The 230686-nt window shown below is 31.0% G+C and carries 217 protein-coding genes, 8 tRNA genes, 2 riboswitches and 3 other annotated features (2 of these 230 running past the window's edge); of the genes, 64 read left to right on the top strand and 161 right to left on the bottom strand.

Features of this window, described 5'->3' with window-relative positions; genetic code table 11:
- Positions 1-1092: the 5' portion of an amino acid permease gene (locus tag BEE63_RS11560; RefSeq protein ID WP_066021535.1), read on the bottom strand. It extends 381 nt beyond the left edge of the window; the window shows 1092 of its 1473 coding nt (coding positions 1-1092); it begins with the start codon at positions 1090-1092; the stop codon falls past the left edge of the window.
- Positions 1093-1208: 116 nt separating this feature from the next.
- On the opposite strand from BEE63_RS11560, the gene mmuM reads away from it, so the two are divergent.
- Positions 1209-2150, top strand: coding sequence for a homocysteine S-methyltransferase (gene mmuM / locus BEE63_RS11555; RefSeq protein ID WP_066021534.1), 942 nt, complete (start codon positions 1209-1211; stop codon positions 2148-2150).
- Positions 2151-2734: 584 nt separating this feature from the next.
- Here mmuM and BEE63_RS11550 read toward each other — a convergent pair.
- Positions 2735-3346, bottom strand: coding sequence for a DUF3267 domain-containing protein (locus BEE63_RS11550; protein ID WP_066021533.1), 612 nt, complete (start codon positions 3344-3346; stop codon positions 2735-2737).
- 17 nt (positions 3347-3363) lie between these two features.
- Complete coding sequence (locus tag BEE63_RS11545) at positions 3364-4221, bottom strand: LysR family transcriptional regulator (protein WP_066021532.1); 858 nt, start codon at positions 4219-4221, stop codon at positions 3364-3366.
- A 115-nt stretch (positions 4222-4336) separates the two neighbouring features.
- On the opposite strand from BEE63_RS11545, the gene BEE63_RS11540 reads away from it, so the two are divergent.
- Positions 4337-4939 carry a DJ-1/PfpI family protein gene (locus BEE63_RS11540; protein ID WP_066021531.1) on the top strand — a complete coding sequence of 201 codons (603 nt, stop codon included), beginning with the start codon at positions 4337-4339 and terminating at the stop codon, positions 4937-4939.
- Positions 4940-4953: 14 nt separating this feature from the next.
- Here the strand turns inward: BEE63_RS11540 and BEE63_RS11535 are convergent, their stop codons facing one another.
- From BEE63_RS11535 to BEE63_RS11510, 6 genes are all read right to left on the bottom strand, one after another.
- Positions 4954-5601 (bottom strand): hypothetical protein, encoded by a 648-nt coding sequence (locus BEE63_RS11535; RefSeq protein ID WP_066021530.1) that lies wholly within the window; start codon positions 5599-5601, stop codon positions 4954-4956.
- A 121-nt stretch (positions 5602-5722) separates the two neighbouring features.
- Positions 5723-7831 carry a methyl-accepting chemotaxis protein gene (locus BEE63_RS11530; protein ID WP_066021529.1) on the bottom strand — a complete coding sequence of 703 codons (2109 nt, stop codon included), beginning with the start codon at positions 7829-7831 and terminating at the stop codon, positions 5723-5725.
- Between the two features lie 132 nt (positions 7832-7963).
- Positions 7964-9235 (bottom strand): ferredoxin reductase family protein, encoded by a 1272-nt coding sequence (locus BEE63_RS11525; protein WP_066021528.1) that lies wholly within the window; start codon positions 9233-9235, stop codon positions 7964-7966.
- A gap of 1 nt (position 9236) precedes the next feature.
- Positions 9237-9818, bottom strand: coding sequence for a CDP-alcohol phosphatidyltransferase family protein (locus tag BEE63_RS11520; RefSeq protein WP_066021527.1), 582 nt, complete (start codon positions 9816-9818; stop codon positions 9237-9239).
- Between the two features lie 216 nt (positions 9819-10034).
- Positions 10035-11357, bottom strand: a complete 1323-nt coding sequence (locus tag BEE63_RS11515; protein ID WP_066021526.1) for an MATE family efflux transporter — start codon at positions 11355-11357, stop codon at positions 10035-10037.
- Between the two features lie 116 nt (positions 11358-11473).
- Positions 11474-13693 carry a HelD family protein gene (locus tag BEE63_RS11510; RefSeq protein WP_066021525.1) on the bottom strand — a complete coding sequence of 740 codons (2220 nt, stop codon included), beginning with the start codon at positions 13691-13693 and terminating at the stop codon, positions 11474-11476.
- A 238-nt stretch (positions 13694-13931) separates the two neighbouring features.
- Here BEE63_RS11510 and BEE63_RS11505 point away from each other — a divergent pair, with 238 nt between their 5' ends.
- Entirely contained in the window at positions 13932-14297 is a 366-nt protein-coding gene (locus BEE63_RS11505) for a VOC family protein (protein WP_066021524.1), read from the top strand.
- Positions 14298-14471: 174 nt separating this feature from the next.
- On the top strand, positions 14472-14852 hold the full coding sequence (locus tag BEE63_RS11500; RefSeq protein ID WP_066021523.1) for a hypothetical protein: 381 nt from the start codon (positions 14472-14474) through the stop codon (positions 14850-14852).
- A gap of 59 nt (positions 14853-14911) precedes the next feature.
- On the opposite strand, the gene BEE63_RS21695 is transcribed toward BEE63_RS11500, so the two are convergent.
- The gene (locus tag BEE63_RS21695) at positions 14912-15073 is read right to left on the bottom strand and encodes a hypothetical protein (RefSeq protein WP_157797111.1); all 162 of its coding nucleotides are present in this window, start codon (positions 15071-15073) and stop codon (positions 14912-14914) included.
- 15 nt (positions 15074-15088) lie between these two features.
- A complete protein-coding gene (locus BEE63_RS11495) occupies positions 15089-15493 on the bottom strand; it encodes a pyridoxamine 5'-phosphate oxidase family protein (RefSeq protein ID WP_081312525.1) in 405 nt (134 codons plus the stop codon).
- A 155-nt stretch (positions 15494-15648) separates the two neighbouring features.
- Between BEE63_RS11495 and BEE63_RS11490 the strand changes: the two genes are divergently transcribed.
- Positions 15649-16071, top strand: a complete 423-nt coding sequence (locus BEE63_RS11490; RefSeq protein ID WP_066021522.1) for a DUF2000 domain-containing protein — start codon at positions 15649-15651, stop codon at positions 16069-16071.
- A 7-nt stretch (positions 16072-16078) separates the two neighbouring features.
- Here BEE63_RS11490 and BEE63_RS11485 read toward each other — a convergent pair whose 3' ends face one another.
- Positions 16079-16855: an AraC family transcriptional regulator gene (locus tag BEE63_RS11485; RefSeq protein WP_066021521.1), complete on the bottom strand. Its 777-nt coding sequence runs from the start codon at positions 16853-16855 to the stop codon at positions 16079-16081.
- Between the two features lie 50 nt (positions 16856-16905).
- Entirely contained in the window at positions 16906-17460 is a 555-nt protein-coding gene (locus BEE63_RS11480) for a PadR family transcriptional regulator (protein WP_066021520.1), read from the bottom strand.
- Positions 17461-17650: 190 nt separating this feature from the next.
- Here BEE63_RS11480 and BEE63_RS11475 point away from each other — a divergent pair, with 190 nt between their 5' ends.
- Entirely contained in the window at positions 17651-19645 is a 1995-nt protein-coding gene (locus BEE63_RS11475) for an FAD-dependent oxidoreductase (RefSeq protein ID WP_066021519.1), read from the top strand.
- Positions 19646-19855: 210 nt separating this feature from the next.
- Here the strand turns inward: BEE63_RS11475 and BEE63_RS11470 are convergent, their stop codons facing one another.
- From BEE63_RS11470 to BEE63_RS11450, 5 genes are all read right to left on the bottom strand, one after another.
- The gene (locus tag BEE63_RS11470; RefSeq protein WP_066021518.1) at positions 19856-21745 is read right to left on the bottom strand and encodes a beta-glucoside-specific PTS transporter subunit IIABC; all 1890 of its coding nucleotides are present in this window, start codon (positions 21743-21745) and stop codon (positions 19856-19858) included.
- Between the two features lie 158 nt (positions 21746-21903).
- Positions 21904-22734, bottom strand: coding sequence for a BglG family transcription antiterminator LicT (gene licT / locus BEE63_RS11465; protein ID WP_066021517.1), 831 nt, complete (start codon positions 22732-22734; stop codon positions 21904-21906).
- 212 nt (positions 22735-22946) lie between these two features.
- Positions 22947-23408 carry a GNAT family N-acetyltransferase gene (locus BEE63_RS11460; RefSeq protein ID WP_066021516.1) on the bottom strand — a complete coding sequence of 154 codons (462 nt, stop codon included), beginning with the start codon at positions 23406-23408 and terminating at the stop codon, positions 22947-22949.
- Positions 23409-23504: 96 nt separating this feature from the next.
- Positions 23505-24836 carry a hemolysin family protein gene (locus tag BEE63_RS11455; protein ID WP_066021515.1) on the bottom strand — a complete coding sequence of 444 codons (1332 nt, stop codon included), beginning with the start codon at positions 24834-24836 and terminating at the stop codon, positions 23505-23507.
- Between the two features lie 188 nt (positions 24837-25024).
- A complete protein-coding gene (locus tag BEE63_RS11450) occupies positions 25025-25945 on the bottom strand; it encodes an aldo/keto reductase (RefSeq protein ID WP_066021514.1) in 921 nt (306 codons plus the stop codon).
- 149 nt (positions 25946-26094) lie between these two features.
- On the opposite strand from BEE63_RS11450, the gene BEE63_RS11445 reads away from it, so the two are divergent.
- Positions 26095-26673: a 5' nucleotidase, NT5C type gene (locus BEE63_RS11445; RefSeq protein ID WP_066021513.1), complete on the top strand. Its 579-nt coding sequence runs from the start codon at positions 26095-26097 to the stop codon at positions 26671-26673.
- Positions 26674-26726: 53 nt separating this feature from the next.
- Here BEE63_RS11445 and accC read toward each other — a convergent pair whose 3' ends face one another.
- The 10 genes from accC to BEE63_RS11395 form a co-directional block, all read right to left on the bottom strand.
- Positions 26727-28058, bottom strand: a complete 1332-nt coding sequence (gene accC, locus BEE63_RS11440; RefSeq protein ID WP_066021512.1) for an acetyl-CoA carboxylase biotin carboxylase subunit — start codon at positions 28056-28058, stop codon at positions 26727-26729.
- Positions 28059-28060: 2 nt separating this feature from the next.
- On the bottom strand, positions 28061-28492 hold the full coding sequence (locus tag BEE63_RS11435; RefSeq protein WP_066021511.1) for an acetyl-CoA carboxylase biotin carboxyl carrier protein: 432 nt from the start codon (positions 28490-28492) through the stop codon (positions 28061-28063).
- Position 28493: 1 nt separating this feature from the next.
- Positions 28494-29507, bottom strand: coding sequence for a biotin-dependent carboxyltransferase family protein (locus BEE63_RS11430; protein ID WP_066021510.1), 1014 nt, complete (start codon positions 29505-29507; stop codon positions 28494-28496).
- The gene (gene pxpB, locus BEE63_RS11425) at positions 29507-30211 is read right to left on the bottom strand and encodes a 5-oxoprolinase subunit PxpB (protein WP_066021509.1); all 705 of its coding nucleotides are present in this window, start codon (positions 30209-30211) and stop codon (positions 29507-29509) included. The genes BEE63_RS11430 and pxpB overlap by 1 nt, the downstream gene beginning before the upstream one ends.
- Positions 30212-30228: 17 nt before the next feature.
- Positions 30229-31350: an alanine racemase gene (gene alr / locus BEE63_RS11420; protein WP_066021508.1), complete on the bottom strand. Its 1122-nt coding sequence runs from the start codon at positions 31348-31350 to the stop codon at positions 30229-30231.
- Between the two features lie 28 nt (positions 31351-31378).
- Positions 31379-32137 (bottom strand): 5-oxoprolinase subunit PxpA, encoded by a 759-nt coding sequence (locus BEE63_RS11415; RefSeq protein ID WP_066021507.1) that lies wholly within the window; start codon positions 32135-32137, stop codon positions 31379-31381.
- Between the two features lie 10 nt (positions 32138-32147).
- Entirely contained in the window at positions 32148-32933 is a 786-nt protein-coding gene (locus tag BEE63_RS11410; protein WP_066021506.1) for a putative hydro-lyase, read from the bottom strand.
- 12 nt (positions 32934-32945) lie between these two features.
- Entirely contained in the window at positions 32946-34049 is a 1104-nt protein-coding gene (locus BEE63_RS11405) for a DUF4392 domain-containing protein (RefSeq protein WP_066021505.1), read from the bottom strand.
- A 21-nt stretch (positions 34050-34070) separates the two neighbouring features.
- Positions 34071-34913 (bottom strand): D-amino acid aminotransferase, encoded by an 843-nt coding sequence (locus tag BEE63_RS11400; protein ID WP_066021504.1) that lies wholly within the window; start codon positions 34911-34913, stop codon positions 34071-34073.
- Between the two features lie 295 nt (positions 34914-35208).
- Entirely contained in the window at positions 35209-35634 is a 426-nt protein-coding gene (locus BEE63_RS11395) for an Lrp/AsnC family transcriptional regulator (RefSeq protein ID WP_066021503.1), read from the bottom strand.
- Between the two features lie 290 nt (positions 35635-35924).
- Here BEE63_RS11395 and BEE63_RS11390 point away from each other — a divergent pair, with 290 nt between their 5' ends.
- Entirely contained in the window at positions 35925-36509 is a 585-nt protein-coding gene (locus tag BEE63_RS11390) for a TetR/AcrR family transcriptional regulator (RefSeq protein WP_066021502.1), read from the top strand.
- Between the two features lie 147 nt (positions 36510-36656).
- On the top strand, positions 36657-38078 hold the full coding sequence (locus tag BEE63_RS11385) for an MDR family MFS transporter (protein ID WP_066021501.1): 1422 nt from the start codon (positions 36657-36659) through the stop codon (positions 38076-38078).
- Positions 38079-38189: 111 nt separating this feature from the next.
- Here the strand turns inward: BEE63_RS11385 and BEE63_RS11380 are convergent, their stop codons facing one another.
- A complete protein-coding gene (locus tag BEE63_RS11380) occupies positions 38190-38912 on the bottom strand; it encodes a DUF554 domain-containing protein (RefSeq protein WP_066021500.1) in 723 nt (240 codons plus the stop codon).
- A 283-nt stretch (positions 38913-39195) separates the two neighbouring features.
- Between BEE63_RS11380 and BEE63_RS11375 the strand changes: the two genes are divergently transcribed.
- Positions 39196-40875 carry a cellulase family glycosylhydrolase gene (locus tag BEE63_RS11375; RefSeq protein ID WP_066021499.1) on the top strand — a complete coding sequence of 560 codons (1680 nt, stop codon included), beginning with the start codon at positions 39196-39198 and terminating at the stop codon, positions 40873-40875.
- Positions 40876-40999: 124 nt separating this feature from the next.
- Here the strand turns inward: BEE63_RS11375 and BEE63_RS11370 are convergent, their stop codons facing one another.
- Both BEE63_RS11370 and BEE63_RS11365 read right to left on the bottom strand, forming a co-directional pair.
- Positions 41000-42160 (bottom strand): iron-containing alcohol dehydrogenase, encoded by a 1161-nt coding sequence (locus BEE63_RS11370; RefSeq protein ID WP_066021498.1) that lies wholly within the window; start codon positions 42158-42160, stop codon positions 41000-41002.
- 136 nt (positions 42161-42296) lie between these two features.
- A complete protein-coding gene (locus BEE63_RS11365; protein ID WP_066021497.1) occupies positions 42297-42863 on the bottom strand; it encodes a DUF6143 family protein in 567 nt (188 codons plus the stop codon).
- Positions 42864-43060: 197 nt separating this feature from the next.
- On the opposite strand from BEE63_RS11365, the gene BEE63_RS11360 reads away from it, so the two are divergent.
- From BEE63_RS11360 to BEE63_RS11345, 4 genes are all read left to right on the top strand, one after another.
- On the top strand, positions 43061-44095 hold the full coding sequence (locus BEE63_RS11360; protein ID WP_066021496.1) for a threonine aldolase family protein: 1035 nt from the start codon (positions 43061-43063) through the stop codon (positions 44093-44095).
- A gap of 257 nt (positions 44096-44352) precedes the next feature.
- Positions 44353-44646: a CD3324 family protein gene (locus tag BEE63_RS11355; RefSeq protein WP_066021495.1), complete on the top strand. Its 294-nt coding sequence runs from the start codon at positions 44353-44355 to the stop codon at positions 44644-44646.
- Between the two features lie 192 nt (positions 44647-44838).
- Positions 44839-46404: an ABC-F family ATP-binding cassette domain-containing protein gene (locus BEE63_RS11350; RefSeq protein WP_066021494.1), complete on the top strand. Its 1566-nt coding sequence runs from the start codon at positions 44839-44841 to the stop codon at positions 46402-46404.
- A gap of 152 nt (positions 46405-46556) precedes the next feature.
- Positions 46557-47693: a zinc-dependent alcohol dehydrogenase gene (locus BEE63_RS11345; protein WP_066021493.1), complete on the top strand. Its 1137-nt coding sequence runs from the start codon at positions 46557-46559 to the stop codon at positions 47691-47693.
- Between the two features lie 61 nt (positions 47694-47754).
- Here BEE63_RS11345 and BEE63_RS11340 read toward each other — a convergent pair whose 3' ends face one another.
- From BEE63_RS11340 to BEE63_RS11295, 11 genes are all read right to left on the bottom strand, one after another.
- On the bottom strand, positions 47755-48573 hold the full coding sequence (locus BEE63_RS11340) for an alpha/beta fold hydrolase (RefSeq protein WP_066021492.1): 819 nt from the start codon (positions 48571-48573) through the stop codon (positions 47755-47757).
- Positions 48574-48603: 30 nt separating this feature from the next.
- Positions 48604-48759, bottom strand: a complete 156-nt coding sequence (locus BEE63_RS21970; RefSeq protein ID WP_207646932.1) for a hypothetical protein — start codon at positions 48757-48759, stop codon at positions 48604-48606.
- Entirely contained in the window at positions 48743-49012 is a 270-nt protein-coding gene (locus tag BEE63_RS11335; RefSeq protein WP_066021491.1) for a CD3324 family protein, read from the bottom strand. Before BEE63_RS11335 ends, BEE63_RS21970 begins: the two co-directional genes overlap by 17 nt.
- A gap of 167 nt (positions 49013-49179) precedes the next feature.
- Entirely contained in the window at positions 49180-49926 is a 747-nt protein-coding gene (locus tag BEE63_RS11330; RefSeq protein ID WP_066021490.1) for an MBL fold metallo-hydrolase, read from the bottom strand.
- A 14-nt stretch (positions 49927-49940) separates the two neighbouring features.
- Positions 49941-50573 (bottom strand): YczE/YyaS/YitT family protein, encoded by a 633-nt coding sequence (locus BEE63_RS11325; protein WP_066021489.1) that lies wholly within the window; start codon positions 50571-50573, stop codon positions 49941-49943.
- 172 nt (positions 50574-50745) lie between these two features.
- Positions 50746-52002: a 4Fe-4S dicluster domain-containing protein gene (locus BEE63_RS11320; protein WP_066021488.1), complete on the bottom strand. Its 1257-nt coding sequence runs from the start codon at positions 52000-52002 to the stop codon at positions 50746-50748.
- A gap of 34 nt (positions 52003-52036) precedes the next feature.
- A complete protein-coding gene (locus BEE63_RS11315; RefSeq protein WP_066021487.1) occupies positions 52037-54322 on the bottom strand; it encodes a sensor domain-containing diguanylate cyclase in 2286 nt (761 codons plus the stop codon).
- Positions 54323-54417: 95 nt separating this feature from the next.
- A complete protein-coding gene (gene tyrS, locus BEE63_RS11310) occupies positions 54418-55620 on the bottom strand; it encodes a tyrosine--tRNA ligase (protein WP_066021486.1) in 1203 nt (400 codons plus the stop codon).
- 47 nt (positions 55621-55667) lie between these two features.
- Positions 55668-55942, bottom strand: a binding site (T-box leader).
- 78 nt (positions 55943-56020) lie between these two features.
- The gene (locus tag BEE63_RS11305; RefSeq protein WP_081312524.1) at positions 56021-57283 is read right to left on the bottom strand and encodes a Ger(x)C family spore germination protein; all 1263 of its coding nucleotides are present in this window, start codon (positions 57281-57283) and stop codon (positions 56021-56023) included.
- Entirely contained in the window at positions 57280-58380 is a 1101-nt protein-coding gene (locus tag BEE63_RS11300) for a GerAB/ArcD/ProY family transporter (protein WP_066021484.1), read from the bottom strand. Before BEE63_RS11300 ends, BEE63_RS11305 begins: the two co-directional genes overlap by 4 nt.
- A gap of 19 nt (positions 58381-58399) precedes the next feature.
- Positions 58400-59947 carry a spore germination protein gene (locus BEE63_RS11295; RefSeq protein ID WP_081312523.1) on the bottom strand — a complete coding sequence of 516 codons (1548 nt, stop codon included), beginning with the start codon at positions 59945-59947 and terminating at the stop codon, positions 58400-58402.
- Between the two features lie 339 nt (positions 59948-60286).
- Here BEE63_RS11295 and BEE63_RS11290 point away from each other — a divergent pair, with 339 nt between their 5' ends.
- A complete protein-coding gene (locus BEE63_RS11290) occupies positions 60287-61165 on the top strand; it encodes a DMT family transporter (protein ID WP_066021483.1) in 879 nt (292 codons plus the stop codon).
- Positions 61166-61230: 65 nt separating this feature from the next.
- Here BEE63_RS11290 and polC read toward each other — a convergent pair whose 3' ends face one another.
- Both polC and BEE63_RS11280 read right to left on the bottom strand, forming a co-directional pair.
- Complete coding sequence (gene polC / locus BEE63_RS11285) at positions 61231-65589, bottom strand: DNA polymerase III subunit alpha (RefSeq protein ID WP_066021482.1); 4359 nt, start codon at positions 65587-65589, stop codon at positions 61231-61233.
- 108 nt (positions 65590-65697) lie between these two features.
- A complete protein-coding gene (locus BEE63_RS11280) occupies positions 65698-66483 on the bottom strand; it encodes a Cof-type HAD-IIB family hydrolase (RefSeq protein WP_066021481.1) in 786 nt (261 codons plus the stop codon).
- A 141-nt stretch (positions 66484-66624) separates the two neighbouring features.
- Between BEE63_RS11280 and BEE63_RS11275 the strand changes: the two genes are divergently transcribed.
- The gene (locus tag BEE63_RS11275; RefSeq protein ID WP_066021480.1) at positions 66625-67389 is read left to right on the top strand and encodes a DeoR/GlpR family DNA-binding transcription regulator; all 765 of its coding nucleotides are present in this window, start codon (positions 66625-66627) and stop codon (positions 67387-67389) included.
- Positions 67390-67495: 106 nt separating this feature from the next.
- Here the strand turns inward: BEE63_RS11275 and BEE63_RS11270 are convergent, their stop codons facing one another.
- The 5 genes from BEE63_RS11270 to BEE63_RS11250 form a co-directional block, all read right to left on the bottom strand.
- Positions 67496-67993, bottom strand: a complete 498-nt coding sequence (locus BEE63_RS11270; protein ID WP_066021479.1) for a PTS sugar transporter subunit IIA — start codon at positions 67991-67993, stop codon at positions 67496-67498.
- Between the two features lie 106 nt (positions 67994-68099).
- Positions 68100-69437 carry a 6-phospho-alpha-glucosidase gene (locus tag BEE63_RS11265; protein ID WP_066021478.1) on the bottom strand — a complete coding sequence of 446 codons (1338 nt, stop codon included), beginning with the start codon at positions 69435-69437 and terminating at the stop codon, positions 68100-68102.
- A gap of 6 nt (positions 69438-69443) precedes the next feature.
- Positions 69444-71000 (bottom strand): PTS transporter subunit EIIC, encoded by a 1557-nt coding sequence (locus BEE63_RS11260; protein ID WP_066021477.1) that lies wholly within the window; start codon positions 70998-71000, stop codon positions 69444-69446.
- Between the two features lie 227 nt (positions 71001-71227).
- The gene (locus tag BEE63_RS11255) at positions 71228-71935 is read right to left on the bottom strand and encodes a MurR/RpiR family transcriptional regulator (RefSeq protein WP_066021476.1); all 708 of its coding nucleotides are present in this window, start codon (positions 71933-71935) and stop codon (positions 71228-71230) included.
- A 99-nt stretch (positions 71936-72034) separates the two neighbouring features.
- Positions 72035-72940, bottom strand: coding sequence for a PhzF family isomerase (locus BEE63_RS11250; RefSeq protein ID WP_066021475.1), 906 nt, complete (start codon positions 72938-72940; stop codon positions 72035-72037).
- 146 nt (positions 72941-73086) lie between these two features.
- On the opposite strand from BEE63_RS11250, the gene BEE63_RS11245 reads away from it, so the two are divergent.
- A complete protein-coding gene (locus BEE63_RS11245) occupies positions 73087-73434 on the top strand; it encodes a winged helix-turn-helix transcriptional regulator (RefSeq protein WP_066021474.1) in 348 nt (115 codons plus the stop codon).
- On the opposite strand, the gene BEE63_RS11240 is transcribed toward BEE63_RS11245, so the two are convergent.
- From BEE63_RS11240 to BEE63_RS11195, 12 genes are all read right to left on the bottom strand, one after another.
- Entirely contained in the window at positions 73427-74395 is a 969-nt protein-coding gene (locus BEE63_RS11240; protein ID WP_066021473.1) for a metallophosphoesterase family protein, read from the bottom strand. The two genes, BEE63_RS11245 and BEE63_RS11240, sit on opposite strands and share 8 nt — an antisense overlap.
- 28 nt (positions 74396-74423) lie before the next feature.
- Positions 74424-75143: a hypothetical protein gene (locus BEE63_RS11235; protein WP_066021472.1), complete on the bottom strand. Its 720-nt coding sequence runs from the start codon at positions 75141-75143 to the stop codon at positions 74424-74426.
- Between the two features lie 112 nt (positions 75144-75255).
- Complete coding sequence (locus BEE63_RS22330) at positions 75256-75390, bottom strand: hypothetical protein (RefSeq protein WP_278286418.1); 135 nt, start codon at positions 75388-75390, stop codon at positions 75256-75258.
- 59 nt (positions 75391-75449) lie between these two features.
- Entirely contained in the window at positions 75450-75593 is a 144-nt protein-coding gene (locus tag BEE63_RS21690) for a hypothetical protein (RefSeq protein ID WP_157797110.1), read from the bottom strand.
- 225 nt (positions 75594-75818) lie between these two features.
- On the bottom strand, positions 75819-76187 hold the full coding sequence (locus BEE63_RS11230; RefSeq protein WP_066021471.1) for a hypothetical protein: 369 nt from the start codon (positions 76185-76187) through the stop codon (positions 75819-75821).
- On the bottom strand, positions 76188-76610 hold the full coding sequence (locus BEE63_RS11225) for a hypothetical protein (protein ID WP_066021470.1): 423 nt from the start codon (positions 76608-76610) through the stop codon (positions 76188-76190).
- Positions 76562-76906, bottom strand: coding sequence for a site-specific integrase (locus BEE63_RS11220; protein ID WP_066021469.1), 345 nt, complete (start codon positions 76904-76906; stop codon positions 76562-76564). The genes BEE63_RS11225 and BEE63_RS11220 overlap by 49 nt, the downstream gene beginning before the upstream one ends.
- A 430-nt stretch (positions 76907-77336) precedes the next feature.
- Complete coding sequence (locus tag BEE63_RS11215; protein WP_242874789.1) at positions 77337-77813, bottom strand: SMI1/KNR4 family protein; 477 nt, start codon at positions 77811-77813, stop codon at positions 77337-77339.
- A gap of 9 nt (positions 77814-77822) precedes the next feature.
- Complete coding sequence (locus tag BEE63_RS11210) at positions 77823-80054, bottom strand: HNH endonuclease (protein ID WP_066021467.1); 2232 nt, start codon at positions 80052-80054, stop codon at positions 77823-77825.
- A gap of 317 nt (positions 80055-80371) precedes the next feature.
- Positions 80372-81244, bottom strand: a complete 873-nt coding sequence (locus BEE63_RS11205) for an SPL family radical SAM protein (RefSeq protein ID WP_066021466.1) — start codon at positions 81242-81244, stop codon at positions 80372-80374.
- Between the two features lie 40 nt (positions 81245-81284).
- Positions 81285-81725 (bottom strand): GyrI-like domain-containing protein, encoded by a 441-nt coding sequence (locus BEE63_RS11200; RefSeq protein WP_066021465.1) that lies wholly within the window; start codon positions 81723-81725, stop codon positions 81285-81287.
- Between the two features lie 66 nt (positions 81726-81791).
- The gene (locus BEE63_RS11195; protein WP_066021464.1) at positions 81792-82694 is read right to left on the bottom strand and encodes a helix-turn-helix transcriptional regulator; all 903 of its coding nucleotides are present in this window, start codon (positions 82692-82694) and stop codon (positions 81792-81794) included.
- 246 nt (positions 82695-82940) lie between these two features.
- On the opposite strand from BEE63_RS11195, the gene BEE63_RS11190 reads away from it, so the two are divergent.
- Positions 82941-83513, top strand: a complete 573-nt coding sequence (locus BEE63_RS11190; RefSeq protein ID WP_081312522.1) for a DUF3231 family protein — start codon at positions 82941-82943, stop codon at positions 83511-83513.
- Positions 83514-83621: 108 nt separating this feature from the next.
- Here BEE63_RS11190 and BEE63_RS11185 read toward each other — a convergent pair whose 3' ends face one another.
- From BEE63_RS11185 to BEE63_RS21685, 5 genes are all read right to left on the bottom strand, one after another.
- Complete coding sequence (locus BEE63_RS11185; protein ID WP_066021462.1) at positions 83622-84485, bottom strand: GNAT family N-acetyltransferase; 864 nt, start codon at positions 84483-84485, stop codon at positions 83622-83624.
- Between the two features lie 27 nt (positions 84486-84512).
- Positions 84513-85262 carry a GNAT family N-acetyltransferase gene (locus BEE63_RS11180; RefSeq protein WP_066021461.1) on the bottom strand — a complete coding sequence of 250 codons (750 nt, stop codon included), beginning with the start codon at positions 85260-85262 and terminating at the stop codon, positions 84513-84515.
- 182 nt (positions 85263-85444) lie between these two features.
- The gene (locus BEE63_RS11175) at positions 85445-86467 is read right to left on the bottom strand and encodes an alpha-hydroxy-acid oxidizing protein (RefSeq protein ID WP_066021460.1); all 1023 of its coding nucleotides are present in this window, start codon (positions 86465-86467) and stop codon (positions 85445-85447) included.
- Positions 86468-86741: 274 nt separating this feature from the next.
- A complete protein-coding gene (locus tag BEE63_RS11170; RefSeq protein ID WP_066021459.1) occupies positions 86742-87233 on the bottom strand; it encodes an HD domain-containing protein in 492 nt (163 codons plus the stop codon).
- 55 nt (positions 87234-87288) lie between these two features.
- Positions 87289-87486 carry a hypothetical protein gene (locus BEE63_RS21685; RefSeq protein WP_175400844.1) on the bottom strand — a complete coding sequence of 66 codons (198 nt, stop codon included), beginning with the start codon at positions 87484-87486 and terminating at the stop codon, positions 87289-87291.
- Between the two features lie 176 nt (positions 87487-87662).
- Here BEE63_RS21685 and BEE63_RS11165 point away from each other — a divergent pair, with 176 nt between their 5' ends.
- Positions 87663-88319 carry a pentapeptide repeat-containing protein gene (locus BEE63_RS11165; RefSeq protein WP_066021458.1) on the top strand — a complete coding sequence of 219 codons (657 nt, stop codon included), beginning with the start codon at positions 87663-87665 and terminating at the stop codon, positions 88317-88319.
- 199 nt (positions 88320-88518) lie between these two features.
- Here the strand turns inward: BEE63_RS11165 and rlmH are convergent, their stop codons facing one another.
- From rlmH to BEE63_RS11140, 5 genes are all read right to left on the bottom strand, one after another.
- On the bottom strand, positions 88519-88998 hold the full coding sequence (gene rlmH, locus BEE63_RS11160; protein ID WP_066021457.1) for a 23S rRNA (pseudouridine(1915)-N(3))-methyltransferase RlmH: 480 nt from the start codon (positions 88996-88998) through the stop codon (positions 88519-88521).
- A 60-nt stretch (positions 88999-89058) separates the two neighbouring features.
- Positions 89059-89559: an SEC-C metal-binding domain-containing protein gene (locus tag BEE63_RS11155; protein WP_066021456.1), complete on the bottom strand. Its 501-nt coding sequence runs from the start codon at positions 89557-89559 to the stop codon at positions 89059-89061.
- Positions 89560-89928: 369 nt separating this feature from the next.
- Complete coding sequence (locus tag BEE63_RS11150; RefSeq protein ID WP_066021455.1) at positions 89929-90714, bottom strand: MBL fold metallo-hydrolase; 786 nt, start codon at positions 90712-90714, stop codon at positions 89929-89931.
- A 30-nt stretch (positions 90715-90744) separates the two neighbouring features.
- The gene (locus tag BEE63_RS11145) at positions 90745-92001 is read right to left on the bottom strand and encodes a UDP-N-acetylglucosamine 1-carboxyvinyltransferase (protein ID WP_066021454.1); all 1257 of its coding nucleotides are present in this window, start codon (positions 91999-92001) and stop codon (positions 90745-90747) included.
- A 202-nt stretch (positions 92002-92203) separates the two neighbouring features.
- Positions 92204-92365, bottom strand: coding sequence for a DUF1540 domain-containing protein (locus tag BEE63_RS11140; protein ID WP_066021453.1), 162 nt, complete (start codon positions 92363-92365; stop codon positions 92204-92206).
- Between the two features lie 142 nt (positions 92366-92507).
- On the opposite strand from BEE63_RS11140, the gene BEE63_RS11135 reads away from it, so the two are divergent.
- Both BEE63_RS11135 and BEE63_RS11130 read left to right on the top strand, forming a co-directional pair.
- Positions 92508-93056 carry a 2'-5' RNA ligase gene (locus tag BEE63_RS11135; protein WP_066021452.1) on the top strand — a complete coding sequence of 183 codons (549 nt, stop codon included), beginning with the start codon at positions 92508-92510 and terminating at the stop codon, positions 93054-93056.
- 208 nt (positions 93057-93264) lie between these two features.
- Complete coding sequence (locus BEE63_RS11130) at positions 93265-93726, top strand: dUTP diphosphatase (RefSeq protein ID WP_066021451.1); 462 nt, start codon at positions 93265-93267, stop codon at positions 93724-93726.
- A gap of 85 nt (positions 93727-93811) precedes the next feature.
- Here BEE63_RS11130 and BEE63_RS22325 read toward each other — a convergent pair whose 3' ends face one another.
- Complete coding sequence (locus tag BEE63_RS22325; RefSeq protein WP_278286417.1) at positions 93812-93940, bottom strand: hypothetical protein; 129 nt, start codon at positions 93938-93940, stop codon at positions 93812-93814.
- 136 nt (positions 93941-94076) lie between these two features.
- Here BEE63_RS22325 and BEE63_RS11125 point away from each other — a divergent pair, with 136 nt between their 5' ends.
- Together BEE63_RS11125 and BEE63_RS11120 are read left to right on the top strand one after the other, a co-directional pair.
- Entirely contained in the window at positions 94077-96104 is a 2028-nt protein-coding gene (locus BEE63_RS11125) for a thioredoxin domain-containing protein (RefSeq protein WP_066021450.1), read from the top strand.
- 51 nt (positions 96105-96155) lie between these two features.
- The gene (locus BEE63_RS11120; protein ID WP_066021449.1) at positions 96156-96590 is read left to right on the top strand and encodes a DMT family transporter; all 435 of its coding nucleotides are present in this window, start codon (positions 96156-96158) and stop codon (positions 96588-96590) included.
- A 1058-nt stretch (positions 96591-97648) separates the two neighbouring features.
- Here the strand turns inward: BEE63_RS11120 and BEE63_RS11115 are convergent.
- On the bottom strand, positions 97649-97840 hold the full coding sequence (locus BEE63_RS11115; RefSeq protein WP_066021448.1) for an FmdB family zinc ribbon protein: 192 nt from the start codon (positions 97838-97840) through the stop codon (positions 97649-97651).
- A gap of 135 nt (positions 97841-97975) precedes the next feature.
- On the opposite strand from BEE63_RS11115, the gene BEE63_RS11110 reads away from it, so the two are divergent.
- Complete coding sequence (locus BEE63_RS11110; RefSeq protein WP_066021447.1) at positions 97976-99169, top strand: S8 family serine peptidase; 1194 nt, start codon at positions 97976-97978, stop codon at positions 99167-99169.
- A 222-nt stretch (positions 99170-99391) separates the two neighbouring features.
- On the opposite strand, the gene BEE63_RS11105 is transcribed toward BEE63_RS11110, so the two are convergent.
- From BEE63_RS11105 to BEE63_RS11075, 7 genes are all read right to left on the bottom strand, one after another.
- Positions 99392-100327 (bottom strand): AEC family transporter, encoded by a 936-nt coding sequence (locus BEE63_RS11105; RefSeq protein WP_066021446.1) that lies wholly within the window; start codon positions 100325-100327, stop codon positions 99392-99394.
- 23 nt (positions 100328-100350) lie between these two features.
- On the bottom strand, positions 100351-101529 hold the full coding sequence (locus tag BEE63_RS11100; RefSeq protein ID WP_066021445.1) for an ABC transporter permease: 1179 nt from the start codon (positions 101527-101529) through the stop codon (positions 100351-100353).
- A 16-nt stretch (positions 101530-101545) separates the two neighbouring features.
- Positions 101546-102262: an ABC transporter ATP-binding protein gene (locus BEE63_RS11095; protein WP_066021444.1), complete on the bottom strand. Its 717-nt coding sequence runs from the start codon at positions 102260-102262 to the stop codon at positions 101546-101548.
- Between the two features lie 96 nt (positions 102263-102358).
- Positions 102359-102949 carry a hypothetical protein gene (locus BEE63_RS11090; protein ID WP_066021443.1) on the bottom strand — a complete coding sequence of 197 codons (591 nt, stop codon included), beginning with the start codon at positions 102947-102949 and terminating at the stop codon, positions 102359-102361.
- A complete protein-coding gene (locus BEE63_RS11085; RefSeq protein WP_066021442.1) occupies positions 102933-103673 on the bottom strand; it encodes a hypothetical protein in 741 nt (246 codons plus the stop codon). The genes BEE63_RS11090 and BEE63_RS11085 overlap by 17 nt, the downstream gene beginning before the upstream one ends.
- A 1-nt stretch (position 103674) precedes the next feature.
- Positions 103675-104547 carry an ATP-binding cassette domain-containing protein gene (locus tag BEE63_RS11080; protein WP_066021441.1) on the bottom strand — a complete coding sequence of 291 codons (873 nt, stop codon included), beginning with the start codon at positions 104545-104547 and terminating at the stop codon, positions 103675-103677.
- Positions 104548-104556: 9 nt separating this feature from the next.
- The gene (locus BEE63_RS11075) at positions 104557-104919 is read right to left on the bottom strand and encodes a GntR family transcriptional regulator (protein ID WP_066021440.1); all 363 of its coding nucleotides are present in this window, start codon (positions 104917-104919) and stop codon (positions 104557-104559) included.
- Positions 104920-105111: 192 nt separating this feature from the next.
- On the opposite strand from BEE63_RS11075, the gene BEE63_RS11070 reads away from it, so the two are divergent.
- Positions 105112-105912 carry a class I SAM-dependent methyltransferase gene (locus BEE63_RS11070; protein ID WP_066021439.1) on the top strand — a complete coding sequence of 267 codons (801 nt, stop codon included), beginning with the start codon at positions 105112-105114 and terminating at the stop codon, positions 105910-105912.
- A 632-nt stretch (positions 105913-106544) separates the two neighbouring features.
- Here BEE63_RS11070 and BEE63_RS11065 read toward each other — a convergent pair.
- From BEE63_RS11065 to BEE63_RS11055, 3 genes are all read right to left on the bottom strand, one after another.
- Positions 106545-107135 carry a cupin domain-containing protein gene (locus BEE63_RS11065; RefSeq protein WP_066021438.1) on the bottom strand — a complete coding sequence of 197 codons (591 nt, stop codon included), beginning with the start codon at positions 107133-107135 and terminating at the stop codon, positions 106545-106547.
- 281 nt (positions 107136-107416) lie between these two features.
- The gene (locus BEE63_RS11060; protein WP_066021437.1) at positions 107417-108376 is read right to left on the bottom strand and encodes an L-lactate dehydrogenase; all 960 of its coding nucleotides are present in this window, start codon (positions 108374-108376) and stop codon (positions 107417-107419) included.
- 322 nt (positions 108377-108698) lie between these two features.
- Positions 108699-109517: a nitroreductase family protein gene (locus tag BEE63_RS11055; protein WP_066021436.1), complete on the bottom strand. Its 819-nt coding sequence runs from the start codon at positions 109515-109517 to the stop codon at positions 108699-108701.
- 183 nt (positions 109518-109700) lie between these two features.
- On the opposite strand from BEE63_RS11055, the gene BEE63_RS11050 reads away from it, so the two are divergent.
- From BEE63_RS11050 to hepT, 4 genes are all read left to right on the top strand, one after another.
- Positions 109701-110591 (top strand): LysR family transcriptional regulator, encoded by an 891-nt coding sequence (locus BEE63_RS11050; RefSeq protein ID WP_066021435.1) that lies wholly within the window; start codon positions 109701-109703, stop codon positions 110589-110591.
- 121 nt (positions 110592-110712) lie between these two features.
- Positions 110713-111726 carry a LacI family DNA-binding transcriptional regulator gene (locus BEE63_RS11045; RefSeq protein WP_066021434.1) on the top strand — a complete coding sequence of 338 codons (1014 nt, stop codon included), beginning with the start codon at positions 110713-110715 and terminating at the stop codon, positions 111724-111726.
- Between the two features lie 110 nt (positions 111727-111836).
- The gene (gene mntA / locus BEE63_RS11040; RefSeq protein WP_066021433.1) at positions 111837-112253 is read left to right on the top strand and encodes a type VII toxin-antitoxin system MntA family adenylyltransferase antitoxin; all 417 of its coding nucleotides are present in this window, start codon (positions 111837-111839) and stop codon (positions 112251-112253) included.
- Entirely contained in the window at positions 112246-112656 is a 411-nt protein-coding gene (gene hepT, locus BEE63_RS11035) for a type VII toxin-antitoxin system HepT family RNase toxin (RefSeq protein WP_066021432.1), read from the top strand. The genes mntA and hepT overlap by 8 nt, the downstream gene beginning before the upstream one ends.
- 26 nt (positions 112657-112682) lie before the next feature.
- Here hepT and BEE63_RS11030 read toward each other — a convergent pair whose 3' ends face one another.
- The 3 genes from BEE63_RS11030 to BEE63_RS11020 all read right to left on the bottom strand — a co-directional run bounded on the left by BEE63_RS11030 (position 112683) and on the right by BEE63_RS11020 (position 116193).
- A complete protein-coding gene (locus BEE63_RS11030; protein ID WP_066021431.1) occupies positions 112683-113348 on the bottom strand; it encodes a TetR/AcrR family transcriptional regulator in 666 nt (221 codons plus the stop codon).
- Between the two features lie 72 nt (positions 113349-113420).
- Positions 113421-114791, bottom strand: a complete 1371-nt coding sequence (locus tag BEE63_RS11025) for an MATE family efflux transporter (protein ID WP_066021430.1) — start codon at positions 114789-114791, stop codon at positions 113421-113423.
- A gap of 115 nt (positions 114792-114906) precedes the next feature.
- Positions 114907-116193: a helix-turn-helix domain-containing protein gene (locus tag BEE63_RS11020; protein WP_066021429.1), complete on the bottom strand. Its 1287-nt coding sequence runs from the start codon at positions 116191-116193 to the stop codon at positions 114907-114909.
- Between the two features lie 111 nt (positions 116194-116304).
- On the opposite strand from BEE63_RS11020, the gene BEE63_RS22145 reads away from it, so the two are divergent.
- From BEE63_RS22145 to BEE63_RS11005, 4 genes are all read left to right on the top strand, one after another.
- Positions 116305-116616: a hypothetical protein gene (locus BEE63_RS22145; RefSeq protein WP_242874787.1), complete on the top strand. Its 312-nt coding sequence runs from the start codon at positions 116305-116307 to the stop codon at positions 116614-116616.
- A 6-nt stretch (positions 116617-116622) separates the two neighbouring features.
- Positions 116623-117099, top strand: coding sequence for a phosphotransferase (locus tag BEE63_RS22140; RefSeq protein WP_347464730.1), 477 nt, complete (start codon positions 116623-116625; stop codon positions 117097-117099).
- Between the two features lie 161 nt (positions 117100-117260).
- On the top strand, positions 117261-118511 hold the full coding sequence (locus BEE63_RS11010; RefSeq protein WP_066021428.1) for a condensation domain-containing protein: 1251 nt from the start codon (positions 117261-117263) through the stop codon (positions 118509-118511).
- A 21-nt stretch (positions 118512-118532) separates the two neighbouring features.
- A complete protein-coding gene (locus tag BEE63_RS11005) occupies positions 118533-119594 on the top strand; it encodes an acyltransferase family protein (RefSeq protein ID WP_066021427.1) in 1062 nt (353 codons plus the stop codon).
- Positions 119595-119821: 227 nt separating this feature from the next.
- Here BEE63_RS11005 and BEE63_RS11000 read toward each other — a convergent pair whose 3' ends face one another.
- The 9 genes from BEE63_RS11000 to aspS form a co-directional block, all read right to left on the bottom strand.
- On the bottom strand, positions 119822-120121 hold the full coding sequence (locus tag BEE63_RS11000) for a hypothetical protein (RefSeq protein WP_066021426.1): 300 nt from the start codon (positions 120119-120121) through the stop codon (positions 119822-119824).
- A 29-nt stretch (positions 120122-120150) separates the two neighbouring features.
- Positions 120151-120234, bottom strand: a riboswitch (cyclic di-GMP riboswitch).
- A 144-nt stretch (positions 120235-120378) separates the two neighbouring features.
- Complete coding sequence (locus BEE63_RS10995) at positions 120379-122028, bottom strand: putative ABC exporter domain-containing protein (RefSeq protein ID WP_066021425.1); 1650 nt, start codon at positions 122026-122028, stop codon at positions 120379-120381.
- The gene (locus BEE63_RS10990) at positions 122015-122749 is read right to left on the bottom strand and encodes an ABC transporter ATP-binding protein (RefSeq protein WP_066021424.1); all 735 of its coding nucleotides are present in this window, start codon (positions 122747-122749) and stop codon (positions 122015-122017) included. The genes BEE63_RS10995 and BEE63_RS10990 overlap by 14 nt, the downstream gene beginning before the upstream one ends.
- A 161-nt stretch (positions 122750-122910) precedes the next feature.
- Positions 122911-123603 carry an efflux RND transporter periplasmic adaptor subunit gene (locus tag BEE63_RS10985; RefSeq protein ID WP_066021423.1) on the bottom strand — a complete coding sequence of 231 codons (693 nt, stop codon included), beginning with the start codon at positions 123601-123603 and terminating at the stop codon, positions 122911-122913.
- Between the two features lies 1 nt (position 123604).
- Positions 123605-124312, bottom strand: a complete 708-nt coding sequence (locus tag BEE63_RS10980; RefSeq protein ID WP_066021422.1) for an ABC transporter ATP-binding protein — start codon at positions 124310-124312, stop codon at positions 123605-123607.
- A gap of 16 nt (positions 124313-124328) precedes the next feature.
- Positions 124329-126860 (bottom strand): ABC transporter permease, encoded by a 2532-nt coding sequence (locus BEE63_RS10975; protein ID WP_066021421.1) that lies wholly within the window; start codon positions 126858-126860, stop codon positions 124329-124331.
- 653 nt (positions 126861-127513) lie between these two features.
- A complete protein-coding gene (locus BEE63_RS10970) occupies positions 127514-128149 on the bottom strand; it encodes an HDIG domain-containing metalloprotein (protein ID WP_066021420.1) in 636 nt (211 codons plus the stop codon).
- A gap of 434 nt (positions 128150-128583) precedes the next feature.
- Entirely contained in the window at positions 128584-130335 is a 1752-nt protein-coding gene (locus BEE63_RS10965) for a MutS-related protein (protein WP_066021419.1), read from the bottom strand.
- Positions 130336-130405: 70 nt separating this feature from the next.
- Positions 130406-131686: an aspartate--tRNA(Asn) ligase gene (gene aspS / locus BEE63_RS10960; protein ID WP_066021418.1), complete on the bottom strand. Its 1281-nt coding sequence runs from the start codon at positions 131684-131686 to the stop codon at positions 130406-130408.
- A 158-nt stretch (positions 131687-131844) separates the two neighbouring features.
- Positions 131845-132053: a binding site (T-box leader), on the bottom strand.
- 137 nt (positions 132054-132190) lie between these two features.
- Here aspS and BEE63_RS10955 point away from each other — a divergent pair.
- Positions 132191-133564 carry an Ig-like domain-containing protein gene (locus BEE63_RS10955; RefSeq protein WP_066021417.1) on the top strand — a complete coding sequence of 458 codons (1374 nt, stop codon included), beginning with the start codon at positions 132191-132193 and terminating at the stop codon, positions 133562-133564.
- An 80-nt stretch (positions 133565-133644) separates the two neighbouring features.
- Here BEE63_RS10955 and pckA read toward each other — a convergent pair whose 3' ends face one another.
- The 37 genes from pckA to BEE63_RS10775 all read right to left on the bottom strand — a co-directional run bounded on the left by pckA (position 133645) and on the right by BEE63_RS10775 (position 174425).
- Complete coding sequence (gene pckA, locus BEE63_RS10950; RefSeq protein WP_066021416.1) at positions 133645-135237, bottom strand: phosphoenolpyruvate carboxykinase (ATP); 1593 nt, start codon at positions 135235-135237, stop codon at positions 133645-133647.
- Between the two features lie 19 nt (positions 135238-135256).
- Positions 135257-135769 carry a citrate lyase holo-[acyl-carrier protein] synthase gene (citX, locus tag BEE63_RS10945; protein ID WP_242874785.1) on the bottom strand — a complete coding sequence of 171 codons (513 nt, stop codon included), beginning with the start codon at positions 135767-135769 and terminating at the stop codon, positions 135257-135259.
- A gap of 87 nt (positions 135770-135856) precedes the next feature.
- On the bottom strand, positions 135857-137041 hold the full coding sequence (locus BEE63_RS10940) for an NAD(P)-dependent malic enzyme (protein WP_066021414.1): 1185 nt from the start codon (positions 137039-137041) through the stop codon (positions 135857-135859).
- Between the two features lie 124 nt (positions 137042-137165).
- Positions 137166-138473: an SLC13 family permease gene (locus BEE63_RS10935; RefSeq protein ID WP_175400843.1), complete on the bottom strand. Its 1308-nt coding sequence runs from the start codon at positions 138471-138473 to the stop codon at positions 137166-137168.
- A 323-nt stretch (positions 138474-138796) separates the two neighbouring features.
- Complete coding sequence (locus BEE63_RS10930; protein WP_066021413.1) at positions 138797-139738, bottom strand: LysR family transcriptional regulator; 942 nt, start codon at positions 139736-139738, stop codon at positions 138797-138799.
- A gap of 73 nt (positions 139739-139811) precedes the next feature.
- On the bottom strand, positions 139812-140684 hold the full coding sequence (gene citG / locus BEE63_RS10925) for a triphosphoribosyl-dephospho-CoA synthase CitG (protein ID WP_066021412.1): 873 nt from the start codon (positions 140682-140684) through the stop codon (positions 139812-139814).
- A 106-nt stretch (positions 140685-140790) separates the two neighbouring features.
- The gene (locus tag BEE63_RS10920; protein WP_066021411.1) at positions 140791-142785 is read right to left on the bottom strand and encodes a methyl-accepting chemotaxis protein; all 1995 of its coding nucleotides are present in this window, start codon (positions 142783-142785) and stop codon (positions 140791-140793) included.
- 257 nt (positions 142786-143042) lie between these two features.
- Positions 143043-144413, bottom strand: coding sequence for a hypothetical protein (locus tag BEE63_RS10915; protein ID WP_066021410.1), 1371 nt, complete (start codon positions 144411-144413; stop codon positions 143043-143045).
- Positions 144414-144516: 103 nt separating this feature from the next.
- Positions 144517-145629 carry a 2-methylaconitate cis-trans isomerase PrpF family protein gene (locus BEE63_RS10910; protein ID WP_066021409.1) on the bottom strand — a complete coding sequence of 371 codons (1113 nt, stop codon included), beginning with the start codon at positions 145627-145629 and terminating at the stop codon, positions 144517-144519.
- A 112-nt stretch (positions 145630-145741) separates the two neighbouring features.
- Positions 145742-147679 (bottom strand): aconitate hydratase, encoded by a 1938-nt coding sequence (locus BEE63_RS10905; protein WP_066021408.1) that lies wholly within the window; start codon positions 147677-147679, stop codon positions 145742-145744.
- Between the two features lie 84 nt (positions 147680-147763).
- Positions 147764-149305, bottom strand: coding sequence for a citrate lyase subunit alpha (gene citF, locus BEE63_RS10900; protein ID WP_066021407.1), 1542 nt, complete (start codon positions 149303-149305; stop codon positions 147764-147766).
- A complete protein-coding gene (gene citE, locus BEE63_RS10895) occupies positions 149298-150200 on the bottom strand; it encodes a citrate (pro-3S)-lyase subunit beta (RefSeq protein WP_066021406.1) in 903 nt (300 codons plus the stop codon). The genes citF and citE overlap by 8 nt, the downstream gene beginning before the upstream one ends.
- Positions 150200-150496 (bottom strand): citrate lyase acyl carrier protein, encoded by a 297-nt coding sequence (gene citD, locus BEE63_RS10890; protein WP_066021405.1) that lies wholly within the window; start codon positions 150494-150496, stop codon positions 150200-150202. Before citD ends, citE begins: the two co-directional genes overlap by 1 nt.
- 23 nt (positions 150497-150519) lie before the next feature.
- On the bottom strand, positions 150520-151578 hold the full coding sequence (gene citC, locus BEE63_RS10885; protein WP_242874782.1) for a [citrate (pro-3S)-lyase] ligase: 1059 nt from the start codon (positions 151576-151578) through the stop codon (positions 150520-150522).
- Positions 151579-152162: 584 nt separating this feature from the next.
- On the bottom strand, positions 152163-152837 hold the full coding sequence (locus BEE63_RS10880) for a GntR family transcriptional regulator (protein WP_066021404.1): 675 nt from the start codon (positions 152835-152837) through the stop codon (positions 152163-152165).
- Between the two features lie 185 nt (positions 152838-153022).
- Entirely contained in the window at positions 153023-155155 is a 2133-nt protein-coding gene (locus tag BEE63_RS10875) for a DNA topoisomerase III (protein WP_242874781.1), read from the bottom strand.
- 165 nt (positions 155156-155320) lie between these two features.
- Complete coding sequence (locus tag BEE63_RS10870; protein WP_066023214.1) at positions 155321-156133, bottom strand: acetyl-CoA carboxylase carboxyltransferase subunit alpha; 813 nt, start codon at positions 156131-156133, stop codon at positions 155321-155323.
- A 15-nt stretch (positions 156134-156148) separates the two neighbouring features.
- The gene (accD, locus tag BEE63_RS10865) at positions 156149-157000 is read right to left on the bottom strand and encodes an acetyl-CoA carboxylase, carboxyltransferase subunit beta (RefSeq protein ID WP_066021402.1); all 852 of its coding nucleotides are present in this window, start codon (positions 156998-157000) and stop codon (positions 156149-156151) included.
- A 27-nt stretch (positions 157001-157027) separates the two neighbouring features.
- Positions 157028-158371: an acetyl-CoA carboxylase biotin carboxylase subunit gene (locus BEE63_RS10860; protein WP_066021401.1), complete on the bottom strand. Its 1344-nt coding sequence runs from the start codon at positions 158369-158371 to the stop codon at positions 157028-157030.
- Between the two features lie 82 nt (positions 158372-158453).
- A complete protein-coding gene (fabZ, locus tag BEE63_RS10855; RefSeq protein WP_066021400.1) occupies positions 158454-158879 on the bottom strand; it encodes a 3-hydroxyacyl-ACP dehydratase FabZ in 426 nt (141 codons plus the stop codon).
- A gap of 19 nt (positions 158880-158898) precedes the next feature.
- Positions 158899-159387 carry an acetyl-CoA carboxylase biotin carboxyl carrier protein gene (gene accB / locus BEE63_RS10850; protein ID WP_066021399.1) on the bottom strand — a complete coding sequence of 163 codons (489 nt, stop codon included), beginning with the start codon at positions 159385-159387 and terminating at the stop codon, positions 158899-158901.
- A 38-nt stretch (positions 159388-159425) separates the two neighbouring features.
- Positions 159426-160661: a beta-ketoacyl-ACP synthase II gene (gene fabF / locus BEE63_RS10845; RefSeq protein WP_066021398.1), complete on the bottom strand. Its 1236-nt coding sequence runs from the start codon at positions 160659-160661 to the stop codon at positions 159426-159428.
- A 27-nt stretch (positions 160662-160688) separates the two neighbouring features.
- Entirely contained in the window at positions 160689-161438 is a 750-nt protein-coding gene (gene fabG / locus BEE63_RS10840; protein ID WP_066021397.1) for a 3-oxoacyl-[acyl-carrier-protein] reductase, read from the bottom strand.
- A gap of 9 nt (positions 161439-161447) precedes the next feature.
- On the bottom strand, positions 161448-162374 hold the full coding sequence (fabD, locus tag BEE63_RS10835; RefSeq protein WP_066021396.1) for an ACP S-malonyltransferase: 927 nt from the start codon (positions 162372-162374) through the stop codon (positions 161448-161450).
- Between the two features lie 12 nt (positions 162375-162386).
- Entirely contained in the window at positions 162387-163319 is a 933-nt protein-coding gene (fabK, locus tag BEE63_RS10830) for an enoyl-[acyl-carrier-protein] reductase FabK (protein WP_066021395.1), read from the bottom strand.
- A gap of 152 nt (positions 163320-163471) precedes the next feature.
- Positions 163472-163708 carry an acyl carrier protein gene (gene acpP, locus BEE63_RS10825; protein ID WP_066021394.1) on the bottom strand — a complete coding sequence of 79 codons (237 nt, stop codon included), beginning with the start codon at positions 163706-163708 and terminating at the stop codon, positions 163472-163474.
- A gap of 49 nt (positions 163709-163757) precedes the next feature.
- Positions 163758-164735, bottom strand: a complete 978-nt coding sequence (locus BEE63_RS10820; RefSeq protein ID WP_066021393.1) for a beta-ketoacyl-ACP synthase III — start codon at positions 164733-164735, stop codon at positions 163758-163760.
- A gap of 4 nt (positions 164736-164739) precedes the next feature.
- A complete protein-coding gene (locus tag BEE63_RS10815) occupies positions 164740-165210 on the bottom strand; it encodes a MarR family winged helix-turn-helix transcriptional regulator (protein WP_066021392.1) in 471 nt (156 codons plus the stop codon).
- Positions 165211-165243: 33 nt separating this feature from the next.
- A complete protein-coding gene (locus BEE63_RS10810; RefSeq protein WP_066021391.1) occupies positions 165244-166317 on the bottom strand; it encodes an NAD(P)H-dependent flavin oxidoreductase in 1074 nt (357 codons plus the stop codon).
- A 242-nt stretch (positions 166318-166559) separates the two neighbouring features.
- The gene (locus BEE63_RS10805) at positions 166560-167162 is read right to left on the bottom strand and encodes an HAD family hydrolase (protein ID WP_066021390.1); all 603 of its coding nucleotides are present in this window, start codon (positions 167160-167162) and stop codon (positions 166560-166562) included.
- A gap of 213 nt (positions 167163-167375) precedes the next feature.
- Entirely contained in the window at positions 167376-167936 is a 561-nt protein-coding gene (locus BEE63_RS10800; RefSeq protein WP_066021389.1) for a hypothetical protein, read from the bottom strand.
- A gap of 30 nt (positions 167937-167966) precedes the next feature.
- On the bottom strand, positions 167967-169295 hold the full coding sequence (locus BEE63_RS10795) for an ABC transporter permease (protein WP_066021388.1): 1329 nt from the start codon (positions 169293-169295) through the stop codon (positions 167967-167969).
- A gap of 17 nt (positions 169296-169312) precedes the next feature.
- Entirely contained in the window at positions 169313-170635 is a 1323-nt protein-coding gene (locus BEE63_RS10790; protein WP_066021387.1) for an ABC transporter permease, read from the bottom strand.
- Positions 170625-171305 (bottom strand): ABC transporter ATP-binding protein, encoded by a 681-nt coding sequence (locus BEE63_RS10785; protein WP_066021386.1) that lies wholly within the window; start codon positions 171303-171305, stop codon positions 170625-170627. Before BEE63_RS10785 ends, BEE63_RS10790 begins: the two co-directional genes overlap by 11 nt.
- 3 nt (positions 171306-171308) lie before the next feature.
- A complete protein-coding gene (locus tag BEE63_RS21680; protein WP_157797109.1) occupies positions 171309-171446 on the bottom strand; it encodes a hypothetical protein in 138 nt (45 codons plus the stop codon).
- Between the two features lie 240 nt (positions 171447-171686).
- On the bottom strand, positions 171687-172991 hold the full coding sequence (locus BEE63_RS10780; protein ID WP_066021385.1) for a helix-turn-helix transcriptional regulator: 1305 nt from the start codon (positions 172989-172991) through the stop codon (positions 171687-171689).
- 198 nt (positions 172992-173189) lie between these two features.
- Positions 173190-174425: a competence/damage-inducible protein A gene (locus BEE63_RS10775; protein WP_066021384.1), complete on the bottom strand. Its 1236-nt coding sequence runs from the start codon at positions 174423-174425 to the stop codon at positions 173190-173192.
- Between the two features lie 179 nt (positions 174426-174604).
- On the opposite strand from BEE63_RS10775, the gene BEE63_RS10770 reads away from it, so the two are divergent.
- Together BEE63_RS10770 and BEE63_RS10765 are read left to right on the top strand one after the other, a co-directional pair.
- Positions 174605-175588, top strand: coding sequence for a DnaD domain-containing protein (locus BEE63_RS10770; protein WP_066021383.1), 984 nt, complete (start codon positions 174605-174607; stop codon positions 175586-175588).
- Positions 175581-176564, top strand: coding sequence for an ATP-binding protein (locus BEE63_RS10765; protein ID WP_066023213.1), 984 nt, complete (start codon positions 175581-175583; stop codon positions 176562-176564). The genes BEE63_RS10770 and BEE63_RS10765 overlap by 8 nt, the downstream gene beginning before the upstream one ends.
- Before the next feature lie 34 nt (positions 176565-176598).
- Here BEE63_RS10765 and BEE63_RS10760 read toward each other — a convergent pair.
- The 8 genes from BEE63_RS10760 to BEE63_RS10725 all read right to left on the bottom strand — a co-directional run bounded on the left by BEE63_RS10760 (position 176599) and on the right by BEE63_RS10725 (position 177284).
- Positions 176599-176674 (bottom strand) — tRNA-Thr (locus tag BEE63_RS10760).
- Between the two features lie 11 nt (positions 176675-176685).
- Positions 176686-176762, bottom strand: a tRNA-Asp gene (locus tag BEE63_RS10755).
- Between the two features lie 8 nt (positions 176763-176770).
- Positions 176771-176846: transfer RNA gene (locus tag BEE63_RS10750), tRNA-Val, on the bottom strand.
- 10 nt (positions 176847-176856) lie between these two features.
- A tRNA-Glu gene (locus BEE63_RS10745) sits at positions 176857-176931 on the bottom strand.
- Positions 176932-176953: 22 nt separating this feature from the next.
- A tRNA-Thr gene (locus tag BEE63_RS10740) sits at positions 176954-177029 on the bottom strand.
- 9 nt (positions 177030-177038) lie between these two features.
- Positions 177039-177115 (bottom strand) — tRNA-Asp (locus BEE63_RS10735).
- Between the two features lie 8 nt (positions 177116-177123).
- Positions 177124-177199 (bottom strand) — tRNA-Val (locus BEE63_RS10730).
- A gap of 10 nt (positions 177200-177209) precedes the next feature.
- Positions 177210-177284: transfer RNA gene (locus tag BEE63_RS10725), tRNA-Glu, on the bottom strand.
- 311 nt (positions 177285-177595) lie between these two features.
- Here BEE63_RS10725 and BEE63_RS10720 point away from each other — a divergent pair.
- Both BEE63_RS10720 and BEE63_RS10715 read left to right on the top strand, forming a co-directional pair.
- Positions 177596-180586, top strand: a complete 2991-nt coding sequence (locus BEE63_RS10720; protein ID WP_066021382.1) for a YhgE/Pip family protein — start codon at positions 177596-177598, stop codon at positions 180584-180586.
- A 132-nt stretch (positions 180587-180718) separates the two neighbouring features.
- Entirely contained in the window at positions 180719-181936 is a 1218-nt protein-coding gene (locus BEE63_RS10715) for an NAD(P)/FAD-dependent oxidoreductase (RefSeq protein ID WP_066021381.1), read from the top strand.
- A gap of 63 nt (positions 181937-181999) precedes the next feature.
- On the opposite strand, the gene BEE63_RS10710 is transcribed toward BEE63_RS10715, so the two are convergent.
- The 5 genes from BEE63_RS10710 to BEE63_RS10690 all read right to left on the bottom strand — a co-directional run bounded on the left by BEE63_RS10710 (position 182000) and on the right by BEE63_RS10690 (position 187326).
- On the bottom strand, positions 182000-182752 hold the full coding sequence (locus tag BEE63_RS10710; RefSeq protein ID WP_431732479.1) for an acyl-ACP thioesterase domain-containing protein: 753 nt from the start codon (positions 182750-182752) through the stop codon (positions 182000-182002).
- Positions 182753-182837: 85 nt separating this feature from the next.
- Positions 182838-183038 (bottom strand): DUF1858 domain-containing protein, encoded by a 201-nt coding sequence (locus tag BEE63_RS10705; RefSeq protein ID WP_066021379.1) that lies wholly within the window; start codon positions 183036-183038, stop codon positions 182838-182840.
- A gap of 187 nt (positions 183039-183225) precedes the next feature.
- Positions 183226-184512, bottom strand: a complete 1287-nt coding sequence (locus tag BEE63_RS10700) for an adenylosuccinate synthase (protein ID WP_066021378.1) — start codon at positions 184510-184512, stop codon at positions 183226-183228.
- A gap of 126 nt (positions 184513-184638) precedes the next feature.
- Positions 184639-185835 (bottom strand): glycosyltransferase family 4 protein, encoded by a 1197-nt coding sequence (locus tag BEE63_RS10695; RefSeq protein ID WP_066021377.1) that lies wholly within the window; start codon positions 185833-185835, stop codon positions 184639-184641.
- Between the two features lie 102 nt (positions 185836-185937).
- Positions 185938-187326, bottom strand: coding sequence for an NAD(P)/FAD-dependent oxidoreductase (locus BEE63_RS10690; protein WP_066021376.1), 1389 nt, complete (start codon positions 187324-187326; stop codon positions 185938-185940).
- Between the two features lie 864 nt (positions 187327-188190).
- Between BEE63_RS10690 and pgsA the strand changes: the two genes are divergently transcribed.
- Positions 188191-188715: a CDP-diacylglycerol--glycerol-3-phosphate 3-phosphatidyltransferase gene (gene pgsA / locus BEE63_RS10685; RefSeq protein WP_066021375.1), complete on the top strand. Its 525-nt coding sequence runs from the start codon at positions 188191-188193 to the stop codon at positions 188713-188715.
- A 91-nt stretch (positions 188716-188806) separates the two neighbouring features.
- Here pgsA and rbr3B read toward each other — a convergent pair whose 3' ends face one another.
- Positions 188807-189352, bottom strand: a complete 546-nt coding sequence (gene rbr3B / locus BEE63_RS10680; RefSeq protein ID WP_066021374.1) for an NADH peroxidase — start codon at positions 189350-189352, stop codon at positions 188807-188809.
- Positions 189353-189684: 332 nt separating this feature from the next.
- Positions 189685-189857: riboswitch (Lysine riboswitch) on the top strand.
- Between the two features lie 94 nt (positions 189858-189951).
- On the opposite strand from rbr3B, the gene dapA reads away from it, so the two are divergent.
- From dapA to BEE63_RS10625, 11 genes are all read left to right on the top strand, one after another.
- Positions 189952-190818, top strand: coding sequence for a 4-hydroxy-tetrahydrodipicolinate synthase (gene dapA / locus BEE63_RS10675; RefSeq protein WP_066021373.1), 867 nt, complete (start codon positions 189952-189954; stop codon positions 190816-190818).
- A 96-nt stretch (positions 190819-190914) separates the two neighbouring features.
- Positions 190915-191523 (top strand): NUDIX hydrolase, encoded by a 609-nt coding sequence (locus BEE63_RS10670; RefSeq protein ID WP_066021372.1) that lies wholly within the window; start codon positions 190915-190917, stop codon positions 191521-191523.
- Between the two features lie 9 nt (positions 191524-191532).
- A complete protein-coding gene (locus BEE63_RS10665; protein ID WP_066021371.1) occupies positions 191533-192024 on the top strand; it encodes an HD domain-containing protein in 492 nt (163 codons plus the stop codon).
- A gap of 180 nt (positions 192025-192204) precedes the next feature.
- Positions 192205-193011, top strand: a complete 807-nt coding sequence (locus BEE63_RS10660; protein WP_066021370.1) for a transporter substrate-binding domain-containing protein — start codon at positions 192205-192207, stop codon at positions 193009-193011.
- Between the two features lie 17 nt (positions 193012-193028).
- Positions 193029-193679, top strand: coding sequence for an amino acid ABC transporter permease (locus BEE63_RS10655; protein ID WP_066021369.1), 651 nt, complete (start codon positions 193029-193031; stop codon positions 193677-193679).
- Between the two features lie 88 nt (positions 193680-193767).
- A complete protein-coding gene (locus BEE63_RS10650; protein ID WP_066021368.1) occupies positions 193768-194433 on the top strand; it encodes a response regulator transcription factor in 666 nt (221 codons plus the stop codon).
- Complete coding sequence (locus tag BEE63_RS10645) at positions 194420-195424, top strand: sensor histidine kinase (protein ID WP_066021367.1); 1005 nt, start codon at positions 194420-194422, stop codon at positions 195422-195424. Before BEE63_RS10650 ends, BEE63_RS10645 begins: the two co-directional genes overlap by 14 nt.
- A 113-nt stretch (positions 195425-195537) precedes the next feature.
- The gene (locus BEE63_RS10640) at positions 195538-196293 is read left to right on the top strand and encodes an ABC transporter ATP-binding protein (protein ID WP_066021366.1); all 756 of its coding nucleotides are present in this window, start codon (positions 195538-195540) and stop codon (positions 196291-196293) included.
- Positions 196293-198329: an FtsX-like permease family protein gene (locus tag BEE63_RS10635; RefSeq protein ID WP_066021365.1), complete on the top strand. Its 2037-nt coding sequence runs from the start codon at positions 196293-196295 to the stop codon at positions 198327-198329. The genes BEE63_RS10640 and BEE63_RS10635 overlap by 1 nt, the downstream gene beginning before the upstream one ends.
- Before the next feature lie 12 nt (positions 198330-198341).
- Complete coding sequence (locus BEE63_RS10630; protein ID WP_066021364.1) at positions 198342-199580, top strand: hypothetical protein; 1239 nt, start codon at positions 198342-198344, stop codon at positions 199578-199580.
- A gap of 177 nt (positions 199581-199757) precedes the next feature.
- The gene (locus BEE63_RS10625) at positions 199758-201149 is read left to right on the top strand and encodes an amino acid permease (protein WP_066021363.1); all 1392 of its coding nucleotides are present in this window, start codon (positions 199758-199760) and stop codon (positions 201147-201149) included.
- Positions 201150-201604: 455 nt separating this feature from the next.
- Here BEE63_RS10625 and BEE63_RS10620 read toward each other — a convergent pair whose 3' ends face one another.
- From BEE63_RS10620 to BEE63_RS10610, 3 genes are all read right to left on the bottom strand, one after another.
- Positions 201605-203065, bottom strand: a complete 1461-nt coding sequence (locus BEE63_RS10620; RefSeq protein ID WP_066021362.1) for an MDR family MFS transporter — start codon at positions 203063-203065, stop codon at positions 201605-201607.
- Between the two features lie 36 nt (positions 203066-203101).
- Complete coding sequence (locus tag BEE63_RS10615; RefSeq protein ID WP_066021361.1) at positions 203102-203722, bottom strand: TetR/AcrR family transcriptional regulator; 621 nt, start codon at positions 203720-203722, stop codon at positions 203102-203104.
- A gap of 68 nt (positions 203723-203790) precedes the next feature.
- Positions 203791-204717, bottom strand: coding sequence for a ketopantoate reductase family protein (locus BEE63_RS10610; protein WP_066021360.1), 927 nt, complete (start codon positions 204715-204717; stop codon positions 203791-203793).
- A 246-nt stretch (positions 204718-204963) separates the two neighbouring features.
- Here BEE63_RS10610 and BEE63_RS10605 point away from each other — a divergent pair, with 246 nt between their 5' ends.
- From BEE63_RS10605 to BEE63_RS22320, 4 genes are read left to right on the top strand one after another with little or no spacing between them, the layout of a single operon-like run.
- Positions 204964-205902 carry an ABC transporter ATP-binding protein gene (locus BEE63_RS10605; protein WP_066021359.1) on the top strand — a complete coding sequence of 313 codons (939 nt, stop codon included), beginning with the start codon at positions 204964-204966 and terminating at the stop codon, positions 205900-205902.
- A gap of 12 nt (positions 205903-205914) precedes the next feature.
- Positions 205915-206655: an ABC transporter permease gene (locus BEE63_RS10600; RefSeq protein ID WP_066021358.1), complete on the top strand. Its 741-nt coding sequence runs from the start codon at positions 205915-205917 to the stop codon at positions 206653-206655.
- A complete protein-coding gene (locus BEE63_RS10595; RefSeq protein WP_066021357.1) occupies positions 206656-207645 on the top strand; it encodes an ABC transporter permease in 990 nt (329 codons plus the stop codon).
- Between the two features lie 59 nt (positions 207646-207704).
- Complete coding sequence (locus tag BEE63_RS22320; protein WP_066021356.1) at positions 207705-210287, top strand: LuxR C-terminal-related transcriptional regulator; 2583 nt, start codon at positions 207705-207707, stop codon at positions 210285-210287.
- Positions 210288-210302: 15 nt separating this feature from the next.
- Here BEE63_RS22320 and aguB read toward each other — a convergent pair whose 3' ends face one another.
- Entirely contained in the window at positions 210303-211163 is an 861-nt protein-coding gene (gene aguB / locus BEE63_RS10585) for an N-carbamoylputrescine amidase (protein WP_066021355.1), read from the bottom strand.
- 24 nt (positions 211164-211187) lie between these two features.
- A complete protein-coding gene (gene aguA, locus BEE63_RS10580) occupies positions 211188-212273 on the bottom strand; it encodes an agmatine deiminase (RefSeq protein ID WP_347464728.1) in 1086 nt (361 codons plus the stop codon).
- A 288-nt stretch (positions 212274-212561) separates the two neighbouring features.
- On the opposite strand from aguA, the gene BEE63_RS10575 reads away from it, so the two are divergent.
- Positions 212562-214340, top strand: a complete 1779-nt coding sequence (locus BEE63_RS10575; protein WP_066021353.1) for a right-handed parallel beta-helix repeat-containing protein — start codon at positions 212562-212564, stop codon at positions 214338-214340.
- Positions 214341-214531: 191 nt separating this feature from the next.
- On the opposite strand, the gene BEE63_RS10570 is transcribed toward BEE63_RS10575, so the two are convergent.
- Together BEE63_RS10570 and BEE63_RS10565 are read right to left on the bottom strand one after the other, a co-directional pair.
- A complete protein-coding gene (locus BEE63_RS10570) occupies positions 214532-214969 on the bottom strand; it encodes a MarR family winged helix-turn-helix transcriptional regulator (protein ID WP_066021352.1) in 438 nt (145 codons plus the stop codon).
- Between the two features lie 27 nt (positions 214970-214996).
- Positions 214997-216208, bottom strand: coding sequence for an MFS transporter (locus BEE63_RS10565; RefSeq protein ID WP_066021351.1), 1212 nt, complete (start codon positions 216206-216208; stop codon positions 214997-214999).
- A 225-nt stretch (positions 216209-216433) separates the two neighbouring features.
- On the opposite strand from BEE63_RS10565, the gene BEE63_RS10560 reads away from it, so the two are divergent.
- Both BEE63_RS10560 and BEE63_RS10555 read left to right on the top strand, forming a co-directional pair.
- Entirely contained in the window at positions 216434-217642 is a 1209-nt protein-coding gene (locus BEE63_RS10560) for an MFS transporter (RefSeq protein ID WP_066021350.1), read from the top strand.
- A gap of 70 nt (positions 217643-217712) precedes the next feature.
- Positions 217713-217954 (top strand) — a binding site (T-box leader).
- A gap of 150 nt (positions 217955-218104) precedes the next feature.
- Positions 218105-218626, top strand: a complete 522-nt coding sequence (locus BEE63_RS10555; RefSeq protein WP_081312515.1) for a tryptophan transporter — start codon at positions 218105-218107, stop codon at positions 218624-218626.
- A gap of 81 nt (positions 218627-218707) precedes the next feature.
- On the opposite strand, the gene BEE63_RS10550 is transcribed toward BEE63_RS10555, so the two are convergent.
- From BEE63_RS10550 to BEE63_RS10540, 3 genes are read right to left on the bottom strand one after another with little or no spacing between them, the layout of a single operon-like run.
- Complete coding sequence (locus BEE63_RS10550; protein ID WP_066021348.1) at positions 218708-219439, bottom strand: amino acid ABC transporter ATP-binding protein; 732 nt, start codon at positions 219437-219439, stop codon at positions 218708-218710.
- 12 nt (positions 219440-219451) lie between these two features.
- Positions 219452-220099, bottom strand: coding sequence for an amino acid ABC transporter permease (locus BEE63_RS10545; protein WP_066021347.1), 648 nt, complete (start codon positions 220097-220099; stop codon positions 219452-219454).
- Positions 220100-220144: 45 nt separating this feature from the next.
- On the bottom strand, positions 220145-220951 hold the full coding sequence (locus BEE63_RS10540; RefSeq protein ID WP_066021346.1) for an ABC transporter substrate-binding protein: 807 nt from the start codon (positions 220949-220951) through the stop codon (positions 220145-220147).
- A gap of 264 nt (positions 220952-221215) precedes the next feature.
- Between BEE63_RS10540 and BEE63_RS10535 the strand changes: the two genes are divergently transcribed.
- The 7 genes from BEE63_RS10535 to queC all read left to right on the top strand — a co-directional run bounded on the left by BEE63_RS10535 (position 221216) and on the right by queC (position 225742).
- Complete coding sequence (locus BEE63_RS10535) at positions 221216-221404, top strand: ferredoxin (protein ID WP_066021345.1); 189 nt, start codon at positions 221216-221218, stop codon at positions 221402-221404.
- A 187-nt stretch (positions 221405-221591) separates the two neighbouring features.
- Positions 221592-222593 (top strand): 2-hydroxyacyl-CoA dehydratase family protein, encoded by a 1002-nt coding sequence (locus BEE63_RS10530; protein ID WP_066021344.1) that lies wholly within the window; start codon positions 221592-221594, stop codon positions 222591-222593.
- Positions 222590-223366 (top strand): acyl-CoA dehydratase activase, encoded by a 777-nt coding sequence (locus BEE63_RS10525; RefSeq protein ID WP_066021343.1) that lies wholly within the window; start codon positions 222590-222592, stop codon positions 223364-223366. Before BEE63_RS10530 ends, BEE63_RS10525 begins: the two co-directional genes overlap by 4 nt.
- 18 nt (positions 223367-223384) lie before the next feature.
- On the top strand, positions 223385-223795 hold the full coding sequence (gene queD, locus BEE63_RS10520) for a 6-carboxytetrahydropterin synthase QueD (RefSeq protein ID WP_066021342.1): 411 nt from the start codon (positions 223385-223387) through the stop codon (positions 223793-223795).
- A 3-nt stretch (positions 223796-223798) separates the two neighbouring features.
- On the top strand, positions 223799-224464 hold the full coding sequence (queE, locus tag BEE63_RS10515) for a putative 7-carboxy-7-deazaguanine synthase QueE (RefSeq protein WP_066021341.1): 666 nt from the start codon (positions 223799-223801) through the stop codon (positions 224462-224464).
- A gap of 4 nt (positions 224465-224468) precedes the next feature.
- Complete coding sequence (gene folE / locus BEE63_RS10510; RefSeq protein ID WP_066021340.1) at positions 224469-225056, top strand: GTP cyclohydrolase I FolE; 588 nt, start codon at positions 224469-224471, stop codon at positions 225054-225056.
- Positions 225057-225073: 17 nt separating this feature from the next.
- Positions 225074-225742: a 7-cyano-7-deazaguanine synthase QueC gene (gene queC, locus BEE63_RS10505; RefSeq protein WP_066021339.1), complete on the top strand. Its 669-nt coding sequence runs from the start codon at positions 225074-225076 to the stop codon at positions 225740-225742.
- Between the two features lie 553 nt (positions 225743-226295).
- Here queC and BEE63_RS10500 read toward each other — a convergent pair.
- From BEE63_RS10500 to BEE63_RS10480, 5 genes are all read right to left on the bottom strand, one after another.
- Positions 226296-227255: an ABC transporter ATP-binding protein gene (locus tag BEE63_RS10500; protein WP_431732478.1), complete on the bottom strand. Its 960-nt coding sequence runs from the start codon at positions 227253-227255 to the stop codon at positions 226296-226298.
- Positions 227248-228273, bottom strand: coding sequence for an ABC transporter ATP-binding protein (locus BEE63_RS10495; RefSeq protein ID WP_066021337.1), 1026 nt, complete (start codon positions 228271-228273; stop codon positions 227248-227250). The genes BEE63_RS10500 and BEE63_RS10495 overlap by 8 nt, the downstream gene beginning before the upstream one ends.
- 15 nt (positions 228274-228288) lie before the next feature.
- Positions 228289-229209 carry an ABC transporter permease gene (locus BEE63_RS10490; RefSeq protein ID WP_066021336.1) on the bottom strand — a complete coding sequence of 307 codons (921 nt, stop codon included), beginning with the start codon at positions 229207-229209 and terminating at the stop codon, positions 228289-228291.
- Between the two features lie 11 nt (positions 229210-229220).
- Entirely contained in the window at positions 229221-230153 is a 933-nt protein-coding gene (locus tag BEE63_RS10485) for an ABC transporter permease (RefSeq protein WP_066021335.1), read from the bottom strand.
- A gap of 147 nt (positions 230154-230300) precedes the next feature.
- Positions 230301-230686, bottom strand: the 3' end of a protein-coding gene (locus BEE63_RS10480) for a peptide ABC transporter substrate-binding protein (RefSeq protein WP_066021334.1). Its footprint extends 1309 nt past the window's final position; 386 of the gene's 1695 nt are visible here — the last part of the coding sequence; its start codon lies beyond the right edge, outside the window — the gene reads right to left on this strand; the stop codon is at positions 230301-230303.

Raw genomic sequence — 230686 nt, 5'->3', positions numbered from 1 at the left:
TGAAAAGAAAGCTGTACAAGCAACTATTGTAGTAACATACAGTGCATTCATAGGTACCCCATGCTTGTTTACTTTTGCTAAAAACTTAGGAGCTTTTTTCTCCTTTGCAAGGGAATACAGCATACGTGAAGATACATAAAGTCCTGAATTTCCACAAGAAAGCACAGAAGTTAAAATAACTGCATTCATAACACTTGCTGCAAAAGCAATTCCGGATTTAGCAAATACCATGGTAAATGGACTATAGGCTATATTATCCACTCCACTTTTAAGTAAATTTTTGTTATCAAAAGGGATTAAAAATCCTATTATTATAATTGCGAAAATATAAAATAATAAAATACGCCAAAAAACTGATTTAATTGCTTTAGGAACATTTTCTTCGGGATTTTCTGATTCACCAGCTGCAAGTCCAACTATTTCTGTTCCTGAAAACGAAAAACTAGCAACTAAAAATACATTTATGATTGCAGTTAACCCTCCAACAAAGGGCGCTTTCTTTCCACCTGCTCCTACTCTTACCCAGTTACTGAAGCCAGGTGAATTGTTTCCCATAATTCCAAATATCATAAGCACTCCAACTATTATAAATATAATAATTGTAACTACTTTAATTCCTGCAAACCAGTATTCACTTTCACCATAAACTCTAGCCGAAAAAATATTTAATGTAAAAATTATTACTAAAAATAATACACTCCACATAGTTGTGTTAGTATGTGGAAGCCAAAACTTTACTATTAATGATCCAGCAACTAATTCAGATGCTACACATATAGCCCAGCAGAACCAGTAATTCCATCCCAGTGTAAAACCAAGTGCAGGATCTACAAATCTTGTAGCATAGGTTTCAAAAGAGCCTGAGATTGGCAAAAGCGTTGACATTTCTCCAAGTGACATCATAAGCACATAAACAAGCATTCCAGTAATTACATATGCTAAAAGTGCTCCACCGGGACCTGCTGTACTAACTGAACTTCCACTTGCAAAGAAAAGCCCTGTTCCTATTGAACCACCTATGGCTATCATATTCATATGCCGTGCGGTCAAAGTTCTCTTAAGTTCACCATTTTGTTTATCTCTATTATCCATTCTTCCTCCTATGTAATACTTTTAATATATTCCTATTTTATATATTAGCATACTATTAAATTTATACAACATGCTATATAATGTTATCATAAATATAATAGATTGAGGTGCATTCAATGAATCCAATAAAAACTGTTTTAAAAGATTTCCCCGTAACCATTTTAGACGGGGCTCTGGCAACTGAACTTGAAAAAAGAGGCTGTAATATAAATGATTCTCTATGGTCAGCTAAAGTACTTGCAAAAAATCCTGAAATAATAGAAGCTGTACATTATGATTACTTTGTATCAGGTGCAGATTGTGCCATAACATCAAGCTATCAGGCTACAATTGATGGTTTTATGAATAAAGGCTACTCTAAGTCTGAAGCGGAGAGTCTCATAAAAAATTCAGTTAAAATTGCTAAACAAGCAAGAGATAAATTTTGGGAAGAGCCTTCAAATAGAATAAATAGACCAAAGCCCTTCATAGCAGGTTCAGTAGGCCCTTATGGTGCTTATCTTGCAGATGGCTCCGAGTACCGTGGTGATTATAAAATTACTGAAGAAGAATTAATGGAATTTCATAGACCTAGGATAAAACTTTTATTAGAAGCTGGAGCCGACATTCTAGCCTGTGAGACAATACCAAACTTAGCTGAAGCAAAGGCTATAACTAAGCTTCTTCAAGAATTTCCTGACGTTTACGCTTGGATAAGTTTTAGCTGTAAAAATGACTATGAAATAAGTGATGGTACACCAATTAAGGAATGTGCTGAATTTTTAAACTCCTGCACCCAAGTAGCTGCAATTGGAATGAATTGTACAGCTCCTAAATACATAAATTCACTTATAAAAGAAATTAAATCAGTATCAGATAAGCCTATAGTTGTCTACCCTAATTCCGGCGAAGAGTATGACGCTAAATCAAAAACCTGGCATGGAAATTCTTCAAGCGAAGCCTTCAGCTCAGCTGCAAAAGAATGGTTCCACAGCGGCGCTAAACTTATAGGCGGCTGCTGCAGAACAACCCCAGCTGACATTAAGGCAACATATGAAATTTTAAGGGCTGAGAAATAAATTACAATCATGCTTAGATATTTTAATTTGTCCGAGCATTTTTCAGCGAGTTATTGAAATGTCTTATGATTTTACCCTTTAGGCTCTAGAATCATTAAAATTCCGTAGGCAAGGAGGAATTTCCTCCTTGTTTCACCTTCTATGTGAAGTAACAGTATTGAAGGAACGATTTAAAAAAATTCTAATGAATATTATCATATACGAGGTTTGGGCTTTGCCCATTATCCTTCTTTACTTTAAATAGAAGCTCTCTCTTTATAAGAGATTTAGATAAGTTTTTAAATCGAAGTTATTAGTCGTAAGCATTAAGATAGTCTCTATTTTATATAAGAAGACAATTGATCTATTCCTAAATAAAATTCCGTAGGCACGAAGGAATTTCCTCCTTGTTTTACCCTCTATGTGAAGTAACAGTATTTTGGAAACGATTTAAATAAAATTCAATAAGTCTTGCCCCAAATCATAAAAAGACTTAGAAATTTTAATTTGTCTGAGCTTTTTTTCAGCGAGTTATTAAAATTTCTTAGTATTTTTATAATTTGGGGCTTAGACTTATGATTTTTATTTAATGTTTCAAAATACTGTTACTTCACAATAAAATATGTTTCAAACCCATTATTTATAATCATGCTATTTCTAGGAACTTGAGATATAATAATAAAGTTCAAAATATCTATAGAAGACCCTGCCGCATTTATAATAATAAAAATTGTAAAGAGAACATTTAGTCCCCCCAGAATGCCTAAAATCACTGGCATAATAACTGATATTATAAAAAATGGCATTATTGATATTATTATAAATCTTAATTTAGATATGATCTCTGTTGTAAAAATGAAACCACCATTAAAATTTATTCCCAAATAAATTTTGTCTGATTTCATAAAATTAGGCATAAAAACAGCATGCAACAATTCATGTATCAATGTAAGTAAGAATATTCCAACCATAAAATACATCAAATCAAATAAATTCAATGAAAAACTGAAAGACCTATTTGAAATAACTTTACTTATAGGATTATCAAACTTTAAAATAATTGACACAGTTATAATTATATTTAGTAACATTAGCGGTATTGACATAAATAAAGATGTACTTACTTTTTCTGGCTCTCTTAATTTCCTCCACCCACTATTTACTAATTTCTCAGATATTTTTTCATCGGTTTTGGGAATATTGAAAACAAATTTCACGCTGTATATCTCCTCCTTTATCTCCATTCTTTGCTATCATCTAATACTACTTGCATAAACTTCTGCATTGCTGGAAATATCTTTTTATTTTTATGATATATAAGCCATGTTGAATACTTTTCGAAATTTTTATGCAATTCAAATGTCTTTATGATTCCACTTTCCACTTCGTCCCTTATAGAATAAAGTGGCATTAAGGATAATCCTAAGCCATTTATTATGCATCTTTTAATTGCCTCTATGCTTGAAAGTTCAAGTGGATTAGTATATTTTATTCCTTCATACTTTAAGTACCTTTCAAAAGAAATTCTACAGCTGCATCTTTCTTCACTAAAAATTATACTATTATCCTCAATATTATGACTGCCAGATGCAATTACCATTTTCTCTTCCTTTAATTTTTTCACCACTAAATTATCATCAACAATATAAGGTTCAATAGTAAACACCAAATCGAATTCACCTGTATAAAGTCTTCTCCTTAAATCACTGCAAATAGAGTTTTTTAAAACAATATTTACTTTAGGAAATTGTTCTTTATATCTTTTTATAGCTTTATCCAATCTGTATATACATAAAGACTCTGAAGCTCCTATTACTATTTTTCCCTTGATTTGGTCTTTCTCAAAAGCAGCATTATTTATTTCATTGTATATTTTAAGCATTTCTCTTGCATATGGAAGAAGCTGTTTTCCAAAATCAGTCACTACTATTTTTTTCCCGAGGCGATCAAATAGTGGCTGGCCTAATTCATCCTCCAACTTTTGAACGTGTGCTGTTATCGTAGACTGAGCATATCCTAGATGGTCTGCTGCCTTCGTAAAACCGTTTTTATCTACCACCGTCACAAATGTCTGCAAATGCCTTATCTCCACAATAATTCATCTCCTGTACTTTTATATTATCATAAATCGTGATTGTTTTGTTCAGTTATTTCAATTTTACTAATGTAAATTATACCATTATACTCATAACTAGAGGTGATTAATTATGAAAAAAATATTATTACTTTTAGCTAATGGTTTTGAAGCTGTTGAAGCAAGCGTATTTACAGATGTTTTAGGCTGGAATAGATTTGAAGGTGATGGCAGTACTTTAGTCGTAACTGCTGGAAGCCATGATAAAATAAAATGTACCTGGAACTTCACAGTTATTCCCGAAATAAATATAAAAGACGTTAAAGTTGATGATTTTGATGCACTTGCAATTCCCGGCGGTTTTGAGCAAGCAGACTTTTATGACGATGCCTACAGTGAAGATTTTTTAAACCTAATAAGAGAATTTGATTTGAAGAACAAAATTATAGCTTCAATATGTGTAGCTGCCCTTCCTCTTGGTAAGAGCGGAATATTAAAAGGTAGGACTGCTACCACCTATAATTTAAATGATAGATTAAGGCAAAAACAGCTATCTGAATTTGGAGCAAATGTCCTTAAAGACGAGCCTATTGTCATAGATAAAAACATAATAACTTCCTACAATCCATCAACCGCTTTTGATGTTGCTTTTGCCCTTTTAGAAATGCTTACTTCTAGTGAAAACTGTATGAAAGTTAAGAATCTAATGGGATTCAATAATAGTACTAAAAAATAGTTTGCATAAAGTTATTACAAAACTTCTATTTCCTTCAGATTTTTAACTTCACAATTTTCAATTGGAATACTGCTCAGTAATTCAACTGCTCCCTTGAAATTATCTATAAGATTGAGTTTATTTTCTTCAAGTATGTGTTCAAGGGAGTAATTTTCCCAATTAACCCACCTTGCATATCTACTGCATTCACTGACATAATCATTAAATTCATTATGCTTTTTTAGTTTCTTTTTAATATCATCACATACAAAAAAATTGCAGACATAGCTTCTGTACTGTTGTGGTAAAGTGCACCCCTCCCTAGATTTTACAAATGGACACAATCTAAAAAATATGGATTTATCCTTAACATCATTTTCATAACATTCTTCAGTATCAAGATATTTTTTTAAGCCTATCTTATCGAAATATCCTTTTACGTGAATATAATAATTGTAAATTTTAGCTGTTTTAATGCTGCATATATAACTTAATATTTTACGCCCAACATTACTTCTAGACATCTTGTGAACTTCAAATAGAGTAAATTTAGGGAAATACCAGCAGCACCCCCTGTTCTTTACCTTACACATGCTCTTTCCGTAAGTACTTGTGCAATGTCTACATGCGGTACATACATACTGCGGAGTTCCATCATACAATTTCAAACAAATTCTATCCATATATTAAGCCTTCTTTGTAATTATAAATTTTCATCTTATTTTATATATTACCCATAATACTAAAATAGCTTTGTTCTAAATAAATGAAAATTTAAATACCTACTTAAAACAAAGCTTTTATCTAAAGTTTAAATTTTTTAATCATATCATTAAGTTCCAATGCCATTTTAGCCTGAGATTGTGCCGCCTCTGCAATTTGGTCAATTCCTTTTGATGCTTCATCTATATTGCTATCTATGCTTACCATATTTTCAGAAGAATTTTGTGCAAGCGAGGAAGTATTTTGTACTGCACCACTTACCTGATCAATCGTAGTATTTAGTTCTTCTGACATAGCATTAATTTTAAGAGACATAGCATTTATAAAATCTGCATCCTTATAATAATTATTGCCCATTTTATTTAATTCTGTCAATTGATTGGACACATCATGCTGTATAAACGCAAGTATTTCTTGACTATTATTAGACATATCTTCAAATGCGCTTTGAACTTTTTGAGTTACATTCTTAATATTTGTAGCCGCATTAGATGATTTTTCTGCAAGTTCTCTAACTTCATCAGCAACTACTGAAAAACCTTTTCCAGCCTCTCCAGCTCTAGCTGCTTCTATGGATGCATTTAGAGCAAGTAAATTAGTTTGTTCTGATATATCTGCTATAATATCTGTCATTGAATTAATTTCTTCAACTACTTTTCCCTTTTCAATTGATGCCAAAATCTTTTGTTTTTTATCCTTGTATATATTATTTATTTTTTCTCCTGTACTATTAACTTTACTTTGAACCTCCGAGGCTCTTTTTTTAGCATCCTCTGAATTATTTTTCCCTTCAGCAGCTTTATTTGATAACTCACTTATATAAGAATCTATTTCTTCAACTGATGCTGTAATTTCCTCAGATGAGGAGCTTGTACTCATTATTTCATCAGATGTTTTTTTAGATTTATTATCTATCTCCTGAAACTTCGCTGATATCTCCTGCACCGTAGCAGAAAGCTCTTCACTTGAGGCACTCAAATTCTCTGACGAGCTTGATATTTTTTTTACCATATTTATTAATTGCTTCTTCATTTCCATAAATGATTTAACTAAAATTCCTATTTCATCTTTATAATTTAAAAGAAAATCATAATGACTGTCTTCAGTTAAGTCCAAAGATGCTGCTTTATTCACAAAATCCGTAGTTGCAATAATAGGCCTAGCTATAACTTTACCTATACTTATGGCAACAAATACACTTATAAGCGATATAACAATTAATACTACAATAATGTATGCCTTCAAACTTGAAAACTGCTTCAATATATCACTTAAAGGAACATCTACAACCATTATATTCCCATTCTTTAGTTTGCTATACGCTAACACCCTATCTACATTATCTACCTTACAATCTACAGAACCGTTTTCATTTGTTAGCATCTTATCTGCCACTGTTTTTAATGAGCCATTATCAATCTTTTTTAGACTATCCTTAGAAGTATATTTTTTGTGAACCATAAAATTAAACTTATCATTAACTAAAAATGCATATCCATTATCATATGCCCTTACATTATTTATCATTTTCATGTAATCATTGAAATATAAATCTATTGCTAGTACTGCTACTACTTTACCATCCTTTAAAATAGGCATTGTATATGAAATTCTCATATCGCTTTTATTAGAATTTGAATTTTTTGAAGCATCATAATGTGGATCACTCCAAACAGATTTCATGGAATTTAGTGGGTTATAATACCATGACATACTTTTATTGCTTTCGTCAAAATCACTTATTGCAAATTTGTTTACTTTATTTAGCTCACCACTTTGACCTACCTTTTCATAGCAAATCTGATATAAATCTTTTGTTATTTTAGGATTCATTATTAATGTAACTCCTAAAACCTTTTTATTAAGTGCCATACTTTTTAGATATGCATCCATTGATTGAGTGTACTCTGCTGCATAATTTGCATCACTTTGTGCTCTATTTTCATCAAAAGTAGAGCCTATCAAATTATTAATGTTATTTGCGGAATTCTCCGTGTTTGAAAGTAATAAATTCACTTCATCAGATTTGTTTTTCGACATTTCTACCAATTTACCTTCGGCCTGATTTTTAACTAACTTAGTTGCCTCTTTAGTACAAACTATTCCAGTAATCAGGGCTGAAAGTATAGTACAGAGTACTATTGGCAGAATTATCTTATAACTTATGTGGGATCTTATTTTGCTAATCATTAACGTCATTGCCTCCATTGTTTTGTTTTATTTTTACTTTATATTACTATTATCGTAAAAAATAAAAAAAATATCAACATATATATGTATTGTTGATATTTTAATTCTTAAGGCAAATTATTACATAAGATTTTATTTAAATTGAAAATGTTCATAGTGAAACTCTTTTATTACAAAATCGCTATTTTCAAACTGGCTTATTAAAGCATCTCTCATAGGCTTTGGTCCACAGAAATATACATCAAGGGGTTCCTTAGTTTTTATAAACCTTCCAATTTTATCTACAGTCAAAAATCCTTGTTTTTTTGAATTAACTAAGTGAAGTTTTACACCATTACCTACTGCTAGTTTTTCTAACTCATCTGTATATGCTCCCTCTTTATCATCATTAAAAGCATAAAAGAAATCAATTGAATAATCTTCTGGCACATCACTCTGCATAAAACTCCTAAATGGCGTTACACCAATCCCTCCTGCAATCCATATTTGATTTTTTCCGCCTTCTCTATAATCAAATTTACCATGAGGCCCCTCAGCAGAAAATTTATCTCCAGTCTTCAGTGTTTTAAATAAATCTTTCGTGTGATCTCCTAATCCTTTAATCGTAAATTGTATTTCACCATCTTTAGGAGCTTCACTTATTGTAAATGGATGGGATGGGAATTTATTTTTATTATCTTTAGTTTTAATAAATGCAAATTGTCCAGGTTTAAAATCCATACTTCTTCCAACCGTTGCCCCTGTAATTTCAAGAGTACCATCTGCAACAAAATTTAAATTTTTAACTGTAAAATCATATTTAAATGCAACCTTTTCATAAAGAAATATACTGTAAAAAGCCGACATAATCCCTATTAAATTTATTATATTCATCCACGCAGCAAAACCAGTAAAGGAAAATACAGCATAGTCCGAAGTAAAATAATAATGATAAATTCCAAAAGCATACGCAACAATCATAAGCTTATGGATGTTTTTCCATCTCTCATAATTAAGCTTTTTGGCAACTATTGCTGTAATTATTAAAATTACAAATAGATATAAGCTAAGGCTCCCCATTAATGCGCCAACTTTATCATAATGGACTTTAATTCCTCCCATTTTCCCAATTCTTTTTCCTATACTTATAGTTAAATCATGAATTAAGAGTATAACAAGCACTGAAATACTCAAATATCTATGATAAATATAAGATTTATCAATCCCATGAAAAATTTTGTCTAAAATTTTACTCCTAGTTGATATAAAATTTATTAAAGCAAATCCAACCAAAGCTATTGATGCTAATAATTCTGAGTATTGGCTTAAAAGTGAAATATTCCTTGTAGGTTTTACAAATAGCCATAGTGCTAGGGTTACTAATATACTAAAAATAATAATTAAATTTCCATACTTTTTTCTCATTTTAAATCTCCTCCTGAGCTTGTCTTGAATTTATAAGTGTAATACAACCCTTTATTCTGCTATATGATGAATAAAGCCCTGCTATAAGAATCGCATATAAAATTCCGCTTATTATGTGTCCCAAATTATCAATATTAAAGCAGTGCAGAAAACATATTACCCCGGGAATAATAAAAAATATTGCAGATACGGTTCTTCCTACCCTGTCAAAAACAAATGGATGCTTGGATACTTTATCGAATTTTCTAATTAATTTAGAAGTACTTATGAACTCTAAGAATTTCATTATTATAAATATCAGAAACCAAAGAGGTAAAAGTCCCAAAATTACTAATATACTATATGATGTAACTATATAAAACAAATCAGCCGATACGTCCAGTTTCGCTCCTAACTTAGATGTTACTTTAAATTTTCTAGCCAGTTTTCCATCCATTAGATCTGAAATACAAATGGCTAAAAGTACAATTATTGAATACATTTGACCTCTTTGTTCCTGCAAAATACAGTATAAAAAAACAAACACCAAAATTATTCTCATAACAGTAATGCCATTAGGCAAAACTTTAATTAATCTTCTCATATTTATCTCCCAAATAAATTAACTATTTTTCTATATTTTTATTTTACTGCTTTAATTTTAATATAAGCTTAAAAGTTCCTTAGAATTCGCTGAGAAAAAAGTAAACAAATTATTACATATACTGTATTAGTTAGCTTTGCTTTAAATACTAATTTAGCCATGTATCAGAATTCTGATACATGGCTAAATTAAATTTCACTAATAAGTCACAACTTATCAGTTAATTCTTATGTCCTTTATAAAAAATGGTATTTCATAGGCAAGCATTACTACCCATCCTCCAAAGCAGCTTAAGGCAATTCCTACCATGCCAATTTTAGGTGCAAGTATGTACGCTAAACTTACTCTCCCAAGCATCTGCATAAAAGTCGATCTTAATGTGATTTTCATATTTCCAACGCCTCTAAAATATCCCTGAATACCGTTTGTCCAACCTGGCATTACATAAAAAACAGCCATGAGACATAAATAATTTATTCCAAGTGTTATAACTTTAATTTCGCTGCCCTTAACAAACAATCTAATTATATGAGGTGCTCCAAAATAAACTACTATGGCAAGCATAACCCAATATGCCATTTCTATTTTCATACCCTCTGAAAAGCCTTTTTTTATACGTTCCTTCCTTTTGGCTCCTCTATTTTGTGCTATAAAAGTTGTCATTGCATTACTTATATTTTGCTGTGGTGCAAATGCAAAGTCGTCCACCTTATTTACTGCATTAAAGGCAGCAATGGTATCCACGCCAAGTGTATTTACAACTCCCTGTATAAGAAATTTTCCCACATACAAGCATGTCTGCTGCATTGCAGTTACCCAGCTGTAATTTACTGTTATCTTTAAAAGGCTCCTATCTAACTTCATTTCTTTAAGTGAAAATTGCAAAATAGGTATTCTCTTGTAAACATAAACTATACAAAATATAGCTGACATCATTTCAGCTGTAGCTGTCGCCATTGCTGAACCTAAAACTCCCATTTTTAAAAACACTACAAAAATAATATCCATAATTACATTTAAAACAGCGGACACTGCTAAAAAAATAAGTGGATTTCTAGAATCTCCAATACTTCTTAAAGCTGAAGCATATATATTGTACAAAAATGTAAAAATGAGACTTAAAAATATAACTCTAAGATATAAAGAGGTTTGTCCCATAATTTCTTCCGGAGTTCGTATTAAACTAAGTATCGGCTTTGTAAAAGTAACACATAAAATAATCATGGTAACTGTAAATATAAAACCAGCAACTAAAGTTGTACTAACTTCTCTTCTTAACTTCTTTATATCTCCTGCTCCAAAGTACTCACTCATAAGAACAGAAGCTCCTAAGCATATTCCATTTATAAAAAATATTACTATATTCATAATTGGACTAGCAGTTCCAACCGCCGCCAGAGCATTTTTCCCAACAAATCGCCCTACAATGATTGAATCTGCTGCATTATAGGTGAGTTGAAATATATTACTTAAAACTAGTGGTACAGCAAATCTTACTAGATGCTTTGATATATTTCCTTTTGTCATATCTGTAGCCAAATTTATTCACCCCAATTCTTTATTGCACACGATACCATTCGCTTATCTAAGTATATACCCGTTTATACTCAAATAAAAGCTACTATTAAGGCCATATTAAGAAATTAAAGCTTATATTACTTAATAAATTTACTTCTATTCCCTGTATAATATAATTCTAATCTATGGAGTGCTCTAGTACATGATATATATATAAGTTTTCTGTCAAACTCAGTTTTATAATTGTTTTCAGAAACATCATATAAAATTACCACATCGAATTCTAATCCCTTTGATAAATGAGCTGCTACTACTACCGGCACCTCATTAAATTCCATATCGGCATTATCTAATACTTCCACCTTTATAAACTTTTTTAGGTTTTCTTTAATTACTTTTGCAGCTTTAATTGTCTTGCAAATTATTGCAATAGTTTCGTATCCTTCACTATAAAATTTTTTAATTTCTTCTGCAATAGCCTCATCCATAAGACCAAGATTTTCTTCATAAATAACTTTTGGTTTTTGCTCATGTCTTTCAAATGGTTCTATGGTTGCATTACTATCTAATATTCTTTTAGAAAATTCATTAATTTCAAGTGAACTTCTATAACTCTTATTAAGAAAAATTTTTGCGGATTTTTTCTTATTCAATATTTTCTGAACTGTATTATAAATACTTACATCCCCACTTTTTTCAAGGGTTTGATTAAAATCTCCGAGTATTGTGTATCTAGCATTTTTAAATAAGCTTTTAAACACCTCATATTGAATTGGATAATAATCTTGAGCCTCATCAATAACTACTTGCTTAATTCCTTCAAAGTTATTATTACCTTCAAGCTTTATTTTTAAATATAAAAGAGGAGCACAATCCTCATATGAAATTTTTTTGTTTCTGATATTATCTTTAGTTCTTTCAATTATATATTCTATATTCTCTGGTAATTGTATACCCTTTGATAGTCTCATAAAAAGTTCTTCATTCTCAAAAATCAATTTATATAAATCAAAGTAATCTATTTCTGTAAAGCTCTTTAAATTCTTTGAAAATACTCTTGCTTCTCTAATAGCAAGAAGTCTACTGAAGCTTTTTATCTCTAAGGGATGATTGCCAGCTTTTGCTACAACCTTTTCAATTTTAGCAAGCCTTACCTTTCTTAGAGAATGCACCTTATTAAATATCATATTTTCAATTCTTTTTAAACGTTTTGTCACTGGCATATTCGTTTTATTGTTCAAGAAAAAATTTTCAAGCTGATCCTTTGTTTCAATTATTTTTCCATCATAATATACATCCTTAAATTGAATATATGAACGTTCAGCATACTTTATCAATTTATCCATTAATTTCACAAAATCTTGTGAGCCTTTAAATTTTACTCCTTCAAGCTTTACATTATACTCTCTACATCCCTGGGAAGAAATTATATTATCTAATTGTTCATGTCTTTTTTCAATTAAAAATCTTTTTTCTAAAAGTTTATCTGCAATATCGTCAAAAGTTATTTCTCTAACACTTTTTTCTCCTAGTTCTGGTAAAACACTAGAAATGTATTTTCCAAATATTACATTAGGCGAAATTATAATTACATCATTGTTTGTAATTCTGTTTTCTAACCCTTCGTACAGTAAATATGCGATCCTATGCAGCGCTATGGATGTTTTTCCACTTCCTACAACACCCTGTATTATTAAAAGTTCATTTTCTGTATCTCTTATAGCTACATCTTGATCTTTTTGTATAGTTTGTATTATACTCCTCATGTTAGAAGATGAATTTTGGCTTAAAACCTCTTGAAGAATTTTATCGCCTATAAACACATTGCTATCAAAATAATAATTAAGTTTTGAATTTTGAATTTTATATTGACGCTTTAAAAGTACATCTCCAGAAATTGTTCCAACTGGAGATACATAGCTGCCCTTGCCATTTTCACATCGATAAAATATGCTGCAAATTGGAGCACGCCAATCGTATACAAGAATTTCATCATTCTCATCATCCATTAAACTGTAAGCTCCTACATAAATTTTTTCTAAATCTTCAGAGTCTTTTTCTAAAAAATCAAACCTTCCAAAGTACGGTGATTTTATCATCTTCTTGTACTTATTTATTTTATTTTTTCTTGAAATGTAATCTACAGTCTCTTTATTAACTTCAGATAAATACTGATTCATCTCTGGTATCCTATCAAAATCATCTGAGAAATGCACATTTTCCTGCCACATTTCTTTTCTCGAAGATATTACGTTCTTTATTTTAAATTTAATTTCCTTTTCTTCATTTTTCAAATTTTTATTAATAATATCAATAGTTTTCTGAAGGTATTGCAATTCTTCTCCTTCACTTTTCACTTAACATCACTCTCCTGTATTTTTTTAATCACTTGACACATTGCTCTAAACTATGATATAATTATTGCATAATTTAGAATTAATGATATACTTGTTTGTATTGTGCCAATTTTTAATTATACCTTAATAATAGCAGTAAGTAAACTATTTTAGTCTAATATAAAAAGGAAGTTTCATGTATTTTGAAATTTCCTTTTTTTGAATATTAAAATTTTTATCTAAAAAGGAGCCTTACTATATGAATCTATCCTTTGAAATAAACTCACTTTACATATGTGTAAAAGATATGAACAGAGCCATTGATTTTTATGAAAAATTATTAGGACAAGCTGTCACTGAAAGAAATGATATATACAGTGTTTTTGATATTAATGGATTCAGATACGGATTATTTGCAAATTACAAAACAGGTGAGAAAAAAAACTTTGGTAACAATTGCCTTCCAAGTTTTACTGTAAATGATATTGATTTAATTGAGGAAAAACTTAAGGAATTAAATTGTCCAATCGTCTTTCCTCTTACAAAAATAGGTACAAATTCAGTTCTAGAATTTACAGATAGTGAAGGGAATGATATTGAAATCACTTGTCCTATAGAAAACTAATTTTGTCATAAATACTCTCCTTGATATAATATCATTTTCAATATCTCCAAAGGAATTAAATATTACCTATGTATGAAGAAGTTACTCAACATAGATTATATATAATTGGTTATGCTATTAAGGAACCGAGCTATTGAGTTCAATTTGATAATATAAAAAGGGAGAGAGCAAAACATGAATAAAACTTTTAGTAGTTCAAAAAAATTTAGTTCTAAAGCTGGTAATACATCATCAGCAAGCAGTGCTTTTTCAAATAGTGCCGCAGATCCTAATTTACAAGAAGCAAAAAAATTGAATTCTGAAGCCGCTGCAAAAAAATCAATGAGTGGAAGCAGTTCTTCATCTAGTTTTTCAAATAGCACTCAAGATGCCGATTTACAGCAAGCAAGACAATTAAACGCTGAATCTAGAGCAAAAGATGCACCAATAGGTTCTGCTGGCATGAGCGGTACTTTTTCTAATATGGCTGGTTATTCAGGTAGTTCTTCTGACAGTTCTTTAAGTGAAACAAAAAAATTAAATCAGAAGTCTCGTAGTAATAAAACTAGCAGATAGTTTTTACTATATAAACTTTTCATTTGTGGGGGTACAAATTGTTATTTGTATCCTCACTGCTATATAGAAAACCAGTAGCTTATGATTTCATTTTCCCTAAATCCTCTTTTTCTATACATATCAAGAGCTATTTTATTTTTCGTTATAACAAGCAATCTTATATTATCCACATTTTCTGAGTTTAAAAAAGAAGCAGCTCTGCTAACGCTGCTTCTTCTCATATATTTTGCTATTTCTTAAAATTTTACTACCTCAAAAGGTTCATATCCCTTACTTATCTTAAGCTCTCCATGTTCTATGTAGAAGAGTTCCAATATAGGGTTTGATGCACTCTTATACATTCCTTGAACTTCCTTACTTATTTTCGAAAAAACTTCTTCTTTTTCTTTTGCATCTGTAATAAATAATGCTTTTCCTGAAATTCTAATATTATAACCATTACTTACCCCAGCAAAAGCAACATTGTTATTTACCTGCATTTGCTTATACACATTTTTTGTATTATTAGTTCCGAAATAAAATTTATTTCCTTCAGCATACTGAAACTGCCATCCTCTAACTTCTAGCTGTTCTCCATTTGCTGTAGCAAAATATCCTGTAGTTCCAGGTTTTAAGACTTCTTTAACTTTTTCTATATTCATATTCAATCGCTCCTTTATTAAATTACTTTGACATCAAACTAATTATACAGCAAATAAACTTTGATGTCAAAGTATTTTTGCGTAAAAAGCAATTTTTTACTATATAAACTTTTATATGCATATTATAATTTTAAAAAACACAGGAGGTTCTTAAAATGAATTACGAAAATACTAAATGTATCATAATTATTGATAAAAACTTACCTATCGGCATGATAGCTAACACAGCTGCAATTTTAGGCTGCAGCCTTAACCACTATATAAAAGACATAGTAGGAAGTGAGGTTACAGATAAAAGCAATATAATCCATAAAGGAGTAATAAATATTCCATTGCCAATACTTGAAGCAGAAAGCGATAAAATAAAAAACATTTATACAACTTGCATTAAAGAATATAATGATAAACTTACTGTAATAGGTTTTAATGATGTAGCTCAAAAGTGTAAAGATTATGATGACTACATGAAAAAATTATCACATACAGAATTTGATGCTCTAAATTATTTTGGAATATGCATCTATGGAGACAAAAAAGCCATCAATAAAATGACAGGTTCTCTGCGGACTCTGAAATAAAAATGTCTTAAATGCATCTTTTATATTCCATTGGTGTGACACCAGTATATTCCTTAAAATATCTTGTAAAATGGCTTTGATCATAAAATCCACTCTCGAGAGCTATATCTGTAAAATCCTTATTGTGTTTAAGCAGCTTTTTAGCATAATTTATTCTGAGGTTTATCATATATTGATGTGGAGACAAGCCATAGTATTGTTCAAATCTTCTTATGAGATAATATTTACTTACATTAGCTTTTTTAGATAAATCATTGAGTTTTAAATCACTTAAATAATTATCTTTTAAATATTTTTTAACTTCCTTAATCCTCGAGATTTTTGGAAGTTTTTTATAATTTAATTCTGAGTGATTAAACATTGAAATGTATTTTATAAGACTGCATTCGCTTTCCATACTCATTTCGTTTTTTTCAATTTCACTAAATAATCTGTCTATTTTCAAAAATATATTTTCATCCAAATTCACATATGAAAACTCAATATTCTCAAAACTAAATTCTTCCTTAAACCATTCTTTATCAACATAAAACATAGTAAACTCCCAATTATTATAATCATGTGGAGTACACTTATGGGGCATGTTATCTGGGATCATCAAAAGAGTGCCAGATCTAACTTCATAATTCTTATCATATATTTCAGTTTTAGAGCATCCTCTATTAACAAACCCAATAGATATTTCATTGTGAAAATGCATTTTACAAGAATGAATTGTATTATAACACTTTTTCACTTCTATATTTCCACCTGAACCATTCATAAAATATCTGATTCCCTGCATACTAGTCCTCCCAAAATAATTAAGATTATATTCCTTATCAGTTGCATATATTATTCCATCCTTTTTACTATTTTATCTATGCAATCTTTTAACCACTCAACATAGGCCCTTTCCCTTATAATGGCACCATTTAAGACAATATAATCTCCAAATTCAGGTGACCCTAATTTAAATGTATCTTCTTGCTTCAAAAACTTATCCATACTTTTTTGTAGATAGTCTAATCTCTTAAAATGTTTATCTAATGCACTCTTAAATTGTTTCATCATAGTGGCGCTATCCATTTCATCGCAAAAATAAGCTTTAAGTCTAAAAACATCTTTAGGTGTAGCCTCTAATGGACCATCTTCCTTTAGCCAATTTTGAAAACATTGTTTTCCCTTATCTGTTATTGTATATAATTTTTTTTCTAATTTTTCACCTTGTATAACAATTTTATATGAAATTAGCTTTTCATCTGTTAGCTTTTTTAATTCAGGATAAATCTGACTATGTCTAGCGTACCAAAATTCTACTAACCCAGAATTAAATTCCTTAGTTATATCATAGCCTGTAATCGGCTTTCTATTTATTAAACCTAAAATCGCATACTTTAAATTTCTCATGTATTAGCACCTCATTCTTTTTCTGTTATTATTTTATCATTTTCTAATATAAAGTGAAATATAATTATGAATACTTGTACATGTAAATGTTGACATGTTTAATTGAAAAATATTATAATGTAATTGAAAGCACATTTGCTGTTATATAATACTCAAATATTGCTTATCATGCTAATTAGGAGGGTGATTTATGAACAAGTATAAAAAGTTATTTGAGCCAATTAAAATTGGAAAATGTGAAATAAAAAATCGTTTTGCATTAGCTCCAATGGGGCCACTTGGTTTAGCTGATGCTGAAGGTGGCTTTAATCAAAGAGGAATCGATTATTATACTGAAAGAGCAAAAGGCGGTACAGGCTTAATTGTTACAGGAGTTACTTTTGTAGATAATGAAGTTGAAGAACACGGTATGCCAAATTGCCCATGTCCTACACACAATCCAGTTCAATTTGTTAGAACTGCAAAAGAAATGACTGAAAGAATACATGCATATAATGCAAAAGTTTTCCTACAAATGTCAGGTGGATTTGGTAGAGTTACTATCCCAACTAATCTTGGAGAATTTCCTCCAGTTGCACCATCAGCAATTCAACATAGATGGCTTGATAAAATTTGCCGTGCGCTTACAGTAGATGAAATAAAATCTATAGTTAAGAAATTTGGAGATGGAGCCTTTAATGCAAAAAGAGCAGGTTTTGATGGAGTTCAAATTCATGCTGTACATGAAGGATATCTTATAGATCAATTTGCAATTTCATTATTTAATCATAGAACTGATGAATATGGTGGAAGCTTAGAAAATAGACTTCGCTTTGCACGTGAAATAGTTGAAGAAATAAAGAAAAGATGTGGAGATGACTTCCCAGTAACACTTAGATATTCACCAAAGAGCTTTATTAAAGAGCTTAGAGATGGAGCACTTCCAGGTGAAGAATTCGTTGAAAAAGGAAGAGATCTTGACGAAGGAGTCGAGGCCGCAAAATTACTTGTGTCTTATGGCTACGATGCATTAGATGTAGATGTTGGATGCTACGATGCATGGTGGTGGAATCATCCGCCAATGTACCAAAAGAAAGGACTTTACAGACCATATGCTAAGTTAATGAAGGAAACTGTAAATGTACCTATCATATGTGCAGGAAGAATGGACAATCCGGATATGGCAGCCCAAGCTGTTGAAGATGGAACTTGTGATGTAATAGCACTTGGAAGACCATTACTTGCAGATCCTGATTACGTAAATAAATTAAGAAGTAACAAATGTAAATCAATAAGACCTTGTATATCCTGCCAAGAAGGATGTATGGGACGTGTTCAACATTATTCAATGCTTAATTGTGCAGTTAACCCACAAGCTTGTAAAGAAAGAGCTAATGCACTTAATCCAATAATTAAAAAGAAAAAAGTATTAATAGTTGGAGGCGGTGTTGCAGGCTGTGAAGCTGCAAGAGTTCTAGCACTTAGAGGACATGAACCAGTTCTTTATGAAAAGAATGATAGACTAGGCGGAAACCTAATTCCTGGTGGAGCACCAAGCTTTAAAGAGGATGATATAGCTTTAGCTAATTGGTATGCTTATACATTAGAAGAATTGAATGTTGAAGTTCACTTAAATAGTAAAGTTACAAAAGAACAAATTTTAAGTTCTAACTTTGACAGTGTAATAATTGCCACTGGTTCAACTCCAAAAGTATTCCCTCTTGGAGATGATAATAAAGTATTTACAGCAGCAGACGTATTACTAGGAAAGAAAGACTGCGGAAATACAACAGTTATAGTTGGCGGTGGTCTAGTTGGCTGTGAACTTGCATTACATCTTGCTGAAAAAGGCAAAAAAGTAACAATTGTTGAAGCTTTAAGTAAAATTCTAGCTCTAAATGGACCTTTATGTTCTGCAAACAGTGACATGCTTGAAAAATTAATACCTTTCAAGGGTATAGAAGTAAAAGCAAATTCAAAGGTAAAAGAATATAAAGACGGATTCCTTAAAATGGAAACAGAAAACGGAATAGAAGAACTTCAATGTGACTCAGTAATACTTTCAGTAGGTTACAAAGAAGAAAATTCATTATACAAAGAATTAGAATTTGAAGTACCAGAGATATACATTCTAGGAGATGCACGTAAAGTATCTAACATAATGTACGGTATCTGGGATGCCTTCGAAGTAGCAAACCATATATAAAATTATAAGTAATAAATAAGAAGAGTTTAAGTTTTCAAAATAAAGCAGGGGGTTGATAGCCCCCTGTTTTATACAGTTCAGTTGCTATAATCAACTGGTAAAGTTAATTCAATAATAATAGCCGGTTGCAGAATGCAATCGGCTATTATTATTCATTATTATCTTTAAGATTTTAATTTTTCTATTTATATCATTTGTTTATTTACTTAACTAAATCATTACTGTTAGTAAATCTTCTTTATAGCTAATTTCCTTTTTATCAGTCTCAATAACATCTAAATACTTGTCTGAATTAGTAACTACAACAGGTGTTGTTACGGAATATCCTTCTCCCTTTATAGCATTAATATCAAACTCTACTAATACCTGTCCTTTTGTTATACGATCCCCTTGCTTTGCCTTAGCTGTAAAATGTTTACCTTCTAATTTAACTGTGTCCATACCTATATGGATTAATATCTCTGCGCCGCTATCACTTGTTATTCCTAAGGCATGAAGTGTTGGAAATAATGTTGTTAGAGTACCATCTACTGGTGAAACTACTTTTCCTTCTTGAGGTTCAATTGCAACACCCTTACCTAATGCTCCTGTTGAAAAAGCTTCATCTTTTACTTCTGATAATGCTTTAACTTCACCTTTTATTGGACTAGTTAATACTTCTTGTTTTACTAACTCAGGAACATCATTTTTAGTTTCTTCTTTAACTTCATCATCTTTAAATCCTGCAAATAACATTATTAAGAAACCTAATGCAAAAGCTACTATTATTGATATTATTGAACCATAGAAACCTCTATCCATTCCTTTTGGTCCAATGAAGCATGGAATTCCGAATATACCAAGTCCTCCGAATATATACATCTTACTTCCCATAGCTCCTAGTATACCACCACCTATTGATGCTCCAATACAACTTATAATAAATGGCTTTTTACGTGGCAAAGTTATACCGTATATAGCTGGTTCTGTAACTCCAAAGAAACCTGAAATAACTGCTGGAATAGCTAATGATCTTAATTTCTTATTTTTTGTTTTAATTAATATTGCTGCAACTACACCTGTCTGAGCAAAAGAAGCTGCAAAGAATGTTGCAATAACTGGATCGTAATGCATTACTGATATGTTGTTTAACAGTATAGGAACTAATCCCCAGTGTAATCCGAATATAACAAATATCTGCCAGAATGCTCCTATAAATAATCCTGCAACAATTGGGCTTAAATTGTATATAGAAATTGTAGCTGCTCCAACTAATTTTCCTGCCCAAGTTGATATTGGTCCAATTACTATAAATGCTAAAGGTACAGTAACTAATAATGTAAAGAAAGGAACTAAAAATGTTTTAACTACATCTGGAATTATCTTTTTAAAACCCTTTTCTATTTTAGCTCCTACGTATGTTGATAAAATAATAGGAATAACACTTGAAGAATAGCTCATTAATATAACTGGTATTCCTAAAAATGTCAAATAGACAGACGATTGAATTACAGTACCAGTAAACACATTGTATAATGCTTTACCTGATGTCATAGCTGTAATTGTTGGATATACTAGTGCTCCACCAATTGCCATACCAACAAATTCATTAAGTTTAAATTTCTTAGCTGATGTATATCCTAAGAAAATTGGGAAGAAGTAAAATAATGCATCACCTATAGCATTAAGCATAATATAAGTACCAGATTTATCGCTAAGTATATGCATTGCAACAAATAGTGCATTAAATCCTTTTATCATACCAGATGCACACAGTACTCCAAGAATCGGTGTAAACACCCCTGATATAATATCTATAAACTTATTTAAAGCTCCTGTTTTTTCATTAGAATCTTGATCTTCTGATGATGATTTAAAGCCACCAATAGCAATAACATCATCAAAAACATCACCTACATTATTACCAATAACAACTTGATATTGGCCACCACTCTTAATAACAGTTACAACTCCATCCATATTTTTAAGAACTTCTGTATTTGCCTTACTTTCATCTTTCAATTTGAAACGTAAACGTGTAATGCAGTGGGTTAAACTATTAACATTTTCTTTACCACCAACATTTTTTATTATGTCTTTGGCTAATTTTTCGTATTTCATAATAATTTCTCCTTTTCTTTTGATTTTAAAATTATAAGTACTATAAATCCATTATTTAATATATAAAAAGGCGAGACCCAGTAGACAGTATAATAAACTTTATACTATCTACCTTGGTCTCGCCTGCTTTACCAGTAACAATCCAAAATTTTATTTAGTTATCTTTCTGTAACACGCTGAATGTGAACTGTTAAATATAATTGCTCTTCCTGTGATAATTCCATCTGAAGATACTTTTGTACTTTAAGCATACATTCATATGCCTTCTTATACTTTTCTTTAACCTGCTTTAATAAAAAATCTTCTCCATTGCTCTTGTTTTTTTCACTTAATTTAATCCTTTGAAAAAAGAATCTTAAATGAGTAATAAACCTTTCATAACTAATGGACTTCTCGTCCAATTTAATGCTATAAGTATACTTAACAATGTTTAAAATATCTTGTATCATTTTAGTTTGACTAGCAATATCATTTAAATTGCTTAATGAACTATTAACCTGTGCATTTATTAAATGCAGTGCTATATTTCCAGCCTCATCCACAGGTAATTTTTTGTTAGTCTCATCTTCAATAAATTCTAATGCCTTAAGACCAACTTTAAATTCGCTGGGATAAAATTTTCTTATCTCCCAAATTAAAGCATTGTGGTTAACAATACCTTCATCAAACAGCTTTAATGTGTTGCTAATATGATCAGTGAGGGTTACATATATATAGTCATTAAGTTTAGTACCAAGTATATTTTTAGCATATTCAATAATATCATAGCAAAGAGAAACATATTCTGTAGGCACATCTTCTAATAACAATTTGAATCTTTCTGAGGCCTCTTTTTGTTTAAGGATAAATACTTTTTCTATTAAATCCTCATTTACTTTGTCCCCTACACTCTTCTTAAACCCAATTCCACGCCCCATTACAACAAATTCACTATTATTAGAATCTTTGGCTACTATAGCATTGTTATTAAATATTTTTCTAATTAACATCACTATTCCCTCATTTATTTGCATACTAGTTAGAATAAAAAAACCTTAACTAATGAAAAGAGACATTCTAATATCTTCTTTCATTAGCCAAGGTCTCGCCTGATCTAGTCAGTAACAATCCCGAATATTATTTTGTAAACGTTTCATAATGTACTATTATCATATACTATTTTTTGATTACTGTCAACATCTTTTGATAAAATTATTTAAATTTATTTCTCTATTTGCTGTAAAATCATTGTTCTCTTATAAAATCCATGCCTTTTATAAAATTCCAATACATTTTCATTTCCTTCTGCTACGCCTAATATTTTAGTCTTAACTTCATTATCATCTAGCCATTTAATTGCTCTAGTCATTAACTTATCACCCAGACCAAACTTACGGCATTCTTTTTCGATAAATAGAGACTCAATTTCACCAACATTTTTATCTTTAACTGTACTTATGCAGTAACCTACGTATTTCTCATCTTTTTTAATTAAGTCTATATTCACTGCATCAACATTATCTTTGGTAAAAGCCTTACGTCTCGTAGCATCAAAGCTAAAATTTTTATATCTATCATAAAAGTATTTTGAATTATTCATATGATGCTCATTTAACTTCTCCCACAAAGGTTTTACTGAATCCAATAACTCTATACCACCATTTACGAACTCAAAGTCCTCCATGTAACCCACCCCTTATAAACTTTACATTAAATAAATTTTAATGCAAAATTAATGCTGTGTAAATACTATTTTTTATTTTATTAAATTTCAAAACTATCACCCATTTTTAACTTCATTCTCTGAGCTCAATGTTTTTTTATCTTTTAACCTAATAAATACTCTAGTTATCCTTTTCTCATTGCATTTTAATACTTTAAACTCATAGTCTTCATAATTTATTTTGTCATTAACCTTGGGATAAGAATTAAGCTTAGAGTATATCCATCCACCTACTGTATCAATATTTTCCTCTTCAATATCCGTTTCTAGTATTTCATTTATCTCTTCAAGTAGAACCTTTCCATCTACAATATAACTATTTTCATCTACTTTTTTTATTTCTTCTCCTTCATCTTCATCAAACTCATCTTGAATTTCTCCTACTATCTCTTCCAAGACATCTTCTGTAGTAACAAGTCCCGATGTACCGCCAAATTCATCAATAACAATTGCCATTTGAGCCTTTTCCTTTTTAAATACTTTAAGTAAATCCCCTATAAGCATGGATTCAGTTACAAACTTAACCTCTCGAATGATTCCTTCAATATCTTCACTTTTGCCTTCTATCTTTTGTTTATATAAATCTTTTATATGTATAAATCCAATAATGTTATCCTTACTCTTTCTACAAACAGGATATCTTGTCATCTGCTCTTTCAGAGTAAACGCAACTATATCCTCAAAAGAATCTTCCGCAAAAATACATAACATGTCCGTGCGCGGCATCATTATTTCCTTTACTGTCTTGTCTGAGAAATCAAATATATTATCAACAAAAGTTAATTCCGTCTTATCTATAAGTCCATGTTTATAACTATCCTCTGCTAATAATTTTATCTCTTCATCGGTGTGAGCAGCATCATGTTCCTCTACACTTGATATTCCAAATATTTTTAGAACTAGATTAGTACTATGATTAAAAAGCCACATTATTGGGTATGTAATTTTGTAAAACATAATAAGCGGCAATGCAGTATAAAGAGCTATTTTTTCAGTATTTATAATTGATAATGACTTAGGTGTAAGCTCTCCAAGCACTATATGAAAACCTGTTATTATGGAAAAGCCTAATAAAACAGATATTGAATAAATAGCATGTTCTGAAAGATTAAAGAACCTAAAAACAGGCATCAGCATATTTGAAATTGCTGGTTCTCCTACCCAACCTAATCCTAGCGATGCCAATGTTATTCCAAGTTGGCAGCCTGATAGATATGAATTCAAATCATTAATTACTGTCAAAGTACGCTTTGCACTCTTATTTCCTTCCATAACTAAAGTTTCTATTCTAGATTTTCTTATTTTGACCATTGCAAATTCTGCTGCTACAAAAAAAGCGTTCATAAATACAAGCAAAAATACAACAATAATATTTATTAGGACAATCATTATATTTGTATTCCCTCCTAGCCCTCTTAAAATAATATTATATGTTGTATTTTATCCTCTTTAAAAAATAATAGACATTGCAAAATAAAGCAAACTATATTTGGCTTAAGCCTTATACAATTTGCTCTATTTTTAAAATCAATATATATTGGTATAAAAAAGTTTATTTCTGTACCATTTAACTCTCTCTATGGCAAAACATTTCCTGCTGCTCTATATATTGAGTACCACTCCTGCCTTGTGAGCTCAATTTCTGATGCCTTACAAATTTCCTTCAAACGTTTAGGATTTGTTGTTCCAACTATAGGCTGCATCTTTGCTGGATGCCTTAAAATCCATGCAATTGCTATTGTTGTATTTGTAACTCCTCTACTTTCAGCTATTTCATTTATCTTTTTATTAAGTTCAGGGAATTTATCATTGTCTAGAAATACCCCTTCAAAAAAACCATATTGGAATGGTGACCATGGCTGAATTGTTATTCCCTTCAAACGGCAATACTCTAACACACTTCCATCCCTATTTATTGAAGAATTGTTTTTCATATTAACGTTAATTCCAGAATCAATTATACCTGTATGTGCAATACTGAATTGAAGCTGGTTAATTATAATCTTATGATTTAAATATTTATTCATAAGTTCCATCTGCATAGGATTTTGATTACTAACTCCAAAGCTTTTAACCTTACCACTATCATAGAGTATATCAAAAGCCTCAGCAACTTCCTCCGGCTCCATAAGCGTATCTGGTCTATGAAGAAGGAGTATATCCAAATAATCAGTCTTAAGTCTTTTTAAGCTTTTATCTACAGAACTTAAAATATGTTCCTTGGAGAAGTCATAATATCCCTTCCTAATACCACATTTTGATTGAATTATTAATTTTTCTCTAACACTTGGATTCATATTAATTGCTCTAGCAAAAACTTCCTCGCATTCACCACCACCATATATATCAGCATGATCGAAGAAATTAATCCCTTCATCTAATGCAGTGTTAATTAAAGTGGAAGCTTCCTCTATGGTAATTCCATTAATCCTCATGCAGCCCAAAGAAATTTGAGATGCATTATTAATCTCGCCTTTTCCAATATTAATATTTTTCATTAACATACCCTCCCTTTTACTTACTATTACCTTATAAGCTTATATTACACTAAAAACTCAAAAAAAATAATACTAAAATTTAATCTAAACTTAATTATTACTTAACCTTGATATAGTATTATGATACTTAAAGAAATGGAGGTAGAAATATGGAAAACTTAAATATTTGCATTGATATTGATGGAACTATAACAGATGCTTACTACTGGCTTAATTTATGTAACAAATACTTTAATACCAATATAACAGAAAGTGAGGTAACTGATTATTGTATACACAAGGTACTAAATATACCTGAAGAAGATTACTCTAAGTTTTATGAAAAATACAAATTTAAACTTCATACTGAAGAAAAACTTAGACCTGATGCAAAAAACATCATAACAAAGCTCAATCTACTAAACAATATACATTTTGTAACTGCAAGAGATAGAGATCTTACTATTCTCACCTACTCATATTTAAGAAAACATTCTATATCTTATGATACTCTTACAGTACTAGGAAATACTCATAAAGTAGCTACTGCCATAGCCTTAGATTGTGATGTTTTTATTGAAGATAGCTACGACAACGCAATTGAACTTTCAAACGCAGGCTTTAAAGTTTTATTAATGGATACTAATTATAACAGAAAACCACTAAACGATAACATTGTAAGAGTTTTTAATTGGGATGAAATTTATACTATAATAAACAGATCAATTTTAGAAATACAGGCAATGTAGGATTACACTTACTGCCTGTTATTTAAAGCATACTACTATACATAATAATATTATTATATAATTTTATTCACTTCTAAAAACTTAGTGTCAAAATCCCCCGTCCTGAAGACTTCATTAACCATTAGTTTTTTATGAAAATCTATCGTAGTGTAAACACCTTCAATGGTAAATTCATCTAAGGCTCTTCTCATTCTTTCAATTGCTTCATTTCTATTTCTTCCCCATGCTATAACCTTAGCTATCATAGAATCATAAAATGTTGGGATTGTATATCCACTATACACTGCACTATCTATCCTTATTCCAATACCTCCAGGGGCTATATATTTATTTATTTTACCAGAGCATGGCATAAAATTATTATATGGATTTTCCGCATTTATTCTACACTCAATTGCGTATCCATTTATTTTTACATCTTCCTGCCCAAATGATAATTTCTCCCCTTGTGCTATTAATATTTGCTCTTTTATCAAATCCATTTCAGTAATACCATGTTCAACCTGAATTCTTGTATTCATTTCCATAAAATAAAAGCTTCCATCCTTATTTAAAAGGAATTCCACAGTTCCAAGACTGTTGTAATTTACAGCTTTAGACGCATCGACTGCGGCCTTTCCCATAGCCTTACGCAGCTCATCATTTATGGAAGTTGAAGGTGTTTCTTCAACAAGCTTTTGATGCCTTCTTTGAATTGTACAGTCTCTTTCTCCGAGGTAAACTGCATTACCATAATTGTCTCCAAGTATCTGTATTTCTACATGTCTAGTATTTTCGAGATACTTTTCTATGTAAACTGCACCATTACCAAAATAGCTTTCAGCCTCTTTCTCAGCTTCCTCAAATTTGGACACAAGTTCCTCTTCATTTCTCACAACTCTCATGCCCTTTCCTCCCCCTCCAGAAGATGCTTTGATTATGACGGGATATCCTATTTTTTCTGCTGTTTCAACTAATTTTTCTCTATCATCAATTTCCCCATCTGTACCCATTATAATAGGTACACCTGCTCTTTTCATAGCTTCTCTTGCATTAGATTTATTCCCAAGCATATTTATAATTTTATAATTAGGGCCTATGAAACATATATTAAATTCCTCACAGGTTTTAGCAAAGGTTGAACTTTCAGAGAGAAACCCATAACCTGGGTGAATGGCATCCGCCTTTGCATGAATGGCTATATTTATTATTGCATTTACATTTAGATATGTATCCTTTGGAAAAGCTTTTCCTATACAATAAGCTTCATCTGCTAACTTTACATGGAGAGATTCTTTATCACTTTCTGAATAAATTGCAACCGTTAAAATATGAAGTTCACGGCAAGTACGTATAATTCTAACTGCAATTTCGCCTCTATTGGCTATAAGGATTTTTTTAAACATAATTATTTATCACTCCCCTTAATCTCAAATAAGGGCTGACCATACTCCACAAATTCTCCATCCTCTACTAAAATATCAACTATTTCTCCAGAAATGCCTGCTTCAATCTCGTTATATAGCTTCATTACTTCAATTAAGCCTACAACTGTATCTTCCTTAACAATATCATGAAACTTTATAAATGCCTCTTTTCCCTCTTCTTTTCCTCTGTAAAAAGTACCAGCTAAGCTTGATTTAATGTAAATTTTTTCATCATGTTTTCTTTTCAGCGCTATTTCACCTTTATTATGATTCTCATTTTCACTAACATCCGTATGTGTTGAACTTCCCCTGTCCATAACTATTTTGCTATCACCGCATTTAAATTCGAAATGAGAAAACTCTTGCTTTTTTAAAAGCTCCATTATTTTAGCTAAATCATCTGTATCAATCATTTTATCTTCCCCCTGATATTGTAATTAATTTGATAGATTTTTTTAATTCATAAATATACGCTTCTCTTTTTAAATACATCTCTTCAGCTTCTTTTAAAGTTACTTTTTTGAATTTCACTTTTGAATGGGGTTTAAGTTGAACTAACTTAGGAAGGTCATAAGAAGCCACATGAGCAATTTTAGGATAACCACCTGAAGTTCCTCTATCTGCTAAAAGAATTATGGGATTTCCATCTGGTGGAATTTGAATAGTTCCAAAAGACACCTCACCGGATATCATTTCAAGCTTCTCTTTAAGCTCAATTTTTTGACCCTTTAAACGATATCCCATCCTATCCGATTTAACATCTATAGTAAATGAACTGCCAAAAAATTTATCAAGACTTTCTTCACTTATTGCACTATATTGCCTATCCTCAAACACTCTAATAATAGCAGTATGCTTTTCTTCTTTTATGGAATTCCTAGCATGCCATCTTGGAAAGGCAAAGTTCTTATTTTTATTTTCTTTTTTTAAATTATCTATTATATTTAAAGAAAGTGTACTCATTCTTCCAAGTTTAAGTACATCATTTTTTTTAAGAGCTCTTCCCTCTTTTCCTCCCAATTTTGCCCTCAAATATGTACTTTTACTCCCCATAAAAACAGGGACATCAAAGCCTCCTGCAACAGCTAAATAACATCTAATTCCATTAACACAAGCTCCAAATTTTAATATTGAAGACTCTTTTAAATATATTGGTCTTCCCATGGGAACCTCCACATTATTAATTGAAGGTGAAAGCTTTGCACCAGTTATAGAAATCAAGCTTCCTTTCGGTAAACTTAAAGAAGGCCCAATTAAAGTAATTTCAAGTACGCCTTCATTCTCCTCATTTCCAACCAAAATATTTGATAATCTTGCTGCATAAGTATCCATAGCACCACTTACAATAATTCCGTATTTTTGATATCCATATCTCCCAAGATCCTGTATAGTAGTTAAAAGACCTGGAGTTAATACATTTATATTCATCATACTCTCTCCTTTAACTTTAAATATTCTGCATAGGAAACAGGGTAAAATCTTGCTATATCTCCGCACTTTAAAAGAGTTTTATTAGCACTATTAAAATCAAATAATTTAAGCGGTGTTCTACCTATTATTTGCCATCCACCAGGGGTTTCTAAGGGATATATTCCCGTCTGCGTTCCAGCAATACCAACCGAACCAGCTGGTATTGCCGTTCTTGGAGCATCTCTCCTAGGCGTATGAAGCTTTTCTGAAAGACCACCCAAATACGGGAAACCCGGTGCAAATCCAATCATATAAACCAAATATTCACCACTCGAATGAATCTTAATAACTTCATCTACTGTAAGCTTATTATGTTCTGCCACATATTCTATATCAGGTCCCAATTCACTTCCATAGCAAACTGGAATTTCAATTACGTTTTCCTCATAACTACATGAGAAATCAAGCTTCGATAGTATTTCTTTAAGTTTTGATTCTACTACCTTAAAAGGTTCATTTTCCTTCACTTCAATTGGATTATAAATTACGGAAACACTACAAAAATAGGGTATATATTCTACTAAACCACAGAATGGATTTTCATCAAGATATGAACAAAGTATTCTTATTCTTTTATTAATTTCTTTATCAATCTTATCTTCAAACTCAATTAAGGCGCACGTTTCATTTGCCTGTAAAATACTAAACTTATTTTCCTCCATCACTATTATCCCCCAGTTTACATGTAAATTCTTTTTACCCTCTTTCCTATTCCACAAACAAATTCATAATTAAAGCTTCCAGCAGCATTAGCCAGTTCTTCAACAGTAATAGTATTTTCACCATCTTTCCCAACTAGGGTGACTTCATCCTCTATTTTAACGTCCTTTATATCAGTTATATCTACCATCATTTGATCCATACAAATTCTCCCTAGTATAGGTGCATACTGTCCATGAATTAAAACTCTTCCCTTAGAAGAAAGTCCTCTTAAATATCCATCGGCATAGCCTACTGATATGGTGGCAATTTTAGTTTTCTTCTTTGTGATATATGTTTTACCATAGCTTATACCCTCTCCATTAGGGACCTCGGAAATATTAATTACATGAGATTTCCAAACTAATGCTGGCTTTAATTTAACAGAAGCTTTATCAACCTCATCTGAGGGGTATAGCCCGTACGTAATTATACCGCTTCTAACCATATCTAAACGATGATCTTTAAACTCCATAATTCCTGCACTATTACAAACATGCTTAATTGGAATGTCAATTTCTTTAGCTTGAAGCATATTTAAAAATTTATCGTATTCTGATTTTTGCTTATCGGTATAGCTCTTGTCCGCTTCATCTGCACAGGAGAAATGGGTAAACATACCTTCCAGCACTAATCCTTTCATAGCCTTTATCTTTCCAATATCCAAAATGCTCTGCTTATTTACCTTAAACCCAATTCTGTTCATTCCTGTTTCCACTGCAATATGGACCTTTATAGTTTTATTAAGCTTAAGAGCGCACCTTGATAGCTCTTCTGCCATTTTTATATTGTAAATAGTTTGAGTTATATCATATTTAACTAAAGCTTCATATTGCTTTGGAGAGGTATATCCCAAAATTAATATTGGAATATTTACCATGTTCTTGCGAAGTTCTATAGCTTCTTCTATTGTTGCAACACCAAAATAATTAACCTTATCCTTAAGAAAATTTCCGATTTCTACAGCTCCATGACCGTATCCATCAGCTTTTATTACAGCCATAATCTTTACATTCTTTTCTACTCTTTTTTTCACTTCATTTATGTTATGTTCTATAGCTTTCAAATCTATTTTTGCATAAGTTCTAAGATATTTTTTCACGCGTCTTCACCTCTTAACTAAATAGATTTCATCCTAATGCTGATATTCTTATATCTTCATTTTTAAACGCGTCGTTTATTTTTTTTACAAAACTTAATGCTTTTTCTCCATCTCCATGTACGCATATAGAATCCGCTTTAAGAGTGATGTAAGCACCATCTATAGTTCTAACTTTACTCTCCTTAACCATTCTAATTACTCTTTTAATAGCTTCTTCTTCATCTTTAATAACAGCTCCCTCTCTACTTCTATCTACTAGAGAACCATCGCTATTATATGCCCTGTCTGCAAAAACCTCGCTTGCTGCTTTTAATCCAACATAACTTGCAGCTTCAAGCATTTTGCTTCCCGACAAAGCAAGCAAGATTAATTTTGAATCAACTTCGTATATACCTTCACATATTGCTAGAGCAAGATCCAAATCTTTAGCCGCCATATTGTAAAGTGCCCCATGAGGCTTTACATGCTTTATCTCTACTCCATTTGCCGTGCAGAAAGCTTTTAAGGCTCCAATTTGATATTGAACCATTGTCTTGGCCTCTCTTAAAGAAACATCCATTTTCCTTCTCCCAAACCCAAGCAAATCAGGAAATCCTGGATGTGCTCCAACTGAAACTCCATACTTTTTTGCTAATTTCACTGTATTATCCATAACTAATGGATCAGAAGCATGAAAGCCACAAGCTACATTTGCAGATGATATATACGATATTACTTTTTCATCTGAACCAATCTTATAATTTCCAAAGCTCTCACCTAAATCACAATTTAAATCTACCTTGTACATAATATCCCCTCTAATATTTTAAATCTATATTCTTTAAGTCCGTTATGAGCATGTGACCAGGAGAATGTGTAATAACTATTTTAGGTTTAACATTCATAACTACTGACTGGGGCGTAACTCCGCAGGCCCAAAATACTGGAATTTCATTATCTTTTATAGTAACAGGATCACCAAAATCAGGTTTACTTATATCTTTTATCCCAATAGACACCGGATCACCTATATGAATCGGCGCCCCATGTACTTTGGGCATTTCTCCGCTAACTAGAACTGACTTTATTATGTTCTCATTAGATAAAGGTCTCATACTTACTACCATTTTGCCATTAAATATTCCTGCAGGCGTACATTCAATATTAGTAATAAACATTGGTACATTGCAATTTTCTTCAATGTGCCTTATGGGAATGTTCGCCTCTATAAGCTCCGATTCAAATGAAAAGCTACAGCCAATTAAAAAGCTTACAAAATCTTCTCTCCAAAGGTCAGCTATGTTTGTATATTCACCTGTTAAAATTCCATCTTCATATACCCTATATTTAGGAATATCACTTGTAATATCAATATCTTCACCTAAATATTTAAGTTTTTTATCTCCAACATCACTTACTTCTAATATAGGACAAGATTTAGGATTTCTTTGAGTAAATAACAAAAAATCATATGCTAATTCCTTTGGCAGAATAACCAAATTAGCTTGCGCATAGCCTGAACACATTCCAGCTGTAGGTGTTGTAATTTTTTCTTGCCTTATCAATTTACGAACATCATAGGGCTTCATATTTGAATACTCCATCTGTACCCCACCTTAAATTATATTTTTTAATTTCTCATTTTCATAAGAATTACTTTCATAAAATCCTAGTTCAATTACTTTCTCAAACCAAGTAGAACAAATTTTCTGAGACTTAATTGCAGAAGCTACACATTCTCTCATTAAATTAACTATTGATGTGTTAACCTCTAAATTGCAGCCATCTATAGCTGGAATTAACTCTCCATACATATCTATCATGCCGCTTCTAGATGCTGTAATCATAGCTTCCTTTTCCATAACTTTAGTGTGCATTATATCCAAATCCTTTTTTAAATATGCTAGTGCTGCTATGAGACCATAACATCCCCAATCTGAGACAGTTGCAGTTATAATATTGTCAGCAGCTACATCTGCTATTATTCCTCCATTACAACCACAGTTGCAACTTCCCTTAGCTGCATATGGAATATACTCTTCTAGATGTTCTTTTAAAGTTCCCATACCAAGTTCATTACCCAAATCTCCAATAGCTATATTTAAAACACCTTTCTTCTTTAACTTAATAAATAGAATATCTTGCTTTGCTTCAAGTTTTGTTACATCTAACCCCACAGCATTATGATAAACACCCTTATGATTAGCTCCTGGACATTCTATACTTATAACGGCACTTGGTAGACCATTTTCTATAAGTTCATCTGCCTGCTTCTCCGCCTGTTTTTTGTCTTTTGTAAATGTTATTCCAGCTAATGATAGTGGACACTCTTTCAAACCTTCAATACTATTTTGAAAATGAAGTCCAACTACATATGATAAATTTTCTACTGCCTTAATATTATCTTCAGGACATACAATTACAGGTTTTACATTAAAGCCTTTTACTAAAGCTCTTGCTAAAAGCATTGTGCTTACGATTCCATCCATTTCTGCTTTCTTAAATGGGCGAAGAACAAAACCTGTCATTATATAAACTAAGTCTCCTTCCTTTAAAGTCTTTTCCAATTTCTTAGCACAGTTCATCGTTAAAGGCTCTTTAGTATACTCTCTTGCTGCCTTGTATAAAATTCTGCAAATACCATATCCCCTTGGATCTAGATTCATCAAATTGTCTAAACTTTCACCTATATTTAATATTGTTAATTCTTCCTGTTCCATACGGTCTTCTCCCCCCTAACTTTAATTTGTAGCTTCTATAAATTCATTTAACAACGCATCTTGAAGTTTTTTTACAAGCTCTGGTGCCTTCCCTCCTACAGGTTTTCCATCTATTTCACAGGTTGCCATACAGAATTGACCTGAGCTCGTAACTATAACCTCATCAGCTTCCATTAATTCTTTTAAGTTAAAAGCTGTTTCATTTACAGGAATCTCAAATCTCTTACACATTTTTATGAGATGTGCTCTTGCTATGCCTGGTAAAATTAAATTATCTGTAGGAGCTGTCTTTAAAATTCCATCTTTTATAATAGATACATTACTGTGTGCGCATTCTGTTACCCTGTCTCCTCTATGAAACACTGCTTCCTGACATCCTGCTTCTTCAGTCTTTTGGGCAGCTATTACACTTGGGAGTAAATTGAGAGTCTTTATATTGCAATGTAAAAATCTAGTATCTTCTAAAGTAATTAATTTCAACTTTTGAGACATATCTTTTATATTTAATGGTTTCAATATAATCCAAAAATTTGCTTTTACATCTGCTGGTGGAAAAGCATGATTACGCATACCCGTTCCTCTAGTAACCTGCCAATATACAAATTGCTCTCCCGAATCAACCTTTTTAACCATTTCTTTTAGTAATTCCTTTAGCTCATCTTTTGTGTATGGAATCTTAATTCTAAGTAAACCTGCACTATTATAGAAACGTTCTATATGTTCATCTAATGCAAATATCTTATGATTTCTACTGTAGGTAGCATCATAAGCTCCATCCCCAAAATAGCACACACGATCGTTCATAGGTATTTTCATGTCCTCAACTAAAGCATATTCTCCATTATAGAATCCTAAATTTTTCATAACTTCTCCTCCAGTATTTATTAATTTAATATATTTTTATATTTTAAAATAAACTTTTAATATAAAATCATTGTTTAAATTATTAATTTATTAATTTAAGTACATACTATATTAATAAATACTTTTTTTCAATATTTTCTGAAAATTACGCATAAATTATTTTTATTGTTCTCTTTAGCGCAAATATTTACTGTTTTAAACTATTAATCAAGAAAAATTTACTGTTATATAAATTTATATCTTATCTAAATAAATTTATAAAAAAAATCAATGCACACAATCTGCATTGATTTAATCATTTTTTTATATTCCTCAAAATGTAATATGTTTTTGTCCTTGATACTCCCTTTAAACTTTTTATTTCATTATGAATATTATCCAGCTCCTCAGAAGACTTACAGAGTATCTTTAACATAAAATCAAAATCTCCCGTTAGATAGTAGCACGAAATTATATTATCATTTTTCTTAATTGCACTAGTGAATCCCTCATAAAATTTGGGATGATCAAGACTCACTTCCATTAAAGCGCTTGTGCTATTTCCCAATTTGCTCTCATCTAATATTACTGTATAATTTTTTATTATGCCCTTTGCTTCCATCTTACGAATACGTTCAATAACTGCTGATACTGACAAATGGATTTCTGTGCTTATAGCCGAAGCTTTAATCCTTGAATTAGCCTTTAAACATTCCAATATCTTATAATCCATATTATCCATAATAATCACCTCAAATACTGCATAACTTGAATTTCTATATATTAAAAGTGTCTTTTTCCTTTATATATTTATAGCATAATTATACCATAAGAAACTTATATTAGTACTCTCCTTTATATATTCCCTCATATAAAATGCTAGACGATCCGTGCTAAAAAACAGCTTATATTACACTGAAACTCAAAAAATAATACTAAAATTTAATTTAACCTTTTGACACATCAAAAAAATTAAGATACAATGTTCTATAGACCAGTCGTTATAATTTGTTATGAAAGGAATCATATTTTATGAACAGCAAAACTAATTCAAAAGAGAAAATACTTGAGTCAGCAGCAAAGCTTTTTCAAATAAAAGGTTACAATGCTACAGGCTTAAATGAAATTTTAAAAGAAAGTGGTGCCCCAAAAGGCTCCTTATATTACTACTTTCCTAATGGAAAAGAAGAGCTGGCTTTAGAAGCTATCAAACTGGCAAGTGAAACTATTGTAAACAGATTAAAAATTACATTAAGTAAATATAAAGATCCACGTGAAGCCATTGAAGCTCTTATGAATAATATAGTAAATGACTTAAAAATAGATAATAAGCTAAAGGATATGTCAATAAGCTTAATAGCCTTAGAAACTTATTCATCAAGTGAACTTCTTAGAAATGCCTGTTGTGAAGCCTTTAATATTCTAGGAGATATGTATACTAAAAAATTAATTGAAAATGGATTTTCTAAATGTACTGCCGAAGATTTAGGCAGATTTATTCAATTTACAGTAGAAGGAGCTATAACAGTATCGGTTACCGAAAATGATCCCACAGCGCTTTTAACAGCTGGCAAACAAATATCAGTTTTATTAAACAGTTATTTATCTAGCAAGTAGCTTATTTATGGTAAGCTATTTTCTATTTATTATAACAACCGGTCTATATAAATTTAAATCCATATGTATTAAAAATATCACACCTAAAATACATATTAGATTTTAATACCCTAGCTTTAATACAATTTTTAAAGGAGACGATATTTTATGAGCGAAGAAAGAATCGAATTTCAAGAAACTAAACCAATACATTGCAATGCAAAAGCCATGATATCTGTACTACTATTAGGAAGTTTTTTAGCCCTATTTAATGAAACTATATTAAACGTAGCATTTCCAAAACTTATGGTAGAAATGCATGTTTCTGCAACAACAGTTCAATGGCTTACAACTGGTTATGTATTAGTAGTTGGAATTCTTGTGCCTGTTACAGCTTTTCTTATGCATACTTTTACTACAAAGAATCTGTATATAGGTGCAATATCACTTTTTTTACTTGGGACAATATGTGCCGTATTTTCTAATTCATTTACAGCATTATTGATTTCAAGGTTAATTCAAGCATTAGGTACTGGCATGCTAATACCTATTATGATGAACTCAGTTTTAATCATAACTCCACCTGAAAAACATGGTTCAGTAATGGGATTATGTGTTTCTATACTTACTTTAGGTCCTGCACTTGGTCCAACGGTTTCTGGATTACTATTACAATCTTTTTCCTGGCATTCACTGTTTGTTTTAATCATTCCACTTCTAGTTATTTGCATAATTGGCGGTTTTATATTTTTGCAAAATACCTCTGTAATAACAAAGCCTAAAATTGACTTTTTATCCATAGCATTATCATCTATAGGCTTTGCAGGAACTATATACGCTGTAAGTTCAGCCGGTAATTTAAGTTTATCTTCTACTGTTATTATTTTCGCAATTGGACTAATAGCCTTAATTTGTTATTGTAGACGTCAATTATCTTTAAAACAACCAATATTAGAAGTAAGAGCTTTTAAATATCCAGTATTTTCAATAGGTATTATATTAGTTATTATAATTCAAATGTTCCAGTTTTCGATAAACATGACAATACCATTACTTATGCAAAATGGCTTAAAAACATCGTCCTTTACCTCAGCACTCGTTTTATTTCCAGCAATCTTAGTTGGTGCTATATTAACTCCATTTACTGGGATGATTTTTGATAAGGTAGGTGGTAAAATATTAATTCCCGCTGGCTTTGTAATAATATTTGCCTTCACTTTCTTATTATCCCGTGTCACACCTTCAACTTCTATAATGCAAATTACTATTATGTACTGCTTAATAATGGTAGGTCAATCAATGACTATGTCACCTATCCAGACGACTGCTCTCGGTCAGCTGCCATCTAAAAATAATCCAGATGGTGTTGCAATAGTAAATACTGCAATGCAGGTTGCCGGAGCCCTAGGTTCAGCCTTATTTGTCGGAGTTATGACAGCTTTTCAAACCAGTTATTTAAAAACTTCTCATAATGGGACAAAAGCTATATTTAGCGGATTCAATCACTCTATTACAGTTGCAGCTGTACTTATGGCAATTGGATTTATATTATCCTTAAAGCTTGCTTCAAAGAGCAAAGCTAAAAATTGAGCTATAAATTAACATATATTATTTAGGGGTATTAACTACATTCGCCCCTAATTTTTTTACCCCCAAGGCTGAATTTAAAAATGAAAATATTAATTCAACATTAAAAAAATTTTATTTTTGAAACAAACTATATACTACAACAACTAAAAGTGCAGGCAGCATATTTGCAATCTTGAACTTATTTCCAAAGGATAGATTTACACCAATACCAAAAATGAGAACAGAACCCACAAACGATAAATTTTGAATCATTTGCTGTGAAAGAATTGGCTGAATAAAATGTGCACATATAGTAATAGAACCTTGAAAAATTCCTAAGGGTATTGCAGAAAAAATAACACCTTTGCCAAGCGCAGAAGCAAAAACCATTACAATAATTCCATCTAAAATAGCCTTAGTATAAAGCATTGAAGCATCTCCCGTTAGCCCATCTTGAAGAGAACCTACTATTGCCATTGCTCCTACACATATTACTAATGTTGCTGATACAAAGCCCTCGACGAATTTTGAATCATTACCACTGCTAAACTTTTGTTTAAGTAGTTCACCAAAAGCCTCAATTTTATTTTCGATATCCATAGCTTCACCAATAAATGCACCTATAACCAATGAAATAATCATCATCATTGTTCCAGTAGTTTCAATTGTAGCTTTATGAATTACAAACATTCCTTTTAAAGTCCCAGAGATTCCAATAAACATTGTTGATAAGCCTAAAGCCTGTATCATTATATTCTGAAATCGCTTTTTTAATCCTCCATTAAATACCATGCCAATGCATGAACCTATAATAACTGCTAAAACATTCACAATTGTTCCAGTACCAACTATCATTTGTTTGCCTCTCTTCCAAAACTTCTTATATTTTCTATGTAAGCTTGTCTATCAAAATAATATCATTGAAAATACACGTTTTCAAGAATCTTTTTCATTAAAAAATCCGCTATTTGTGTTACAATTATTGACACAAAAGTAATTAAGTTGTATCCTGTTTAAGGAGCATTAATGCATAAAATGGATTTTATGTATAATAATATCATTACAAAGCCTAAATTAGCATTAAAAACCATTTTATATTACTGTTTTCGAAATTTATTAATTATATAGGGGGATTTTCATGTTTAAAAGCATTAAAAAAAGGTTATTTTCTATAGCTGCAGTTACTGCAATGTTAGTATCGCTTATACCAGCAGTATCAACTAAAGCAGACTCAACAGCTTACACTCACTTAACTGGCAACATCAATGTTAAAAAGCCATCCACAGCAGGTGCGTTACAAATTCTTAAAAAAAATGGTATTAGCACACTATGTGATGAAAGTGGAGAGCCAATTCAGCTGAGAGGTATGAGTACTCACGGCTTACAATGGTTCCCTGGCATTATAAATAACAATGCCTTTGCAGCTATTTCTAAGGATTGGAATGCTAATGTAATCCGACTTGCTATGTATGTTACTGAAGGTGGATATAACTCTAATCCATCAATTAAACAGACAGTTATTAGTGGAATAAACTATGCAATTGCAAATGATATGTATGTCATTGTTGATTGGCACATGCTTAACCCCGGCGATCCAAATGCCAGCGTGTATTCAGGTGCTCAAAGCTTTATAACTGATATCGCTAAGCTTTATCCAAATGACAAACATATAATTTATGAATTATGCAATGAACCTAATAATGATAACAATCAAGGTGTAACAAATGATGCGTCTGGTTGGGCTAAGGTAAAATCCTATGCAACTCCTATCATAAAAGCTCTTCGTGACAGTGGGAACAAAAATCTTGTCGTTGTAGGAGATCCTTTCTGGAGTCAAAGACCTGATTTAGCAGCCGATGATCCTATTGATGATTCAAACACAGCTTATACATTACATTTTTATACTGGCACTAATCCAATATCAAACGATGACACTAATAAAGCAAATGCTATGAGTGATGTACGATATGCACTTAAGCACGGCGTTGCTGTTTTTGCAACAGAATTTGGTACAAGCCTAGCAACTGGTACTACTGGCCCTTACTTAAGCAAAGCAGATGCATGGCTTGATTTTCTAAATGCAAACAATATAAGTTGGTGTGATTTTTCATTAAGTAATAAAAATGAGGTGGCATCCGCACTAGCCAGTTCTGCAAGTCTTGATCCTGGTTCAAATCAAGCATGGTCAGATAGTGAACTAACTGATTCCGGTAAATATATACGTGCTCGTATTAAAGGAATTTCTTATAACGTGCCAGATGACAATACAAAAAGTGTTACAACCGCACCAAAAGATTTTTCTTCAGGATATTGGGATTTCAATGATGGTACTACGCAAGGCTTTGGTATAAATAAAGATAGTCCAATAACTAACATTGATTTCAAAAATTCTAACAATGCTTTAGAGCTAATTAATCTTAATTCTAAAGGCAGTAACGATGTCTCTGAAGGAAATTTCTGGGCAAATGCTCGTCTTTCAGCTGATTTATTAAATACAACTATTGATATATCCGGTGATACAAAACTTACAATGGATGTAACAGCACCATCACCTACAAATGTATCTATAGCAGCCATTCCTCAAAGTTCTTCAGTTGGTTGGGGAAATCCTACTAGAGCTAAATGCGTTCATAGCTATGATTTTGTAAAACAGGCCGATGGAACATATAAAGCAACAATAACTATCACTACTGATGACAGCCCAAGCTTCAAAAAAATAGCTACAAGTACTTCTGATAGTTTAGTTAGTAATATGATTCTATTTGTTGGTTCAACTTCAGATACAATTTATTTAGATAATATGAAATTCAGTAAATAAATTGTAAAGCATCATCGTAATATTATAAACTTATTCAAAACCTCATAAATAAAATAATATTAGCCATTCTGAACTTTTTTATAGTTTCAGAATGGCTAATACTTTAAGTATAACTAAATTATTTCTACATGCACATTTTCAAAATCTTATATACATCCTCTTCATCTAAAGCAACATAAGCATTAGATAAACCGCCATGCTCCACTGCAGCTTTTGCCATTTTTCTAAAATTTGAATCATCAATTCCAATTTCGCCCAAAGTCATTGGAATACCGCAATCCTTAAAGAACTTTTCTGTTAAATTTATTGCTGCATTTGCAAGAGCAAATTTATCATTATTTGATTCGATGTGCCATACATTAACTGCATAATCATCAAATTTTTGTACCGTTTCATCACTTAAAATATATCTCATCCATCTTGGTGTTAATATTGCAAGTCCTATGCCGTGGGTAATATCATAAAAAGCACTTAATTCATGTTCAATAGCATGACACGTCCATGCCCCGGATTTTCCGCTGCCACAAAGACCATTAAGTGCCATAGAACTAGCCCACATTATATTGGCACGTGCTTCATAATTCTCAGGTTCCTTTAGTGCTATAGGACAATACTTTATACAAGTTTCCAGAAGTCCTTCTGAGAATTTATCCTGTACAAAGGCATCCTTTGTTTTCTTAAAATATGACTCGAACACGTGAGACATAATATCAGCACAACCTGCTGCTGTTTGAATTGGTGGTACAGTATATAAATATTCGGGATCTAAAATAGATGCCTGAGGAATCATCTTCACAGCTGCTGTACCAAGCTTTTCTTTAGTACTCATATTTGATATTACTGCATTTTTGTTCATTTCAGAGCCAGTTGCTGCCATCGTTAACACTGTCACAATAGGCAAAACATTTCCTATTTTAGAAGGAGTAGTAACTATATCCCATGCATCCCCGTCATAATAGTATCCTGCTGCAATAACCTTGGAACAGTCAATTGTACTTCCACCGCCTACTGCCAAAACAACATCAATTTTATTTTCTCTGCACAGCTCAACTCCACGCCTTACTGTCTCAATTCTTGGATTTGGCTCAACACCACTTAGCTCTACAATATTAAAATCCTTTAGTAATTTTTTTACTGTATCATAAATGCCATTTCTCTTGATACTTCCTCCGCCATAGGCAAGCAATACGTTCTTTCCATATCTCTTTAGTATATCAGGTAAATTAACAATTTGTCCTTTACCAAACAGCATTTCCGTATAAGCATTAAATCTAAAATTATCCATTGTCTTATCACTGTATGATAATATATCATACTTCTCCTTCCCAATTTATAATACCCTATTTATTATATACCATAATATTATTCCTAAAATAAAATAGTAATGAAGAAAGCCTTCATTACTATTTACTAAATGTATTCTATTTACAATTTACTGTTTTTTCCCACCAACCAAGTGCCACTATTGCCTCGCTTTCATTTGAGCTTTGTGATTTTAGGACAATAGTATAGTTTCCATCTGGAGCTTCTATAAATTTTCCATCTTCTTCAGCCACTAGTGTTGTATTAGGTGGCACTATTCTTTCATAGACATTAATTCCACTTTCAGGATCTTCAGCAGTAGATTCTGTAAATTTAATATCAACTTTATTCTTAGGAAGTGGTCTCAAAGCAGTGTTTGTTGGAGAAACCTTGTGAGATATTTTACTTTTTTCAGGGAAATTAATATTAAGCCATACTTCGGCAACTAAATATTCATCAGAAAAATTTGAAACAGTAAAAACATTTGCATATAAAGTTGTATTGGAATTATGGGGATTTACTAGTCCTGCCCATGCACTCAATCCACTTCTTACTTTCATAATATCCGTTTGTCCTACAAAATACCTTCTTTCTATAGACCTATATAAAGGAACTGGAAGGCTTACTACCTCTCTTGGTCTTCTACCTGTGCCATTTGAAATATAATTACCATTCTCATGTGGCATAAATAACATCTCCTAATAATTTTTCTGTATATAATATTCATTAGCATTAAATTATGTTTCACTTAAACAAAATAATTTTTTATAATAAAGTTAAAACTTAATATTGTAAAATATAATAACGAACTTCTCTTTGAAAATATTAAGCTTTATATTATACTTAATTTAATATTTCTACTATGAAAACAGGAGGAAATTTTATGATAAGTTTTACTTGTGACTACACGGAAGGTGCACACCCTAAAATATTAGAAGAACTAAATATGACAAACTATGAACAAACAGAAGGCTACAGTGAAGATAAGTACTGTAAAGAGGCAATTAGTATAATAAAAGGAAAGTGCAATTGTGAGAATGTGGATGTACATTTTCTTGTTGGTGGAACACAAACAAATCTCACAGTTATTGCAGCTGCCCTTAGACCTTATCAAGGTGCAATATCCGCTGCAAGTGGGCACATTAATACCCACGAAACTGGTGCCATAGAAGCAACTGGCCATAAAGTTCTCACTTTAGAAAGCAGTGATGGTAAAATAACCGCTGATCAAATACAAAATCTTTGTAATGATCATTATAATGCAGATGGTCCCGAGCATACAGTACAGCCTAAGCTTGTGTACATATCCAATCCAACTGAAATAGGGACTCTTTATTCTAAAGCAGAATTAACAGCTATAAGCAAAACTTGTAAGAAAAACGACCTTATACTATATATGGATGGTGCCCGTTTAGGATATGCCCTTTGTTCTGAAAAAAATGATCTTGACCTGCCTACCATCACCAAGCTTTGTGATGCATTTTATATAGGTGGAACTAAAGTTGGTGCATTATTTGGTGAGGCTCTTGTAATCAAGAATGAAAACTTGAAACCAGATTTTAGATATTTAATCAAGCAAAGAGGCGGAATGCTTGCAAAAGGAAGACTTCTAGGAATACAATTTAAAGCTTTATTGGAAGATGACACTTATTTTAAAATAGCAAAACACGCAGATGAAATGGCTATGATGATAAGAAACGCCTGCATGGAAAAAGGCTATCCTTTTCTTGCCGATTCATATACTAATCAGCAGTTTCCTATTATGCCAGATACTGTACTAAAAAAATTAAAGAAAAACTATGAGTACTCCTACTGGCAGAGATTTGATGAAAATCACAGTGCTGTGCGATTTTGCACAAGTTGGGCAACTAAAGAAGAAAATGTGTTACAATTAATAAAAGATATTAAATCAATATAAGGAAGTGAATTTATTATGTTTTTAGCTAATAGATTAAGCTCCATGCAAAGATTGTAAAGCATGAACAGCTTTTGCTTGGAGCTAATTGAATTTATAGATATCAAAGTAAATCAGCTATTTAATTTTCGCAAACTTCGTTGAGACATCGAAAGCATGCTCTTTTAAATAGCGATTTACTAATTGAATCCATATAGTTCATGTTTTATTCAGTCTTTTCTTCTTCATTTATAAATTAAATGTAGAACGGAGCGAGACTTATGAAATATGAAAAAGCACAAAATATACTGCCCCAAAGTATAATTGAAATAATTCAAAAATACACTGATGGAGCATATATTTATATACCTAGGAAAAATGAGAATAAAAAATCTTGGGGAGAAAATACTGAAACTAAAAAATATCTTAAAACAAGAAACGTGGAGATTTTTAATAAATATTCTACTGGAATATCCATTAAAAGTCTGTCTAAAGAATATTTTTTAACAGAAAATAGTATTAGGAGAATAATTAGAAAACAAAAGAACAATTGTATACGGGATTTTGGTTCTTAACTCACTATCCCCTAAAACTAAGCGGTATTTTAACGATGTTTGTGCTAAAATACCGTTATTTATTATTTATAAACTTACACCTTATAACTTATATAATCTAAAACAATACAGAAATATTTATAGACTTGAATATTTCTAAATCAGCATGCTAATATTTACTATATACAAAAAAACAAAAGGAAGTAAACAATTATGAGTATTTTAACAGTGGAAAACATGAGCCATTCATTTGGCGATAGAATATTATTTAAGAATGCATCATTTAGATTATTAAAAAGAGAGCATATTGGCCTTGTTGGCGCTAATGGAGAAGGCAAATCAACTTTTATGAAAATCATCACAGGTGAACTTTTACCAGATGAAGGTACAATTGAATGGAACCACAAATTCATCATAGGCTATATGGATCAGCATGTTGATTTAAAAAAAGGTGACACTGCATTTGTTACCTTAAAAAGCGCATTTTCAAAATTATATAACATAGAGAAGAAAATTAATGAATTGTGTGCTGAACTTGGTAATATGGATGAAGACAATATGACTAAAGCTTTAAATAAACTCTCAAATATGCAGGATATTTTAGACAAAAGTAACTTTTACGGTATTAATTCAAAAATACAGGCTACCGCTGCCGGACTTGGCATTAAGGAATTTTTAGATAAGGATGTTTCTACTTTAAGCGGCGGACAAAGGACTAAAGTTTTACTTGCCAAATTGTTACTAGAAGCCCCAGACATTTTATTGTTAGATGAGCCAACTAACCATCTTGATGAAGAACATATAGAATGGTTAAAAAACTATTTAATAAACTATGAAAACGCATTTATATTAATATCTCATGACAACAGCTTTTTAAACAGCGTAGTAAATGTAGTTTATCATCTTGAGCATAAAACATTAACAAGATACCAAGGTAATTATGACTATTTTCTTAAACTGCATGAAATACGAAAAGAGCAGCTTAAAATTGAGTACAGAGAACAGCAGAATGAAATTGCAAAGCTTGAAGATTATATAAGAAAAAATAAAGCAAGAGCCTCAACTGCGAAACAAGCAAAAGCAAGGGAAAAAAAGTTAGATAAAATTGAAAGAATAGAAATTAAAAAGAACCTTATAAAACCTCGCTTTAACTTCAAAAGCGTAAAAATGCCAGAAAGTATGATTTTTAGAGCAAGTAACTTAGTAATTGGTTATAACAGTCCTTTGAGTAAACCTCTAAATCTAAAAATGAAAAGAGGACAAAAAATAGCAATAACAGGTGCTAATGGATTAGGTAAAACAACCCTCCTTAAAAGCTTACTTGGCCTATTAGAACCTATAGATGGCAAAATAGTTTTGAGCGATTATAAAAAAATAGGTTATTTTGAGCAGGAAGTTACAGAAAATACTACACACACAGTTTTATATGACGTTTGGAACACCTTCCCCAATTTAACTCAAACTGAAGTTAGAAGTGCTCTTGCAAAATGCGGATTAACAAGACAGCACATAGATAGTCCTATTAATATACTAAGTGGAGGTGAACAAGCAAAAGTCAGATTATGCAAACTTATCAATACACCAACTAATATACTTGTTTTGGATGAACCCACTAATCACTTAGATATTTATGCTAAAGATGAACTTAAAAGAGCTTTAAAGGAATATAACGGCAGTATAATTTTAGTATGCCATGAGCCTGAATTTTACAAAGATATAGTCACAGATGTGTGGAATTGTGAAGACTGGAAAAAGCAAATGTGCACATTATCCATATAAATTTTTACAAATAATTTTTCAATAGTAATTACAGCACTTTCCGTATTTATGTCTTTCTGTCTTGCATTTAATTTTTTATTTTGTTAAATACTCTCAGATATTTTATTTTGTAAAATGGTAATACTAAATAAAAACGGAGGTGCTAAATAGTAATGAAAGCATTAGTTTATGAAGGTATTAGAAATGTTAAAGTTGAAGAGACTCCAGATCCTAAAATTGAAAAAAGTGATGATGCCATTATAAGAGTAACCTCTACTGCTATTTGTGGTTCAGATCTTCACTTAATTCATGGTTTTATTCCAAACTTACCAAAAGGTTTTATACTAGGTCATGAAACTATGGGGATTGTAGAAGAAATAGGGCCAGAAGTTACCAACTTAAAAAAGGGTGATAGAGTTATTGTCCCTGCACCTGTTGCCTGTGGACATTGCTGGTACTGTGAACATGGTTTATGGAGTCAATGCGAAAATTCAAATCCAAATGGAGAAGCAGGAGGAATTCTCGGTTACAGTAATACATTTGGAGGCTATGCTGGAGGGCAGGCTCAATTCTTAAGAGTACCTTATGCCAATGTTGGACCAAGAATTATCCCTGAAGAATTGGAGGATGAGCAAGTTCTATTCTTAACTGACATACTTCCAACTGCACTTTGGGGTGTAGACATGGCTGGAGTAAAGTCAGGAGATACTGTAGTAATATTAGGCTGCGGACCTGTAGGATTACTTGCACAAAAATGGGCTATATTTAGAGGTGCAAAAAGAGTCATTGCCGTAGATTGCATAGATTATAGATTAGAACATGCAAAAAAATATAACAACGTAGAAGTAGTAAACTTTGAGAAACACGACAATACAGGAGAATACCTAAAAGAAATTACTCACGGCGGAGCAGATTCTGTAATTGACTGTGTTGGAATGGATGGTAAAATGTCTAACATTGAAAAAATAGAAAGTGTTCTAAAACTTCAAGGTGGCTCAAAATCAGCTATAGAAATGGCATCACAAGCAGTAAGAAAAGGTGGTACCGTAGTACTAGTTGGCGTTTATGGTTCCAAATATAATATGTTTCCTCTAGGCGATTTCTTTTCTAGAAATATAACATTAAAAATGGGGCAATCTCCCTCCCAAGCTTATATCGACTATATTTTAGAATTAATTAAAGCTGGTTCATTTGATGCTACAGATATAATAACTCACAAACTTCCTATTAATAAAGGAGAGCATGCTTACAAAATCTTTGATGGTAAGGATGATAACTGCATAAAAGTTGTACTGAAACCTCAAGCTTAGATATAAAAAAATCATTTAATTTTTAAGTTATACTATATTTAAGGAAACTGTACTAATTTCCTTAAATATCTCTCACACTCTTAAGCCATTCCTCAACTAACAGGTTAAATACTTCTTCCTTCTCTATTTGCATATTATGTCCTGCCATATCCACTACCGCAAAAGTTGCTCTCGGAAAGTTCTCTAATATGCTCCATGTATCCTTATAACCAGCACAGCTATCTTGTCTTCCCGATAATATAAGCGCCGGTTCATCAAATTTTTTATCTAGCTTATCCACATCAAATGAAAATCCATAGCCATTTTGCATAATGCTTTGCAAAAACTCATGATCTGCAGCCTCAAAGCCAGCTATTATTTCATTTCTATATCTATTATATATTTTTTTATTTTGAACTACCATAGTTGAATTAAAATCCTCTGCATCTTCTACCTTTAATTTAGATAGCACTTCTTTATCTTTTATCAAAACAGTATGCTGAGGGACATTTCGATTTTTAAAATTTGGTATTATAATTGGGCAAATCATAGCGATACCATCAATTCTATCAGCCATTTTATATACTAATCCTCTAGAAATGTATCCCCCATAGGACTCACCTACAAGTAAAAAATTTTCACCTGGAATAACCTCATCAATAAAATTCTCCACAGCTTGAAGCATATCATCAGAGTTATTAATCCATTCTGCACTATCTGACTTACCCATACCTGGCAAATCAACATATATCCTTTTGTATTTTTCTTTATGCTTAAATATGGACTCCATGCAGCCCATCATTAATCTGTGATCTGCATAATATCCATGTATCATAATAATGGGTATCCCACTTCCCACTATTTCATAATTTATATAAGCGTTTTTTATCTTAAGTTTCATTCTTCTCCTCCTTTTTTATTATCACTAATTTTAAATATTTATCGGCATTCTTTTAACACATAGTTTAATTTTAATACCACTATCTATCCAATCAAAGATAATTAACGTTTCTATATAATTCTTTACATAAAAGCAGCTGACATTATTATTAAGTGTCAGCTGTTTAAATCTATTTATTTTTTCCATATACAATTTTCTTTATACTTTCTACTGAAAGAAAAAACTCCTCTGCTAAATCTTTAATCTTATATCCATTAACATATTTATTATATATGCTTTTATTCCTATTTTGTATATAAGCTCGATTTCCTGAGTTTTCCCCCCACTTCTTCCTTTTTTCCAATTCAACTGGAATATATATATATTTACCTTGAACGTATTTTTGAATTTCTTTAATTAAATCATTGGGTAAAATTGTTTCACCTTTTATATAGCTCATAAAATTCAGCTCCTTAATATATATTTCAAATTAAAGAGACAAAGTCTGAATATATGATTTTAATGAATTAACTGCACAAGCGTCTCATACTTACAGACTTTGCGCAATATATATAAGATCCTTACGTTCTAATATTTCAGCTATCATATGAATACACCTCCAATAAATTAAATTTCAAGTTCTAACCCATCTAACCCTGCATATGTATTATAAAATATTTCTTTTGCCTTCATCTCTGACTCTTTTCTGTCCTCTATGTTCTCGTATCTACTGGCATCAAAGTGCGTTAAAATAAGTTTTTTCGCACCTGCTTTAACTGCAATTTCAGCAGCTAATTCTGGATTAAGATGAATAGCAGAATCAGTAGTTTCCTTTGATCTCATGCTGCATTCAGTAATTAACAAATCTGCGTTTTTGCCTAAAGTAACAGCATTCTCACAGTAACTAGTATCTGTACAATAAGTTATAATCTTGCCCTCTAGCTCCATTCTAACTCCTAATACAAATGTACTGTGCTTTAACGGTAAAAAGGTAGTTTTGAAAGGGAATTGATTAACATCATAGGAAACTTCCATTATCTCCGCACAAAAAGGTAACTTTTCCATAGGTACTGTAAATGGCTCTCTTATAAATTGATTGAGTATTTCTTTTCCACCCTTTGGGGTAATAATATATAAGCCCTTTAGAAACTTATTCATGGATAAAGTATGTAATCCTGAAATATGATCGAGGTGAAAATGACTTAAGAATAAGTAGACACGCTTATCTTTCTTAATATACTGCTTTAGTTTTGAAATTCCATTACCACCATCTAAAATTATATAGTATTCATCAGTCTCAATAAGAATTGATACAGTGTTCCCCGTACTTGAATCAAACCAACCATTAGTCCCTAAAAAACTTATTTTTACCATTTAATTTCCTCCAATTACTCTACAAGAGCAAGCATTTTATTTTTAAATAGTCTGTTAACCAAAGCAATAGAACGCCCAACCCCAAAAACAGCAATTAATGTTCCAAGACCTATTCCTATAACTTGTTTAGTAAATAAGAAACCTATTGTTACGGTAATTAAAACACTAGATACATCTACAATATTCTTTGCAAGTCCAAGACTTATACCTGTTCTCCTTGATACTGCTTGAGTAAAACCATCTGCAGCATTTGGCACAAATCTCATTTGAACTGTCATAACCACTCCAATTCCAGTAAGCATAATTGCTATAATAAGTAAAATCAAATTTACTATGAAATTATTACTGCTTATAGTTATTATGTCATTAAAAAAATTAATTATTTGGCTAATTACAATACTCATGGGAATTTGCAGCAAGTCAAAAGCACGAAACTTTTTCCCTAAAAGCAGCATCTGACCAAATACACAGAGTATATATACAACTGCAGTAATATTTCCCAAATTTATTTTCCATATCTTTGAAATACAGTATGGAATCGAAATAATTGGAGATACCCCTAAACCCGTTTTTGTATTTAAAATAATTCCCAGCGAAAGAACTACAAGTCCAATGCAATATATTAATGCCCTATAACAATTCTTCATATGTTTTTTCTCCATTCCTAATTAATTTTGTACATAATAAAAAGGAACATATATCTAACTGTTCCATATTATTTATTATATCATTTTAAGTATCATAGTGTAACATAATTCGATTATTAAAACTTCTAAGTTTTTATTACATGTACTGTTTTTCATCTCAGGACAAGAAATATTATTTCTTGTCCTGTAGCAGCTTATCTAAGTATACTGACTTCATCTGCTTACTTGCCATAGCCTTTTTTACAGGCGGAAGTTTTAAAATTGCGGCTAAAACTGCTGCCATGGCTCTGTGACTGAACAATGCCTTATTATCAAAAATAAGTTCCTGGAGTTTACCCTTCTCAATGGCCTGAAGCACAATTCTATGAGTTGTATTAGCTGGTGTTATTATCTGCTTTGCCCTATTCTTAAGGTATATAGCCTTCTTAGGGCAATTTCTAACACAAACGCCACAACCAAGACATATTTCCTCATCATTTTTAGCTTTATGAGTTACAGGATCAACCTTCATGGCATCTATTGGACATACATTAGCACATTTGCCACAACCAACACAGCTTTCCTCTATAATCTCAGGGATAAACGGTGTGGTCTGAATAGGCATAAGTGAACCGAACTTTTTAATAGCCTGCATACCTTCGCAGCAGCATCCACAACAATTACAAAGAAATACACCGCCGCTTCTAACATTTTCTCCGCACTGAACTAAATTATAATCATATGCCATATTTAATATATCCAAGGCCTCTGCTGAATCTATAGCTCTGCCGTATCCATGTTTACTTAAAGTATAAGCACTATTTCCAAAAGTCAAGCAAGTTTCCATAGGTGCATAGCAGTCCTTACCTAAATGATGCATCTTGTGCCTGCAAAAGCACATACTTACCGTAATAAATCTAGCTTCTTTTATTACATTACTGGCTCTATCATAGTCCATTATCTCCAGTTCATTTTGTTTAGAGAGAACCCCTTCCTGTACAAAAACCTTTCCAAACCTAGTTTCAGTTCCTAAAAATAAGTCCTTAATAAAATCTTCCTCTACATTCAGGTATTGAAAATAAAGCTCCGACAATGTCTTTTGGTCAACATCATCTCTGGTTCTCATAAGAGAAAATTCAAAAAATCCAATCATAGGAGGTGGAAGACAATACTCCTTTTTTCCATCATAATCAATATCCATAAGAATTGCCTTTGAAGCCAGCTTTTGAAGTATGTTTTCTGCTTGAGCTTCATTCATCTTCCAAATACTACTTGCAGTTTTTACAGTAAAAGGTTTAATAGGCAGCATTGCTACGAGTTCTGCCTCCTTTTCTGTAAAAAGCATACTTAATATTTTATACAAGGTTTTAGATGGCGGTGCACCCTGAGGAAATCTATTAATTCTTTCTTCTAACCTTTTATAGGCTTCTCTACCTGTAATATGCATAATTCTTTATAACCTTTCCTTATATCCAATTAATTTTTTATTTCTTCATAATACTCTTTTTTTTATACATTTTTCTATCTGCCATTTTTAAAAGTTCCCTAACATCATCCGAATCACTTAAAAATTCAGATAATCCATATGAAAAACTAATTTCATCTACATCACTATCAAACCCAAAATCACAATTCTTAAGTACATTAGAAATTCTATTTATAGTCTCTACAACTTGTTTCTTACTCTTATTAACAAATACAACTGTAAATTCGTCTCCGCCACTTCTTCCTAAAATATCATCCTTATCCATTTCATTTTTAAAAATCTCTGCAAATTTTATTAAGACTTCATCACCTTTTTCATGACCATATGTATCATTAATAATCTTAAAGTCATTTAAATCTATACCACATACAATAAAAGTTGTTTTTAGATTCTTTGATTTATCTAAAATTTCATTGAACCTCTCCGTAAAATACCCTCTATTATAAACTCCTGTTAAATAATCATATCTAGACATATGCAAAACGTCTTCCAATAATCTAATGTTTTTTAAAGCTATAGCAATATCATAGCATATATACTTAAATATGTTTTTGTCTTCTTCATCAAAATCATCTTTACTATCAGTATTAAATATATTAATAAGACCTGCAACCTCTCCATCAATTCCAATACAGCAAGTTAAAATTTCTTTTGGCTCTTCATCTAAAATATCCCTCCATAAATTAAACTTACCGTCATTAAAAAATACAGGTTTTTTAGTACTTTTAATAATTATAGGATTAAATAAATTATTATTAGCAATTTTTTTAAAGTCGTACACTTCCTTTATATTATAAGTCACATCTTTTATCTTACTTGTAATATATCCTCTAGTGGCTTTATAATATAATCTATTATTTTCTACTAATAAAATACTCCCAATTTTGCCTTTTTTAATTATATCTAATATTTTATCCAGCATTAATTCCATAAAATTATCAAATTTGCAAGTAGATATCATCTCACTATTTATCTCAAAAATAGATTTTGTTATACTGTTCATTTTTTGAATATTACAATTTTGCTTTCTAAGCACTTCATTAGCTTCTTCTAATTCCTTCGTGGATTCCCCGACAAGCTTTGTGAATGCTTTAATTGTTCTGAATTCCTCTTTCTCAAAGGAACTTTTAACTTGACTTTCATTTTGAGCCCCTAAATTTCCATTACTACGACAATCTTGTTTTCCCTCAGAAACTCCTAGTATTGTCATAGATACATTGAGTACCCTACTTGAATTATTAATTGTAAAAAATTCTCCATTTGTAAAGAAGCCAAGAGTCGGGGCAATACTATTTAGAGGCGCTATATCAAGATTAATTTTTTCTCTCATAAAAGATTTCCTTATGAAACATGAGTAAACAAATAAAGCCTCAATATTTCTCTTTGCTAATCTATCACATATCTCTAAAGACCTATCTATTAACATATTTACGTTTCCAAATCCGAACTTTACCTTATCATTAACTTCAATATTACTTAAAAAGCTTAACGAACCATCATCATTGCAAGCATAAGGTACTTTTGCTATTTTAATACCATCCTTTATTACTATTAAAGGGAATTCATATGCAGATGTAGGAAGCTCTTTAGCCACTTCATCTCCAAGATACTTTCTATATATATCAGCGGTTTTTATATTATCTATAGTATAAACTCTATCATTCTCCGCTTTAGTAACAGTCATAAGCTTTCCTATAGTTGACCAACCAAAACTGTATTCTGTTATAACATTCAGCTGTCTTCCAGTAAGCGAAACAGCTGCAGCACCATTTTTACTAATACCCTCCTTAGTAAAAACAAACGTGTTCTTCAAATGCCCATTGTCACCAGCTTTACCCCCACTTATAGGAATACTACTATTTATTGATTGTATTCCTTTAAGAATGTCAAAGCTATTAGTCGCTACTCCTTCTGAAAACAAAATAATAACTTTTGTGTCATCCTCTATTAATTCCTTAGCAATAATAACTCCCAATTCATACTCATTATCATTACTATTTAAAAGTTTTGATTTAATTTTTACTTTGTCAAAAATAGTAACTGATATCACAACGTTATTTGTGAGTATTTCCTTACCTTTTATCTCTCCGCCTGTTGTTGTTCCTATGATTTCTGCTTGTGGCAATATAGATATTATTTCACTTATAATATTTTCAATGAATTTTACATTAATTACTCCAGTAAAGACTTGAATTAATATATTATCATTTTCATGTATATTATTGCTATATATGAAAGACTGCATTTGCTCAAAATTATCATATACAAATCCATATTGCTTCATAGTACCATCCCTTACATAATATAAATTATTGTATCTCATTATCCCTTTTTATTAATTATACCAAATAAACTAATCATGTAGAATGTTACAAATAATTATTTTATTAGTATTCTTACAATTTTCTTTTTACCTATCTTAATTACATCATTGCTTTTTAAAACACACTTATTAAAATCCGTAATTTTATTTTCATTGACCTTAACTCCACCCTGACTTATAAGTCGTCTTGCCTCACTTTTTGAAATTTTGGAATCAAACTTAACAATTGCATCAATCAAATTATCATTAGATGTTATTTTTATTTCAGATATGTTATGGGGCACTTTATTCTCTTGAAATAAATTTTTAAAGTACATTTCTGCTTCTTCTGATTTCTTTTCATCATGATATAATTTAACAATTTCTCTAGCAAGCCTCATCTTAATATCCCTTGGATTAACTTCATCTTTTTGGAGTTTGTCTTTAATTTCGTCAATTACATCTGGATGTATATCTGTGCATAATTCAAAATACTTTATTATTAAGTTATCCGGTACCTGCATGACTTTTACGTACATATCTTGAGGTTTTTCTTCTATTCCAATGTAATTACCTAAACTCTTGCTCATCTTATCTTTGCCATCTATTCCTTCAAGCAGCGGCATAAATATAGCTATTTGCTTCTCCTGCCCATATTCCTCCTGAAGACTTCTTCCCATTAAAAGATTAAATCTTTGGTCAGTGCCACCAAATTCAATATCTGCTTTAATAGCCAGTGAATCATAAGCCTGCATTAAAGGATAAAAAAATTCATGTATTCCTATACTCTCTTGATTTTTAAACCTCTTCTTAAAATCTTCTCGTTCAAGCATTCTTGCCACCGTATATTTTGAAGCAAGCTCAATTACATCTTTAAAATTTAATTTTGCCAGCCACTCACTATTAAATCTTAAATCAGTTTTATCCTCATCCAGTATTTTAAATATTTGTTTTCTATAAGTTTTGGCATTCTCTAAAACTTGCTCTCGAGTAAGCTGCTTTCGCGTCTTGGATTTTCCTGTTGGATCACCTATCATTCCGGTAAAATCTCCTATTATTATAACTATCTTATGTCCCAAATCCTGAAGTTGCTTCATCTTTCTAAGTACTACTGCATGACCAAGGTGTATGTCAGGTGCACTTGGGTCAAGCCCTAACTTAACTGTTAACGGCCTATTTTCACTTTGAGCTTTCATTAATTTTTCTTTCAGCTCCTTAGTGTCTATTATTTCATCTGCACCCTTTTTTATTATTTTCATTTCATTTTCAATATCATTCATTACGATTCCTCCTTATATATAAAAAAACTCCCATCCTTATAATTAACTATAAGGACGAGAGTTACATTCGCGGTACCACCTTAATTTATTGACATCTCACAATGCCAACCTTTTCAAGTACGATGTCTTATCTTAGACATGATACTTTATCCTTTTAACGTCGGAAGGGAATACGCCTACAGCCTACAACTTTTAATAGAAAAGCTTTGGTGTGGTGCTCAGAGATGTATTCAGAATACTTATCTTTGCTCCCTCTCAGCTAAATAGGAGTTCTCTGTAAAAGGCTTTTATGTATCTTACTCTTTCTCTTCAATGCATTTAAATATTTAAATTTTAACTAATACTACCACATGTATTACAAAAAATCAATGATACTACACTATATCTTGCACTTATCAAGTTACTTAATGTAAAATTTTCTCATATTGGTTCCAGTGTTATTTATTTTTGCTTTTACATTTACTTTAACAGGAACACTGTGAAACATCTTTCTCCAAGTTTTTTCATAGTATTTATGCCACTCCTTAGGATGCTGCCTATATAAATCAAATCCAAAGCAAAATATATCTGAATCAAGATCATCTTTGCCTTTTTTTAATGCTGCCTCTGCATCTGAATATACGCTTTTTTCTAGTTTTTCCTCAAGCAAATTGACTATGTCTGGACTTATATATTCATCTCCCTTGTCGCTATAATATTTTCTTAAAGCTGCTTCAACCTTAATGTTTACATATATAACAGGCTTACCCTTTTGTAACTTAACTTTAACCTTGCTTCCAGACCTTGTTATATAAAAATGCAGCATCTTATTAGCATCTTTATACGAAAGAGATTTATCCGTATCATCTTTTAACTTTGGGTCAACTATATTAGAAGTTTTGTAAGCAGTGATTTTGTTGCCTAATATCCAATTTAAGCCCATAGTTTCCTTATCATCAAGCCACCCAACAAACTTTCCGTTTTTAAAAGCCGCCATACCATTGGCCATTAAATTACCCTGATTTTCTATGGAAAATCTCACATCATTTTGGCTTCCAGATGAACTGCCTCTACCATTAGTATGAGATGTTGTTATTATTTTAGGTGCTACTGCCTCACTTCCTTCTCTAGAAGTCATCTTTAAAAAATCATGCAATGTAACTGAATATACCGTTCCATTACTTTGATATGAGCTTAAAAGAGAACGCATTTTTTTACCAGAAGACGTTGGAGAGTTAGGATCACGGGTAGCAATTACACCTTCAGCTCTTCCAGGCACAACTATTACATTTACGGAGTTACGGATACCTGGTGTACGCTCAAAGTATTCAATTATATCCTTCATGGCATACTTTGCTGCATTTTCTCCAATAACCAAAACCTGCGTATAACCAAAAAATAACTTATTGGGACTTGCTTGCTGTAATTTTGTTGCTGTATCCATCATGGTAAAATCAGATGCTGAATAAACCGTCCCTTTATTATCACCACCACCCGGCTTTTCCGCTGAAGATTTAGTTGTAGGAATAAATTGTAAAGTCATTACTAATTTATTTGTCTTCTCATCTAAATCTATTCCAACAGAATAAATTTGTGTCATTTGATCATACTCCATATAGTCCCAACATCCGGTGAAAAGGAGCATGAAAATTAATAATGGTACTAGCAATATATTTCTCTTCACAAGTTATCACTTCCACTATTTTTTTTCATAATGTGAATACCTATAAAAGCCATTATCAAAATAACCGCCACAAATGGCAGGATAACATAATAGTCCATAAAGAAGGAAATAAATAATGCTCTATTGTAAGAACTTAACTTTATAGAAGGCACTAGAATTGCTATGGAAATTATAATTAGCAAAATAATAGAGTATTTTTCTTTAAACAATTTCTTTATTGGAATCCAGGTACAATATAAATATAACGATATTCCAACAATACATATAAGCTCATAAGTAGCTAAAATAAACAGCTCTAACCCTCTAATAAAATCGCCAAAATAAATAGCTCTTGATATCTCAACTCCTGCAAAGGAAACTTTTCCGACCAATTCTGTTCCTGATATCCCCTGCATAATAAATACGGCCAATGATAATATAAAAGCCCAAAATACAATTCCTTTTATTACATTTTTTTTATTACTATCCGCTTGTAGCATATGTCCAACCATTACTAATACAAATAAAGTTATTGCAGATGCTGAACCTAAAGAAAAGAATACTGCTTTACCAAATTTTAATATGGTAGTATCAAATACAGGAAATATATTTTCAAACCTAAATTCCTTAATAAGACCAACCGAAAAGCCAGTAAAATAATTAATTACATACCATACCGTAAGTAATTCAACTGTTCTTCCAAAAAGCAAAATTTTATTATTCACAAATAAAAATGCCATAATAATAACACAAAGCATAATTACCCAGGTAGGAGTCATTTGTAAAAAATATGTTTTTACCATACCCGTAAAAAAGTTTAAAACTATTGTGGCTAGTATGATATTTATTATTGCATTAATTATAACTATAATTACATATGTACATTTTCCAAAGCTGCTTCTTATAATTTCAAATATATTATGCTCAGGACACTTCTTACTTAAATACAAGGCTGCCATTACAAAGGGAATTGTAAGTAAAGTTCCTACAAATATAGCAACCCATCCACTTCTTCCTGATAAATTTGCTATCCAGGTACCATTAAACCCCATATTCGTGCATCCGCTTGCAAATGTAAGGAAAATAACCTGTTCCTTTGTGAATCTATCATATCTCAATGAAATTCACCTTCTTTATTCAAGATATCTTATTAGCTTCTTCATTTTTGGATTCATTAGAATTAGCTTTATTCATAAGAGTTAACTTATTTTTTAGCATTTTAAATGGTGCCCTTATAAGTAAATCTCTCCAGCCTTTGAGTTCCACTGGTATAAGCGGATACAAATAAGGTACTCCAAATGATTCTAGGATTGACATCCTCCATAAAATAATAAAGATTCCATTGAATAAACCAACTATGCCTAAAACACTTGCAAATAATATTAAGGAATAGTTAATTATCCTTGCAGCATTTACTAGTGTAGTCGACGAAATAGCAAATGAAGCTATAGCTGAAAAGGCAACAACTATGATAAGCGATACACTTACATATCCTGCCGCTACTGCTGCCTGACCGATTATTACTGCACCTAAAGTTCCTATAAAGTAACCTACCATTCCCGGCATACGTGTTCCAGCCTCACGAATTATGTCAATTACAACTGTCATAGCAATAAGCTCTATTATGGAGGGAAATGGTACTCCCTCTCTTCCTTGGGAAATATTCAGGGCAAGTGACGGTGGAACTATAGTGTGATTATATGTAACAAAGGAAAGATATAAAGGTGAGGTGAAACCTGCTATAACAAAAGCTATAATTCTAATAATTCTCAGAAGAGAAGCAGCAATAGGTAACTGCGAGTAATCATCCATACTTTTAAAATTATCCCAAAATGTCATTGGAAGTATTAGTACAAATGGACTGTTATCGCAAACTACTGCAACATGACCTTCCGATAAGGACCTTGAGACTAAATCGGGGCGTTCCGTAAGCCTATATGTTGGAAATATACTAATAGGTTTATCTTGTATAAGTTCCGCTAAAGTACTAGTACCATCTACTATATCAATATTAACATCATTCATACGTCTTTTAACTTCATTTACAATTTCATTATCTGCCAATCCCTCAATCCATATAAGCTTTGAATCAGTATGGGATAAGTTTCCTAAACTAAAATTTTCAAATTTAAGATTAGGTATAGGTAGTCTCTTTATTATCATGCTTACATTTGTACCTATATCTTCTATAAAAGCATCTTTAGCCGCAAAAACGGCAGTTTCATTTTCTGGTTTGTCTATAGATCTTTTTTCAATTTTAGGTGCTTGAACTATAAGTGCACTATTGCTTTTCTCAAAAAAAATCACTGTATTTCCTTTTAATAGTTCGTTTAAAACTTGATCCTGTTTCTTTATTTCTTTAGTATTTAATGATGATATAAATATTGTCTTAGCTAGTGTATCTACATCATTTTCTTTCATAACTTTACTATTTAATGTTCCTTGTAATAGAGGGCTAATAACCTGATTGCTTATAAACTCCCTATCACAAAGATTTGTAACATATACTATACCAATATCTATATTTTTAAAAGCTTTAAACTTACCTTCACTGAGCCCAATGCTATCTCCGAGTTTAGTTTTGATAAAAGATATATTTTCATTAACAGACTTAGATATATTTTTAGACTGAGAATTTGATTTATGCTTATTCTTGAGTGCATCTATAAATTCTTTTCCCACCATAATTAACCACATTCCCTTATTAAACTTTTATGATTATTATATATAGTAGTTTCTAATTTTAATTTTTTTATGCATCTCAAGTTTTTTTGCTTCTGCAAACAATATTCATTGCCCCCCCTCACTAAGATTTAACATATATAAAAATTAGTAAACTACAAAAAATGATGCAATATAAAGTAATAAACTATAAAATCACACAGTATTTCTTTATTATTTTACAAGTTATTTTGCTTTATTTTAAAACTGCTTAAATTGCAATAATCATTTTTTAGCATTAACTTGTGCTATAATATGTGAGGTTTTTTAAGATTTTTATTGACAATAAATGGAGGACAAGTTTTGAATAATTGTAAAGGAATAGCTTATGCTCTTCTATCATCAGCAGCATTTGGCATTATGCCCATTTTAGCTAGAATAGCATACGCTAATGGCTCTAACCCAACTACCGTACTAATATTTAGATTTTTAATTTCAACACTAATACTGTTTTTGTACCTGAAATGTAATAATATTAGTGTTAACTTAAAAAAGCAGCAAATAATACTTCTTGTATGCATTGGTATTACCGGATACACTGTAACAACTCAGGCATTATTCATATCTTATAATTATTTAGGTGCTGGTCTTGCAACTACCTTGCATTTTATTTATCCAGTTGTAGTTTGCATAATAAGTTTTATATTTCTTAAAAGCAAGATAAGTGCAAAAAAAATTTTATCATTAATGCTTGCTGCGGCAGGAGTATATGCTTTAATTGGCTTCAAAAATGCCAGTGGGAATGTTTTTGGCATTTGCTTAGCCTTATTTTCGGGTTTAGCTTACGGTCTTACGTTAATAGCTCTTAATTTAAAATTAATTAAATCCTTAGATAACAGAATTATTACCATGTATCTTTGTTTAGGTTCAACAATAGGTACTCTTTTTTGCGGCATCTTTAAGCATTCTATAATTTTAAATTTCAACCTTAAAATTACAATGTGCCTTTTAGGAATTTCTGTGATTTCAACTATATTATCAATAATTCTGCTTTTAAAAGCTATAAAATTAATAGGTGTATCATCTTCCTCAATATTAGGAACCTTCGAACCTATAACCAGTGTATTTTTAGGAATATTACTTTTAAATGAAGCAATATCATTTAAATTATTAGTAGGAAGTGCTTTTATATTAATTTCAACAATTATATTAGCAAAAGATAGGTGTGTACAATCTACATAATAAAAAATAAAGGAGAACTTTGGCACTTCAAAGTTTCTCCTTTATTTTAATAATAAGATTTAAATTTATATAGCATCAAAAAAACTTAATTGATCACTTTCAGGAAGACCTCTCAAACATCCAAACTTTTTAAGTACATCAACAGCAGAATTACCTATTTTAGCACGTTTCCTTAGATCCTCTATAGAATTAGGTTCCTTTTCCCTTACTGCGCTGCATATTCCTTCTGCTGCTACATTACCCATACCTGATATACTATTTATAGGCGGCCTTATTCCATCTTCCTCTACTAAGAATTTTGTAGCATTAGACTTGTATAAATCAATAGGAAGAAATTTTATTCCCCTCTCGTACATTTCAAGGACTAGCTCTAAATCATCATACATATCCTTATCCTTAGGACCAGCTTGATTGCCCATCATTTGAATTTCCTTCATCTTCTGCTTAACTTTTTCTTTCCCAAAAATCATAAATTCTGCATCAAAAGCCTTTGCCCTAATACTAAAATACGCTGCATAATATGCTTTAGGTATATGAACCTTAAACCATGCTATTCTAAATGCCATCATTACATAAGCTGCAGCATGCGCCTTAGGAAACATATATTTTATCTTCTTACATGAATCTATATACCATTCAGGAACTTCATGCTCCCTCATTAGAGCTTCATATTCAGCCCACTTTTCAGGATTCTTAGATACTTTTCCCTTACGTACCATTTCCATTATCTTAAAAGAAGTATTTTTAGGTAAGCCTTTACTTATAAGATAAATCATAATATCATCTCTGGTACATACCGCTTCACTTAAAGTAACTATACCCTGATCAATAAGATCTTTAGCATTTCCAAGCCAAACATCAGTACCATGAGAAAGTCCTGATATACAAAGTAATTCCGAAAATGTAGTCGGCATTGTATCTACAAGCATTCCTCGTACGAACTTAGTTCCAAACTCTGGAATACCCAAAGTACCAACCTTAGAATTTATCTGTTCCGGCGTTACACCTAAAGCCTTTGTAGATGAAAAGAGTGACATTGTATCCTTATCATCAAGAGGTATCTTATGAGGATTTACTCCTGTTATATCCTGCAGCATTCTTATAACCGTCGGATCATCGTGCCCGAGTATATCAAGCTTCAATAGATTTTGGTCTATAGAGTGATAATCAAAATGTGTTGTTATAATATCTGAAGTAGGATCATCAGCAGGATGCTGTACAGGACAAAATTCAAAAATTTCTCTGCCTTTCGGCACAACTATAATTCCTCCTGGATGCTGACCAGTGGTTCTTTTTATTCCCGTGCAGCCCTTTGCAATTCTGATTGTTTCCGCCTTATTTATTGGTACATTTTTTTCTTCATAATACTTTTTCACATATCCAAAAGCTGTTTTATCTGCTATAGTACCTATAGTTCCAGCCTTAAAGGTTGTGCCTTTTCCGAAGATAACCTCTGTGTATCTATGAGCCTTTGCCTGATATTCTCCTGAGAAGTTTAAATCTATATCTGGTTCTTTATCACCATTGAATCCCAGAAAAGTTTCAAAAGGTATATCCATTCCATCTTTATCTAACTTTTCGCCGCAAACAGGGCATACTTTATCTGGCAAATCAAAACCATTTTGAACACCATAGTCTGAAAAATCCGAGTACTTGCATTTAGGGCATCTATAATGTGCCGGCAGCGAATTTACTTCTGTTATACCTGTCATATTTGCAACAAATGAAGACCCAACAGATCCTCTCGAACCAACTAGATAACCATCTGCATTGGACTTCCACACTAGCTTTTGAGCAATGATATACATTACGGAGAAACCATTTTTGATAATGGATTCCAGCTCCCTATCAAGTCTATCCTGAACGATTTTAGGAAGTGGATCTCCATATAGTTCATGAGCCTTACTATATGCAATATCCTTAATAGTCTTTTCACAACCATCTATATGTGGAGGACATTTTTCCGGTGAAATAGGACTTATTTGCTGACACATATCTGATACTAGATTAGTGTTAGTAACTACTACTTCATATGCTTTTTCCTCTCCTAAATAAGAAAATTCCTTAAGCATTTCCTCTGTAGTTCTAAGATACAATGGAGCCTGATTATCTGCATCCTTAAAGCCCTGACCTGCCTCAAGTATACGTCTATATATTTCATCTTCAGGGTCCATAAAATGAACATCGCCAGTAGCAACTACAAGCTTACCCAGCTTTTCTCCTAAAGCTACAATTTTCCTATTAATATCCTTTATATATTCTCTATTAGGTACTTGCCCTGATCTTACTAAATAATCATCATTCCCTAAAGGTTGAATCTCTAAATAATCATATTCACGTGCAATAGTTTCAACTTCCTCATCAGGTTTCCCAAGTAATATTGCCTGAAAAAGTTCACCTTCACTACATGCACTTCCTAAAATTAAACCCTCGGAATACTTTTTATAAAGACTCCTTAATATACGTGGCCTTTTATAAAAGTAATCTAAATGAGAATAAGATACTAATTTATATAAATTCTTTAAACCTACATAATCCTTCGCTAGTATTATTGCATGGTATGTTTTAAGCTTCTTAAATTCTTCCTTCTTAGCTTCCTCATCACATCCATATTTATCTATATCAAGAAGAGTTTCAGCTCCCCTTTTCTTTAATTCATCGAGCATTACTTTAAACACCTTAACAGTGGTATCAACATCATCCAAAGCTCTATGAGCCACTTCAACTTTTATGCCAAGATTCTTAGCAATTCTTCCAAGTTTATAGCTTTTAAAATTGGGAAATACCTCTTGAGCTAATGATAAAGTATCTAAATACGTAAAATCAAAGTCATGCCCTAATACTTTTGCATTATATTTTAAGAAACCCACATCAAATTCGGCATTATGGGCAACCAAAACGCTTCCCTCAATAAATTTAAGCATTTCAGGGAAAACCTGATCTATGGTCTTTGCATTCTTTACCATGTCATCAGTTATATGAGTAATTTCGACAACCCTTTGCGGAATAGGCTTTTCAGGATTTACAAACTCACTAAAACTGTCTATTACATCTCCATCTTTATACTTCATGATTCCTATTTCAGTAATCTTTTCAGTTTTCGGTGAAAAGCCTGTAGTCTCCAAATCAAGCACACAATAAGTTGTATCAATGCTCTGCCCCTTAATGTTAGTTACAGATGGCTTTTTATCTGGTGCTAAATAAGCTTCCATACCATATATAATTTTCATATCAGGATTGTCTCTTCCTAGTAACTTATGTGCTTCTGGAAAAGCCTGCACACCACCATGATCCGTTATGGCAATGGATTTCATTCCCCATTTCATAGCTCTTTTAATAAGATCTGTAGCACTTGTCATAGCATCCATCTGGCTCATCTGTGTATGCATATGCAGTTCCACTCTCTTAACTTCTGCTTTATCCATTCTCTTATTTTTCTTGATTCCATCTGTTTCTACTATAGTATTAGCAATCATCTCAACTTCTCCTGAAAACTTACTATAGCCGGAATTTCCAGCAAGCCTTACCCCTTTAGCACTTTTAAGTCTTGATACAACATCTTCTTCACCGGGCTTTAAAAAAGATTTACATGTCATAGAACTTGAACCGTCATATAAATCGAAAGATACCAATGTTTTTCCGCTTTTAAGTTCTCTTGTCTCTATATTTGATACTTCACCTGATATAGATATTCTACCTTCATCTGGTGTTATATCTGTGATTTTTATTACATTTTCCTTGATTCTAGAACTTCTACCAAATATCAAAGATGCATCAGATTTTTTACTCTTAGTTTCTTTCTTTACTTCCTGCTTATTATTATAGCTAACTTTATTATCTTGAGTTTTCTTAGGCAATTTAGTAACATTACTATTTGAATTAGCCTTAATTTCCTTTGAAATAGCGATCATTTCTTCCTGTTCTCGCTTTTCTCTCTCCTGTATAAATTCTTCACTGCTCACTTCGTCAATAAAATTTATATTATATGTAGTACCATAAAAGGTTTTTATGGCATTATGAAGATACTTATCATAATTCATAGACCTTAAGAAATCCGATACTGCTATTTTAAATTTAAAATCTATTGTATTATCATGTACTTCATATTCACTATTATTAATAACCGTTTTTAAAACAGGATGCTTATCTGACATGGAAATCACAATATTTTTAATTTCTTCTTCTATAGGCTTTTTATCTGTTCCATCAGCATAATCTACAGTAATTATGGAATCATCGAGGGAAAATCTTTTCCGTATAAATCTGTTAAACTTTCGAAACTCTCCTACTTCAATGTACTTATCCGAACTAATTTTCATCTCTAGGCATTTGCTTTTCTTCTTTAATACTACTGACTCTACAGTGGCAGTATTTATGTTTCCCTCTACTTCATAATCACTAAAAATTTCACTTATTTTTTTCACTCCAGTTTTAACCTCCTCTCTTAACCAAATTATCTCTAAACACACTATATCTATTTTATCAAATTTTTTATATAAATACACATCTAAATAATTTTTTGAGATTGAATCTTATAAAATAAATTTTTCTATTGCCAGTGCCACTCCATCATTTTGTACAGTATCAGTAACAATTTTTGCAGAACTTTTAACAACATCGCTTGCATTTCCCATAGCTATTCCACAGCCTACCTGTGATAACATTTCTATATCATTTTTTCCATCACCAAAGGCATAACTGTTTTCTAATGGAATATTTAAAAAATCAAGTGCTTTTAATATCCCGGAAGCCTTTGTATTCGCTTTTGAATATAATTCCAAGTAATTTTTCTCATCATAATAAATATAATTATAATTATGATTTTCTAATGAAAAACAATACTCTACTCCCTTTTTGTCATCACATATCATTTCAATTTTATACGTATCTATATCTTCTATGTTGTAATCATTCTTTAAATACTTTTTAGATATACTAAAATCCTTATAAAAAGAGTGCAATTTTTTGTACTTGTCCTTAATATATGAATATTTTTCACCCTGCAATATATATTGAACATTAAATTTATCAAAATTGTGTACTAGTTCTTTTATAGATTCTTTTTTAATAGGCTCTTTATATATACATTTTCCTCCAACTTCTACATGTGCCCCATTAACAAATACAAAGCCATCAAATCCAAAATTTTGAAGACTATCATTTAAAAAGGCATATGGTCTTCCAGTTGCAATAAAAACATAATTTCCTCTTCTTTGAAGTTCACGTATAGCTTTTTTTACCCCAATAGTCATATCATTTATACCATTCAAACAATCAAGTATAGTACCATCGATATCAAAAAATACTGCTTTTTTCATAATTTTTTCTCCCTTCCCCGGCGAGTAATTATCATTCAATATCATTTTATTTCGTTTATTATCAATTGTCAATAAATATGATTGCATTATCACATAGTAATTGTTAAAATAGAAATAAACAGGAACGAATTGGAGGAAATCATGTTTATTGAGGAAAGACACAAATATATTTTAGAACTGCTAAGAAAAGACGGTAAGGTATTAGTAAAAGATTTAAGCACTAAATTTGGAGTAAGCGAAAGTATGATTCGAAAAGACCTTCAAGTTTTGGAAAGGCAAAATTTATTGCAGCGTACTTATGGCGGTGCAATTAACATAAAACGTACCATGGTAACTGCTGAAACGCTGTTTAATCGTGTTGAAAAAAATACAGAGCTAAAAAAGATAATTGCCCAAAAGGCATACAAACTAATTGATGATAATGATACCATTTTTTTAGACGCATCAAGTATTTCCTATTTTCTTACAAAACTTCTTGTACAAAATAATAGAAATATTACTTTAATAACAAATATGGTAGTTATATCGTCTCTTCTTCATCAAGATTTAAAAATGGATGTTATTTTTATAGGCGGAAATTATAATCCTTTAGTTGGTGGAAACATAGGTTTTCATTCAAATAATCAAATTAACCTTTATAGCTGTAATAAAGCTTTCATAGGCTGCAGCGGAATAAATCTTACAAAAGGAACTATTAGCTCTGGTCTATCTGAAGATGCAGGCACAAAAAAGGCAATTATGGATATATCTAAAAAATTATATTTAATGTCACCAAATGAAAAATTCAGTATGGATGGAATTTTCAATTTTTCTAATATATCTGATTTTAATAACATCATTACTGAAGCTGCGCCAAACAATACTATAATGACCTTGCTAAAAGAATATGATATAAATTTGATTTAAAAATATTATAAGACAACAGTATTTTTAAAAATTAATAAATTTTATAAATCTAATCTCAAAATACTGTTGTCTCACTTATAATAAGGGGAACATCATGTTTTAATTTTTATTTTAAATTTGCTCTAAATAATTTTGTTTCTCCTGCCCTGACCTCCTTAACATTTTCCCAATCAAAGCTAAAACAGTTTTCTTCACTGTTTGTAATAACCATAGGAATAATAGTACTATCTGCATTTTTTTTAATAAATTCTAAATCTATATTGGCAATGTTTTGTCCCTTTGTAACTTTATCTCCTACTCTCACTAGAACATCAATTCCCATTCCGTTAAGCTTCACAGTTTCTAATCCGATGTGAATAAGGAGTTCTTGCCCAAGAGTTGTCCTTAATGCTAAAGCATGTTTTGTCTGTGCAATCAAAATAATTTCACCGTCAGCTGGAGCAAGAATTTTTTCATCCACAGGTAGAATTGCAATACCATCTCCCATGGATTTTTCGCTGAAAACAGGGTCCGGAACATCTTCAATTTTAATGAGACTTCCTGATGCATAAGCAAATATATCCTCATTTTTATTAGCCTTTTTAGAAAACAATTTTCCAAACATCTACTTTGCCCTCCATGTGCTTTATTTTTACCCAATTAGCCTATAAATAATGTTGCATTATTCTTATATTTATTATGAATAATGCAACATATATTTTAGTTGAAATTTAATGAAGTTCATTCCAATATCCTTTATTAGCCTCAACTAAATCTTTTAAAAGCTCTTTAGCCGTATCCGTATTTACAACTGTACGGTTTAATACAAGTGCCTGTAATGCTTTCTGATAGCTTCCCTCTAAGCATGCATCTACTGCAAGCTTTTCATATGCATACTGATTTTCTATAAGTCCTTTATAAAAAGTCGGTATACTTCCTACAACTAACGGTTCAACTCCATTACTTCCAACACGGCATGGAACTTCTACCATAGCACCAGCTGAAACATTCTCAATTGCTCCCTTATTCTCTGTTATAGTTAAGAAAATTTCATTTGTATTATTAGCAATTGCTGTTGCTAAATCAACTATATACTCAGCATGGCATCCAACATCGCTTGTAATTTCATATTCTGTACCATGCATTTTCCCTAATTCTATAATTTTATGCATCTTATCATAGGTTGCTTTTTCATTTCCATCCATTACTTCATTTGCTCTAGTATATTCTGGATTTTCCTTCTTCGTCATCTTAGACGGATACAAATAGTATTGTAAATATGTGTTTGGTAAATATTCATCATAATCATTTATCATCTGACTCATAAATTCAAAAGTTGCTTTCCATGACTTTTCCTGAAAAAGGGGTTCTGTTTGTACATCTACCGGAGTTTTTAGTATTTTTCTTAATTTAGGTAAATAATCTTCACCCGTTTTCTTGTCCAAAATATGTGTAAACCATCCAAAATGATTCAAGCCAAAATATTTTGGTTCCAAATCTGTTCTCTTTAATCCAAGTACACTTGCATAGACTTCCATAATTGCAATTGGCATATCACAAATATTGATAATACGATAATCATCAGGAAATACTCTTTTAGTTGCCTCTGCAACAATAGCAGCAGGATTAGAATAATTTAAAATCCAGCATTCTTTGGAATACTTTCTAATATTTTTTATCAAATCAATAACAGCAGGAACGCTTCTTAAACCATAAGCAAATCCTCCAGCACCGCAAGTTTCCTGACCAAGACAGCCGTGCTTAAGTGAAATCTTTTCATCCTTTTCACGCATTTTCATTCTTCCTGCACGAATTTGCATAAGGGCAAAATCTATATTTTGAAAAGCCTCCTTAGCATCAGTAGTGCATATTACTTCTTCTAATTCTGGGTAGTATTCCTTAAATAATATTTTTGCATACTCACCAACTACTTCCTGACGTTCACTTTCAATATCATATAAAACAATCTTCTTTAAAGGGAATCTTCCTTTTTGATTGCATAACATTGCAAGCATATCTGGTGTATAACGGCTTGCTCCACCAACAATACAAATTGAATATTTTTTCATTTTACATTACTCCTTTTTTGTATTTAATAAACTGTTAAGTTTTTCCTTTGCATCTTCTACAGTCATTCCAATAATGATCTGTACATTATTTCCTTTAACAACAATACCTTTTTGTTTTGCCTTACCTATTACTTCTTTATTTACTTTACTGACATCCTTTACATCAATTCTCAAGCGTGTAAAGCAGTTATTTACTTCTAATATGTTATTAGCTCCACCTAATCCCTCAATAAATAATTCAGAATCCTGATTTCCATTACTACTTTTCTCAATAACAGCACTTCCATCTGCCTCAATACTAACTTCGCTATTAGAAGACTCTTCTCTACCAGGTGTCTTAATATCAAACTTTCTAATCAAGAAGACAAAAATTAAATACCATACTACTGCCATTACAATACCAACTGTAATGAAAATATATATCTTTGAAAGCTTTGGACTTATTACAGAATTACAAACTATTGTATCTAATAAGCCATAAATTGAATATGTCCTTGAACCCAGTATCCATAGTAACATTTCTGAAAAACCAGTAAGCAAACCATGGACTAACCAAAGTAAAGGCGATATGAAAAGGAATGAGAAATCAAGAGGTTCTGTAATACCTGCTACCATTGCAACAAAAAGTGATGGAATAAGTAATCCTCTTACAGCCTTTTTATTTTCTGGCTTTGCAGTTCTTATCATTGCAAGAACAATACCTGCACTTGCAAAGATTTTTGCAAATCCAAAGGTTGCAAATCTTATTGATGGATCCATAGCTGTTAAATGAGCACTATTTCCCATTTCAGCATAGAAAATGTTTACAGCTCCCTGCACAGACTTACCAGCAATATGAGCAGTTCCACCAATTCCAGTAAAGCAAAATGGCATCCACAATAAATGATGTAATCCTGTTGGTATTAAAAATCTATTGCCAAACGCATATACAAATACGCCTAATGCACCTGCACCCTTCATAAAGCTTGACAAACCATTGATACCATAATTTATTACAGGCCATACATAGCTGAGCACAATTGCTAATACTAAAGTAATAGGAATCATAACTATAAATACAAATCTTGATCCTCCATATACTCTAAACATATCTCCGAATTGTACATCACACAATTTGTTGAATACATATCCGGTAAGACATCCAAGTATCAATCCTAAGAACACGTTCATATCTATTACCTGAAAACCTAGAACAGTATTCTGCCCAGTTCCATATAAACCCATGGAACCTGCTTTAGCTAGCATATTTTGAGAAGTAAGCCATGCATTATTACCTGCTAAAAATATAATGTAGACAATTAAAGAAATGATAGCTGCATCTACTTTTTTCTTTTTTGCAAATGCTGTTGTTAATCCAACACAAAAGATAACAGAAAGATTATTTAGCATAGCATCCATCATCTTTTTTAACAACATACCAATAAATACTATAAATGATGGCATAAAATTAAGTTGCATGATAACGGCTACTGCAAGAGCAATTCCCATAACTGTTAGAAACATAACTGGTTGTACTACAGCTTGTGAAAATTTTTGAGTCAATGACAACATTTTTTCTTTCATAAGATAATGCCTCCTTTTTTTATTCAACTACAATATACCTTAGTTTATTTCCTCTATCAATACAGTTTTCATGCTTGTGAAAATGTTTACCTAAAGTAAAAAAGTTTACTCCCTTATAGACAAAAAAAAGACTAATAATAAAAATTATCTTAAAGCCTTTTTTTGCAAGATAATCTTTATTATCAGTCTTTTTTCACAATATAATTCTCTACAAAATTATATATTTACTATTCTTCTTTAAACAAATACTTTTTAGAGTATTCACTTAATGCTAATTCCAGCAAAATTATCAAATTAGAAGTAAAGAAATTGGGCAGGTAATGTTCTCTATCAGATTTTGTTCCCGCTACCTCAACTGTTATATTGGATATTTTGGCTAATGGTGAATCTTTATTAGAGGTAAACGCTATAACCTTAAAATTATTTCTAATGGCTTCGTTAACCTTTTCAATAATCTCAGCCCTATATCCAGAATAAGAAAAGAAAATGTAGAGTCCAGATTTGTTATTTTTAAAAGCTTCATAATGATAGCTGCTAGCTGCATCAAATCCAAATATCAATAACTTTTGTAGATAATATTCCTTAGCACTATCGCAAACCCCTAAAGAATCCAGATAAATCTTTTTATCCTTATATTTTCTTAATGTTTCTACAAGCATATCAATATCTTTTTTTAAGTGCTCATTCATAAATGCATCGCTATTATGAGAAAAGTCTAACTTCAACGCATTGTTAGCAGAAGCAAGAATAGTATAATACATTTCACTGTATCCACTATACCCAAGCTTTTTAGATAGTTTTACAATAGTAGATTTTGAAACAAAACTTTCTTTTGCTATTGTGTCTATTCCAACCTTTTCATTTTTATTAATGTAATTTTGTATTTTATTCAAAATTACCTTCTCAAGTTCCGTTAATACTACATTATTCTCCATTTATAAACACCCTCTGTTTATAAAATACATTTTCTATAAGTATACCATTACATTTATGTTTAATCCACTCTTTAGCTTGGGCAATTTTTTCTCAAATTTTCAGCATATAAGCTCAGATTTAAATACTATTAAAGCATTTCCAGAAACTTTAACACATACAGGTTTTTTATTTTCTATCTTTACTTCAACCTCAATAATACCTTCTCTCCCAATGGCTTCACCCTGCTTTGCTTTAAATTTAAATACAGAATTATCATGGTTAACAAGATTATAATAAACAAGATATGCACCCAAAGGTCCATTTGCATTACCAGTTACAGGATCTTCTTTAATCCCTATTGCAGGAGCAAACATTCTACCGTGTATTAGAATATTATCTTCCTCATTTGGATCAACTGTGAAAACATAATAACCGTTGCATTTAATAATGTCACTTAATTTAGAAAGTGCATCATAGTTAGGACTTATTGCATTCAAAGTTTCAATACTTTTTATACCTACCATAACCTTAGAATGACCTGTTGAAACAATCTGAATTTGATAATTTTCCATAAGATCACTATTTTTTATATTAAGTGCTCTTAAAAGTTTTTCTTTATTTATACCTTCAATTACACTTCCAAATTCCACTTTGCCCTGAGTCATTACAATTTTATAGTCTCCATTTTCCTTTATTATATCAACTGGCAAAACTCCAGCCCCCGTCTTTTGATAAACTCTTAAGCTTTTAAATTTGTTTTCAACTGCACGTGCATAATGAGCAGCAATAGTTGCATGTCCGCAAATTGGGACTTCACTCGTTGGAGTAAAAAAGCGTACGTGAACATCATATTCACTGCTATTTGAAGAAAAAACAAAAGCCGTTTCAGAATTATTCAATTCTCTTGCAACCTTCTGCATTTCACATTCATTTAATCCATCTGCATTGGTTATTACTCCAGCTGGATTTCCTGAAAATTTTTTCTTTGTAAATGAATCAATTTGATATAAATTATATTTTTTCATATAACTTAGCCTCCAAAATCTTATGCATGCACACACTTGTTTCTTTAGATCTAAATATTATATAATTAATTATAATTTTCCTGATACATGCGTGCAAGTATGCACTTTTTAATCAGATACTTACCATTTAGAAAGAAGGCTACGACATGACCGGAGAATTTCCAAATCAAAAGAAGAGACAAAAAGATTTTAACTGCTCTATAGGTTTTGCAATGACCGTTATTGGGAGCAAATGGAGAGCCATAATATTATGGCATATACTTAAAGCACAACCTATAAGATACGGTGAGCTAAAAAAATCCATTCCTAACATAAGTCACAAAATACTATCTGAAGAACTAAAGAAGTTAGAAGCAGATAGTCTTATTGCAAGAATTCCCTATGCTACAATACCCCCTAAAGTGGAATATAAACCTACAGATAGAGGAAAATCCTTAGAAAATATCTTAACTGAACTCTGCATCTGGGGCAAAAAATATATGAATATTACTTGATATTTTTAGAAAGCTTCTTTGTAAATATCCAGCGTCTTTCTTTAATATCTCTTCCTTTAACAACAACATTATTTCCATTGACTTCAATATATAATCCTTTAATATAGTTTTTCTTTTTCATACTTTTTATGATACCCTTACTACTTACATCAAACGCAAGAGTATATTTAATAGCTCCAGTATGAATCATAGTAAATGGTTCATTTGTCACTACACTACTAGCATTCAAATCACTGTGAGTATGTGATGTAAATAGTATTACCTCTGGATACTCTGATAATATTTGAATTACCTGTTTGCTTTGTTTAACTCCAATCCAGTTCCAGAATGGTTTCAAATTTTGATGTAAAAATACAAATATAGGCTTTCCCTGTTTATGATTTTCAGCTAGTTTTTTTCTTAACCAATTCTGCTGCTTTATAGATATAGAAGCTTCCACTGCATTTGTTGTTTTAGACTTACCATCTTCAGATCCAAGTGATATAAAATGATATCCCTTAATCCACGTATCATGGTACACCTTTTTTTCTCCAGAAAACTCAAGGTATCTATTTATAAAAGTTTTAACTTGCTGCGGCGAATTCGTCCCTATGTTATAATCAAAAAACTCGTGATTTCCAATATTCTTAATAATTTTGGTCGGCAGCAAATCCTTATTTTTACTTAAAAACTTTTTTACTGCATCATACTGCTGCTCACTACCTTCATTTACAGTATCTCCATTTAGTACTAACGCATCCATACTAGGGTTTATTTCATATAAATCATTAACGGCTTTTTGAAAATTATAAGTGCCTCCATGAACATCTCCTAACACTGCAAAAGAAAGATCTGCCTTTGACTTTGCAGTTGTAGTCGTTGTATATTTATCAATAGGTCTAGGCTTATATATAAATATAGCTAATACTGTACTTAAAACGATTACTATCATTGAAATAATTATTAGCTTATGCTTATTCATTTATAATTTCCTCCATTTTTATTAATCATTAATATTCTCTATACGCAGTAAAATCCCCTTTAAAACTTGCATTATTTGAAGAGCATTGTAAAACCACATCTATAACTTTTTCAGAATCTTCTCCTTGCATTTCATAAACATCATTTGGGCCAGACATACCTATTTTTTTGCCCTTTTTATAGTCAGATTTTTCATCACTAATTATATATGTATGTCCATTAAAAATAATAGTATCCTTAAATGCAAAGTTATATTTTGAATACATATGATTACTTTTTACAATGATGTATTTATGTGTTTTTAATCCCTTCACTGTATATAATTCATAGTTGTATCCATCATAAATATATTTCCCAATATACTTTCCTAGCTTCTTTTTTAGTGAAGATGAATTTTCTCCACCATCTAACATATAAATTCCATGTTCATTCCATTGAACCGTCAATAATGAAGGCTGCACAGACTCCTGGGGATTTCCATGCTTTGATTTTTTAGTAGGTGCTCCATTTATTATAATACTTGAATTTTCACTTTTAATACCTGTTTTAGTTGTCCTAACTTCTTGTGAAGTTTTCATCTTGCAAAAGGTATTATAGAAATATGTTAAACCTAAAAATAAAACTAAAGTAACTGCCAGACCAAAAGTTATTATAGGATTCCTATAGTTATGACCAAATCTATGTTTTATATTACGCACAAGTTCAAGCTTAGTTAGCATCTTTTCATATAATTCTTTAAAAATAAACATATTTAACCCCTTTAAATTTATTTTTAATATAGCCTTGCCTTCATATACTTATATTATATAACAAATTATATAATATATAGTAAATTTAAAATATAAATTAGTATATCCGTCACTAATATTCAGCCAAAATGTCAATATCCTTTTTACGTTTTAATGCTTCAAAACCCTTTTGTATTTTTATAATAATTACATAATCTTCATAATCCTTGTACACGCTTCTGTCAACTTCATATGATGATTTCAACACTTATAGTACACAATTCACCGTCTCCCCACAGATATCAAATAATAAACCTTTCTAGTATGTTAATTTCTAAAAAAATAATGAACCAGCCTACTTGATTTCAGCTGATTCATTTCATCTTTTGCCTCATTAGTTATATTAATAATCCTTTTGCTTTTTTCTATATATTCTTTCCAACCTTGATATTTTCTTATATAATTCATCATATGCTGTATCCTTATTATCAAATGTTACTCTTGGTTTTTATTGAAAACTTAGACCTGTACGACCAAACTACTATTTCACTAGATTTTCTATGTCCAAAGTACGCCCAAACTATAACCTATTGTACCCAAGTTAAACAATGAAGTTAATTAATATTTAATTTCGCATTCAGCTAACATTAAACATAACTTTGAATGTTTTTTATTAATGGTTATACATAATTTATCCTATTTATAGTCATAAATTGCCCAGTATTTTTTACCTTCACTTAATGATACCCATTTTTGAAATGTATCATTAAGAACACGTTCAAACCCTAAGCTAATTAAATCATAAGACCTGGGACCCGTTTCAAGTAAAACTTTATTATCACGCTCTTCACGAATAAGAAAACTATCATTGTTATATTTGAAACATAATGTTTTTTTATATATTCTAGAGCAATCTTCTTTTGTAACATCTTTTGAATAAGTTCCCATGAACTCAATAAATCCTTCCACAGGTATTTTACTTAGCAAACCAATCTTACCATTGCTTCTAAAGCAACACTTATATTCTATTCCTTTATATATAGCAAATTGTCCATTTCTATTCATTTATTTCACCTTCCACCATTGTTCATTATATCTAATAGCAACAAGCTTTTCCTTATTGCTTCCTCTTGATACTTCATAAATTGCAGAACCATCATCTACAGAACAATATTGAGCATTCCCCGCATTATCTTTTATCGTCATTAGCTCCATTTTCCCAATTCCTCCTGAAACGTCTTTGGTTACTCCAGTACCCAAATATGGCTCTTTATTTAAAAATGTATTATTTTCATTAAGTCCTAGAACATTTTGAGCTGCTTTTACATCCTCTATTGTTGTTCCCCCATAACTTCTTGTAACTAAAGCTTCTGTATCATGCGATTTGTATCTCATGATATACATTTTGTCAACTGTATCAAACGGATTATCATCATAGTTTAATCCAAGCTTATTATAATAGTCATCAAAAGTATGGCAATCCTGCATATCTTGTGCTCTTGTAACGCAATTTCCTTCATTGTACCAATAGTTATAAGATATCTATTTAGTGCATGTATGCTATTAATCTTTTTATTGATTGTTGCTACTTCATAGTTATTCTTTACTAGAAAGTCTTTGTAGCTTATTACGCAGAATCGTTGTAAGGTACCATTAAATTCAACTCCTTTAGTTCCTAGAAATTCTATGAAAGCTTTAATATCTCCAACATAGCTTTCTATTGTCTTAGGACTCTTGGCATCCTCAATTAAACTTATCTCGAAATCTTTTCCATTACCTTGCACCTCACCTTTACTCTATTCAATTTCTTTACATTAAAAAAAGTTAATTCTCCCTGGTTGGAAACATTAACTCTTTTATCATTATTATAATATATATTTATCCTCTATTTTAAATTCAGTCGATTTAGCCATTTTTAACAGCTTTTCAATCTGAATGGTATCTTATTCACATTCTCATAAATCTCTGTTTTCTGATGTGTTATCGTCGCTTTTTAATATAGTTCTTTTGAATGATGTAATTATAACATCTTTTAACTGCTAAAAAATGAACCAGCCTACTTGATTTCAACTGATTCATTTCATCTTTTCACTGCATTATTACAATTATGCAGTGAACTATTTCCTATCTTTTACTACTTTACATTCATTGTTTCTATAATTAATTTTTTGCAGTTAGAATTTATATTTATTTGCAGCTAGTCTTAACTTTTTATTATTGTAATAACATATTAAAAAATTGATTAACATTATCAGCTACTTCTTCTGTTACAGGCTCAAAATCATCTGATTCTTCATGGTTCCATACTACAACACATGGATTAATATTTTTTCTATAATCCAAGCATATAAAATCTCCCGCAAATAGAGCTGCTATTGGAATAACATTCATACCTATTAAATCCTCATCATCAATTAATCTACAATCTAATTGTGTTAACACTGACGTCAAATCATACCATCCATATGCTTCATTTTCCTTAGGTTTATCTAGGAGACATAAAAATCTTTCTATTACGTATTCTCTCCCGTTACTATTTAAGATATTGGTTATAGGCTTACACCCATTAAAATTTTGCAAAAACTCCTTATATTCAATGGGTAAATCTATTCTATACGTTTTTTCGAACCATTCAATTCTTTCATTACTTGGCTTTGGTAATATTATGCTAGTTTCATCAATCTTCATCATTATCAACTCCTACCTTCTCCCATGTGATGACCAGTTTCCTAAGCTCCTGCCACCTTTATGATTTATAATATTGTGTGTACCGAATGGTACTAATTCCATTCTACCATCAATTTCTGAATGATGCCATGTAGTCCCTTCTGGACGACCACCTTCAATTCGACTATCAAGCCATTCAAACTGCTTCCTATCTGTAGCATTCCATAGTTCCTCTGGAAGCTGCTCTACTCTCTCAACTAGACCTGCACCTTCAAAGTCTGGATATTTTGTTCCAGGCTTCATTTTTACATCTGGTATTAGTCCTCGTTCAATCGCTTCCTGTCTAATTGCCTTACGTTGCTTTGCAGTTAATTCAGCACCTCCTGGTATATCTTCTGCCCAGTTCCATACCTTATTTGAGTTTACTATATCTGCATATTTATCAGCTTGTGTAACCCCCTTAGCATCCCCTTTTCCACCATCACTCTTATTAACAGTTGTCTTTACATCATCACTTGCTTTATTTTCTACCGATTTTACTTTCGCTTCATCTGATTCAATTTCTGCTTTTTTATTTATTATATCATCTACAGTTTTTCCGTGAGTCTCACTTTTGTTATCCACCTTGAGGGCTTGTTTAAGCTTACTCCTAAAATCATTGAGTGCTGCTTTTCCTTCTGTACTCTTAATCTTTGATAAGTCAAATCCTAGTCCTTCTAATGAAGGTTCTAAACCTCTATTTAAAAAGTTTCCTTTAAGAAGTCCCTTTAAGTTTTCAATTTCCTCAGAAAATCCGCCCTTTATATTCTCTACAATCTCAGATGCTTTATCCAGTTTAGATACATTATTTCCTTCTTTTAATATTTCAGCACTCTTGGCTGCTTTACTTACCTTTGATACATTGTCTACCGTTTTCTCAGCTTCTAACACATCATTTGCTTTTGATGCACTGCCTGCTGCCTTTAATTCTCCATCTCCAGTAAAGTACAAAGCAATGTTTCCTACAAGTTCTGTTGTGTTTTTTATTCTATTATAATCACTTGTATGTATGAAGTTCTTATCTATGTATGTACCTATGGATTTATAGAAATTCTTAGAAAACTCTTGATTTTCCTTGGTCTTAGGCCATGCTGGATTTACAATACATTCTACATGATCTAGTGCTTTCACCCAACTTTTAAGGGTACCCTCTGGATCTTTTGCAAAGTTGCTTTTTTGCTTATTTACTAAATGGTATATATCAAGGGGAGATTCAACTACTCCTTTTACCACATTAAGGGAACCTGCCGCTATTGCTTCATGTTCAGTTACCTCTGATTTTATGTACCACGCAATATTAGGATGTTCCTTTTCGAATTTACTCCAGCTTTTTTCACCTTGAATTATTGTAGTTTTAAGTCCATTTACAACATTAGGATGGTCATTTTTCAAACGAGTATATACGTTATGAGTAAATTTCTGAAAATCACTGCCTAATTTGTTTTTATAATAATTTTCTGACTTTGAACTTATATCATAAGCTTTAGAATATCTTTCACTATATAAACTCACAGCAAATTTACCAATATCATCTACTGTATTCTTTAAATTTACATCATTAATTGTTTGTCCAAATTCCTTTTTTATAGTTTCCATTTCACCTTTTATTTTTTCTATTTTAGGCGATAGTTCTTTATCTACTTTCTGGCTTAATGCTTCTAATTTCTCCATTCCATCTTCTGCTTTATTTTTTAAATACTTAGCATCTTCTTTAGCCTCTGTAAATAGCTTATCCTTTTCTTCTTCTCCCCAGGAAGCTACATTATCTAAAAAAGTTTCATCGTCATCACTTTCATCATCACCGTCTGTTTCAAGACTCTGCTCTAATTCTGGTGAAAGTTCTGTTATAGATGCAGCACCGCATTCTATTCCCATAGATGTCTTTTGCAGTATATAGTCTACCCCAGCCCTTGGTGATGCCTCAAATTTAATGGCATTTGCAAGCTGTACCAGCTGATTTTCTACTGTTTCATACCTTATCATTTCGTCACGTATGAAGGAAATAAGTTCCTCACAATGGCTCACTATTTTATCTCCAGCTTTAATAGCTGCTGCCATTGATTTTTCTGCTCTTGTTATTCCCATAATACTGCTTGCTTCCTGTGGGGTAAATATAAAATTATCTCTTTCTCTTTTTAGCTTGTTAATAGTGTTCTCTATCCCTGCCGCGGCAGTACTTATAAATGTACAAAGCTGCGACAATTTATCAAAATCCACTGAAATCACTGTTGTGTCCACCTGCTTTTTGCCTTAGTCTTAAGTATTTTTTTCCTTTTATACTTCTTATTAGGTTGTCATGAATATTTTATCACATACTTATATTAAATTAAATATGTTTTTTAATTGAATTAAATATTTTTGTTATATAAATGCAATTTTTATTCTAAATAGGCATATGTATTATAAAAAACAATTCTATAATATTGTCTTTCTACATCTAAACTAACTATCAAAAATAAATTTCTTGATATTAATATAAACCTTGTTACACGCATAAAAAGCACTCATCCCATAAGGATTAGTGCTTTAAATTCTCCACTTTTCTATATATCAAAACCTATTTGAACTTCATTATTCTTCTCCTCAAAAGCTCTCATATAATTAAAAACTTCTCTTACATCACAAATAATATTATTTCTATAACAGGTTTCTTTAATAATTTTCATAAGTTTTTCATGATTCTTACTTCCTACTTCATAACTATTCCCATATTGTCTTATGTATTTTTCCTTTAAACCTTTAAAATGCTTATCTAAGTTCTTATAGTAATATTCTCTATTTCCACTTCTTAATGTTAATCCAATACCAAATACTACAATCCCTTTAACTTTAGCTTCTATACAATAATCTAAAATTCCTCTTATGTTTTCCTCTGTATCATTTATATAAGGTAAAATAGGACTTAGCCAAACTACCGTAGGAATTTTATTATCCCTCATTATCTTTAAAACTTCAAATCGTTCTTTTGTTGTAGAAACATTTGGCTCAATAATCCTGCATAACTTCTCGTCATAAGTTGTTAATGTCATCTGAACAACACACTTTGCTTTATTGTTTATGCTTTTTATGAGGTCCAAATCTCTTAATATTCTATTCGATTTAGTTAATATTGATAATCCAAAGCCATACTTGTCAATTATCTCTAAACATCTTCTTGTATTTTGAAGCTTTTCTTCTATGTGAATATATGGATCACTCATTGCACCTGTTCCAATCATACATTTTTTTCTTTTTCTACTAAGTGCATTTTCTAATAGTTGCGGTGCATTAGCCTTAACCTCTATGTCTTCAAAAATATGATTCATTCCATAGCAAAGGCTTCTGGAGTCACAATATATACATCCATGAGTACATCCTCTATAAATATTCATTCCATTATTACTGGATAGTATACTTTTCGCTATCACATCATGCATATAATCATAACTCCCTTCTAGTACATTGTATCCTCAATAATTACTTTAATGAAATATAAATATCAACCTTAGCATTATTAAAATCTGAATTTAAATATTCTTCAAAATCAGCTTCATAACTTCTATCTAAATCCATTTGCCAAATTTCACTCCAGGCTTCTGCAACCGCTTTTTCCATATGTCCTTCAATATGAAACTTGGCATATTTACCCGCAGGAATTTTCTTTACTGTAAGTCCTTCATTTTGGGCTTTACATACCTCATTTCCTACTGTAACTAAATACTTATTATCTTCATAATCCGAATAAAGTCCTATTGCATATTGATTTACCTTATTTTTTATTGTTTCATTAATTCCACCTTGATATAACTTTTCCCAAAGTCCCCCAATGATTTTCCCCATATTAGGATCATCATTACCTGTAACAGCACTAACTCCTACTACTATTTTTTCTTCTAAATTAACAATTTCATATTCCATATTTATAACCTCCATATATTTGATAAGGTTATTATACTTAGATTAATATGACAACTACATGTCATATTAAGAATAATTAAAAAGCATTTTTTTAATTCTGTTTTTTATTTCTTCTCTTATTTCCTGTGGCTCTAAAACTTCACATTCCTCTCCAAATGAATATATATATCCAAAAAGCCATTCTCCTTTGGGATACTCACCGGTAACAATAAACCTTCCATCATCTATCTTCTTAAAATCTTCAAATTCATCATATACTCTGTATGCCATTTTAGAAGAAATTTTCATTTTTAAAGTAATGCATTCATTATTATAAATATTATCTTCTCCCATTATATTTTTTGGTGCTTTAATATTAAAACTCTCTTCAGAAATATGTAAATTCTTTATCCTTCTTAATTTAAAAAATCTATAATCATTTCGCATTCTACAATATCCATACATATACCAACTCTGACCTTTAAAATACAATTTTAGCGGACATACTTCCCTATCAATGTTCTCACCTTTAACACTACTATAATCAAACTTTACTACTTTTTTACTTAATATTGCAGATTTAAGATTATAAAAAGTTTCTTTTTCTCTTCCCGCATTTCCCCAATTTGAAAAATCAACTTCTATCCAATCAGTATCATTTTCACCTAATATATTATTTAATTTTCTAAGAACCTTTTTAGGTTCTGAAGCATTAAAACTTACAGCATTAACCGCTCTTATAGATGATAATATTTCTGACTTTTCTTCTTCCGTTAATACAGCTTTATTTAATGTAAAGTTTGGTAATATAGATATACCTCCACCTTTTCCTTTAGTCATATACACTGGAATTCCAGCTGTAGACAGTATTTCAATATCTCTATAAATAGTCCTCTGTGATACCTCAAATTTTTCTGCTAATTCTTTTGCAGTTACAATATTCTTATCTAAAAGAATATATATAATTTCAAATAATCTATTTACTTGCATAATGTTTTCCTATCCTTTTTAATACGATTTACTTTAATACTTATAATACAGTATTTTTACTTATAAAAATAGCCTAGTCAATTAATATCAATAACTAGGACTTTAAGCCTCGCTTATGATACGTTTCTCCATATCAGTTATAAAGGTCTCCTCGAAAAATAAAAATATTAATATTATGAGTATTATACATAAAAACTACTATTACACAAATAATAGTTTTGTTACTATTTAAAAAAATAATATAGTATGAATTTAATAGGGAAAGGAAGTAAAATTACTATGGGAATTTTAAGCGGAAATCCTCAAGATGAGCCTCTACACTATGGAGAAGTATTTGCTCTATGGAGTTCTTTATTCGCTGCAAAAGGTGCATTGGATGGGTATCAAGTTTATATCAATCACACTGGTGACAAAGAGTTAAAAGCATTTTTAAAACAAGTAATCCAATCATCGATTAAGCCAGCAATAAAAGATCTAGAACAAGTATTAGTACAAAATGATATCCAGATTCCACCTACACCAGCAGAACGACCTGAAGCAGATCTTGAACAAATTCCAATTGGTGCAAGATTGCAGGATGCACAAATAGCTTATATTGTAGCTGCTGATATATCAGCAGGTGTTGTAGCATGTAGTCAAGGAATGAGTCAATCAATACGTGAGGATGTTGGATTATTGTTTGGCAAACTTGGTGCAAAAAAAGCAAAAGATGGTGCGGCATTATTACAAATCATGAAAGATAAAGGTTGGCTAGTTCCACCACCACTTCATCATGATACAAAGAGCAGTGATAAACAACAACTTTGCAAAATGATGTAACGATATCTTCTTTGACTTTTGTATATAATTTAACTAGCATGCAAATTTAATTATAAAAAAAGGCGAATCCATTACTTTTAGGATTCGCCTAGAAATTTGTAACTAAGTTTATGCATGTGATAAAGTTGGAAATATTAGTTTTTTATTTTCTATGTTTTCTAAATCTTTTCCTAAAATAAATAATGTACAATCCTCTTCGCGGTATTCATCTATGGTATATCCCGTTGCATCATAAGGTGTAAACCCAAGCGTTACCTTCTTTATATCATTTCCAAAAGAATTGATTACTGTTTCTAAGTTTACCTTGTGACCTGCTATTATTTGTTTTATAAAAAGGTTTTCTCCTTTAGCATCTGCAATAATATATGTATCCTCTTCAGCCAAATAATAAACAGAACTACTGCAGATTGTCCAAAATGCAATTAATCCTGGATTGTTCATGGTAAATCTATCATTACTTATGCTATTACTTACAGTGTTGAAAAAAGCTTTACTTTTAACCTTGCCTGACATATCAACCTGTTGTATTTTCTTTATATTATTTATTGAATAAACATCTTTGCTATACTGATATTCTTTGCTTCTTACAAAACCGAACTTAGGATAAAAATTTATAACACTGTCATTTCCAAATAAATATATTCCATCTGAGTTTTCTTTATACTTATCTATTACCTTCTCCATAAGATAATGGCTCAAACCTTGACCACGATAATTCTTATCTGTCATAACTGTGCCTATTTGAATATAATGTTTCTCTATACCATCCAAATCAAAATCCATTAGACTAACAGACACATTGGCTATAACTTTATCGCCATCTATCAATGAATGTGGAATGAACTTATCTCCCCAAAACCCATTAGAATACCAATTCTCAAAATTAAAACCAAAAGTCTTTTCAGTTAATTCGTTGAGGCTTGTGCGCATTTTATCATTATCTTTATAAGATTTAATATAAGCGTATTTCATTGTCATCGCCTTCTCAAAATTGTATTTTTATTTCTTGAGTATTCTCTTTAAGCTTCCAACATCTAATAAATTCACTGTCTGAAATTTTCCTTTATAAAACACAGCATAGTTATTAAAAACACAAGGCAATTCTTTGGCTTTCTGTAATGCATCCACTTGAATTAAAGATACAGGAACATTATTCATTTTACAATACTGTTTTATCTTCTCAACGTTTTGATAGATATAAGGGCATTGCATATCATAATAAATCGTTAAATCCTTACATTCAATTTCTTCCTTTTTAGAATTTTGTGTGAACTTCGGTGCTGTTCCATCAAAAGAAATTGCAAGCAGTTCATATCCATTATCTGTAGTATCAACAGGCTTAAAACCAAACTTCTTTGCAAATGATTGATCAGGAAGCCAATGTTTTTGTTTCTTTGCTCCAAGCATGCAAATACCTGATTTACCCTTTTCTCTTGCATCTGCCAAACAATACTCCATCAGTGATTTTCCGTAGCCTTTTCCTTTATAACTACCGGAAACCCATAAGCAATATATATAGTAATAGTTATCACCAGTTATAGGAACCCAAGCTGTTTCAAGAGGCGCATATTCAATAAAAACTGCTGCCTTTTCATTTAACTTTCTAAAAACATGACCTTCATTTAATCTGTCAGAAAGCCATTGCCTCTTTCCTTCAATACCTTGATGTGTTTTTTTACTGCGTATAATACAGCATAAATGTTCATTATCAAGATTTTCCGTTGTCAAGTTAATAAAATCATTACCCATATTTTAATTTTCCTCTCTTATGAATTCTAATTTACCTTTCACTTAAAATTTATTTACTTTTAATTATAACATATTTTGTAAATACATCAGATGGTATAAATAAAAGAAGGGCTACTGAAATACCCCTCCGATTAAAAAAGACGTCACATTAGTATAAAAAAATATGCTAATGTGACACCCTTTTACCATGGAATTGAAATCATATCACGAATAATTTCATTTAGGCTATGTGCTCCACACATCGCCATCGTTTCTTTTAATTCACTTCCAATTTTATCAATATATACTTGAACGCCTTCATCTTCTCCACCATATAAAGCAGTTACAAACGGCCTAGCAATTAAAACACCATCTGCTCCCATAGCAAGTGCTTTAAAGACATCTGCACCACTACGGATACCACCATCAACAAAGATTCTCATATCATGACCTACTACATTAACAATATCTTTTAACACTTCAGCCGTTGATAAACATTGATCTAAAACTCTTCCCCCATGATTAGAAACAACAATGGCACTTGCACCAGCTTGTTTAGCTTTTAACGCTCCCTGAACAGTCATGATTCCCTTAACAATAAATGGCTTATCACAAGCTGCTATAATTTGTTTTAATTCTTTTACAGATTTACTTCCCGCAGGAGGTGTCATATTTTTCAAAAAAGGTAACCCTGCTGCATCAATATCCATAGCTATAGCAATGGCATTTGATTCTTTGACATATTTCATTTTTTCTAAAATAGTTTCATAGTTCCAAGGTTTAATGGTTGGAATACCCAGACCATTTTCTTTCTTAATCGCTTCGGCTGCTGCTTTCATCACTTCTGGATTTGTCCCATCACCAGTAAATGCTAGTATACCATTTTTTGCACAAGAGGAAACAAGAATATCATTATATGACTTATCATCATATTTATCACCATAATGAAGATTCACTGCTCCTACTGGTCCAGCGAAAATAGGGTATTTAAATTTTTGATTAAATAATTGAGTACTTGTATCAACCGCTTTATTTTCTACTAAAGTATCCATATTAATTCTTATTTCTTTCCATTTATCATAGTTTCTTATTGCTACATCACCAATTCCTTTAGCACCAGGCCCCGGAATTTTGTTTTTACAAGCTCTTCCATTACATTCATAACAAGCTTTACAGTAATCTCCTATACATGTTCTTGCTTTTTCTAATACTTCACTATATATCATTGTGATTCTCCTTTACTTCTTGATAAATTCATTTAATGAAACGTACATAGTTTCTACTTTTCCTTTAAAACAATTATAGAACATTTTGCATCAGTGTTCTATTTTTTTGTAATTGTTTCAAAGCATATTTAAAGCATTGATTCAAATATCATAAAATTATTATAACTACAAAACTTATCATATTTCTTTTTATATTGTAAGTCATTTCCTATTAATTGCATTCCCAATTTTAGTAAGCGATAACCTTTTTATTATCTACTGTATAAATTAAAACTTACTCAGGAGCATAAATAGACCTTAATAAAGCAATACCAGTTGCTGTCTTAAAAATTTTTTCTATTGCATTATTAATATTTCCTTTAGAATAATTGCTTTCATCAGCATTCACAATATAATCTGCTTCAATCAAAATCTGATAGTCTAATCCGGTAATATCATTAGGAGTGTGGTGATGACCGACCAAAAAAATAACATGATTGATAAATTCTTCAGAATATCCAGTATCCTTTAGAAACTCAGCAACTAAAATTTTGCCTTCTTTTTCTTGATACTTGCCATTTGTATTTCCATATTTTTTTCGGCAAAGTGGGCATGCAATATCATGGACAATTGCTGCTACTTCCAACACAGTTTGTGTATTTTTATCTAATTTTTCACATTCACCAATTATTTTAGCATAAGCATATACCTTCAAAAAATGATTAATGTCATGAAGATTTCCTTTAGAATACTCAATCATCTTTGTTGCAATTTCTGAAACTATCATAAAAAACTCCTCCTCAATGCTACAAATTCTAAATTCACCTACTACAATAAACTAATTATATCATTTCATTGGTTTCCATTTTGCAATTTTTCATCATAATTATATGCACAGGGCTTAATATCATAACTCTTCTTGAAATAAAACAAGAAGGAGAACCACCACCTTTTTCTATGCAATTCCAAAATCCGCCGATTTTAGATGCGTTGTCAGAAGTAATGCCATTGCCGCTACAAAAGTATTTGTTTAAATGCATGTTTATTTTGTTTATTTATGAAGATAGTATATAATAATATCTAGATTTCAAAATATGCTGACTTTACCAATTATAATGAATAGAACATTGGTAGCTACTTAAAATAGAACACTAAGGGTTTGTATATTAAAATAATAAAAGGCAAAAGTAATATTTGCCATGGAGGTAACAGTAAAATGGCTAGGAATCAAAGTGTTAAGGGAAACTTTCATTACAATAATATAGAGAAAAAAGATAAGAACTTTATGTATCAAAATCTTCAGAGAAGCAATTGCTATAATAGCAACTTTTCAAACTCAAATTTTGATTATGTGAGTTTTAGGGGTGCGCATTTTAAGTCATGTGGTTTTTTTAAGTGTACTTTTAGATGGTCAGAATTCGTTGGCACAAATTTAAAAGGGAGCAGTATGAGCAATGCTGTATTTGAAAATACTATATTCGACTCCGCAAATTTAGATGGAGTTAATTTTAAAGATGCCAAATTTACAAATACTATATTCTTATCCACTGATATTGAGAAAGCTAGAAATTTAGATCCTAAAAATCCAAATATTAAAATTTTTCATGAAATGCCCCAGTTAGAAATTAGTGCAGAACTTGCAAAGGCTGTTGAAAACGTAATGAAAAATGAATATGTAAAAAAGGCAAGAGTTCTTGATACAAAGGATGGAACCTTCAACCTATTAAATTTAATGATCTTATTAGATAGTTTTGATGAAGCAACGTTAATCAAAGGTTTAAATATCATTGCAGTTAAACAAGATAGAGCTTTTCACACATTAAGTTATGTAATCAAACTACTTAAAAAATATAAGGTGGATGGAATTCTTTAATCCATTGGATTGTAAAAGAAACAATATGAAGCTAGTGAATATTTAATATTTTGCATTTATTAATAAGAAGTACTAAATAGTAGTTGCCTGTAAAAAAGGGCACTACTATTTAGCATATAATTTATTTAGTTTATGCTATAACTTTAAACATTCTTCTCCTTTAAAACTATTGATATCAACGGTTTTAAAGAAATCTACTTTATTTATGATACGGTTCACCCCTACTAATCTTAAACCCTCTATAAATCTGCTCCAAAAGCATAACTCTGAAAAGCTGATGCGGAAATGTCATCTTAGAAAAGCAAAGTTTATAATCCGCTCTCCTCAAAACTTCACTTGAAAGCCCAAGAGAGCCACCAATTATAAATGCAATATTACTGCTACCTCTAAGTCCTAAATTATCTATAAAGCTTGAAAATTCCTCTGAAGTAATCATCTTACCGTTCAAGTCCAAAGCCACAACATACATATTATCCTTAATTGCTGAAAGTATTTTTTCTCCTTCTTTTTCCTTAATTAAATTATCCTCTTTTAAAGATGCATTTTCAGGCGTTTTTTCATCCTGAAGCTCAATTATATTTAACTTACAGTACCTAGTAAGACGCTTTGAGTATTCCGTAATTGCATCTTTTAAATATTTCTCTTTAAGTTTCCCAACCGTTACTAACGTTATATTCATCATTTTCTCCTTATGACTATAAGAAAACCCCACATAAAAGTGAGGTTTCGTAATTATATATTATCTTTTTCCGCAGCAATTCTTGTACTTTTTTCCGCTTCCGCATGGACATGGATCATTTCTTCCGATTTTATTCTTGTTTACATATGTTTTTGAAGAAGCCCAGCTCTTTTTTATTTCTTTCCTCTTTTCTTTTGAGAAAATTCCATCCCACTGAGGCAAATCATATAGATATGCAGCTTTAGCTTCAAGCATATCAGCATACAATTTTTCAAAAATAATTTCTAATTTTATATCTGAAGTTACTTCTAACTTTTCAAGGTCTAAAGGTTCCTTTACGCTTTCATTTATTCCATCAAGAAATCCCATAAAGAATACAGGATCGCATCCATACTCAGCAGCTAATGAATCAATTTTTCCTTCGATTACATTATTATGACCTGCAAGAATTTTCTTGTATATGTTTCCTTCAATTTCACCATAATCTTTCCAGAATGCTGCTTCTCCTTTATGTTTTACATAATCCACAACTTTATCTGTCCAATCTTTATATAAACTCATAGCTCTTTCTCCTTTTGACTTAATATTAATTTAATTATAATAAGAACCGCATACCTTTTCAATTTACGTTATAAGCAAAATTTATTATGTTTTACTTATTTTAGTTTATTAAATTGATTTCTTTGGATATTTTACATCTTTCTTACTAATAGGTTTCAATATATCATAATTTTTACCTAAAGTATAAATATCATAGTTTTTTATCAATGTTTTTATAGGCTTTGCCCGAAAAAATTGTGTTAAAAATGATACTTTAGCGCATAATCCACTTTTCGTGCAGTAGTATAAAAATAACCATACTTCCCATTATAAAAAGTATGGCAACTCCTTTAGCAAATGTATCTTTATTATTCTAAAATTCACAAACAATTAAAACTCCACATAATTACTTGGCTCGCTGCGCTTTGCCATGCTTATAGAAACATCTCCGTCTAATTCTATACCATTGTCAATTAATTCATTAACAACAGTTTTATATGCAAGTTCTGGATAATTATTTGTTCTACTTAAGTGACCGAGCACAATTTTTTTCTTACTCTCCTTTGCTATATCTACAATAGCTTTACCGCAATCTTCATTGGATAAATGTCCAACATCACTTAAAATTCTTCTCTTTAAATTATATGGATAAGGACCAAATTTAAGCATTTCTACATCATGATTACTTTCAAGAAGAATTAAATTAGAGTCCTTTATAGCAGCTTTAACTTCTTCTGAAAAATATCCTAAATCCGTTGCAATACAAACCGACTTGTTATCACTCAAAATTTTATATCCACATGGCGATGCCGCATCATGCGGTATTCTATAACTTAAAACATCCATGTCTTTTATTTTTATGTATTCTTCTGTTGTTATCTTTATATTATCGTCTTTTATCTTGCCAACATTTCTTATCATAGCTTTCCATGTGGGTTCATTGGCATATATAGGTATATCGTATTTTCTGGATAGTACACCTACACCCTTTATGTGATCTAAATGCTCATGTGTTACAAAAATGCCATCTATTTCACGTGGATTTTCATCTATTTCCTTTAACGCTTTTTCTATATTCTTGCCTGAAAGTCCTGCATCAACAAGTATCTTTGAATTATTAGAAGCAACAAAAATACTATTACCACTGCTTCCACTATAAAGTGAACAAAATTTCATATTAATCCCTTACCTTAGATAATATCGTATTTATATTTCTTCTCTCCTAATATCTGCTCCAAGCTTTCTGAACTTATTTTCTATGTGAGGATATCCCCTATCAATATGCTCTACACAGGATATTTCACTTTTTCCTTCAGCAATTAAAGCAGCTATTATCATTGCAGCTCCTGCTCTTAAATCTGTAGCTTTTATTTTAGCTCCGGTGAGTTTTCCAACGCCATCTATTATGGCAATTCTTCCTTCAACCTTTATATTAGCACCCATCTTCTTAAGTTCATCAACATGCTTAAATCTACTTTCCCATATGCTCTCATTAATTATACTTCTGCCTTTAGCAACAGAAAGCAATGTACTCATAGGCTGCTGTGCATCAGTTGGAAAACCCGGATAAGGAAGTGTTTTTATGTTTACTCCTTTAAGGTTCTTGTCTGATTTTACAGTAACATAATCATCGCCTTCATCTACTTCAGCTCCCATTTCTATAAGTTTTGCTGAAATTGATTCAAGGTGTTTTGGTATTACATTTTTTACTGTTACTTCGCCGCCGCAAGCTGCTACTGCTATCATATACGTTGCAGCTTCAATTTGGTCAGGTATAACACTATAAGTACATCCCTTAAGCTTCTTAACGCCTGAAACTCTTATAACATCAGTACCTGCTCCCTTTATATTTGCTCCCATGCTATTTAAGAAATTCGCAACATCAACTATATGTGGTTCTTTTGCCGCATTTTCAAGTACAGTGGTACCCTCTGCAAATACAGCTGCAAGCATTAAATTAATAGTTGCGCCTACACTTACCACATCAAAATAAATATTAGTTCCAATAAGTTTATCTGCTGTAACATCTATAGTTCCATGATCAATCTTTACCTTTGCGCCAAGAGCTTCAAAACCTTTAATATGTTGATCTATAGGTCTAACCCCTATAGGACATCCTCCTGGAAGATCCACTTTAGCCCTTCCAAATCTCCCCAGAAGTGCTCCTACAAGATAATATGAAGCACGCATTTTTCTAACATCTGGCGTATTTGCTTCTACACTTGTAAGATTAGTACTATCTATATCAATAGAATTATTTACTCTTTTTACCTTGCATCCCAAACTAGTTACTATTCTTTCAAGACATTGAATATCTTGAATATCTGGTATGTTGTCGATATGTCCTATTCCTTCACTTGCCATTATTGAGGCTGGAAGTATTGCTACTGCTGCATTTTTAGCCCCTCCAATTTCTACATTACCAAAAAGAGGATTACCTCCATTAACAACTAACTTGTCCATTACAATATCCATCCTTATTAATTTTTTTATCTATGTAAACTTTTCGTTAAATTCTTCAGCTACAATCACAAAGTATATTATATCATACTTATAAGATATTTTGAAACATTATATATATTTTATTTAATAAAAAAAATTGCTTTGAAATTTAACCTTTCAAAGCAACTTTTTACATTAAAATTTATTAATATCACACTTTACACTATTTTTCTGATTGAAAGCTTCCACAATCAGTTTGTTCCACTGTTTTAGCTTTATTAGTATTTTTAACTACTTTTATATTTTGTAAAGTACAATAATCATCATCTTTACAATGAAATTTACATTCCGAAACAACGCAGCCTATACTTGAATTATGATCCATATTATATTCCTCCTTAAAATTTTATTACAAATCTTATTATTACAAAAAATATATATTTTATTCTGAGCAGATTATCACCGTATATGGTATAATATAGAGAGTTTTAGTAATATAAAATTTTTATTTATTGTGGAGGATAATAATGAGATATTGTTTAGTTGCTTCATTTACAAAAGATTCTTACTCGCATATTGAAAATCTTCAAAGGAATGCTTGCAAAAAATATAAATTATATAAGAGAATTTCAAACCTTCACGTTTCTTTGCAAATGCTCGAAGAGCCTAATCTGGAGAAATTAGATTCAATTATAAAAAAAGAACTTTCTTGTTATAAAAAATTTAAGGTACAAGTAAATAAATCACATTTAACATATAATTCCCCAAGTAAAACAGTTTCTTTGAAAGTAGAAAATAGAGGATACATAAATAGAATAGTACGAAATACAAATGAGAAGCTTCATTATGGAGGTTTTAAATTTTCTATGCCATATAAAGATGTTAATTTATTCATACCTCTTGCTAACGGAAATTATCAAATAAAAAACATTTTAGAGCATGAATCTAATGATATACATGATTATAATGATGAGAAAGATTTTTCATTTTTAAAAATTGAAAGCTTTGATTTGTGTAAATTAGTTGGTCATAGAAAAATACATATTATTAAAAAATATCCTTTAAGAGATTTCTGATAATATTTGCTGTGAAAAGAGTATAGAAACATGGAGGTATTAAAATCCTGTATTCCATGTTTTTGTACTCTTTTTCTGTCGCAATTTGCAATAAATTTTGACTTTTTAAAAATTTTTTTGTTGTAATCGTTTAGCACATCTTTTCTTATTTTTAACTTTAATATAAAATAAAAAGTATACTAAAGTAAAAGAAAGGCGGCTCATTTCTATGGATTTAAATAAGCTTTTTCATTTACAAAAAAATTTAGATGCAAAAATATTAGAACAAAACAATCTAACTAATCAAAACTTATCTTCACAAAAAATTCTCGCACTTCAAGTAAAATTCGGTGAACTTGCAAACGGAACTCAATGTTTTAGCTACTGGGAAACTAAAAGTCCCTGTAAAGAAAGTACTATACTTGATGAATATTTAAGCTGTCTACATTTTATTCTAAGTATAGGTATTGACAATGACTTCACTAATTTTGATTTGTCATCTTCATACCTTTCTTGTAATATAATTGAACAATTTTTAGGATTGTTTATAGATATAAATGATTTCGTAATATGTTCATCTAGAGACAACTATACAACACTTTTTCAAGATTTTATTAACTTAGGCGAATGCCTTGGTTTTGACGATTCTGAAATTGAAGCTAACTTCTTAGAAAAGAATGTACTTATTTAGGGATATATAAAAACTTTTACATAATATTTTTCAAAAAAACTATCGCACTAAAATTAGTGCGATAGTTTTTTCATATAAGAAGTAACTACCTATCTTTTTCAGTAAAACTATAACGAGAAGTTGTTCTTGTATCATGTGCCTGTTTATTCTGTGCCGCAATGTTATTTACAGCCTTTTTTTGCTTAACATTTTTAGTCTTTTTATTCTTATTCACTTTCATACCACCTATCTATAAAATATTAATTTACAAAATATATTTTTAACATAAAAAATTAAAATATGTATATGACATTTAAAGCAATTTTACTGGGCATACTATTTATGTTAATAAATTTTAAGGATGTGTTTTTATGAGTATAACAAGTACAACTAATAGATTAGCTAATGAAAAATCTCCATATCTTTTACAGCATGCTCATAATCCTGTAAATTGGTATTCCTGGAGTGATGAAGCATTTGAGAAAGCAAAATCAGAAAACAAACCAATATTTTTATCCATAGGCTATAGTACCTGTCATTGGTGCCACGTTATGGAAAAGGAGAGTTTTGAAAGCAATGATGTAGCAAAAATTTTAAATAGAAGCTATATCTCAATTAAGGTAGATAGAGAAGAGAGACCTGATATTGATGAAATTTATATGAACGTCTGCACTGCACTTACAGGAAGCGGTGGATGGCCTTTAACAATAATAATGTCTCCTGAGCAAAAACCATTTTTTGCAGCCACTTATATTCCCAAGAATTCTAGGATGGGCATGCAAGGATTAATAAGCATTTTAGAAACCATAGAAATGCAGTGGAAAAATAATAAAAATAAGCTTTTAGATTTAGGTACCCAAATAGTATCTGCCCTGAACAGCAGAAACAAAACCTTGTATAAAGAGTTATCAGAAGAAATTACCCATGAAGCTTTTTCCCAATTTAAATATGGATTTGATGAAGTTTATGGAGGTTTCGGTAATTCTCCAAAATTTCCAACCCCACATAATTTAATATTTTTAATGAGATATTCATATACTGCAAAAGATAAAACCGCGCTTAACATGGCACTTAAAACACTGGAGTCAATGTATAAAGGCGGCATATATGATCATATTGGGTATGGTTTTAGCAGATACTCAACTGATGAGAAATGGCTTGTACCTCACTTTGAAAAAATGCTTTATGATAACGCCCTTTTGTCCTATGCATATATTGAAGCTTTTAAAATAACCAGAAACAATAAGTATAAAAACATTGCCGAGGAAATATTTACCTATGTGCTAAGAGATATGACATCAAGTGAAGGTGGATTTTACTCAGCCGAGGATGCAGATTCTGAAGGCGTTGAAGGTAAATTCTATGTATGGTCTCTCGATGAAATACTTAACATTTTGGGGAAAGAAGACGGAGAAAAATTTTCAAAGTACTTTAATGTAACTAAATCGGGCAACTTTGAAGGTAAAAATATATTAAATTTAATTGGAAAACCAAGTGAAGAAATTTCTAGTGAATTTTTAAACACATGTAGAAAAAAACTATTTGATTATAGAGAAAAAAGAATTCATCCTTACAAAGATGACAAAATACTTACTTCCTGGAATGGGCTAATGATTGCAGCTTTAGCATATGGTGGAAAAGCTTTTAAAAATGATACATATATTATGGCCGCAGAAAAAGCTGCAAATTTCATATTAAGAAACCTTATAGATAATAATGAAAGGCTCCTGGCAAGATACCGCCACAAAGAAGCTGGAATAAAAGGATATCTAAGTGATTATGCTTTTTTAATATGGGGATTAATAGAACTTTACGATGCAACCTACAATTCTGAATATATTAATAAAGCAGTTCAGCTAAATAATGATCTAATAAAATACTTTTGGGATGAAGAAAACAAAGGCTTATTTATTTACGGAACTGACAGTGAAACATTGATTTCAAAGCCTAAGGATATATACGATGGAGCATTACCATCTGGAAATTCTGTATCCGCACTGAATTTTATAAGACTTGCAAGAATCACAGGGAATTACGATTTAGAAACTAAGTGCAGCGAAATTCTTAATTCTTTCAGTGATGATATAGAAAGCTTTCCGGTCGGTTATTCATTTGCTCTACTTTCAGCACTATTTTTACAAAAGGAATCTAATGAAATTACACTTGTTTCTAATTCTAACGATAGTGAATCAGCAAAATTTCTAGATATAATAAATGAAAAATACAATCCCCTCTCCACATTTATCTACTATGTAAAGGGTGATAAAACTCTAGAAAGTATATCAAGCTTTGTTTCAAATTATAATACTGTAAATAATAAGCCAACAGTATATATATGTAAGAATTTTTCATGTAAAGAGCCAATTACAGATATAAATATTCTTAAAAATACGCTCTAATATAATAAATTTTCTCACCTTAGGTAAAAATAAACCTGAGGTGATTTTTTTATGATTGGTATTATATGCTCTATAATATCCGGCATTTGCATGAGTCTTCAAGGAGTTTTCAATACAAGACTAAGTGAAAAAATAGGACTCTGGGAAACAAACGCATGGGTGCAAGGCTCTGCTCTTCTAGTTACCTTAGTTGTTTGTTTTATATTGGGGAATGGGAATTTCAAATTAATAGGAACTGCAAATAAACTTTATCTAACAGGCGGAATACTCGGAGCTGTTATTATCTACACCGTTATGAAAGGTGTATCAACTTTAGGTCCTACATGTTCTATCAGTATCATATTAGTTGCTCAACTTTTATCAGCAGCATTAATTGATGTTCTAGGTTTATTTAACACAAACAAAATTGCCTTTGGTACAACAAAAATTATAGGCGTTGTCCTAATGCTCGCAGGAATAATCGTATTTAAATTGAAATTGAATTAATAGTGATTTGTAACATAAAAAAAAGTTCTATAAATCTTATCCTAAATGGGGTTTGGGTCATAGACCCATTATCCTTCTTTATAGAATACAGGCTATCTTAATGTTTACGACTAACAATTTTGATTTATAAATATTACTGATTATCTAAACAGACACTCTCGTAATATAGAGAGTGCCTATATTAGGTTAAGAAGGATAATGGGCTAAAGCCCAAACCTCGTATATGATAATATTGAAATATCTAAGTATTTTACGATTTTCTTACCAAGATTTATTAGAATTTTTTTAATCGTTACTTCATCACTATTAATTCAATTTAAAAATAAATCGTGGATACCTTTCCTCCGCTTCTCTACGGAAAGCTTTTAATCCAGGTTATATTTTAAAGCAATGTTAAAAATATGTATTTTTTAACAAAATAATGAAGCATTTATTTAAATTTCCCCGGCTTTTGTACATACCATTCTGTATAACCACAATCTGAACATACATATGGAAACAGTTCACTGAATTCCTTGCATTTATTATAAAGTGGATTAACAATATTTCTGGACAATTTAAATAAAATTGTGTAAATCTTAGGGTGATATTTTAGAAAGACTTAGAAATTTCAATTTAAATAGAAGAAAGAAATTCTAGATAAGCAGTACCTTTTCAATCATATATTTTAGGCAATACATTATAAAAATTCTTGTTCATATAAATTTACTTTCAAACTTCCGTAGGCACAGAGAAATTTTTTCCTTGAGCCACTGTAAAAGCAAAAGAGCAATGCTAAATAAATTATTTTAAAAATCTTAAAAGCCTTTAATTCTACATTTCGGACTTTCGGAAGCGTCAGCGGAAGAAAATCTTCCTTGCCCTTATTCTAAATGGAAGTAACAGCATTTCGGGACGATTTAAATAAAATTGTATAAATCTTAGGGTGATATTTTAGAAAGACTTAGAAATTTCAATCTGTCTGAACGTTAGCGAGTTATTGAAATTTCTTAGGATTTTTAAAATATCACCCTTAGATTTATTAATTTTATTTAATGTCCCGAAATGCTGTTACTTCCCTAGTGGCAACCGCCGCAGGTAGCACAGTGTCCAGTACAATTTCCTCCACCTTTGCCATAAAACTTTCCTTTATATATTCTCTTAGTATCTTCACTGCCGCATTCAGGGCATTTTGCTTTTTCATCAGAATTACTAACTATCTCAAAAAATTGATTTCCACATTTTGAACATTTATAATCTATTAAAGGCACTTATACCTATCTCCTTCCATTGACAAATAAAATTCTCTTTAATTATATTTCAATCTAAATATAAATTCAAATTAACAATGTCATTTACAGAATTCGTTAATATAATATAATATAGCAATTTATTGAGGGAATAATATGTTATCACTTAAAAACAAAATAGATCCTAATCTTGATGTCATGTTTTCAAAAAACAACTACAAAAACTTAAGGGTTATACTGCACTGCAAAAAATTTCAGGATAGAATACTATCAAAGCTTAAATCATATAAAAGCACAGTATTTTATTCTATAGAAGCTGCAAATTGCATTTGTGCAGATGTATCATCTACTTCAATAAAAAGGCTTATAGAATATCCAGAAGTAGATTATGTAACCCTTGATGATCTCTGCTTTATATGTGCTTCTCCTTCTTACTCAACTTATCCGTCTACTTTAAAGAACAATACAAATTTTTCAGGCAAAGGTATATGTATCGGAATAGTTGATACAGGAGTATATCCTCATTATGATCTTAAATATCCAATGCCTAAAATTGATGGTTTTGTGGATTTAATCAATAATTTAAATTACCCCTATGATGATAATGGTCATGGTACCTTTATAAGCGGACTCATATGTGGAAGTGGCAGAAGCTCAAAAGATGAACTAAAAGGAATTGCATATAATTCAAACTTATATATGATTAAAGCCTTTGAAAAAACAGGAAAAACTTATGTATCCTCTGTTTTGAAAGCACTTGAAATTCTTATAAGCGAAAGCAGTGAACATAATATAAAAATAATTTGTCTACCCTTTGAAACATTTTTTGAAAATCATTTTTTATTGTCTATGTTCTCCAAACTCTTTAGCCTAGCAGAAAGTAAGAATATAACTATAGTTTTACCTTCCGGTGGCAATAAAAATGATAAAAATTCTATACGAGGCATTGCTGCCTTACCAAATTGTATAACTGTTTCAGGTATAAATACTCATGCTGGCTTTAAATCTTACACCTATTCCTCTGCTGGCCCGCTTGGCAAATATGAAAAGCCAAATTTATGCGCTCCGTGTGTTGACTTAACTTCTCTTAACTCTGATACTGGATTCATATCGGAAAGAAGTGGCATGAAATTATATCCTAAGGAACTCAAAACACCTTACGTAAACTATACAGGTACTTCCTGCGCGGCTGCATATGTAAGCGGATTACTAGCACTTTTGCTTGAAAAAAATTCAAATTTATCCTGTAAAGATATAAAGTCTATTGTAAAAACTTCTTGCAAGCTGCTTAAAATACCAAAGTGGCAGCAAGGGTCAGGAATAATAGATATAAATTGTCTCTTAAGCTAAGCATTACAAATTAATTTTTTTAAGATTAGCGCATTATTTTAAAGAAATCTGCGCATATTATTCCTAAACAACTTTTGCAATCAAGCGAGTTAACTAGAACATCTTTTCATTTTAAGTTTTGTTAAATTTTCAACTTTCGTAATTAAAAACCTCTAGTTAATTTGCTTGTCTAAATATTGTCCCCGAAAACATAAGTTTTCGGGGACCTATACTATTATCATATTAAAATAGAGCCATAAAAATAGGTATCGTAATCATAGATAAAATTGTAGTTAATGTAACCATCACAGCTGCATATTCACTGTCTGCATCATAAGCCTTGGCTATTATAGGTGCATTTGTCATGACAGGCATAGCCGACTGCATTATAAAAACCTCTTTCATAAGAACTGGCAAATTCATATGAAAGATAATAAGAAACATTACAAGGGGTGAAACTACAAACCTTCCAAGTATGACACCTATCATATCTTTATCAAGTTTTATATTCCTTAACTTAACAGAATATATGCTTATTCCAATGAAAATCATAGAAAGTGGTGTAGTCAAATTGCCAAAATAATTGCAAACATCCATCATAAATTTAGGCAATCTAATATTAATTAGTACAAAAATAACAGCAAATATAAACCCTAAAAGTGGTGGTGACACAATTCTCTTTACTGTATCTATACTTAATATCTTTTCTGCAGGCTTTGGAGAATCCTTACTTATACAAAATACTCCAAGTGTCCAAAAAAATGTAGTATTTGCTATATAGTAAAGCAAAACATAGGATATACTCTTAGTGCCAAACAGTGCCATATTAACAGGAAGCCCTATAAATATAGTATTTGAGTTAAAAAACATTGACTGAAAAGTGCCACGTCTTTTTCTTTCAATACTAAGCATCTTTGACATAATAACCGAAATCACATAGCAAATTATAATAGACATTATTGGTGCAATTAATCCTTTTGATAACTCTATTAATTTTTGCTTTGTAAAATTACCCATTATCTCTGAAAACATAAGTGCAGGCAGTGCAACACATGTAACAAGCTTGGCCAAAGTTTTTGAGAACTTATTATCAAACCACTTTTTTGAGGTTAAATAATATCCTACACATATCATTATTATAACTGTTAAAATACTTTCTATTGCTTTGAATAGTACCATATAAACGCCTTCTTAAGTGAAAATTACGATCTAAATATAACCTCCTCTTTGCTGAACATGTACCTTGCAAAAAAGAGTGCCGCTACCATATATAATACCATCCAACCAAAGGTTAAAGCAATATGAGTATAGTTGTGTATACCAACCAAAAATTCTTTTATAAGACACGTTGCATTTGTTATTGGTATATTAAAATAAACCAATTCTATATTTTTAGGGTCCTTCATCATTACAAGATATACAAGTACCATTGCCACAATTGTCACAGGGCTAAGATAAGTTTGAGCTTCCTTAAAAGATCTTGCATAAACACTTATAGCAAGTTCTACAGCTCCAAAAACTATGGTAGTCATAATTGGTAAAATCATTACCAAAAGTATAGTATCTAATCCTAAATTAAAACCGCTGCCGTTTCCAAACATTCCATCTTTCTGCTGCATGGTTATATAGAGCCCAAGAAGTGATGCCAGCGATATTATTATTCCAACAGCACTTATTGCCAGGACCTTTCCCCACAATATAGAAAGCCTATTTGCTTTAGTCGTAAGAAGCGGTTCTAATGTTCCCCTCTCCTTCTCTCCAGCTCCCAAATCAACAGAAGGTCCAAGAACACCAGTAGCACTATAAATCATCAATAAGAGCGGTACCAGCATAGTAACCATTAATGCTCCCGCACCATTATCTTTTTGTGTAACATCAAGATTAACTTTAATAGGATTAAGTACCTCAGGATTTATATTCTTTTTAGCAAGTCTTGCTGCAACAATCTGTTTTGAATATACATTAATGTAAGAATTTACAATGTTGTATGCTGTCGTTGCATCCGTACTTGAATTATCATAGGTTAATGTAACTTTAGTATTTTTACCTAAGCTTAAATATTCATCAAAATCTTTTGGAATGTCTAAAGCAACTAATATTTTTCCGTCTTTTACATCACTTTTTATATTATTAGATTTCACAATTTTTATATTTTTTTGTTTTTTTAGATAACTTCCAAGAGAACTATTTCCCTCATCAACTATAGCAATTTTTACATTATTTTTTACCTTGTTTTCACTTTTATTTGCAACACTAGATATAAAAAATGATATTAATGGCAATAAGATTATAGGCATAAGTACACTGAATATAATCGTTTTTCTATCTCTAAATATATCTTTAATTTCTTTTTTTAAAACTATCATTGTAGTATTTTTCATATTTCTCACCCCTCATTTACTTTATTAAATCTAAAAATACTTCTTCAAGATTATCATTATTATGCTTTTTCTTAAGTGAATCAATAGTTCCTTCCTCTACTATCTTCCCTTTATGAATTATAATAACCCTGTCGCAGAGCTTTTCCACTTCTGCCATACTATGACTCGAAAAAACTACTGCCTTCCCCTCATTCTTACAATGCAATATAAAATCCTGAACAATTCTAGCAGCACTTACATCAAGACCTGTAGTTGGTTCATCGAAAAGTACTACTGACGGATTGTGAACTATAGATCTCGCAATAGAAACCTTCTGCTTCATTCCTCTTGAAAACTTTCCAACTCTTTTGTCAATATATTCTTCCATTTCAAGACTTTTTGTTAAACTATCTATGCTTCTTTTTGCTTCATCATCTGACATGCCATTCAGTTCTGCAAAGTACATTATATTTTCCCTTGCCGTAAGTCTATCGTAAATTCCAACTTCACCGCCAAATAAAATTCCTATTTCTCCTCTAACCTTTTCTGGCTCCTTCACAACATCATATCCATTTATAAGTGCCTCTCCAGATGTAATCTTAAGCATTGTTGCAAGCATTCTAAGAGTAGTTGTTTTTCCCGCTCCATTTTCGCCCAAGAGTCCAACAATTTCTCCACCTTTTACATCAAAGCTAATATTATCAACAGCTGTTATATCTTTAAACTTTTTTGTAAGTTTACTAACTTCTATCATATAGCTACCTCCTTAAACTTATTCTATAAATATATTTTATAAGATTTATCTATTTACTTATAGTCCTTTAGGTAATTCTAAAAGTTACTTAAGTCATTATTTTAAATCACAACTTTTTATAATATTCCATCCCCATATTACAGCTGTAGCTCCTAAAATGCTTGTAAGAACTAAACCTCCATACAAAATTTCAATTATAGTAACATGATTTCTATATACGAGCATAAAACAGCACACAATAGTAAAAATCAAATAACTTACTGTAAATATAATCCTTGATAGCTTTTTATCATATAAATATGCAATGCCTAAAAAACATCCCATAAAAGATATATTTAAAAATATTAATACATACAATACAGAGAATTTTCCTCCGCCGAAATTCACTATTATAAATTGCAAAATAAATAGTAAAACAGCTACTATCCCGTTAAATACATATATAGAACTATAAATGTGCTTTCTAGTATTCCCTAAGACCATAGAACCCTTAATTGTATAATTGTAATTTTCACCTGCTGAGAATACAAAAATTATAATCATTTCAGCACACACATAAATGCTATAATAATTGATTTTCTTTTCATTTAAATACACTGCTAAAACCAGCATAACAGCTGCCGCAAAAGCTAACAATATTAAAATTTTTTTCTTTATAATAAGCCTTTCCCTAATACTTTTTTTCATATAACCACCCCGGTACAATATCTTTTCTTAAAAATACTTCTCTACCGATAAAATACTCCAGTATATTAACTATAAATGCTGCTATTAGGTATAAAAAATAACTTGTATTATGGTTTATAATCCATGAAGATGAAAATAGAATTGAATCACCGGCCAACAGCGTATATACCATTCCTAATGCTAAAGTAACACTAAGCAGTCCAAATGGGATTTTATTTTTAGTTATAGAAATTACCGAAATCAAATTTACAAACATAAAAGACACATTGATTACAAAAAACATCAATACAATTGCTTGTACATACGTCAATATATTTACATTATTAAACTTAAACCACATACATATTAAATAACTTTTTTTATAAAGAAACATATTTATTGCAACACCTATAAAAAGCATTACAGTAACAATTAAAGAAAATATCGTAATTAAGATTGCATTTTCTAAATAGTATTCTTTCCTATTAAATTTAAAGTTAATAAAATTTTTCATTATGCTTCCGTAAAGTATAGAAGTCTGTCCAAGTGCAAGCATCATTGTAAGAAATATGGAATATAGATAATAAAATTGATTATTATATCGCCCACTTCTATTACTAGAAGAAGCTATTAATATCGTACACATTAGAACTACCATAAGCGTAAGGATAAAATTTTTCAAATACTGCTTTAAATACATATTTATTTTTATTTTAAATTTTTGTTTGTCAATTAAAGCCAGCATTTTAATTTCCTCCTTTGGTCATATAAACAAATAACTTTTCCATTGGTAAGTAGTTCACTTCAATTCCCATATCCTTAAGTTTATTTTTTTCGTCCTTAGTCAATTTTTCAAAAACAGCTGCTCTTAAAATTCCTCCTATTTCTTCCTTATGAATTACATTTACTTTCTTTAAGTACTCTTCTAACTTATCTTTTTCACCCATGAGCATTATAGATTTTTCCCTTAATTCATCGCAATCTTCAAATAGCTTTACTTTTCCCTTATCTATCATAATGACTGATTCAAATATCTTATTAACTTCAGAAATAAAATGCGTAGAAAATATTATTGTTCTTGGATTTTCAGAATAATCTTTTAAAAGCTCATCGTAAAATATTTCTCTTGCAACTTCATCTAGTCCTGAATAAGACTCATCATATATAGTTATTTCTGCTCTGCTTGAAAGAGCTAAAATTATTCCAACACATGCTCTATTGCCCTTTGACAGTTCACCATATTTTTGATTTTCATGTAACTCAAATTTGCTTAATAAAATTTCTTTATAATTTTCATCCCAATTTTTATAAAATAATTTTGCCATTTTAAATATGTCCTTAACCTTTAAATATGGCGAAAACATTTCTTCGTCATTTACAAAACATATTTTTGAAAGTGCATTTTCATTTTCAAAAGTTTCTTCTCCGAATGCTTTAATACTTCCAGAATCCTTAACATATTGACTCACTATAAGCTTTAAAAAAGTAGTTTTTCCAGCTCCATTTCTACCTAAAAGTCCATATATCTTATTTTCTTCAAGCTTTATACTTAAATCATCTACTGCTTTTACAGCATGAAATTCTTTATTTAAATTCTCTACCTCAAGTGCAAACGCCATTCTATCACCTCATTCATTATCTTTAAGCATTTCTATAATATCTTTCACAGGAATGTCCAGTCTTTTAGCCTCTTTAACCATTGAAACTACATAATCATTAAAAAATGACTTTTTCCTTTTTTCTTTTATTTGTTTTTCAGCACCCTCTTTTACAAACATACCTATACCTCTCTTTTTAAATAGTATTCCTTCACTTACCAGCAAGTTTAATCCCTTTCCTGCTGTAGCTGGATTTATTCCATATAAAGATGCAAACTGATTTGTGGACATCACTTGACCATCTTCCTTTATCAAGCCATTTAGTATATCATCTTCAATTCCATCTGCTATTTGGAGGTATATTGGCTTATCATCATCTAGATCTATCTTCAAATTTTCACCCTCCCTTAAAAGTTAGTTGGTTAATTACTTATATAACTAACTATATAACATATAATATAGTTTTTCAATAGTTAATTTAAAAACTATATTATTACTTATTTGACATAATATTTTTTATATGATAATATAAATCTAGCAGTATTGATAATGAATATCATTTTCATATTGAAGGGAAGTATTATTATGCAGCAAAAATTAAAGGGCATACCAGAAACTTTACTTATTCCATTATGGGCAAGAGCAAAAGAAACAGAAAGCTCAAATTCTATAATAAATGATTATAAAGCAGTAGAAATGATGACTGACATAGATTATGATTTTTCAAAATTCGATAATACCTGGATATCACAAACAGGTGTCGCTGTACGAACTGAACTTTTGGATAAGGGCACTAAAACCTTTATTAATAAGCATCCCAATGCTGTAGTAATAAATATTGGCTGTGGTCTAGATACTAGGTTTTCCAGGCTGGATAATAACAAAATTAATTGGTACGACTTAGATTTACCTGAACCAATTAGAATAAGGAAACAATTCTTCGATGAAACAGAAAGATACAAAATGATTTCCAAATCCGTTTTTGATTACTCCTGGATTAATGAAATAGACATATCTAAGAGACCCGTCTTAATTATAGCCGAAGGAATATTAATGTACTTTACAGAGCAAGAAATAAAAAGCTTATTTAATGAACTTGTTAAAGCCTTTAAAGATGCAGAGGTACTTTTTGAAATGATGCCCCCTTCCGTTACCAAAATGAGCAAACATCATGATACTGCAAGCAAACTTGGAGTTAAATTTAACTGGGGTATAACGAGTGGAAAAGAAATGGAAAGTTATAATAGTAAAATTAGATTTATTGAAGAATGGAATTATTTTGATTATCATAGAAACAGGTGGCACTGGCTTCGTCTTCCTTCACTAATTCCAGCATTTAAAAATCGTTTTAATGATAGGATTGTACATTTGAAATTTTCTAAATGATAAGGAGGTTATCTTAGGAATTATTTTATGGATACAAACAGTTATTATATCAAAAATATATAAAAATATCACAGAAAATAAATTAGTAATTACAGGTGCTTATGCCTGGGTTCCCAACCCTATATATTCAGCATTTGCAATTACATTTACAGGGATACTATGCATTCAAAATAACTTATTTCTCATAATATTACCTCTTATTTATTGGCTACTTTTAACTATAATTGTGCAAAAGAAGGAATTGTCTTAGAAAAGACATTTGGTCAAGAATATTTAGTATATAGATCACTGCATTCCTTGGTTGCCTAAAAATTGTGAAATAGAAATGATTGGTTTCTATAAACTTTCAATTATTTTTGCATTATCCAAATATTTTATTCTTAAGCCATATCTCCGATTTTCTGTAATGAAATGGAGGAAAATACTCCTTGAATAATGTCTAGACAAAGTAATAGTATTTTCAAACTGTTTAAATAAACTCCAATAAATCTTGATTGAAATTCTGAAAAGACTTAGAACTTTCAATTTGTCTGAACTATAGTGAGTTATTGAAAGTTTTTAGTGTTTTCAGAATTTCAATCTTAGCTTTATGGAGTTTATTTAATGTTTGAAAATACTATTACCTTATCTCATTACTCAGATGGTTTAGTTTTTTGAACTGTGCCCTGTGGATGATGAGGTGGTGCATAAATAGAATATAATTTTAGAGGTCTGTTTCCTGTATTAATTAAATTATGCCATGTACCCGCAGGAACCATAATTGCGCAATCATCTTGAACCCTTGCTTGGAAACTTAAGTTATTCTTGCTTCTTCCCATTCTAACCATACCTTGACCTTGTTCAATACGTAAGAACTGATCAACATCTGGATGAAGCTCTAATCCTATATCATCACCAACATCAATGCTCATCAAAGTTACCTGCAAATACTTTCCTGTCCATAGAGCAGTACGATAATTTCTATTTTGTATAGAAGCTTCATTAATGTTAACAACAAAAGGTTGTGGTCCGTAATCTTTTAATACAATTGGTCCCTTATTACAATTTTGCATTTGTGGACAATTAGGCGGACAAGCCATTCTTGAATTGTCCTCAAAATGAATATTAGGGGTATAAAAATATGGACATCCATAAGTTCTATAACCATTATTCATACCATCTTCATCATAGCCTGATGTATTGTCAAAAAAAGGGCACACATATGTCCTATGATTATTATACATATTGTTCCTTCCCTCTATAATATTACAAAATTATAATATGCAACAGCTTCTATAAATGTGCATTAATTTATTTTATATTATAAAGTATTTCTTAATTTCAAATGCTTAAAGTAATAGTATTGAAAAAACAGTTTAAATAAAATTTTATAAAACTTAGGCGTAAATTCTTAAAGAACTTAGAGTTTTCAATCTGTCTAAACGGTAGTGACTTATTGAATACTCTTGGGTTTTTAAGAATTTACGCCTTTAACTTTATTTAATGTCTTTTCAACACCATTACTTTATCCAAGTTTTAAACCATTAATAATTGTTTTTAAATTTTCTGCGCTTTGCTTAAGCTCTTCAACCTCATGCTGCTCAAGTGGAATTTGAAGCTTTTTCTCTATTCCCCTATTAGTTATAACACATGGTATACTTAAAGATACATCGTTAATTCCATATTCACCTTCAAGAGTTGATGACACTGGTAAAATACTTTCTTCATTTAAAAGAATTGCTTTTACAAGTCTACTTACACTCATTGAAATACCAGCACTTGTATAACCTTTAAGCTGCAAAACCTGAATACCAGCATCTCTAACTTCTTTATCTATTTCATCTTTATCATTATTATTATTTACACTAAAAGTTGCATCCAGTTCATCAAAAGGAATTCCCGCAATATTAACACCGCTCCATGCAGTAAAAGAACTTCCTCCATGTTCTCCAAGAACATAACCATGAACATTTTTACTATCTATATTATATTTTTTACCTATAATTTTTCTCATTCTTGCAGTATCTAGTAAAGTACCTGTACCCATAATTTTGTTTTTAGGATAATCAAAATTGTTCTGACAATAATAAGTGGCAATATCTACAGGATTAGTAACCACAATTATGATAGCATCCTTAGTGTATTTAGTTATATTCTCCATTATGGACTTCATAACTTTTACATTTGTATCTGCAAGAACTAATCTATCCATTTTTCCATCAAGTTTTAAACTTGGACCTGCTGTTATAACAATTATCTGTGCATCCTTGCAGTCCTCATAATTTCCTGCTCTAACATTGACATTAGGACTATATGCAAAAGATGTAGTATGACTTGCATCTAGTGCCTCTCCACGTGCCTTTTTATCATTTATATCTACAATAACAACTTCAGATAAAAGATTAAGTGAAAGTACAGAATTTAAAACAGCTGATCCAACCATACCTGCACCTACAACTACAAGTTTATTTTTAACAAAATTCATTATTATCCCTCCTATAAAATTACCTATATTATATTTTGTGAAAAAACTTTATATATAAACTATTTTGTGCATTTTTATTTTAGTATAACGTTGTACTTAAGTCAATAAAGACATAAATTACATACATTCAATTAGTAAATCACTATTTAGACAAGTAAACTTTCAATAAGATTTGCTTCAAATTATAAAAAAGACTTAGAAATTTTAATTTGTCTGAGCTTTTTTCAGCAAGTTATTAAAATTCCTTAGTCTTTTTATAATTTGAAGCTTAGTCTTATAATTTTTATTTAATGTTTCAAAATACTATTACTTAGCAATATTTTTACTGCCACTTTATGTCCGCTGCTTTTCTTGGAACTGTTCTTTTGTATTTAACATCAGGATACCCCACTATCATACATGTTACTATCTCTTTGCCATCCTTAACTCTAAGAAGTTCTCTTATTTTTTTATTTCCTTCTGCTGCTCTTATAAAAAATCCACTAAAGAAAGTGCCAAGACCTAATGCATCAGTCATAAGCTCCATATTAGACGATGCAAGTGCCCCATTAACCTTGGCAGCTGACGTTACAATTATAACTGCTGGCGCATTAAAGAAGATTTTATCATTCTCTTGATTTTCTTTATAATCATTGTACATGTTTATCCACATCTCAGCATATCTTTTATAAATCATATTTTCAGGCGTTAAATTTTCAAGTATTTTTTTACCGGCATTGTTCAGACTTTCAAAAACTAATTTCTTAAGTTCTTGAAGTTTCTCTTTAACTACTATATAGGATACATCCTGCATATTGCTTGCAGTTTGAGTAAACCTTCCAGCTTCTATAATTTTAAGGAGTTTCTCATCTTCAACATCTTTATCCTTGAAGCGTCTTATACTTCTTCTAAATTTTATAAAGTTAAGAAGCCTGTCTGCATCTATAGAAAATTCATCCTTATTATATTCTTTTACATCTTCCATGCTGTATTCATCCGTTGATATTGCATTTTTAGGGCATATTGCAATACAATGTCCACACTTAATGCAAGTAACATTATCTATATTTGCCTTCCCATCAACTATTTTTATATCTCGTGGGAAACAATCTTTAACGCATTGGCCGCATCCTACACACTTTTCCGTATCAACTTTCATCATAGCAATATTCTCTCCTTATAACTTAATATTTTGACATATTCATAAATAAAATTTATAATTGATTTGTGTCTTTTATAAGAAATATTTTTATACAAGCATTATTATATCACTGTAAAATTGGTTGTGTCCAATTAATTATATTCACACTATTATAACTAAAAGTTATTGATAAGGAGTATACATATGAATCTTCAACAATTACAATATTTCAAAAAAGTCTCTGAAACTAAAAACTTTTCTGCAGCTGCTGATGAACTTTCTGTAACTCAGCCAGCCTTAAGCAAAGCAATTTCTAAATTAGAGAATGAATTAGGCGTAACTTTATTCGAAAGAAATGGGCGTACTATAGAACTATCTCGTTTTGGTAAATCATTTTTAAGACATGCATCCTCAGCACTACTAGAAATAGAAACTGGAATTAATGAACTAAAAATTATGATAAATAAGGATAAAGACATTATTTCAATAGCTTCTACTTACTGCATTGGAACATACTTTTTGCCATTTATAATAAGTAATTTTTTAAGTTCTTATCCCGAAGCCAAATTTCAATTCAGTAATGAATCAGCTTCTCAAATACTAAAACATATACGTGATAAAAAAATATGTCTAGGCTTTTATGATGAAGTTAAAGCTATTAGTAATTACCCTGAAATTGAATCTGTCCCAATAAAAAAGGAAAATTACGTTTTAATTGTTCCTAAAAATCATACTCTTTCAAATAAAACAGAAGTCTCTTTAAAAGACCTAAAAAATGAATCCTTTATTGTATATTGTGATAAAGACAGTAATAATAAGAAGCTTTCTTATGCTGAATTTATAAATTATACACCTAAAATTTCTATTGAGCCCAATGAAGCCAGTATGCTAGGTGGCCTTGTAGCAGCTGGTGCCGGCATTACTATAGTTCCAAACTCACCACTTATTAACACAAATACGGTCTCAATCATAAAAATAAAAGAAGATATAGGCTATAAAACAATTTACATGGGTTGGCTTAAAAGCTTGAAGTTGTCTCCTACTACAAAAAAGTTTAAAGACTATATATTATCTTTAGCATCAGAAAATAATTAAATGTTTTATTACACTTGCAATAACAAATTCAGTAGCATTTACTTTTCTTACAAACTATGCAAAAATATATACTAAGATTAAATTATAAAAATTTTCTATCACATTAGTAAGGAGCGAGAATATGGCTACAATAAAAGATGTTGCGAAATTATCCGGTGTTTCCCCAAGCACTGTATCTATAATTTTAAATGGCAACTCAGCTAAAAGAAATATCACTGAAAAAACTCAAAAGAAAGTTATGTCAGCTGTAAAAGAACTTGATTATCATCCTAATATTTTAGCCAGAAAGCTTAGAAATCAGGCCGCACCCAATAAGCCTATAATAGCTTTATATTGGTCATCTGACATTCATGTAAATATAATATCTCGCTTTTTAAAGGGTCTTCAAGATAAACTTATAAAATTAAACTACTGTTATAATATTGTAATCTGCCCTTACAAAACCAACTACCTACATCTTGAAAAAGGTATAAATACACCAAATAATTTTGATGCTGCAATTATAGCAAATATATCAAACTCAGATATGGAATATTTAAACAAAAGTTATTTAAAGCTTCCTATAATTTTATTCAATCGCCTATCAGATAAGTATTCTTCTGTAAATGTTGATAATTATAGAATGGGAGAAAAAGCAGCCCTACTATTGTTAAAAAATGGTCACAAAAGTGCTGCTGCTATACTCACTAAATCCTTAAACAGAGCCATGGATTGTAGAAATAGAGGTTTTATTGAAACATGCGAGAAAAATGGCATTGACGTTTCACATAAAAACATTATATCAGCTGATAATTCACTGCATGGTGGATTTACTGCTGGAGAAGAGTTTATAAAAATAAAGGACACACCAAAAGCTTTATTCTGCAACTCGGACAGCATAACCCTAGGTGTACTAAACGTATTGAATAGAGAAAGAATATCTGTACCCAAAAATGTGGAAATTATCTCTATTGGCATGACTGATAATGAATATACTAAATTCAGCACACCACCTATTACTATAGTTGATATACCTATTGAAAAAATGGCTGGTAAATGTATTGAGCTTATTTCTGATATGCTAAGCCAAAAACTTGAAAAACCGACTTCAGTTTTTGTTGATGCTCCTTTGATAGTTAGAGATTCTTGTATGTGAAGTAGCATTAGTTTAAAACATTAAATAAAACTAGGCTCAAAATACTATTGCTTAGCTTAGACTAAAAGCCTCAAAATAATGATATAATATATTAAAGAGGTGATTTTAATATGCCGTTATCAAGTTTAAATAAAGAAGCCGTCAAAGATATTATTGATATCTTAACCAAAAACGTAAAGCCTACACTAATATATATATTTGGTTCAGCCGCTAGGAATGAGCTTAGAGAAGACAGCGACATTGATATAGCATATTTAAGTAATACAGTTTTATCAAACTATGAAATATTTATGCTAGCAAATCATATTGCTGATATTATAAAAAGAGATGTGGATTTAATAAATTTAAAAAATGCATCAACTGTATTTAAAGCACAAATTGTTGGAAATGGCAAAGTTGTATATTGCAGCGATAACACTAAGAGAATGTACTTTGAAATGTATGCTTTTAAAGACTATGCTTTATTAAATGAAGAAAGAAAAGACATATTGGACGGCATTAAAAAGAGGGGGAATATTTATGGGTAATGATGTTATTTATAATAAAATATCTACTATTGAAAGATGTGTAAATAGAATTAATGATGTATACAATAATAACTTTAAAAACTTAAGTGACTACACTAAGCAAGATTCAATAATATTAAACATTCAACGTGCCTGTGAAGCTTGCATTGATCTAGCAATGCATATAGTTTCAGAAAAGAAACTTGGAATCCCCCAAACTAGTCGCGATGCCTTTGATGTATTATATAGTAACAATATTATCGATTCCAAGCTTGCAAAAAATTTAAAAAGCATGGTTGGCTTTAGAAATATAGCCGTACATGACTATCAAACCATAAATCTCGATGTTGTAAAAGAAATAATTGAGAATCACCTTATAGATTTAAAAGAATTTTGTGATACCATTATAAAATATAAATTCTAGTACACAATTAATTATAATATTAAACTCTATAAATTAGTTATATTCTTACTATATGACTCCTTTAGTTGTACAATCTTACTCATAAAAGTTCCTCTAGGTACACTCAAAAGCTTCTCAACCATATCTGCTAAAGCTTCTGATTTCTTGAAAATTTCTTCATTACTAAATCCAAAAACTTCAGGATCAAATACAAAATATAATTCAGTAAGTATGAATTCAGCTGCTTCTTCTGGATAATCTGTATGAAATATACCTTCAGCTATTCCCTGTTTTATAATACTGGTAAGCATAGATCGCTTAGTAACTATCTCCTCTACAATTATCTTGTGATGCAGGCTTGTATTTTCGTCATTATGAAGTGTCTCAACAATTTTGTGTTTACTGCCAGCGCTGTCCTCCTTTGATTCAATATATAACTTTATTACTATCATTAGCTTTTCTACAGCATTAATATTTTTTTCTTTTACTTTTTCTTTCATTTCCAAAAGCAATTTTTCAGAGTTTCTGGTGAAAATCGCCATAAATATATCTTCTTTTGATTTAAAATAGTAATAAAAAGTTCCCTGAGCTACTGAAACTTTCTTTACTATATCGCTTACTGAAGTTTTATCATATCCAACGGTTGAAAAAAGCTCCTCTGCTGTATCAATTAATTCATTCTTTCTTTCTTCTGGATCTTTAGAAATTCTCAAGTTAATTCCTCCAATTGAACGTTTTTTCAGATACCTTAACTTAATTATAATTAGTTGATTGACATAAGTCAATCAATCATTACACTGTACTGCTTCTGCATTTCCTAAAGAACTTAACTTTTTTATTTCGGGACATATGAAACCCAAAAGAATTATTACTGAAATCAAATCTGTAATAGGTGTTGCTATCCATAATCCTGTAATTTTCATAAACTTAGGCAATATTATAAGCATTGGCATAATTACAATAACCTGTCTAAGCATAATCAAAATTATTGAATATTTTGCTTTTCCAACATACTGAAAATAGCTTGCTCCCAAGATCATAAATCCAAGTATAGGAAGGCTCATTGAATATAATCTCATAGCAGGTACTCCTATTACTATAAGCTCCTTAGTTCCTTGCCCAAAAGCATAAAAAATATTTTTGCTAAATACTTCAAATAAAACAAATCCAATTAAAGAAATAATGGTTCCAAATAAAACAGACAATTTAAATGCTTTAAGTATTTTACCATATCTTTTTGCTCCATAGTTATATCCTATTATAGGTTGAACTCCTTGATTAATACCAGTTACAGGCATCAAAACCAGCATATTAACATTATATATAATACCAAAAGCTGCTACAGCCATATTCCCACCATATACTAAACACTGCTTATTTATAATAATGTTTATAAGTGCTAGCGCTACCACCATTACAAATCCGGAAGTTCCTATTGAAAACGATGAAATAATAATATCCTTTTTTAGTTTTAAATTTTCGAAATGAATTCTTATGTTAGAATTTTTTGCAAAGTAAGGAGATGTAGAAAATATTGCACCAATTGCTGTTGAAATCACTGTAGCAACAGCAGAACCTGCGATCCCCATATGAAATACAAATATAAACAATGGGTTAAAGATTATATTTAAAATGATTGATATTAAACAGTTAACCATTGCCATCTTAGCTTTTCCCTGACCTTTTAAAATGTTATTCATAGAACAGTTTAAAACTTGAAAAGGAGTTCCTAAAATTATTATGCCTGTATAAGTTACTGCATAACTTAAAACCTTTCCCTTTGCTCCCAACAATGCAAGCATAGGTGTTAAAAAGCTATAACCCAAAATCATTAAGATAATAGACACTATAAAGGACAAAATAAATGTATTGCCAACAATAGTTTCACATTTTTTAATATCATTTTGTCCAAGATTTATTGAAACAAGTGAAGTTGCCCCTAATCCAACTAGCATAGAAAATCCCAGTATTACTAAAGTTACAGTATATGATATAGTTACAGCCGAAATTCCAAGGACTCCAACTCCAATACCAACAAACATTTTATCACAAACATTATACACTGCATTTGCAAGCATAGATATTATAGATGGTACAGAAAATTTCAATAAAAGTTTTTTGATATTTCCACTTTCCATTTCATTTACATTTGACATAGTTTTACCTCCAAAATACAATTGACTGACTTAAGTCATTTTTATTATACGCTACTGACTGACTTAAGTCAATAACCATTTATAATAATTTAATCATAAATCTTAGTTCTTTTAATTAAATTATCCTTTTCTTAAGCCATTCCATCGTGTATTCTCTGCTCCTATTTATAGGTGGAATTTCATCCCAAAGATTCGTAAAAAAATCTTTAAAGCCTCCAATTGTAATTGGCTCTTCTATACTGAATTCTTGCTCACCCATATTCATTAATAACTTTACGTTTTCTTTTAAAATCATAAATTTAGGAATATTTTTTATTGATGGTACTTTATCTACTACCGCAAGTTCATAATTAGGACAATTCTCAAGTAACCTAAGCATATTCTTGAAACATATCAATGTTTCATCATTATTAATATCACGCGGAACAATTATTTCTTTTATCTTATATTTATTTAATGCTTCTTCCACATTTTTTTTATGGAGTATAAGCCTCCCATCCATATCAAGAGAGAATACGTCACCATCTTTATTTATAATATCCTTCAAACTTCTATCATAATTGTAATTTATAATAGGCATTGTCTGAAGGGACATCAATTCCACATGTTTTTTTAAGGTATCTATTTCGTCTTCATTTGTATAAAAAAATGCTGAGCTTATGTAATCATTAGTTTCATCTGACACAAAAAGTATAGCTGCCAGGTCTTCAAATACAATAAATTCAAGAGGTGGAGTTATTGTGCCATACTTTATAAAATATCTAGGTTCATATCGTTTTTTTACTTCACTAAATTCCACAATATTTCTTACAAGGGTAGCAATCCGTGTATCATTGCTTTTTAATCTCCAAAGATGTTCTATTTTCCACCCAACTCTCAGTACTTTAGACACTATATCCAAAAAATATTGGTGAGTTTTTTCATATCCATCAAGTATATCTTTTTCACCTTGAAAGGTTATAAATATATTTCTATTTGGTTTCCTGTTCTTAATAGCAGCATTAAAAATTATTGTAGCATATTTAAAAACTTCCTCTTTTCCTTTTACAAATGGTGGTATTTTGCTTAATTTATTTTCTTTTTTCATCGCCGTATGGTATTTTTTATTTGCCGTCAAAGAATTTATTTGTGCTTCCCGCATTATATCTAAAATATCTGCTTGTATTTCATATCCCAAGTCTTCTATATAATTTTCGTAAGCTTTCGTGTCTAAGCCCTTTAAAATACAATTAGATATTTTTTCAATGTAATTTGATTTAAGTGAAGGTGTTCTCTCACCCCTAACCCACTTTCTAACATAAGATGCGTCAACATTTATTTCTATTGATAATTTAGAAGCTGTCCATCCTCTAAGTGTAAGGAGTTCCCCAAGTAAATCTCCAAATAATATTTTATTCTCCACGCATATACCTCCAAACAATTTGTCCAGTCCAAAATTGTCCCATTTTACATATAATAATAACATTTATTTGTATAATAAGTCTATATGCATAATAAATTGGAGGTAATACAATTGAAACCCGGAAAATTAATTGGTCAAGGCAGGACAGCTGAAATTTTTGAATGGGAAGAAGTTAAAATTTTAAAACTTTTTAGACCTGGAATTCCTAAATCACTAAGTGAAGCAGAATATAACGCCAGTCTAGAAATTAATAAAAAGATAACTTCAAGTCCTAAAGTTTATGATTTTGTTGAAATAAGTAACAGAAACGGTATCATATATGAGCGAATTAATGGAATAACAATGCTTACGATACTATCAACTAAACCATGGAAACTATCAAAAGAAGCTCATAGATTAGCACGATTACACAAATCAATTTAGCAAAAAATTAATTTTGAATTACCTGAATATAAGGATAGACTTAAATTAAATATATCAAAAGCAGATTTATTATCTGATGATATAAAAGAAAAATTATATAAATATATTGATAAACTTGCAAATGATAATATATTATTCCATGGAGATTTTCATCCAGACAACCTATTAATAATGAAAGACAAAGCAGTAATAATTGATTGTATGACTGCTGCAAAAGGTAATCCACTTGCAGATGTGGCAAGAACATCAGTGATGCTTAAATTCGGAGATATTCCAAGGAAATCTAACATTGAAAAAATACTTATAAATTTTTTTAGAAAAAAGCTTTATTTAGAATATATAAATATTTCAAAAGTAAATATAAATCAAATTAGGCAATGGGAACTTCCAATTGCAGCAGCTAGACTTATTGAATGGCTACCAGAAAGTGAAAAAAGAAATTTATTAAATTTCGTAACTAGTGAACTAGACAAGTTATATTAATTATAGTCTAAAAAAACTGTCTTATATTCCATTACAATATACGGTCATTCTAATTTGCTCAGTGCCTATGACTTTTCTGAGCTATGAAATTATAAAGCGTACTCCAATAATACGAACATTATTTGCAATTAATCCTAATACAAAAGGGAGATGAATAAAATATGATATTTAAATCTGAAATTTTTGATAAACTTCAGTTTCTTTTTGAAACTTATAAATTCAACGATCATAATCTTCACTGCATTATAAACTTTGATGTCAATATTAATAAAGCCATTTTAGAAAAAGCTATAATTATTATGCTAGATATTGCACCAATATTAAGCAGCAAATACGTAGAGAATGTCAAAGAACCCTACTGGGAAAAAATAGATAGTTCAAGTTTCAAAAATGTACTAACTTTTGTAAATACTAAAAGTGAATTTGATTCATTTATAACCTCAAGAACTAATGAAGCCACTGGTCCCCAAATGAAGGCTTGTTTATTTAGTTCAAACAATGATTCCCTAGGCATTCTTATGAATCACATGGTATGTGATGCTGCTGGTTTTAAAAAATATCTTTATTCACTGTGCAGTCTGTATTCGAATTTACTAAAAAATCCTGATTATAAGCCAAACTATATTCTTAATGGAGATAGAAGCATAAATATTATAAACAAACAATTTAGCTTTAAAGATAAGCTTAAAACCTTTATCTTTCAAAGCAAAGAAAGCAATGGTTTTATTAATTTAAATTTTCCTATGAGTACTGAAAAAGAAGTGAAACCATTTATATTAACACATGAAATCCCAGAAGATAGGTTTTTATCTATTAAAAAATACTGTAAAAATCACGGTGTTACAATTAATGATGCAACTCTTGCTGCTTTCTACAGGGTACTTTATAAGATTTTAAATAAAAACGAACTCAGTATATCAGTAGCCGTAGATATGCGCAAACATTTAAAAGATAAAAACATTAATGCACTTATAAATCTTACTGCTACCGTTATTAGCAATATACACTATGAACCTAATGATGCCTTTGATGATACTGTGAAAAAAGTTCATGAAAACATGAGTTTAAAAAAGGAAAATTTTATTGGACTAAATGCTTTTGTTAAACTTTCACTGCTCTTTAAATTGTTTAACTACAGTCATGCTAAGAAATTACTTAAAAATGGTTTTAAAAATCCGCTAATAGGCATGACCAATATTGGTATCCTGGACTCTAAAAAGCTTTGTTTTCAAAGTACCACAATTAAAAACGCTATTATGTTTGGATCAATGAAATACAAACCGTATTTTCAATTAGCATTAACAAGCTATAATAACATTATGACCTTTACTATAAATTTATATGGAAATTTAAAAGACAAAGAAAACATAGAAAACTTCTTTGCTTTATTTGACAAAGAACTTCCAAAATAAAAATGTAGGAGACATTATTTTATGAGAAAAAATTATATTGACTGGTTAAAAGCTATTTGCATACTGTATTTACTTCCTTTCCACACTGCTAGAATTTTTAATGCTAACGAAGCAAATTATATTCAAGGAAAGCCAAATGTGTTTTGCACTGCACTAGTAGATTCCTCTTTATGGTTTATGCCTCTTATGTTCTTGCTCGCAGGAATGTCCTGCTACTTTTCGCTAAAAAAGCGCTCTAATAAAGAATATTTAAAAGAGCGTTTTCTGCGTCTATTTATTCCTCTTGTATTTGGAATAATCATTTTTCTACCACCAGAAGGATACTTTGCCTATAAATCTCACTCTGGCAGCACTTTAGACTCTATAGCCTATTTGAAAAGATTTTTCTTTGATTTTTCTGATTTAAATGGATATCACGGAAGTTTTACACCTGGATCCTTATGGTTTATATTATACTTATTCATTATTTCTTTAATCACTTTGCCAATTATGAGAAAACTTTCAACATTCAAAAGCAAATTGCTTAAAACACCATTTAAAATACTACTTATATGTATTCCAATCACTGTAGTTTCAGCAGTTCCAAGCATCGCCAATAAAAATATATTTATATATGGAATTTTTGTAATTTTAGGTTTTTTAATAGCTTCAGATGATAATATTTTCGATATGATTGAAAGTCACAAAATTTTCTACCTTATGTGTTCAATTATTGGATATATAATAATTTTCATTGAAATAACTTCAATAGGCTGGCAGACAGGTTTTACTCTGCTTGGAATAATTTTTTCATTAATATATTACTTTACCATATGGGTTTCATTGCTTACATTTTTAGGCTTCGGTAAAAAATATTTAAATTTCAGAATAGATTTTCTCTCTTATTTTTCACATGCATCTTTCACCATATATATTGTTCATCAAACTTACATTGTTATATTTGCATATTTTATTTTAAAACTAACAAACATATTTGCACTTCAATATATTATAATTATATGCCTTTCACTTGCAGCTAGTTTAATAACCTATGAGGTATTGAAAAGGTTCAACGTATTTAGATTTATGTTTGGAATTAAGTAACTATAGGTACCTAAAAAGGAAAAGCGACCATGATTTCTAGCTAATGGTTGCTTTTCTTTTCTAATAATTAAATTCTAATACCCAAAATAGATGTCTCAATTTTTATTATATTTATTTTTTCTATGGTAAAGTTTTAAATCATCATTAATTTATTATCATAATACATTCAGGAATAACTTTTAAAAATATATTAACTAAAGCATATAGAGTGCTCCTCATTTATATGATTAATTTATTTGAAAGTTGGGGGGGATGAAAGTTATATTACCCAATACATTAATGATAATATTTTTTGTATACTTATCCGATCTTTCGTTTTCAATCATATTCGAATTATTTATTTTTACGTTTTCATCTAACTTATAAATTTCATCTTTAATATTATTTTTATTTTCAACCAATCTAGTCTTTAAATCTAAAAACACATTAAACATTTTACGTAAAACATCAAAGTTTTGGGTTTCTAACTTTTCACCTCCTAATGCTTTCATAATTAATTTAAGAACATAAGGTTTAACATTCTTCAAACTAGCACTCCTCCAATAAACAATAAATTCGTATTATTGGCCGGTTGCACCACTAACTCAAAATTTCTAAGGTGCCCAAATAAAAGAAATTTTTCATAGTTTCCAATGTATAATTTTACCCTATATAAAGCTCTTAACACTATAATTGTCGACTAAATAAATCATTTTTTTATACTTGTTACTAATTTTTTTTATATTTTTCATTAAAATGTAATTAAATCCAATGTTCATTAGCACTTTGCTGCATTAAAAATGTATTATTTCATTTCTACTGAGGCAAATAATTTATCCATAAACAAGCAGTACAATGCTCCAGTGCCCAAAAGTCCAAAAAAATATATAACTAAACCCCAAACTAAGCTATGAAATACAAAATATCCTATAACCCCTGCTACTATTCCAGCCGGTGCAAATGCAAGTATATCAAATACCGTCATTAAGAAACCATTTTTTTCATCATCAAAAGAAGGCATAATTAAGTTTATTAAGAATTTATTAAACACTGTAATTATATATGTACCCCATAATGCAAAAAGTAAAAATAAAGAGCCAAATAAACTAACTCTTCTATTCATAATTACAATAGGAAGTACAATACAAAAATCAAATATAAAATTCCCTATGAACTCGAAGAAATGAAGCGAAACTATTTTTTCCCACGCATTGCCTGGTACTATAAATAAATACTGTTTTGTTCTTTCATATTTTAATGAAGTTACACTCATTCCGCCTGAAGTTACCATAACAAGTGCAGTTGTAAGATACCCTTCTAAAATTTTACTTGAACTCGTATTCCGTCCTAAATATGCCGCAAACATAGAAATACCAAATGCTAACCCCCAGGATATATACCTAATCACATTAGTAGACGTTCTTTGATTTACAATATTTGCTTTCCATATAAAAGCCCAAGCACCCTTAAATTGAAATTTATCCTTTACAGCCTTGGCTTTTCTATCTTTTTCACCATCTATATCATTTATAATTTCATCATTATCTATAGATTTTATTGTTTCTTTATTTTTTTCTATAACTTCAATAGTTTCCACTGCTTCTTCGTAATAATCCTCAGCAAAATATACCGCTAAAGAGAAGAACACTAGAGCTATGATAAATAATGCAATAACTTTGTATATAGGATTGTATCCTGAAAAAAAAGGTGAAATCAAAACATCTCTTGTCCATCCTATTACTGGTACACTGCTAATTATATTACCGTTAAGGCTCCAAAATAATCCTTTCACAATGTTATGCTTATATATTATAGAACCTACCACATATGCTCCTGATACTATCATACACACATATACAAAACCTTTAATTACTCTACCCACTTTAAATTTCATGCACACAGAATATATAAAAAATGAAAGTGATTTTAAAAACAGAGTTAAAAATAATAAGCCAAAAGCAACATACACAAAATTGCTCAAATTTATCTTATAATATCTAACTCCATATAAAAGATATATAACTATAAAAAATAAAATTGTTCTAATACCGCTAATAATGCTTCTAATCATAGTCCACAAATATATTGTTCTTGGTTCAATTGGAGATGAAAAAAGATAATTTGCATCAGATACACTGAACTGGCTTGGCCTATATTTATTTGCAGCAGAATATATTGAATAGAAGAAAACAATTAAAATTATCATGGTTACAATTAAAGAAATAATGTTAAGTGTAAAATTATCTTTAACCGAAATATCAACAATTGTTCTTTTTTTTGAATTCCTTCCATTAAATAAAGGCAGCGTAAACATTAATATTAAAAACAAATATGACCACACAGTTTTTATTGCTGTGAAGGGATGTGTCATAGTAATCTTAAGATGATTTTTAAACTTCAAAAATTCTATATACGACAAATTTACACAATCACGTATAGGATTATTCTTTTTCATCCTCTGTTACCTCCAGAAATAAATCCTCTAAAGAAGTATCTTCTCCTGCATTAACTTTGTGTCTTAAATCTTCTATAGTTCCTTCCATAATGAGAGTTCCCTTCTTTAAAACAACTATTCTATCACAAAGCCCTTCAGCAGTATCAAGCATATGTGTACTGATAAGAAGAGATTTTCCTTCAGCTCGCAGTGCTTTAAAGGCATCCTTAAGTTCTCTTATAGCTTTAGGATCAAGACCTATCAAAGGCTCATCTACTAAAAATACATCTGGTTTATGCAAAAGAGCGCAGCAAATTGATAGTTTTTGTCTCATTCCCTTAGACAAGTTGCTTCCAAGGCTATCCTTTTTATCCCAAAGGTCAAATTTCTTTAATATCTCCTCTCCATATTCCTGCCAATTATCTATATAATAAGCTAATGCAATAAATTTCAAATGTTCCCAAACAGTAAGCATAGGATATATATCTGGTGTTTCCGGTATGTATGCAAGTTTATATTTTGATTCCTGTTTTGTACTATCTATACCATCTACGAAAACCTTTCCATCAGTTTTCCTGAGAAGTCCGAGTATACATTTTATAGTTGTAGTTTTTCCTGCTCCATTAGGTCCTGTAAGTCCAACTATTTCTCCTGAATTAAGATGAAAAGATATACCATCAACTGCCTTATTTTTTTTATAGTACTTTTTTAAGTTTATTACTTCTAATACCATGTTACTCATAAAACTCCTCACATTCTTAATATAGTATTTTTAATTATTACAAAAATCCCGATGGGCAAGTCGGGATTTTTTGGGGGAGTATGAAAACATTATAAATGTCTTCACTAATTTATATTAATTATAGATACATAATTTTATATACCTATAAAGATAAAACATTTTTATTTTTGTATTTCAACATCAACATTATAATTTGGGAATAACTTTCCATTATTATTGTCTATAGATATATCCACGGGTACACTTGATTCTCCACTTGAAGAACTACTCTGTACACCAGCTGTTGTGCTATCATTTGAAAGTACTTCGTTTCCTATTCTTGTTACTTTTCCAGTTAATTTTACTGATGTATCATATGCTGGTGTTATAGTAACTGTTTTTCCAACCTGTACATCCTTTATAAATTCTTCTCCTACTTTTGCTTTTACATAAAGGCTATTTAAATCCTGAAGTTCTAAAACTTTCTTCTCTGCAGTTAATATATCACCTTTTTGATAACTTATATTTGTTACAACTGCATTATCCATATCTGATATTATATTCTGTCCACTTATATAAGACTCATCTTTATTTGAGTTATATCCATCCATTTCTACAAGAGTATCATTTTTCTTAACTATTTGTCCTTCTTTAACATCTACATTTTTTACTTTTACTATAGCTTGTGCTGCTGTACTATCTATTATTATGTTTTCTACATTTGAAGATTGTATTGTTCCAGAAGCATCTACTGTATTTTTAACCTTTGTTGTAGCCTTTTTTGTTTGAGTTTTTTTAGCTGTACTTCCACAGCCTGCGGCAAATATCATAAGTCCTGCTAGTGCTAACACTGTAATTGTTTTTACTTTTTTCATTTTATTCTTCTACCACCTTTCCATCTTTAACATATATTATTCTCTGTCCATATTTTGCTGCTTCCGCAGAGTGAGTAACCTGTACTATGGTTTTTCCCTGCTCTATATTTATTTTTCTTAAAAGTTCCATTACTTCAGTTCCAGTTTTGCTATCAAGATTTCCTATGGGCTCATCTGCAAGTATTACATCAGGCTCATTTATTAATGCTCTTGCAATAGCAACTCTCTGCTGCTGTCCACCTGAAAGCTCTCTTGGTGTATGTTTTCTTCTTTCTGTAAGTCCAACTGTATCAAGTATATTTTCTAATCTATCTTTGTAATTTTTTACTTTCTTTCCATCCAGTAATATTGGTAACATTATATTCTCTTCTACATTTAAATTTGGTATCAAATTGTAAAATTGAAATACAAAGCCTACATCTCGTCTTCTCATTATACTCTGCTGTTTGTCATTCATTGTTGAAAGTTCTTTTCCCGCTATCTTAACACTGCCTGATGTCGGCTTATCAAGTCCACCAAGTAAATATAAAAGAGTACTTTTTCCTGAACCTGATGGTCCCATTATAGAGACGAATTCTCCTTCTTTTATATCTATATTTATATTTTTAAGGACTTCTACATCCATTTTTCCAAGTTTAAAGGTTTTATTGAGCCCCTTTGCTTCTATTACATTCTTAGCTTCTCCCTTTACCTCTGCTAACACTTCCATTTTCTTACCTCCTTGTTTATTCATATTTAATAGCTTCTATTATATTAAGCTTAGACGATTTTAGCGATGGAACAATTGAAGATATGATTGTTATCAAAATACCAAGTATTATACTAATCACAAAATCGCTAGTTGAATAAACCATATCCATAGGTAAATTTGCTACCTTTAACATAGCTGGTATAGCATGAACCATTAGAGCTCCTCCAATTATTCCTCCTATACTTCCTATAAGTCCTACTGAAAGTGCTTCTACAAATAGCATTTTTTTAGTTTGTCCTCTATTCATTCCTACAGAAGCATACACAGCAAGAGATCTTTTTCTTTCTATAAAGCTTATAACAAAATTATTTATTACCCCAAAAGCTCCAATTATAAGAGCTATTATAGGAAATGCTTCTATTAACATCATCATTGCACTGTTCTGCTGTTCATTTTGCTTTTCCATATCAGACACAGTTTGTATGCTAATTTGCCTTGTTTTAAACTTTTCAGTTAACATTTTTGCCATGCTAGCTGTATCCTTGTAAGTTTTAATACACAAATCAGAACATTGATATAATTTAAAATCACCTTTTGCATATTTAGTAGGTATAATCGCCATATTTCCATTGTTCATTAAGCTATCAAAAGAACCTACTATTTTATAATCCTTATATCCTCTACCTGTTTTAATGCTAATATAATCTCCTATGTTTTTATTAAATCTTTTTAAATTACTATCTGTTAATATTACTGTTCTCCCGTCATTATTGTATTTATTAAACACTTCATTTTGAGTTTGAGTTAAATTTATCTTCCAGAAATTTTTAATATAATATTGATCCATGAACATTATATCTGCTAATTTGTCTGTACTTCCATTTACCTCTATATTACGAGTTTCGTAAATTTCCTGTATTTCACTAATTCCAGCCATATTCTTCATATGACTTATTGTATCTCTATCTAATGAATTACCATCATTATTACCTACATATATATCAAAATTAAATATGTTGTAAGCACCATTAACAGCTTTTCCAAGACTGCCACTTACTACATTGAGCATAAATAAAGTGGATATGCCAATTATAAGCAAGCAAATATTATTTATTAAGCTTTTATTCTTTCTCAAATTCTTAGCTGCTAAACTTCCTTCATTTCCAAATATAATGTTATAAACTTTATCAAATACTTTTACAAGAAGTTCTGTCATAAACGGAGCAAGCAGTATAACTCCTATAACCGAAAGAATCATGCATATTCCAAGTGAAGCAAGCGATGTTCCCTTACTCAGTGAAGAGTTATTAATAATACTTGGAACAGCTAAATCACTTAATATAAATAATATTCCTAAAATAAGCTTCCATAATTTTTCCTTTTCCATTGTATCTACAGTATTGAGTACAACATCTTTAACTGATAATTTTGATGTTTTTATTATAGGTATAATAGCACTTAAAAATGAAATGACTACTGCAAAAATAAATGCACTTAATAGTTGTCCAAATGTGTAACTAACAGAAGCTGTAAAGCTTACATCGCTGGACTCTGATGCTGTTAGAATCTTCATCAGCAATTTTAAAATGCCTATTCCTGCGAGATTTCCTACAATTCCTCCGATGATTCCATATATTATACTTTCTCCTACCAGCACTAAACTCGTAGACATTCTCGTAGCACCTATACTTCTAAAAGTCCCTATTACTGGCAGTCTTTCTGCAACTATTACCTTAAATACCGTATATATTATGAAGATACTCATCATTAAAACTACTACCATCATAAGTCTGAAAACCATAGTTACTTGACTTAACTGTTGATCTATAGCTTTTTCATCAATTATTTTGTTAACATTGTAGTTCTTATAAACAGTCTTTAATTTACTAATTAAACTATCCATATTTTTAGGATCCTGAGCTTTGATATAAAGACCAGTATACTGATTATTGATTCCATCAATATCTTGGGTTACACTCTGAGGGGTTACTGCCATCATGCTCTTGGGACTGTCAACTCCAAATAGACCTTTATTATCAGCTATACCTACTATAGTAAATTTTTCTTTATTCCCATTTATCCCTATTGATAAAGAAATTTGCTGTCCTAATGATAATTTATATCTATCAGCATTTTTTTTACTTATTATAATTTTATTTCCACTAAATGGTTTAAGTCCTAAACTGTCATTTAAATAAACAACTCCCATTTGCTGCAAATCAGAATAATTAAAGCCTTCAAGTGATACTGATATATCCTTATCGTTGGTCTTATACGCCGCACTGGCATCTACTTCTCCAACTATATAATCAGTTTTACTTCTAACAACATCAGCTTTATCTAAACTAACATATGGGCTTGGGGATTTACTGCTTGCACTTACTGTTATGTCAGAACTTCCTGTAAACTGCTTTGCTATATCAATATAAGTTTGCTTTATACTTGTACTTATTCCACTAGAAGCAAAGAAAAGTGCAGATGATGCCATAATTGAAAACACTACAAGGAAAGTTCTCAATTTTTTCTCTTTTATGTTTCTTAGCATAAATTTAAGAATTATTGCCATTAAAATTTCACCTCTATCTTTATTTTAAAACTTTATTCTAACGGTGAAGTGTAGGGTCTTTTTATATATTAAACTGTTAACCCATATAAATTAAATTCTGTATCACTGTTCTACATTCATAGTACACTATTGGGACATGTTAGTCAATACTATATTTTATAATTTAGTATCTTAACATTATTTTTCCCACTTCCTTTCAAAAAACTAAAACGTAAATTTGAAATACTGTTATAATTATAGACCATTTATTTATTTATAAATACTGACAAAAGTCATAAAAAATAATTAAAAAAGTCATATTTTATTAACAATGTTTACAACTATGCTATATCATATGGTACTAATTATTGCAAGTTACCATACTATATCTTTCACGCAAACTTACATACGTTCTTACTAAATGGGTAATTAAAGCTGCTTATATAGGCAATGCTGAAATAATGCAAAAGAGTGCCCTAAGCAGCCAACTTAGTTGATTTGAGCACTGTCATAGCATGGAAAGTATCCAGACAGTTATTTATTTTCATCAATAAATCTGTTAAAAACTTCATTGATTTTCTTTGAATTTCCTGTCATCAGATGACCTCCTGCTTTAAAGGATACAAAAGTATTTTCTTCGCCCATAAGGCCGCTTTACGTGGCCTATGAGTTTCTCAGTTTTTAACTCTTAATTGTTTTTTGACTTTCTCCACAAAAGTCCTTACATTTTCCTTCTCCTCTTCAATTTTACCTTTAGATAATGGTGCCCTTCCTAATCTATCGCATAAACTAAGTCTTGCCACTTCATGAAAAGATGTTTCTTTAGTCATACGTTTAACATCCGCAAAAGGCATATCCTTAACTACAAATAATATCTGCATATGCCATCTTACAAGCTTAGTTACCTTATATATAAATTCATCATCTTCATCAAAATACTTTAAAAACTCCTCTGCCATGTTCTCACCAACCTTATCATGGTCATATGCCGTTATTTTGCCTTTACGATTTCTTGTAGTCTTTGCCTTCCCTATATCATGCAGAAGTGCGGCCCACATAAATGCTCTTTTATCTTCACTTTTATCCTTAATTCCAGCAGCATTATCAATTACAAGCATTGTATGGTTCCACACATTTCCCTCTGGATGATGCTCCTTATTTTGTTCAGTATTTTTTAAATCACTTAACATTGTAAAAGGGTATTCATTTAAACTTCCGTTTTTAAGTTCCTCATTTAAGTATTCTGATGGTTTCATATCTTGAAGCAAATGTTTTTCTATATTCTTAAAAATTTCTTTGCTGTTATACATACTTTCCCTCCTATCATCAATAATATATCTTTATTTGATTTGCAATATAAAAATAAATCGAAGCAATAGTATTTTGAAACATTAAATAAAACTCAATAAGTCTTATCATAACTGATGGTTGTGTCATAGGCTCATTATACTTGTGTATAAAATACAGAATATATTAATGTCTACTACTAATAGTAATTATTACCACAAACTTTATACTAGCACTTTCTAAATTGCTCAAAATTCCGTAGGCACGGAGGAATTTTTCCCTTATACTACCGTAGAAACAAATTAATAATGCTGAAGGAACGATTAAAAAAAATTCTAATAAATCTTGACTTAAAAAACATAAAATACTTAGATATTTCAATTTGTTTAACCTGTAGGGAGTTATTGAAATATCTTAGTCTTTTATGTTTTTTGAATCTTAGATTTATAGGATTTTTTTAACGCGACGAAGCATTATTAATTTGTATTGCAAGTCTCTCATTTGTTTTCTGTATTATCTCCTCAGGATACTCAAGATATTTTAAAAGCTTTACTGCATTTCTCGTTCTGCATATTCCATATTTTAATTTGTAATCAAATTGGAGTCCATCGCTATTTATATCTTCACTAAAATAGCAGCATAAATACTTATCTTTAAGTATTTCAGTTAATTCCAAATCGTGTGTTGCAACTAGAGTTAATGTATTATGTTTATTTATGTAATTTAAAATCTCCGCCGAAGCATTTACCCTCTCAACAGGATTTGTTCCTCTAAATATTTCATCTATTATACATAGAACTGCCCTATCTTCACTGCACTCACTTATTATCCTTTTAAGTGCCTCCGCTTCCCTAAAGTAATAGCTTTTCCCTGAAGCTATATTATCCTCTGGGCTTATTGATGTCATTATCTTAAAGAAACTTGTTTTATAAGATTTTGCTGCACAAGTATAAATTGTCTGTGCTAAAAGAGCATTTAATCCTATAGTTCTTAAAAAAGTTGATTTTCCAGACATATTAGTTCCTGTTAATATTATTCCCTTATTATCTAAATTTATAGAATTTGATACTGGATTTTTAACAAGAGGATGATATATTTCTTCACCTTCTATTATTCTTCCTTCATCCACAAATTGCGGTTTTGAGTAATATTCAAGACCTTCTCTAAAAGAAGCTATTGACATAAGTGCATCCATTTCACCTAATGTTTTATAAAGCTCTTTTAATTCCTTCTTCATCCTTTTTATATCACCTATAGAATTAAAAAACTTTCTTTCTTCGATTGGAAGCATATTATAAACAGCATCTCCAGCAACATCTATTCCTTCTACTCTTTCTATCCCTGCTGTCTTCTTTGCTACTACCATAAGTTTAGATGAAGTCCTTTTTAAAATATCCGTATAATATTTAATTTCAGGACAATCTATTTTTGAAATTCTGTTGGCAGTATTTATAATTCCATTTAAATATCCAAGTGATTCCATATAAAGCTGTACCTTATTCTTAAATTTATTATGCTCAATAGTATTAATTGCAATAAGCACAGCCAGGATCATTAAATATCTGAATTTAAATATTGGAATGGTAAGTAAAGAAGCTATCGTACCAAAAAATAAAAGGTTAAACAACTTTCCATAATTATAATTTACATCTATGTCCCTCCATATTAAATCCGGAACACCATTTTCTTTTCTTCTTCCAAGCCTAACAAATTCTAATCCTACTTTTTCTCTTACTTCATTGTTTTCTTGAAATGCCTTTATTATAGAATCCCTCTCCATAAGCTTTTCTTTATCAAATTCAGGAGTTTTGAATATCTTATAAAGCATTTCTTCACCCGGCGATGTAAGTGTTCTATCTGCAATCTCAAATACTTCATCCATGGTAAGGTCACTCCATGTTTGATCATCTATATTGAATTGGTCTTCATTATCTTTTTTATCAAAATCAAAGAATCTTTTTATATTTTTTATATTTCTCTTCCTTTTTTGAAATTGCCCCCAGTGTTTTTTAAAGCGTTCATAATTTAACTTATGTATTATTCTTGCCTTTGCATAATATATTAAGAAAATCAAAGCTATGCTCGCACACATGCCAATGAAATAAAAATAATTTTTAGATCCCATTGCCACTTGAAAAAATATAAATGCTGCAACAGCAAGAATAAGCGTTGAAATTATACTGTACATATAAAGTTTATCTTCATCCATAAGACTTTTCACTTCCTTATATTTAAGTTAATGAAATTATATTATTTAGGAAATGACAAGTCAAGCTTTGTTATGGTAATAATCTTCTTTTATCTCTTACGAAGAATGCAGCTTCTCTTATATTATCTAAATTTAGAAGTTTCATAGTAATTCTTTCAAGACCTATTGCAAGTCCCCCATGAGGCGGCATACCAAATTTAAATATATCTAGATAATTTTCAAAGCTTTCAGGATTAAGACCTTTATATATAATGTTATTTTTAAGCATCTCATAGTCGTTTATTCTCTGTCCACCTGTTGTGATTTCCATACCCCTAAAAATCAAATCAAAGCTGTGGGTTAATTTTTCGCTGCATGGCATTGTGTACATAGGTCTTTTTTCTCTAGAATAATGAGTTAAAAATACAAAATCAGACTTATATTTTTCTTTAACATATTTTCCTATAAGCTCCTCTCCTTCATGGTCTATATCCGTAGTAATATCATTCTTGTTATACTCCTTTTTTAATATTTTAATAGCTTTCGCAAGTGGCATAGTTAAAATTTCATCTTTAATTTCAGGTATATTAATCTTCAAAATTTCTATTTGTCTTTTACATTTTTTCTTTAGATTTTCAAATATATATTTCAATAATTGTGTTTCAAGTTTTATTAAATCCATCTCATCCTTAATAAATGCCATTTCTAAATCCATACTCACATATTCATTCAAATGACGTTTTGTATCGTGACTTTCAGCTCTATAAACATGACCTATTTCAAACACCCTTTCATATCCTGCTGCTACCATCATTTGCTTATAAAATTGAGGACTTTGCGCCAAATATGCTTTTTTATCAAAATACTTCACTTCAAATAATTCTGTGCCACCTTCTGCTCCTTCAGAAACTATTTTAGGTGTATATATCTCAGTAAAACCATTTTTGAGTAAAAACTCAGAAAATCCATGGGCTATTTCAGTTTCAATTTTAAATATTGAACTCACTTTTTCGTTCCTCATACTTAGTACTCTATTATCAAGCAAAGTTTCAATATTTAATTTCATATCGTCCTTGTTTATTTCTATAGGTATTTCTTCTTCCACTTTTGATAGAACATTTAATTTTTCCACCTCAATTTCACATTCTTCTTTAAAAGCTTTTGCTGTACCATAAATTTCAATTACACTTTCTATCTTAAGTCCCTTGATATTTACACTTTTAGTATCTATAACGCATTGAATAATACCGGTCCTGTCTCTCAGCAAAACAAATGCTATTTTCCCAAGCTTTCTTATTTTATGAACCCATCCTTGAAGTTTAATCTCCTTCCCTAAATTATCTCTGCTTTCACTTACCAAACATCTTTCCATAACTTTACCTCCTAAATTTTAAATATAAAAAAATCGCCCCTAAAAAGGGACGATTTTTAACGCGGTACCACCCTGGTTAATCAATTTGATAAACATATTCAAAAACACTACTAACGCCTTATTTTAAACAAATGTAAAAAATAAAAGCCTTCACTCGTATAAGGAGTGAAAGCTTTCCACGGTGCCATCCTTTTGAATCAACAAATTGATTCTCTCTATCATTTTAACGGTAGAAACCGTATTATCCTAATTAGTTCAGATAATATGCTCTGAGATGTCTTTCAATTTAAGGCTTTACTTGGGCTCACACCATTTCCCAATTCGCTTATAACCCCATCAAATTTACTTTTCTCTTCATTGCATTTATACTATAAAACTTTATTTAAATAAGATTATATTCCTAAAATTGTGCTGCGTCAATCAATTGTTTTTTTGAAATCGCTTGATATATATACATAATATGTATTAATATTAAATATATGTATTCAAATAGGAGGTATTATTATGAACAAAAGTACTTATTTTAAAAAACTTTCAATTTCCTTTTTACTTTTAGTCAGCATTATTTTATGCTGCTCTTTTAATGTACAAGCTAGTGAGGTCACCTGGAACTCTTCTAACTGGAACAACTTAGATTGCAGTATATACTGGTATGGCCTAGGAAATAAACCTTATAAATTTATACCTGGACAAGCTAATCAAGCTTTTGATCCTTCAAAACCAACAATATTATATATCCATGGTTGGCAGCCTGGCTATTACATCGTAAAACATAGAGAATCATTTTATATTTACGGCAAAGATACGGCAGATGATTGGATTAAAAAGGGATGGAATGTAGGTGTATTTTATTGGAATCAATTTTCAGATGAAGCAAGTGTTCTAGATGCAGAAGCTAAAATTTGGACAACAAATGGTCCTCAAAAAATGCGTTGGAGAAGAGCTAACGGTTCTTATGATACTTCAAATTCAATAAACATGACAGCCGCTCAACTTTTATATAATCAATATGTACAGGCAATGAAAAATTATACGGGTAACGAAATAAGAATTGCAGGACATTCTCTTGGGAGTCAGATGGCAATTTCACTCACAAAACAAATAAGTGATAATGTTGATAGTGGGAACATCTCTCATGAATTGCTTCCAAAACGCGTAGCCCTTTTAGATCCTTATTTTTCAAATCTCCCAAAATCATACTTAGGTTTTAAGTGGACAGGTGAAGTTGCACGAAGCTATGTTAGAACTTTAATAGATCAAAAAAATATTCCTTTTGAACTTTATACTTCATCAGATTTAACTAAAGGCATAGCTGGAGATGATAATATTCCTCTTCAGAAAATGTGTGCAACCTCATATATGAGACCTACATTTTATGATGATATACAGCAGATTGAAAGACACTATGCTGCAAAATACACATACTTTTCTTCTATGTCTTCAAATCCACCACTAGAATGCTACAATAATGCATTAACAGGAAATGTTGCCGCATCTGCAAGTACTTCAGATTTTAGAATAGCCCAGATGATGGGTATAACAGCTCATTGGGTTCAAACAGGTGGTAGAGATTCATGGGATACAAGTGATGACATTTATGAAAAGCAAGTAGACAGTACTGATTTTACACCAGCATCCGACTTAGCTATTAATTGTTCCAAGACTTCAATTAACCCAGGCGAGTATACTTCAGTTAAAGCTACTGTAACTCCTTGCAATGCTACAAATAAAATGGTTATATGGTCATCTTCCAATAGCAATGTTGCTAAAGTTTGCACGGATGGTACAGTTAAAGGAATAGCTCCAGGTAAAGCTACAGTTACAGCCGAAACCACAACTGGAATTATAAAAACAATTAATATTACAGTATTAAATTAATAAAAAATAAAAATCCAGTTATTTAAAAACTGGATTTTTATTTTAGAGATAGTTAGTTCTATTATGATTTATTTAAACATTTATACCATAGTTGAATTTTTAACTATGATATTATCTAATGGTCCTGCCTCAGCTATATCTTTAGAAATATTCCTAAATTTTTTAAAGTTATATTTAAACTTATCAGATAATTCTTTAGCTTTCTCATCATATTCCTCTTTGTCTTCCCACATATTTCTTGGATCAAGTATATTTTGTGGAACTCCTTCACAGCTCTCTGGGATAAGCACTTTAAACACTGGATGCTCATAAAATTCAACATTTTTAAATCCATCTGATATGATAGAATTAACCATTGCCCTAGTATATGTAAGATTAATTCTTTTTCCCTTATTATAATTTCCGCCTATCCATCCTGTATTAACTAAATATACTTCGGCATCATATTCATCGATTTTTTCTCCAAGAAGCTTAGCATAAACTACTGGATTTAAAAGCATAAAAGGTTCTCCAAAACAAGCTGAAAATGCAGCTTTAGGTTCTGTTATTCCTCTTTCTGTTCCAGCAACTTTGCTTGTATATCCAGACATAAAATAGTACATTGCCTGTTCTTTTGTAAGTTTACTTACTGGGGGCATTATTCCAAAAGCATCTGCTGTTAAAAATATTATCTTCTTAGGGCTGCTTCCAGTTCCATTTAAATCTACATTATCTACATGATTAAGTGGATATGCTGCTCTAGTATTTTCTGTAAATCTATTATCATTATAATTTGGAACTCTATTCTCATCTAAAACAACATTTTCTAAAACTGTTCCAAATTTTATTGCATCATATATTTCTCTTTCCTTATCCTTATCAAGTTTTATTACCTTTGCATAGCATCCACCTTCAAAATTAAATATTCCATCACTACACCAACCGTGCTCATCATCACCTATAAGTTTTCTTAAAGAATCAGTTGAAAGCGTAGTTTTTCCTGTTCCTGATAGTCCAAAGAATATTACAGTATCATCATTCTTCCCTTTATTAGCAGAACAGTGCATAGGAAGTACTCCTTTTTGTGGCAATAAAAAATTCATTACAGAAAACATAGATTTTTTTATCTCTCCAGAATAAGCAGTCCCTCCTATAAGAACTATTTTTTTAGAGAAATTTATCAAAACAAAAGCTTCCGAATTCAATCCATCTGCTGCTCCTTTAGCCTTAAATCCTGGTGCAGAAATAACATTAAATTCTGGGATATGATTTGAAGTATCATTTAATCTTACAAACATTTGATTTGCAAATAAAGCTTGATATGCACATTCACATACTACCCTTATTGGAAGAGCATATTTGGGGAGTGCACCCACGCGCCCATCAAAGACAAACAAATCCTTGTCCTTTAAATATTCAATTACATCCTTATAAATCTTATCAAATACTTTTTCTTCAATTGGCAGATTTACTTCTCCCCAATTTATTTTATCCTCTGTTATGCTATCTTTTACTATAAATCTATCCTTAGGTGATCTTCCTGTATACTTTCCTGTATTTACAACAAATGCACCTTTATTAGATAATGTTCCTTCTCCTCTTTTTACAGCAAGTTCTATAAGTTCAGCTGCTGGGATATTTCTATATAATTTTTTATAATTTTTTATATTCAAATAATCCATATTTATTTCCATAAAAATTATCCTCCTTTAATTAAAATGAATCTTCTATAATTTCATTTATTTTATTTAGTACATCTTCAACGGAATGTTTCCTACTTCTGCTGCACTCTGCCGCTATTCCATCGCACAATAGACATCTTCTTCTAGGAAGACCAACCTCAGTTCTACTTAACAATTTATAATTATTATCAAACACATCAAAATCAAATAAGCGTCCTAATTTACTTCTTTCTTCAATATCTGTAGTCATCTTTTTTATAGTTATAGGATCCTTTGCTACACAGAAAAATGCTTCATAGCCAGCATTGCTGCTATTTGTTTTTCCATACATAACTAATATGTTTTTTTTCAAAAACTCCTCTTCCAATTCTTCTATTCCTTTTTCATAGACCTTTTTAAAATTTTTACCCAGCTTATTTATTCCAGGAATATTTAATGTAAAAGATATTAGTGTACTCTTATATTCAGTTATAAGCTGTCTTTGCAGCTGTGCTCTTTTTTCTCTTCCCTCTAAAATTTCATAAAACATTTTTTCTGTATCCATGATTTTCTCCCTTATTTAATTTCTTTTTCACTTGGAGCATATATATAGTAAATAGGTTGTCTCTGTCTTGGATTTATTACATACTTATCATAAAACTCTTGATAATCCATTTTTTATTGCTACATCTTTAACCGCATTAGCAACAACGTCACTCACCCTATTATCAAAAGCATCTGGTATTATATATTCTTCGTTAAGTTTATCTTTACTTACAAGTTTAGCAATAGATTGAGCTGCCCTAAGTTTCATTTCATCAGTTATTTCTGAAACTCTTAGTTCTAAAGCTCCTTTAAATATTCCTGGAAACACCAACAAATTATTAATTTGATTAGGGAAATCCGATCTCCCTGTGGCAATTACCTTTGCGCCACCTTTTTTTGCTTCATCTGGCATTATTTCTGGAACAGGATTAGCTAAAGCAAAAATTATGCTGTCTTTATTCATTTTTTTAACCATATCTTTTGTCAAAACATTTCCCACAGAAAGCCCTATAAATACATCTTTGCCTTTTATTAAATCTTCAACTTTCCCATGTTCCATTTTTCTATTTGTCAGTTTTGCAATTTGTCTTTGTGGATCATTGAGCCATGCAGCATCTTCAGCAATAGCCCCTTTTATGTCATTTAAAACAATGTTCTTAACTCCCGCTTTAAGAAGCAATTTAGCTGTAGCAATTCCAGAAGCTCCTGCGCCATTTATCATCACATTTAATTCTTCAATTTTTTTATTAACTAATTTGGCTGCATTGTATATACCCGCTAATACCGCTACTGCTGTACCATGCTGATCATCATGATACACAGGAATATTTAAATCCTTTTTTAGCTTATCTTCTATATAAAAACATTCTGGAGCTTTTATATCTTCCAAATGTATTCCGCCAAATCCAGATGATATCATTTCTATAGTATTTACAATATCATCTTTATTACTGCTATTTATGCAAATTGGAAATGCATTTACATTACCAAATTTTTTAAGCAAAAGTGCCTTTGCTTCAATTACTGGAAGCCCTGCCGTTGCTCCTGTATCTCCTAATCCTAAAACTGCCGTTCCATTCGTAATAATGGCTATTGTTGTCCCTTTTATGGTGTAATCATAAGCTTTATTTACATCATTACATATTTCCTTGCATATTCCAGATACTCCGGGTGTATATATAGTAGCCAAATCCGACTTATTTTCTAATGATGCTTTAGCACTTATCTGAAGCATTCCCTTTAAATTCTTGTGTAATTCCAAAGATTTTTTAATTACATCTTCTTTTTCCATAATAGTCTCTCCTTTTTTTAGTTAAAATTCTATACCCTTAAGATCTTTTATTGTAATTATTATTTAAACTTTACACTATAATTTTTTGCTTTAAATCTTATATTATAGCGGAAATACCTACCATTTAGTGAAATATAAAAAAATAAATAATGCTTACCAACACCGAGGCCCCTATGCATAATGGTAAACCAACAAAGAGTTCTTTTTTCATCATATCATCACGTTCTTTTTCGGCTGTAAATCCAAGCACTATTGCACCACCTGCGGAGAATGGAGAAATACCAGCAGATAGTCCACCTACTGTAATGCATGTATATAACATAGTAGGATTTAAACCAGTCAAATGTGAAATAGAAGACACGACTGGGAAAAGTGCTGGTGCAACTATACCAATAAAGCTTCCAAAAGAAGTTATAACCGCCGCAACAATAGTTAATACAATTGGTACAAAGAATACCGGTATGTTTCCGCCTACCCAATGTGCAAGAATATTAACAGTTCCAGCTTTAATAGCAACTGCTACAAGCATTCCTACTCCTGAAATCATAACTAATGTATTCCATGGCACTTTTGTAAGAACCTCTTTTGAATCTGCAAGTTTCAAAAATGATGCTATAACTATAAAAATGGTTGAAATAAGACCCACATCCAAATTAGAATTAAGAAAGGCAATATTTGCATTCTTAGGAACTATAAAATGCAAAATTGGTGGCACAAGTAGTACTATCACAAATATTAAAATAAGATAAAGGTTTGTTTTCTGTTTTTGATTAAATTGTTCAGGCTTTTTCAGTTCAATACTAGCATTTTCTTGAAAACTCACTCTTTTTCTTTTATAATACAAAATTAATAAAGTTATTATCATAAAAGTCATTACTAAATATGTGAAAAAAATACTAATAGAGGTGGTGAATGCTTTACTATCTGAAAAGCCTTCTCCAATAATCAATTTTCTATAAATAACTCCATTAAGACTAATCATAAAATTTGAACCAACCTGTGCACCACAATCAGCACATAAAGCACCAACCAAAGGATGTATTTCTATTTTTTTACAAATTATAAGTGCTACAGGTGCCATTAGAACCATTACCGAATAATAGCCTGCTCCTAATGCAGCAATCAAAGCAGAAATAAAAAATATAGCAAGTGGAAGTAGTATTGGGAAAGTACGGCATCCATATAAAAGCTTTTGAGAAAGTACTTCTAAAGTTCCGTTTACTACTGCAAATGTGAAAAATAAAGAAACAGTTAAAATAACAAAGAAAATAGAGATTGGCCACATTGAAATAACCTCTGCTGGTTTAAGTTTTAAAAAAAAGCACCCAATTACATATGCAAATGGTATAGCCACCAACCCCGTATTAATTCTTAATTTAAAACCAATAAAAATAGAAAGTAATATTGCAATACATATAATTAAACTAAGCATAAGTATATCTCCTCTTCCTTTTTTCATTAATTGCTAATAATTAATGCTAAAAAATAAGAATCATTGAAATATTTTATGTATTTATTCGCCTTCTTCCTTTTTAACTAATCTTCTATGATTCATATACATATAACAGCCTTATATTCAAAACAAATCAATTATGAAATCGATTTATTTACATTATATAAGTCCACTTTTGCTAAGTAAATAATTGATTTTCTATAGGCTTTATAACTTTTTTCTATATTAAATTGCAACAAATATCTTATTTATTGTATATACCATTATTGGGGCTTAATTGTATATAACAGTGTTCTACAAGCTTAACTGGTTGAAGCAAATCTATTACTTACCATTTCTATAAATAATTTTGCAGCCTTCGAGACATATGCATTTTTTTCAACGGCAATGCACAAAGACCAATAAGGTGTGTATTTTTCATCAATATAATAGTAATCTGGTTTACAATCTACCGTATTGTATATCTGTAAATATTGCTCAGGAACAAATGTTGCTCCAATTCCATGAAAGGCCATCCTTCTTGCAGTTTCATAGCTGTTGGTGGTTTGTACAATTGCTGGATTGATATTGGCTTTTCTCATGATCAACTCAGTAACTTGCCTAATCCTATGTCCATGAGATATCATTATAAATGGTTCATTTTTAAATAAGGTAAAATCTATTTTAGGATACTTATAGCCTTTATATTTTTTTGCATATTTACCTAATGGATGATTCCCTTTTGTTGTTAACAAAAAGAAATCTTTATGTAGAATAAAAAAATCTATATTCACATCATTATAAATTTCATGTGAAGGAGGCACATGCATAATAGCAAAATCTATATCTCCAGATGACAAAGTTTCTTCTAACTCATGCGTATCTTTCTCAACAATAAATACTTCTATATTGGGACATCTCTGCTTAAATTCAGAAAGAATAACTGGAATTATAAATGTTGCAAGATGAGGCGTAATTCCTATTGTAACTCTGCCTTTTTTTAAATCATTTATATCGCTGACTTTATTTTCAAAATCATTACATATTTTTAAAATCATGCAAGCATTTTTATAATATTCTTCTCCAGCAAATGTAAGTATTAATCCATTACTTGTCCTTCTAAACAACTTAACCCCTAATTTACATTCTACATTTTGTACACATTTACTAAGAGACGGTTGTGTCATAAATAGTTTCTCAGCTGCTTTTGAGATTTTCTTCTCTTCAGCAATTGTTTTAATATATATTAATTCACGTTCTGTCATAAAAATTCCACCTCCACTACCCTAACACAAACACTTATTGGGATATTTACTTATATATCTATTAGTAAATATCTTAATAATCAAATAAGTTCCATGTATTTTTTACCAAAGTCATAAAAACAGTTACTCCAAGAATATCAGCACTTCCACCAGGACTAATATTCTTTTCTATAAATTCATCACTAAGCCTGTCAATCATTTCTCTTCCATTATCAGATCTCATACCACCAGCTTGAATTACATTTTTTGCTTTTCCTTGAACTTCCCTTAAAACATCAATGGAATGTCTGTGAATTATATTAGTATCTTCACATACCTGCATTATTCCTATAAGCGTATGTACAAGTCTACTATTTATATTTAAATCACTGCATTCATCAAAAAAATCCAATGAAAATTCAAATATAATTGGCATTCCAGCTTCAACTTCACCCTTAACTCCTTTTATTTTATAATCTAAATATATCTTTTCACCATAAGTCATTTTTTTATTAGGATTAATATTTTCAAGTTCATTTTTTACTATTCCCGACGTCATCTCAATTATTGTCTGTTTTACCTCTTTAAATGTTTTATTATCATTTATGACTTTTCCAACTGCCGCACATGCTATTCCCATTAAAAATATCATTCCCTTATGCGTATTAACACCATTCGTTTTAAGAAACATATCTTTTTCAGCTTCAATTCCAATTTTCCTTATATTTTTAAACAATTGCTTGCACGAAACATCTTTAAAACCTTCTCTAACAAATTTAGCAAAATAGCTGCTTAATGCACATGTACTATCAATAAAAGTATAAAAATTCATATCTTTATGAGCACCATTAGATATTGGCGACACTAATCCTGGTGACGGAAAGCATGAAACTTCATATAACATTGCTTGTATTGCTAAACTCCCAACTTTACAGGCTATTTTTTCTATATATTCACCGTTCTTCATCTTTATCACTCCACTTATAATTTCAATTCAAAATTAAATCTGCTACCAAAGCAATGCTACTATTTTAACTTTTAATTAACGTATCAAATTTTTCACTCTTTTTCTTTTAAATTTTAAACTTATTCATTTCTTCTATCATTTGATTAGTCATATTGTTAAGCTCTTGTGCTGAAGAAGCTACTTCTTTTGTTGAAGCGTTCATTTCCTCTGATGATGCTGAAATTTCTTCTGCTGATGCTGAAGATTCCATTGAAATTGAAGATAACTCATCTATTTTAGTCAAAATAACTTTCTTATCATTTTCTATATTTTCAGCAGAACTTTTAACTGTTTCAATCTTAGGAAGTACTTGCCCTACTGCTTGTACTATTTTCCTAAAGGATGCTATTGAATTACCTACAATTTTAGCTTGACTCATCATTTCACCACTCATCATGTCAGATTCTTGAACTATAGTATCAGCATTCTTAGATATCATATTAATTAATTTGTTAATGTTTTCTGATGAATCTTTTGATTGTTCTGCTAGCTTTCCTATTTCCTCTGCAACTACTAAAAATCCCTTTCCTGCTTCTCCCGCTCTAGTTGCTTCAATACTAGCATTTAACGCCAATAAATTTGTTTGTTCTGCAATACTATTTATTAAACTTGTAATTTCATTTATTTCATTTATATCTTTTACAAGAGTTGCAATTTTACTACAGAATTCTTTAAATGAACTACCTACATTTGTTACTGATTGATCTAATTCATTCATTTCTTTACTGCTATCATTTGCCATTAAACTTATTTCTCTAGAATTTGAATCTACAATCTGTATTTCTTTAACTATTCCAGATAATTTCCCACTAAATTTATTAAGAATGTCTGTTATGTGTATTAGATCTTCTGATTGATTACTTGCTCCTTCTGCAACTTGAGATATTGCTTCTGTGACATTGCTCGACACATTTTCTATTTCTTCTGAAATGGACGCTAAATTTTCTGATTGCATATTAATATTTAAAGAATTTTCTTTTATTTTTTTAATTAAGTTTCCTAATGACTTCTGCATTATTTTCATTGAATTAGTCATATCTCCAACTTCATCTCTTGATTTCAAATACTTAGTAGAAATTTCTCCACATAAATCGCCTTCTGATATTAATTTCAAATGTTTAGAAGTTGATTTTATTCCTTTAGCTATGCTATTAGCAATTATAAAAATCATACCAATTCCTATTAGTATAAATACTATGGATGATACAATAACAGAAACTCTTAAACTACCTAGCTCTGATAACATCTCATTTTTTTCTACCTCAACTCCTACAGACCAGTCAGTTCCTTTTACTGGAGCATAGCCTACATATTTATTTATGTTGCCATCTTTATATTCATCCATTCCTATCTGCCTAGCGACCATTTTATTTTCAATACTTGCTAAAGGCTTCAATTCTACATTCTTTTTTGATTCTTCAATTACATTTTTCATTTTTAGTACTGAATTCCTGTCCTTATTAGCAACTGTAACTCCATCTTTATTTATCATAAATCCAGTTGCTGTTCGACCAAACTTAACCTGATCAATTAGATCGCTTAATTTATTACCATCTCGTGCTTCAATCAGTACTCCCACAATTTTATTATTGAATTTAATAGGAACCGCATATAAAACAACCGTAGTTCTATCAATTATGCTAACTGTTGGATCTGATACGTTGCTTTTACCTAATAATGCTTCTTTAAAATAGCTTTTATTTTTAGAAATAGCACTTTTCCCCTCTGTATTATGTGAATTCCCATCCTTATCTACAATGGCCATTCTAACACTACCAATTCTTTTGGATTCCTGTAAAAGAATTGGTAGCTTTTTTTGCCAAGGAATGTTGGGATCTTTTACATCATCTCTCGCAGCAATTGTCTCTAAAGTACTTAATTCGCCACCTATTCTTCCTTGAATATTGCTTGCAGTTTGCTCTGCAATTTTAGGTAAAGTCTTTTTTAAATTAGACTTTAATGCATTTGATGAAGTTATAAACGAAACTATGCCCAATCCTATACATATAGTTCCTACTAATAACGTAAAACATGTCATTAATTTTGCTTTTATACTTTTCATAAAACCTCTCCTTAATAAAAATTAATACTTAAAAATAATTAACTTTTGTTTGTACGAAATTTAGTTAATTGAATAAAACCGCAGCATATTTTAGTGGCCATCATTTTTATGAATAATTTCACCATCGCATTTGCAGAGCCATAATATCATCCTCTTGTATTAATTTAATTGCTGCATACAATTCCAAACTGTACAGGAAACAGTTCATTCTAGTGCAGTAACACCACTTTATATATAAATTAAGTTAATTCACAGTACTACATTAAAAACGTTTTATATAGTATTGTTATAAATAGCACTTTAAATATCAAGGCAAACGGATAAGTTGCACCATATCCAGTAGCTACCTCATCACTACCTGTTGCATCAACAGCGGCCCCTAATCCAGGTGTTGAAGTCATTCCTCCACATATAGATCCTGCTAATATAATCCAATTTAATTTAAATACATATCTACCAACTAAGAATCCCATTAAAATAGCTACACAGACTACTACTAATCCCATACCTGCTAACTTGGCTCCCGATCCCGCAAATATGGTGATAACATTATATCCATAACTTAAACCAACTGTTGCTAAGAAACATACTAATCCAAACTGTCTTATTGCTCCTAATATTTTTCCATTCATTCTGAAGCTAATCATACCTATTTTACCTACGTTACTAAATACAAGAGCACTTATTAATACACCTCCAGGTGTGCCTAATGAAAACTGTCCTAACTTTCCCAAACCAATATTTATTGATCCTAAAAAATATCCGACGAAACACACTAAGGCAAATGCCGCAAGATCAAAACTCACTTCTTTATCATTTTCTTTTTCACTATCAGCAGCAACTTCACTCATGGCTGATGAAAATTCTTCTTTTTCTTTTTCTATATCTATTCTAAAAATTTTAGGAAGAATAGCCATAGACAGTATAATTGTTACTACACCAAATGGAAATGCTGCTGTAAACCCTGAGCTTACATATGCTTGTAAAGTTTTAATAATTGATGATTTTTGTTCATCCGTTAACTTAGTAGTATTTTTTGGTGTTAATTTCCCTGATTTGTCAATTATCTTTAATGCATTTTTCTTTTGTTCAGTAGATAAAGAAGTATAAGTTGATGCTATTTGATTTCCATGTCCTTTAGCAGCATCAAGTGAAGCCGCTAAACCTGGTGAACTCGTAAGAGCACCAGAATATATACCAGATATCTCATGAGAGTTAAAATTTTTATTGGTTTTTAAAAATATACAAGTTAGTGTAGCTCCTGTAAATGTAATTACTAAACCTACTATAATAAGTTTAGCTCCATACCTTTTTAATACACCCCTTATATCTTTTCCAGCTAAAAGACCAACTGCGCAAATAAATAACATGAGAAATAAATTAAAAAGGTCTTGAGATATAAGTCCCTTACTTATAGCTTGTTGTGCCGTTTTGTACACAGGAGAACTACTGTTAATATTCCTTGCATATGTTAATACTGACCAACTTAAAGCAATACCCGAAAATAATGCTCCAGAAAGTCCAAAACGAAAATTACCAATTCTTATTTTTCCAAATAAAATTCCTAAAAATACTGCAGCAAATAGTAACACAAATGGATTCATTATAAAATTACCCAAGTTAAACATTTTTAACACCCCTTTATATATAGTGTAATTTTTTGCCAATTATATTGTTGTATCTAAGCGGCAAACGATTACATGGACTCTTCCTAAGTAGTAATAAATATTACTACTTAACCGTATCCCTTGTATAAACATAACCTTCTATTATTCTACGTGCTGTCCTAACAACCCTTACGCATTCAATTTTTCCTTCCTTCATTTCAGCTGCCGTTTCCATAACGCCACCTGGATGTCCTATTCTTACCTTTCCATTATTGATTTTTGTTATTTTATTAACTAAAGTTCCGTCAATGCTTGCTGCTGTTGTTATACATACTGCACCCGTTATCGCTAATGCTTTATGAGGTTTTTGCATTGACATCATTCTGACAACTAAATCTGTATTATCTTTACTTACTTCTTTTCCACTTAAATCTACATATTTATTAGGTCTTGATATTATTGTAGCTTTTGGTACTGCTGGAGATTTCTTTGTTGCCTCATCTCTGCTTGCAAATCCGCATAATTCTGCTGCTATAGAACGTATTTCTTCTATTAATTTCAAATTATTTTCTGTAAGCTGATCCGGTAACTCAGTACCCTTTAAACCAATATCGTCAGCATTTATAAATACTAATGGATTTGCAGCATCAACAATAGAAATATTTATTTTTCCTACAGAAGTTTCTATGGAATCAATTACATTTCCTGTAGGTAATAATTTTCCTGTGACTGCGCCCTCAGAATTATAAAATGAAAGATAAACTGGTGATCCTGGATTAGGTACTCCTGGTATATACGTATTACCTTCTTCTTTTGCTTGCTCATTTTCAATTTCTACTTCTGATGCTATCAATTTATTTGTGTTTGTATTTAATATTTTAACCTTTGCTTTATTTCCATCAGCCTTTATAATACCTTCATTAATTGCAAATGGTGCAACAGCTGAAGAAATATTCCCACAATTGCCCTTAAAGTCAACCATTCTGTCAGTTAAACTAACTTGTGCAAATGTATATTCTACATCGTAATCTTCCTTATCTGATTTTTTTATAATTGCCACTTTACTCGTCAATGAATTTGCTCCACCTAATCCATCAATTTGCTTAGCATCTGGGCTTCCCATAACTTCTAAAAGAAAATCGCTCCATTTATTTTTATCTTTTGGCATGTCCTCATATTTAAAAAATGCACCTTTACTTGTTCCGCCTCGCATAAGAGTACATCTAGTTTTATTCATTATAACTCCTCCTTAAGCGCTAAACTGTCAATACTTTTCATTTTACACTGTATACAGGCGTATTGTATACCTGTATACAGTATTTTAACTAACTATAAATATATAACTGCATTTATATCATCTTTTTAACATAATTTAATTGACCACCGCTTATCATTACTTCTTTTTGTCTATCTGAAAAAGTAACAAAAGCTTTTATTTCAAATCCTTGAGTTTTATCCATTACAATAAACTCACCCTTATTAACTTGATCTATAACATTTTCAATAACCAACACATCACCTTGATTTATTTTGTCATAATCAGCCTTATCTTTAAATCTCAATGGCAAAATTCCATAATTAATTAAATTATCATGATGTATTCTTGCAAAAGATTTTGCTAAAATTGCTTTAACTCCTAAATACATAGGTGCAAGTGCAGCATGTTCTCTACTTGATCCTTGTCCATAATTTTCTGCCGCTACAACAATTCCACCATCATTTTCTTTTGCTCTTTTAGAAAATGTAGGATCTATTCCATTAAAGACATATTGTGAGATAGCTGGAACATTCGATCTTAATGGAAGAATTTTAGCACCTGCTGGCATTATATCATCAGTTGTAATGTCATCTCCTACTTTTATAAGTACTGATGTATTTATTTCTTCCTCTAAATCTTTTCTTAATGGAAGTGGTTTAATGTTTGGACCTCTTCTAACAACAACATCATCTGTTTTATCTTTTGGTGCAATGATCATCCTATCATCAATAATTCTTTGTTTTGTATCTCTTATTTTACTTATAGCTTCTAAATCTATGTCACCATAATCTCTTGGATCAGTAATTACACCAGTTATAGCACTAACAGCTGCAACTTCTGGACTTGCTAAATAAACTTTTGCATCCTTTGTACCACTTCTTCCAATAAAGTTCCTATTATTTGTTCTTAAAGAAACTCCTCCTGATTGAGGTGCTTGTCCTACACCAACACATGGACCACAAGCACTTTCCAAGATTCTAGCTCCAGCAGAAATTAACTTTTGAAGTATTCCATCTCTAGCTATCATTTCAAAAACTTGTTTTGATCCTGGTGCTATGCAAAGACTTACATTTGGATTTACGCATTTTCCATCTAAAATAGCCGCTACCTTAGCTAAATCAGAATAAGATGAATTAGTGCAACTTCCTATAAATACTTGACTTACCTTAACATCACTAACATCTCTTACTTTAACTACCTTATCTGGCATATGTGGTTTAGCAACCAATGGTTCTATTTCATCAAGATTTATTTCTATTATTTCATCATATTCAGCATCTGAATCAGCTTTAAGTTCTATCCAATCGGCTTCTCTTTTTTGATCTTTCATAAATTCATAAGTAACTTTATCACTTGGGAATACAGATGTAGTGACTCCCAGCTCTGCTCCCATATTAGTTATAGTGCATCTTTCAGGTACGCTTAAAGTTTCTACTCCTGAACCACTATATTCTATTACTTTTCCTACTCCATTTTTAACAGTCATTCTTCTTAAAAGCTCTAATATTATATCCTTTGCTGCAACTCCTGGTCTTAATTTTCCTGTTAACTTAACATTTATAACTTTAGGCATAACTAAAGGAAATGGTTGTCCAGCCATAGCCATAGCTACACTCATTCCACCAGCACCTATTGCTATCATACCTAAAGCACTAGAAGTAGGAGTATGGCTATCTGAACCTAGTAGAGTTTTTCCTGGTTTTGCAAATCTTTCTGAATGCACTTGATGGCATATTCCATTTCCTGGTTTTGAACAGTATATTCCATGTTTTGCCGCAATAGTCTGTAAAAATGCATGATCATCTGCATTTTCAAATCCTGCCTGTAATGTATTATGATCAATATAACTTACTGAAAGTTCAGTTTTTACTTTTGGTATTTCTAATGCTTCAAAGGATAAATATGCCATTGTACCTGTAGCATCTTGTGTCAATGTTTGATCAATTTTAATTGATATCTCTTCTCCAGCAATCATTTTTCCTTCTACTAAATGTGATTTTAAAATCTTTCTAGTTATATTTTCTCCCACTATTATTCACCTAACCTTTCTAAGATTAAAATACTTGCCTTACAGATTGTATACCTGTATACAATCTGTAAGCTAATTTATATACTATTTTACTTCCTTTATAACATCGATAATAGTGCCATCTCTATATTCAACTACACCAACAATCTTGTTCCCATATTCAATAGCCTTAGGCTTTCCTGTAATTTCTTCTGCCTTTTCTCTTAACTCTTCTATGGTACATACCGGAAGCTTTGCCTTCTTAAATTTTTCAAGTAAATCTTTTCTAAGCGGATTTACTGCTATCCCTCTGTCTGTAACTACTACATCTATTGTTTCTCCTGGAGTTATTACAGTATTTACTTTCTTCACAACAGTAGGTATCCTACCTCTGATAAGTGGGCAAACTATCATCGCAAATTTTGCTCCTGCCGCAGTATCACAGTGTCCACCTGATGCTCCTCTAATTACTCCATCTGAACCTGTAATTACATTGACATTGAAATCTGTATCTACTTCCAAAGCACTTAATATAACTATATCTAGCTTATTAGAAATACATCCATTATTATGTGGATTTGCATATAGAGATGAACTTATTTCATAATGATCTGGATTTTCTCCTATAGATTTTGCTGCTATTAAATCAAAGCTCTGAACGTCACAGATTTTTGAAATAAGACCTTCTTTTTGCATTTCTACAAATTGACCTGTAATTCCACCTAATGCAAAACTAGCTTTAATATTTTTTTCTATCATCTTTTCCTTTAAAAATCTTGCTACTGCAAGAGATGCTCCACCAGAACCACTCTGAATTGAAAATCCTGGAACAAAGTATCCTGAAGCTTCAATTGCATCTGCTGCATACTGTGCAATCAAAAGTTCTCTTGGATTTTTTGTATATCTTGTTGCCCCAGATGCTATTCCCTTAGGATCTCCAATTGCATCTACCTTAACTACATAATCTACATTATTTTGTTCTATACTTGCGGGTACATTTGGATATGGTACCAAATTGTCTGTAATAAGTACTACTTTGTCTGCATACTCTGCATCTATTTTGGCATATCCTAGTGAACCACAAATGGATTTTCCTGTATATCCATTAGCATTTCCATAGTCATCACAACTAGGCACACCTAAAAATGCTACATCTATTTTTAAATCTCCCGCTTCTATAGCTCTTGCTCTTCCACCATGGGAACGTATTATAATAGGTGTATCTAAAATTCCATTTGATATAGCTTCTGCAAGTGGTCCTCTAACACCACTGGTTATAATTTTAGTAACGACACCATTTTTTATGTGTTCAATTACTGGTTCATGGACACTACTTAAAGAACTTGATGCTAAAGTTAAGTTCTTTATTCCCATTTCAGCTATAACATCCAACACCATATTTAATACATAATCTCCAGCTCTAAAGTGGTGATGAAATGATATTGTCATACCATCCTTTAGCCCCGTCTTTATTACAGCTTCTTTTATACTCTCAAGCATTTTACTCTCTCCAGGTTTTATACTGGATATTTTTCTTGCAAATTTCTTCTTTGTTGGTTTAAAATCAAACGGCCCTCCATAAGGTACTAGCTTTCCAATTCCCTCGATATACTCTGGTATTTCTCTTCCTATTTTATTCTTAGTCAATGTCCTCTCCTCCTTCACTTACACATATGCCTGAAGCTTCTGCTAACATCAAAGCTCTCTGTGCACGTTCTATAATAGGCTTATCTACCATTTTTCCGTTTAGGGAAACTACTCCAGATCCTTTTTCTGCAGCGTCTTTTGCGGCTCTTATAACACGAATGGATTTATCTATTTCTTTTTGTGAAGGTGTATATATCTTATGGACAGGAGCAATTTGCCTTGGGTTTATTACGGACTTTCCGTCAAATCCCAACTGTTTTATAAGTTTTACTTCATTTATAAATCCTTCTTCATTATTTACATCAGAAAATACTGTGTCAAAAGCATATATTCCTGCTGCTCTAGCCGCTAATAATACATGGCTTCTTCCTGCAAGAAGCTCTATTCCATCTAAAGAACGAGTTGTCTTTAAATTTGTAACATAATCTTCTGCCCCTATTGCTATTCCCATAAGTCTCTCACTTGCTGTAGCTATCTCATAGGCATTCATAACTCCTATAGCACTTTCAACAGCTGCCATAATTTTTGTCTTTCCAACAGGTATTCCTGATTGTTTTTCAATTCTTTCTATTTCTTTTTCTACATCTATAACATCTTGTGCACATTCTGTCTTCGGAAGCCTTATAACATCAGGTTGTGCCCTTACTATTGCCTCTAAATCTTCCATACCAAAAGGTGTATCAAGACCATTTATTCTTACTACTGTTTCTGTGCCTTCGTAATCTATAGATTTTAATGCATTGTATACTAAAAATCTAGCTGTATCCTTTTCATTTAGAGCTACTGAATCCTCTAAATCAAACATTAAAGAGTCTGCTCCATATATATGCGCATCCTTAACCATTCCTGGATTGTTTCCTGGTACATACATCATTGTTCTTCTTAACTTGTACATTACTTTTCCACCTCCCAGTTGAATTTTGTTTCTCCTGCTGCCCTCATAACTGCAGCTTGTACCCTTGCTTTTATGACACAATCTAAAGCTCCTTTATCATTAGCACCTACAATAGCACTTTTTACATCTAATTTCTTTAAAGTGTCCATTATAACTTTTTTTATTTGATCCCCAAATTGCTTCTCCACAGAACTTTTTAATTTTATAACCACCTCATTCTTTGGATTAGGCTGTACTGATATCGTAATATCACTGGACTCAAATGTTCCTGCCATCGCAGCTTTTTTTATTTCCATAAGTAGACCTCCTATATTAAATTTTATTTATTTTGAATTTTATTAATTATTGGTAATGCCTCTTTTGAGCACAAAAATCTGTAAGTAGTATCTGGTACTAAATCCTTTACATATAAAAGTTTCTTCTCTTTTATCAACTTTCTTACTTTTGATGCACTAATCACTTCTTCATTTATACTAAGCCTTGAAATTTCCATAATTTCTATACCACGAGTCGGAAGAATTTCTTTCATCACATTATTGTAGGTTCTAGTAACATCACAAAAGGGCTCTTCTCCTACATATCTTCTAGTAATACCTAAAGCAGGTATTATGTATTTGATAAAGATTTGTACATCCAGTAAAGACTGTATCCTAGCTACCTCATTCTGCTTTTTTATAAAATAAGATGGAAAAGTTGCACTTGAAATTACATAATCTTCACCTTTATGAAATACTACATTGTTTAAATGCTGCACTCCCTTTCTCGCTAGCTTGTATCTTACATCAGATGGGAAAACCGATTTGTTCTCCCATACTATAAATACATGAACTACATCGCTTTCTCTAGAAGCCTTTTCAATCAAATACTTATGACCCAAGGTAAAAGGATTGCAGTTCATGACAAGAGCTGAAACTACTCTCCCCTCTACCTTCTTCCTTTTTAACTTTTCTACAAATTTATATATACCTAAAGGGTCATTTTCCAGCAGAAGAACCTTGTCCGTAACCTGGGCCACTTTATAAAATCCCATATCACTAAACATTTTATAATTCTTAGGCTTTGTATAAATAAAAATATGACTGTTCCCACGTCTATACTCTTCTGATACCAATTGGGATATTATTTTGTTTGAAATCCCCATACCCCTGTATCTGCCATCTACAGCTATACATTTTAAAATTCTACCTTCAAAAGAACCAGTACCAATTATTTTATCTTCTTCATATATTGCAATTGTATATTCCACATTTTTATCGAATCGCAATCCCTGTTTTAAAAGAAATTGTTCTACTTCTTGCAATCTTTTTAAATCTCTGCTATCTATTATTTCTTCTTGTAAACTAAGGTATTCCGCTGCAATCACCTCCTTTGTAAACAATATTATTTATGATATAAAGTACTATGCTGATTATCATAATATATTGTTATATCTAATTCTTTTTTTAATTTGTCTTCAATATAGAACATTTATATAACTTTTTTACTTGCAATTGTATACCTTTTCTCCGTATACAGGTATACATGTATACCTGTATACAATGGTAAATAAAACCCAAACACAAATTGCTTTATGTCATATTTTTATAATAATACATATTAAAAAGTTTTGCAACCGTTTTTTTTAAATCATTTAAATATTTATAAAATTAAAAAATTAAAAATAGCTTATGCTAACCACATATCAACAATTTTCAGCAAGTTAAAACTTTTAATAAGTTTTAACCTCAGTATTTTTCAAACAATTTTGTTATTATGTTTTAATTATAAGTTGTTTTTAGTTAGAACCTATATTTAGTGAAAATATAAATAAGAATCATCTTTAAACTACTTATTTGCAGTTTAAAGATGACTCTTATACTAGCTAAAATCTTATTTTTGATTTAACAATTTACTTCAACATGATCCATAATGAATCTTTTCATTAACTTAATTATAAAAATGTAGCAAAAATAAGTTTGAAGTTTAAAACAAATGAACTTCTTTTTCAATAAATTTCTTAGCATTTATAGTATGTTCTCTACCTATTTTTTCAGCTAACTTTTCATCTTTTTTTTCAAAAGCTTCTATAAGATCTTTGTGCTCCTTCATAGCTTGATGTCTTCTTTTATTCATAACCAAAGTAGCTTCTCTCAATTTTGATAAATATTGATAAATTTGTTTCATTTGCTCTATAAGTCTTTTATTACCAGTTAAGTGTAATATGATATCGTGAAATTCTCCATGTACTACCCAGTATTGAGCAATATTTTCATCATCCATATACTGATCCATTTTGCAAATTTTTTCTTTTAATTTTGCTATTTGTGCTTCAGATATATTAGAACATGCTAATCTAAATGCTAACCCCTCAAGCACTTCTCTAATTTGGTAGATTTCCATAATATCCTCTTTTGATATTCCCCTAACAATAGTTCCTTTTCTGGGAATATTTTCAGCCAAGCCTTCTATCTCTAATTGTCTAAAAGCTTCTCTAACAGGTGTTCTACTAACTCCCATGTTTTCTGCTATATAAGTTTCAACAAGTCTATCTCCTGGTTCAAGATCGCCATCAATAATTGCCTTTCTTAATCTTTCAAACACTATTTCTCTGATAGGTCTTAAATCTGTAACTTCAATTTTTTCAAATAGTGAACTCATATAATCTCCTTATTTAATTTAATATTCAATAGGCGTTTGTTTGCAAAACGCCATAACATTAAAAAATTACTTGCTTCTTAATCTCACAAGTACCTAATTTAGTACCTTATGAGCAATCCTTCACAGTTATTATAATATACACCTTTTTAAATTACAATGTGCTTTTATATTGTAATTTATTTTTACTACTGTTCCTTGGCAATAACCGCACCATACTTATTGATCTTAAGCGTATATACCGTTTTTTCTTTAGTATTAGGTTTCATGCCAAATACATTGCTTAAAGTTCCTTCCTTAAGTAGTGCTTTTATAAGTTCTTTATTAACCTCTATTCCATAAGATGCTAAAGCATTTTTCCATGATGTAAATTTACATCCAGCCTTCCAATTACTACAATAAAACGCCTTTGAATTTTCTAAAATATCACCATTTTTACATAATGGACATTTTCCCAAGACTTCTACAGGCTTTTTATTTCGTGGTGATTTTTTTTGACCATTATCTTCAAATACAATTGATCTATTTACCTTAGCTGATTCTTGTATTATGTACCTTACATATCTTTGAATGCTCTGCATAAATCTTTCAGATGCCATTTTCCCCCTTGCAATTGAAGTAAGTCCTTTTTCCCATCTTCCTGTAGTTTCAGGTGACTTTAATTCTGGTGGAACAATTTCTATAAGTTTCATACCTTTGTCTGTTGGTTGAAGTGTCTTACCTTTTCTTTTTATATATCCAACACTTATTAGTCTTTCAATTATTGCAGCTCTTGTTGCTGGTGTCCCAATTCCACCTTCTTTGAGTTGCTCTCTAAGTTCTTCGTCTTCAACAAAACGCCCTGCATTTTCCATAGCAGAAAGAAGTGATGCTTCATTATATGCACTTGGAGGTTTAGTTTTCTTCTGCTGAATTTCAGTTTCTTTAACCTCTACATCATCATTCTTTTTAAGTTTTGGAAGTTCATCATCATCATTCTTTTTAGATTTGCTATCATCTTTATAAAATTCCATCCAACCTAACTTTAATATAGTTTTTCCTCTTGTCAAAAAGTGTTCTTCACAAACCTCGGTGGTAATTTTAGTTATTGTATATTCATAATTAGGATAAAATACACACATAAATCTTTTTACTATAAGATCATAAGCTTTAAATTCATCTTTAGTAAGGCTACTAATATTTGGTCTTACATCAGTAGGTATTATAGCATGATGATCTGTAACCTTAGAATCATCTATAATCCTCTTAGTAAAAGGCAATTTTTTCATACTCAAAAGATTTTTTGAAAATTCTCTGTATGGCTCAATATTAAGCTTTGCTATGGTGCTCTTCACCTTGTCTGGCATATCATGGCTCAAATATCTGCTATCCGTTCTAGGATATGTAACCATCTTTCTTTTTTCATATAAATTTTGAATAATGTCCAAAGTTTTTTGAGCTGAAAATCCAAATTTTTTATTACAATCCCTTTGAAGCTCAGTTAAATCATATAAGAGAGGAGGTACTTGTTTTTTCTTGTTATTTTCAACCTTTATTACTTTGCCAGTTTTCTTATTTACTTTATCTGAAATTTCCTGAGCCTTCTTCATACTCATTATTTTAGTTTCATTTGTTTCTTTATCAAACCATGTTCCTTTAAATCCATCAAACTTAGCAATTACTTCCCAGTAATCCTTTGGATTAAAGTTGTCTATTTCTTTTTGTCTTTCTGTCATTATAGCAAGTGTAGGTGTTTGCACCCTTCCAACACTTAAAAGAACATTATATTTTAATGTATATGCACGGCTTGCATTCATTCCAACAAGCCAATCGGCTTCAGATCTGCATTTTGCCGAATAATAGAGGTTATCATATTCTACTCCAGGTTTTATACTTTCAAAACCTTCTTTTATAGCTTCATCTGTCATACTTGATATCCACAATCTATTAAACGGTTTGTTGCATCCTGCTGCTTCATAAGTATATCTAAAAATAAGCTCTCCTTCTCTTCCCGCATCAGTTGCACATATAAGAGAGGTTATTTCATCGCTATTCATTAACTTTTTAAGTATATTAAACTGTTTCTTTGTACTATCTATAGGTTTTATTTTCATAACTTTAGGTATCATTGGCAAAGTATCAAATCTCCATTTTTTATAAATAGGATTATACTCTTCCGGTTCCCATAATGTCACTAAATGTCCTACTGCCCAGGCTACAATATATTTATTTCCTATAAGGCAACCTTCACCTCTAGTTTTACAATTTAATACCCTAGCTATATCTCTTCCAACAGATGGTTTTTCAGAAACCACCAAAACTTTTCCCATGAAATCACTCATTTCTAAAATTTGTACCCAATATAATCTTTGGTACAACTAAAATTACAATCATATTTAATTATATATTTTTAAGTATAAATGTTCAACTTTGGATGCCACAATATCTTTAAAATGTGAAACAAAAAAATTAGCCATCATATATTCACAGCTAATTTTCATAATTAATTATTCTATAAACTTTCCAATCTTCCTAAATTTATTATATCTATCCTCTATTAAGTCATCTTTAGATTTACTAGCTAATTCTGAAATTGCAACCTCTAAATTTTCCTTTATAGAATCAGCAACCAATTTTATATCGTTTTGTGCTCCACCTTCAGGTTCTTTTATGACCTTATCTATTATTTCATAATTTTTAAGATCATCCGCTGTTATTTTCATAACTTCAGCAGCTTCCTTTGCTCTACCTGCATCTTTCCACAATATGCTTGCAAAACCTTCTGGTGAAAGGAGCGAATATACAGAGTTTTCAAGCATCCAGACTTTGTCAGCTACAGCCATTGCAAGTGCGCCACCGCTTCCACCTTCACCTATAACAATAGATATTATTGGCACTTTAAGGTTAGACATATTTATTAAATTCTTAGCAATTGCCTCTCCCTGTCCTCTTTCTTCTGCTTCAACACCACAATATGCTCCAGATGTATCTACAAAACATATAAGAGGTCTATTAAATTTTTCAGCTTGCTTCATAAGTCTTAAAGCTTTTCTATAACCTTCCGGGCTTGGCATTCCAAAATTTCTTTTTATATTTTCACTTGTATCTCTACCTTTTTGCTGTCCTATTACTGTAACAGGTATTCCATTAAATTCTGCAATTCCACCAACAATTGCAGCATCATCACCAAATGCTCTGTCACCGTGAAACTCCATAAAAGAATCAAAAATCAAATTTATATAATCGAGAGAAGTCGGTCTCTCTATCATTCTAGCCATAGTAAGTTTTTCCCATGGAGTTAATTCCTTTGAATTATCTATCATATAGCGCACCTCCTAACTATGCATTCTCAAAATATTTCCTAATGTATTTTTTAGATTTTTTCTTTCTACTATCATATCTATAAATCCATGTTTAAATAGGAACTCTGAAGTTTGAAAATCAGAAGGAAGTTTCTGATTTATTGTTTGTTCTATAACTCTTCTACCTGCAAAGCCAATAAGAGTTTTAGGTTCAGATATTATTATATCTCCAAGCATTGCAAAACTTGCTGTAACCCCACCCGTTGTTGGATCTGTCAGTGCTGAAATATAAAGAAGACCTGCTTCATTGTGCTTTGCAAGTGCTGCACTTGTTTTAGCCATCTGCATTAAGGAAAACATGCCCTCCTGCATTCTTGCACCACCTGATGTAGTAAAAATTATTATTGGAAGTTTTTTCTCAGTTGCTTTTTCTATAGCTCTTGTTATCTTTTCTCCAACTACAGACCCCATACTTCCCATCATAAAATTACTATCCATTACAGCAATAATTGTTTTATACCCATTTATATTGCCAAATCCAGTTACTACGCCTTCTTTTAAGCCAGTTTTATCCTGCATTTTCTTTATCTTATCTTTATATCCTGGAAAATCTAAAGGGTTTGCTGGTTCCATATTCTCATCAAATTCTTTAAATGTTCCTTCATCAATTACAAGTTTTATTCTTTCCCAAGCATTCATTCTAAGATGAGCATTGCAATTAGGACAAACCTTTAAATTTTCATCAACATCACTTTTATATAAAATCTTGCCGCACTTTGAGCATTTTATCCACATTCCATCTGGTATCGTGGGTTGATTTTGTGCGTCATTTTCTAGTTTCTTACTACTTACAGTTATATATTTCCTTTTCTTAAACAGTGCCATACTTATACCCCCTTCCTATATGATCTTTTAGTATTTCAATTCTTTTTCTATAAAACTTGTATTATAGTCTCCAGAAATAAACTTCTTATTATTTACTAAATCATATTGAAAATCTATATTAGTATTAACACCATCAATTATAAATTCTCCGAGAGCTCTTTCCATTATATTTATGGCTTCTTTTCTATCTCTACCATAAGCAATAAGCTTTCCAATCATAGAATCATAATTAGGTGGTATTGTATATCCTGTATAAGCAGCACTATCAAGCCTTACACCAGGTCCCCCTGGAACATGAAAATATTTAATTTCACCAGGTGATGGCATAAAGTTTTTCTCAGGATTCTCCGCATTTATCCTGCACTCTATGGCGTGCCCTCTAATTTCTATGTCACTCTGCTTAAATGATAACTTTTCTCCTGCTGCTATTTTTATTTGCTCCTTAATTAAGTCAACACCTGTAACCATTTCTGTAATACCATGCTCTACTTGTATTCTAGTGTTCATTTCCATAAAGTAATAATTACCATGCTTATCAAGTAAAAATTCTATAGTACCGGCATTTTTATAGTTTACTGCTTTAGCTGCCCTTACTGCTGCTTCACCCATTTCATGTCTAAGTTCTTCATTCATAACAGGAGATGGTGCTTCTTCCAAAACTTTTTGATTTCTTCTTTGTATAGAGCAGTCCCTTTCACCAAGGTAAACTACATTTCCAAAGGAATCTCCAAGTATCTGAAATTCTATATGTCTAGGTTCTTCTATGAATTTTTCCATATACATAGTATCATCGCCAAATGCGGCTTTAGCTTCACTTTTAGCATTTCTAAAAGCATTTATAAGATCTTTTTCTTCTCTTACAATTCTAATTCCTCTTCCGCCACCGCCTGCTGAAGCCTTAAGCATAACAGGATATCCTATCCTTTTGGCTTCCTTTAAAGCTTCTTCTTCACTATCAATAGTACCTTCACAGCCTGGAACCACAGGGACTCCAGCCTTTATCATCATTTCTCTTGCCTTCGCTTTATTTCCCATATTTTCAATGGTCTCTGCATCAGGTCCTATAAAAGTTATATTACATTCATTGCACATCTTGGCAAACTTACCATTCTCGGATAAAAATCCAAAGCCAGGATGTATAGCCTGTGCTTTTGTAAGAACAGTTGCACTTATTATGTTGCCCATATTAAGATAACTATCTTGCGATTTAGCTGGTCCAACACAAATTGCTTCATCCGCAAGATACACATGCATTGATTCTCTATCTGCCTCAGAGTAAATAGCTACTGTCTCTATGCCCATTTCTCTACATGCTCTTATTATTCTAACTGCTATTTCACCTCTATTAGCAATTAAAATTTTATTTATCATATCATTCTCTCCATTTCCTGTTACTGAAGAGACTGCTGTATATTTTCTATTTAGCGCAGCAGTCCCATGAATTTATTATAAACTAAACAATCATAAATGTAATCTCAGCTTCTACTGCTTTTTCACCATTAACTGTCGCTAATCCTTTTCCTATTCCAGCTGGTCCTTTTACCTTAACTATTTCAATTTCTAGCTTTAAAACATCGCCTGGAACTACCATTCTTCTAAATTTAGCATTTTTTATAGAGCCAAGTATAGGTTTCTTTCCCTTATATTTGTCTAAAGTTAAAATTGTAACAGCACCAAGTTGAGCCAAGGCCTCAACCATTAGGACGCCAGGCATTATTGGTTTTCCAGGATAATGTCCCTGAAAAATTTGTTCATTCATTGTCACATTTTTATATCCAACTGCTTTCTTTCCTGGTTCAATTTCTTCAACCCTATCTATTAAAAGCATTGGATATCTATGTGGAATAATTTCCATTATTTGCTCTATATTTAAACCCATTTAATCACCACCAAATTTATTATTTAACAGCTATTTTAAATAATTCCTTGCCATACTCAACCATTTCCTCATTTTGAGCAAGAACTTCTACAATTTCACCATCATATTCTGATTGTATCTCGTTCATAAGTTTCATAGCTTCAATTATGCATAAAGTCTGGCCTTTTTTAACCTTAGATCCCACTTTTACAAAAGGCTCTGCATCTGCTGCTGAAGATTGATAAAATGTACCAACAATAGGTGAAGTTACTACCTTCACATTAGGGTCGTCTTGCTTAACTTCTTCCTTTGTAGCAATGCTTTCTACATTATTTTGGACATTATCTTGAGCAGCTGCAGTAGTTAAACCACTTTGTGCTGCATTTGAATTAGCTATAGTGTTTTCACCCTCATCGTTATTGCTGCCCTTTTTTATAGTTATCTTTGTTCCGTTTGACTCTACCTGAAAATATGTAAGTCCGGAATTATCTATTGTTTTTACAAGCTTTTCTATTGATGCATAGTCCATGTCTTAAAACACTTCCTTCTCAATTACTAATTATTACTCTATTTATACTTTTTAAACAGAATTGTAGCATTATGTCCCCCAAAACCAAGGGAATTAGATAATGCATAATTAACTTCTAATTTTCTTCCTTTATTAGGTACATAATCAAGATCACATTCAGGATCTTTTTCCTTATATCCTATTGTTGGAGGGATAAATCCTTCTTCTATTGCCTTAGCACAAATTATTGCTTCTACTGCACCTGCAGCTCCAAGTAAATGACCTGTCATTGATTTTGTTGAACTTACAGGAACTTTATAAGCATAATCCCCTAAAACAGTTTTAATAGCCTGAGTTTCAAAACTATCATTATATGCTGTACTTGTTCCATGAGCATTTATATATGAAATATCCTCCGGTTTTGCGTTGTCTTCATCCATTGCAAGCTTCATAGCTCTTGCTCCACCTTCTCCATTTGGTGCTGGTGAAGTTATATGATATGCATCACAAGTAGCTCCATAGCCTGCTACTTCTGCATATATTTTTGCTCCTCTTTTAAGTGCATGTTCCAATTCTTCAAGAATAAGTATTCCTGAACCTTCTCCCATTACAAAGCCACTTCTATCCTTATCAAATGGAATAGATGCTCTATTAGGATCTTCACTTTTAGTTACAGCCTTCATAGATGCAAAACCTGCAAGTGAGAGAGGTGTGACTCCTGCTTCACTGCCGCCAGTTATCATTACATCTGTATAACCAAATTTTATATTTCTGAAAGCCTCTCCAATAGCATTATTAGAAGAAGCACATGCTGTTACTATTGTAGTACATATTCCCTTTGCTCCATATTTTATAGCCAAATTTCCTGATGCCATATTTGCAATAATCATTGGTATTGTCATTGGCGATACTCTATTAGGTCCTTTTGCTAATAATTTTTCATTTTGTTTTTCTATAGTTGCAATTCCACCTATACCTGAACCTACAATAACACCAAATCTATTTTTATCCAAACTATCTATATCAAGCTTTGAATCCTTAACTGCCTCTTCTGATGCAGCTATAGCAAATTGCGAGAATCTATCCATTCTATTAGCTTCTCTTCTATCAATATAATCTTCAGGATTAAAATCCTTAACCTCTGCTGCTAATTTAACTTTAAAATCCTCTGCATCAAAAGCTTTTATGAAATCTATCCCACATTTTCCTTCCTTAATGGAATTCCAGAAGCTATCAGTACTATTTCCAACTGGTGTTATTGCACCCATGCCTGTTATAACAACTCTTCTATTCATTACGTGCACCTTCCTTTACAATATAATTTACATTACCATTCCGCCATCTACGTTTATAACTTGACCTGTTATATATGATGAAAAGTCTGAAGCTAAAAATACCACAAGATTAGCAACGTCAGCTGGTTCTCCTATTCTCTTAAGTGGAACTACTGATAATGCAGCTTCTCTTTGTTTATCTGTAAGTGCATCTGTCATATCACTTTTAATGATTCCAGGTGCTATAGCATTAACCGTAATATTTCTGCTTGAAAATTCTTTTGCAGCAGATTTTGTCATTCCTATTATTCCTGCTTTTGCTGCAGAATAGTTAATTTGCCCTACATTTCCTACAATTCCTATAACTGATGATATATTTATTATTCTACCAGTTCGTTTTTTGAACATTATGCGACTTGCATGTTTTATGCAATTAAAAGCTCCCTTTAAATTTACGTTTATTACGCTGTCAAAATCTTCTTCTTTCATTCTTAATACAAGATTATCTCTTGTAATACCTGCATTATTTACTAGAATATCAACAGTTCCAAATTCCTCTACAGCTTTTTTAATGATGTTTTCGGTCTCATCAAATTTACTTACATCTGCTTTTACAGCTATCGCTTTAGAACCAAGCTTTTCTATTTCACTTATAAGTTCTTGAGTCTCTTTTTCACTATTCCTGTAATTAACTATAAGATTGGCTCCCTCGGAAGCTAATTTTAATGCTATTTCTCTTCCAATACCTCTACCTGCACCTGTAACAATTGCCACCTTACCGGATAGTAACTTTTCCATAATATCCTCCTAAAATTGAATTTTACTTAAATCCTCAGATTTCTCTATATTAAAAGTTGTCATTTTTCTATTTATTTTCTTTATAAATGAAGTTAAAGTCCTACCCGGTCCAAGCTCTATAAATGTGTCAACACCATCATCTATCATCTTATTTATTGTATCTTCCCACCTAACAGAACTCATAACCTGTTTCTTTAATAATCCTTTAACCTCACCTTTATTTTTAACATAATCTCCAGTTACATTCGTTATAACTGGAACTTTCATATCATTAATATTTATATTTTCAAGTTCAATTTCAAGTTTTTCAGCAGCACTTTTAAGCATTGATGTATGAAAGGGTCCACTTACTGAAAGCATTATTGTTTTCCTTGCACCGGATTCTTTGAGCTTAGCACAAGCATTTTCAACAGCTTTAACCTCACCTGCTATAACAATCTGTCCTGGGCAATTATAATTAGCTACTTCTACTACCCCTGATTTCGATTCTTCATTGCATACTCTATTAACTGTCTCACTATCAAGGCCAATTATTGCTGCCATAGTGCCAATTCCTACTGGTACTGCCTCCTGCATATACCTTCCTCTTTTTCTTACAAGCTTAACTGCATCCTCAAAACTAAAAGTACCACTACAAACATGAGCAGAATATTCTCCTAAACTAAGCCCTGCAACAACATCAGGTATTATTCCCTTTTCTTCCTTTAAAGCTTCCATTGCAGCTATACTTGTAATTAAAATAGCCGGCTGAGTATTTTCAGTTAAATTTAATTCTTCAGCTTTTCCTTCAAAACATAATTCACTTATCTTAAAATTAAGTGCTTTATCTGCCTTGTCAAAAATTTCTTTTGAGCACTGAAAATTGTCATACAAATCTTTTCCCATACCAACATGCTGAGCTCCCTGTCCTGAAAAAACAAATGCGATCTTTCCCAATTAATACACTCCCTACTTTATCATATCTATTACTTGTTCTGCTTCTTTAAACATTCCTGTTACTATTTCATTACAAGTTTCTTCTTCTTTAACAAGTCCTGCAATTTGTCCTGCCATAACAGAACCATTATCCACATCGCCATCTTTTACTGCTCTCGGAAGTGCTCCTTTACCTAGTGCTTCCATTTCCTCAATAGGTGCACCTTCCTTTTCCATTAACTTATATTTTCTTACTAATTTATTTCTTAAAACTCTGACCGGATGACCTGTGCTTCTTCCTGTAACTTCAGTATCTATATCCCTGGCTTTTAAAACCTTATTTTTATAGTTTTGATGAACTGTGCATTCCTTTGCTACTAAAAATCTTGTTCCAACCTGTACTCCAGAAGCACCAAGCGCGAAAGCTGCTACAACACCTCTTCCATCACCTATTCCACCTGCTGCAATAACTGGTATATTAACTGCATCAACAACCTGTGGCACTAATGCCATTGTAGTAAGTTCGCCTACGTGTCCGCCTGACTCACAACCTTCAGCAACTACAGCATCTACTCCACATCTCTCCATCCTTCTTGCAAGTGCTACAGATGCAATAACTGGAATAACTTTAATGCCATGTTCCTTCCACATCTCTATATATTTTCCTGGATTACCTGCCCCAGTAGTTAATACTTTTACACCTTCCTCACAAACCATTTTTGCAACTTCGTCCGCATTATCACTTAGGAGCATTATATTAACTCCAAATGGCTTATCCGTAAGTTTCTTAGCTTTCCTTATTTCTTCCCTTACATACTCAACTGGAGCATTTGCTGCTGCTATAATTCCAAGTCCTCCCGCATTTGATACCGCTGCTGCAAGTGAACTATCTGCTACCCATGCCATACCACCTTGAATTATAGGATATTTAATTCCGAGTAAATCACAAAAATTAGATTTTAACATTATTTGCCTCCCACTATATAGGGTTCCTAATCAAGTATTTAACTTATACATACATCATAATGCCCTAAATCGCAGCATTCTAACACATTTTCAAGTTAAATTAACTATAATAATCGATGACCCTTATTCTATATTTCTAGATATTTCATTCGTTATTTTTCTTTATTTCCCACATTAGATTCAATAAAATCCACCGCATCTTTAACAGTTTTAATACTTTCTGCATCCTCTATTTGAATATTAAACTCTTCTTCGAGATCAATTATTATTTGAAATAAATCCAATGAATCAGCATCTAAATCTTTCTCGAAAGATGTTGTAAGCTTTATAGATTCCTCACTTACTCCCATCTGATCTGCTATAACCTTTTTCACTTTATCGAATATCATATAAATATCCTCCTAGAAATTACACTATATAAATGATTCCAATATTATATTATTTAGTCCATTTTATAACCATAGAGCCCCATGTAAGACCTCCACCAAAGCCAACTAAAACTATTTTATTTCCTTTTTTAAGAATTCCTTTTTTATTCATTTCATCTAACGCAATTGGTATACTTGCTCCAGATGTATTTCCGTAATTCTGTAAATTAGTAAAAAACTTTTCTTTGCTTAAATTTAGCTTCTTAGCTGCGAAATCTATTATTCTTATATTTGCCTGATGTGGCACAATATAATCAATATCTTCAGCTTTCAGACTGCAATCTTCTAATATTTTTCTTACTGATTTAACCATAACCTTAACTGCAAACTTAAAAACTTCTTTTCCATTCATGGAAATCTTGCTATTAATCTTTTCAGCATTTGCGGCAAATGGATTATCTACATTAGATGCATGGCAATATAAAAATTCCCTGCCAGTTCCATCAGAACCAAGGTAAGCTTTGACTATTCCCTCATTATCACTTTTTCTTATAATAGCTGCACCAGCACCATCACCAAATAGTACGCAAGTATTTCTATCCTTCCAATCCAGTATTTTTGACAGAACCTCTGCACCTATTACAAGTACAGTTTTATACTCACCAGTTTTTATAAATTGAGAAGCTGTATTAAGGGCAAATATAAATCCAGTACAAGCTGCACTTACATCAAAGCAAGCAGCATTTTTAGCTCCTATTCTATCTTGAATAAGACAAGAAACTGATGGAGTAAATGTATCTGGACTTGTAGTAGCTGTTATTATTAAGTCTATGTCTTCCGGTTTTATATTAGCATCCTTTATTGCCCTTAAAGCAGCTTTTGCTCCCAATTCAGAAGTATTTTCACCTACAGATATTCTTCTTTGTTTTATCCCCGTTCGTGTGGATATCCACTCATCACTAGTATCAACTATTTTTGAGATGTCATCGTTAGTAACTATTCTTTCAGGAACATAGCTACCCGTTCCTATGATTTCAACGTTATTCACTTTATCAGTCCTTCTTACAATTTTTAATATTATACTTTTCTCTAAAGAATTTGTTCAATTTCTCAAGTGCAGAAGTAAGGACTATTTCTTCTTCTTCACTTAATCCTTGTACTGTTTCCTTTACCATATCAGAATGAAATTTGCCATGAATTCTATATGCAAGCTTTCCTCTTTTTGTAAGAGCTATTTTAACGACTCTTCTATCCTCTTCTGATCGTTCTCTTTTAACGTATCCTTTTTTTACCAAATTACTTATTGCAGTTGTTAATGTACCTACAGTAATTCCAAGTTTAGCTGCAACTTCAGACATAGTTCTAGGAACATACATCCCTATTGCTTCAATGGTATGTATTTCAGTAACAGAAATATCACTAAGTGCCCCTTGCTTTAAAGCAGTCTGTTCTATAGTTAAAATATCATTAAAAAGTTTAACTAAAGTTTCATTAATAACACCAATCGTCCTATCCACATTCATCACCATTCATTTCATTGTTAAACTTTAAATGTTTTACAGTTCTTTTTCTGCATCCGTAACCAATTCATTAATTAACTCTTTAACCTTAACTATTTTATCTATCTTATAAGATTTAGCACCTGTAAATAACAATGCCTCATCAATATTTCCCTTAACTGCATTTATTAATGCCTTTGAAATACAGTAAGGCGTATCCTTAGGATTACATGGCTTTAAACAATTGTAGCATTTTGTTACAGAAATATTTTCCCTGTCTTTATCTTCTATAAACTTATTTTTTATTGCTCTTCCGGGCATTCCAACAGGACTTTTTACAATTCTTATATCTTCTTTCTTACAATTCACATACATATTTTTATAATTTATATCCGCATCACACTCTTCTGTAGCTATAAATCTAGTTGCCATTTGAACTCCGGATGCACCTAATTTTATATACTCTGCAATTTCCCTTCCGTAGAAAATTCCCCCTCCACAGACTACAGGTATTCTCACTTTATACTTTTCTTCAAAAGGTTTTATAACTTTAAGTACTCCAAGAAGTATGTCAGAAAGCTTTTCCTCATGTCCCTCATTAACTTCATTTACTTTAAATCCTAAATGGCCTCCAGCTTCCGGTCCTTCGACTACAATTAAGTTTGGAATTCTATTATGATGTCTATCCCACATTTTGCATATTACCGAAGCCGCTTTAGGTGATGATACAATAGGCGCAATTTTAACTTTACTGCCTTCAACTATTTTAGGTAAAACAGTAGGCAGTCCTGCTCCTGATACTATAAAATCAATTCCTGCATCAACAGCCGTTCTCACATACTTGTCATAATCGTTCATAGCAACCATGAAATTAACTCCAATAATTCCACGGCTTTGCATTTCCTTAGCTCTTTTTATATGTTTTTTAAGTGCTCTTATATTCGCGTTAAATGTATTTGTTTCAAAATCCGATTCATCAAAGCCTATTTGAACACCTGAAATTGTCCCTACACCACCACAATTAGCAACTGCAGCAGCAAGACTTGACCTTGAAATTCCAACTCCCATACCACCTTGAATTATCGGTATATCAGCCTGCAAATCTCCTATTTTTAAAGGAGGTAATTTCATTTTAACCGCTCCTTTTTTATATTGATTATCAAATATTTTGATAATCAAAGTATATATAAAAAATTTATTAATGTCAATAATAACCGCTTTCTCATTTAAATATCCCACATATAAAAACAAAATTGAGACTGTATAAAAAGTCTCAATTTTTCTTATATAGGCTGTAATTACAGCTTTATATTAAAAGTTTTTTATTTGCTTTTTTCCTTTATAGAAAAATGTAAAATTTGTGTAAACTTAATTTACATTGCTGCATCTTTCTTAAATTCTTTTTTTAGTTCATCCGCATTCTTAAACACAATTCCATAGAATCCAAGTTCTCTTGCTGCTTCTACATTTTCCTCCCTATCGTCAATAAATACACTCTCTTCCGGCTTTATGTTATATTTGTCAACAAGTGCCTTGTATATAGCAGGATCTGGTTTTAAAAGTTTAACCCTTGCTGACACAATTTCCCCATCAACATTTCTTATAAAATCGTATTTTCTACTTATTATTTCAAAAGCCTTTAAATGATAATTAGTCAATAAATATATCTTATATCCTTTTTTCTTAAGAGCTTTCAAAAATTCAGATGTTCCTTCAACAGGCACATGCATTTCATGCCAAGTATCCATAACATTTTTTATCGCTTCCATGTTCTCTGGATCACGTTTACAAAACTCTTTTATCGCATCTTCATATGTAATTGTTCCCCTATCAAGTTCCACCCATTCATTACTTGCAAATATATTCTTGTACAATTTTTGAACTAAATCGTCATCATTATACTTACTTTTCAAAAATTCAATAGGAGTAAATTTTAAAAGAACACTTCCAATATCAAATACTACGTTTTTAATCAAAGCTCATTCCCCCATCACTCTATATTTTTATATTATCTTTATCAAATGATAATTTAGTATATTCTAATTGTACTACTTTAATTTTCAGCGTTCAATTTTATTCATACATAATACGCTGTTAAATTTATGTTAATCATACTAGTTCAAAAATAATTAAACAGAGGCAACAAGCATATCTATTGACCTCTGTTTAAATAATTCTTAACTTTTTTATTAATATTTCATATAATATATAGTTTTACTCTTTTTTTGACCATTAACATTAGATTCATACTTTACATTCCTCTTATGATAGCAATCCCCATAATCCTTCTTTTGATTATCACATACATATGCATCTTCATGGCTTGAATCCACCCAGCTTATAAAAATATATGTGTGATCTGGAGTTTCTTCTTTATTACCGCTCTCAGATGTAAAACATATTTCACCTGCTCTAAGTCTATCTAAGTTATAATCTTTTTTAAATCCCTTTCTTTTCAAAAATGCTATAAGCTCAGTCGTATTAGCTGTATCCTCTGGAACTTTCAATCCTCCTTCACGTAATGCTCCGGATGCAAAATATACACATGTATTAGCACTTATTCCATTGTTAAGTTTTATTGCAGCATTTAAATTATTCTGCCTATTATAACTACTGTTCAGATATTGAACCGCTCTACTTATTACCCCTAAATTTCTCATTTGTCTAAAATGAGAAAATCCACAATATATTATAACTAAAATCCCAATAACTATAAGAATAATAAATCCCTTATTTTTTACTCTTACCATCAGCACACCGCCAATTTACTTAATTTTTAATTATTCACATCTAAGAGAATCAACAGGATCTAATTTAGCTGCCTTTCTAGCAGGGAAGAATCCAGCCAGCATTGAAACAATTACTGTAAATAGTATTGTAAATAGAATCATAGATAATCTTATATCTACCATTTTCATGCCTTCTTCAATTCCTTTTACCTTATACACAATAAGTAACTTGTTTATAACAGCTCCAGCAATTATTGCTATTACAGTACCAAATGCCGCCCCTAAAAGTCCAAGACTACCAGACTGAACTATAAACATTCTTCTTATATTTTTCTTTGAAGCTCCCTCTGCTTTCATTATTCCAATCATTTTAGTTTTTTCGTGTACAGCCATAGTCATAGTATTTATAACTCCTATAGATGCAACTAAAAGTACTATTGCTCCTGCTGCTATTAACAAAATCTTAAATATAAGATACATATTATCCATCTGCTTTGCGTAACTGCCTTGAGCATTATATGAATAACCAATTTTTTGAATTTTATTACTGACTTCTGTAACTGAACTCATATCTTTTACTTCTGCCCATACTTGACTGTAGCCTTTATTATTTATATAGTCTTTACTGTCCATATAGTACTCTTGAATTTTAGCTGCCATATCATCTGAACCAGTAATGCAATTCCCTCCATTACTGTAAAGATTGTTTACAACACCAGCTACTTTAACCTTCATAATAAGAGGCGCTTTTTGTGGTGCTCCTTCTATTTCTGGGAATGCAACTTTAATCTCAATCTCTTTTCCAACTGCATCTTTAGGATTCTTTATTCCCAATTTTCTTGAAAGTACTTTCCCTATAAGAACAGAATTATTATCATTCTTTTTTATATTTTCACCCGCATAAATAGGCTTATAACCATACTTTTTAGTCTTTTCTTTATTCATTTTATTTTGATTTTCTTCTGCCTTATTAAAAATATTATAATCAAGATTATACCCCTGAAATCTGACCTTTTTAGAGGTCTTATCTGCCAATTTAACCTCAGAAACATTTGTGTCTATATATGCCTGAATTCCTGAGACATTTTTTATCTTACTGAATTTTTCAATGGCAGCTTTATCTATCTTCTTTTCCTTTGTATTCGAATTTCCCTTATCCGCCTTATGTGCAGTATACTGATATGGCTGAATCTGAATTAACCTCATCATATCCATCTGCTTCATCTGATCCATACTTATTTGCTGCACTCCCTGCCCAAAGCCGCCCATCAATATAACTAAAAGTGTTCCTATAGCTATACCAAATGAAGTAAGTATTGTACGAAACTTTCTTTTCCCTAAATCACTAAATGCCATTTTAATACAATCTGATAATTTCATTTAATTTAACCCTCCTTTTAAGAATTAAGTGCATTTACTGGATCCATTTTTGAGGCTTTTCCAGATGGATACATCCCTGCAATTACAGATATCAAAATTGAAAAAGCAAATGTTCCAATAAAAAGCCATGGAGGCATTACAATTTGTAAATTTTCCTGTATCTTCTTGCTTTGCAAAAATTGATTAAATCCAAACTGAAATATTTTAAGATTTATTATGCTGAATACAAGTCCCATTATTCCTCCTAATACACCCATTATTCCAGCCTGAGATATAAATATACTTCTAATTTCTCCTCTATTTGCACCTACAGATTTCATGATTCCTATATATTTAGTTCTCTCATATATAACCATTGTCATTGTATTAACTGTTCCAATAGCCGCAACAAAAAGTACTATAATACCTAAAACTGCAAGTATTGCTTCCATTATCTTAAATGAGTTTTGACTGGTTTTAACCATATCTGCATAGCTTGAATAAAAATACCCTATATTTTTTATAGAATTTCCTACATTTTCTACATCCTTTGTATCTTTAGTTACTACACTTATTCCCTCATATCCAGTATTCTTTAAGTAATCATCTTGAAGTGAAAAATAACTTGCTATTTTATTAGTTAATTCAATTGAACCAATTATTTGGTTATCTGCTTCAAATTTATCACTTATAATTCCAACTACTTTACCCTTGAAAGTAAGTGGCGGCATTTTAATATTTTCATTTTCTGTCTTGCTTTCTGTTAAATCTATTTCTTTTCCAACAACACTTTTATAATCACTTATTCCCATATTTTTAAGAAACTTCTTACCAACAAGTACAGCATCCTTATCTGAACTATTTAAATTTCTTCCTGCAATAATTGGAGTTAACTTGTCATTTTTATTGTCTTTTCTAACACTATTTATTTTTGTCTTTGAAAAATCACTGTCATTATTATATAGTGCCATTATATTTGTTGCATTTTTATTATCCTTATTATCAATTTTTATGTCATCAACACCAGCAGATATATAAGCTCCTACATATTCAGTACCAGCTATTTTTTTTACTTTCTTCACAGCCGCATCATCTATTTTTTTATACATATCTTCTGAATCCATGCTGCTCATATCATTATCATCTTGATTATAGTATTTCCAGTTCATAACACTAATTAACTTTAATGAAGAACTGTTTTCAACCTTACCAAGTGCCAGCTTTTCTCCAGATGTTCCAAGACTAACTAAAGTTACTATAAGCATAGTTCCTACAGCTATAGCCAAAGATGTCCAAAAGGTTCTAGCCTTCCTTCTAGTAAGATCTCTTCGTGCAATTCTAAGACCATCTCTAAATTTCATCCTCATTAACCTCCTCTACCTGTCCATCTTTTATTCTTATGAGCCTTTTAGCTTTCTTTGCCTCTTCCATATTATGTGTAACCATGATTATGGTATAGCCTTTTTCATTTAAATCTTCCAAAAGCTTCATTATAAGAGCACCATTTTTAGAATCAAGATTTCCAGTAGGCTCATCTGCAAATATTATTTGAGGTTCATTTACAAGTGCTCTAGCAATACTTACTCTCTGCCTTTGGCCTCCTGACATTTCATTCGGCTTATGTTTCATTTTATCTCCTAGTCCAACCATCTCAAGAGCTTTTTTTGCCTTTTCCAATCTAGCCCTTCCACTAACACCTGCAAAAATAAGAGGCATCATTACATTTTCTAAAGCTGTTTGCGTATTTTCAAGATTAAATGCCTGAAATACAAATCCAATAGTTCTGTTTCTGTACTTTGACATTTCCTTGTCCTTTAACTTGCTTATGTCCTTGCCATCAACAAATACATTTCCATTTGTAGGAGTATCAAGACCTCCTACAAGATGCATGAGAGTTGACTTTCCCGAGCCTGATGGTCCAACTACAGCTACAAATTCACCATCTTCTATTTTAAGATTCACATTATTAAGCGCTGTTACAATTTCTTTTCCCATTTTATAAACCTTTGAAACATTTTTTACTTCTATCATAATTTAAGCCTCCATTTTTTTTAAACTATTTATAGTATTTTTTATTATTTCACTATTATTAAATCCCATTTCCTTCATATCCCGTATAAACTTATCTAGGATTTCATTGATTAATTGTTGACTACTGACGCTAATCTCCATACATCCTCCTTGCATTTCCCCTACAATTTTTTCTTCGATTATAAGTTTAATAAATCAGTCTTACATTTACATGAAAAATAATCTTACATTTTCTTAATAAAACGAATAGCAAAAAAGACTATAGGTCAATAACAACTGACCTATAGTCTTTTTGTGACAGTAAAATTAATTTATTATTAGTTATAATATCTCCATTTTAGTATAAAAACACTCAAATAAGTGCACCTATCTTACACGAATTTATGCTTTAAAATTAAGTGCAAAATTTGACACTTCAAAAATCTTATCATTTTGTGCAGTCTTACTATAGAATATAATCAATTTATATAACAACTCATTAGGTACTTTTAGTTCACGATTCGAAAGAATCATTACCTGATTCTTTATACTTTCTATTTTTTCTAAGTCATTTGATCTTATATATAAATCTATCAAATGGCCTAATATCTTACACTCTAAATCATACTTCTGAAACTTCTTTGAAAACTTAAGTGATTCTAAATAATGCTTTTCAGCCTCTTTATTCTTATGCAAACATTCAAATATCTTGCCAACATAAAAATATACTAAATCTATACCATCACTTTCTTTATCTATGTGCATCAAATCATCTTCCATTATTTTTAGCTGTTTACTTATCATGTTATTATCGTTAGTTTTAATATATATCCATACTAAATTTGTTGAGTTTATAACCTTTTTATAATACTCATTTTCACCTATTTTCTGTGAAACAATTTTACATATATCCAGAGCCTTTTTAAAATCACCCATTTTCAAAAAGCAATCTGATCTATTAATTAAAATATCACAATGCCTATTATCCTTCTCATCAAGTAATTTATCTACTTTGTCTAGATTTTCAAGAGCTTTATCATAATCACCAAGCTCTTCATAACATATGGTACTATTATATGTAAATATTTCAAAGTAACTTTGAGGAATATTTTTAAAATGATTCATAGCAAATTCGTAGCATTCTATACCCTCATTAAATTTTTTTGAAAGTATATATATTTTGGACATTTTCCTTAAAATGCGCAAGAGCTGAATATCATAACAAACCTTATCATATGCTTCAAATGCTTTTTGATAATACAAAATGCTTTTGTCAAAATACTTCTTAGAATAAAAATAATCCCCTGCAAGTTCATATACTATAATCTTTTTGTCCTTAATATTCCAATCAACAAGAAAATTTTCACATTTTTTTAATGTTTCAAGGAAATCGTTGTCATTCAAATTAACATATTTCTTTAATTTACTAATATAATCTTTCAATATTTTATTTGCCTGTGAAATTTCATCCTCTAATAAATATTCAGCACTTATGTTAACATTAATTTTTCTAGCTTCTGCTAACTTATTTAAATTTTGAACAATAGCCTCTGCTGTAGATTCTGTAAGCCTTACCTTATTATGTTCTATCTCACTTATGAGATTACGCGTCATACTACTTCCTGCTAATTCCTCCTGATTAAATCCATATTTTGTTCTGATTTTTTTTATTTTATCACCAGACGATAAGATATTATACAATCCCATTGTACAGTCCTCCCCCTTACATATACACAGCATTATATATACTCACAATTTTACCATATGGTATACTATTTGTAAAATTTTGATATAATTCTTTAAAATATAGAATTTATTGAAATAAAAAAGTAGCAATAAGTTTATGATGGTTTTCTTACATCAGCTTATCGCTACCTAATTGTTTTATATTTCATAATCTATAGATTACATATCTTTTATTTCTCTTCTAATCCAATCAATTACATTGTTTACTACCCTATTTCTCACTCTTTGCCTGTCACCTGGAATATTAAACTTTTTAGTTTTTACCTTTCCTTTTATACAAAGACCTGCATAGACAAGTCCAATAGGCTTTTCCTTTGTCCCACCCCCAGGTCCAGCTATTCCTGTTGTAGAAACACCAATATCAGTACCTGACGTCTTTGCTATACCTTGAGCCATCTCTGCTGCTGTCTCGCTACTTACAGCACCATATTTATCAAGGGTTTCTTTTTTAACTCCTAATCGATGGGTTTTAGCAGTATTACTATATGTAACTGCTCCATCCATAAACACTTCTGATATTCCCGGATAATTTATAAATCTTCCTGCCAAAAGTCCCCCTGTACAAGATTCAGCTGTAGCTATAGTAAGATTTTTTTGTATAAGCATAGCCCCAACTACATCTTCTAGTGATGTTTCTCCTTCTCCATACACATTATCACCAAGGCGCTGCTTTACAGCCTTTTCCATAGGCTCTATAAGATTTAAAGCCTCTTTTTCACTTTCAGCTTTAGCGGTTATTCTAAACGTAACTTCATTTTCTTTAGCATAAGGTGCAATAGTGGGATTAGTTTGATTATCTATTAAGTCCTTAAGCATCTCAGCTGCATTTCCCTCGCCTATTCCAGTAACTCTTAATACTTTAGAGACTAAAACTTCCTTTTGATATTTTTTAAGATATGGTACTACATAATTCTTAAACATAGGCACTACTTCTCTTGGAGGTCCTGGTAATAAAATAACTATCTTTCCACTTTCATCAATTATGCATCCTGGTGCTGTGCCATAATCGTTTTTTAATATAGTACACCCATCAGGAAAATATGCCTGCTTTCTATTATTTTCGCTTATTTCTCTTCCTAGCTTATTAAAATACTTAACTATTTCATCATAGGATTCTTTGTCAAAAACAAGCTTCTTATTAAAATACTCTGCTGCCGTTTCTTTAGTTAGATCATCTTTAGTAGGGCCAAGTCCCCCTGTAGTTATAACAATATCTGCTCTATTAATTGCAAGTTCAAATTCTTTTTTTAGCCTATCCACATTATCTCCAACCACAGTTTGATGATACATAGAAAATCCCATACCGGCAAACTCTCTAGCTAAAAATTGGGCATTAGTATTTAAAATATCTCCTAACAATAATTCTGTTCCTACACATAATATTTCAACCTTCATATACACTCCAGTGCTACCTGGATTTTCACCACCATTCTAATTCATTTACTTATCTTATTATACTGCATTTTTAATTTGTAATGTTAACATATGTTCTATATAATATTACTATCGCGTTTTAAACATTAAATGTTATAATTTACTTATATGAATTTTATATTGAGAAAGGCGGTGTCATCATGAGTACTTTCATGTTTAAGGAAAAAGCACGCGAGGTTACTCCTGTTAGTAATATATTTATTGAAACTTACATGACAAAAGCAAGAGGCGAATATGTGAAAGTATATTTATTAGGCTTAAAATACTGTTCTTCAGGTGAACCAGGTGTGAACTCTTCCATGATGGCTTCAAAACTTCATTTGCTTGAAACGGACATAATAAATGCCTGGAATTACTGGAACGATGAAAATGTCATAAAACTTATACCAATAGATAATAAAGGTAATTTTCACATACAATTTTTAGATTTAGCCGAAGAAGCTCCTGAAGATGAAAATGTAGACTTACTAAATGAACTAAACAACAATTCCATAAAAGGGATGCTTCAGGATATAGAAAAATTACTTGGAAGAACTCTTTCACCTAAAGAAATGTCTACATATATAGGTTGGCAGAAAGAATTTGACTTTTCTCCTGAACTCATACTTCTACTCATACAATATGCTGTTTCAAAGGGAAAAACGAACTATAGATATATCGAAAAAATAGCTCTATCCTGGCACGATTCTAAAATAAAATCCGTAGAAGATGCTCAAACTTATATAACAAAGCATGAGGATAAATGGATAAAAATAAGAAAAATTCTAGATTATCTTGGAATTAAAGATGCAGAAATAATGAAACCACAAGAGCAGCTATTAACTAAATGGCTAGAATCTTTTGGTTTTCCACTTGACGTTATTTTCAGAGCTTCCGATATATGCTTTCAAAGAATAAGTAAAACTGATTTTAAATATATAGATGCAATTTTAACTAATTGGTTTAAATCTGGAATTAAAACGCTTACTGATGTAGATACAAAAGATATTAAAAAGCCATCATATAAAAAACAAAAAACTGGCAATTTTAATAATAAGGATAATTTTAATAACTATAACCAGCGAAAATATGATTACGATGATTTAGAGAAAAAATTGTTAGGATGGGATAATGACAATGATTAAAGGATATGCTCAAAAAGTAGAAAAACTATATTCTAAAATAAGAAAAAAGGAACAAGAAGCTCTAAAAAAAAGAAGAGAAGAAATTAAAGCTAAAATTCCTAAAATAATAAGTATAGACAATGAAATAAGTAAATTATGTCTTAAGCTATCTACAAATATTTTTAAAGATATAAAAAATCGTGATGACTATATAAAATCTTTAAAAGAAAATATAACAAATTTAAGAATGGAAAGGTCAGAACTTTTAGTATCAAATGGATATAATATGGATTATCTTCATATGCATTATAAATGCAGTAAATGTAAAGATACAGGTTATATTGGTGTAAATAAATGCTCCTGCTACAAAAGATACTTAGCAAAACTTTACTATGAAAACTCAGACCTTAAATATCTTTTAACTAAAAATAATTTTGATAATTTCAATATAAACTATTTTTCAAACAGAAAGTCAGAAGAAGAACCTAGAAGTCCTAGAAAAAATATAGAAAAAATATTTTCATTATCATTAAACTACATTAAGAATTTCGACAATTTAAATGAAAATTTATTATTCTATGGTAATTCAGGTACAGGAAAGACATTTTTATCTCACTGTATTGCAAAGGATTTGCTAGAAAAAGGCTATTTAGTAATTTATAAAACTTCATCAGATTTATCTCAAGATCTTAAGAAACTTCAGTTTGAACCTGATGCAGCTCTGGAAGATTTAATTTTGAATTGTGATTTACTTATAATTGATGATCTTGGTACAGAACAAATAAGTTCATTTTCCAAAACATGTCTATTTAATTTAATAAATAAGAAATTGTTACTACAAAAGAAAATGCTTATATCCTCAAATTACAACTTAGAGGATTTAACAAGATTATATTCTGAAAGAATTACATCTAGATTATTTGGAGATTTTACTTTATGTAAATTTTATGGTGATGATATACGAATAAATAAAAATTTAAAAAATAAGAGAATATAAAAAACTGCTTCAAATTATTGAAGCAGTTTTTTTATGGTGCTGGCAGAAGGAATTGAACCCTCAACCTACTGATTACAAGTCAGTTGCTCTACCAATTGAGCTATGCCAGCTTATATAATATTGGCGACTTGGAAGGGGATCGAACCCTCGACCTCTGGCGTGACAGGCCAGCACTCTAACCAGCTGAGCTACCAAGCCGCAATTTGTGGTGGGCACTACAGGGTTCGAACCTGTGACCCCCTGCTTGTAAGGCAGATGCTCTCCCAGCTGAGCTAAGCGCCCACAAATTAAATGGTGACCCGTACGGGATTTGAACCCATGATACCACCGTGAAAGGGTGGTGTCTTAACCGCTTGACCAACGGGCCTTATTATTTATTTTATTTTATCTGGTGCTGGCAGAAGGAATTGAACCCTCAACCTACTGATTACAAGTCAGTTGCTCTACCAATTGAGCTATGCCAGCCCATAATATTGGCGACTTGGAAGGGGATCGAACCCTCGACCTCTGGCGTGACAGGCCAGCACTCTAACCAGCTGAGCTACCAAGCCGCAATTTGTGGTGGGCACTACAGGGTTCGAACCTGTGACCCCCTGCTTGTAAGGCAGATGCTCTCCCAGCTGAGCTAAGCGCCCACAAATTAAATGGTGACCCGTACGGGATTTGAACCCATGATACCACCGTGAAAGGGTGGTGTCTTAACCGCTTGACCAACGGGCCTTATATTATGAATCACACTCCCGTGCGACCCGACAAATAATATAATACAAAAAAAAACGGTTCATGTCAACATATTTTTTTATTTTTTTTATAAATCTTTTTAAAAGAAATTTGTATATAATATTTTTTTCCTATATAATGTAATAATTTCAAAACACGCAATTACTACGTAAAGGCGAGCTTTAATTAGATTTTATGTCAAGATAACGTTTTCTTGTAAATTTTGAATCAGTGCAAATTTGGGATAAATATGCTATATTTTATACTGACCGGTAAGTACAAAAATAAAAAATAGAGAAGGAGGAACGCCTATGAGAATGAAAATAATAGAAAAATTGAAAGACGAAAAATTTCTATTAAAAGTAATAGCTATATTTACAGTAGCAGTCATCTTTATTCCTACTCTGTATTCTTTTACTTTCCTTGGAGCTTTCTGGGATCCATATGCACGTTTAAATAAAATTTCATCCATAGCTTTTGTAAATTTGGATAAGCCCGTTTACAAGAATGGTAAAGAATATAATGTAGGACAACAATTAAAGGATAAGTTAAAAGATAATAATGACTTTAAATGGAAATTTGTAGACTACAATACAGCTAAAAACGGTGTTGAAAATACATCTTACTATGCCATGATAGTTGTCCCTAAAGATTTTTCTAAAAAAATATCAAATTCTATTGTTGATGGCGAGTTTAAAAAACCTAATTTAATATATGAAGGTAACGCAGGAAGAAACTATATATTCTCCTTACTAACAAAAAAAGGCGCTGAAGCTATAGAATCAAAAGTTGAACAAAGTATAACCGAAGAAACATCAAAAGTTCTAATTGATGACTTATATGATGTAAAAAAGTCCACGAAAACCGCAGCTGATTCTTCTAAACAATTAGCTGATGGAAGTAATAAACTTTTAAATGGTTCTAAACAAATATTAGATGGAATTACGAATAATAACATAGGTGTAGATGGAATGCCCCTAGGTTTACAAAATGGTTCTAAACAAATAAGCAATGGACTTTATGATGCAAAAACAGGTGTTTTATCAGCACAAGGTGCTGTATCTCAAATAGAGCCTAAGTTAAATTCCTATAAAGGTCTATTTAGCTTATTAACTGTTCAAAATATGAATTCATTAAAATCAATGGCTAATGATGCAAATAATCTTAATAATAGTACAAATGCTGTTGATCTATTAGGTATTAAACGAACACTTAATGGTATAAATCCATCGTATATTACAGCAGCCACTAATACAGTAAATACTTTTAATTCCATGGATTTAAATGGTTTATCTAAAATTGACTTTGTAAAACTTAACACTTTTAAAACTGATATTCAAAATGCTTATCCTATGATTGCATCTTTGTCTAATGATTATAATAAGTTACAACCAATGACAAACACTGTTCAAGGAATAAAGGTAGATCAGTTGCGTAAACACTTAAATGATATTTCCAATGATTCACAAGCATTAAGTGCAGTTATTAATAGTGTTGATCCACAATCCATGAACTCATTAAATAAATTTTTAAATAATCCAAATGATATGATGGCATTAAATGATCTTCTAAGTAATACTAATACTTTCAGTGGCACTAATGGTACAAATCTAGTTAATTTTTTAAATACAGAAAAAAGTGTTCAAAATATCATGGCTTCTGGATATCAAGGTATTAATCAAATATTATCCTCAGGAGAGACTCCTGAACAAAAAATTGCTGACATACAATCTAAAGTTATGGATCCATATAGTAATAAAATGCAGCAACTAAACTCTGCTGGTTTAACACCAGATAAAATGAATCAAACAACAGATTCAATGATTAATACTGTAAAAACTATAAATACTGATAGTAATACTATTGCAAGTTCAGGTATTCAAAATGCTCTTTCACCAAATAATATAGCTTTATTAAAAACTTTGACTTCACCTGATACTCAAACTAAGATGGCAAAGCTTAAAGCAGAATTATCTTCTAATAATATTAGTGCTGCTGTTAACAGCGCTAATGGTATGTTAGACCAAATAGCTACTGCTCAACAAGTTTTAAAAGATTCAAATATACAAAGTGCACAATCATCTATTGCCAAACTTCAAAAAGATCTTAATGATAATCAAAACAATTTAGCTGAAATTAACTCATTAGTAGCTAAAAATGGTTTGGATACTAATAAAATCATTCAACTTCAGAATGACACTAAAGCATCTGCAGGTGCAATAGATTCAATGAGCGCTGCACTTAACAATCCAACTGTTCAGTCTCAGTTAAAAAATGCGCCTGAAACTCTGGATAAACTTTCGAAATTAAAAAGTGAAGTTAACGACAATCAAAAATTATTAGGAGTTGCAAAAGATTATTTAAATGATGGTAATGTTACCATGGCAAACAATTTGATAGCTCAAGTACCTTCAATGGTAGATAAGTTCAATGAGTTGTCAGGAGGCATAGTAAAACTCAGCGATGGTTCAAACCGTCTTAATTCAGGTATAAATACCCTTGCAGATGGTTCAACACAATTAAATAATGGAATAAGCACACTAAACGATGGTAATAACAAATTCAATGATGCTTTAAATAGTTCATACAATGATATGAATAAAAACTTGAAATTTTCTTCAAGTAAATTCAGTAAATTTTTATCATCACCTGTAAACTTAAAAGATAATTCTATAAACCCTGTTAAAAACTACGGTGAAGGTCTTGCCCCTTATTTCGCATCACTTTCATTATGGCTTGGTGCACTGTTTGTAAATGCTGTAGTTTCAATATCAGACATGCTTGATTTGTTTAAGAAAAGATTCAATAACAGTCCTATTGCAAAATACACTCTAGGTATTATCCTAGTAACAATTCAAGCTTTCATGTTGACTCTTTTCTTAAGAGTTGGATTAGGACTTACATCAAGTGTAAATCCAGCCGGATTATATTTAAATAATATATTTACAGCATGTGTTTACTATAGTGTTATGTTTGGACTTTCACAAGCTTTTGGAATTGGATCGGTACCAATATGCTTTGTACTGTTAATAGTACAGTTGTCATCATGTGCAGGTACCTTCCCTATAGAAACAGCATACCCATTCTACCGTATAGTAGGAAAATTTATTCCAATGACCTATACTGTAAATACAACAAGAATGGTTATAAGCGGAATAAATTCAAAAGTATATCTGCAAGATTTCAATATACTAATGTTATTTGCAGTAATAACTTTAGTATGCGGTACTCTAATAGGTAAATTAGGCAAAAATTTAAAAGCAAAATATATTGATAAAAAAAATGATACTGCTGCAGCTTAATAAAAAAGGCTTTAGATTGGATGTGAATCTCTTCTAAAACCTTTTTTTATATTTAAAATTGTTAAATAATAATTTATTTGTTAAACTATATTATAATATATATTGTACTTTCTACATAAAAGGAGAGATTTCATGGATATTATAATAATCGGAGGCGGAGCTTCTGGGATGATGGCCGCTATAACTGCTAAGGACTGTGGCTTTAATCCTGTAATCCTAGAGGGAAATGATAGGATTGGCAAAAAAATACTAGCCACAGGTAATGGCAGGTGCAATATAACAAATGAAAATATCAACTTTTCACATTACCACAGCACTAACCCAGGTTTCTTTGAGCATGTCATTAGTGAATTTTCAAAAGATGACACTTTAAGTTTTTTCGAAATGCTTGGACTTCCAATAATATCTCTTGAAAGTGGCAAAATGTATCCTCTATCGCTTCAAGCTTCATCAGTTTTAGATATACTTAGAATTGCCTTAAGCGAAAGAGAAATTCCAGTACATACGAATTCAAAAGTAGTTAAAATATATAAAGAACATAAATCTTTTAAAGTAATTTGTTCTGATGACTCTTACTATATAGCAGATAAAGTAATTCTAGCTGCTGGTGGTAAGTCTTCGCCTAAAACTGGCTCTGACGGCTCAGGAATGTCTATAGCACACGCCTTAGGCCATAAATTAATAGAGACCGTTCCAGCCTTAGTACAGCTAAAACTAGACTTTAAAAGCTTAAAAGCATTATCCGGAATAAAATTTGATGGTAACGCTGCTATATTATTGAATGGAAAAGAAGAAAAAAGTGATTTTGGAGAAATTCTATTTACAGATTACGGCATATCCGGTCCTCCAATACTTCAACTAAGCCGAATTGCCTCTTACGGAATTAAGGAGAAAAAGGATGTACAGATAAAAATTGATATGCTTCCAAACATTTCAATGAAAGAACTTAAAACTTATCTAGAAAACCACTGGGGCATGTTTTCTTATAGAAGTGTACATGATTCCCTCATAGGCATTATAAACAAAAAATTGATTTCCATTCTTCTAAGAGAATGCGGTGTATCTAATATACACAAATGCTGTTTTGACTTAACCTCTAAGGAGAAGGAAAACATATTTAATACTCTAAAGTGCTGGACATTTAAAGTTTCAGGTACAAATTCTTATTCAAACTCACAAGTTACTGCCGGCGGGATTGATACGCATGAGGTAAATAATATAACTCTTGAATCTAAACTTATACCTGGTTTGTATTTTTGCGGTGAAATTCTAGATGTGGATGGTGACTGTGGTGGTTTTAACCTTCAATGGGCCTGGAGCTCTGGTTATACAGCCGGTAAATGCCTATGACATATACACTTTATAGCTTATGCCTCATAATCGCAATATTAAGGCTGTTATGAGGCATATATTTTATTTGCGAAATTCGGTTTTTACTAAAGTTAAACTTTCACCTTCAGAATTGTTTATTGAATGATTAAAAATATACTTACCCTCTTTTTCTTCCATATTAGTCATTACTTCAATTGTCTCTCCATAAGCTGTTTCTTTTTGATACATAACCTTCAAATCAGAAATTTCATGTTCACTTATAATTTCCATAGGAACATTTTCTAATACCCATGATACGTATTTTACATTATTAACATGTTTATTGGTATCTATATCACTGTATCTTACCTTAAAACTGTTTTTATAATCAACTTGTTTTAATTTTCTAAGTCTATCAAAAGGAATTTGCTCATTATCTTCCTCCGTAAGGTTGTACATTTTATATATGTTATTGGTTATTCTGCATGGCTTTCTCTTTTCAGTATCTATAAGAAACCATAGTGAATTAGCATATCCTATTCTCTCGCCTTTATTAAAAATTTCATACTTTCTATATGCATAAAACTTTCTTATGGAATATGGCAAAGTTGAAACTTCTATCCTGTCTCCATATTCAGGGTATTTATCCATGTGTACTTCCCATTTATAAACTACCCATGCAATTTTATTATCCCTAAAATATTTTAGACTCATGCCCAATTTTTCAGTCTGATAAGTAGCTAAATCCTCTAAGTAACTCATTATAGATGCAATAGTAGCTTTACCATGAGAATCAACTTCGTATATATGAATATCATAATTTTTTTTAGTAACAATCTTGTCCAATATTCTCACCTCATTTACTTAGTACAAATTTTTCAAAGTAAAAAAATACCATCAATAATTAAATAATGATGGTACTTTTCATATCTTTTACTTGCTATTTTTCTTCATTACTATTTAAAGCTTTAATAAGATCATCAGCATCTAAACCATGAACCATAGCAGCTTCTTCTATTGTTTCACCTTGAGCTGATGGACAACAAACGCATCCCATTCCGAAACTCATTAATATTTCAGCTGAACCAGGATTATTTCTTACAACTTCACCAATAGTCATATCCTTAGTTACCACTTGCATTACCTCTTTCCATTTAATATTGATATAGTTAAGTAATCGGTAATTGAGTATGATTATTAATTACCTATGCTTTAATTATACCTAAGTTTTTATCGTTGTCAAAATATTTTTTAACATACAATACTAAAAAAGCTATGCTTCAAATAAGCACCTATTTAAAGCATAGCCTAAATAATATATCTTTATTCTATATATCTGAAACCTCTATAGTATGACTTCTTTCTGGTCCAACAGAAACTATTGATATCTTTGTTTCTGTAAGTTCCTCTACTCTCTTTAAATATTTCTTTGCATTTGTAGGAAGTTCATCATAGCTTCTAGCATCAGCTACACTAGCATCCCAACCTTCAAACTCTTCATATACTGGTTTACACAAAGCTAAGTCTTCAAGGCTAGCTGGAACATAATCTATAACTTTACCATTAAAATCATAGCCTACACACATTTTTACTTTTTCTATGCCTGCAAGTGTATCCATTTTAGTTATAGCAAAGCTTGTAAGCCCTGATACTCTAGCTGCCTGCTTTAATATTACAATGTCGAGCCAGCCGCATCTTCTTGCTCTTCCAGTAGTAACTCCATACTCATGACCAGCTTCTCTTATTCTATTTCCCATATCATCAAGAAGTTCTGTAGGGAAAGGTCCTTTACCAACTCTAGTCGTATAAGCTTTAGCTATTCCAACTGCATTAGTTATCATAGTCGGTCCTATTGCTGAACCTGGACAAACTCCTCCACCTATAGTATTTGATGATGTAACGTATGGATAAGTTCCATAATCTATATCAAGAAGGTTTCCTTGAGCTCCCTCAAATAGAACTTTTTTCCCCTTCTTTATTTCGTTATAAACTACAACAGAAGTATCTTTAACAAAAGGTCTTAATTTTTCACCATAAGCAAGATACTCTTCACATATTTCATTATAATCAAAAGGCTTCATATCATATACTTTAGTAAGTATTGCATTTTTAATCTGCAAATTTGCCTTTAACTTTTCTTTGAAAACATCAGGATGCAGTAAATCACAAACTCTTATTCCTGACCTTTCTGCCTTATCTGTATAACAAGGGCCTATTCCTTTGCCCGTTGTTCCTATATCATTCTTGCCTCTATGTTTTTCACTAGCTCCATCAAGAGCTCTATGATATGGCATTATTAAATGTGTTCTATCACTTACCATCAGTTTTTCGGGAGTAACTTCAACTCCTAATTCTTCTAAATAATTTATTTCCTCAAACATAGCTTTTGGATCTAGCACAACACCATTTCCAATAACATTAATTTTGTCTTTATACAATATTCCAGATGGTATCAAATGAAGTGCATATTTCTTTTCTCCTACTTTAACAGTATGACCTGCATTATTACCACCTTGAGATCTAACTACCACGTCAGCTCCTTGTGCAAGATAATCTGTCATCTTACCTTTTCCTTCATCTCCCCATTGGGCGCCTAAAACAATAAATGCTGACATAAAAACTCCTCACTTTCATAATCCTAATTTAAAGATTGCTATAGAAAATTACCAAAACTAATATACCATAAAAAAAGCAATTTGTCTTTATTTTTGGAACAAAAAATCGAATATTGTTATTAACTTTCAGAATATCGTTCGTATCATTTGGGCCAAATTTTTTCTCCGTACAACTCTATTTAAAAGTAAATCTTCATAAACTTCCATGGCACTTCTTGCAAACTTTTCTTCTGAATATAAATAAGACTTTTTTCTTGCATTAAAAGCAATTTGTTCTCTGAGATGTAAATTGGTTTTTAGCATTTTCACAGCTCTTACAAATTGTCTTTCATTTGTATATGTAAAACCTGTAATTCCATTTATAATCAGATCTTTCACGCATAAATCCCATTTGCATATTACTGGACACCCGCTAGCAAGTGCCTCAATATATGTCAATCCTTGAGTCTCACTTTTAGATGCTGTTACAAATGCAAATCCTAACTTATAATATTTATGTACTTCGCTCCTTTTAACCATACCTGTAAATTTCACAAAATCCTGGACTTTATATTTAGAAGCTAACTTTTTAAGTTCTGGAAGATACGGTCCCCCTCCAACTATTAAGAGTTTAATGTCCTCTACTTCTTTTATGGCTTTACTAAATAACTGTATTATTTCCTGTATGTTTTTTTCTTCTGCTGCTCTTCCAACATATACTAATATATTATCTTTGCCCGTCAATCCGTATTTACCTAAGATTTCCTCTTTCTCGTTTTTCTTGAAATCTTCTTGAAATTCTTCTATCTCTATTCCCGTTGGTATAATTTTTATATCTTTATATACCTCATATTTTCTAAGAGCATCTTTTACCTTTTCTGTTGGTGCTATAATTTCATCAAATGTATTAAATAGCACTTTAATTATCCTGGCCATTGCAGCCTTTCCTATAACTTTACCTCCCAAGAAATACTTAAGGTAATCTTCATACATTGTATGATATGTATGTACCTGGGGTATATCTAATTTTCTCCTAATATATTTAGCCACTAACATCGTAGAAAATTCTGTTTGAGAATGTATTATTTGAGGACCCCACTCTATTATTTTACTTATTATTGTATTTCCAAATGGCTTCATTATCCTAGCATCAGGATATACTTTAGCAAAACGGGAATTAAGATAATACACGTCCCCTTCTATATACTCATTTCCATTATAAGATAAGGTGAGTATCTTAACATCATAACCTTCTTTCTTTAATTGCCTATAGAGGTTATTTGTTGATACCACCACACCATTTATCATAGGGTAGTAAGTGTCTGTTGTTATTAAAATTTTCATTGTTACCCTCCACTGATTTCAATATTATGAAGCGGTACATATTAATAATCAAATATTTATATCTTACTTCCCTATTATTTTTTCCTTATTTTCTATAAATTATTAGCATGTTTTGTTATTTTTATATTTTTTATTAAGTGTTCTTGCTGTATAAATTCCACTTGCTGCGGCTTGAGATAATGAATGTGTAACTCCAGAACCATCTCCCAAAACATATAATCCCTTAATTTTAGTCTCTAAATTCCCATCTACCTCAACTTTGGAGTTATAGAATTTAACCTCGACTCCATAAAGTAGTGTATCCTCATTTGCTGTTCCAGGTGCAATATTATTTAATGCATATATCATTTCAATTATATCGTCCAGCTGCCTTTTAGGTATTACAAGAGCTAGATCACCTGGAGTAGCTTTAAGTGTTGGGATTGTAAAGCTTTTTTCCATTCTATGCTCATTACTTCTTCTTCCATTTACTAAATCACCAAATCTCTGAACAAGCACTCCTCCTCCAAGCATATTGCTTAATCTTGCGATAGATGCTCCATATTCATTGCTATCTTCAAATGGTTCCGTAAAATTATTCGATACTAGAAGTGCAAAATTAGTATTTTGTGTACGTAGTTCTGGGTTAGCATAACTGTGCCCATTAACCGTTATTATTCCATTGGTATTTTCCGTTACAACTTCACCATATGGATTCATACAAAATGTTCTTACTCTATCATTATACTTTTTTGTCTTATAAACTATTTTACTTTCATACACAGCATCCGTTATATGTGCAAAAACTTCTGCTGGAAGCTCTACACGTACTCCAATGTCAACTCTATTACTCCTAGTCTTTATTCCAAGTTTACTACATATATTAGATATCCATCCAGAACCAGAACGTCCTGTCGCTAATATTAAATCATTGCATTCAAAAGTTTTATCACGTGTTTCAACCTTGAATTCACTGCTCTCTTTATATACATTTAAAACTTCAGTATCAAAGATTATATCCATTTTATCCTTTAAGAAATTATAGATATTTCCCATTATAACTACATTTCTGTCTGTTCCTAAATGTCTTACCTTTGCATCAAGTAAATGTAAGTCATACTGAAGAGCCTTTGCTTTGAGACCAGAATTTTGAGTAGAATATAATTTAGCCTCTGCTCCTCCCATACTGCATAGTACACTGTCTACATAATTCATAAGCTCAAGTGCTTCCTTAGCACCTATGTACTTATAAAGTTCTCCTCCAAAATTATTAGTTATATTATATTTGCCATCAGATAAACTTCCAGCTCCACCATAACCGTTCATAATGTTACAAACATTGCAATTTATACATGATTTTATTTTTTCACCATCAATAGGACATTTTCTCTTTTCAAGACTGTGTCCCTTCTCTATCATTAATATTTTCACATCTGGATTACTTTTTATTAACTCATAAGAAGTAAATATTCCACTTGCTCCTGCTCCCACAATAATTACATCATATTTCATAAATAATATCCCCTTTCTATGCAAAATACCTTTTGCAGTTTCATATTAACAAAGCCTTTTAGTCTAGTCAAATAAACTTTTTTATTATTTACCTTCAGTTCATAATTTATAAATACTGCAAAGTAATAGTATTTTGAAACATTAAATAAAAATCATAAGACTAAGCTTCAAATTATAAAAATACTAAGAAATTTTAATAACTCGCTGAAAAAAAGCTCAAACAAATTAAAATTTCTAAGTCTTTTTATGATTTGAAGCAAGTCTTATTGACTTTTATTTAAATCGTTGCCAAAATACTATTACTTCGCTTAAAATAAAAGCAAGGTAAATTTTTCTCCGCTTCCCTACGAAAAATAATATATATTAAACTAAATCAGTTATTTAAATTTTGCAAGCTTCGTAGAATTATTGAAAGTTTACTTGTCTAAATAGTGATTTACTAATTTAACCTATGTAATTTATGCCTAAAATTCCGTAGGTACGGAGGAATTTTCCCCTTGCTTTACTCCAAAAGCGAATTAATATTGATGAAGTAACAATTTAAAAAAATTCTAATAAATGTTATCATACACGAGGTTTGGGCTTTGCCCATTATCCTTCTTTACTTAATAAGGGCAATCTCTATATTATAAAAGATTTAGATGTGCCTTTAAATCAAGGTTATTAATCGTAAACATTAAAATAGCCTATATTTTATAAAGAAGGATAATGGGTCTATGACCCGAACCCCAGTTAGGATAAGATTTATAGAATTTTTTTAATGTTACAAGTCAATGTTAATTCGTGATAAAAAATATTTATCCTCATATTTTAATATGTATGTGTAAATAATATTCTAGAAAATATTATAAAGAGGTGGCGAACATGAATATACCAAACTTACTTACTCTTTTTAGGCTTTTTTTGATTCCATGTTTCATATTTGCCTTTTTCTCTCAATCTAATAATAGTTTAATCAGTTCAGCAGTTATATTCTTTACTGCTGGTTTTACAGATATACTAGATGGATTTATTGCAAGAAGATTTAATATGGTAACTAAATATGGAATTGTGCTTGACCCATTAGCAGATAAGCTCATGCTTTTAACAGTTTTGGCATGTCTGTCCATAAAAGGTTATATACCATTAATAATATTAATAATAATGCTTATAAAAGAATTTTCTATGATTTTTATTGGTATATTTCTTTATGGGAAAAAAATAATAATCCCTGCGAATATCTGGGGAAAATTATCAACAGTTACTTTTTACGTTGCTATATTAGCTTTTGTTTTTAACAAAACTTTAGGAACTTACTTACTATACCTAGCTCTCATTAGTGCAATTACTGCGTATGTAAATTACTTCATCATATTTTTATCAAAAGTAAAACAAAATGTACCAAAATAAAAAAGATTTCCTTAGGAAAAGCAACAATTTAAGTAACATATTAAACGCCTTTCCTAAGGAAATCTATTATAATTTATTTAACTCGCGAAGTCTATTTAAAATATCTATTTAATAAACCTCTGAAAGCAGAACCATGTCTAGCTTCATCTTTGCACATTTCATGAACAGTATCATGAATAGCATCATAGTTAAGTTTTTTAGCTAAAGTAGCAAGCTCTTTTTTACCTTCGCAGGCACCCTTCTCAGCATCAACTCTCATTTGAAGATTTGTTTTAGTGTCGGCTGTTACAACCTCACCCAAAAGTTCTGCAAACTTTGAAGCATGATCAGCTTCTTCATAAGCTATTCTCTTGTAAGCTTCAGCGACTTCAGGATATCCTTCTCTATCTGCCTGTCTTGCCATTGCAAGGTACATTCCAACTTCTGTACATTCTCCTGTAAAATTAGCTCTTAAACCTTCTAAGACTTCTTTATCAACATCTTTAGCAATTCCTATTTTGTGCTCGTCAGCCCAGCCTTCAGTATCATCTTTAACTTCAACAAATTTATCAGCTCCAGCCCCACAAACAGGACATTTTTCTGGAGCATCCTCACCAGTATAGATATATCCACAAACAACACATTTAAATTTTTTCATTTTAAAAATCCTCCCTATCAATATCTTTTTAATATTTTTATTTAAACTTACTTTCATATATTTTTGCTAACTCTCTTTGACAATTCTTATTATATAATAATTATTATTAATTTGCAATAGTTTTTTAAAAAAAGTTTTTTTAGTTTCAGAATTTTTTTTAAATAATTTGAAATTAAATTTCATCTATAAAAAGATATTATCGGCAAAAAAAAACTAAAGGTGCTAATCTTTTAACACAAAAATTCTAATAACAACAATTTTAAAATTGAAAAGAAAATACAAGTTGAAAAGGAAATGAATATGTGTTAAACTAATCATAAAATTAAATTCTTACCTAGGGTAGAGGTGCTGTGGTTATTAGTATTTATTCTTAGCTGGCAAGCTGTGAAGAATAGAAAAAGGAACTGCGGCCGAAGAAAGATTTCTGGCAAGGACTCTTTCTGGTTTTGTATATAATATATGCAGAACTGTCACTATTCTCTTATAGTGGAGAGCTACAAGGTGCACATATAATGTTTATAATAACAGTAAAGTGTTCCTTTACTGTTAATTTTTTTGTACCCAAAATCAATCACCCTGGTAAGGGAAAGAGGAATTAAATGAAAATTCAAGGCGTTTTAATACCACTAATTACTCCTTTTAAGGATGGAGAAGTTGATTTGGCTTCTTATAAAAATATGATAGAGTACTACTCTAAAAAGGGTGCAGCAGGTTTTTTACCTCTTGCAACTACAGGTGAAACTCCAACATTATCAAACTATGAATATCAAAACGTACTAGAGAAAACTGTTGAATACAATAAGTCCAAGCTTCCTATTTATGTTGGTTTTGGCGGTAACAACACAAGCAAAATGGTAAAAGACGTAAAAATGTTTGAAAAATACGATATTAAAGGTATCTTATCTGTATGCCCTTACTACAACAGACCAGATCAAAGAGGAATATATGAACACTTTAAAAATATATCTGAAGCTACTCCTTTAGATATAATAATCTACAATATACCTTATAGAACAGGTAGGAATATTGAGAATGATACTATAAGAAAACTTTCCCAATTAAAAAATATAGTTGGAGTAAAAGATGCCTGTGGAGACTTTAATCAAACCACAAATTTACTTTTAAACCGTCCAGCTGATGATAATTTTTCAATATTAACAGGTGAAGATGCTTTCTTCTACAGCACTTTAATGCTTGGAGGAGACGGAGGAATCATGGCATCTGCACATATAAACACAGAAAAATATATTGAAATATACAATAAAGCAAAACAGAATGACCACGAAGGTGCTTTTAAAATATGGAAGGAAATAGCTCCAATAATTCCACTGCTGTTTGAAGAACCAAATCCTGCTCCAATAAAATACTGCTTATCTAAATCAGGAATGATAGCTTCTGATGATGTAAGACTTCCATTAGTAAAAATATCTGAAACTCTACAAGAAAAATTAAACAAAATTTTATAATAGTTATCCACATTTGTGCTAAAATAAAAGGCATAGATGTGGATTATTTTTTATAAAAGTGTATAACTTTATATTTTTTAAATGAAGGTGATTATTATGACAGAGAATAAAATAAAAAAACTGACTCCACTTGCTGAGACAAAATTTTTAAGTCTTTATGATGTTGAATATACGAATAAAAAACATGATTTAAAACATTGGGTTGTAGCTTCAAGAAAAAATTTTAATACTCTTAAATCACAATATTTTGATGGTGCAGAAGAAAAAATGGATGCAGCTATAATTGCAGCTTTTCATAAAGATACACAAAAAATAGTTTGTATAAAACAATTTAGAGTACCATTAAACAGCTATGTATATGAACTTCCAGCAGGTTTAATTGATGAGGGAGAAAACTTCGATGAAGCCGCCAAACGTGAACTTAAAGAAGAAACAGGTCTTGATCTTCTAAAAATAAATCACGAAAAAACTAAAAAAAATGTTTACGCCTCTGCTGGTATGACAGATGAATCTGCTGCAATAGTATTTTGTACCTGCAGCGGCAATTTATCAGATAAATATTTAGAAGATGATGAAGACATAGAAGTATTGATGCTCTCGCAAGATGATGTAAAAAAGCTTTTAAAAGAAAATGTAAAAATGGATATGAGAGCCTTTATAATGCTTCAAGCTTTTGCTGAATTAGGCGAAAAGTTATTTATTTAGGAGGTTTATATGAATAACATTATAAGTGATATTGTAAAAGAAATGATACTGTATTTTGATGGAGATGTAAGACGTATAAATCATGCTTTAAAAGTTTACAGTTTTTCAAAAACTATAGGCGAACTTGAAAGCATAGGTGATGAAAAGCTCAAAATCCTAGAAGTCGCTGCTGTTTTACACGACATAGGTATTAAAGAAAGTGAAAAAAAATACAATTCTTCTGCTGGAAACTATCAAGAATTAGAAGGTCCCCCTATAGCTAAAAAGCTTTTAGCAAAATTTAATTTTGAAACCTCCTTTGTAGATAGAGTTTGCTATCTTATAGGACATCATCATACTTACACTAAAATTGATGATATAGATTATCAAATACTAATAGAAGCAGATTTCATTGTAAATATATTTGAGGATTCTATAGGTAAAGACAAAATTAAAATAATTAAGGAAAAATATTTTAAAACTAATGCAGGTATAAAATTTATAGAAAACATGTATCTTTAATGCATGAAATTGTAAAAATCGCACTGTGAAATTAAATTCACAGTGCGATTTTTTATTATTTAAAATATTGACATAAGTTTAAAAGATGCTATAATCAATTACATAATATTTTAGTATTCATATCAGAATAGTATGAATTAATCGCATATTAATACAAAAGATTAAGGGGGAACTATCACTATGAAAAAACTATTTAAAGGAATAACATTTATTACACTATTAAGTATTCTTTTAGTTGGATGCACAGCAAATAAACAAACCAAAAATGAGGATTTGCTTAATCAAATAAAGAAGTCAGGGACTTTAAAAGTTGGTCTAATGGGAACATATCCTCCGTATAACTTCATGAACAGCAAAAACGAAGTTGACGGATTTGATGCTGATATTTCAAAGGAAGTCGCTAAAAGACTTGGAGTTAAAACTAAATTTGTAACTAATGAATGGTCAGGAATGGTTGCAGGCCTTCAAAAGGGCAAATTTGATGCCGTTATAAGCCAGATGACAATTACACCTGATAGAAAAAAATCAATGGATTTTTCAACACCATATATAAAAAATTCCGTTAGTATTATTGTAAAAGAGAATAATAGCAGTATTAAATCCATTAATGATTTTAAAGGTAAGAAGATTGGAGTAGGGCTTGGAACAAATGATGAAACCTATTTAAGGGAGACTGTGCTTCCTAAAGTGGGGAACTTTGAAATTGTCACTTATAACGACGTTTCTACAGCATTATTAGATTTAAACAGCGGAAGAATAGATGCTACAATAAATAATATTTTTTCTGTTAAACCTACAGCGGATAAAAATAATTTAAAAATCAAAACAGTTGGTAAATCACTTAAGGATGATTATGCTGGAATAGCTATTAAAAAGGGTAATCCTGAGCTTTTAAAAGCCTTAAACAAAGCTCTTAAGGACATGAAAGCTGATGGAACATACAAAAAAATATTTGTAAAATGGTTTGGCGTTAACCCAAATCTATAAACTTGGGGGCTTGAATTATGGATATAGTTTTACCGGAAATTCCGTATTTGCTTAAAGCCGCATATTATACCGTGATTCTAACTGTAGTTTCTGTTGGATTGGGATTAATAATTGGTTTAATTGCCGCCATAGCACGACTGACTAAAAATAACGTAATATCATCAATTTCTAGAATATACGTTTCAATTATTAGGGGTACACCTGCACTGGTGCAAATATTTATTATATACTACGGTTTGCCAGATTGGGGAATAACTCTTTCTCCTCTCACCGCTGCCTTTGTGGCTTTAAGCATAAATGTGGGTGCATATTTATCAGAAACAATAAGGGGAGCTATACTTTCTGTACCTAAGGGACAAATGGAAGCGGCAAAAGCTTTAGGCATGACTTATTTTCAAAGCATGACAAGAATCATACTTCCTCAAGCTGCAAAAATTGCAATAGCTCCCATTGGCAACACTTTTATAGGAATGCTTAAAGATACTTCACTTGTATCAATAATTACGGTAACAGAACTTTTACGTGCAGCTCAACTTTTAATAGCAAAACATCTTACAGTTATGCCTTTTTATATAGCAGTTGCAATTATATACTGGATTATGAGTACATTTTTTTCATTTATTCTGGGACGTATTGAAAGTAGATTATCAAAAAGTTATTCTATGTAACAAAAGCGGAGGTTTTATTATGGACTTCCGTTTTTTATTTTTTGCTGTAAAATAAAACTATAATTAGATATTTCTTATGGAGGATAACATGAAAAAAATTTTAATTATAGAGGATGACCTAAAGTTAAGAAAGTACATAAAAGATTTTTTAATTAGCTATAATTATGAAGTCAAACTCATAGAAAACTTTGACAGCGTTGAAGAAGAAGTTTTAAGTACCTCTCCCGATTTGATATTGCTGGATATTAATTTACCTAAATTCAATGGTTTCTATTTCTTAAAAAATATAAGAAAAAAAATATCCACTCCTGTAATTATCATTTCGGCAAGGAATACTGAGCAAGAGCAAATAAGAGGAATAGACTTAGGCGCTGATGATTACATAACCAAGCCTTTTGGAATAGAACTTCTTATTGCAAAGATAAATGCAATATTTAGGAGAATTGATTCTAGTGTAAGTAATATTATAAAATTAAAAGATATAGAACTTATGTGTGACAGCATAAGTCTTAAAATAAATGATAAAGTCATAGAACTTTCTAGAAATGAGTATAAGCTTCTTAAAGTTTTTATGACAAATTATAGTAAGGTGGTTTCACGAGAAGAACTCTTAGAGGAGCTTTGGGATGAAACTTCTTTTGTGGACGATAATACGCTAACTGTAAATATAACAAGATTAAAGAAGCGGCTAAAAGAAATAGGAGCAAACGTCTCTATTGTAACCAAAAGGGGGATTGGATATGTCCTTCAATAAAACTTTAATTAATACTTTTAAAAAAGAAAAATCAGCTATATTTCTTTATATTATTAGTATATTATCTATTATACTTTATTACTTTTTTCTATATGGCAAACATTCTATGTCATATCCCATAATTTTAGCATCAACCTTTCTAATATGCTATCTTATCTATAAGTTTTTTGTATATAAAAATCTCTACACTTATCTAGATGAAGGAAAGGTTAGTCCCAAATATAAGATGAAAAATGGATATGTCTTTGAAGATATACTTAATGTAATGCGAGAACTACACGGCAACTATATTTCAAAAATTGATCTACTGGAAGAAAGACACGAAGAAAAGGAAAAATTTTTAAGCGAATGGATTCACAATATGAAAACCTCTGTAGCAATCATAGAACTTGCATCGGAAAAAGGTAAAAAGCTTTATGGAAATGAGGATGTAATTAAGGATATATATGAAGAAAATGTTAAACTTCAAGAAAACCTAGAGAGTGCTTTGAATATATTTAGACTTGAAGAATTTGCAAAGGATTATATTCCAGAAAAGATTAATTTAAAGAGATTAATAACGGATATTGTAAACACTAAAAAAAGAAATTTTATATATGGACGAGTGTTCCCTAAAATTGAAATTGAAGATGAATATTACATATATACTGATAAAAAATGGGCAGGCTATGTTATTTCCCAAGTTATTAATAATGCCATAAAGTATGCTGAAAACACAAAATATATAACCTTTTACTGTGAGAGAAAAGAAGAAGTTATTACCTTACATATAAAAGATACTGGCATTGGCATAAAAAAAGAAGAACTAAGCAGAGTTTTTGAGCCATTTTTTACAGGAAGTAATGGAAGACGTAAGGAAAAATCTACAGGCATAGGGCTTTATATGTGCAAAACTATATGTAAAATGCTAAATAGTAATATAAGTATAGAGTCAGAGGAAGGGAAAGGAACGATTGTAAGCATAACCTTTCATGCGTGTAAGGTTGTGTAAGGATAAGCGATTTGAAGCAGCACTTGAAAAAGATATACTAAAGATGAAGAAGGTAATAAAAAGTTTTGAAAAGATATGGCAAAGTAATTGTGGATTGATATAGGAGGACAAGTATGAGGGTTTTAGAGTGCGCGAAACTCACAAAAGTTTATGATGCTTACAAAAAATCAGGAAGTGTAAGGGCATTAAAAGGCATATCATTCCATGTCGAACAAGGTGAATTTTTGGGGATAATGGGTCCAAGTGGTAGTGGTAAAACAACACTTTTAAACATACTTTCAGGCATTGATAATGCTACTAATGGAGAAGTTTTTATTAACGAAAAAAACATACTTAATATGAAAAAGGATGAACTTGCACTTTTCAGAAGAAAAAATGTAGGGTTTATATTTCAAGATTTTAATCTTTTAGACAGCTTAACAGTTAGAGAAAATATAGGATTTCCAATGACAGTGGATAAAATAAAGCCTAATAAAATTGAAGACAAAGTTAATGAACTTTTAAAATTTTTTAATATTGAAGATATAAAAAACAGCTATCCATATAATATTTCTGGTGGACAAAAGCAGAAAACTGCTGCAGCAAGAGCTCTTGTATCAGAGCCTAAAATTTTATTCGCAGATGAGCCTACTGGTAATTTAGATTCCAAATCATCCAGAAATATTATGGAAAATTTTAAGCAAATAAATGAAAAAAGAGAAACCACAATTCTTATGGTAACACATGATCCCTTTGCGGCCTCATTTTGTAAAAGAATTATATTTATAAAAGATGGCGAGATAAAAATTGAAATAAATTCTAACGGTGATCAAAAGAAATTTTTTGATAAAATCATTGAAACAGAGGGCATTGTAGGAGGCGACCTATAATGAATTTATCTCAAATTATACTTAAAAATATTAAGTATAATATTAAAAGTTATACTGCTTATCTTATAGGGAATACTTTTATTATAGCTATTTTATTTATGTTTTTCAGTCTTTTATCAAGCAATGTGTTTATGAAAGTAATTGGAGGAAGCCATCAGGATAGTTCAGAAATGTTAGAAGCTATGATAACTTTAATGGCGGCTTTTTCAGTAGTATTTATATTGTACACCACAATATCCTTCACTAAATATAGGGGAAAAGAATTTGGAGTTTATTTTACTATTGGGTTAACCTCCAAAAATATAATTAAAATCCTGTCATATGAGAACTTAGTGATTGCCGCCTCTTCCTTTATTTTAGGAGCTTTTTTCGGAACTTTATTTTCAAAAATATTCTATATGGCAATATTAAAAACTTTAAATATGACTAATATTAATATAAAAATAAGCCTTAAACCATATATATATATAACTTTAATAGCAGTTTTGATTTTTGTATTTAACATTTTATATCAGATAATATTTCTCAAAAGACTTTCAATTTCACAAATATTAAAATCTAATTCTACAAAATATGTAGGGAAGACAAATTTCATTTGGGGAATCATGGGCATAGTTATTTTAATAATAGCCATGTCTACTTTTCAAAAAGCTATGAATCAGGGAATTTACAGACGAAGTACAGTAGCACCTATGATACTTTGTTCGATTTTGGCTTGTATTATTTCACTGTATTTTGTAATAGGTTCTATTATGACATTAATATTAAAAATATCTAAAAGATTTAAAAGCTTTTATAACAACAATATTTTATGTTTGAACTCTCTTTCTCACAGATTCATTGAGTATAGGTCAGTTTTATATGTTTCAATACTTCTTATAGCAAGTGGAATAGCACTTATTTCAATTTCGTATTCAATTTACAAATCATCAAAAGATTCCATAGATAGATTGTATCCTTATGACTTAAGCTTCGTAATAGAAAAGGATTTATATAATTTGGATTTAAAAGATGTACTTGAAACATCCGGTGCTCATATTAAAAGTTTTAATACACTTCAAGGGATAAATGTGCTTAATTTACGTGAATATAGTAATCAGATAAATTGGATGGGCATACCTATTATGGCAACCAGCCAAAATTGCTTTAATAAATTAAATAAACAAAATATAAATGTGACCCAAAATCATGCACTTTTTTATTATGCTGATTTAAAGGATACGCATGGAGGGTTAATTGTGGATTTTTCTAAGGAAGAAGATTATAAAATAAGTAAGGTAATGTCTCTATTCAATAGGAATAAAGTCTCACTTAACGACTATATAAAATTTAAAAACAATAAAGGATTTTTATATATTCCCTATCCCAATGTAATTTATAAGCAGGGAAACATTAGTAATGCCTTTAATTCATCAGGAGATGCCTCTTTTATCCCATTTATGAGATGGAATTCAATAATACTAAGTGATGAAGATTACGCTAAACTTAAAGAAAATTCTTCCCCAAAATTAATTTACTATGATGTTCTTGTTAATTTATACAATAATGATGATTGTAAAGTTATAGAAAAGAATTTGTCACAAAAGTTAAACAAAATAGGAGGAGAAAAGCTTAAAGATACTTTGACTTTAAAAGAATTAAAGCTTCAAGAACAGCTTGGCAATACTAATTTCACATTATTTACTTTTGTATTTTTCGGTATGATGCTTTTAATCGGAAGTGCTGTAACCTTATATTTTAAGGTTTTTACATCAATTGAGGATGATAGAAACCTTGTAAATCAATTAATTAGAATAGGACTTACCCAAAAGGAGATAAATGCAATTATCATCAAGGAAATTGCAGCAGTGTTTTTAATTTCACCTTTAATCGCAATATCTGTTATTAGCTATTACATTTCAAGATTATATATAGATATTCCATTTGGAAGATATATGTGGGCTAACAGCCTAGTTGTTTTTGCAATCTATGGTGCAATTCAAATAACCTTCTTTTTACTTACTACAAGCAGATACTTAAAGGAAATTATGAATTAAGGAGAAAAGATTATGAAGAAAAATTATTATAGAAATATAACTATACTTGGACTTCTACTAAGCATAGTATGGATTATAGCAGTAAATACTCAGCCATATTCTGATTTTCAGTATTACAACGAACTTGCAAAAAAAATAGCAAGCGGCGGTGCATGGGGAGATACCTATACGTCTGTAGGATACTCAATAGTCCTTGGCTTTGTATATAAAATTTTTGGAACAAGCTTAATTACTGCCAAAGTTTTTAATATATGTTTAACAGCTTTTAATTATCTCATTGTCTATTGGATATTAGAAGAGATTAATATAAGCGAAAGAAAAAGGAAGATTATTTACGGAATATTTGTTCTTTTCCCTAACAATATTTTTTATAACAGTATCACAGGGACAGAAATATTATTTGTAACAGTTTTTCTTATAATGACACTTGTATATCTTGGAAGCAGTAAATATAAATACATTATATTAGGAGCTCTCACGGCAGCTGCTGCAATGATAAAACCATTTTTCATTTTATTTTTCTTTGCAGTATTTGTAATAGAACTTTTGCTTAAAAATAAATTCTTAGATGTGATTAAACATAGTATTTTAATATTTGCTATTAGTATGGTATGTCTTTCCCCCTGGCTTTACAGAAATTCAAAACTTATGGGACAGTTTACATTTATATCAAATAACAATGGTATTGTGCTTTATATAAATAACAATTCTCAAAATCATACTGGACTTTGGATGGATGCTAAAAACGTTGAAAATTCTATTGTAACTAAAAAAAGCTATATTAAAGCCAATGATACAGAAAAAAATAAAATGCTATCTGCTGCCGCTAAAAAATGGATAGTAAATCATCCAGGACAATTCATTATTTTAGGTTTTAAAAGATTATTTAACACTTATTTTAGCTGCAGTGATATAAGCTATAGTTTTTATGGAAGTAGTATAAATCCAAGTGTTCAAATGCTTTTAGCTATTTTAGCAAATGACGTTAAGATTTTTATATTTGCAATAGCAGTAATTTCAATAATTGCGTATAGCCTTAAGGTAATTTACAGCTTGATTAATAAAAGGGAATTGGATAAATTCAGTATATATAATTTAATTATATTTTATATGGTTACCTGCACTTACTTTGTTACAGAGGGACAGCCGAGATACTCCTTCCCTGTTATATTTATAGCAATTTGCTTCTCTGTTAATGGAACAAACTATATTGTAGATTGGATAAAAAAGAAGCATTTAGGAAACTCCTAATTCTTTATAAAAATTGTACAGTGCTTAAAAATATAAAGCTTAAAATTAGTATAACTGTGTTATTAAAATATAAGTTATACCAATTTTAAGCTTTATTATATTTTAAATACATGTTGTATAATAATTCGATGTGACTTATAATTATTAATTAGCGCAAACTTATAGGAGGAATAAAATGTGGACGTATTTAAGAAGAAGACAGTAAAAAATTTTGATGATGATTATGCAAAAAGTAGTTTAAAGAAGAAACTTACAAGTTTTGATTTGGCTGCACTTGGAATAGGTTCAATAGTTGGTACAGGTATTTTTGTTGCAACTGGTCAAGGTGCCAAAATAGCAGGTCCAGCAGTCATTATATCATTTATAATTGCAGCTATAACGAGTGCTCTTTGTGCTCTTACATATTCTGAACTTGCATCAATGTTTCCTGTATCAGGAAGTACATATTCTTATTCATATATTGCTTTTGGTGAAATTGTAGCATGGATAATAGGCTGGGATTTGATACTTGAATATCTTGTTTCAGCAGCGGCTGTTGCAGCTGGGTGGTCAGGTTCATTTAATGGAATACTAAGTGATTACGGAATCAAATTACCACTTATGCTAACTAAAGCACCAGTATCTGGAGGAATTGTGGACTTGCCAGCAGTAATTATAACAGCCATAGTAACATGTCTTTTATACATAGGTGTGTCAGAAAGTGCAAAAGTAAATGATATTATAGTTATAATAAAAATATTGATAATTATTATATTTATAGCATTAGGAATAACTCATATAAAATCAGCAAATTATCATCCATTTATGCCCTTTGGTGTTAATGGAGTAGTATCAGGTGCGTCAATTATATTTTTTGCTTTTATTGGATTTGATACAGTATCTACAGCTTCAGAAGAAACTAAAAATCCAGAAAGGGATGTGCCACGTGGACTTGCCTTATGCTTAATAGTAGTTATAATAATGTACATATCTGTTTCATTAGTGCTTACAGGCATAATTTCATATAAAGATATTAGTATAGATAATGCCCTTCCAGGAGCGCTTGCCCATATAGGAATAAATTGGGGTTCTGCCTTAGTTGGAATTGGTGCTGTAGTTGGAATGATATCCACACTTCTTGGAACTTTATATGGACAAATTAGAATATTTATGGTTATGGCAAGAGATGGATTACTTCCAAATATTTTTGCAAAGGTAAATAAAAAACATAGTACACCAGGGTTATGTACTATTTTAACTGGTGTAGCTACTGCTATTCTCGCTGGATTTTTGCCACTTAATATGATAATGGAATTGTGTAATATAGGAACTTTGTTTGCTTTTGCACTTGTTTCTGTTGGTATTATAGTTTTAAGAGTAACTATGCCAGAGGTAAAGAGAAATTTTAGATGCCCTGGTGTTCCATTTACTCCAATAATAACTATATTTTGCTGTGGCTATTTAATATACAGTCTTCCTGTTGTTACATGGATTAGATTTATTGTTTGGCTTTTAATTGGAATGTTAATTTATGTGTTTTACGGATATAAGAATAGCAAGATTAGAAAAGCCAAAAAAGATATACTTTAAAATTAGGCAATATTATTATATACGAGGTTTGGGCAATTTAGGAAGTGCTTATATGGAGTTGTTGGTGATAATGTAAAAAGTGCCTATTTATAGTTAAGAAGGATAATGGGTTTTTGACCCAAACCCCGTATATAATCGTTATCCTTCTTAACTTCAAATAGGCAATCTCTCTTTATAAAAAATTTAGATAAGTTTTTATTTAAGTAATGCACTATAGAAATTTACACCCAAAATTCCGTAGGTACGAAGGAATTTTTTCCTTGTTTTACTTCAAAAGCGAGTTAACATTGATGAAGTAACGATTTAAAAAAATTCTAATAAATCTTGATAAAAAAATCATAAAATACTTAGATTTTTCAATTTGTCTGAACGCTAGTGAGTTATTGAAAAATCTTAGGATTTTATGATTTTTTCATCTTAGATTTATAGAATTTTTTTAATGTTACAAATCAATGTTAACTCGCTTTATTTTTCTTAAGCGAATTAGATATTACAGCAGAAAATACGCAGCATAATATTGATATTCCAATAAATATTAATATTATTGAATGAAATCCGTAATTTAAAGATGCTTTTACATTGGCACTAGAAATAAGACTTTTAATCGCTGCTGTTGTGCCATATAAATTATCCGGATTTACATTATTAATTGATTTCATACTTAAATATTTAGTAATCCCTAAATTGAATACAACACCAAATATTGAAACACCTATAGTTTGCCCTATAGTTCTTAGTAAAGAGTTTGAAGCCATTGCTGCGCCCCTATTCTTAGCATCAACAGATTCCTGTATAACTATAGTCATTGTTGTAAGAATTCCTCCATATCCGAATCCCATGATAAACGCATACCCTATAAGAAAAATTAAGGAAGACTCCGTATTTAATGTATATAAACAAATAGAACTCATAAATATTATTAAAGCAGAAGCAAAAATAATAATTTTTTCTCCATACTTTGGCAGTAATTTCGATAAAATAAATGATGACATAAGCCATGAGATTGACATTGATGCTAATGATAATCCCGATATAGTAGCATTAAAGCCTAAAATATTCTGAATGTATATAGGCAAATAAACATCTGTACCTACTAATATTGCACAAATAAGAAAGCTTATTAAATTTATTACGTTTACTTTTAAATTAAATATCTCAAAAGGTATGAGCGGCTCTGGTGCCTTAGTTTCTATTAAATAAAATACAATAAGTAAAATTATTGTACATAATACTGGCACTGTAGTCTTAAATGAAAGAATTGTTCCACTTGTGCCTATACCTAATACAGCTAACAAAAATATTACAATAGCAGCTGATAACACTATTATTCCTTTATAATCCACTGAATGTTCTTCTTTTTTAATAGTTTCTGCCATATTTTTTTGCAGAAGAATTACCGACAAAATTCCAAAGGGTATATTCACATAGAAAATCCAATGCCAGGACAAATAATCTATTAAAAGTCCTCCTATAAAGGGACCAACAAGGCTGGCAATTCCCCATACAGAGCTTATCCATCCCTGCACTTTAGCTCTTTCCTCTATCGGAAATACATCTCCAACAATAGTAAAGGATACTGTAAAAATGGAGCCTGCACCCATCCCCTGTATGCCCCTAAATACTATTAACATATATATATTCATGGATGTTCCACAAAGTGCACTTCCGATTAAAAATATTATAATTCCAATACATAAAATATTTCTTCTGCCATATAGATCCGCGAGCTTACCATAAATTGGCGTAGTAATGGCAGCAGTTAAAAGATAAACTGAAAATACCAAACTAATTTTACTAAACCCATGCAGTTCCCTAACAATTGTAGGCATTGCAGTAGTTACTACAGTTCCCTCTACTGCCCCCAAAAACATGGCAACCATTAATGCAATAACTATATTTTTCTTTTTTGAATTCATACATTACCACCTTATCTCTATTATTAAATGTCTTCCCTAAACCACTAATTCATCCATAAAATTTAACGTTTTTTCATCTGTCTCTAAAATATTTGTGAGAACTTCTTTAAAAGCAGCAAATTTTATAGACATCGCTTCAGGTTTCCATTTAAATAAATCTTCATCCATATAAAAATTTGAAATGGTAAGCATAATTTCTGCTGTCTCTAACGGATATCTAACCTTAAAAAAGCCCTCATTATTACCCTGTGAAATTATATCTGCATAGATAGGTGAAAATCCTTTAATAAGTGCAACCATTAATTTTTGATGAAATATTTTATTTGATGGATCATTAATCTTTTCATCTTGCTGGCTACCTGTATTTATTTTTATACATTTCAAAAATATTTGTTTTAATCTATCTATAGCATTTAGCTTTCCTGATACTGCACTTGAGACTCCATTAATCCAAAAAGAAACTCGATTTTCTATTGCTGCATCTGCACATTCTTCTTTTGAAGAAAAATAATGATAAAAAGCACCTTTAGAAATGTCTAATTCCTTAATTATAAGTGAAAGTGTAGTATTTTCATACCCTTTCGCAATAAATATATCCCACAGCCTATTTGCTAGTTCATTTCTTTTATTATCAAAGTTTATATTTGTTCTTGACATATACTTACCCTCCATTGCACAAACCATCTGTCTTAAATTGTATTAAAGATTAAGTATAACGTCAATTATTAAAGTAACTTACTAAGCTTTTCCATGCTCGGGATATTCATATTTAACTCCATTCCTGAGCTAAGTATCTCTCTAAAATTATATTTCATTTCATCAATTGCTTTAAAAGCATGCGCCGTATAGCGCTGCATTATTGGGTTCTTTTCAAAGTTGCGTTTAAACATCGGATAAAGTATAAAAAATGGTATAGACATCATTTTTACTTCTGGAAATTCTTTTAATTTAACACCTCTCCTTTCACAAATTTTGTAACCTTCACGCATAGCTTCAAAGCATGTTTTTACTAGTTTTTTATCTTTTAACATTTCATTTAAACTACTATATTTTGAAAGTCCAACTCCAAATGGGCTTGCACCAACGTTATGTACCCATAACCAATGAAGTATATTGGATGGGATTTCAGGCTCAATGCCGCAGATTTTAAAAGTTTTTACTGTCACATCTAACAATGTTTTTTGAACATCATATACAGTGCCAAGGGATATATCATTACCTATATTCCCCCATAGCAAATCCCCTTTAAAGGTTCCGCCACCACCAGCGTACCCCATAATATATTGATCCTTCTTTAAATATTTATCTATTTCGTAAGTTCCTTTCCAATTTAAAGTAAAAATTAAATACTTAGCATTAGGTGCTTTATATGCCAGAGTTTTAAGTGCATCATTCAACTCATATGTATTCACTGGAATCATAATCAAATCGTAGTCTTCAGTTATTTCTGCTGCACATTTATATGTATATTCACCTGTTGTGTTCATGTGTTTTTTATCCTTACGCTCGTCTATAATGTCGTAAGATATAGTTTTGCCATTCATAAGTTTAAGTTTGTTTTTCCTGACAAAGTGAGTAACTTCATGATGATGTGAAAGTGCATGCCCATAAAGTGTGCCAATGACACCTGTTCCTAATATTAATATTTTCATATTTTTTCCTCCCATTTATAAACCGACTGTTGGTTTAATTATACGAGGAAAAAATTTCAAAGTCAATAGTTGGTTTTTAAACATATGTTTACGCATAGTATACTTTAATACTCTAAAAAAGTATGGCTTATGCTGTACTTTTTTCTTTTTTAAAAATCAACCTTTATAATCATCCTTTTGGTTGATTTGTTTTTTTTCCATTTTTGTTACTATAGCATCAAGGAAACATTGAAGGGAGAAATAAACTTGGAAAATATAATAGAAGTTAAAAACTTAGAAAAAGGATATAGGAACAAAAAAGCAGTAAATGGAATCAGCTTTAATGTAATAGCAGGAGAAGTACTTGGATTTTTAGGTCCTAATGGTGCCGGAAAAAGCACAACCATAAATATACTGTCTACAGCTTTAAAATCAGACGGCGGAGAAATTAAATTCGATGGACAAAATATTAAGGAGAACACACTTTATGTAAAAAAAAATATAGGAATAGTTCCACAGGATTTAGCAATATATGAAGACATCTCGGCAGAAAGAAACGTTAAATTCTTTGCAAGCTTATACGGTCTTAAAGGGGAAAATTTAAAAGAAAAAGTCAAGGAAGCACTTGAATTTGTAGGTTTATATGATAGAAAAAATGACAAGCCAAAAACTTTTTCAGGTGGTATGAAAAGAAGACTTAATATAGCCTGTGCTATAGCACATAATCCAAAGCTCATAATAATGGATGAGCCTACTGTTGGAATAGATCCTCAATCGAGAAATCATATTTTGGATTCCATAAAGAAGCTTCAAAAAAAAGGAGCAACAATAATATACACAACCCACTACATGGAAGAAGTAGAAGAAATATCAGACAGGATAATCATAATGGATCACGGAACTATTATTGCTGAAGGGACAAAAGAAAAGCTTAAGGAAAATATTCAGGATGAAAAAGTGTATACCATAGAAGCTGATAATGTAGCAAAATTAAGAGATGATGATTTCTTTGAGGTTGAAGGAGTTAAGAAAGTAAATATTTTAAAAAACAGAGTGGAAATAGTATGCCTAAATACAGTTGAAAACTTGGATAAGTTAATTATGGTCATGATGAATAAGCACTGCAAAATAAATAATATAACAACCAATACAGCTTCACTTGAAAGAGTGTTTTTAAATCTTACAGGAAGAAGCCTTAGGGACTAGGAGGTAATACAAGTGAATTTATTTAAAATGTTTAAAATGGACTTTATAAATACTGCAAAAAATCCAACACTTTTTCTTTGTAATACAGTATTTCCGGCAATTATTATTTTAATAATGGGATTTATAACCAAAGGAAGTTATGGAACTAAAGTTACTTCTTATGATTATTATGGAGTTACTATGACAATTTTTTTCGTATTTAATATAGCACTTACAGAATCTAATACCTTTATGGAAAAGAAAATTAAGCCAGGAAATGTTAGACTTATTTATTCCCCAACACATACTTCAAGTATATTTTTATCTAAAATATTATCCTGTTCTGCATTTGCAGGAATATGTTATACAATTTTGATGATAGTAGAAGATAAAGTTTTTAATATAAATCTTGGAGGAGAAAATTTTATATATGTCTTAATATTAATGCTGCTTTTTATACTTTTTATGTGCTGCTTTGGAGCCTTTATGTGTTGTATTTTTAAAAGTGAGGAAGCTACAAATAAAATTGTTTCACCAGTGCTTACAGTGCTTGGAATCTTTGGAGGAATGTTTTTTCCTATAGATAGCCTTGGCAGTGCAGTTCAAAAATTGTCTTATATCTCTCCACTAAAATGGATAAATGACTGCATCTTAAAAATAATTTATGATAAAGATTTTTCTATGTTTATACCAACAATGGCAACATTAATAGTAGGTTCAATAATATTAGTACTTTTGTGTAAAGCAATTTTTAAACCGGAGGCGTATATTTAAATGAATGTATTTAATATATTTAAAAATAATTTTTATAGGTTAATGGCTAAAAAAATATTAATTATAAATGTAATTATATTTATTCCACTTATGATAATAGGGGGAGTTTACTTTAATTCAAAAATGGAGACTAAGGCAAATATAGCAATAGTTTCAAATAATCATAAATTAAATATGAGTAATAAATATATTAAGTTCAATGTGGTGAAGGAAGAGCCTAGTATGTCAGACCTTGTACTTAATAAGTATGATGCCGTAATTAAGGATAATGGAAAAGGTAATTTTAAAATAACCACAATTAAAAGTGATAAATTAAAAAATCAAATTGAATACTTTTTAAAAAATTCAAATTCAGCTGTTAAGACTTCAGATGCGCAAAATAAAAGAGGCGTTGGAACTAGTATAATAGGCTTTTTAATAATGATAGTTTTAATGATGCAAATTAATTTTATGCTCTTTTACCCAGAGGATAGGGACTTTGGCACTTTTAGGAGAATATTAATATCACCAGTTAGCGGAAGTAAGTATCTAATTGCACAGGGGGTCTTTGTTTTTACAGTAGCTTTTATACCAACTTATGTTGCTGTAATAGCAGTTAATGCTATACTTAATGTGAATATTGGCTTTAGCTATATTACCTTTGCAGGACTTTTAGCATTACTTTTGTTATTTGGTACAGCTTTTGCACTTTTAATCACTTCTTGTGTAGATGACGTAGACAATGCGGCGATGCTTGGAAATTCAATAGTTATGATAACATCAATTTTAGCAGGAAGCTTTTATTCCTTTACAGATGACAATAAGATTTTAGATTCAATAGTTAAAACAATTCCCTTTAAAGGATATTTGACTTTAGTTCAAGGAATTGAAAATGGTAATAGTTTATCAAATTATTCTGGACATCTAACTTATATTTTAGCTTTAACTTTAGTACTATTTACGCTTGGAGTTTTTATTACAAAAAGAAATTTGAAAACTGGAAAATACTGATTGATATATCATAGCTTGTTGGTATAGAATTAAGTTATAAAGCTATGTAGGGTGATTGTATGAAAAATGAATTTAATTTGATAAGAACAAAGCTTATAGCACCAATTCCAAGAAAGAATTATATCAAAAGAGAAGGAATTATAAATGAGCTAAAGAATATATTTGATTATAAGATAACAATAGTTAAGGGAGCAGCAGGCAGCGGAAAATCGACACTGCTCTCTTCCTTTATAAAGGATAAAAAACTTAAACATGTAAAGTGGATAAATTTAGACTCAGAGAATAATGAAATTTATTCATTCTGGTATTATTTTATAGAAGCAATTTCAGATTACTTACCAGGAAAAAGTGAAAAACTTATTAATAACCTAAACGGAATGGCAAACAGTGAGGAAATCCTAGAAATAATATCTTACATGATAAATAAACTGTGTATTGAAGAAGATATTTTGATAGTATTTGATGATTATCATCACATTAAAGATAAAAACTTAAACTTAACAGTAAAGTATCTTATAAAATATTCACCACAAAATGTTCACTATGCATTTTTAACACGTGAAGAATTCCCAATCTATTTAGGCGAACTTAGAGTTAGAGATGAACTTTTAGAAATTAATGAAACTGAACTTAGATTTTCAAAAGCGGAATGCTCAGATTTTATGCATAATACGCTGAAGCTTGATATATCTGAAGAAGACATGAATAAAATTTTTAATATTTCTGAAGGCTGGATAGGTGGACTTCAATTTACAGCTTTAGCATTAAAAAATAAAGGACATATTGAAAAAATTAATGTTTTAAATAAGTATGTCATTGAATATTTAACAGAAGAAATATTAAAAGGACTTAATTCACGTGAAAGTAAGTTTCTTATAAAAACCTCTATACTTAAGTATTTTAATTCGGATTTAACAGACTATGTGTTAGAAATAACTGATTCAACAGATATAATAAATTCTTTGGTTGATAAAAATTTGTTTATAATAACTCTTAATGAAGAGGAAAATGTATTTAGGTACCATCATCTTTTCAATGAATTTTTGAATATAAGCTTTAACAAATTGGCTGAGGAAGAAAAAAAGGTGCTTCACCTAAGAGCATATAATTTTTTAAAGGAAAATGGAGATGTAAATGAAAGTATACGACATCTTTTTTCTATAAAAGCTTATGAAAAGGCCATACCTCTTATAGAAAAAAATATTTCAGATCCAAAATCATGGATACATATGAAAGAGCTACCGCTTGAAAACTTAATAACTAGTAATGAACTTATTGTACAGCGAATTTTTTATCATTTTTCAAATCTTCAAGTAGATGAGTGTAAAGACATAATAAATTATATTGAGAAGAATGGTTCGAGGGAAGCCAAGTCTCTTGCTAATATGTCTAAAATATATGTTTACAATTATTGCAGTGGAGTTAAAGAAGAGGATTTAAAATTGGTGGAAAAGCTTAAGTTAAGTGAAATTACCAAGGCAGTTATATATCTTAATATGCAACCTATATTTTTGAGTAAAAATGAGTATGAAAAGGTAATAAAATATGCAGTAGAAGCTGATAAAATTGCTAAAAAGCATAATATGTTTTTCTTAAGTGTTTTTGCCAAATGCCAAATAGCAATTATACTTGAGGATATGGGCGAATACTCTAAAGTTATGGATAAATATAAAGATATTAAAATTCTAACTGATAAAAGTGGTTTTAATGGTGCATATAAAAGCCTCTATTATCTTGGGGTTGCGGGAATATATATGAAAAGATATGAGATAGCCAAATCAGAAAAATGTTTAAAGTTAGCAGCCGAAAAAATAGGTCAAAAACACGCATTTACAAAGCCAGGAATTATTTATAATGAAATGGAGCTTAGATTTATAAAACACGAATTTGAAGAAGGAAAAAAGATTGTAGACGGACTTTCAAAAATATATGTAGATTCCTTTATACCTCTTCAAATTTGTACAGCTGAATTTAGATACATGCTTCCAATGAAATTTTATCAAAAGGAAGATTTGCATCAATTTAAAAGTATGTTTGAAAAAGAAAAAAATTATGGAAAATATATAAGACCAGAAGATAAAATAGTTTACTCAAGAGTACTATACTTACTTTCAGAAAAACATGAAGCTATAAAAACCCTAGATGAAGTTTTAGAATTCTGTAGAAAATACTCTATAATAACCAATCTTATAGATGGAATTATAGTAAAAATAATGCTTCTTAAAGAGGATTTTGAGCTTAAAAAAAGAGAAATATATAATTTGCTTAGAGAATCACTTCATTACAGCATAAAAAATGAATATTTAAGAGTGTATGTAATTGAAGGTAAACCACTGCTTAATCTTATTAAAAAACTTAAAAATGATAAAAATATTGAGCTTACAAGTAAGGAAAAAGAATTTATTCAAAAAATAATTGATATAGAAGAGCCAAATGAAACCAAGAAGGATGAGCTTTTAAGTGAAAGGGAAAAAGAAGTTTTAAGTGTACTTTGTGAGGGTCATTCCAATAAGGAAATAGGGGAAATTTTAAATATATCCCTTGCAACTGTAAAAACCCATATCCTTAATATTTATTCTAAACTTCAAGTTTCAAATAGAGTACAGGCGGTAGAAAAGGCAAAGAAAGTAGGGCTGAAATAAGTGAATTTCGTTATACTACAGAGCATCTAGTTTCATAATCGCCCCATACATTTCTGGTCGCCTGTCTCTAAAAATTCCCCATCCCCACCTTTTTTCACGAATAGCATCTAAATCAAACTCAGCCACTAATACACCTTCACTTTCTCTATCAGCTTGAGCTACTATTTCACCAGTAGGATCAGCTATAAATGAAGATCCATAAAATGTCATAGATGTATCATCTACCTCTGTACCAATTCTATTAGATGCTACTAGTGGCATTATATTACAGGCTGCATGTCCCTGCATTACCCTTTGCCAGTGCGGCTGACTGTCATACTTAAGTACTGGTTCAGATCCTATAGCTGTAGGATAAAATAATATTTCAGCACCCATTAATGCCATACACCTAGCGGATTCTGAGAACCATTGATCCCAGCAAATACCTACCCCTATCTTTCCATAAGCTGTATCCCAAACCTTAAATCCCGTATCCCCAGGTGAAAAATAAAACTTTTCCTCGTAGGAATGTCCATCTGGTATATGAGTTTTTCTGTATTTTCCAAGGATTGTTCCATCTGCATCTATAATAGCTACAGTATTAAAAGTTACATTTCCTGCTCTTTCAAAAAAACTTATTGGTAATACTATCTTTAATTCTTTTGCAACTTTTTTAAATAGCTTAACAGCTTTATTGTCTTCAAGTTTTGTTGCTAATTTAAGATATTCGTACCTCTCCTGCTGGCAAAAATAAGGAGTTTCAAATAATTCTTGAAGAAGCACTATATTGGCTCCACATGCTGCTGCCTCTCTTACCAAACCTTCAGCTTTTTTTAAATTCTCCTCCAAATCCCACGATGCAGCCATTTGAGTAGCTGCTACCTTTACTAATCTCATTTTACACCTCCAAATATTTATACTTTATCTTTTAGGCTGCTGCTGAGTAATACAATGTATGTTTCCCCCACCAAGCAATATTTCCCTTGCATATATTGGAACAATTTCTCTATCAGGAAATAGCTTATCCAGTAAACTTATTGCTTTTTCATCATTTTTATCACCAAAAATAGGCATTACAATTCCATCATTTGCAATATAAAAATTAACATAAGAGGCTGCAAGTCTATTTCCCTCAGTTCTTTCAATTGTTGTAGTTAAGCTATCTACTCCTTCTGCCTCTTCTCTAGTAATGTATATCGGCTTAGGCAAATACATTTTATGTATTTCAATCTGTCTTCCTCTTGCATCTACTTCACTGCTCAATACCTTATAGCAGGCCTTTGATAAAGCATATTGTGGATCATTCTCATCATCAGTCCATGCAAGTACCACTACTCCTGGTCTAACAAAAGCACATACATTATCAACATGTTCATTGGTCTCATCTAAATATATACCTCTAGGGAGCCATATAACCTTCTGCACATTTAGATATTCCTTTAATTTTTCTTCAATCTCTATTTTAGTCATATCTGAATTTCGCCCTTTACTTAAAAGACACTCTTCTACTACCAATGCAGTCCCTTCCCCGTCTACATGAATAGCTCCACCCTCTAGAACAAATTTTTCTAACTTATAACTATCTATCCTTTCAAGTCTGCACACTTTTGAGGCTACCAAATTATCTTTATCCCAAGGAAAATATAAACCATCTACCAATCCTCCCCATGCATTAAACTGCCAATTAATCCCCCTTATGCCTCCCCTATCATTTATGACAAAAGTAGGACCACAGTCTCTCATCCATGAGTCATTACTTGACATTTCTACTACTCTAACTTCCTCTGGCAGCATACTAACCGCATTTTCATATTGATCCGTATTTACACAAACCGTAACTTTTTCAAATCTTGCTATAGCCGCTGCCACCTCTACAAAGGCTTTCTGCGCATACTTTGCTCCACATCTCCAATTATCTGTGCGCTGTGGCCATAACATAAAGCAGCCCTCATGAGGTTCGTATTCCGCCGGCATTCTATATCCATCAGTTTTAGGTGTGCTTTTGATTATCTCTATAATAATCGCCTCCTGTATTTAACAATATAATAATATTATCGCATATTTATTAGACGTTTATCAATATTTATCTTTTAAATTACCCTTATATTAATTTTATTATAGTTTTTCAAGAACCAATAATTCTTATAGAAGTGCTCCTATAATGGTATCAAAATGAAAAAATTAAAGAGAAAGTTAACTATTATCTTGAATTAAATAGTTTTTAATACATTTTTTAACATTATTGTATTATATGGTATAATGATTTTAATATAAAATACATTGGGGGTTTTGCAAATGAAATTCAAAAAAAGTATTATAACGAAAAATTTTTTCAAAAAAACAGCAATGACTTTTTTTATGTTTTTACTTATAACAGGTATTGGTATATTAAGTGGAAGTATCTCAGTAAAAGCTCAAAGAACAACTTATTATGTCTCAACCAGTGGTTCAGATTTTAATTCTGGAACTATAGATCAACCTTTAAGAACGATAAATGCAGGTGTTAAACTATTGAATCCAGGAGATACTCTATGCATAAGAGGAGGTACATATCAAGAAGAAGTTAATATAAATGGATATAATGGATCTGCAAATAATTATTACACTATAAAAAATTATAATAATGAAAAAGTTGTTATGATAGGTGGAGGTAGTATCAGTTCTAGTCCATATGATCATGGATTTGAATTTCAAAATTCATCTTTTTGGAATATTGACGGTATAGAGTTTAGCACATATCAAGGTGCAGGTGTATGGTTAAATGGAGTAAATAATTCTTCGGTAGATCATAATTTTAATTTAACTAATTTGAAAGCACATGACATTGAGTATAGTAAAGCTTCTACTGCTGGGGCTGAGGGTATTTTAGGTAACGGTAATGTATATAATTGTGATGTTAAAAACTGCCAAATTTATAACATAGGGCTTATAAAGGATAACCATAATGATCATGGAATATATATAGGATATGGCGCACATGATTGGACTATAGAAGCAAATAAAATTCATGATGTAACAGGAAGTTGTATACAATTATGGGGTGCACCAAGCGGAGGTAAAAATTGTAACATATATAATAATATACTTTATAACAGTCACAGACAAGGTCTTATTTTAGGATATTATGCTACAGACAATAAAGTGTATAATAATACTTTTTATAATAACTATGAGTGCGATGTATATCTTATAGATAATTCATATAATAATACTTTAAGAAACAATATATTTGGTTCATTCGGATCAATAATAACCGTTGAAATAGCCAATAGTAGCTATTTTAATAATTCATTTGACTATAATTGTTATTGGAAAACAGATGGTAACATAGGTACAGGTGGTTTAACTTATTCTTATGTTAGAAGCCGAGGTGAAGAAGCTCATGGAGTGTACGGAAATCCTCAATTCGTAAATGCTAATGGAGGCAATTTTAGAGTATATGGGTATAGTAATACAACCGGAGTTGGATCAAATGATAACAATGTACCTACTTATGATTTTTCAGGAACATTAAGAGAGGCACCTTATCAAGATATGGGAGCTTATGATTATGATTTGCTATTCGATAACTTTGAAGGACTTGCTAATAATACTTATGATACTCAAGGAGGTTTATGGGAAAAAGTTCAAGATGGTGAAACTGCTTATGAACAATATGGACAATCTTCAACTGGCATGAAATCTCTTACAGGGGAGTGTTCTTGGAGCAATTATTGTGTAGAATCTGACGTGAAAATGGTTAGTGGCACAAATGGGGACTATAATGTTGGATTGGTAGCAAGAGCATCATCTGATATGAAAAATTATTATGTAGCAGTATTAGGTAATAATAGTGTTGCACTTTATAAGGTCGTAAATGGCAATTGGACTACCCTTGGATGGCAATCTAAAATTAATCCAACTCTTACTTGGCATCACTTAGCTTTAACTTGTAACGGAAGCAGCTTATCAGTTTCTGTTAATGGAAATACTATTATAAGTGCTACTGATAGCAGCATAAGTTCAGGCAGGGTTGGTATGTATACAAATTATGCATCAAGATGGGATAATTTTAAAGTATCTCCACGTTATTAAAAGAAGATAACTGTACTTCTAGTGAAATGTGAAACACAATTAACTTCTTAAGTTAAAATAGTTCAATAAAAAAATCGGCTTTAAGAAATTTAATGATTCTTAAGGTCGTTTTTTATTATACCAAAATTTATTTATAATACTCTTCAGAAATTGTTAAACCATATGCATTAGCGCATATGATTTAGTAGTTATTAGTTTGACAGCTCATCTTTCCCGTTTTCCAAAGCCTTCCACAAGAAATCTATAGAAGTTTCTATTTTTTCATCATCACTACCTTGTGACAGAATATCAATCCATCTATCTCTAACTTCTAGTATTTGCGGAATTATGTCTTTTGCTTTATCTGTTAAGTAAAGCTTATATGCCCTCGCATCTTCTTTGTCTTCTTTTTTGTGTACATATCCAAGACTTATTAACTTTTTAATAGATTTAGCAGACATAGACTTATCTACATAAAGCTTTCTACTTATTTCATTTTGATTTATTCCTTCATTTTTGCTTAATGAAAGTACATATGGATAAGTTGCCATTGAAAGATTAAATTTTTTAAGCTCTCTATCAAAATAAGTTTGGGCACATCTATATAAACAGCCGTTTAATCCAATTAAATCTATTGCTTTATTATTCATAATTTCTCCTTATAATCATTCATTAAACTAACTAATATTCTTCATATTTTCATTACTTTTTAAAGTTTTATGCCTTGCCCCTAATGAATACAAATAGTATATAACTACTCCAGCAAATAGTACAGCTCCACAGCTATAAAAAAGAGGCGCTAATCCAAACTTACCTGCTATTGTCCCACCTATAATCGGTCCTAATCCCTGTCCAGCGTCATAGCCGATAAAATAAGTACTTGTTGCGACCCCTACTCGGCTAGGTCCCAGTTTTTTAACACATGTAGCTTGCAGTGCTGGAGAAAGTGAACTCTGTCCAATTCCATAAAAAATTGCTGCCAAAAGTATCATCCAAAGTGACTTAGAACTTCCTAGTAATACTGCTGCTACTATTGCCAAGATAAAGGCCGGAAATGCTATAATTCCTAGGCCCTTTTTATCAAGTACTTTACCTGAAATAGGTCTAATAATGAGAATTACAATAGCATTTACTGTGAAATAGTAACCAATGTTCGATATATGTCTCTCATCACCTATTAAAGCTAAGAAGCTTCCTATAGCCCCATTCATGAAGGTAAATAGACAAGCAAGAACAGCAAAAATAATTAATCTTTTATCGAAAAAATCATCAATTTTAATCTGAAATTTACTTGCACTAGAAGTTTCTTTAATTGGCTCCTTATATGGAATTCTAGTTATAAGAAATACTGCAATCATAATAATAACACATGATGCATAAAATACATATTTAAATCCAAACCCCGATGAAATTTTAAGACCAAGATTTGGACTTATTGCCGTTGCGAAAATATAGCCTAACCCTAAAAATCCTATTCCTTCACCTATTTTATCCTTGGGTATATATTTAGTAGCAAGGGCATTATTTACTGTAACGCTCATAGAAAATGATATACCTTGAACAATTCTAAAGAAAAAAAGTGCATACATATTATTTGATATTCTTAAACCTAGTGCAGAAAGAGACAAAAAAATAGTTGAAATAATTAACAACTTTTTCTTATTAAATTTATCCGTTGAAAATCCTGCAAATGGACGAATAGCAATGGATGTAATGGCAAATACACCTGCAATTAAACCTGCAAGCGACATAGTTGCCCCTAAACTAATTGCATATTTAGGCAATACTGGTGTCATCATAGTAAAACCAATAAAAATTAGTGCATTTATTATTAGCATTAAAATATATGAAGAGTTCCACAACTTTTCTACTTCCTCTGATTCCTTCATTAAAGTTTCATCCTTTCTTAATTTAGCCAGAACTGGTGCTTAAATTGCACTTAAATATCCTTTAGATAATAGCACCATTCCAATTGTTTTAATTAACCATAATTTAACTTTATATATTTATAGGATATCACAATATAGTTGACCATTCAACTATATTGTGATATCCTATAGATGTTAAAATTGTTAGACTTCTAACATATTTATGGAGGATGGGAGAAATTATAAATGAAGGAAATAGAGTTAGATTCAGAGACAAAAACAGAAAAAAAATTATGGAATATTAATTTTATTAGTTTATTAGGAATCAGTACACTTACATTTTTAGCCTTTTATCTTGTTTATCCGCTGCTGTCAAAGTACTCCATAGGCCTGGGAGCTTCCTTAAGTATGGCAGGTGTAATTGTAGGTCTATTTTCAATTACCGCATTATTTATTGGACCATTTGGTGGAATACTTACTGATAGAACAAGCAAAAAATATGTAATGATAATAGGAACTTTTATAAATGGTATAGCAACCTTAGGCTATAGTTTGGCACCTAATATTGGAGTCGTAATTTTCTTTAGAATACTTCATGGAGCCAGTTTTAGTATTACCAGTGCTACTAGCGTTGCCTGGGCAATAGAGTTTATACCAAAAGAAAGAATGGGCGAAGGCATAGGATACCTTGGAATCAGCCAGATTATTGCAACCGCCTTTGGACCTGAAATAGGAATAGAAGCTTCAAATAAATTTGGAATTTCTAAAACCTTTATGGTATCAGCAATACTTATAATAGTAGCTGCTATTTTTATGAACTTTTTACCTAACAGGAGTAAGGTCGCTAAAAAGAATGCTGTAACCAAAAAACCTTCTATTCATTTAAAAGATATTATAGCATTTGAAGTATTACCATTGTCATTTTTCGGCGGTCTCTTTTTTATGGGAAATGGTCTTGTTACCTCATTTTTGGTTTTAATGGGTGAACAGCGTAAGATAGCTGGAGTTGGAATGTATTTTGTAGTAAATGCATTGTTTCTTATTTTTACAAGACCCATATCTGGAAAACTGTATGATAAAAAAGGACTTGCAACTGTTTTATATCCAGCCTTACTATGCGGCATTATGGAGGCCTTATTTCTAGGTCATGGAAATGTTCTTTGGATGATAATCTTGGCTGCAATTTTTAAAGCATTTGGACAAGGATTTGCTCAGCCTGCACTACAAGCAGAATGTTTTCATATAATGGGAAGTGAAAAGAGAGGATTGGCTTCAAGCACGTTTTTTATTGGTGCTAATGTTGGTCAAGGTGTAGGTCCTTTAATTGGTGGAGTTGTTGCTTCTTCACTTGGATATAAATGGGTCTTTAACTTCAGTGCCTTAATGCTAGTATTTGGAATTTTATGTTTTGCAATATACAATAAGAAAAATTCCCTTTCAAATTGTAATAAATAATAAAGTATCAAAATTTTATAAAACTATATTGACAAGTTAAAATTATACTGTTACAATAAATATAATTCAATTAAATCCTTTGACGAGGAAGAGTAGCCATAAAATTTAGTTTAAGAGAGCTGGGGATGGTGTGATCCTAGTACAATAATTGGTGGTGAATGGACCTTCGAGGAGTAAATCGAAATCCAAATGGAGAGTAGTGGTTAACGTTTGCCGTACGTTACAACGGATAAAGTATGCTAGTACTTGAAAAGAGCGATGTTTTTTAAACATAATTTAGGTGGTACCACGGAAAGTATCTCCGTCCTAATCTTATCAATTAGGGCGGAGTTTTTTTATTTATAATTTTTTATCTTAAACAACATTTAAAATTAACGTAAAATTATTTATTTACCTAAAACATATATTTTCTGAAATATCTGAATACTAAGAATACAGTGATTTTATTATAAAAAGGAGTGCATTATTATGAATTTAAGAAAACTAGTTATTAATTCTTTATTTTTAGCCATAGGTGTTGTTTTACATCAAATTACACCGCCTATATTTTTAGGCATGAAGCCTGACTTCTCACTAGCAATGTTATTTATAATTATAATAATCAATGATGACTACAAAACATGCATAAGCTCAGGTATTATAGCAGGACTACTTGCAGCTGCAACCACTACATTCCCAGGAGGGCAATTACCTAATATAATAGACAGAATTGTTACTACAACCGTAATATTTATAGCATTAAAACCTTTAAGAAATAAATTAAATAATAAAATACAAATAATAGGAACAACTTTAATTGGAACTGTTATAAGTGGAGGAGTATTTTTAGGCTCAGCACTGATAATTGTAGGATTACCTGCCAGTTTTAAAGCATTATTTATGGCAGTCGTACTTCCTGCAACAATTATAAATACAATAGTAGCTGTAATAATATTTTTAGCTGTACAGCGTGGTAAAGCAGTAGTGTTTCATACTACCAAATGAATTAACAAATTTTATTATGATTATATAAAATATAATACCCATAGTACAACACTCTTGGTGTATGTGCTATGGGTATACTTTCTATAATATTTTATTCAAAAACGCTTTAGTTCTCTCTTCTTTTGGATTAGAGAATATCTCTTCAGGAGTACTCTCCTCCACTATTTTTCCGCCATCCATGAATATTACTCTATCAGCAACTTCACGTGCAAAGCCCATCTCATGAGTTACAACCGCCATTGTCATTCCTTCTTCAGCAAGCTCTTTCATTACGTTTAATACCTCACCTACAAGTTCTGGATCTAATGCAGACGTTGGTTCGTCAAATAGCATTATATCTGGTTGCATACAAAGTGCTCTAGCTATAGCAACCCTCTGCTTTTGACCTCCTGATAATTTTGAAGGATATACATCAAGCTTATCACTAAGTCCAACTTTTTCAATTAACTTTTCAGCTCTTTTACGTACTTCTTCTTTGTTTTCCTTTTTAACTGTTATTGGGGCTTCCATTACATTTTGAAGCACAGTCATATGTGGGAATAGGTTGTAATTTTGAAAAACCATGCCCATCTTTTCTATTGTTTCCCTATACTGTTTTCTATTTTTATTATCTAAAGGCTGTCCTTCGATAATAACTTCACCGCCGTCTGGCTCTTCAAGGTGATTTAAACATCTTAAAAGAGTACTCTTACCTGAACCAGATGGTCCTATTATAACAAGTACTTCCCCTTTAGAAATGCTAACATTCAAATCCTTAAAAACTGTCAGCTTACCAAAAGATTTGGTTAAATTTTTGGCTTCTACCATTAACATATAAAACACTCCTTAGTATACAGATAATTTTTTCTCTAATTTTGAAAATAGTCCAGTAAATACAGTAGTCATTAGAAGATACATTATTCCTGCAAATAAATATGGAGTAACCGCATCACCAGAAGCCGAAACTAAGAGTTGAGCCTTTCTTAAAAGTTCTTCCATAGTAATTACTGAAACTAGGGAAGTATCTTTTATCATAGCTATGAATTCATTACCACAAGGTGGAATTACTACTCTAATAGCTTGAGGTAATATAATTCGTCTCATAGTCTGACCATATGTTAACCCTAATGCTTTTGAGGCTTCAAATTGCCCCTTATCAATAGCTAGTATTCCTCCTCTTATTATTTCTGCAATATATGCTCCTGAATTTAAGCTTAACCCCAATATCGCTGCCTGTGTAGGAGTAAGGGTAACGCCTAAAGCTGGAAGTCCATAATAAAAAACATATAATTGTAACAAAAGTGGTGTTCCTCTTAAAATCCATGTATAAAACTTACCTATTAGCCTTAACACTTTAAATGATGAAGTTTTAAACATAGCTATAATAGTTCCTATAATACATCCAATAACTATTGAAAAACAAGTAAGAAGCAAAGTAATACGTGTACCATCAATAAGTACTGGAATTACTTTATTTAAAGAGCTTATATCCATTAAAAAATTCCTCCAATTAACGCTGCTTAATCAAGCTAGTTTTTATTATTCAGCATAAACATCTTCGCCAAACCATTTCTTAGATAACTTTGACAATGTTCCATCTGCTTTAAGTTCCTTTATTGCTTTATTATAAGCATCTCTTAAAGCCTTGTCTTTTTTTCTAAATGCAACACCTATAGGTTCTTTAGTAAGAGATGATTTTAGTTTCTTAAATTTCCCAGGATCCGTAACATTGTAATAATCTCCAACCATAGGGTCACTTACAACCGCTGCTATCCTTCCATTCTGTAAATCCAAATATGCATCAGTCATAGCATTGTATTTTTTAATTTCTTTTATTCCTGAAATCTTAGATAAAACATCTTGAGCTGTAGTTCCAACTTCACAACCTATAGTTTTACCTGTAAAATCTTTTTCACTTTTAATTGTATTATCATCTTTCTTTACAAATATTGCATTTCCCCCATATATATATGGGTCTGAAAATATCATAGTCTTCTTTCTCTCATCCGTTATACTTATAGATGAATGCACAATATCAAATTTTTTTGAATTTAAAGCAAGAAAAATACCGTCAAACGAATTAGGAACAAATTTAGTTTTTACACCAAGTTTCTTAGCTATAGCATTTGCCATATCTATATCAAAGCCAGAAACTTTACCTGTAGCCTTGTCCTTAAATTCCATTGGTGGATAAGTATCGTCTATTCCAATTACGATTTGGCCTGCCTTTTTAACCCTATCAAGGGAATCATCCTTATTAGACGTAGAAGCTGCTGAACCACATCCTGTGAAAATGGAAGCCGTTAGGCATAGTACAATTGATAGTGAAAAAACCTTTTTTAACATAAAAAACACCTCTGCCTTATTAATAGAATTTTATTTTAATTTTTTTTATTTGTCAATGCATAAATATTAATGGACTTGTATCGTTTTATTATCAATATTGTTAAATATCAAACAATTGTTTAATATAATCGCGTTTTTATTAACAATATGTTAACACATATTAGACCGAATTACAATCTAATAAATATTTATACAAAAAAATTTTTTTTAGATCTGGCATGAAAAAAAGTTGTTTGGTTATTATAAAACTAGAGGTGATTATTTATGAAAGCACATGTAGACAAAGAAACGTGCATCGGCTGTGGTACATGTCCAGCAGTATGTCCTGATATATTTAAAATGGATGACGATGGTAAGGCAGTTGCTACTGATGCAGAAATTGCACTTGAATTAAAGGCGTCAGCTAGAGAAGCAGCAAGTTCATGTCCTGTAGATGCAATTAACGTTAGATAAAATTTTACACTTGACTGCTAAAGAATTTAAGATTAAAATTACTATGATAAAAAATTAATAAGACAGTTCGAAATCCATCCTGTCTATAAACAAAACCAGGTTACATATCTACCGGGTGAGGTAGATTTTTTTGTTTTAGGGGGACGGATTATGTCCCTTTTTATTTTACAAAAATTTGGAGGCAAATATGAAAAAAATAGGTTTAACCACTACTGTTCCTATTGAAGTGTTACTGGCTGCAGGATACACTCCTGTTGATTTAAATAACTTATTTGTAGGATCTAAAAATTATTCTAAATATATAGATGAAGCTGAAAAAGATGGATTTCCAAGAAGTCTTTGTGCATGGATAAAAGGTATATATGGAGCTTGTATTAGTAACAACATAACTGAAATAGTTGGTGTACATGATGGCGACTGCTCAAATACAAAAGCTCTGACAGAAGTCCTCTCCATGAAAGGAATAAAAGTATATCCATTTTCATATCCATCAAGCCACAATATAACTGATGTAAGGCGTGAACTTGATAATTTTATGAATTTATTTGGAGTTACCTTGAGTGAAGTGGAGAAAGTAAGAGCCGAATTAAATGAAATACGCAAACTCGGAATAAAAATAGATAACTTAACTTATAAGGATAACAAAGCCACTGCACTTGAAAATCATATATGGCAAATATCCTTTAGTGATTTAAATCATGATATGAGCCTTTTTAAGCATGATATAAATGAAACAATACATATTATATCTAAGAGGCAGTCAAGTCCTTCTGTACTTCGTCTCGGCTATATTGGTGTGCCTCCTATGACATCTGATATATATGAATTTGTTGAAAACTTTAGTGCCCACATCGTTTATAACGAAGTCCAAAGAGAATTTGCCTTTCCAAGAGCTTATAAAGCTCAAAATATATATGAGCAATATTGGGACTACACTTATCCTTATGATGTTTATTTTAGGATAACGGAAATACAAAAGCAGATTGATGAAAGAAAACTGGATGGAATCATACATTATACACAAGCCTTTTGTTACAGAGGTATTCAAGACATAGTAATAAAGAAAAATTTAAAAATACCTGTACTAAACATAGAAGGCGATAAATTAAACCATCTTGATGCTAGAACCAAATTAAGAATTGAAGCTTTCTTGGACATGCTTCTTGATGCTAAGGAGGGAATCTTTTGAGAATTTTAGGTATTGATCTTGGAAGTAGAGAAGTAAAACTTGCACTTATGGAAGATAATAAAATTTGTGATTACTTTAAAATAAGTACAATAAATTTTTATAAAAATTACTGCTCATATAAAAATAACAAAATTGAAGTAGATTTAGGCAAGCTTAACATAAGTGATATTGATAGAGCCGTTTCAACAGGTTATGGTAAAAACAATACTAACCTATCAATGTTTAAACCCATAAATGAAATTAAGGCTCACGTTTATGGAGCTATGTATCAAACAAAACTCTATGATTTCGTACTTCTTGATATAGGTGGGCAAGATGTCAAGGTAGCCCGTGTTGAAAATAAATTTATAAAGGATCTAGAATTAAACGAAAAATGTGCTGCTTCATGCGGTAGATACCTTGAAAATATGGCAACTGTTTTAGAAGTTCCACTTGATGAAATGAGTTCATTTTATAAAAATCCAGTTAAATTAAATTCAACATGTGCAGTCTTTTCTGAATCTGAACTTATAGGGAAAATAGCCGAGGGAACTCCAATGGATAGACTATGTGCTGGTGTAAATTACTCAATGTACAATAAAATGAAGCCCCTTTTAGCAAAATTTAGGGCAAAAAATTTAATCTTAACAGGAGGGGTTGCAAATAACTATGCTATAAAAAAATACTTATCTCACGATTATGACAGCATTATTGTTCCCAAGAATCCACAATTTAATGGAGCACTTGGTTGCTGTTTTTACGGCAGTAAATTAAAAACTATGTTCAAAGAATAACTTGATGGGGGTAATGTTATGTATATATTAAAAATAGAAGACAATTTTGATAGTGCACATTTTCTTAGGGGGTATAAAGGTAAATGTGCAAATATTCACGGTCACAGATGGAAAGTTCAAGTTGAAATACAATCCAGTCAATTAATTGATGGCATGGTAGAAGATTTCACAGTCTTAAAAATGAGTATCAAAGATATTATTAGATTTTACGATCATGCTTTAATAATAGAAAAAGGTAGTCTTAGATCTCTTACTTTTAATTGCCTTAAGGAAGATGGTTTTAGAATTATCGAACTTGATTTTAGACCAACAGCAGAAAACTTTTCAAAATTATTTTATGATGAGATATCTAAGCTTAATTATAATGTAAAAAAAGTAACAGTATATGAAACACCAAATAACTGTGCTTCATACACAAAAGAGGTATAAAAAATGAATTACAAAGTGGTTGAAAAATTTATAAGTATAAACGGTGAAGGTCTTCGTTCAGGTCAATTATCAGTATTTATAAGATTTGCTCATTGCAATTTAGACTGCATATACTGTGATACAAAATGGGCAAATAATGAAAATGTAAAGTATGAAATCATGACACAAGAAGAAATATATTCATATATAAAGGGAACTGGAATTAAAAATGTCACTCTTACAGGAGGAGAACCACTTCTTCAAAAAGGAATGCATGAACTTTTAGAACTTATTGCTAGTGATAACACTTTGAATGTAGAAATAGAAACCAACGGCAGCATATGTCTTAATAACTTTCTATTAAATGAAAACAGACCTTCCTTTAACATGGATTATAAGCTTCCAGAGAGCGGCATGGAAAACTTTATGGAAACCTCAAACTTTAAATATTTAACTAAAAAAGATGTTGTAAAATTTGTAGTAAGTTCATTAGATGATCTTAAGAATGCAAAAAATATAATAGATAAATTTAGCCTTTTGAGAAAAACTAATATATACTTAAGTCCTGTTTTTCACAAGATTTCTCCAGAAACAATAGTTAATTTTATGAAGGATAACAAACTAAATGATGTAACTTTACAAATACAAATCCACAAAATTATATGGGATTCAAATAAAAGAGGTGTATAAATTTATGTCTATCGATACAAAAGCAATTGAAAAACATGTAAGAGGAATTCTAATAGCTTTAGGAGATAACCCTGATAGAGAAGGCCTTAAAGATACTCCAAAACGAGTAGCTAAAATGTATGCAGAAGTATTTGAAGGAATGAACTACTCTAACGATGAAATAGCCGATATGTTTAATAAAACCTTTGAAGAAGACCTAAAAGAAGATGAAGAAGATAATATAGTCCTTGTAAAAGACATTGAAATATTCAGCCACTGTGAGCACCATATGACTCTTATGTACAACATGAATGTTGCAGTAGCTTATATACCAGATAAAAGGCTTATAGGTCTAAGCAAAATAGCTAGAATAGCAGATATGGTTTCAAAAAGACTTCAGCTTCAAGAACGAATCGGGAAAGATATTGCTGAAATAATGGAAAAGATAACCAACTCAGGAGACATTGCAGTAATTATAAAAGGTGAACATGGCTGCATGACCTCAAGAGGCATTAGAAAGCCAGGAGCACAAACTACCACTATGACTCTTAAAGGAAGATTTAAAACTGATGATTCACTTGTAAATAAACTTATGGCTTTATATAAAGCATAATGAAAGGATGATTTTATATGGAAATAAGCGTAAATAAAGAAAAAGCTCTTGTAGTATTAAGTGGAGGACAAGACAGCACAACTTGTCTTTTCTGGGCAAAAAAAAGATACAAAGAAGTATTAGCTGTGTCTTTTGATTACAATCAAAAACATAAGCTTGAACTTGAATGTGCCAAGGAAATATGCAAAAAACACGGGGTTGAACATCACATACTTGACTTAAAACTCTTAAATCAACTAGCGCCTAATTCTCTTACAAGGGCAGACATAAAAGTAGATAAAGATGCTCCAAAAGAGGGTACCCCAAATACCTTTGTTGATGGTAGAAATCTTTTATTTTTAAGTTTCGCTGCGGTTTTTGCAAAACAAAGGGGTATAAACAATATAATAACAGGAGTATCTCAAAGTGATTTTAGTGGCTACCCAGATTGTAGGGATGTTTTTATAAAATCACTAAATGTAACTTTAAACTTAGCTATGGATTATCAGTTTGTACTAATAACACCTCTAATGTGGATAAACAAAGCTGAAACTTGGAAATTGGCAGATGATTTGGAAGTTTTAGATATAATAAAAAATGAAACTTTAACCTGCTATAATGGCATAAAAGGCGATGGCTGCGGAGAATGTCCTGCCTGCAAACTTAGAAAACATGGATACTTGGAATTTGAAAAACTATACAAATAATATGAAAATATAACTCTTGTACTAAATATAAATATTGCGAAACAAGTTTGGGGTTTTTCGTCATCTAACGAGATGAAAAAAGTTATAATCGGCTAAAGCCGAAGTGCGGGGTATTAACTTTGCTTGGCTCGTTAATAGGTGAAGGGTTCGCCTGTGGCAAAAGTTATGGATGATTTTCTTAAGATAACGCTACCGAAAATCTAAGAAATTAAAATTAAAAGCTTTCCATAGTGAAACGAAGGAAAGGTATCCATGTTTTACTTCAAAAGCAAATTAACATTGATGAAGTAACAATTTAAAAAAATTCTAATAAATGTTATCATACACGAGGTTTGGACTTTGCCCATTATCCTTCTTTACTTAATATGGGCACTCTCCATATTATACGAGGCTTGGGCGATTTACAAAGTGCTAATATGAAGTTGTTAGTAATAATATAGAAAATGCCTATTGATAATTAAGGAGGATAACGGGTCTATGACCCGAACCTCAGTTAGGATAAGATTTATAGAATTTTTTTAATGTTACGAATCAATGTTAGTTCGCTTTATTTTTAATAAAGGTGGCAGCTAACAAAATGGTCTTTTTCAATTTCCTTGAATTCAGGCTGTTTTTCAAAGCAAATATCTTTTGCATTTTTACATCTACTAGCAAATCTACAACCCGGTTTAGGATTAATTGGACTTGGTACCTCCCCTTCAAGCTCTATTCTATTTCTTCTTCTTTCTAGCTTAGGATTTGGTATTGGTATAGCTGACATTAAAGCTTTTGTATATGGATGCAGAGGTTTACTATATAAATCACCACTGTTAGCAAATTCAACCATTGTGCCTAAATACATTACACCAACTCTGTCAGAAATATGCTTTACCATTGCAAGATCATGTGCAATAAATAGATAAGTAAATCCCATTTCCTTCTGCAATTTTATAAGCAAATTTATTATCTGAGCTTGTATTGAAACATCAAGAGCAGATATAGGCTCATCACATACTATAAATTCCGGTTTTATAGCAAGAGCTCTTGCTATACCAATTCTCTGCCTCTGTCCTCCTGAAAATTCATGAGGGAACCTAGATGCATGTTCTCTATTAAGCCCAACACGATCTAGCATTTCATATATCCTTTTAGTTCTATCTTTACCTTTATACAAATTATGCGCATCAATGCCCTCTGCAATTATATCTCCTACAGTCATTCTTGGATTTAGTGATGCATAAGGGTCTTGAAATATCATCTGTGCCTCTTTAGAAAAAGTTTTTTTATCTTTACCACGGAAACTATATATATTTTTACCTTTATAGTTTACTTCTCCCGAAGTTGCCGTATATAAACCTAAAATGGTTCTTCCACAGGTGGTTTTACCACATCCCGACTCACCAACAAGTCCCAAAGTCTCACCTTTTCTAATATTAAAACTAACATCATCTACTGCTTTTAATATAGCTCCATGACCAACATTAAAATACTTTTTTAAATGCTTAACTTCAACTAACACATCGCCTTCATTCATTGCCATACACCTCACTTTTTATTGGTGATTCCACTTTTGGAGCCATAGGATGCTTTAACCAACAGCTAACCGAATGTGTCTTACTTATTTCTGTTTCCTCAGGCATTTCTTCCTTACAAATTTGCATACAGTAAATGCATCTTGCAGCAAAAGGGCATCCTATCGGTGGCTTAAGCAAATCTGGTGGTGTTCCATTTAATGAATATAATTCTTTTTTATTTAGAGTGTCTAATCTAGGTACTGATTGAAGAAGCGCCCAAGTATATGGATGCTCTGGATTTTCAAAAATCTCATCAGTAGTTCCTCTTTCAACAATTAGTCCCGAATACATTACCTGAATTCTATGAGCCGAACCGGCAACTATTCCCAAATCATGAGTTATAAGTATTATTGATGTCCCAAGTTTCTTTTGAAGATCATGCATGAGATCCATTATCTGAGCTTGAATAGTAACATCCAATGCTGTTGTGGGCTCATCAGCAATTAAAATTTTAGGATTACAGGATAAAGCTATTGCAATCATAGCTCTTTGTCTCATTCCGCCTGAAAATTGATGTGGATATTGATTTGCCCTTTTATCGGCATTTGGTATATTAACAATTTTGAGCATTCTTATAGCCTCTTCAAGTGCCTGCTTCTTTTTCCATCCTCTATGAATCATAATACTTTCAGCAATCTGAGCACCAATCTTCATTGTTGGATTTAGTGATGTCATAGGGTCTTGAAAAATCATGCTTATATCTCCACCTCTAAGCTTCTGGAGTTCCTTATCATTCATTTTTAAGACTTCTTTGCCGCTAAAAAAAATCTCCGAATCCTTTTTTATTTCTCCTGGTGGACAATTTATAAGTTTCATTATTGATTTCGCTGTAACAGATTTTCCGCATCCCGATTCACCAACTATTGCTAATGTTTCACCTTTATTTAAATGAAAATTCACACCTCTTACAGACTGAACTTCTCCAGCATAAGTATGGTATGATACCCTTAAATTTTTAACCTCTAATATTTTTTCCATAATAAGTTCTCCCTCCTACTGTCTCTGTTTAGGATCAAGTGCTTCTGATAGACCATCACCTAAAAGATTAAATGTAAGCATTATGAGACATATAATGAGTGAAGGCCAGAACAATTGTGATGGATAAAATGCTAGATTTTCTTGACCGCTAGAACACAAAGCTCCAAGGCTAGTACTTGGCGGTTTTACGCCCAAACCAATATAACTTAAAAATGCCTCTGCAAAAATATAGCCTGGAACAGCAAATGTAACATCAACAATCATTACACCAATAACATTGGGAAGTAAGTGCTTGGATATTATTGTCCATGGACTAGAACCCAAGGTACGTGCTGCAAGTACATATTCCTGCTCTTTTACAGCAAGCACCTGGCCTCTTACAATTCTCGCCATGTTAACCCACCCTGTTAACGTCATAGCAATGATAAGAGGAATTATTCCTGTACTATTTAATATAATAATAACTATCAATACTAATATTAAATATGGTACACTATTTAATATTTCAACAATTCGCATCATTATATCATCGACGGCTCCACCAAAGTAGCCAGAAATCCCACCATATATAGCCCCTATAATAAGTTCTATAAAAGCTCCAATTACCCCTATTATTATTGATGCTCTCGTACCAATCCAAAGCCTAACCCATAAATCTCTTCCAAGATCATCTGTTCCAAGCCAATGAACTGAATTAGGATCCATATTTTTAATAGAATTATTTACATCATTTGTTCCAAAAGGCCTTAGAATTGGTCCTACTATAGCTAAAATTATAATTAATATTAGTAATGCCAATGAAACAATAGCAACTTTATTTTTCTTTAGTCGTCTCCACGCGTCCTGCCAGTATGTAACATTCTTTCTTACTATCTCTTCAGAATCATTATCCTCACATCCAATAATTTTAAATTTTTCACTTGAAATTTTAGTCATACTCTCATCTCCTATTTTCCGCTGCCGCTTAATCTTATTCTTGGATCTACAAAACAATATAGTATATCCACCAGATAAACAGATACTATGTACACAATTGCGAAAAAAATAGTAGTCCCAAGTATTATAGAATAATCTCTATTAGATATTGAAGTAACAAAATACCTCCCAATTCCAGGTATAGAAAAGATTGATTCAATAACAAAAGTTCCAGTCACAACACTAGCAATCTGCTGACCTAATATAGTAATAGCAGGCAAAATAGCATTTCTTATAACATGTCTCCATATAAGCGGAACCTTTGAAACGCCTTTGGCCTGTGCTGTTATAATATAATCTTGTCCTAAAACATCTATGCAACTACTTCTCATATATCTCGCATAAACAGCCATTATACCTAAGCTTAATGAGAGAGCTGGAAGTATAGTATGATTTATTCCTCCCCATCCTGACGTTGGCAGTAATTCTATCTTTACTGTCAAAAAATATTGTAATAAAGCAGCTAAAACAAATGAGGGTATAGCTATACCTAAAATTGCAATTATCATTACAGTATAATCCTGCCAATGATTCCTTTTAAATGCAGCTATAATTCCAAAAATTATACCAAATGCTATAGCAATAACTAATGCTTCAGCTCCTAGCGCCGCTGAAACAGGTGCTCTTTCTCTTATTATGCTATTAACAGTTACTCCTGGATAAGTATACGATTCTCCCAAGCTTCCGTGGAAAACAAGATTCTTTAAAAATAAATTATATTGTGTAGTCAAAGATTTATCTAATCCATATTTAGCATTCAAATTGGCTTTTGTCTGTTTAGGCAATGATTTTGCACTTGAAAATGGATTGCCAGGTATAGAGTGCATCATTACAAAGGTTACAGTAATAATTATCCATATGGTTATTATCATATATATAAACCTTTTGAGCGTATATTTCAGCATTTTCATTCCTCCTAAATTATATATTTATACGGCAGAGATATGAGATATTCTCTGCCGTATTTTCATTTCATTGATGGTCACTTAAAATTATAACTTTAAAGCATGAATAATTAATTTTAGTAGTGATCTAATTATATATAACTTAAATTATTTATTTTTTCCTGAAATATAAGCATATTTTATTTCAAGAAGTCTTGGATTGCTTGGTGCAAATACAGGTGTTTGATATCCCTTAACATATTTACGAACAAATATACTTTGTCCCTCACTAAATGTTGGAGCAAACGCTGCATCTTTATTAATAAGTATCTCTTCAGCCTTTTTAAAATCATCTAGTCTCTTTGATTGATCTTTTTCAACCTTTGCTGCTTCTATTAAACTATCATATTCTTTATTTGAATATCCATCTGTAGTTTTTGCTGCCTCAGTTTCCCACATATCTAAAAATGTCATAGGATCATTATAATCTGCTCCCCAAAGCTCCCCACTTTGCATCTCGTATTTTAGATCTTCTTCATCCTGCAAAAATTGTT

Source organism: Clostridium pasteurianum (genome assembly GCF_001705235.1).
GTDB classification, from domain to species: domain Bacteria; phylum Bacillota; class Clostridia; order Clostridiales; family Clostridiaceae; genus Clostridium_S; species Clostridium_S pasteurianum_A.
Note: the sequence above shows the minus strand (reverse complement) of the source record. Positions and strands in the feature narration are given on the sequence as shown.

Bases quoted from the DNA above. Each gene is read 5' to 3' on its own strand.
- mmuM (WP_066021534.1), top strand. From the start codon at position 1,209: ATGAATCCAATAAAAACTGTTTTAAAAGATTTCCCCGTAACCATTTTA.
- BEE63_RS11540 (WP_066021531.1), top strand. From the start codon at position 4,337: ATGAAAAAAATATTATTACTTTTAGCTAATGGTTTTGAAGCTGTTGAA.
- BEE63_RS11535 (WP_066021530.1), bottom strand. From the start codon at position 5,601: ATGGATAGAATTTGTTTGAAATTGTATGATGGAACTCCGCAGTATGTA.
- BEE63_RS11530 (WP_066021529.1), bottom strand. From the start codon at position 7,831: ATGATTAGCAAAATAAGATCCCACATAAGTTATAAGATAATTCTGCCA.
- BEE63_RS11525 (WP_066021528.1), bottom strand. From the start codon at position 9,235: ATGAGAAAAAAGTATGGAAATTTAATTATTATTTTTAGTATATTAGTA.
- BEE63_RS11520 (WP_066021527.1), bottom strand. From the start codon at position 9,818: ATGAGAAGATTAATTAAAGTTTTGCCTAATGGCATTACTGTTATGAGA.
- BEE63_RS11505 (WP_066021524.1), top strand. From the start codon at position 13,932: ATGAATCTATCCTTTGAAATAAACTCACTTTACATATGTGTAAAAGAT.
- BEE63_RS11500 (WP_066021523.1), top strand. From the start codon at position 14,472: ATGAATAAAACTTTTAGTAGTTCAAAAAAATTTAGTTCTAAAGCTGGT.
- BEE63_RS21695 (WP_157797111.1), bottom strand. From the start codon at position 15,073: ATGAGAAGAAGCAGCGTTAGCAGAGCTGCTTCTTTTTTAAACTCAGAA.
- BEE63_RS11495 (WP_081312525.1), bottom strand. From the start codon at position 15,493: ATGAATATAGAAAAAGTTAAAGAAGTCTTAAAACCTGGAACTACAGGA.
- BEE63_RS11490 (WP_066021522.1), top strand. From the start codon at position 15,649: ATGAATTACGAAAATACTAAATGTATCATAATTATTGATAAAAACTTA.
- BEE63_RS11485 (WP_066021521.1), bottom strand. From the start codon at position 16,855: ATGCAGGGAATCAGATATTTTATGAATGGTTCAGGTGGAAATATAGAA.
- BEE63_RS11480 (WP_066021520.1), bottom strand. From the start codon at position 17,460: ATGAGAAATTTAAAGTATGCGATTTTAGGTTTAATAAATAGAAAGCCG.
- BEE63_RS11475 (WP_066021519.1), top strand. From the start codon at position 17,651: ATGAACAAGTATAAAAAGTTATTTGAGCCAATTAAAATTGGAAAATGT.
- BEE63_RS11470 (WP_066021518.1), bottom strand. From the start codon at position 21,745: ATGAAATACGAAAAATTAGCCAAAGACATAATAAAAAATGTTGGTGGT.
- licT (WP_066021517.1), bottom strand. From the start codon at position 22,734: ATGTTAATTAGAAAAATATTTAATAACAATGCTATAGTAGCCAAAGAT.
- BEE63_RS11460 (WP_066021516.1), bottom strand. From the start codon at position 23,408: ATGGAGGACTTTGAGTTCGTAAATGGTGGTATAGAGTTATTGGATTCA.
- BEE63_RS11455 (WP_066021515.1), bottom strand. From the start codon at position 24,836: ATGATTGTCCTAATAAATATTATTGTTGTATTTTTGCTTGTATTTATG.
- BEE63_RS11450 (WP_066021514.1), bottom strand. From the start codon at position 25,945: ATGAAAAATATTAATATTGGAAAAGGCGAGATTAATAATGCATCTCAA.
- BEE63_RS11445 (WP_066021513.1), top strand. From the start codon at position 26,095: ATGGAAAACTTAAATATTTGCATTGATATTGATGGAACTATAACAGAT.
- accC (WP_066021512.1), bottom strand. From the start codon at position 28,058: ATGTTTAAAAAAATCCTTATAGCCAATAGAGGCGAAATTGCAGTTAGA.
- BEE63_RS11435 (WP_066021511.1), bottom strand. From the start codon at position 28,492: ATGATTGATACAGATGATTTAGCTAAAATAATGGAGCTTTTAAAAAAG.
- BEE63_RS11430 (WP_066021510.1), bottom strand. From the start codon at position 29,507: ATGAATATAAATGTATTAACTCCAGGTCTTTTAACTACTATACAGGAT.
- pxpB (WP_066021509.1), bottom strand. From the start codon at position 30,211: ATGGAGGAAAATAAGTTTAGTATTTTACAGGCAAATGAAACGTGCGCC.
- BEE63_RS11415 (WP_066021507.1), bottom strand. From the start codon at position 32,137: ATGTACAAGGTAGATTTAAATTGTGATTTAGGTGAGAGCTTTGGAAAT.
- BEE63_RS11410 (WP_066021506.1), bottom strand. From the start codon at position 32,933: ATGGAGTATTCAAATATGAAGCCCTATGATGTTCGTAAATTGATAAGG.
- BEE63_RS11405 (WP_066021505.1), bottom strand. From the start codon at position 34,049: ATGGAACAGGAAGAATTAACAATATTAAATATAGGTGAAAGTTTAGAC.
- BEE63_RS11400 (WP_066021504.1), bottom strand. From the start codon at position 34,913: ATGAAAAATTTAGGATTCTATAATGGAGAATATGCTTTAGTTGAGGAC.
- BEE63_RS11395 (WP_066021503.1), bottom strand. From the start codon at position 35,634: ATGGATAATATGGATTATAAGATATTGGAATGTTTAAAGGCTAATTCA.
- BEE63_RS11390 (WP_066021502.1), top strand. From the start codon at position 35,925: ATGAACAGCAAAACTAATTCAAAAGAGAAAATACTTGAGTCAGCAGCA.
- BEE63_RS11385 (WP_066021501.1), top strand. From the start codon at position 36,657: ATGAGCGAAGAAAGAATCGAATTTCAAGAAACTAAACCAATACATTGC.
- BEE63_RS11380 (WP_066021500.1), bottom strand. From the start codon at position 38,912: ATGATAGTTGGTACTGGAACAATTGTGAATGTTTTAGCAGTTATTATA.
- BEE63_RS11375 (WP_066021499.1), top strand. From the start codon at position 39,196: ATGTTTAAAAGCATTAAAAAAAGGTTATTTTCTATAGCTGCAGTTACT.
- BEE63_RS11370 (WP_066021498.1), bottom strand. From the start codon at position 42,160: ATGGATAATTTTAGATTTAATGCTTATACGGAAATGCTGTTTGGTAAA.
- BEE63_RS11365 (WP_066021497.1), bottom strand. From the start codon at position 42,863: ATGCCACATGAGAATGGTAATTATATTTCAAATGGCACAGGTAGAAGA.
- BEE63_RS11360 (WP_066021496.1), top strand. From the start codon at position 43,061: ATGATAAGTTTTACTTGTGACTACACGGAAGGTGCACACCCTAAAATA.
- BEE63_RS11355 (WP_066021495.1), top strand. From the start codon at position 44,353: ATGAAATATGAAAAAGCACAAAATATACTGCCCCAAAGTATAATTGAA.
- BEE63_RS11350 (WP_066021494.1), top strand. From the start codon at position 44,839: ATGAGTATTTTAACAGTGGAAAACATGAGCCATTCATTTGGCGATAGA.
- BEE63_RS11345 (WP_066021493.1), top strand. From the start codon at position 46,557: ATGAAAGCATTAGTTTATGAAGGTATTAGAAATGTTAAAGTTGAAGAG.
- BEE63_RS11340 (WP_066021492.1), bottom strand. From the start codon at position 48,573: ATGAAACTTAAGATAAAAAACGCTTATATAAATTATGAAATAGTGGGA.
- BEE63_RS21970 (WP_207646932.1), bottom strand. From the start codon at position 48,759: ATGGAAAAAATAAATAGATTTAAACAGCTGACACTTAATAATAATGTC.
- BEE63_RS11335 (WP_066021491.1), bottom strand. From the start codon at position 49,012: ATGAGCTATATAAAAGGTGAAACAATTTTACCCAATGATTTAATTAAA.
- BEE63_RS11330 (WP_066021490.1), bottom strand. From the start codon at position 49,926: ATGGTAAAAATAAGTTTTTTAGGGACTAATGGTTGGTTTGATTCAAGT.
- BEE63_RS11325 (WP_066021489.1), bottom strand. From the start codon at position 50,573: ATGAAGAATTGTTATAGGGCATTAATATATTGCATTGGACTTGTAGTT.
- BEE63_RS11315 (WP_066021487.1), bottom strand. From the start codon at position 54,322: ATGAAGCAATATGGATTTGTATATGATAATTTTGAGCAAATGCAGTCT.
- tyrS (WP_066021486.1), bottom strand. From the start codon at position 55,620: ATGAATGATATTGAAAATGAAATGAAAATAATAAAAAAGGGTGCAGAT.
- BEE63_RS11295 (WP_081312523.1), bottom strand. From the start codon at position 59,947: ATGGTGGGAAAAGAATTTATAGATGCACTCAAGAATAAGCATAAATCA.
- BEE63_RS11280 (WP_066021481.1), bottom strand. From the start codon at position 66,483: ATGAAAAAAGCAGTATTTTTTGATATCGATGGTACTATACTTGATTGT.
- BEE63_RS11275 (WP_066021480.1), top strand. From the start codon at position 66,625: ATGTTTATTGAGGAAAGACACAAATATATTTTAGAACTGCTAAGAAAA.
- BEE63_RS11270 (WP_066021479.1), bottom strand. From the start codon at position 67,993: ATGTTTGGAAAATTGTTTTCTAAAAAGGCTAATAAAAATGAGGATATA.
- BEE63_RS11265 (WP_066021478.1), bottom strand. From the start codon at position 69,437: ATGAAAAAATATTCAATTTGTATTGTTGGTGGAGCAAGCCGTTATACA.
- BEE63_RS11260 (WP_066021477.1), bottom strand. From the start codon at position 71,000: ATGAAAGAAAAAATGTTGTCATTGACTCAAAAATTTTCACAAGCTGTA.
- BEE63_RS11255 (WP_066021476.1), bottom strand. From the start codon at position 71,935: ATGGAGAATAATGTAGTATTAACGGAACTTGAGAAGGTAATTTTGAAT.
- BEE63_RS11250 (WP_066021475.1), bottom strand. From the start codon at position 72,940: ATGAAAAAATATAATTTATATCAAATTGATTCATTTACAAAGAAAAAA.
- BEE63_RS11245 (WP_066021474.1), top strand. From the start codon at position 73,087: ATGACCGGAGAATTTCCAAATCAAAAGAAGAGACAAAAAGATTTTAAC.
- BEE63_RS11240 (WP_066021473.1), bottom strand. From the start codon at position 74,395: ATGAATAAGCATAAGCTAATAATTATTTCAATGATAGTAATCGTTTTA.
- BEE63_RS11235 (WP_066021472.1), bottom strand. From the start codon at position 75,143: ATGTTTATTTTTAAAGAATTATATGAAAAGATGCTAACTAAGCTTGAA.
- BEE63_RS21690 (WP_157797110.1), bottom strand. From the start codon at position 75,593: ATGATGAATTATATAAGAAAATATCAAGGTTGGAAAGAATATATAGAA.
- BEE63_RS11230 (WP_066021471.1), bottom strand. From the start codon at position 76,187: ATGAATAGAAATGGACAATTTGCTATATATAAAGGAATAGAATATAAG.
- BEE63_RS11225 (WP_066021470.1), bottom strand. From the start codon at position 76,610: ATGCAGGATTGCCATACTTTTGATGACTATTATAATAAGCTTGGATTA.
- BEE63_RS11215 (WP_242874789.1), bottom strand. From the start codon at position 77,813: ATGATGAAGATTGATGAAACTAGCATAATATTACCAAAGCCAAGTAAT.
- BEE63_RS11205 (WP_066021466.1), bottom strand. From the start codon at position 81,244: ATGCATGATGTGATAGCGAAAAGTATACTATCCAGTAATAATGGAATG.
- BEE63_RS11200 (WP_066021465.1), bottom strand. From the start codon at position 81,725: ATGGAATATGAAATTGTTAATTTAGAAGAAAAAATAGTAGTAGGAGTT.
- BEE63_RS11195 (WP_066021464.1), bottom strand. From the start codon at position 82,694: ATGCAAGTAAATAGATTATTTGAAATTATATATATTCTTTTAGATAAG.
- BEE63_RS11190 (WP_081312522.1), top strand. From the start codon at position 82,941: ATGAATTTAATAGGGAAAGGAAGTAAAATTACTATGGGAATTTTAAGC.
- BEE63_RS11185 (WP_066021462.1), bottom strand. From the start codon at position 84,485: ATGAAATACGCTTATATTAAATCTTATAAAGATAATGATAAAATGCGC.
- BEE63_RS11180 (WP_066021461.1), bottom strand. From the start codon at position 85,262: ATGGGTAATGATTTTATTAACTTGACAACGGAAAATCTTGATAATGAA.
- BEE63_RS11175 (WP_066021460.1), bottom strand. From the start codon at position 86,467: ATGATATATAGTGAAGTATTAGAAAAAGCAAGAACATGTATAGGAGAT.
- BEE63_RS11170 (WP_066021459.1), bottom strand. From the start codon at position 87,233: ATGATAGTTTCAGAAATTGCAACAAAGATGATTGAGTATTCTAAAGGA.
- BEE63_RS21685 (WP_175400844.1), bottom strand. From the start codon at position 87,486: ATGCATTTAAACAAATACTTTTGTAGCGGCAATGGCATTACTTCTGAC.
- BEE63_RS11165 (WP_066021458.1), top strand. From the start codon at position 87,663: ATGGCTAGGAATCAAAGTGTTAAGGGAAACTTTCATTACAATAATATA.
- rlmH (WP_066021457.1), bottom strand. From the start codon at position 88,998: ATGAATATAACGTTAGTAACGGTTGGGAAACTTAAAGAGAAATATTTA.
- BEE63_RS11155 (WP_066021456.1), bottom strand. From the start codon at position 89,559: ATGAGTTTATATAAAGATTGGACAGATAAAGTTGTGGATTATGTAAAA.
- BEE63_RS11150 (WP_066021455.1), bottom strand. From the start codon at position 90,714: ATGAAATTTTGTTCACTTTATAGTGGAAGCAGTGGTAATAGTATTTTT.
- BEE63_RS11145 (WP_066021454.1), bottom strand. From the start codon at position 92,001: ATGGACAAGTTAGTTGTTAATGGAGGTAATCCTCTTTTTGGTAATGTA.
- BEE63_RS11140 (WP_066021453.1), bottom strand. From the start codon at position 92,365: ATGGATCATAATTCAAGTATAGGCTGCGTTGTTTCGGAATGTAAATTT.
- BEE63_RS11135 (WP_066021452.1), top strand. From the start codon at position 92,508: ATGAGATATTGTTTAGTTGCTTCATTTACAAAAGATTCTTACTCGCAT.
- BEE63_RS11130 (WP_066021451.1), top strand. From the start codon at position 93,265: ATGGATTTAAATAAGCTTTTTCATTTACAAAAAAATTTAGATGCAAAA.
- BEE63_RS11125 (WP_066021450.1), top strand. From the start codon at position 94,077: ATGAGTATAACAAGTACAACTAATAGATTAGCTAATGAAAAATCTCCA.
- BEE63_RS11120 (WP_066021449.1), top strand. From the start codon at position 96,156: ATGATTGGTATTATATGCTCTATAATATCCGGCATTTGCATGAGTCTT.
- BEE63_RS11110 (WP_066021447.1), top strand. From the start codon at position 97,976: ATGTTATCACTTAAAAACAAAATAGATCCTAATCTTGATGTCATGTTT.
- BEE63_RS11105 (WP_066021446.1), bottom strand. From the start codon at position 100,327: ATGGTACTATTCAAAGCAATAGAAAGTATTTTAACAGTTATAATAATG.
- BEE63_RS11100 (WP_066021445.1), bottom strand. From the start codon at position 101,529: ATGAAAAATACTACAATGATAGTTTTAAAAAAAGAAATTAAAGATATA.
- BEE63_RS11095 (WP_066021444.1), bottom strand. From the start codon at position 102,262: ATGATAGAAGTTAGTAAACTTACAAAAAAGTTTAAAGATATAACAGCT.
- BEE63_RS11090 (WP_066021443.1), bottom strand. From the start codon at position 102,949: ATGAAAAAAAGTATTAGGGAAAGGCTTATTATAAAGAAAAAAATTTTA.
- BEE63_RS11085 (WP_066021442.1), bottom strand. From the start codon at position 103,673: ATGCTGGCTTTAATTGACAAACAAAAATTTAAAATAAAAATAAATATG.
- BEE63_RS11080 (WP_066021441.1), bottom strand. From the start codon at position 104,547: ATGGCGTTTGCACTTGAGGTAGAGAATTTAAATAAAGAATTTCATGCT.
- BEE63_RS11070 (WP_066021439.1), top strand. From the start codon at position 105,112: ATGCAGCAAAAATTAAAGGGCATACCAGAAACTTTACTTATTCCATTA.
- BEE63_RS11065 (WP_066021438.1), bottom strand. From the start codon at position 107,135: ATGTATAATAATCATAGGACATATGTGTGCCCTTTTTTTGACAATACA.
- BEE63_RS11060 (WP_066021437.1), bottom strand. From the start codon at position 108,376: ATGAATTTTGTTAAAAATAAACTTGTAGTTGTAGGTGCAGGTATGGTT.
- BEE63_RS11055 (WP_066021436.1), bottom strand. From the start codon at position 109,517: ATGATGAAAGTTGATACGGAAAAGTGTGTAGGATGCGGCCAATGCGTT.
- BEE63_RS11050 (WP_066021435.1), top strand. From the start codon at position 109,701: ATGAATCTTCAACAATTACAATATTTCAAAAAAGTCTCTGAAACTAAA.
- BEE63_RS11045 (WP_066021434.1), top strand. From the start codon at position 110,713: ATGGCTACAATAAAAGATGTTGCGAAATTATCCGGTGTTTCCCCAAGC.
- mntA (WP_066021433.1), top strand. From the start codon at position 111,837: ATGCCGTTATCAAGTTTAAATAAAGAAGCCGTCAAAGATATTATTGAT.
- hepT (WP_066021432.1), top strand. From the start codon at position 112,246: ATGGGTAATGATGTTATTTATAATAAAATATCTACTATTGAAAGATGT.
- BEE63_RS11025 (WP_066021430.1), bottom strand. From the start codon at position 114,791: ATGTCAAATGTAAATGAAATGGAAAGTGGAAATATCAAAAAACTTTTA.
- BEE63_RS11010 (WP_066021428.1), top strand. From the start codon at position 117,261: ATGATATTTAAATCTGAAATTTTTGATAAACTTCAGTTTCTTTTTGAA.
- BEE63_RS11005 (WP_066021427.1), top strand. From the start codon at position 118,533: ATGAGAAAAAATTATATTGACTGGTTAAAAGCTATTTGCATACTGTAT.
- BEE63_RS10995 (WP_066021425.1), bottom strand. From the start codon at position 122,028: ATGAAAAAGAATAATCCTATACGTGATTGTGTAAATTTGTCGTATATA.
- BEE63_RS10990 (WP_066021424.1), bottom strand. From the start codon at position 122,749: ATGAGTAACATGGTATTAGAAGTAATAAACTTAAAAAAGTACTATAAA.
- BEE63_RS10985 (WP_066021423.1), bottom strand. From the start codon at position 123,603: ATGAAAAAAGTAAAAACAATTACAGTGTTAGCACTAGCAGGACTTATG.
- BEE63_RS10980 (WP_066021422.1), bottom strand. From the start codon at position 124,312: ATGGAAGTGTTAGCAGAGGTAAAGGGAGAAGCTAAGAATGTAATAGAA.
- BEE63_RS10975 (WP_066021421.1), bottom strand. From the start codon at position 126,860: ATGGCAATAATTCTTAAATTTATGCTAAGAAACATAAAAGAGAAAAAA.
- BEE63_RS10970 (WP_066021420.1), bottom strand. From the start codon at position 128,149: ATGTATAACAGCAAAGAAATTTTTAAGAATATAGAAAAACATTTGCTT.
- BEE63_RS10965 (WP_066021419.1), bottom strand. From the start codon at position 130,335: ATGGATGAAGATAAACTTTATATGTACAGTATAATTTCAACGCTTATT.
- aspS (WP_066021418.1), bottom strand. From the start codon at position 131,686: ATGGAAAGATGTTTGGTAAGTGAAAGCAGAGATAATTTAGGGAAGGAG.
- BEE63_RS10955 (WP_066021417.1), top strand. From the start codon at position 132,191: ATGAACAAAAGTACTTATTTTAAAAAACTTTCAATTTCCTTTTTACTT.
- pckA (WP_066021416.1), bottom strand. From the start codon at position 135,237: ATGGAAATAAATATGGATTATTTGAATATAAAAAATTATAAAAAATTA.
- citX (WP_242874785.1), bottom strand. From the start codon at position 135,769: ATGGATACAGAAAAAATGTTTTATGAAATTTTAGAGGGAAGAGAAAAA.
- BEE63_RS10940 (WP_066021414.1), bottom strand. From the start codon at position 137,041: ATGGAAAAAGAAGATGTAATTAAAAAATCTTTGGAATTACACAAGAAT.
- BEE63_RS10935 (WP_175400843.1), bottom strand. From the start codon at position 138,473: ATGCTTAGTTTAATTATATGTATTGCAATATTACTTTCTATTTTTATT.
- BEE63_RS10930 (WP_066021413.1), bottom strand. From the start codon at position 139,738: ATGACAGAACGTGAATTAATATATATTAAAACAATTGCTGAAGAGAAG.
- citG (WP_066021412.1), bottom strand. From the start codon at position 140,684: ATGAAGAACGGTGAATATATAGAAAAAATAGCCTGTAAAGTTGGGAGT.
- BEE63_RS10920 (WP_066021411.1), bottom strand. From the start codon at position 142,785: ATGAAAAGTATAAAAGCAAAATTAATGACATGTTTTACGTTATTAGTA.
- BEE63_RS10915 (WP_066021410.1), bottom strand. From the start codon at position 144,413: ATGTTTAACTTGGGTAATTTTATAATGAATCCATTTGTGTTACTATTT.
- BEE63_RS10910 (WP_066021409.1), bottom strand. From the start codon at position 145,629: ATGAATAAAACTAGATGTACTCTTATGCGAGGCGGAACAAGTAAAGGT.
- citE (WP_066021406.1), bottom strand. From the start codon at position 150,200: ATGTACAAGTTAAGAAGAACAATGATGTATGTACCAGGAAACAATCCA.
- citD (WP_066021405.1), bottom strand. From the start codon at position 150,496: ATGGAAATAAAAAAAGCTGCGATGGCAGGAACATTTGAGTCCAGTGAT.
- BEE63_RS10880 (WP_066021404.1), bottom strand. From the start codon at position 152,837: ATGAGTTCACTATTTGAAAAAATTGAAGTTACAGATTTAAGACCTATC.
- BEE63_RS10875 (WP_242874781.1), bottom strand. From the start codon at position 155,155: ATGAGTGATTTCATGGGAAAAGTTTTGGTGGTTTCTGAAAAACCATCT.
- accD (WP_066021402.1), bottom strand. From the start codon at position 157,000: ATGGCACTGTTTAAGAAAAGGAAATATATAACTGTAAGTAGTAAGAAA.
- BEE63_RS10860 (WP_066021401.1), bottom strand. From the start codon at position 158,371: ATGATAAATAAAATTTTAATTGCTAATAGAGGTGAAATAGCAGTTAGA.
- fabZ (WP_066021400.1), bottom strand. From the start codon at position 158,879: ATGGGTTTAAATATAGAGCAAATAATGGAAATTATTCCACATAGATAT.
- accB (WP_066021399.1), bottom strand. From the start codon at position 159,387: ATGGACTATGCATCAATAGAAAAGCTTGTAAAAACAATAGATAATTCC.
- fabF (WP_066021398.1), bottom strand. From the start codon at position 160,661: ATGAATAGAAGAGTTGTTATAACAGGCATGGGTGCAATAACACCAGTT.
- fabG (WP_066021397.1), bottom strand. From the start codon at position 161,438: ATGGAAAAGTTACTATCCGGTAAGGTGGCAATTGTTACAGGTGCAGGT.
- fabK (WP_066021395.1), bottom strand. From the start codon at position 163,319: ATGTTAAAATCTAATTTTTGTGATTTACTCGGAATTAAATATCCTATA.
- acpP (WP_066021394.1), bottom strand. From the start codon at position 163,708: ATGATATTCGATAAAGTGAAAAAGGTTATAGCAGATCAGATGGGAGTA.
- BEE63_RS10815 (WP_066021392.1), bottom strand. From the start codon at position 165,210: ATGAATGTGGATAGGACGATTGGTGTTATTAATGAAACTTTAGTTAAA.
- BEE63_RS10810 (WP_066021391.1), bottom strand. From the start codon at position 166,317: ATGAAATTACCTCCTTTAAAAATAGGAGATTTGCAGGCTGATATACCG.
- BEE63_RS10800 (WP_066021389.1), bottom strand. From the start codon at position 167,936: ATGGTAAGAGTAAAAAATAAGGGATTTATTATTCTTATAGTTATTGGG.
- BEE63_RS10795 (WP_066021388.1), bottom strand. From the start codon at position 169,295: ATGAAATTATCAGATTGTATTAAAATGGCATTTAGTGATTTAGGGAAA.
- BEE63_RS10790 (WP_066021387.1), bottom strand. From the start codon at position 170,635: ATGAAATTTAGAGATGGTCTTAGAATTGCACGAAGAGATCTTACTAGA.
- BEE63_RS10785 (WP_066021386.1), bottom strand. From the start codon at position 171,305: ATGATAGAAGTAAAAAATGTTTCAAAGGTTTATAAAATGGGAAAAGAA.
- BEE63_RS21680 (WP_157797109.1), bottom strand. From the start codon at position 171,446: ATGGAGATTAGCGTCAGTAGTCAACAATTAATCAATGAAATCCTAGAT.
- BEE63_RS10780 (WP_066021385.1), bottom strand. From the start codon at position 172,991: ATGGGATTGTATAATATCTTATCGTCTGGTGATAAAATAAAAAAAATC.
- BEE63_RS10775 (WP_066021384.1), bottom strand. From the start codon at position 174,425: ATGAAGGTTGAAATATTATGTGTAGGAACAGAATTATTGTTAGGAGAT.
- BEE63_RS10770 (WP_066021383.1), top strand. From the start codon at position 174,605: ATGAGTACTTTCATGTTTAAGGAAAAAGCACGCGAGGTTACTCCTGTT.
- BEE63_RS10765 (WP_066023213.1), top strand. From the start codon at position 175,581: ATGATTAAAGGATATGCTCAAAAAGTAGAAAAACTATATTCTAAAATA.
- BEE63_RS10720 (WP_066021382.1), top strand. From the start codon at position 177,596: ATGAGAATGAAAATAATAGAAAAATTGAAAGACGAAAAATTTCTATTA.
- BEE63_RS10715 (WP_066021381.1), top strand. From the start codon at position 180,719: ATGGATATTATAATAATCGGAGGCGGAGCTTCTGGGATGATGGCCGCT.
- BEE63_RS10705 (WP_066021379.1), bottom strand. From the start codon at position 183,038: ATGCAAGTGGTAACTAAGGATATGACTATTGGTGAAGTTGTAAGAAAT.
- BEE63_RS10700 (WP_066021378.1), bottom strand. From the start codon at position 184,512: ATGTCAGCATTTATTGTTTTAGGCGCCCAATGGGGAGATGAAGGAAAA.
- BEE63_RS10695 (WP_066021377.1), bottom strand. From the start codon at position 185,835: ATGAAAATTTTAATAACAACAGACACTTACTACCCTATGATAAATGGT.
- BEE63_RS10690 (WP_066021376.1), bottom strand. From the start codon at position 187,326: ATGAAATATGATGTAATTATTGTGGGAGCAGGAGCAAGTGGAATATTT.
- pgsA (WP_066021375.1), top strand. From the start codon at position 188,191: ATGAATATACCAAACTTACTTACTCTTTTTAGGCTTTTTTTGATTCCA.
- rbr3B (WP_066021374.1), bottom strand. From the start codon at position 189,352: ATGAAAAAATTTAAATGTGTTGTTTGTGGATATATCTATACTGGTGAG.
- dapA (WP_066021373.1), top strand. From the start codon at position 189,952: ATGAAAATTCAAGGCGTTTTAATACCACTAATTACTCCTTTTAAGGAT.
- BEE63_RS10670 (WP_066021372.1), top strand. From the start codon at position 190,915: ATGACAGAGAATAAAATAAAAAAACTGACTCCACTTGCTGAGACAAAA.
- BEE63_RS10665 (WP_066021371.1), top strand. From the start codon at position 191,533: ATGAATAACATTATAAGTGATATTGTAAAAGAAATGATACTGTATTTT.
- BEE63_RS10660 (WP_066021370.1), top strand. From the start codon at position 192,205: ATGAAAAAACTATTTAAAGGAATAACATTTATTACACTATTAAGTATT.
- BEE63_RS10655 (WP_066021369.1), top strand. From the start codon at position 193,029: ATGGATATAGTTTTACCGGAAATTCCGTATTTGCTTAAAGCCGCATAT.
- BEE63_RS10650 (WP_066021368.1), top strand. From the start codon at position 193,768: ATGAAAAAAATTTTAATTATAGAGGATGACCTAAAGTTAAGAAAGTAC.
- BEE63_RS10645 (WP_066021367.1), top strand. From the start codon at position 194,420: ATGTCCTTCAATAAAACTTTAATTAATACTTTTAAAAAAGAAAAATCA.
- BEE63_RS10640 (WP_066021366.1), top strand. From the start codon at position 195,538: ATGAGGGTTTTAGAGTGCGCGAAACTCACAAAAGTTTATGATGCTTAC.
- BEE63_RS10635 (WP_066021365.1), top strand. From the start codon at position 196,293: ATGAATTTATCTCAAATTATACTTAAAAATATTAAGTATAATATTAAA.
- BEE63_RS10630 (WP_066021364.1), top strand. From the start codon at position 198,342: ATGAAGAAAAATTATTATAGAAATATAACTATACTTGGACTTCTACTA.
- BEE63_RS10620 (WP_066021362.1), bottom strand. From the start codon at position 203,065: ATGAATTCAAAAAAGAAAAATATAGTTATTGCATTAATGGTTGCCATG.
- BEE63_RS10615 (WP_066021361.1), bottom strand. From the start codon at position 203,722: ATGTCAAGAACAAATATAAACTTTGATAATAAAAGAAATGAACTAGCA.
- BEE63_RS10610 (WP_066021360.1), bottom strand. From the start codon at position 204,717: ATGAAAATATTAATATTAGGAACAGGTGTCATTGGCACACTTTATGGG.
- BEE63_RS10595 (WP_066021357.1), top strand. From the start codon at position 206,656: ATGAATGTATTTAATATATTTAAAAATAATTTTTATAGGTTAATGGCT.
- BEE63_RS22320 (WP_066021356.1), top strand. From the start codon at position 207,705: ATGAAAAATGAATTTAATTTGATAAGAACAAAGCTTATAGCACCAATT.
- aguB (WP_066021355.1), bottom strand. From the start codon at position 211,163: ATGAGATTAGTAAAGGTAGCAGCTACTCAAATGGCTGCATCGTGGGAT.
- BEE63_RS10575 (WP_066021353.1), top strand. From the start codon at position 212,562: ATGAAATTCAAAAAAAGTATTATAACGAAAAATTTTTTCAAAAAAACA.
- BEE63_RS10570 (WP_066021352.1), bottom strand. From the start codon at position 214,969: ATGAATAATAAAGCAATAGATTTAATTGGATTAAACGGCTGTTTATAT.
- BEE63_RS10565 (WP_066021351.1), bottom strand. From the start codon at position 216,208: ATGAAGGAATCAGAGGAAGTAGAAAAGTTGTGGAACTCTTCATATATT.
- BEE63_RS10560 (WP_066021350.1), top strand. From the start codon at position 216,434: ATGAAGGAAATAGAGTTAGATTCAGAGACAAAAACAGAAAAAAAATTA.
- BEE63_RS10550 (WP_066021348.1), bottom strand. From the start codon at position 219,439: ATGTTAATGGTAGAAGCCAAAAATTTAACCAAATCTTTTGGTAAGCTG.
- BEE63_RS10545 (WP_066021347.1), bottom strand. From the start codon at position 220,099: ATGGATATAAGCTCTTTAAATAAAGTAATTCCAGTACTTATTGATGGT.
- BEE63_RS10540 (WP_066021346.1), bottom strand. From the start codon at position 220,951: ATGTTAAAAAAGGTTTTTTCACTATCAATTGTACTATGCCTAACGGCT.
- BEE63_RS10535 (WP_066021345.1), top strand. From the start codon at position 221,216: ATGAAAGCACATGTAGACAAAGAAACGTGCATCGGCTGTGGTACATGT.
- BEE63_RS10530 (WP_066021344.1), top strand. From the start codon at position 221,592: ATGAAAAAAATAGGTTTAACCACTACTGTTCCTATTGAAGTGTTACTG.
- queD (WP_066021342.1), top strand. From the start codon at position 223,385: ATGTATATATTAAAAATAGAAGACAATTTTGATAGTGCACATTTTCTT.
- queE (WP_066021341.1), top strand. From the start codon at position 223,799: ATGAATTACAAAGTGGTTGAAAAATTTATAAGTATAAACGGTGAAGGT.
- folE (WP_066021340.1), top strand. From the start codon at position 224,469: ATGTCTATCGATACAAAAGCAATTGAAAAACATGTAAGAGGAATTCTA.
- queC (WP_066021339.1), top strand. From the start codon at position 225,074: ATGGAAATAAGCGTAAATAAAGAAAAAGCTCTTGTAGTATTAAGTGGA.
- BEE63_RS10500 (WP_431732478.1), bottom strand. From the start codon at position 227,255: ATGAATGAAGGCGATGTGTTAGTTGAAGTTAAGCATTTAAAAAAGTAT.
- BEE63_RS10495 (WP_066021337.1), bottom strand. From the start codon at position 228,273: ATGGAAAAAATATTAGAGGTTAAAAATTTAAGGGTATCATACCATACT.
- BEE63_RS10490 (WP_066021336.1), bottom strand. From the start codon at position 229,209: ATGACTAAAATTTCAAGTGAAAAATTTAAAATTATTGGATGTGAGGAT.
- BEE63_RS10485 (WP_066021335.1), bottom strand. From the start codon at position 230,153: ATGCTGAAATATACGCTCAAAAGGTTTATATATATGATAATAACCATA.